Annotated in this window: 82 protein-coding genes and 5 pseudogenes (1 of these 87 only partly in view); 51 read left to right on the top strand and 36 right to left on the bottom strand. The window is 74.4% G+C overall.

Annotated features, from left to right (window positions below):
* Window positions 1–198: DUF3103 family protein (locus ABD332_RS34565; RefSeq protein WP_344506684.1), on the top strand; the 198-nt coding region annotated here is incomplete at its 5' end.
* 190 nt (window positions 199–388) lie between these two features.
* On the opposite strand, the gene ABD332_RS34560 is transcribed toward ABD332_RS34565, so the two are convergent.
* Both ABD332_RS34560 and ABD332_RS34555 read right to left on the bottom strand, forming a co-directional pair.
* A complete protein-coding gene (locus ABD332_RS34560) occupies window positions 389–1,540 on the bottom strand; it encodes a ThuA domain-containing protein (protein WP_344506683.1) in 1,152 nt (383 codons plus the stop codon).
* Between the two features lie 16 nt (window positions 1,541–1,556).
* Complete coding sequence (locus ABD332_RS34555) at window positions 1,557–3,974, bottom strand: PQQ-dependent sugar dehydrogenase (RefSeq protein ID WP_344506682.1); 2,418 nt, start codon at window positions 3,972–3,974, stop codon at window positions 1,557–1,559.
* Between the two features lie 365 nt (window positions 3,975–4,339).
* On the opposite strand from ABD332_RS34555, the gene ABD332_RS34550 reads away from it, so the two are divergent.
* Window positions 4,340–4,462 (top strand): hypothetical protein, encoded by a 123-nt coding sequence (locus ABD332_RS34550; RefSeq protein WP_344506681.1) that lies wholly within the window; start codon window positions 4,340–4,342, stop codon window positions 4,460–4,462.
* On the opposite strand, the gene ABD332_RS34545 is transcribed toward ABD332_RS34550, so the two are convergent.
* On the bottom strand, window positions 4,449–5,468 hold the full coding sequence (locus ABD332_RS34545) for a DUF932 domain-containing protein (protein WP_344506680.1): 1,020 nt from the start codon (window positions 5,466–5,468) through the stop codon (window positions 4,449–4,451). The two genes, ABD332_RS34550 and ABD332_RS34545, sit on opposite strands and share 14 nt — an antisense overlap.
* Here ABD332_RS34545 and ABD332_RS34540 point away from each other — a divergent pair.
* On the top strand, window positions 5,467–6,753 hold the full coding sequence (locus ABD332_RS34540) for an NAD(P)/FAD-dependent oxidoreductase (protein ID WP_344506679.1): 1,287 nt from the start codon (window positions 5,467–5,469) through the stop codon (window positions 6,751–6,753). The two genes, ABD332_RS34545 and ABD332_RS34540, sit on opposite strands and share 2 nt — an antisense overlap.
* 158 nt (window positions 6,754–6,911) lie before the next feature.
* On the opposite strand, the gene ABD332_RS34535 is transcribed toward ABD332_RS34540, so the two are convergent.
* The 4 genes from ABD332_RS34535 to ABD332_RS34520 form a co-directional block, all read right to left on the bottom strand.
* Window positions 6,912–7,181, bottom strand: coding sequence for a cation:proton antiporter regulatory subunit (locus tag ABD332_RS34535; protein WP_344506678.1), 270 nt, complete (start codon window positions 7,179–7,181; stop codon window positions 6,912–6,914).
* A gap of 71 nt (window positions 7,182–7,252) precedes the next feature.
* Complete coding sequence (locus ABD332_RS34530; RefSeq protein WP_344506677.1) at window positions 7,253–8,023, bottom strand: rod shape-determining protein; 771 nt, start codon at window positions 8,021–8,023, stop codon at window positions 7,253–7,255.
* Between the two features lie 161 nt (window positions 8,024–8,184).
* Window positions 8,185–8,391, bottom strand: a complete 207-nt coding sequence (locus ABD332_RS34525) for a hypothetical protein (RefSeq protein WP_344506676.1) — start codon at window positions 8,389–8,391, stop codon at window positions 8,185–8,187.
* Window positions 8,392–8,472: 81 nt separating this feature from the next.
* Window positions 8,473–8,937, bottom strand: a complete 465-nt coding sequence (locus ABD332_RS34520; RefSeq protein ID WP_344506675.1) for a MarR family winged helix-turn-helix transcriptional regulator — start codon at window positions 8,935–8,937, stop codon at window positions 8,473–8,475.
* 168 nt (window positions 8,938–9,105) lie between these two features.
* On the opposite strand from ABD332_RS34520, the gene ABD332_RS34515 reads away from it, so the two are divergent.
* A complete protein-coding gene (locus ABD332_RS34515) occupies window positions 9,106–10,326 on the top strand; it encodes an MFS transporter (RefSeq protein ID WP_344506674.1) in 1,221 nt (406 codons plus the stop codon).
* Here the strand turns inward: ABD332_RS34515 and ABD332_RS34510 are convergent.
* Window positions 10,323–11,480 carry an NAD(P)-dependent malic enzyme gene (locus ABD332_RS34510; protein WP_344506673.1) on the bottom strand — a complete coding sequence of 386 codons (1,158 nt, stop codon included), beginning with the start codon at window positions 11,478–11,480 and terminating at the stop codon, window positions 10,323–10,325. The genes ABD332_RS34515 and ABD332_RS34510 overlap by 4 nt on opposite strands.
* A gap of 15 nt (window positions 11,481–11,495) precedes the next feature.
* Window positions 11,496–13,223: a SulP family inorganic anion transporter gene (locus tag ABD332_RS34505; RefSeq protein ID WP_344506672.1), complete on the bottom strand. Its 1,728-nt coding sequence runs from the start codon at window positions 13,221–13,223 to the stop codon at window positions 11,496–11,498.
* Window positions 13,224–13,414: 191 nt separating this feature from the next.
* Here ABD332_RS34505 and ABD332_RS34500 point away from each other — a divergent pair, with 191 nt between their 5' ends.
* From ABD332_RS34500 to ABD332_RS34480, 5 genes are all read left to right on the top strand, one after another.
* Window positions 13,415–13,759, top strand: coding sequence for an ArsR/SmtB family transcription factor (locus ABD332_RS34500; RefSeq protein ID WP_344506671.1), 345 nt, complete (start codon window positions 13,415–13,417; stop codon window positions 13,757–13,759).
* A 167-nt stretch (window positions 13,760–13,926) separates the two neighbouring features.
* Window positions 13,927–14,313 carry a hypothetical protein gene (locus ABD332_RS34495; protein WP_344506668.1) on the top strand — a complete coding sequence of 129 codons (387 nt, stop codon included), beginning with the start codon at window positions 13,927–13,929 and terminating at the stop codon, window positions 14,311–14,313.
* 107 nt (window positions 14,314–14,420) lie between these two features.
* Window positions 14,421–15,179 (top strand): class I SAM-dependent DNA methyltransferase, encoded by a 759-nt coding sequence (locus tag ABD332_RS34490; protein ID WP_344506667.1) that lies wholly within the window; start codon window positions 14,421–14,423, stop codon window positions 15,177–15,179.
* A 203-nt stretch (window positions 15,180–15,382) separates the two neighbouring features.
* Entirely contained in the window at window positions 15,383–16,543 is a 1,161-nt protein-coding gene (locus tag ABD332_RS34485) for a CaiB/BaiF CoA transferase family protein (RefSeq protein WP_344506666.1), read from the top strand.
* Window positions 16,540–17,760 (top strand): MmgE/PrpD family protein, encoded by a 1,221-nt coding sequence (locus tag ABD332_RS34480; protein ID WP_344506664.1) that lies wholly within the window; start codon window positions 16,540–16,542, stop codon window positions 17,758–17,760. The genes ABD332_RS34485 and ABD332_RS34480 overlap by 4 nt, the downstream gene beginning before the upstream one ends.
* A gap of 72 nt (window positions 17,761–17,832) precedes the next feature.
* Here ABD332_RS34480 and ABD332_RS34475 read toward each other — a convergent pair whose 3' ends face one another.
* The 4 genes and pseudogenes from ABD332_RS34475 to ABD332_RS34460 form a co-directional block, all read right to left on the bottom strand.
* On the bottom strand, window positions 17,833–18,582 hold the full coding sequence (locus tag ABD332_RS34475; RefSeq protein WP_344506662.1) for a GntR family transcriptional regulator: 750 nt from the start codon (window positions 18,580–18,582) through the stop codon (window positions 17,833–17,835).
* A 168-nt stretch (window positions 18,583–18,750) separates the two neighbouring features.
* Complete coding sequence (locus tag ABD332_RS34470) at window positions 18,751–19,341, bottom strand: HD domain-containing protein (protein WP_344506660.1); 591 nt, start codon at window positions 19,339–19,341, stop codon at window positions 18,751–18,753.
* A 43-nt stretch (window positions 19,342–19,384) separates the two neighbouring features.
* Window positions 19,385–20,176, bottom strand: a pseudogene (locus ABD332_RS34465) (PCRF domain-containing protein); the annotation flags it as partial.
* A 33-nt stretch (window positions 20,177–20,209) separates the two neighbouring features.
* The gene (locus ABD332_RS34460; protein ID WP_344506659.1) at window positions 20,210–20,341 is read right to left on the bottom strand and encodes a hypothetical protein; all 132 of its coding nucleotides are present in this window, start codon (window positions 20,339–20,341) and stop codon (window positions 20,210–20,212) included.
* 197 nt (window positions 20,342–20,538) lie between these two features.
* Here ABD332_RS34460 and ABD332_RS34455 point away from each other — a divergent pair.
* From ABD332_RS34455 to ABD332_RS34445, 3 genes and pseudogenes are all read left to right on the top strand, one after another.
* Window positions 20,539–21,702 (top strand): annotated as a pseudogene (locus tag ABD332_RS34455) (RNA-guided endonuclease InsQ/TnpB family protein); the annotation flags it as partial.
* 86 nt (window positions 21,703–21,788) lie between these two features.
* Window positions 21,789–22,727 (top strand): aminoglycoside phosphotransferase family protein, encoded by a 939-nt coding sequence (locus ABD332_RS34450; RefSeq protein ID WP_344506657.1) that lies wholly within the window; start codon window positions 21,789–21,791, stop codon window positions 22,725–22,727.
* Between the two features lie 108 nt (window positions 22,728–22,835).
* Window positions 22,836–23,627 (top strand): FkbM family methyltransferase, encoded by a 792-nt coding sequence (locus ABD332_RS34445; protein WP_344506655.1) that lies wholly within the window; start codon window positions 22,836–22,838, stop codon window positions 23,625–23,627.
* A 2-nt stretch (window positions 23,628–23,629) separates the two neighbouring features.
* Here the strand turns inward: ABD332_RS34445 and ABD332_RS34440 are convergent, their stop codons facing one another.
* From ABD332_RS34440 to ABD332_RS34425, 4 genes are all read right to left on the bottom strand, one after another.
* Window positions 23,630–24,976, bottom strand: a complete 1,347-nt coding sequence (locus ABD332_RS34440) for a PASTA domain-containing protein (protein ID WP_344506653.1) — start codon at window positions 24,974–24,976, stop codon at window positions 23,630–23,632.
* Window positions 24,977–25,056: 80 nt separating this feature from the next.
* A complete protein-coding gene (locus ABD332_RS34435; protein WP_344506651.1) occupies window positions 25,057–26,055 on the bottom strand; it encodes a beta-ketoacyl-ACP synthase 3 in 999 nt (332 codons plus the stop codon).
* Window positions 26,056–26,104: 49 nt separating this feature from the next.
* Window positions 26,105–26,761, bottom strand: coding sequence for a PadR family transcriptional regulator (locus ABD332_RS34430; RefSeq protein WP_344506689.1), 657 nt, complete (start codon window positions 26,759–26,761; stop codon window positions 26,105–26,107).
* Between the two features lie 81 nt (window positions 26,762–26,842).
* A complete protein-coding gene (locus ABD332_RS34425) occupies window positions 26,843–28,093 on the bottom strand; it encodes an MFS transporter (protein ID WP_344506649.1) in 1,251 nt (416 codons plus the stop codon).
* A 264-nt stretch (window positions 28,094–28,357) separates the two neighbouring features.
* On the opposite strand from ABD332_RS34425, the gene ABD332_RS34420 reads away from it, so the two are divergent.
* From ABD332_RS34420 to ABD332_RS34405, 4 genes are all read left to right on the top strand, one after another.
* Window positions 28,358–34,942 carry an amino acid adenylation domain-containing protein gene (locus tag ABD332_RS34420; RefSeq protein ID WP_344506648.1) on the top strand — a complete coding sequence of 2,195 codons (6,585 nt, stop codon included), beginning with the start codon at window positions 28,358–28,360 and terminating at the stop codon, window positions 34,940–34,942.
* Entirely contained in the window at window positions 34,939–39,711 is a 4,773-nt protein-coding gene (locus ABD332_RS34415) for an amino acid adenylation domain-containing protein (RefSeq protein ID WP_344506646.1), read from the top strand. Before ABD332_RS34420 ends, ABD332_RS34415 begins: the two co-directional genes overlap by 4 nt.
* 106 nt (window positions 39,712–39,817) lie before the next feature.
* The gene (locus ABD332_RS34410; RefSeq protein ID WP_344506644.1) at window positions 39,818–41,521 is read left to right on the top strand and encodes a carbamoyltransferase N-terminal domain-containing protein; all 1,704 of its coding nucleotides are present in this window, start codon (window positions 39,818–39,820) and stop codon (window positions 41,519–41,521) included.
* The gene (locus ABD332_RS34405) at window positions 41,518–41,757 is read left to right on the top strand and encodes a hypothetical protein (protein WP_344506642.1); all 240 of its coding nucleotides are present in this window, start codon (window positions 41,518–41,520) and stop codon (window positions 41,755–41,757) included. The genes ABD332_RS34410 and ABD332_RS34405 overlap by 4 nt, the downstream gene beginning before the upstream one ends.
* 70 nt (window positions 41,758–41,827) lie before the next feature.
* On the opposite strand, the gene ABD332_RS34400 is transcribed toward ABD332_RS34405, so the two are convergent.
* Genes ABD332_RS34400 through ABD332_RS34385 form a run of 4 tightly spaced genes read right to left on the bottom strand, consistent with a single transcriptional unit; the run spans window position 41,828 to window position 46,756 of the window.
* Window positions 41,828–42,028 carry an MbtH family protein gene (locus tag ABD332_RS34400; RefSeq protein WP_344506640.1) on the bottom strand — a complete coding sequence of 67 codons (201 nt, stop codon included), beginning with the start codon at window positions 42,026–42,028 and terminating at the stop codon, window positions 41,828–41,830.
* Window positions 42,029–42,042: 14 nt separating this feature from the next.
* The gene (locus ABD332_RS34395; protein WP_344506638.1) at window positions 42,043–44,577 is read right to left on the bottom strand and encodes a non-ribosomal peptide synthetase; all 2,535 of its coding nucleotides are present in this window, start codon (window positions 44,575–44,577) and stop codon (window positions 42,043–42,045) included.
* On the bottom strand, window positions 44,577–45,317 hold the full coding sequence (locus ABD332_RS34390) for an aspartate/glutamate racemase family protein (protein WP_344506636.1): 741 nt from the start codon (window positions 45,315–45,317) through the stop codon (window positions 44,577–44,579). The genes ABD332_RS34395 and ABD332_RS34390 overlap by 1 nt, the downstream gene beginning before the upstream one ends.
* The gene (locus tag ABD332_RS34385) at window positions 45,296–46,756 is read right to left on the bottom strand and encodes an NDP-hexose 2,3-dehydratase family protein (protein WP_344506634.1); all 1,461 of its coding nucleotides are present in this window, start codon (window positions 46,754–46,756) and stop codon (window positions 45,296–45,298) included. The genes ABD332_RS34390 and ABD332_RS34385 overlap by 22 nt, the downstream gene beginning before the upstream one ends.
* Before the next feature lie 212 nt (window positions 46,757–46,968).
* On the opposite strand from ABD332_RS34385, the gene ABD332_RS34380 reads away from it, so the two are divergent.
* From ABD332_RS34380 to ABD332_RS34260, 26 genes and pseudogenes are all read left to right on the top strand, one after another.
* Window positions 46,969–49,998, top strand: coding sequence for an amino acid adenylation domain-containing protein (locus tag ABD332_RS34380; protein WP_344506632.1), 3,030 nt, complete (start codon window positions 46,969–46,971; stop codon window positions 49,996–49,998).
* Between the two features lie 34 nt (window positions 49,999–50,032).
* On the top strand, window positions 50,033–50,524 hold the full coding sequence (locus ABD332_RS34375; protein WP_344506630.1) for a hypothetical protein: 492 nt from the start codon (window positions 50,033–50,035) through the stop codon (window positions 50,522–50,524).
* On the top strand, window positions 50,521–53,499 hold the full coding sequence (locus tag ABD332_RS34370) for an amino acid adenylation domain-containing protein (protein ID WP_344506628.1): 2,979 nt from the start codon (window positions 50,521–50,523) through the stop codon (window positions 53,497–53,499). The genes ABD332_RS34375 and ABD332_RS34370 overlap by 4 nt, the downstream gene beginning before the upstream one ends.
* Window positions 53,496–54,395, top strand: a complete 900-nt coding sequence (locus tag ABD332_RS34365; protein WP_344506626.1) for an ABC transporter ATP-binding protein — start codon at window positions 53,496–53,498, stop codon at window positions 54,393–54,395. The genes ABD332_RS34370 and ABD332_RS34365 overlap by 4 nt, the downstream gene beginning before the upstream one ends.
* On the top strand, window positions 54,392–55,237 hold the full coding sequence (locus ABD332_RS34360) for an ABC transporter permease (RefSeq protein WP_344506624.1): 846 nt from the start codon (window positions 54,392–54,394) through the stop codon (window positions 55,235–55,237). Before ABD332_RS34365 ends, ABD332_RS34360 begins: the two co-directional genes overlap by 4 nt.
* Window positions 55,237–56,436 carry a macrolide family glycosyltransferase gene (locus ABD332_RS34355; protein WP_344506622.1) on the top strand — a complete coding sequence of 400 codons (1,200 nt, stop codon included), beginning with the start codon at window positions 55,237–55,239 and terminating at the stop codon, window positions 56,434–56,436. The genes ABD332_RS34360 and ABD332_RS34355 overlap by 1 nt, the downstream gene beginning before the upstream one ends.
* A 15-nt stretch (window positions 56,437–56,451) precedes the next feature.
* Complete coding sequence (locus ABD332_RS34350; RefSeq protein WP_344506620.1) at window positions 56,452–57,243, top strand: FkbM family methyltransferase; 792 nt, start codon at window positions 56,452–56,454, stop codon at window positions 57,241–57,243.
* Window positions 57,240–58,226, top strand: a complete 987-nt coding sequence (locus ABD332_RS34345; protein WP_344506618.1) for a Gfo/Idh/MocA family protein — start codon at window positions 57,240–57,242, stop codon at window positions 58,224–58,226. Before ABD332_RS34350 ends, ABD332_RS34345 begins: the two co-directional genes overlap by 4 nt.
* A gap of 153 nt (window positions 58,227–58,379) precedes the next feature.
* The gene (locus ABD332_RS34340; RefSeq protein ID WP_344506616.1) at window positions 58,380–61,454 is read left to right on the top strand and encodes an amino acid adenylation domain-containing protein; all 3,075 of its coding nucleotides are present in this window, start codon (window positions 58,380–58,382) and stop codon (window positions 61,452–61,454) included.
* A gap of 93 nt (window positions 61,455–61,547) precedes the next feature.
* On the top strand, window positions 61,548–75,734 hold the full coding sequence (locus tag ABD332_RS34335) for a type I polyketide synthase (RefSeq protein ID WP_344506615.1): 14,187 nt from the start codon (window positions 61,548–61,550) through the stop codon (window positions 75,732–75,734).
* Between the two features lie 35 nt (window positions 75,735–75,769).
* A pseudogene (locus ABD332_RS34330) lies at window positions 75,770–88,852 on the top strand (type I polyketide synthase); the annotation flags it as partial.
* 276 nt (window positions 88,853–89,128) lie between these two features.
* On the top strand, window positions 89,129–113,131 hold the full coding sequence (locus tag ABD332_RS34325; protein WP_344506613.1) for a type I polyketide synthase: 24,003 nt from the start codon (window positions 89,129–89,131) through the stop codon (window positions 113,129–113,131).
* On the top strand, window positions 113,128–113,874 hold the full coding sequence (locus ABD332_RS34320) for a thioesterase II family protein (RefSeq protein ID WP_344506611.1): 747 nt from the start codon (window positions 113,128–113,130) through the stop codon (window positions 113,872–113,874). Before ABD332_RS34325 ends, ABD332_RS34320 begins: the two co-directional genes overlap by 4 nt.
* Before the next feature lie 14 nt (window positions 113,875–113,888).
* Window positions 113,889–115,136 carry an activator-dependent family glycosyltransferase gene (locus ABD332_RS34315; RefSeq protein ID WP_344506610.1) on the top strand — a complete coding sequence of 416 codons (1,248 nt, stop codon included), beginning with the start codon at window positions 113,889–113,891 and terminating at the stop codon, window positions 115,134–115,136.
* Window positions 115,133–116,074 (top strand): hypothetical protein, encoded by a 942-nt coding sequence (locus ABD332_RS34310; RefSeq protein ID WP_344506609.1) that lies wholly within the window; start codon window positions 115,133–115,135, stop codon window positions 116,072–116,074. The genes ABD332_RS34315 and ABD332_RS34310 overlap by 4 nt, the downstream gene beginning before the upstream one ends.
* Before the next feature lie 19 nt (window positions 116,075–116,093).
* Window positions 116,094–117,077 carry a hypothetical protein gene (locus ABD332_RS34305; RefSeq protein WP_344506608.1) on the top strand — a complete coding sequence of 328 codons (984 nt, stop codon included), beginning with the start codon at window positions 116,094–116,096 and terminating at the stop codon, window positions 117,075–117,077.
* On the top strand, window positions 117,074–118,252 hold the full coding sequence (locus ABD332_RS34300) for a macrolide family glycosyltransferase (protein WP_344506607.1): 1,179 nt from the start codon (window positions 117,074–117,076) through the stop codon (window positions 118,250–118,252). Before ABD332_RS34305 ends, ABD332_RS34300 begins: the two co-directional genes overlap by 4 nt.
* Before the next feature lie 230 nt (window positions 118,253–118,482).
* Window positions 118,483–119,538 (top strand): LacI family DNA-binding transcriptional regulator, encoded by a 1,056-nt coding sequence (locus ABD332_RS34295; RefSeq protein WP_344506605.1) that lies wholly within the window; start codon window positions 118,483–118,485, stop codon window positions 119,536–119,538.
* Window positions 119,535–120,470: pseudogene (locus ABD332_RS34290) on the top strand (ribokinase). Before ABD332_RS34295 ends, ABD332_RS34290 begins: the two are co-directional and overlap by 4 nt.
* Window positions 120,463–120,843 (top strand): D-ribose pyranase, encoded by a 381-nt coding sequence (rbsD, locus tag ABD332_RS34285; protein ID WP_344506603.1) that lies wholly within the window; start codon window positions 120,463–120,465, stop codon window positions 120,841–120,843. The pseudogene ABD332_RS34290 and the gene rbsD overlap by 8 nt, the downstream one beginning before the upstream one ends.
* Window positions 120,843–122,894 carry an ADP-ribosylglycohydrolase family protein gene (locus tag ABD332_RS34280; RefSeq protein ID WP_344506601.1) on the top strand — a complete coding sequence of 684 codons (2,052 nt, stop codon included), beginning with the start codon at window positions 120,843–120,845 and terminating at the stop codon, window positions 122,892–122,894. Before rbsD ends, ABD332_RS34280 begins: the two co-directional genes overlap by 1 nt.
* Before the next feature lie 7 nt (window positions 122,895–122,901).
* Window positions 122,902–123,123, top strand: a complete 222-nt coding sequence (locus ABD332_RS34275; protein ID WP_344506599.1) for a hypothetical protein — start codon at window positions 122,902–122,904, stop codon at window positions 123,121–123,123.
* 150 nt (window positions 123,124–123,273) lie between these two features.
* Complete coding sequence (locus ABD332_RS34270; protein WP_344506598.1) at window positions 123,274–123,567, top strand: hypothetical protein; 294 nt, start codon at window positions 123,274–123,276, stop codon at window positions 123,565–123,567.
* Window positions 123,568–123,570: 3 nt separating this feature from the next.
* Window positions 123,571–123,711: pseudogene (locus tag ABD332_RS60175) on the top strand (glycosyl transferase); the annotation flags it as partial.
* Window positions 123,712–123,796: 85 nt separating this feature from the next.
* Entirely contained in the window at window positions 123,797–124,012 is a 216-nt protein-coding gene (locus tag ABD332_RS34265; protein ID WP_344506597.1) for a GyrI-like domain-containing protein, read from the top strand.
* Between the two features lie 108 nt (window positions 124,013–124,120).
* The gene (locus ABD332_RS34260; RefSeq protein WP_344506596.1) at window positions 124,121–124,804 is read left to right on the top strand and encodes a hypothetical protein; all 684 of its coding nucleotides are present in this window, start codon (window positions 124,121–124,123) and stop codon (window positions 124,802–124,804) included.
* A gap of 64 nt (window positions 124,805–124,868) precedes the next feature.
* Here the strand turns inward: ABD332_RS34260 and ABD332_RS34255 are convergent, their stop codons facing one another.
* The 3 genes from ABD332_RS34255 to ABD332_RS34245 form a co-directional block, all read right to left on the bottom strand.
* Window positions 124,869–125,624: an NAD-dependent epimerase/dehydratase family protein gene (locus ABD332_RS34255; protein ID WP_344506595.1), complete on the bottom strand. Its 756-nt coding sequence runs from the start codon at window positions 125,622–125,624 to the stop codon at window positions 124,869–124,871.
* A gap of 63 nt (window positions 125,625–125,687) precedes the next feature.
* Entirely contained in the window at window positions 125,688–126,893 is a 1,206-nt protein-coding gene (gene mqnC / locus ABD332_RS34250) for a cyclic dehypoxanthinyl futalosine synthase (protein ID WP_344506593.1), read from the bottom strand.
* 23 nt (window positions 126,894–126,916) lie between these two features.
* On the bottom strand, window positions 126,917–127,825 hold the full coding sequence (locus ABD332_RS34245; protein WP_344506591.1) for a menaquinone biosynthetic enzyme MqnA/MqnD family protein: 909 nt from the start codon (window positions 127,823–127,825) through the stop codon (window positions 126,917–126,919).
* Window positions 127,826–127,986: 161 nt separating this feature from the next.
* Here ABD332_RS34245 and ABD332_RS34240 point away from each other — a divergent pair, with 161 nt between their 5' ends.
* Window positions 127,987–129,207: a nucleotide disphospho-sugar-binding domain-containing protein gene (locus tag ABD332_RS34240; RefSeq protein WP_344506589.1), complete on the top strand. Its 1,221-nt coding sequence runs from the start codon at window positions 127,987–127,989 to the stop codon at window positions 129,205–129,207.
* Here the strand turns inward: ABD332_RS34240 and ABD332_RS34235 are convergent.
* The 5 genes from ABD332_RS34235 to ABD332_RS34215 form a co-directional block, all read right to left on the bottom strand.
* The gene (locus ABD332_RS34235; RefSeq protein ID WP_344506587.1) at window positions 129,146–130,504 is read right to left on the bottom strand and encodes an MFS transporter; all 1,359 of its coding nucleotides are present in this window, start codon (window positions 130,502–130,504) and stop codon (window positions 129,146–129,148) included. The two genes, ABD332_RS34240 and ABD332_RS34235, sit on opposite strands and share 62 nt — an antisense overlap.
* A gap of 177 nt (window positions 130,505–130,681) precedes the next feature.
* Window positions 130,682–131,992 (bottom strand): lipopolysaccharide biosynthesis protein RfbH, encoded by a 1,311-nt coding sequence (rfbH, locus tag ABD332_RS34230; protein WP_344506585.1) that lies wholly within the window; start codon window positions 131,990–131,992, stop codon window positions 130,682–130,684.
* Window positions 131,993–132,020: 28 nt separating this feature from the next.
* A complete protein-coding gene (locus ABD332_RS34225; RefSeq protein WP_344506583.1) occupies window positions 132,021–132,998 on the bottom strand; it encodes an NAD-dependent epimerase/dehydratase family protein in 978 nt (325 codons plus the stop codon).
* 104 nt (window positions 132,999–133,102) lie between these two features.
* The gene (locus ABD332_RS34220) at window positions 133,103–134,446 is read right to left on the bottom strand and encodes an MFS transporter (RefSeq protein ID WP_344506581.1); all 1,344 of its coding nucleotides are present in this window, start codon (window positions 134,444–134,446) and stop codon (window positions 133,103–133,105) included.
* Between the two features lies 1 nt (window position 134,447).
* Window positions 134,448–142,007 carry an amino acid adenylation domain-containing protein gene (locus tag ABD332_RS34215; RefSeq protein ID WP_344506579.1) on the bottom strand — a complete coding sequence of 2,520 codons (7,560 nt, stop codon included), beginning with the start codon at window positions 142,005–142,007 and terminating at the stop codon, window positions 134,448–134,450.
* Between the two features lie 132 nt (window positions 142,008–142,139).
* On the opposite strand from ABD332_RS34215, the gene ABD332_RS34210 reads away from it, so the two are divergent.
* The 4 genes from ABD332_RS34210 to ABD332_RS34195 are packed head-to-tail and all read left to right on the top strand — an operon-like array spanning window position 142,140 to window position 160,795.
* Window positions 142,140–150,044: an amino acid adenylation domain-containing protein gene (locus ABD332_RS34210; protein ID WP_344506577.1), complete on the top strand. Its 7,905-nt coding sequence runs from the start codon at window positions 142,140–142,142 to the stop codon at window positions 150,042–150,044.
* Entirely contained in the window at window positions 150,037–150,792 is a 756-nt protein-coding gene (locus ABD332_RS34205; protein WP_344506575.1) for a thioesterase II family protein, read from the top strand. Before ABD332_RS34210 ends, ABD332_RS34205 begins: the two co-directional genes overlap by 8 nt.
* 39 nt (window positions 150,793–150,831) lie before the next feature.
* On the top strand, window positions 150,832–151,041 hold the full coding sequence (locus ABD332_RS34200; RefSeq protein ID WP_344506573.1) for an MbtH family protein: 210 nt from the start codon (window positions 150,832–150,834) through the stop codon (window positions 151,039–151,041).
* A 43-nt stretch (window positions 151,042–151,084) separates the two neighbouring features.
* Window positions 151,085–160,795, top strand: coding sequence for a type I polyketide synthase (locus tag ABD332_RS34195; RefSeq protein ID WP_344506572.1), 9,711 nt, complete (start codon window positions 151,085–151,087; stop codon window positions 160,793–160,795).
* 75 nt (window positions 160,796–160,870) lie between these two features.
* Here ABD332_RS34195 and ABD332_RS34190 read toward each other — a convergent pair whose 3' ends face one another.
* The 7 genes from ABD332_RS34190 to ABD332_RS34160 all read right to left on the bottom strand — a co-directional run bounded on the left by ABD332_RS34190 (window position 160,871) and on the right by ABD332_RS34160 (window position 171,769).
* Complete coding sequence (locus ABD332_RS34190; RefSeq protein WP_344506688.1) at window positions 160,871–161,638, bottom strand: helix-turn-helix transcriptional regulator; 768 nt, start codon at window positions 161,636–161,638, stop codon at window positions 160,871–160,873.
* A gap of 470 nt (window positions 161,639–162,108) precedes the next feature.
* Complete coding sequence (locus tag ABD332_RS34185; RefSeq protein ID WP_344506570.1) at window positions 162,109–165,297, bottom strand: LuxR C-terminal-related transcriptional regulator; 3,189 nt, start codon at window positions 165,295–165,297, stop codon at window positions 162,109–162,111.
* A complete protein-coding gene (locus tag ABD332_RS34180; protein WP_344506568.1) occupies window positions 165,291–167,534 on the bottom strand; it encodes a helix-turn-helix transcriptional regulator in 2,244 nt (747 codons plus the stop codon). Before ABD332_RS34180 ends, ABD332_RS34185 begins: the two co-directional genes overlap by 7 nt.
* Before the next feature lie 122 nt (window positions 167,535–167,656).
* A complete protein-coding gene (locus ABD332_RS34175) occupies window positions 167,657–167,791 on the bottom strand; it encodes a hypothetical protein (protein WP_344506566.1) in 135 nt (44 codons plus the stop codon).
* On the bottom strand, window positions 167,788–170,400 hold the full coding sequence (locus ABD332_RS34170; protein ID WP_344506564.1) for a helix-turn-helix transcriptional regulator: 2,613 nt from the start codon (window positions 170,398–170,400) through the stop codon (window positions 167,788–167,790). Before ABD332_RS34170 ends, ABD332_RS34175 begins: the two co-directional genes overlap by 4 nt.
* Window positions 170,401–170,477: 77 nt before the next feature.
* Window positions 170,478–170,858 (bottom strand): DUF6069 family protein, encoded by a 381-nt coding sequence (locus ABD332_RS34165; RefSeq protein ID WP_344506562.1) that lies wholly within the window; start codon window positions 170,856–170,858, stop codon window positions 170,478–170,480.
* 38 nt (window positions 170,859–170,896) lie between these two features.
* The gene (locus ABD332_RS34160) at window positions 170,897–171,769 is read right to left on the bottom strand and encodes a 1,4-dihydroxy-6-naphtoate synthase (protein ID WP_344506560.1); all 873 of its coding nucleotides are present in this window, start codon (window positions 171,767–171,769) and stop codon (window positions 170,897–170,899) included.
* Between the two features lie 205 nt (window positions 171,770–171,974).
* On the opposite strand from ABD332_RS34160, the gene ABD332_RS34155 reads away from it, so the two are divergent.
* The 4 genes in view from ABD332_RS34155 to ABD332_RS34140 are tightly spaced (at most 44 nt apart) and all read left to right on the top strand, a layout consistent with a single transcriptional unit that may run on beyond the window.
* Window positions 171,975–173,051: a hypothetical protein gene (locus tag ABD332_RS34155; RefSeq protein WP_344506558.1), complete on the top strand. Its 1,077-nt coding sequence runs from the start codon at window positions 171,975–171,977 to the stop codon at window positions 173,049–173,051.
* Window positions 173,052–173,095: 44 nt separating this feature from the next.
* The gene (gene mqnE / locus ABD332_RS34150; RefSeq protein WP_344506556.1) at window positions 173,096–174,262 is read left to right on the top strand and encodes an aminofutalosine synthase MqnE; all 1,167 of its coding nucleotides are present in this window, start codon (window positions 173,096–173,098) and stop codon (window positions 174,260–174,262) included.
* A gap of 43 nt (window positions 174,263–174,305) precedes the next feature.
* Window positions 174,306–174,623 (top strand): ferredoxin, encoded by a 318-nt coding sequence (locus ABD332_RS34145; RefSeq protein ID WP_344506554.1) that lies wholly within the window; start codon window positions 174,306–174,308, stop codon window positions 174,621–174,623.
* Window positions 174,620–175,255 carry the 5' portion of a 4'-phosphopantetheinyl transferase family protein gene (locus ABD332_RS34140; RefSeq protein ID WP_344506552.1) on the top strand. The gene runs 87 nt beyond the window's last position, so only the first 636 of its 723 coding nucleotides appear in the window; it begins with the start codon at window positions 174,620–174,622; the stop codon falls past the right edge of the window. Before ABD332_RS34145 ends, ABD332_RS34140 begins: the two co-directional genes overlap by 4 nt.

Raw genomic sequence — 175,255 nt, 5'->3', positions numbered from 1 at the left:
CTGACCATCGTCGACGGCGGCGCGTACGCACCGCTCGTCGACGCCATCCTCGCCGCGCTGCCGAGCTCGTGGTACACCGACGATCCTGACTACGTCGACTCCTGGTACACGCTGTCCACCGCCAGCAGCGGCCGCCTCACCGGCGCGGCCGGCAACGGCTGGATGGACGTCACGCCGTACTTTGTGCAGCCGCTGTAACCACCTGCGCTGCGGTACAGCATCATGCCGACATCGTGACAGGACGTCACGTCCACCCAGGTCAGACACCGTTGCCGAGTACAGACGGCCCACACCAACGCGTCAAAGGGCGCGCTGGTCGGCGGTCTGATCAACAATCGTCGCGTGACCGGCCGGCCCGGGAATGAGCGGCTCCCGGGCCGGCCGGGCCTCACGTGCCGTACACCTGGAACGTGAACAGCGAGTACCCCGCCTTTCTGGTGCCGCGGGCGGTGCCGTAGACGCGCACGTACTGCGCCGAGGCGTTCAGGCCGGTGTTGTCGTCCTCACCGCCGTTGCTGTTGGTGATGGTCCGGATCGTGGTCCAGGTGTTCCCGTCGGCCGAGGTCTGGATCTGGTAGTTCTTGCCGTACGTGGTCGCCCACACCAGCCGGACCCGGTTGATGGTGTGCGTGGCGCCGAGGTCGACCCGGATCCACTGCGGGTCGGAGAACGCGCTCGACCACCGAGTGGTGGAGGAGGCGTCCACGGCGTTCGAGGCGGGGAAGGAGGCGTTCTCCACGCTGGACGCCGTGGCGGGGTGGTTCAGCGCCAGGTCTGGTGGCGGAGCGCTGACCGAGCAGTCGCCGGTGCCCTGCGCGGCGTAGCGGATGCCGCCGAGCAGGTGCGTGCGGTAGTTCGCCTCGGTGTAGCTGGCCTGGGTGTGGCCCATGCCGGTGTAGAAGGATCGGCCGCCGTCGTAGGCCCGGCACCACGAGATGGGATGGTCGCCGCCCATGGTGCCGCCGCTGTAGGTGGACTCGTCCAGCGTCGCCAGGACGTGCACCTCCGAGCGGGGGTTGGTCTGGTAGTTGTACCACTCGTCGGTGCGGCTCCACGCGGCCGGCAAGCCGACCGTCGACGGGTGGGTGGTGTCGGCGATGCGGACCGTCGCGGTCTGGATCGCCGGGTGGCTGGCGAAGTCCGCCCCGACGAGGCCGCCGTACCAGGCCCAGCCGTACTCCGTGTCGGCCGCCGCGTGCACGCCGACGTAGCCGCCGCCGGCGCGGATGTAGTTCTCGAACGCGGTCTGCTGGGTCGCGTCGAGTACGTCGCCGGTGGTCGACAGCCAGATGACGGCTTTGAACCGGGCGAGGTTGGTCGCGTTGAACTGGGTGGCGTCCTCGGTGGCCTCGACGGCGAAGTTGTTCGCTGTGCCCAGGTCGCGGATCGCCTGGATGCCCGTGGGGATGGAGTCGTGGCGGAATCCGGCGGTCTTGCTGAAGACGAGCACGGTGAAGTCCGGCGCCGCGTGGGCCGGCACGGCGGTGAGGCCGAGCGCGGCGACCACGATGGCGACGCAGAAAGCGAGTCTGCGCAACATGATCGGTGGTCTCCTTCTAACCGGTGACGAACGTGAAGCTGTCCAGGTCGAACAGCGCGCGCTTGCCGTTGCCGGCGAACGTGACGTACAGCGAGGTCGTGCCCGCCGGCGCGCCGCTGATCGTGCCGGTGACGGTGGTGAACGTCTCCCACGACCCGGTCACCGGGACGGTGGCCGAGCCGATGATCGTGCCGGTCGCCGAACCCGTCCGGAACTGCAGCCTGCCGCCCGCCCCGGCGGACGACACCCGGGCGGTGAACGAGATGACGTTGTTGAGCTTGTACGGGTCGAACTGGATCCAGTCGCCGTTGTTGATGTCGCCGACGGTCATGCCGCCCTCGGCCGTGGTCCTGCTGAACTTGTTGATGCCTGACGAGGTCTTGTAGTGCTCGGCCTGCCGGTGTTTCGGCTGCAGGATGTTCTGCGCGTGGGTGGTCAGGCCGCCCGTGTCGGTGTACGACGCGTCGAAGATCGGGAAGATGTTCGCCGCGTCGTCGTGCTCGCCGTCCACCGGGATCGTGATCGTGCCGGAGCAGCCGTTCTGCGAAGTGATCTGGTGGGCGTGCTGGTCGTGGCCGAGCACGTACGCCATCGTCACCTTGGCGCAGTCGATGGTGCCGTCCTCCGGGTCGGTGACCGTGACGCTCCACGGAACGCTCTCGCCGAAGTCAGCCAGCTGCCCGGAAGCGGGGCTGTTGACGATGACCGTCGGGGCGGTGTTGCCGACACTGATCGGCACGCTGGCCGTGCCGGTGGCGCCCTGCGGGTCGCGCACCGTCAGGGTCGCGACGTAGTTGCCGTTGGCGGTGTACGTGTGTGCCGGGTTGGCGGCGGTCGAGGTACCACCGTCACCGAACGCCCACGAGTAGGTCAGCGCCCCGCCGTCGGGGTCGCTGGAGCCCGCCGACGAGAACGTCACGGCGAGGGGTGCCGCGCCGGATGTCTTGTTGGCGCCGGCCACGGCGATCGGCGCACGGTTGCCGCCGGTGCCGACGTAGTCGTAGCGGTACACCGCCGAGTTCGCGTCCCCGTTGAAGTAGCCGGTGCCGTAGTCCAGGACGTACAGCGACCCGTCCGGGCCGAAGGCCATGTCCATGACCTGCTTGCCGTTCCACGGGAAGTTGTCGATCGCGCCCGGCGAGCCGTCCGCGTTGACCACGATGGGCTTGATCCAGCCGCGCCCGAACTCGCTGGCGAAGTACTGCCCGTCCAGGCTGGCGGGGAACTTCGTGGTCAATGGGTTTGCGGCGTCGTACCGGTAGACCGGGCCGCCCATCGGCGACTCGGAGCCGCTACCGAAGGCCGCAGGGGAACCGGCGTCGCCGGCGTAGCGGATCCAGGCAGGCTTGGCCGCCGGCAGGGTGGTCAGGCCCGTGTTACGGAAGGAGTTGTTCGTCGGGCCGCCGCCGCAGTTGTACTTCGGGCCAGTGGCGTTGGTCGCGAAGTTCCACTCGTTGTACGTCTCGGTGGTGGTGTTCGTGCCGGTGCAGTACGGCCAGCCGTAGAAGCCGGGCCCCGTGATCCGGTCGAACTCCACCTGACCGGACGGGCCCCGGTTGGCGTCGGTCCTACCCGCGTCCGGCCCGTAGTCGCCGAGGTAGACGATGCCGGTCGCCTTGTCGACGCTCATCCGGAACGGGTTGCGGAAGCCCATGGCGTAGATCTCGGGCCGGGTGTTGGCGGTCCCCGGCGCGAACATGTTGCCGGCCGGGATCGAGTACGTCCCGTTGGCGTTGACCTTGATCCGTAGCACCTTGCCGCGCAGGTCGTTGGTGTTGCCGGCGGAGCGCTGAGCGTCGTAGGCGGGGTTGCGGTTGGTCCGCTCGTCGATCGGCGCGTAACCGGCCGACTCGAACGGGTTGGAGTCGTCCCCCGTGGACAGATAGAGGTTCCCGGCCGCGTCGAAGTCGATGTCGCCGCCGACATGGCAGCAGATGCCGCGGCTGGTCGTCACCTCCAGGACGGTGACCTGGCTGGCCATGTTCACTGTGTAGTCGGCGTTGAGCGTGAACCGGGAAAGGCGGTTGACCCCGGTCCAGGTGGTCCAGTCGGTGGCGGTACCGGTGGCGGGCGCGTCGCCGGCGGGAGTGCTCAGCGGCGGCGCGTAGTAGAGGTAGATGTAGCGGTTGCTGGCGAAGTTCGGGTCCGCGGCGACGCCCTGCAAGCCTTCTTCGTCGTGCGTGTACACGGCGATGCTCGCGATCACCGATGTGTTGCTGGCGGCGTCGGTGCGGCGCAGGGTGCCGTCGCGTGCGGTGTGCAGGACCGAGCGGTCCGGCAACACCGTGATGGCCATGGGTTCGCCGGTCTCCGCCACGCCCTTGGCGAGCGTGACCTGCTGGAAGTCGGCGGGGTTGATCGCCGCCGCGGCCGGGGTCGCCGGCGCGACGAGGACGCTGAGTCCCGAGGTGACCAGAAGCAGGGCGGCTGCCATTGGCCGCCATCGAACGATGGGCTGATTTCGTTTCACTTGTGCCCCTTCCTGACCGAACTAGCCAGGCAGGGCGCGCGCCGACGCGCCGCAGCCGAGGGTGCCGCGATGTCGGCCTATGTCATCGAGCACGCCTTGACGTCCGCGCCGACGGATCATCGAGAGAGCTTTCTCAAGCCGTCCGTCCACATTATGGGACTTTGATCAACGTGTCCAGATGTTTCGATCCAGCTGGCCGAACTTCTGCCGTTTCGGCCCAAAAGGTCCAGCCGGGGTTGTGCGGAGCCGGGGACGACGGTTGCGGATCAATCAGGCTCAAGCAGCGGTTGAGACCGATGCGCGGGCTACGGACCGACACGACAGCACAGGTGATCGCCGCCGGTCACGCCTTTATGCAGAACCTGCGGCGCCGGCACTACGAACTTGCCGTCGACGCCCCGTCGGCAATGCGGGTCGCTGCTGCGTTTGCCGAACTCGTCAGGGCGATCTGACCTCGAAACGGCGATGAGTTCGACGCGTCCATCGATCCCTCAACGCAACAGCGCCAGCTGGAGTACCAGCCAGCCGAACTGAACAACCCCCGACCGGCCTACAGCGACGTGACTCACCGGAACGGTGAGGCAAGCATGATATGCGCGGCAGGCCCGTCGGCTGCCCGTTCGGCGAGCGTTGTGGTGGCGATGTCGGCGGGTAGGACTTCGCCGAACTTGAGCCCGGTGGCCGCTTCATAGTCGATCTCCGGTGCAGGAAGCCGGTGGGTGTCGATGAGCTCGAGTAGCTCGGCCAGCGTCGGTGCCTCACGTTGAAGTACTCGATCGACAGGCCGAGCGTGCGGCGGGCTTCTTCGATCCGTTCCCGGGCGTTGCAGGTGTGTCGGACGCCCCACCGGGCGTGCGCGTCACGCAACGCGAACCGTTCGGTGTTGCCGCACACCGGCCGCCACGGTGTGACGACGACCTGGAACTGGCTGGACCCGTCGTGGCTGTTCAGCACCACGATGAACGGGATGATCTGGTCCGCGACTCCGGGTGCGTCGACGGTGACGGTGTTCGGCAGGCGCATGCAGATGAAGACTTTCCGGCCGCCGCGCAACGCCCCGGCCGACTCCCAGAGCACGTCGTGCCGGTCGACGAGCTCCTGCAGGAACGCGAATGCGTCCTCGTTCTGCAGCACCTCGTACTTGCTGCCGACGACGCCGAGCCCGGCGCCGGTGTCGCAGCGTGCGGTGACGAAGCGTTCCGGCAGCGTCCGAGTCGGGCCGTCGACGCTGTTACGGAACTCGACCGGTCGTCGTGCCACGGTGAAGCCAATGCCACCAAGCTTGAGGACGAGATCGACGTCGGTGGTGCCGCCGAGCAGGGGCGACGTTTGCCGGTGCCCGGCAACCGCGCCGGCCCGAGGTTTGCCGACCGCTGGTGGTGTATGCCGCCGGCCGCTGGCCGATGCTGGGGATTCTTCGGTACGGCACCGGCGCCGGATCGTGGAGAGGAGCGGCATGTCGTCTCAGCCGACCGGACACGACGGTCCCGGGCTCGTGGGGCACGCCCCGGACACGGTGGCGGTGATCGGAGCGGGCATCGTCGGCCTGTCCACCGCGTGGTTCCTGCAGGAGGCCGGTGTCCAGGTCACGGTGTACGAGCGTCGCCACGCCGGTGCCGGCGCGTCGTGGGGCAACGCGGGCTGGCTGACGCCCGGGCTGGCGGCGCCGCTGCCCGAGCCGGCGGTGCTGCGCTACGGGCTGCGGGCGGTGCTCAGCGCCCGGTCGCCGGTGTATGTGCCGCTGCGCGCCGACCGACATCTGCTGCGGTTCCTGACATCGTTCGCCGCACACAGCACCGCGCGGCGATGGCGGCGTGGCATGGCCGCCTATGTACCGCTCAACGAGCGGTCACTGGAGGCGTTCGACGTGCTGACGGCCGGCGGCGTGGCCGCGACGACGACCCAGGCGGCCAACTTCCTGGCCTGCTATGCCCGCGAACGCGACCGGCGAGGGCTGCTGGCCGAGCTGGAGCAGATCCGCGCCGCCGGGCAGGACGTGCGGTTCCATCCGGTGCCGGGCCTGCGGGCGCGGGTCATCGAGCCGGTGCTGACGGACCGCGTCGAGGCCGCCGTCCAGATCTACGGACAGCGGTATCTGGACCCGCCACGGTTCGTCGATGCGCTCGCGACGGCGGTGCGTACGCGTGGCGGGCAGGTCGTGGAGGGCTGCGATGTCCTCGATCTACGGACGGAACCCGGGGGCGTCAGCGTGGTGTGCCGGTCCGGACATCAGGACCGGCACGACGCCGTCGTGGTCGCCACCGGGGCGGCGTTGGGGGAGTTGACCGCCCGTTTCGGGGTGCGGCGGCCGGTGCAGGCGGGGCGGGGTTACAGCTTCAGTGTGCCGGCGGAGCAGCTGCCGGGTGGACCGCTGTACTTTCCCGCGCAGCGCGTGGCGTGCACGCCGTTGGACGGCCGTCTGCGGGTGGCCGGGATGATGGAGTTCCGGCGCCCCGGCGATCCGCTGGACCCGCGCCGGATCGCGGCCATCGTGGATGCCGTGCGGCCGTTTCTGCACGGGGTACACCTCGACGACCGGCGCGACGAATGGGTCGGTTCGCGCCCGTGCACCCCTGATGGCCTGCCACTGGCCGGGGCGACCGCCGCTCCTCGGGTGTTCGTGGCGGGCGGCCACGGGATGTGGGGCGTCGCTCTGGGCCCGGTCACCGGGCAGCTGATGGCCCAGACGATCCTCAAGGGTGAGGCCCCGCCGCAGCTGGCTCCGTTCGACCCGCTGCGGTAGCGGGGTACGGCAGGTGCGGCGGGACGATCCCGGTCGAGTGGCTCGGGGTGCTCCCGCGCGCCCTGCCGGGAAGCAGCGCCAGGGCTGACCACCGTGGGAGGCCACACCGACCGGGATCCGGTCGGTGTGCCCGCCGGGCGGAACACCGCCGGTCGCGGTCAGCGTGCCGGCGGGCCGGCCGCCGGCTTCTGATCGCCGGTGCCGTCGGTGTTGACGATGTCGAAGATGCCGAGCAGGCCGGCCAGGGCGATCGCCTCGTCGCGGTTCAGGGTGAGGCTGCAGCTGGCATCGGGATCGTCGCTGCTGCTGTGGATGAGGTCGCGGCGGCTACTGGCGTGGTGGGTGATGACTCCCACCCGGCGACCGGTCGCGCTGGTGAAGGTCCGGCAGGTTCCGATGCCGGGTAGCGAGATGCGTTCGATGTCCATGAACAACTCCGAGGGTGTTGGGAAGAGTTCGCGTAGCCGTCTGCTACGTGAGGACGGCTGTCCGGGTCCCGTCAGCCGGTGAGCAGCAGCCGCAGGCCGGTGAGCGTGGCCAGCGACGGATCGGCCGGCATGGTGACCGACCGGCCGGTCAGGCCGGCCAGCTGGCCGGCGATTCCGGGCGTCATGGCCCCACCACCGGTGAGCAGCAACCGGTGCCGTCTGCCGCGTGGACGGTGCAGGCGTCGCACGCAGTCGGCGATCGCCGGGATGAGGTCGACCAGGCCGGTCTCGTCGACATGGTGCGCGGCCACGACACTGCCGTCGGCGATGCGTGCGATCTCGGTCCGTCCCGACCCGATGTCCACCACTACCAGATCGGCGTCGGTGTCCGTGGCGTCTGGCCGGCAGGCCAACGCTGCCGCCAGGGGTTCCTCCACGGCGGTCACGCGTCCCCCGACGCCTTGGCGCGCCGCGGCGACGAGCATGGTCCGCTGGCGCGGGGTGGCGGTGGCCGGTACCCCGGCGAGCACCCGCAACGTGGGATCGGAGGGCAGCCCGAGATCGGCGACGAGCAGCCGCAGCATCTGCACGCAGGCGAAGAAGTCACGCACCACTCCGCCGCGGACCGGCCACGTCACGCTGCTCCCGTCGGCGGGCGAGGCGAGCGAATCGGCGGGCGAGGCGAGCGCGGCGTGCCCGGCGACGAACCGGTCGCCCTCGAGCCGGGCAAGGACCGTGGGTGCGGTGATCGCCGTGCCGGTCGCCGGCGTCCACAGCCGGACGGTCGACGTTCCCAGGTCGAGAGCGAGACAGCGTTCGGCGTACGCGCCCGGGGTGGGCATGACCATCACCCCAGCGCCGGTAGCGCGAGCGGCGACCGCGATCGGCGACCGGACATGGGGGGACGGGGTGCCTGCGGACAGGGTCTATCACGGAACGTGGTCATGGTGCTTCCAGATCACACGGGGCGGCGTCACGCTCGGACGCTGCGCGGCGGGCGGCTTCAGACGGTGACCGCGCGCCGCGGCGGTGCCCGGTCCGCTGACCATGCCGGAACACATCCCGGGACCGCACGCCGGGCCAAGCGGAACACGATGCACAGTCCGATGTCCCGGGCGGCCTCGATCGCGACCAGAAGCACGGCCACCAACGCCAGCATCGACAGGGCGGAGCGCCTGCCGATGCCGCCGAAGCCGCACCCGTCACGCATGCCGGTCACCATAGCCGTTCGCCGCGACCACGACCATCGCCCTGCACGGTCATGTCCGGTGCCGGACTCCGCCGGGCCGGATCAGGCGGGCGCGGCGGCGGACCTGGCGGGTAGCTGGTGCAGGGCGTCGACCAGCGGCCCGAGCTCGGGCAGTTGACCGGCCTCGGCCAGGGTGGTGGCGAGGACCTCGTCGTGGGCGGGGCGGGCCTGCTCGTACAAGGCCCGGCCCGCGGCGGTGAGCTCGGTGTAGATGCCGCGGCGGTCGTCCTGGCACAGCACGCGGGTGAGCAGGCCGCGGTCTTCCAGCCGGTTGACCAGGCGGGTGGTGGCGCTGCTGGACAGCGCGGCCGCCCGGGCCAGCTGCTGCATGCGCATGTGCCAGCCGTCCTGGCGGGAGAGGGCGTCGAGCACCGTGTACTCCACGACGGACAGCTGGTGCTCCGTCTGCAGCGCCTTCTCCAGCGCCGCGTCGATGAGGCCGTGCAGCGCGGCGAGGGTCCGCCAGCCCTGGGCGCGGATCTCGACCGCGTCGTCGCCGATGCCCATGTCGCCTCCCGAGTCCTACGGCGATTCTAGACGCGTACGCCGATAGTTGCAGACGCCTGGTTTGTGGGCCACGGCACGCTTGCGCCGATATACGGCGCGTGCAAGTGTTGAGTTGCACGCGCTGGTAGTTGCAAGCGCGCTGTATTGCCGCTACCTGGAGAGCCAAACATGTCTGCTACGACGCAGCGCCTGCCCCTGGGGCTTCTCGCCCTGGCGATCGGAGGCTTCGGCATCGGCCTCACCGAGTTCGTGATCATGGGCCTGCTCCCGGAAGTCGCCACCGACTTCGGGGTCACCGAGTCCGCCGCCGGCTGGCTGATCTCCGGCTACGCCCTGGCGGTCTCCGCCGGCGCGATCGGCCTGACCGCCGCGGTCACGCGGTTCAACCGCAAACATGTGCTCACCGGGCTCATGGTGCTGTTCATCGCCGGGAACCTGACGTCCGCGCTGGCCGGCACCTACTCGGTGATGATGGCCGGACGCGTCGTCGCCGCCCTGTCCCACGGGGCGTTCTTCGGCATCGGCGCCGTCGTCGCGGCCGGTCTCGTCGCGCCGGCCCGGCGGGCCGCCGCCATCGCCATGATGTTCACCGGTCTGACCGCCGCCAACGTGCTCGGCGTCCCGTTCGGCACGTTCCTGGGCCAGCAGCTCGGCTGGCGCTCCACGTTCTGGGCCATCACCGGGATCGGCGTCGTCGCGCTGATCGGCATGGCCACCCTCGTCCCGGCCGGCACGAGCACCGCGACCGCACCGGTGAGCCTGCGCCACGAGATCCGGGCCTTCGCACACCCGCAGGTCTGGTTCTCGTTGCTGATCACCGTCCTCGGCTTCGGCGGCATGTTCGGTGCGTTCACCTACATCGCGTACACGCTCACCAAGGTCAGCGGGTTCGCCGCCGGCACCGTGCCGTGGCTGCTGGTCCTCTTCGGCGCCGGCCTGTTCATCGGCAACAGCCTGGGCGGCAAGGCCGCCGACCGGTCCGTGACCAGGACGCTGACGGTCGTCCTCGCCGCGCTCACCGCCGTCCTGGTCCTCTTCGCGCTCACCGCGTCCAACCAGGTGCTGACCATCGTCTCGCTCGCGCTCATGGGCGCGTTCGGCTTCGCCACCGTCCCCGGCCTGCAGATGCGCATCATGCAGTACGCCGGGCAGGCGCCGACCCTGGCCTCGGGAGCCAACATCGCCGCCTTCAACGTCGGCAACGCGCTCGGCGCCTGGGTCGGCGGCGTCACCATCGGCGCCGGACTCGGGTACACCTCGACGCTGTGGGCCGGAGCGGCGCTCAGCTTCCTCGGGCTGCTCGTGCTGCTCGCCGCCACCCGGCACGCCACGTGGGGCGGCCGTTCGCCCGTGCAGCCCCAGCCGGTCCCGGCGGGTCGCCGATCCTAGTTCCGCTGTCCCAACGGTGGATCGGTCGGCTCGGCCTGGTGCGCGCGGCGGCGTGATGCCTCGACGGCGGCCACCGCGGCCGCCACGGTCGAGACCAGCCGGGGATCGAAGGGGTCGGGCAGCAGGCGGTGCGGCCCGAGGATGTCCTCGCCGACCCAACCGGCGAGGACGTCGGCCGCGGCGAGGAGCATCGTCGTGGTGATCCGCGGTGCGCCGGCGTTGAGCAGCCCGCGGACGATGCCGGGGAAGGCCGGCAGGCCGGTGACCTGGTTCGGGTGGTCAGGGTGACAGCTCGCGGTCACCGCCGTCGATCCAGTCGTGGGCGGCGGCCCGGCCAGCGCGAACACCACCGGCGGCGCCTGCATCGTGTCCACCAGCCGCCGGTCCAGCTGCCCGTCGGTGTCCAGGCCGATGACGGCGTCGGCGCCGGCGACGGCCTGTGCCGGGCCGCCGTGCAGTCGTCGCGGGCTGGTGCGGTCCGCCGGCCAGGCGGCGTGCTCCGGCAACGCGTCGACATCGGGGCCGGCGATCGCCTGCCCGGTGCAGACGGTCACGTCGCGGGCGCCGGCGTACAACAGCAGCCGGGTCACCGCATCGCCGGTCACGCCCGCGCCCAGCACGGCGATGCGGGCGGTGCGCAGGTCCTTGCCGGCGACCCGCAGCGCGTTGCGCAGCGCGGCCAGCACCACGACCGGGGTCGCGTGCTGCTCGTCGTGGAAGACCGGGACCTCGAGCGCGATCCGCAGCCGGCGCTCGAGGTCCCGGCATCCGGGTGCGGCGAAGCCGGTGAGATCGATGGCCCCGAACGTGGGCGCGATCGCCCGGATGGTGGCGACCAGGCTGTCGGTGCTGGGGGCGTCGCCGGTGCTGACGCAGATCGGCACGGCGTCGATGTCAGCGATGCCGGCGTACAGGGCGGCCTTGGCCTCCAGCAGCGGCAGCGCCGCGACCGGCCCGACGTCGCCGACGCCGGGCAGGGCGCTGCCGTCGCTGATCACCGCGATGCGGTTGGGGCGGCCGGTCATCTCGGCGGCGGTGTCCGGCCGCGCGGCGATCGCGGCCGCGAGACGGGCCGCCCCATGCGTGTACAGCGATGCGAGGTCCTCCGCCGAGCGGGCCGGGTCACGCGGCCGATCCCCATCTGAGGCCTTCATGAATTGCAGAGTTTATCAATTCTGCGACTCCAGTGGATCGGCAGCACGATCCACCGCGCCCGTGGGGTCCGCGGGCGAGTGTGCGTGCTGCTCCTGCAGGTGCACCCGGGCATGCGCGATGGCGGCCGGGGTGTCGGGGAAGCGGGGCAGCTCGTCGGCGACGCCGAGGGCGGTGAGCACCTGGTCGTGGTGCGGGGCGATGCCGGACAGCAGCACGGTGATGCCACGGCGGCGCAGCCGGGCGATGGCGTCGCCCAGCACGTGCGCGCCGGTCGCATCGACGGTCGTGACCCGTGACATGCGCAGGATCACCACCCGGACGTCGGCGACGTCGGACAGCTCGATCAGGAAATGGTGGGCGGCGGCGAAGAACAGCGGGCCGTCGAGCCGGTACGCGACGATGTGTTCGGTCAGCAGCTGATGTTCTTCGTCGCTGTGGTCGGTGGTGTCGAGCGGGACCTGTTCCAGCCGCACGCTGCGGGCCACGGCCCGCAGTGCCAGCACCACGGCGGCGCCGAGTCCGACCACGACCGCGGCGACGAGGTCGACGGCGACGGTGACCGTGAAGGTGAGGGCGAGCACGAGCGCGTCGCCGCGGGTCGAGCGGGCCAGTGCCAGCAGCGCGCTGGCCTCGACCATCCGGACCGTGGTGGCGAGCAGGACGCCGGCGAGGGCGGCCAGCGGAATGCCGGCGACGAGCGGGGCGGCGACGAAGATGATCGCGGCCAGGACCGCAGCGTGGGTCAGGGCGGCGAGCCTTGAGCCGGCGCCGGCCCGGACGTTGACGGCGGTCCGCGCGATCGCCGCGGTGGCCGGAATGCCGCCGAAGACCGGGCTGACGAGATTGGCCAGGCCCTGACCGAACAGTTCCCGGTCGGGGTCGTGATGCTGGTCGACGCTCATGGCGTCGGCGACCGTGGCGCAGAGCAGGCTCTCCAGCGCGGCGAGGGCGGCCACGGCCAGCGCGGAAGGCAGCAGCCGGGCGAAGGCGTGCGGGTCGAGGAAGTCCAGCGACGGGGCGGGCAGGCCGGCGGGCAGCGTGCCGATCCGGGCCATGTCGACGTGCAGGACCACGGCGAGGACGGTCGCGGCGGCGACCGCGATGAGCGACCACGGCAGCTGCGGGCGCCACCGACCCCCGGCCAGCATCGCGGCGGCGACGCCGAGCGCCGTCAGCACCGGCGCCGGCGCGGGATCGGCGACGAAGCGCAGCACGGCGTCGGCGGCGACTGCCCACACCTTCGCGCCGTGCGCGTCGGCGACGCCCAGCGCGGCGGGCACCTGCTGGAGCGCGATCACCACGGCGATCCCGGCGGTGAACCCCTCGATCACCGGGGTCGGCAGGTACCGCACATACCGCCCGAGCCGGGCCGCCGCCAGGGCGATCAGGATCGCGCCGGCCATCGCCCCGACCATCAACACGCCGCCCGGCCCGAAGGCCGCGACGACCGGCACCAGCACGACGGTCATCGCCCCGGTAGGCCCGGACACCTGCAGGTTCGAACCGCCGAAGACGGCGGCCACCGCCCCGGCGACGACAGCGGTCACGAGCCCGGCGCCGGCGCCGAGCCCGGAGGAGACGCCGAAGGCCAGGGCCAGCGGCAGCGCCACCACGGCGACGGTCAGTCCCGCCAGCAGGTCCCGCCGCGGGCCGCGGCGCGCCGCCGTCCAGTCCGACCGCCGGGGCAGCAGGTCGGCCACCCGTGCGGCGGAGTGACGGACAGCCTTTGCGCGGACCGTCATCCCGCCACCTCCGTCAAGACCACGCTGCCGATCCGAAGACTTTATCAGTTCATAAAGTCTTCAAGTCGATGGTCATGCCGTACCGCGCCGAGCGCATCCGCCCGCCGGTGGAGCCCCGCCTGCGACGGCGTTGCCCGTCCCCAGCGGCTGATAGCCTTGCTGTCATGGCACAGGGGGGAGGTGGACGCAGCATGTCGGTGCCGCTGTATCAGGCGAAGGCAGAGATGTTTCGCACGCTCGGCCACCCCGTGCGCATCCGCGTGCTGGAGCTGCTGCAGGACGGGCCGCGCCCGGTCCGCGACCTCCTGGACGAGATCGAGGTCGAGGCATCGAACCTCTCGCAGCAGCTGTCCGTGCTCCGGCGCGCCGGGTTCGTCGCTTCGTACCGTGAAGGCCCCCTGGTGATGTACGCGCTGAGCACCCCCGACCTGGCGGAGCTCCTCGCCGTCGGGCGGAGGATCCTCGGCGCCGTGCTCAGCGATCGCGACGGCCTGCTCGACGAGCTGCGCGCGCACTCGCAAGAGACGTCCGGGTAGCCACCGCACATCCGCACACCTCTGCGTGGCTGTCGGCTGCCCGTCGTCATGAAGGTGTGATAAATTGAAGAAGTCTTCAATTCGCTCGGCTGGCATCCCCGCGGATGGATGAGGTTCAGGCCGACTCGCCGGGGCAACGACGCGCACCTGGGAGGTCGGGGGCCAGCATGCCGGCAGCGCAGCGGACAGCCTGGGACGCCTACCTCACCGTGACCGGCGGGCTGCTACCGGCCGTGGGCGAGGAGCCGATTCGCGGGGCGACCACCGGCTGTGAGCTGCGCGGGTTCGTCGTGCGGATCGAACGGTACGCACCGCTGTGGGGTGCGGACGGTCCGATGCTGCTCGCCGCGGTGCGCGCGGCGCAGGCGCTGCACCAGCGCGGCGATCGGACCGCCCTCGCCGATCTGCTGCGGGCCATGGCCGATCGGCTGTACCTGATCTCGGCCCGCCCCCGCCCGTCACGATGTGAACCCCGCGCACGCGAACGCGGGCTCCGCAACGAGGGCGTGTACGGTACAGCGCCACCGCACCGGAGAGGAGAGGCCCATGGGTGACAGCACCACGGGCCGCCCGAGACACGCCTGCGGCAGACCCGATGCGGCGCGCATGCCGTCCCATACTCCATGACCAGCGACCGCCGGCCGACGAAAGAACGACGCACATGCCCCACGACCAGGATCTCGCCGCGGCCTACGAGCTCATCTACACCGTCGCCGCGGGCAAGGACTACCAACGCGAGGCCTACGACATCACCGACCTGATCCGGCGGCGCAACCCCGCGGCGGACAGCCTCCTCGACGTTGCGTGCGGCACCGGGCTGCACCTGTCCCACTTCCGCCACAGCTTCGCGCACGTCGAGGGACTGGAACTCGCCGAACCGATGCGCAAGGCCGCCGTCGATCGTCTCGACGGGGTCGCGGTGCACGTCGGCGACATGCGCGACTTCCGGCTCACCCGGACGTTCGGCGCGGTCACCTGCCTGTTCTCCTCCATCGGCTACGCGCGGTCGGTGGGGGAGCTCAACCAGACGCTGACCTGCCTCGCCGCACATCTGGAACCCGGCGGCGTCCTGGTGCTCGAGCCATGGTTCACCCCGAGTCAATGGATCTCCGGACCTGTCGACACCGGCACGGCCGCCGACGGCCGGCGCCATCTCACCAGGATGTGCGTGTCCCACAACGCCGGCACGACGTCGACGCTGACCATGCACTACCTGCTCGGCGAGCCGGACACCGGCATCCGGCACTGGAGCGAGGAGCACACCCTGACGCTGTTCACCGACGAGCAGTACCGCTCCGCGATCCGCCAGGCCGGCCTCCGCGACGTGCAGTGGATTCCCGGTACGCACGACCGGCGACCACGCATCAGCGCGGTCAAGCGCCGCTGGGCACGGCCGTCCATTCCGCGGCCCGCAACGTAGACGCTTGACGGGACGCTCTGGAGCGCATGCCGGCACCGCCGCTGATCTGCGCTTCGGCAAGATCGTGCGCCGGGTGAAGGACTGCGGCGGCGTTGACATGGGTCGGCGCATCGGGGCAATATGGCCGTACAAATGCCTAGCTTGTCCGATGGAGGCGACATGAAGGTTCCGACGGGCCCGCCGGGCGTTTGCTGGCCGACACGGTGATAGGCCCGCTGGAAGGCATCACCGTCGTCTCGCTCGAGCAGGCCGTGGCGGCGCCGTTCGCCACGCGGCAGCTGGCCGACCTCGGCGCGAGAGTGATCAAGGTCGAGCGGCCCGGCTCGGGCGACTTCGCCCGGCAGTACGACGAGACCGTGCGCGGCATGTCGTCACACTTCGTCTGGCTCAACCGCTCCAAGGAATCCATCGGACTGGACCTGAAGTCCGAGCACGGGCGCCGCGTGATCCATGCGCTGGTCGACCGGGCCGACGTGTTCGTGCAGAACCTCGCCCCGGGAGCCGCCGACCGGCTCGGGCTCGGCGCCGCGCAGCTGCGCGCCCGGCACCCCGGACTGGTCCACGCGTCGATCTCCGGCTACGGCGCCGGAGGGCCGTACACCGAGAAGAAGGCCTACGACCTGTTGGTGCAGTGCGAGGCCGGCCTCGTGTCCGTCACCGGCACGCCGGAGGACCCCGCCAAGGTCGGCATCTCCGTGGCCGACATCGCCGCCGGGATGTACACCTACACCGGCGTGCTGACCGCGCTGATCCGCAAGGGCCGCACCGGCGAAGGCGCCACGCTGGAGATCTCCATGCTGGAGGCGCTGGCGGAGTGGATGGGCTTCCCCATGTACTACGCCCGGTACGGCGGCACGCCACCCGTGCGCAGCGGCGCCTCGCACGCGGCCATCGCACCCTACGGGCCCTTCGACTGCGCCGGCGGCGAGCGGGTGTTCCTCGGCATCCAGAACCAGCGGGAGTGGGTGGTCTTCTGCGAGAAGATCCTCGGCCGGCCGGAGCTGGCCACCGACGAGCGGTTCGCCACCAACAGCCTGCGCGTGGCCCACTCCGGCGCGCTCCGCGCGGAGATCGTCCGGGTGTTCCGGGACCTGGAGGCCGCCGAGGTCATCGATCGCCTGGAGGATGCCGGGATCGCCAACGCCCGGCTGCGTGACATGGCAGGTCTGGTGGAGCACGAGCAGCTGGCGGCGCGCGACCGCTGGCGGCAGGTCGGGTCCCCGGTCGGCCCGCTCATGGCGCTGGTGCCACCGGTCACCATGGACGGTCACGAACCGGTGATGGCACCCATTCCGGCCCCGGGCGAGCACACCGAGCGGATCCTGGCCGAACTGGGCCTGGAGGGGACGGGGGCGCCGGCGTGAGCCACGGCGAGATGACGCCGACCCGGTCCGGTGCCGCGCACGCCCTGGCCTGCTGGGCGGCGGCGCTGGACCCGGGCGCCGAGGAGCTGGCGCTGGCCGATCGGTCCCTTGTGGACACCGTGGCCGTCGGCCTGGCGGCGCACCGGGAACCGGTCATCGGCATCACCGCGGACCTGCCGGAGGAGGCGCGCTGGGCGTTCGCCTGCCACATCCTCGACTTCGACGACCTGCACATGCCGTCGACCTCACACATCAGCACCGTCTGCGTCCCGGTCGCGCTCGCCCTCGGCGGCGGCGCCCGGACCTATCTGGCCGGCGCGGGGGTGATGGCCCGGCTCGGGATCGCCCTCGGCTGGCCGCACTACTCGGCGGGCTGGCACGCGACCACGACGTGCGGCGCCCTGGGAGCGGCGGCCGGGGCCGCGGTCGCCCTGGGGCTGGACGCCGGCGGCATCGCCCGGGCCATGGCACTGGCGGTGCCGGCCGCCGGGGGCGTCCAGCGCAGCTTCGGCACCGACGGCAAGCCGCTGCAGGTCGGGTTCGCCACCCACGCCGGGGTGCGGGCGGCGCGGCTGGCCGCCGCCGGGGCCAGCGCGGACCCGCGGGCCGTCGACGACTGGCTGGCGCTGCTGGGCGGCTCGCCGGACCGCTTGACCATCGACGGGCCGACCGTGCCCGGCGGGCTCGCCGTCAAGCTCCATCCCTGCTGCTACGCACTGCAGCGCCCGATCGGTGCCGCGGCCACGCTGCGCCCGGCCGTGCCGGATCCGGCGGCGATCCGGCGCATCGTCGTGCGCACTCCTCGGGCGACCGTCCAGCCGCTGATCCACCACCGGCCGGACACCGGCCTGCAGGCCAAGTTCAGTCTCGAGTACGCGGTGTCCGCCGCGCTGCTCGACGAGCACGTCGGCTTCGCCGCGTTCACCGACGACGCGGTACACCGGCCGCCGGTGCGGCGCCTGGTCGACCTCGTCGAGACCGAACTGACCGACGGCGGGGACCACCTGCTCGCCGGCGAGGTGGCGGTCGAGGCGCACACCGACACGGAGGTGCACCGCGCCGCGCTCGCTTACCCGCCCGGGTCGCCGCAGCACCCGCCGCTCGACGGCGCCTTCGCCGGCAAGGTCGCCGACTGCCTGGCCGGCCTGCCCGTGACGGCCGCCGACATCGCCTGGGACCGTGCCGCGGATCTGCTCCGCGCGCACCTGGGCGTCTGAGAAGGGCTGTCCGGATCTCGGCGGGACGTCCACCTACCGTCTCGTCGCGCCGAAGATCAGAACGCGGCGATCTCAACGTGCGGTGCGGCGCAGCCGGACCCGGTACGTGTAGTGCCGCGGCAGGAAGTAGCTGATCGCCAGCTCGACCGGCGTGCCGTTGGCGGTCGAATACACGCGGTCGACCCTGAGCAGCGGCTCGCCGACCCCGCAGTTGAGCACCTTCGCCAGGTCCGCGTCCGCGGCGACCGCCGTGATGCTCTGGTCGGCCTCGACGACCGGATCGTCGAACAGCGTGTCGATCAGCCCGACCACGGTCAGCGTGCTGGTGCGTCCCGCCGCCGGGAGCTCGGTCGACTGGAGCAGGCGCTTGCCGATGGTCGGGGGGACGTACACGGTCGTCACGCAGAACGGTGTCTCGTGGTGGCGGCGCAGGAACGTCATCGAGTAGACGAAGTCGCTCGTCAGCTGCAGGCGGCCGGCCGCGTCGATGTCCGCCTGATGCCCGAGCGGATGCACGATCTCCATCTCGGTGTCGATCGACAGCGCCATCAGGTCCTCGATCGACCCGACCTGGCGGAGGTACTTCTCGTCGGGGTCGCTGACGAAGGTCCCGCGGCCGGGCACGCGGGTGACCAGACCCTCGTTGACGAGTTCGAGGAACGCGCGCCGGACCGTCTGGCGGCTGACGCTGTAGGTGGAGGCGAGCTCGGCCTCGGTCGGGAGTGGGCGTCCGTCCTTGAACTCGTCGCGCAGGATCGCGTCGCGCAGCTCGCGTGCGAGCGTGCCATACGCCGCTTCGTTGCCGCCTGTGCGTCGAGCCAAGCGAGGATGCCAATCTGCTCGGGGCCGTCCCTGGCTTGGCGGGGACGGCTGGTGGCTGCGCTGACCGTGAACTCAAGGCCACATGGCTGAGTGCCTTGCTTCGCCCGCGTGGCACACAGCCTAGCGCATTTGTACGGCCATATCGCAGCGGGGCCCCGAGCGTGCGGGTCAGGTGGCTGGATGGGAGTCGAGGGGGTTGGTGGCGATCCGGGTGGCGACGTCGGTGCGGACGGAGGCGCCGGCGGGGCTGTCCGGCTTGCGGGCGGCCTGGTCCTGGAAGCAGGCGAGGAACTCCGCGCCGAAGCCCAGGCGCGGGTAGCGGGCGAGCAGGTCCGTCCGGGAGTCGGGCGGGAACGCGTCGGCGTGCCGGCCGGCGACCTCCCAGCTGCTGGCGACCTGGAGCAGGTGGGACTCTGGGTCTGCGGCGGGCGAGACGTCGCTGTGCATGTGCTGGACGATGATCTCGGCGGCCCGGGCGGCGCGGTGGGGTGGCCAGCCGGATGCCACGGCGAAGGTCCAGGCCATGTGCCCGCCCGCCTCCTCGAAGGGCAGGTGGTGGCTGTCGAACGGCTCGGTGAGGCCGATGTCGTGCAGCAGCGCCGCGACGTACAGCAGCTCGTCGTCGAAGGCGATCCCGCGGGCGGTGCCGTACGTCGCCGCCCAGAGGTAGGAACGGACGCAGTGGTTGAGCAGGGCGGGCGAGTAATAGCGGGTGGCGACGGACAGCGCGGCCGCGGTCGTGGGTGTCTCCGGCGTCATGCGCTCAGCTCTACCGCGGGGACGGCGGCGGGTCGTCGTCCTGTCAGGGTGAAGGGCGGCGGGCAGCGCCGTCGAAGTCGGACGGGGCCGTGTACCCGCGGACGTCCCGCGGCGCGCCGCGCGCGACGAGTAGCCGCGACCGGATGATCCGGATCGCCTCCGCCTTGCGGTGCCGGGCGCGGCGGTCGTAGGGGAGGCCCACCCCGATCCCGGTCGGCAGGTGTCTGATGTGGAGCGTCGACCTGGTTTCGCCGGCGCGGCTCGGGCCGCGGACGCAGTACAGGTCGACGCGGAGGTCCTCGTCGGCGAGCGCGACCGGGTCGTCGTCCTGCGCGAGGGGCGACACCTCCACGAGGGCGTGGCCGGTCCGCGTCCGTCCATGGTCGAACGGGTCGGCGGCGGTCATCGCGTGCCGGCCGTCCTCGCCGCGCAGCAGGCCGTACGCGTACGGCGCGGCGAGCACCAGCGTCGCCTCCCGCAGCCCCGCGACGGACGCGTGGTGCTCCGTCACGACCTCGGTGGGCAGGCCGTGCAGGTCCGCCCACTGCCGGTACATCCGCAGCAGCGCCTCGGCGAGTGCGGTCGAGGCCGGGTCGTCGGGTGCCGCGGCCCGGACGAGCACGACGGCGCCGTGCGTGTCGTAGGCGCCGTCGAGCCGCATGCGGACCTGCACGGCGGCGACGGCGTCGCCGAGGGCGGCCAGCTCGCCGGCGAGGTCCGCGAGGACCGCCGTGTCGTCCTCCGCCAGGGCCATCGCCAGCAGCGCGGTGACGTCGGCGAGCCGGTCCCGCACGGCGGCGGCCCGCCGCAGCTCACCGGCGACGAACGCGAGCCGGGCCGTGACGCTCCGACCCCGGCCGGGATCCCTTCACAGGTCGGGCGCGGCGGCCTCGTCCTGCAGGTCACGCTCGAGCCGGCGGAGGCGGTCGAGGCCGGGCTCGGCCGAGGCGAGGGCCGCGTCGAGGCGGCGCACCTGCCCGGCCAGGTCATCGGCGGTCATCGGATTCCTTCCGTGGATACTCCGGCCTTCAGGCCGGGGAGGAAACGGAACTCCTGCGGAGCAGGGCAGGGGAAGCCGATCGGCCGCCAAGGCGGATGGGCGTTTGCCTGTGTGTCACCGCAAGGTTCACCGTCTAGGCCGTTATCGTGTGGGCCGTGTCCGGGACTGTGAAGCGGGCGTTCTAGTACCGCTTCTACCCGACCCCTGGGCAGGCCGCCGAGCTTGCTCGGACGTTCGGGTGTGTCCGGCTGGTGTACAACCTGGCGTTGCAGGCCCGGACCGAGGCGTGGACGCTGCGCCAGGAACGGGTCAACTACCACGCCACCAGCGCGATGCTGACCGCGTGGAAGAAGACCGAGGAACTGGCGTTCCTCAACGAGGTCTCCTGCGTGCCGTTGCAGCAGGCGCTGCGCCACTTGCAGGTGGCGTTCACGAACTTCTGGGCGAAGCGTGCCAAGTATCCGACGTTCAAGTCCAGGAAGCGGTCGCGCCGCTCGGCGGAGTACACGACCAGCGCGTTCCGCTGGCGCGACGGCCGGCTCACCCTGGCGAAGATGACTGAGCCCCTGGACATCGTGTGGTCCCGGCCGCTGCCCGTGGGGGCTTCGCCGTCCACGGTGACCGTGTCCCAGGACACCGCCGGCCGCTGGTTCGTCTCGCTGCTCTGCGACGACCGGGTCGAGCCAGTCCCGGCCACGGGCGCGGTCGGTGTCGACGCCGGACTGGATAGCCTGCTCTGCCTGTCCACCGGGGAGAAGGTCACCAACCCCAAGCATGAGCGCCGGGACCGGGCCGCGCTCGCCCGCGCCCAACGCAACCTCGCCCGCAAGGAGAAGGGCTCCGCGAACCGGGTCAAGGCACGGCTGAAGGTCGCCCGCGTCCACGCCCGGATCACCGACCGCAGGCGTGACCACCTGCACAAACTGAGCACTCGACTCGTTCGTGAAAACCAAACGATCGTGATCGAGGACCTGACCGTGCGCAACATGATCCGAAACCACAGCCTGGCTCGCGCCGTCTGCGACGCGGCCTGGCGGCAGTTGCGCACCATGCTCGAATACAAGGCCGGATGGCACGGCCGCACCCTGGTCGCCGTGGACCGCTGGTTCCCGTCGTCCAAACTGTGCTCGACCTGTGGTGCACTCGCTGAACATATGCCGCTGCACGTGCGGTCGTGGACCTGCCGGTGCGGCACCGTCCACGACCGCGACGTCAACGCAGCCCGCAACATCCTCGCGGAGGGGCTCTCCGTGATCGCCTGTGGAGGCGGTGTAAGACCTCAACGAGAGTCCTCTCGGACGAGGCAGTCGTCGGTGAAGCAGGAACCCCCTGGGGTGACCCAGGGAATCCCCGCCCTTTAGGGCGGGGAGGACTGTCAAGGCGTCCAGCGTACGGCGCGGCCGCACAATACGGTTGCCGCCCGGCGCCGGTCTTGTGAAGTTGGGGCGTGACCTCCGACCCGGAAGACGCCGGCCCAGATGCCATCCCGATGCCGGACCGGCGGCTCGTCGACGCGGGTGTCGTGCGGCGGCTGGTCGCCGCGCAGTTCCCGCAGTGGGCCGGCCTGCCCGTGCGGCCCGTCGCGGTCAGCGGCTGGGACAACCAGACGTTCCGCCTCGGCGACCGCATGTCGGTGCGGCTGCCGACCGCGGCGGAGTACGCGCTGGCGGTACAGAAGGAACACCGCTGGCTGCGAAGGCTCGCCCCGCACCTGCCCTTGCCCGTCCCCGCGCCGCTGGCGATGGGCGAGCCGGGTGAGGGGTTCCGCTTCCACTGGTCGGTGTACGGGTGGATCGACGGCGACCCGGTCGGCGCCGACACGGTCGCCGACCTGACCGGGTTGGCGGCCGACCTGGGCGCCTTCCTGGTCGCGCTGCGGCACGCCGACCCGGCCGGTGGCCCCGAACCCGGGCTGCACAACTGGTTCCGCGGAGGTCCGCTGCGGGTGTACGACGCGCAGACCCGGCGCGCGGTCGAGGCGCTCGGCGACCTGGTGCCCCGCGACGCCGTCACCGCGATCTGGCAGGAGGCGCTGCGGGCCCGGTGGGACGGCGCCCCGGTGTGGTTCCACGGCGACATCGCCCCCGGGAACCTGCTGGTGCGCGACGGTGCGCTGGCCGCCGTCATCGACTTCGGCACCTGCGGCGTCGGCGACCCCGCCTGCGACACGGCGATCGCCTGGACGGTGCTGTCCGGCGCGAGCCGCGCAGCGTTCCGCTCGGCGCTCGGCACCGACGACGGCACGTGGGCCCGGGGCCGGGGCTGGGCGCTGTGGAAGGCGCTGATCGTCTACGCCGGTGCCCTCGACGCCGACCCCGCGACCGCCGCCGAGGCCGGTCGCGTCATCGGCGAGGTGGTCACCGAGCACGCGGAGTCAGGCCGCTGACCGGCGCGCCGAGACCTTAGTGATCTCCCTACCGGATCTGCCGGAGTGTTGCCGGTGATCTCCGGCGGCGCGCGGTGCACCGGCCGGGGCGCGGAAGGGACGGGTCCGATGACGACGCACAGCATGCGCCTGCCCGACGGCAGGACGGTCTGGAGCCTCAACCGGAGCGAGACCGAGTACCTGTACCGGGAGATCTTCGTGGACCGGGTGTACCTGCACCCTGACGGTCTCGACCTGCCGGACTCGCCCGTCGTCGTGGACGCCGGCGCGAACATCGGGCTGTTCAGCCTGTTCGCCGCGGGGCGGTGGCCGGGCGCGACCGTCCACGCGTTCGAGCCGGTGCCGGAGGTGTTCGACGTGCTGTGCCGCAACGCGTCCGGGACCCCCGGCATCCAGACCCACCAGCTCGCGCTCGGCGAGCACCCGCGGCACACCAGGATCCGCCACTACCCGCAGTACACCATGATGTCCGGCATCGACGCCGAGCCCGAGGCCGACCGGGCCCTGGTCCGCGCCTACATCGAGAACACGGCCGCGGACCTGGACGAGGAGCTGCGCCAGGTGGTCCTGGGCCGCCTCGACGAGATGCTCGACGGCCGGTTCGAGCAGCGGCTCGTCGACTGCCGGGTCGACACGCTGCCCAACGTCGCCGCGCGGGCCGGCCTCACCCGCATCGACCTGCTGAAGATCGACGTGGAGGGCGCCGAGCTGGCCGTGCTGCGCGGCCTGGACGAGGCGACCTGGGATCTGGTGCGGCACGCCGTCGTCGAGGTCGCGTCGCCCGGCGGTGAGCTGGCCGAGGCGGAGAAGCTGTTCGCCGCGCACGGCCTGCGGACCAGCACGGTGCAGCTGCCCGAGTACCGGGGGACCGCGCTGTACTTCCTGTACGCGAGCCGCTGAGGTCAGCTTTTGCAGCCCGAGGAGCCGGTCGGCTCGCCGTACTTGACGACCTCCATGACGACCTGGGTGTCCTTCGCGGCGGCCGTGCCCGGCTTCGGGGACTGCGCCACGACCAGCCAGTTGCGGTCCAGGACCTGCCGCCGGCCCTGGGTGGTGTGGTCCTTGGAGGTGGTGCGGTAGCCGGCGTCGCGCAGCTTATCCTGCGCCTCCTGCAGGTTCATGCACATGACGTTGGGCACGGCGCCGGCGGCGCCGGAGCCGCCCTCACCGTCGGACGGCTTGCGCACGCGCAGGGTGAGCTCGGTGTTGGCGTGCACGGTCGTGCCCTCGGCCGGGGACTGCGCGGCGACCACCCAGTTCTTCGGGTCCAGCACCGTGCGGTCCTTGCCGGTGTCGTCGACGAGGTGGACGTTGCGCAGGCCGAGCTGGTTGAGCGTGCGCTGGGCGTCCGGCAGGCGGTCGCCCTTCAGCTTCGGCATCTTCGCGTCGAACGCCGAGGCCTTCGGCGCGGCCTTGTTGCCCCAGTCGTGCTCCAGCGGATGCAGGGCGCAGGACGCGAACGTGCTCAGGGTCAGGCAGCCGTTCGAGTCGAACTTGACCACGCCCCAGGTGATCGCGGCGATCGCCGCCCACTCGAAGATCCCGCCGAGGAGCTGGGCGCCGACGAGCCGGCCGCCGGCGCCGAGCATGAACGGCGGGTCGGCGACGACGGGGTACGCGACGCCGGCCGTCCGGTGCTCCACGACCAGGCGGACGGTGTTGCCGTGCACCTCGTAGTGCGACGGCACCAGCTTGCCGTCGGCGTCGTACGCCCACGACGGGGGGATCGCGCCGACGGTCGCGTCCTTGGACTTCAGCACGACGCCGGCCCCGGCGGGCACCGGGGTGGCCCCCGACACGGCGGTGTCGAACGACACCGGCGCGGCGGCGCTCTTGACGACGTAGAAGATGCGGGCCGCCTCCGGGGCGAGCACCTGCTCGGCGACGTCGGTGCCGTCGACGGCGTCGCGGAAGACGACGACACCCTTGGCGGCGGAGCCGCCGCTGCCCTTGCCGGCGCTGCGCGCGGTGAGCTCGACGGCGCCGTCGCGCAGGACGATGCCCTGGCCGAGGTCGTCGGTGACGCGCGAGGACGCGGCGCTGCGCGAGACGGACAGGCTGTGCTGGTCGGCCTTCACCGGCCGGTCGCCGGACTGGTCGAGCACGTCGGCGAAGCTGCGGGGCGGCTTCGCGTAGGCGGGCACCGAGTTCGCGCCGCCCCGGCCCTGCTCGGGTGTGCAGGCGCTGGTGGTGACGAGCGCCAGGCACACGGCGACGATCAGGAATCGACGTCGTTCGCTACGACCCATGGACGCAGTGTGCCTGACGCCCGCCACGCGAAGCTACCGCCCGCGCACGGACGGGTGTGAATGACTGGTGAATGCACCAGTCAGGGGAGGTCGACCACCAGCGCCGCGTAGGACAACCCGGCGCCGAACCCGGTCAGCAGCGCCGGTCCGCTCGGCGCCGGTCCGCCGCCGGTGAGCATGGTGTGCAGCGCGAGCGGGATCGACGCCGCCGACGTGTTGCCGGTGTCCACGATGTCCCGGGAGACCCGCACCGTGTCCGGCAGCCGCAGCGCCGCCGCGAGCTTGTCGATGATGCGCAGGTTCGCCTGGTGCGGCACGAACGCGGCCAGGTCGGCCACGTCGAGCCCGGCCGCGCCCACGGCGGCGAGGGCGGTCGGCGCGACCTGCTGGATCGCCCAGCGGAACACCTCCTGACCGGCCATCCGCATGGTCGGCCAGAACTCGGGCTTGTCGCGGACCGCGAGCCAGGAGTCACTGTGCGCGATGAGACCGCTGCGGGCGCCGTCGGAGCCCCACACCACCGGCCCGATCCCCGGCAGCGCCGCCGGGCCGACCAGCACGGCACCGGCGCCGTCACCGAACAGGAAGGCGGTGGAGCGGTCCTTGGGGTCGATGATGTCGGTCATCCGCTCGGCGCCGATGACCAGCGTGTACCCGGCGGTCCCGGCCCGCACGAGCGCGTCGGCGACGGCGAGACCGTGGCAGAACCCGGAGCAGGCGGCGCCGACGTCCAGCGCCGCGGCGGACCCGGCGCCGGCGCGATGCGCGATCTCCGGCGCGATCGGCGGCGACTGCTGCAGGTTGGACATGGACGCGACGATCACCGTGTCGACCCGCTCGGCCGGCACCCCCGCGAACGCGAGCGCGTCGCGGGCGGCGGCGGCCGCCATGCTCGCGACGGTCTCGTCGGGCCGCGCGTGGCGGCGCGTCACGATTCCCGACCGTTGCCGGATCCACTCATCGGAGGAGTCGATCGGCCCGCAGACCTCGTCGTTGGTCACGATCCGGTCGGGCCGGTACGCGCCGACGCCGAGAAGACGAGTGCCACCTGGCGGGCGGCTGGTCAGGACGGCAGGCATGTAGCTCCTCGGTCGAATGCGGCCGTCCGGGTGGCGGATCGGCCGACGGTCAGGCCCGCGCGGTCGCGCGGCTACCCGGCGTGCGGCGTCGCGGGCGCGCGGCGAGTGCGCCGTCCGGTGACGGTGGCGCCTCGTCGACGTCTGCAGGTGGGAATGGCAGCAGGTCGGTGTCGTGCACGCCCATCCCGTCCTCGATACGGTCGGCGATCTCCACGCACCAGTCGGCTTCACACTCGAACCAACGCAGGGCCCGCTCCAGCTGCCATTCTACGTGCTCCGGCCGATCGACGGTGCGATCGTCGAGGTCCCGGCGTTGCTGCTCGGCGAAGGACCACAAAATGCCTGCTCGGGTGCGCAGCGCCGTCACCGCCTCGGCCCGTGACAGCGACGGCAGGAAGGACAGCGCGGACAGGAACGGGTCGCTCGGCAGCTGGTACTGCCACCAGTACCGCCGCAGCAGCACCCGGAACTCGCGGACACCCGCGGGCGTGGTCCGGTAGGTGGTGCGCTCGGGCCGGGCGCCGCTGCGCTCCGTCTCCACCGGCTCCAGCAGGCCCTCGGCGGTGAGCTTGCGCAGCGCGTGGTAGACCGAACCAGCGGGGACGCTCATCGCCGGTCTTCCGTCGTACGCCAACAGACCGCGGCGGATGTCATGGCCGTGCACGGGCTGGAGCGACGACACCAGCCCGAGCACCATCAGTCGCATGGTTGACACCGGCGGAGCATAGCCAGCACGGCGTGACGTGAGAGCGGATCACGAAAGGTGTGGCGTGACGCCAGAACCTGATCATCGACTCGCCGCGGCCCGCAGCGGGGTGAGGAGCCCGGCGGCGACGATCGCCAGGAACGATACTCCTACCGCGATCAGCGGCCCGTGCACCCCCGCGTGCGCCACCGCCGACGTCAGCACCAGCGCGCCGACCGGCCCGAACGCGTGGTGCACCATCCAGAAGCCGGCCGTGACCCGGCCCAGCAGGTGGTCGGGGGTCACCGTCTGGCGCAGGGAGGCGGAGCTGATCCCCGCCATCGTCTCGCCGAACGCGAACACCACCGCCGCGACCAGCACCACCACCAGGTGGTACACCAGGCCGGCGGCGGCGATCGCGACCCCGCAGGCGAGGTACGCCGCCAGCCACGCCGGCCCGAAACCGACCCGGCGGCGGACCGCGGGGGTGATCACCGCGGCCACGATCGAGCCGACGCTGGCGGCACCGAGCAGGCCGCCGACGACCCGGTCCCCCTGACCGAGGTCGTGCCGCACGTAGTAGATGAAGACGTCCACCAGGCCGAGGCTGAGGAACGTGACCGGGGTGTACAGCAGGGTGATCGCCCGCAGCACCGGCGTCCGCCACAGGAACCGGACCCCGACGGCGAGGTCCCGCCACACGGCCGTCGGCCGCCCGGCGATCGGGTCCATGGCGGGCCCGCCGGTGGCCGGACGGAGCCGGATCAGCAGCAGCCCCACCACCGAGACGCCAAACGTCACCGCGTCCACGGCGACCGCGGTCACCGGGCCGGCCAGCGCGGCGACCAACCCGGCGGCCATCGGCCCGAGCACGAACCCCGCGCCGTAGGTGGCCTGCAGCCGGCTGTTGGCGGCCGTGATCTGCTCCCGCGCCACGATGTTCGGCACCGCCGCGGAACAGGCGACGTCGAACACCATCTGGAACACGGCGGCGACACCGATCACCGGGTACAGCAGCCACACGTGCTCGCCGGCGGTCCACCACACCACCGGGACCGCCGCGTAGAGCAGCAGCCGGGCCAGGTCGCACCAGATCATCAGCAGCCGCCGGTCGACCCGGTCGACGAGGACACCGGCGAACAGCCCGCTCGCGACGGTGCCGGCCCCGGCGATGCCGGTGATGAGACCCATCTGCGCCACCGAACCGGTCGCGTGCAGCACCAGCAGCGGGATCGCGACGAGGGAGAACGAGCTGCCCAGCGTCGACAGCGCCTGCACGGCCCAGAAGATCCCGAAGTCGCGGTTGTGCCGCAACGGCACCGGCGTGTGCGTGTCGCTTCCAGACAGCGTCATCAGCCCTGTTCCGTTCGGTAACCGTTCGGTGGCCGACGATACCGGCGCGGTGCGGCGGGCGGGCTAGCGATTCGCCCAGTGTTGCCGCCGGCGACTTGAGCGGGGTCGGCGGCTGGGGTCTGATGACGGCATCGCGACCCGCCGGGCCAGGGTGACGGCCCGGCGGGCCGCGAGGTGCCAGGCCGGTCACCTGCCACGGGCGGTGGCCGGCCGAGCCAATCGCCGCTGCGCCGCGGAGGCCACCCACGGAGAGGTCCGGACACTGTGGACGATCGCCAGCCGCAGACGGCGCAGACCGACCCGGTCCTGCGGATGCTCGAAGTCCACTCGCGGGTGATGGGCCAGGCCCACGCCCTGCTCACCGGCGCCTACCCGGTGCCCGCTCCCGCCCTTGTACCGCCTGCGCCCGCGCTTGTACCGCCGTTGCCCCAGCCCGTTTCTGTACCGGTGCCGGTACCGTCCGTGCCCGCGCCGGCCGGTGGGCCGTATGCGCTCAGCGCGGCGCAGCGGGACATCTGGTTCCTGGACCAGATGGGCGCGGACCACTCGCGCGCCTACAACGAGTCCGTGATGATCGTGATACGCGGCCCGCTGGACGTGGCCGCGCTGCGCCGCGCGCTCACCGACGTCGTCGCCCGCCACGACAGCCTCCGCACGGTCTTCGCCACCGACGGCGGCAGCCAGCGCGCCCTGCCGCCGTCCGCCACCGACCTGCCGCTGGTCGACCTCACCGCCGACCCGCAGGGCATCGAAGCGTGGCTGCACGAGCGGGCCGGCGACGCCTACGACCTCGCCGCGGGCCCCCTGCTCAGGGCGCACCTGCTGCGCCTCGCCCCGCAGCTGCACCACCTGCACCTCGCCGTGCACCACAGCGTCATCGACGGCTGGTCCTTCGGCGTGCTCATCGACGAGATCCTCGCCCTGTACCGCGACGGCACCGGCGCCGCCCTGCCTCCGGCCCCGAGGTTCCGCGACTACGTCGAGCACCTGGAGCACCGCCCGGCCGACACCGAGTACTGGGACGAGCGGTTCGCCGGCGGGTTCCCGGTGCTGCGGCTGCCGTCCGACCGCCCCCGTACCGCGAGGACCGCCCGCGCCGGCGGCCGCGTCGAGCACACCGTGTCCGCGGAGGTGTCGCAGCTCGTCGCGACGGTCGGGCCGAAGCTCGGCTGCACCCCGTTCACCGTGCTCTTCGCCGCCTACGCCGGGCTGCTGCACCAGCTCAGCGGCCAGGACGCCCTCGTCGTCGGGGTGCCGCTGGCGCAGCGGGACCTGCCCGGCGGCACCCACCTCGTCGGCAACTGCAGCACCGTCCTGCCCGTGCTCAGCCGGGTGCCGCTGGACGGCACCGTGCAGGCGCACCTGCGGGCCGTGCAGCGGGCCCTCGCCGAGGACTACCAGCACCCGGGCTTCTCCGTGCAGGCCGTCCGCGACCGTCTGCCGGTCACCCTCGCGCCGGGGGAGCGGATCTTCGGCTCGTTCTTCAACCTGGACCGGCCGCTGCGGATCCCGACGGTGCCGGGCCTGGACCTGGCGCTGCTGCGCACCACCCGCCGGTTCGCCAAGGCGGACTTCGAGGTCGACATCCTCGCGATGCCCCGCTCGTACATCATCACCTGCGAATACGACGCGGAACTGTTCGACGAGGGGACGGTCCGCGACCACCTGCGGCGCTACGAAGACCTCCTCCGGGACCTGCTGCGGAACCCCGCGGCGCCGGTCCGGCCGCTGCTGATCCCCTGTGACAACGCCGCGCCCGCCGCCGAACCGGAGACGCTGCCCGGGCTGTTCGAGGCGCAGGCCCGGCGGACGCCGGACGCCATGGCGCTGATGTCGGGCGACGAGGTCCTCACCTACGCCGAGCTCGACGCCCGCGCCGACCGGCTCGCCCGGCTGCTGCGCGACCTCGGCGCCGGCCCCGAACGCGTCATCGCGCTCGCCGTGCCCCGCTCGACCGACCTCGTCGTCGGCGCGCTCGCCACCGGCAAGGCCGGTGCCGCGTTCCTGCCGGTGGACACCGAGCACGCCGCGGACCGGGTCGCCGCGCTGCTGGACGACGCCCGGCCGGTCGTGGTCCTGACCGTCGCCGCGGCCGCCGGCGTGGTGCCGGCCGCCCCCGGCCGGCACGTGGTCGTGCTCGACGACCCGGGGGTCCGTGCCGGCCTCGACGCCGGCGCCGGCCGCGTCGACGAGGCGGAGCGCGGGCTGCTGCCGGCGCACCCCGCGTATGTCATCTACACGTCGGGGTCGACCGGCCGGCCCAAGGGCGTCGTCGTGCCGCACGCCGGGATCGTCAACACCCTGCGGTGGTGGCAGGGTGAGCAGCCGCTCGACGGCCGCGACCGCACCATGCTGAAGACCCCGCTGACCTTCGACCCGTCGGTGCACGAGCTGTTCTGGCCGCTGTCGGTCGGCGCCGTCCTCGTCGTCGCCGCCGCCGACGGGCACCACGACCCGCGGTACCTGGTGTCGCTGATCCAGCGGGCCGGGGTCACCTCCGTCCAGTTCGTGCCCAGCACCCTGCGGGAGTTCCTCGACGAGCCCGGCGCCGGGGCCTGCGCGACACTGCGGCACGTGCTGTGCGGCGGCGAGACCCTGCCGATCGGCCTCGTGCGGCGGTACTTCACGGTGCTGGACGCGCCGCTGTACAACCTGTACGGGCCGACGGAGTCGTCGATCGAGTCGACGTTCTGGCCGTGCCGCCCCGACCCGGGCACCGCGACCGCCCCCATCGGCCGGCCGGTCACCGGCGCGCGCCTGTACGTCCTGGACCGCGACCTGCGCGATGTCGGCCCCGGCGCGGTCGGCGAGCTGTACATCGCCGGTGCCGGACTCGGGCGCGGCTACCTGAACCGGCCCGACCTGACCGCCGCCGCGTTCGGGCCCGACCCGTTCGGCCCGCCCGGCACCCGCATGTACCGCACCGGCGACCTGGTGCGCCGCGACGCCGCCGGCGACCTCGAGTTCATCGGCCGCGCCGACTCGCAGGTGAAGGTCCGCGGCGTCCGGGTCGAGCTCGGCGAGGTCGAGGCGGCGCTACGGACGCTGCCGGAGGTCACCGACGCGGCCGTGCTCATCCGCACCGTCGGCCCCGACGAAGGCGGGGACCGGCAGCTGGTCGCCTACCTCGCCGCCGACCCGGCCGTCGCCGAGGACCCCGCGGCGCTGCTGCGGCGGCTCAGCGCCCTGCTGCCCCCGGCGATGCTGCCGGCCCGGTTCGTCGCGCTGCCCGGCCTGCCGCAGCTCACCAGCGGCAAGACCGACCGGCAGGCGCTCGCCGCCATGCCGCTGGAGGCGGGTGCCCGCAAGGCCGGACGCGCTGCCGGTACACCAGCGGAACAGCGGATCCTGCACCTGTGGAGCGAACTGTTCGGCCGCGACGACATCGGCGTGGACGACGACTTCTTCGCCCTCGGCGGCCACTCGCTGCTCGCCACGCGGCTCGTCGGCCGGGTGCGGTCCGCGTTCGGGGTGGAGATGTCGGTGCGGGCGCTGTTCGAGGCCCCGACGGTCGCCGGCGTGGCGCGCACGGTCTCGGGCGTGGCGCACACCGCCGGCACTGACGTCTCGGACCGGCCGGTGCCCGCGGCCGTCTCGGACCGGCCCGCGCTCGTCATGGGTGAGCGGCCCGCCGCGGTGCCGCTGTCCTACGGGCAGCAGCGGCTGTGGTTCCTGCACCGGCTGTTCGGCGCCAGCTCGACCTACAACATGGCCATGTCGCTGCGGCTCACCGGCCCGCTCGACGTCGCCGCGCTGCACCGCGCGTTCGGCGACCTCATGGCCCGCCACGAGACGCTGCGCACGACCGTCGAGGACGCCGACGGCGGCGCCCGGCAGCGGATCGCGCCGCCCGGCACGCACCCGGCCGAGGTGACCGTCGTCCCCGTCGCACCCGACGGCATCGCCGCGGCAGTCGCGGCCGCCGGCGAGTACGCCTTCGACCTCGCCGCCGAGGCACCGATCAGGGTGTGGGTGTTCGCGGCCGCCGCCGACGAGCACGTCGTCACCGTGGTCGTGCACCACGTCGCCGGCGACGCCTGGTCGATGGAGCCCCTGGCCCGGGACCTCGCCGTCGCGTACGCGGCCCGCCGCGACGGGCGCGAACCCGGCTGGGCGCCGCTGCCGGTGCAGTACGCCGACTTCGCCGTGTGGCAGCGCCGCCTGCTCGACAGCGAGGCACCACGACAGCTCGCGTTCTGGCGCAAGGCCCCCGCCGGGCTGCCCGTCGAGCTGACCCTGCCCGCGGACCGCCCCCGCCCGCCGGAGCCCAGCTACGACGGCGCCGTCGTCACGTTCGACGTCCCGGCCGCCCTGCACGCCCGCCTGGAGACGCTCGCCCGGGCCGGCGACGCCAGCATGTTCATGCTGCTGCAGGCGGCCCTCGCGGCGCTGCTCACCCGGCTCGGCGCCGGCACCGACATCCCCGTCGGCAGCCCCGTCGCCGGGCGGATGGACCCGGCCCTCGACGACCTCGTCGGGTTCTTCGTCAACACCCTGGTGCTGCGCACCGACACCTCCGGCGACCCCACGTTCACGGAGCTGCTCGGCCGCGTCCGCGACTGGAACCTGGCCGCCTACGGCAACCAGGACCTGCCCTTCGAGCAGCTCGTCGAGGCGCTGAACCCGCCCCGCGTCGCGGCCCGGCACCCGCTGTTCCAGGTGATGATGTCGCTGGAGAACACCACGCCGGTCGACATCACCCTCGACGGGCTGACCCTGCGCGAGGAGCCGCACCCGTCGACGACCGCGAAGTTCGACCTCACCTTCTCGATGCGGGAGCGCGGCCCGTCCGCCGGCATCGAGGGCGAGCTGGAGTACAGCATCGACCTCTACGACGAGCGGACCGCCCGGCTGCTGGTCGAACGGTTCCAGGGCGTGCTCGCCGCCGTCGCCGCCGACCCCGCGCTGCGGGTCGCCGACGTGCCCGTGCTCGCCGCGGGCGAGGCTTCGCTGCTGCTGGCCGCCGGCCGCGGCGCCAGGGCCGGCGCCGACCGCGCCGGATCCGTGCTGGCAGCCATCGCGGAGCAGGTGCGGCGGGTGCCCGACGCGCCGGCGGTCACCGACGGCGCCGCGACCCTGAGCTACGCGCAGCTGTGGGAGCGCGCCGGCCGGGTCGCCGCGGCGGTCCGGGCCGCCGGCGCCGGGCCCGACGGCGTCGTGGCCGTGCTGCTGGACCGGTCCGCCGACACGGTCGCCGCCGTGCTCGGCGTGTGGCGGGCCGGCGCCGCGTTCACGGCCCTCGACGTCGACTGGCCCGCGACGCGGCGGGCCGGCGTCGTCGACGCCGCCGCGCCCGTCGCCGTGCTGACGTCCCGGGTCCGGCTCGCCGACGTCCCGCCGACCGCGGCGACCGTGCTCTGCCTCGACGACGCCGCCGGCTGGTCCACAGTGGACGCCGCTGCCACGGTGCCGGTGGACGCCCTCGCCTACGTGCTGTTCACCTCCGGCTCCTCCGGCCGGCCGAAGGGCGTCATGGTGCACCACCGCGGCCTGCGGGCCGTGTTCGACGGCTGGGTGGCGGCCTACCGGCTGCCGGAGCGGGTCACGTCGGTGCTGCAGATGGCGGCGTTCGGGTTCGACGTGTTCACCGGGGACCTCGTGCGGGCCCTCGGCACCGGCGCGCGGCTGGTGCTGTGCCCGCGCGAGACCCTGCTCGACCCGCCGGCGCTGCTGTCGCTGATCCGCCGCGAGCGCATCGACTTCGCCGAGTTCGTGCCCGCGGTCGCCCGGGCGCTCGCCGCGCACGCCGAGGCCGTCGGCGCCCGCCTCGACGGGCTGCGCCTCATGGTGGTCGGCTCCGACACCGTCTACCGCAACGAGCTCGCCGCGATGCGCGACCTGCTCGGCCCCGCCGCCGACGTCGTCAACTCCTACGGCCTCACCGAGGCGACGATCGACTCGACCTGGATGACGGTCGACGCCGCCGGGACCGGCGACCACCGCGCGCTCATCGGCGCCCCGTACCCCAACGCCACGGTGGTCGTGCTGGACGAGCGGCAGCGGCTGGTGCCGCCGGGCGTCCCCGGCGAGCTGCACGTCGGCGGCGATGCCGTCGCCCGCGGCTACCTCGGCGCCGCCGGACTCACCGCCGACCGGTTCGTGCCCGACCCGTTCGAGCCCGGGCAGCGGCTGTACCGCACCGGCGACGTCGTGCGGTGGCGGCAGGTCGGCGACGGGCCCGTCCTGGAGTACCTCGGCCGCGCCGACAACCAGGTCAAGCTCCGCGGCTACCGGATCGAGACCGGTGAGGTCGCCGCCGCCGTCCGCGAGGTCGCCGGCGTCGACGCGGTGGCTGTCCTGGCCCGCCCGGGCCCCGGCGGCGGGGACCGGCTCGTGGTGTACCTGGCCTCCGGTCACACGCCCGCCGACGCGCCGGTGGCGCACTGGCACGCCGCGCTCGGCCGGCGGCTGCCGCGGTACATGGTCCCCGACGGCTTCGTCGTGCTGCCCCGGCTTCCGCTGAGCGCCAACGGCAAGGTCGACGAGCAGGCGCTGCGGGCCCGGCCCGACGACGAGATCACCGTCGCCGCCGGCCCGTACGCCGCCCCGCGGACCCCGCTCGAGCAGCAGCTCGCCGACGTGTGGGCCGAGGTCCTCGGCGTCGAGCGGGTCGGCGCCGACGACGATTTCTTCGCCCTCGGCGGCCACTCGCTGCTGGCGATGCGGCTGGTGGCCCGCACCACCGAGAAGCTCGGCCTCGACCTGCCGCTCGCCACGCTCTTCCGCCACCCGACGGTCGCCGCCCTCGCCGGCGAGCTGGCCGCCCCGTCGGCGCCGGTGTCGGCGTTCGCGACCGCCGGGATCACCCCCGTGGCGCGCCACCGGTTCGCCGACGGCCCCCGCCCGTGACCGCGACGGTCCCGGCGGCCGGCGCCGGTGCGGCCTTCGCGTGCCGGGCGTCGCTCGCGCAGGACCGCATCTGGTTCTTCGAGCAGCTCGTGCCGGGGACCGCGACGTACAACCTGGGCGGCGCGGTCGACATCGACGGCACGCTGCACGTCGGTCACCTCACCGAGGCGCTGCGCGTCTGCGTGCGGCGGCACGAGGCGCTGCGGACCTGTTTTGAAGGCACCGACAGCGGCGCGCGGCAGATCGTCCACGAGACCGCCGAACCCGACCTGCGCCACGCCGACCTCACCGGCCTCGACCCCGCCGCCGCCGAGGCCGAGGCGGACCGGATCGTCGCCACCGAGGTCGCCCGGCCGTTCGACCTCGAACGGCTGCCGCTCGCGCGGTTCGTGCTGCTGCGGCTCGGCCCCCGCCGGCACGTGCTGACGCTCACCTTCCACCACATCGTCACCGACGACTGGTCGCTGGGCATCTTCACCCGGGAGCTCGGCACCGTGTACACCGCGCTCAGCGCGACCGTCCCGCACCGGCTGCCGGCGCTGCCCCTGCAGTACGCCGACTACGCCGCCTGGCAACGGGAGCTCGTCGAGCAGGGCGCCGTGCGGGAGCAGCTGCGGTACTGGCACGAGCGGCTCGACGGGGCGGCCACCCTCGCCCTGCCCACCGACCGGCGCCGCCCCGCGGAGGAGTCCCACCGCGGCGCCGGGGTCCGCCTGGAGCTCGACCCGGCCCTCGCCGACCGGCTGCGGGGGCTGAGCCGCGGCGAGGGCGTCACCCTGTTCATGACGCTGCTCGCCGGCTTCACCGTCATGCTCGGCCGCTGGGCCGGGCAGACCGACGTCGTCGTCGGCACCCCGATCGCCAACCGGCCCCGCCGGGAGCTGCACGACATCGTCGGCCTGTTCGTCAACATGCTCGCCCTGCGCACCGACCTCGGCGGCGCGCCGACGCTGCGGGAGGTGCTGCGCCGCACCGCCGCCACGTGCACCGCCGCCTTCGAACACCAGGACGCACCGTTCGACCACGTCGTCGCCGTCGTCGCCGGGGACCGGGCCGCCGGGCGGCACCCGCTGTTCCAGGTGCTGTTCCAGGTCCTCGAGGACGACCTGCGCGGCTTCAGCCTGCCCGGCGCGACCGTCCGCGCCCGCGACGGCGCCGGGCACACCGTGAAGTTCGACCTGTCGTGCACCGTCGTGGACACGGGCCGGGCGCTCGTCGCCGAGCTGCAGTACGCCACCGACCTGTGGGACGAGCCGTCGGCGCGGCGGATGCTGGACGCCTGGGTGCGCGTCCTGCGGGCGATGGCGGCCCGCCCCGACATCGGCGCCGACGAGGTGCCGCTCATGTCGGCGGCCGAGCTCACCGACGCCGTCCAGCGGTGGAACCCGCCGGGGCGCACCGCCGGGGTGACCCTCGACGCCGGGTTCGCCGAACAGGTCGCGCGGCGCCCGGACGCGGTCGCGCTCAGCGGCCCGGACCGTCGGTGGACCTACCGCGACCTCGACGCCGACTCGGACCGGGTCGCGGCGGCCCTGCACGCCGCCGGGGTCGGCGCCGACGACCGGGTCGGCCTGCACCTGGACCGGTCGCCGGAGCTCGTCGTGGCGATGCTCGGCGTCCTCAAGGCCGGCGCCGGCTACCTCGTGCTCGACCCCGCCCTGCCACCGGACCGGCTGCGGCTCCTGGCCGCCGACGCCGGGATCCGGGCGGTGCTGGGCACGCCCCTCTCGGAAGACGTCCCGCTGGTGACGCCGTCCGCCGCGCCGTCCGGTCCGTCGTCCGACACAGCGTCCGGTCCGTCGGCCGCCGCGCCGTGGCGGTCCCGCGGCGCCGGGCATCCGGACGGTCTCGCGAACGTCGTCCACACCTCGGGGTCGACCGGCGAGCCGAAGGGCGTCGCCGTCACCCACCGCGGGATCGTCAACCTGGTGACCGGCGACCACGCCCCCGTCACCGCCGGCGACGTGGTGCTGCTGACCGCGAACCCGTCGTTCGACACCACCACGTTCATGGTGTGGGCGGCGCTGCTCAACGGCGCCCACCTCGCCGTCGTCCCCGCCGGCCGCCCCCTGGACGCCGGCACGCTCCGGGCGGCGATCGTCGAGCACCGGGCGAGCGTGGTCCGGCTGACCCCGGCGCTGTTCCACCTGGTCGCCGACGCCGACCCGGCCGCGTTCGACGGCGTCAGGTGCCTGGTCGTCGGCGGCGACGTGCCCGACCCCGCCCGCATCCGCCGGGTGCTCGCCGCCGGTCCGCCGGGGTCGCTGGTCAACGCCTACGGACCCACTGAGATCACGGTCACCGCCACCGACCACGTGGTCGGCCTCGATCTCGCCCGGCTCGACCTCGACGGCGACGTGCCGATGGGGCTACCCGTCGCCGGGGCCACCGCGTACGTCGTGGACCGGCACCTGCGGCCCGTCCCCGTCGGCGTCGTCGGTGAGCTGCTCGTCGGCGGCGCGGGCGTCGCCAGGGGATACCTCGGCCGGCCCGACGCCACCGCCGACCGGTTCGTGCCCGACCCGTTCGGCGCCGAACCGGGCGGCAGGCTGTACCGCACGGGCGACCTCGTGCGCCGCCGCGCCGACGGCCGGCTGGTCTTCGTCGGCCGCGCCGACCGGCAGGTGAAGCTGCGCGGCCACCGGGTCGAGCCGGGCGAGATCGAGGCCGCGCTGCGCCGCCTCGACGGGGTCGCCGAGTGCGCGGTCAGCCTCGTCGAGGTCGCCGGCGCCCGGCGGCTCGTCGCCCACGTCGCCGGCGCCGCCGGACTGGACGGTGCCGCGCTCCGGGAGGCGCTCGCCGGGCAGCTGCCGCCGTACCTGGTGCCCGCGCACATCCTGGTGCTCGACCGGCTGCCGCTGACCCGCACCGGCAAGCTCGACCGCGCCGCCCTGACCGTCGTCACGCCGGCCGGCACCCTGGCCGGCTCCCCGCGGCGGCCCGCGCGCGACGACCGCGAGCGGACCCTGCTCGGCATCTGGACCGAGCTGCTCGGCGTCGCCGGCCTCGGCATCGACGACGACTTCTTCGCCAACGGCGGGCACTCGCTGCTCGCCGCCACCGCCACCGCAGCGGTCCGGCGCGCGCTCGGCGTCGAGCTGAGCCTGCGGGAGCTGTTCCAGCACCCGACCGTCGCCGCCCTCGCCGCGCTCCTCGACGGGCGGCCGAACACCACCGTCGACACGCTGCCACAGGACGCCACCACCCGGCCGCCGCACGAGCGCGCCGAGCTGCGCCTGCGGGCCTGGCGGCGCGGCATCGCCGACCTCGGCGACCCGCCCGCCGACCCGGCGCCCGCGTCCGGCAGCCAGCGGGCGATGCTGTTCCTGGACCGTTTGGCCCCGAACGGCACCGCGTACCTGACGACCGCGCACACCCGCCTCACCGGCCCCCTCGACGTGGCGAGGCTGCACGCCGCGCTCACCGCGGTGGTGCACCGCCACGAGGTGCTGCGGACCGTCCTGCGACTGCACGACGGCCACCCCGTCCAGATCGTCCTGCCGCCGGGGCCGGTGCCGCTGCCGGTGCACGACCTGACCGCCCTCGACCCCGCCGCCGCCGAGGCGGAGCTGCACCGGCTCGCCGCCGCAGAGGACCCGTTCGACCTCGCCGCAGGTCCCCTCGTGCGGGCCCGCCTGGTCCGGCTCGGCGACGACGACGCGGCGCTGCTGCTGACGTTTCACCACGCCGTCGTCGACGGCTGGTCCATCGGCGTGTTCGCGGCCGAGGTCGCCGAGCACTACCGGACCGGCGCCGCCCCGCCACCGCCGGTGCCGCAGCACGGCGAGTACGCCCGCTGGCAGCACGAGTGGCTGGAGGGACCCGCCGCCCGGGAGAGCCTCGCCCACTGGCGGCGGGAGCTCGCCGGCGTGCCGGACGCCCCGCTGCCCTACGACCGTCCGGGCCCGGCCCCGCTACCGCTACGGGCCGGCACGCACCGGTTCACCATCCCCGCCGGGTGCCTCGACAACCACGACGCGACCCCGTTCATGGTGCTGGCGGCGGCGCTGCACGTGCTGCTCGCCGGCTGGACCGGCCGCACCGGCGTGTGCTTCGGCACGCAGGTCGCCAACCGGCCGCACGACGAGGTCCGGGACCTCATCGGCTTCCTCGCCAACGTCGTCGTGCTCCGCGGCGACGTCACGCCGGATGTGACGTTCACGAGTCTCCTGGCGCGCACCGTTTCGCGGTCCCTGCAGGCGTACGAGCACCAGCAGGTGCCCTTCGACGCGGTCGTGCGCCACCTCGCCCCGGACCGGCCCCCGGGCGGCAACCCGCTCTTCCGGGTCGCGATGACGCTGCACAACACCCCGCCGCCGGTGCGGGAGGCGGGCCCGCTGCGCCTGGACCCGCTCGACGCCGGCGCGCTGGCGCACGCCCGGCACGAGCTGGAGCTCGACATCCGCGCCGACGGCGGCGGGCTGCGCTGCGACGTCACCTACGCCGCGGACCTGTTCACGCCGGACAGCATCGAACGGCTCGCCGGCACGTACCAGCGGATCCTGCGAACCGTCGCGGCCGACGCCACCGTGCGGGTCCGGGACCTCCTGCCCGCCGATCCCGTCCGCGAGACCGTCCGGGAGGTCGTCGCCGAGGTCCTCGGCCGCCCGGTGGACGAGACCGCGGACTTCTTCGCCCTCGGCGGCGACTCGCTCGGCGCGGTGCGGGTCCTCGACCTGATCCGCGTCCGCTGCGGCGCCGACGTGCCGCTCGCCGCCTGGCTCACCGGCGGGCCGGCGAGCGTGCTGCGCCTGGCGCGGCTGGCTTAGCAATTTCCCAAGCTCAAAGCCGGTCCAATGGTCAGGGTCGGCGGTGCCGCACGCCAGGCGCACCACCCAACGACACGCACCGAGCGGCACGGCACAGGAGGCCTACGTGATCACAGCCGGGCTCAAATTCACGCAGAGCGGCGGCATCGCCCTGATCGACGGCGACCGTCTCGAGTTCAACATCGAGATGCAGAAGCTGGACAACAACTCCCGGTACAGCAACTTCGACGACCTGCAGCTGGTGCCGCGCATCCTGGCGGACCACGGCTACCAGGTGTCCGATGTGGACCACTGGGTCGTCGACGGCTGGGACGGTGCCCGCAACGGCCACATCAAGGTGCAGACGATCGCCGGCGCCGTCGACCTGACCGTCGCGCCCTACCGGGAGACGCCCGCCGTGCCCGACCCGGGCCGCCCCGCCCACCGCGGCGAGCTGAACATCGACGGCACCGTCCGGCCGTTCACCAGCTTCGTGCACGTCGCCAGCCACCTGTCCGTCGCCTACAGCACCAGCCCGTTCGCGGTCCGGCAGGAGCCGTCGATGGTGCTCGTCTGGGACGGCGGCTGCTTCCCGCGTCTGTACTGTGTGGACGGACGCGGCCGGATCGAGCCCGGCGGTGAGGTCTTCCCGCTGATCGGTCACACGTACTCGATGGCGTCGCAGCACTGGGGCCCGTACGCGCGGCGGGACAAGTCCCGCAACGTCGACGACCTGTCGGTGGCCGGCAAGCTGATGGCGTACATCGCCTACGGCAAGCCGAGCGACGCGGTGAAGGGCGTCCTCGCCGAGCGGTTCCACGAGCACTTCGAGGCCGACACCGACCGGGTCCGCAAGTACCGCGCGGCCATCATCGGCTGCGGCAGCAACGGCGAGCCGTCGCACGGCTACGTCCACGCGTTCCTCGACGACGTCGCCGCCGACGTCGCCCGGCTCGGCGTCAGCGACGACGACGTGCTCGCCACCGTCCACGAGTTCCTCGAGGAACTGCTGATGCACCGGGTCACCGCGAAGATCCGGGCGTGGAAGGGCGACGAGCCCTGGAACCTGTGCTTCGCCGGCGGCTGCGCGCTGAACATCAAGTGGAACAGCGCGCTGCGCGGCCACCCGATGATCAAGGCGATGTGGGTGCCGCCGTTCCCCGACGACTCGGGCTCGGCGATCGGGACCGCCTGCGCGCACCTCGGCGTCACCGGCGGCCTGCGCGCCATCGACTGGCACGTGCGCTCCGGCCCGCGCCTGCAGCCGACGCCGCAGATCCCGGCCGGCTGGTCCGCCGCCCCGTGCACCCCGGCGGAGCTCGGCCGGCTGCTGCACACCACCGGCGAGCCGGTCGTCGTGCTCAACGGCCGGGCCGAGCTCGGCCCGCGGGCCCTCGGCGGCCGCAGCATTCTCGCCGCGCCCGTCGAGGCGGCGATGAAGGACCGGCTCAACGAGATCAAGCGGCGCGAGCCGTTCCGCCCGGTGGCCCCGATCTGCCTGGAGGAGCACGCCCCGGAGGTCTTCTCGCCGGGCACCCCCGACCCGTACATGCTGTTCGAGCACGACGTGCGCCCGGCGTGGGTCGAGCGCATCCCGGCCGTGCTGCACCTGGACGGCACCGCCCGGCTGCAGACCGTGAGCCCGGCGCAGGACCCCGACCTGACCGAGATCCTCCGGGCGTACCACGAGGCCAGCGGCGTCCCCGTGCTCTGCAACACGAGCGCGAACTTCAACGGCAGCGGCTTCTTCCCCGACGCCGCCACCGCGATCGGCTGGGACAAGGTCGACCTGGTGTGGGAAGAGGGCACGCTCTACCGGCGAGCCACGTGACCGCGCCGTCCACACTGCCGCCGGCCCCGCTGCCGTCGCTGGACGACGCCGCGCTGCGGCACGTCACGCAGCTGCTGGACGAGCTGCGGGGGACCGTCCAGGTCGCCCGGTGCACCGGCACCGCCGGGCGGGTCGACCGGATCGAGGACGCCCTCGCCCAGGCGCGGGCCGTGTCCGCGACGCTGCGCACCGCTTTGATCAGCGCCCGGGATCAGTCCGCAACCCCCTCGGACTGACCCCACCGGCGCACAGCAACGGGCCGGCACCCCGACTCCTCCCGTCGGTGGTGCCGGCCCGTTGGCCGTTCTACTGCGCGGCGCGGGCCGCGACGGACTCGCGCAGGCTGCGCGGCCGCAGGTCGGTCCACACCTCGCCGATGCGGGCGAGGCAGGCGGCGCGGGTGCCGACGGTGCCCTCGTCCCGCCACCCGGGCGGGTTCGTCATGTCCGACGGCATGATTGAGTACTGCTCCTCGTCGTTGCGCACCACGCGGAAGGCGTCGTTCATGGGAGGTTCCTCTCTCAGACGGCCGCGTCGGCCGGTGCGGACAGCTCGGCGATCAGCGCCGCCTCGACGACCGCGGCGAACGCGCCCGCCGTCTGGTGGTCCAGGACCGCACGGACCGGCACGTCGATCTCCAGGGTCGCCTTCAGGCGGGCGATGAGCTGGGTGATGAGCAGCGAGTGCCCACCGAGGTCGAAGAAGTTGTCGTCGAGGCCGACCTGGTCGACCCCGAGCAGCTCCGCCCACGTCGCGGCGATCGCCTTCTCCGCGGCCGTCGACGGCGCCACGTACGGTGGGCGGGCCGGCCCGTCGTCGCCGGGCTCCGGCAGCGCGCGGCGGTCCAGCTTGCCGTTGGCGGTCACCGGCAGCTCGTCCAGGGTCATGACGTGCGCCGGCACCATGTACGCGGGCAGCAGCGTGGCGACGTGCTCGCGGATGTCGCGCGGGTCCGGGTAGACGCCGGGCTCCGGCACGACGTAGGCGACGAGCTGCGCGTCCGCGCGGGCGCCGTGGACCGCGGCGACGGCGGTGGCGATCCCGGGCAGCGTCGCCAGGGCCGCCTCGACCTCGCCGAGCTCGATGCGGAACCCGCGGACCTTCACCTGCTGGTCCTGCCGGCCGAGGAACTCGATGGTGCCGTCCGCCCAGTACCGGGCCCGGTCACCGGTGCGGTACAGCCGCGCGCCCGGCCGCCCCGACAGGTGGTCGGGGACGAACTTCGCCGCGGTGAGCTCGGCGTCGCCGTGGTAGCCCAGAGCCAGGCAGTCGCCGCCGATGAACAGGTCGCCGGGGGCGCCGACCGGGGCGGGCCGCAGCGCGGCGTCCAACACGTAGTAGTGCGCGTTGGCGATCGGGCGGCCGTACGGCACGCTCGTCCACGCCGGGTCGACGGCGCCGACGGGGAACGAGTTGGACCAGATCGCCGCCTCGGTGGCGCCGCCGAGCGCGACGATCTCGCAGCCGGGGAACGCGCCGCGGACCGCGTCCGGCAGGGTCAGCGGCACCCAGTCGCCGCTGAGGAACACCAGCCGCAGCCGGCTGGCGGTGGTCGCGGCGCGCAGCGCGAACAGCGGCTCCAGCTGCTGCAGCGCCGCCGGGGCGGAGTCCCAGAAGGTGATCGGCTCGCTGTCCAGGACGGTCAGCAGCCGCTGCGGGTCGCGGACCTCCGCGTCGGAGGCGACACGGATGCTGCCGCCGGCGGCGAGGACGCCGAAGACGTCGTACACCGACAGGTCGAAGCCGAGCGAGGTGACGAACAGGACGCGGTCGGCGGGACCGACCGCGTGCGTCTCGTTGACCCAGTCGATGAGGTTGACCACCGGGGCGTGGGTCAGCACGACCCCCTTCGGCGTGCCGGTCGAGCCGGACGTGAAGATGACGTACGCGACGTCGGTGTCGACCGCCCGGCGCGGTGCCGGGGCGTCTGCGGCGGGCTCGGCGAGGGCCCAGGTGTCGTCGGGGCCGAGGCCGGGCGCGCCGAGCCACAGCACCTCACGGACCGCCGGCACCGCCTCGGTGACGGCGTGCACGGTCGGCAGCGCCGCCGGGTCGGTGAGCACCACCGGCACCCGCAGCGTCCGCAGCAGCCCCCGGATGCGCTCCACCGGCTGCGCCGCGTCGACGGGGGCGTAGGCGGCGCCGGCCTTGAGCACGCCGAGCAGCGCCACCACGGTCTGTACTGTCCGGGACAGGTGCAGGGCGACGAAGTCGCCGGGGCCGACCCCGGCCGCGGCGAGGCGGCGCGCGAGGCGATCGGCGGCGGCGTCGAGCTGCGCGTAGGTCAGCCGGTCCGCGCCCTGCAGCACGGCGACCGCGTCGGGGGTGAGGGCGGCCTGCCGCTCGAACAGCTCGTGGATGCAGCGGCCGGCCTCCCGGCCGGTGGTGGTCGCGTTCCACTGCCGCACCGCGCGGTGCCGCTCGAACCCTGACTGCGGGCCGACGTCGCGCAGCCGCGCGGTGACCGGCGCGGCGGCGACGGCGGCGAGGAGCTGGCTGGCGTGCACCAGCAGCAGCCGGACGTCGGCCTCGGTGAGCAGGTCGGCCGGCGCGCTCAGCCGCAGCCGCCCGCCCGGCCCCGCCAGGTCGGCCTGGAGCAGCACCAGGTCCGCCGGGTCCGGCACCGGCCGGCCGCAGCGCACGAGCGACGTGCTGTGCGGCAGCTGCGAGGCGGGAACGCCGGCGTGCCGGACGTTGGCCGCGTACTGCTCGGCGGCGTCGCGCAGGTGCGCCGACAGCAGCCGCGCCGGGACGGGACGGACGCGGACCGGCACGGGCTCGGTGGTGTCGCCGTCGACGAGCGCGCCGTGCACGACGTCGTCGGCGCCGGCCTGGACGGCCAGCAGGAGCCCCCACGCGGCCACGACGAGGTCCTCGGCGCGCAGCCCGAGGCGCCCGGCGGCGGCGGTGAGCTGCGCGGTCTGCGCGGGATCCCAGGCCACCGACGCGGCGTGCACGGTGCCGGGCCGCCGGACCTGCCGCTGCGGCGTCAGTGTCGTCGGCTCCTCGAAGCCGTGCAGGAGATCCCGCCAGTACTGCTGAGCGGTGGGTAACATCAGTCAGTCTCCTCGTCCGTGAGTTTCCTCAGGCCGGTGGCGATGCCGAGCAGGGGGTCGAGGACGACCGGACCCCCACCGTGCGCCCGCCGCCAGCGGGTGACCAGATGCATCTCGGTGCAGCCGGCGATGACGCCCTGGCAGTCGAAGCGGTCCGCGAGGCGCTCGAAGCGCTCGACCAGCTCCGCGCTGACCGGTTCGCGTTTCAGCCGGTAGAGCAGGTAGTGGATCTCGTCCTGGGCGTCCGGCGGCGGGACCACGACCCGGTGCGCGACCGCCGGCCAGTGGGCCGACCGTTCGAACGTGCGGGCCTTGCGGGTGCCGGTCGTCGCGAGCATCAGGAACCGCCCCTCGCCCGCCACGTCCAGCTCGGCGAAGACCGCGTCGACGACGGAGATCAGCCGGGCCCGCAGGCCGGGGTCGAGCCGGTCGATCAGGTGGTGCGCGGTGACACACGTCATCACCACCCGGGTCGCGCCGAGCCGCACGAGCGCCTCGATGCGGTCGGAGACGAGCCGGGTCAGCTCCTCTGTGTGTCCGGACAGGATCGCCTCGGTGCGGTCCGGCATCGCCGGGTCGGAGTCGAGCAGGCAGCGGGGCAGCTGCTGCTCCGCCGCCGGCGCGACCTGCTCGACAGCGACCTCGTAGACGGTCTGCAGGAACGCCGCCGAGGCGAGCGGGCCCATGCCCCCGAGGACGCCGAGGACCGGTGCCGCTGTCACCACAGGGTGTGCAGGCACGCGAGGAGGCTGCGGGCCTCGACGTTGAGGCAGTTGCCGAAGCGCAGCAGCGTCATCAGCTGGTGCACGGTGAGCCACATGAAGTTCGGCGGCGGTGTCACCGGGAACGTGTCCTCGACCTCGATGACCTGGTAGCGGTTGAGGGCGTGCAGGAAGCGGCCGCCCTCCTCCGACAGCCACGTGTCGAAGCGGATCTGCCGCTGCGGCGCGTCCAGCACGTAGTCGAGGAACTGCGGCCGGTGCGCCGTCGGCAGCGTCCGGAAGGTCTGCGGCGTGCAGTGCAGCGTCGGCGCGGCCTCCACGATGTCCAGCGCGCCAGCGGCCGGCCGGGCCTGCAGCAGGACGTGCAGCACGCCGTCGATGCGCCGGACCAGGAACGCCAGCCGGCCGGGCGCCGCCGGCCGCAGCAGTGGCTGCATCCACGCGCCGACCTCGCGGTCCTTGGCGCGCACGTCGACGCCGACGATGCTGAAGTACCCGCCGGACAGGTGGGCGATCTCGTCGGCGCCGCGGTGCCAGCCGGCGGTGTCCAGCAGCGGGATGCGGCGCTGGGTGAGCTCGAAGCGGGCCTTGTTCTCCGTCAGCCAACTGATCGCGTCGGTCACCGTGTGTACGGCGGATGCCTCCGGGTCCAGCGACCGGATCAGCGCGGACCGGAACGGGTCGTCGCCGCCGGTGTCGGACTCCGGCCGGGCGAACGGCATGATGGACAGCACCGTGCGGGCGTCCATGTTGACGACGTCGTCGAGCGCCAGCAGCTGCTGCACCTGCCCGACGGTCATCCAGCAGAAGCCGGGCAGCACCTCGATGTCGTCGTAGGCGTCGGCCTCGACGACGATGTTGCGGTTGCGCTTGTGCAGGAACCAGCCGCCCTGCTCCGACTGCAGCGAGTCGGCGACGACCCGCCCGCGCCGGGGCGCGACGAAGTGCTCCAGGTAGGGGATCGCCCGGCCCTGGTGCACCCGCGTGTAGTTGCTGCGGGTCGCCTGCACCGTCGGGGACAGCTGCACCAGGTTCCGGTTGCCCGGCTCCATCTTGGCCTGCATCAGGCAGTGCAGGACGCCGTCGAACTCCTTGACGAGGATGCCGAGGATGCCGATCTCGCGCTGCACGATGATCGGCTGCGTCCACGACGGCACCCGGAACGGCTGCAGGCCGACGTGCAGCCCCTCGATGGTGAAGAACCGTCCACTGTGGTGCACCAGGTTGCCGGAGTCCTCGGTGAACCGCCAGCCCTGCAGCTTGTCGAACGGGACGCGCTCCACGGCGTACGACTGCAGCTCCCGCTGCTCGCCGAGCCAGCGCAGGCACTCGTCGGTGGACCGGAACCGGCCCTGTGCCGTCGCCGACGCGGTGAACCGCTCGGCGAGCGACCCGCGGCCGTCACCGGCTCCGGGCTGGTCTCGGCGCAGATCCAGCAGTGAAGATGCTCGAGTCACGTGCCACCTCCTCGGTGCTGCCGTCGCACGGCTGCAGGGCACGGCGTGGCGACGATCTCCACCACGCCGACCGCACGCTACGACGCCGCCGCGCGCGTGGCTGTGGATGCACAGCACGACTGGTCGTCTTCACAGTCTTGGCCGCCCGCGGCGGCCCGATCCGGGCCTGCTCTAAGGAATCCACCAGGACCGGCGCTGTTAGAAACGGACCCATGAGCGTTCGGGGCCGTGCCTCCAGGAAACCGGTGTCGGCCAGCGACCGCTGGTGGCTCGCGCACCCGGACACCATCTCGCCGGTCATCCAGACCGTCGTGGAGGGGGCCGGGTCGATCGACGCCGACGCGCTGCGCGCCGCCGTCACCACGGTGGCCGCGGCCTGCCCCGACACGGCCCTGCGGTACACCCGCAAGGCCTGGCTCGCCGGCGGCACCCCGCCGCGGGTCCGGGCAGTCGGCGGCACCGCCGACGGGGTCGCCGTCGCCGACGTGGCCGCCCTGCACGACCCGCTGCCGACGCCGGACGGCGCCTGGTGCGAGGTGCTGTACTGCCCGGGCGACCCGGCCGCCGTCGTCTTCCGCGCGTCCCACGCCGTCATGGACTGGCCGGGGATGGCGCTGTGGATCGCCGACGTGTTCCGGGCGCTGCGCGGCGAGAAGCCGCTCGGCGCCGCCGACGACCTCACCGAGGACGACGTCTTCGCCCGCTTCCCGGCGCCGGAGCAGAAGCCGCCGAACCCGAAGATCGAGTGGACGTCGCCGCTCGGCCAGCCCGCGGGCGAGAAGCGCACCGCCTGGGCCCGGCGGACCGTCGACGGCTACCACCGCGGCCTCGTCGCGCAGGTCGCCGCGGCGCTCACCGCCGCCTACGACCTGCCTTCGGCGCGCTTCGCGGTCGCGTTCGACCTGCGCCGGCACGTCCCCGGCGTCCGCAGCACCGGCAGCCTGTCGCAGGTCGAGCTCTTCGACTGCGCCGCCGGCGAGCCGTGGGAGGCGTTTCACGAGCGGGTCCTCACCGCGATGGCCGAGGGCCGCGAGGTCAGCGGCCGCATCGAGTCGGGCCTGCTGAAGCTGCCCCGGCCGATCCTGCGCTCGCTGGTGAAGGCCATGGAGAAGAGCCCGCCGGAGAAGCGCCGGTACGCGTCCGCGACGGTCCTGGCGCACCTCGGCCGGATCGAGCCGGAGCAGCTCTGCACGGACGGGTTCGAGGCCCGCACCCTGTACCCGGTGCCGCTGCTCACCGCGGCGAGCCCGCCCGACCTGAACCTCGTCGAGTGCGGCGGCCGCACCGAGCTGACCCTGACCTGGCGCGACGGCCCAGGCAGCACGGAGCGGATGCAGGCCGTCCTCGACGCCGTCGCCGAGGCCCTGTCACCGGAAGAGATCCGGCACTGGGACGGCAACGCGACGGACGCGACCGGTACGCCCGGCGACCCGGCGACCGTGGTCCAGCGGCTGCGCCAGGTCGTCGCGAGCCGGCCCGACGCCGAGGCGCTGCGCTGGCCCGGCGGCCGCCTCACCTTCGCCGAGCTGGACGCCCGCTCCGAGGTCGTCGCGGCCCGGCTGCTGGAGCTCGGCGCCGGCCGCGGCTCGGTCGTCGGCCTGCTCGCGGACCGGTCGATGTGGGCGATCGCCGGCATGTGGGGCGTGCTGAAGGCCGGCGCCGCCTACCTGCCGCTGGACGTGCAGCACCCTGATGCCCGCCTGGCCGGCCTGCTCGCCGACGCCGGCGCGCGGGTCTGCCTGGTGCAGGGCGAGTACGCCGAGCGGCCCGTCGCCGGCCCCGGCTGCACCGTCGTACGGCTGGACGAGCTGGCCACCGGCGGGGTGCCGCCCGTCGACGTCACGCCGGCCCCGGGCGACCTCGCGTACGTCATCTACACGTCCGGCTCGACGGGCCGGCCGAAGGGCGTGGAGATCGAGCACGCCGCCCTCGCCAACTACGTCGACTGGACCACCGACCGCTTCGGCTGCGGCCCCGGCACCGCGTTCGCCGTGTTCACGTCGCTCGCCTTCGACCTGTCCAACACGGCGTTGTTCACCCCGATGCTCGCCGGCGGCACGCTCGTGCTGGTCCCGGACGAGCCCAACCACCTCACGCTGCGGCACCTGCTGGAGCACTCGGGCGCCGACACGCTGTCGCTGACCCCGTCGCACCTGGACCTGATCGGCCAGCTCGACGTGCGCCCGGCCGGTTTCAGGGCTCTCGTCGTCGTCGGCGAGCAGCTGCGCTCGGCGGTCGCGGCCCGGGCCCGGTCGATGTTCGGCCCCGGCTGCCGCGTCCTCAACATGTACGGGCCGACGGAGGCGACCGTCGGGCTGACGCTGCACGAGTGCGGCGAGGCCGACGACGCGGGCCCGGCGGTGCCGATCGGGCTGCCGATGGACAACTGCACCGTGCACCTGCTCGACCCGCAGCGGCGCTTCGTCGCGGCGGGGGAGACCGGGGAGATGTACCTCGGCGGCGCCCAGCTGGCCCGCGGCTACCGCAACCGCCCCGACCTCACCCGCGAGCGGTTCGTGCACCTCGCCGACGGCACCCGCGTGTACCGCACCGGCGACCTGGCCCGCGTGCGCCCCGACGGCGAGCTGGAGTTCATCGGCCGCTCCGACGACCAGGTCAAGGTCAACGGCTACCGGATCGAGCCGGCCGAGATCGCCGAGGTGCTGCAGCGCCACCCGGCGGTGCGGGCCGCGGTCGTCGTCGCCCGGACCCGCCCCGGCGCCGAGCACAAGCAGCTGTACGGGTACGTGGTGCTCGAACCCGGCGCGGAGGCCGCCGACTGGGACGCGTTCCTCGGCGAGCACCTGCCGCGGTACATGGTGCCGACCGCGACGACCGTCATCGACGCCGTGCCGCACAACGCCAACGGCAAGGTCGACGTCGCCGCGCTGCCGGACCCGCTCCATCAGGAGGCGGCGCTGCCGGACCCGCTCCGTCAGGAGGCCGCGCGGGTGGCCGCGACGGACGACGAGGTGCAGTCGGCGGTCGCCCGCATCTGGGCCACGACGCTGAGCCTCGGCGACACCCGCCTCGACCCCGCGGCCGACTTCCACCACCTCGGCGGCAACTCGGTGCAGCTGCTCGCCATGCTCGCCGGGGTGTCCCGCGACGTCGTCGGCGCCGCCGCCGAGCGGGCGTTCATGGCCGAGCTCGGCCGCATCATCCGCGAACCCACGCTGGCGCGGGTCAGCGACATCGCCCGCCAGGCCCGCGACGGGGCACTGGTGCCCGCGGCCGGCTGACCGATCCACCCACCAGCACGACCGGGGAGGCACCATGACCGCACTGACACTCAGCCGTGACAACGCCAGGGGTGCCTACATACTCACCGGGCCCGACGGGACCGTGCTCGGCTCGCTCGCCGCCGACCGCCGCTTCCGCCACGGCGAGACCGTCACCGCCGCGGGCAGCGTCGCGGTGCACAGCGGCGGGCTGCGCCGCCGCTCGGCGTGCGCCGGCGACGAGGACGCACCCGTGCTGCGGCTCGACCCGGACGGCAGCGTCGTCCCCGGCCTGCCCGGGGCGCGCTGGGAGGTGACCCGCGACCGGACCCGGTTCACCGGCACGCTGAGCGCCGCAGGGGTGAGCGTCGTCGTCACCGTCCCCGCGGGCGGCAACGGGCCGCTGGCCGCCGACGTGCGGGGTGAGGTCCCCGGCTGGGACCTGGTCGTGCTCACCGCGGCGTTCGCGCTGCTGGCCCGCCGCCGCGCCGACACCATGCTCACCGCGGCGCTGGTCAGCGTCGCCACCGGCGGAGCCGGCCGGTGACCGCGGACGTCCGGGACGCGGTGACGGCGCCCGCGGACACCGGCTACCGGCGGGCCGTGTCGGCGACCGACTGGTGGTTCGTCGCGCACCCGCGCCGGATCCCGCCGGTCATCCAGACCGTCGTCGAGGGCACGGGCACCGTCGACGTCGCGGCGCTCACCGCCGCCGTGGCGGCCGCCGGTGCCGCGAACCCCGGCAGCCGGCTGCGGCGGCAGGGACAGTGGTGGGTCGACTCCGGCCGCGCGCCAGGGGTACGGGTGATCGACGGCTGCACCGGTCCGATCGCCGATGTCGCCGCCCTGCACGACCCGCTGCCGACGCCGGACGGCGCCTGGTGCGAGGTGCTGTGGTGCCCCGGCGACCGCCCGGCGCTGGTGTTCCGCGCCTCCCACGCGGTGATGGACGGCCGGGGCAAGGCGATGTGGATCGCCGACGTCTTCCGGGCCCTGCGCGGCGAGCCCCTCGCGGGCGCCACCGGCACCGTCACCGACGGCGACGTCTTCGACCGGCTCGGCATCACCAACGCCGAGAGCAAGCCCGACGTGTGGTTCCCGTCGCCGCTCGGGCGGCCGGGCCGCGGCCGGCGCACCGTCTGGGCCAGGCGGACCGTCGACGGCTACCACCCGGCGCTGACGGCGAAGGTCGCGGCCGCGCTGCGGGACGCGTACGGCCTGGACACCGCGCGCTTCGCGGTCGCCTTCGACCTGCGCCGGCACGCGCCGGAGACCCGCACCACCGGCAACCTGCTGCAGACCGAGCTGTTCGACCTCGAGGCCGGCGAGCCGTGGGAGGCGCTGCACGAGCGGCTCCTCGCCGCGATGGCGCAGCGCCGCGAGGTCACCTGGCGGCTGGACCCCAACCTGCTGAAGATGCCCGTCCCGGCGCTGCGGACCCTGATCCGGTTCATGGAGTCCGGCCGCAAGGACCGGCACGCGTCCGCGACCGTGCTGTCGCACCTGGGCCGCGCCGACCTCGCCGAGCACTCCACCGCGACGTTCGAGGCGCGGACCACGTACCTGCTGCCGCTGCTCGCCGCGGTCAGCGCGCCGGAGGTCAACACCGTCGAATGCGGCGGCCGCACCGAGCTGACCCTCACCTGGCGGGACGGCCCGGGCGTCAAGGAACGCATGGAGGCGGTCCTGGACGCCGTCGCCTCGTCGCTGGCACCACCCGCGCCGCGCCCCGCCGTTGTGGACGCCGCGCCCGGTTGGACCGTGGTCGACCGGTTCGCCGAGGTGGTCGCCGCGCATCCGGACGCCGTGGCGCTGCGCTGGCCCGGCGGCTCGATGACGTTCGCCGAGCTCGACGCCCGCTCCGACGTCGTCGCGGCCCGGCTGGCGGCCGGTGGCGTCGGCCGCGGGGCGGTCGTCGGGCTGCTCGCCGACCGTTCCATGTGGACGATCGCCGGGCTGTGGGGCGTGCTGAAGGCCGGTGCGGCGTACCTGCCGCTGGACGCCGGGCACCCCGACGCCCGCATCGCCGCCCTCCTCGCCGACGCGGGCGCGGCCGTGTGTCTGGTGCGCGCGGCGGACGCGGCCCGGACCCCGGCCGGCTGCACCACCGTCGTCCTCGACGACCTGCCCGCGGACGGTGCGAACCCCGTCGCGGTGAAACCGTCCGGCGGCGACCTGGCGTACGTGATCTACACATCCGGCTCGACCGGCGCGCCGAAGGGCGTCGAGATCGAGCACCGCGCCCTCGCCAACTACGCCGACTGGGCCGGCCGGGTGTTCGCCGTCGACGAGGACACGCACTTCGCGCTCTTCACCTCGCCGGCCTTCGACCTGCCGAACACGGCGCTGTTCCTGTCGACGCTCGCCGGCGGCACCCTCGTGCTGGTCCCCGGCGAGCCCAGCCACGTGACCCTTCGGCACCTGCTGGAGGAGTCCGGGGCCAACGCGCTGAAGCTCACCCCGTCACACCTGGACCTCATCGGCCGCCTCGACGTCGCCCCCGCCGGCTTCCGCCTGCTGGTCGTCGGCGGCGAGCCGCTGCGCCCGGCCGTCGCCGCCCGCGCCAAGGCCCAGTTCGGGTCCGGGACCCGGCTGTTCAACCACTACGGGCCGACCGAGGCCACCGTCGGCTGCGTCGTGCACGCCCACCACGCCGGGCGCTACGACACCGCCACGGTGCCGATCGGCCGGCCCGCCGCGAACTGCGCCGTCCACGTCCTGGACGCCGACCGGCGCCCGGTCGCCGAGTGCGGGACCGGCGAGCTGCACATCGGCGGCGCCCAGCTGGCCCGCGGCTACCGGGGGCGGCCCGACCTCACCAGCGAACGGTTCGTGCGCCTCGCCGACGGCACCCGCGTCTACCGCACCGGCGACCTCGCCCGGGTCCTGCCCAGCGGCGAGATCGAGTGCCTCGGCCGGGCCGACGACCAGGTGAAGATCGCCGGCCACCGGGTCGAACCCGCCGAGGTTGCCGCGGCCCTGGAGGCGCACCCCGAGGTGCAGCGGGCGGTCGTCGTGGCCCGCCCCGCACCGGCCGGCGCCGGCAAGGTCCTGTGCGCCTACGTCGCCGCATACCCGGGCACCGATCTGGAGGAGCTGCGGGCCTTCCTGGCCGGGTCGTTGCCGCGGTACCTGCTGCCGGCCTCCCTGCACCGGGTCGACGCGTTCCCGCAGACTCCCAACGGCAAGATCGACCTGTCGGCGCTGCCTGCGCCGTTCGCCGGGGCCGCGACCCTGAACGAGGACGCCGACGACGTCCGCGACGCCGTGGCGAAGGTGTGGGCGAAGGTTCTGGACGTCGACCCCGGACGGATCGACGGCGGCACCGACTTCCACCAGCTCGGCGGCGACTCAGTACTGCTGCTGGCCATGCTCGCCGGGGTCTGCGACGAGGTCGTCGGCGCCGCCGGGGAGGCCGCGTTCATGGCCGAGCTCGGCCGCATCATCCGCCGGCCGACCCTCGACGGGGTCAGCGCCGTTGCCCGCGAAACGCTGCAAACGACAGATGAGGGGGCGCCGTGAGGCCGCTCGGAGAAAGCCCGGCGATCGAGGTGCGCGGGCTGCGCAAGCTGTACGGCGAAACGGTCGCGCTGCACGACATCGACTTCGAGGTCCACCGCGGCGAGATCTTCGCCGTCCTCGGGCCCAACGGCGCCGGCAAGACCACCACCGTGGAGATCCTGGAAGGGTTCCGCCCGCGCGACGGCGGCACCGTCGAGGTCCTCGGCCAGGACCCGTTCCGGGCCGGCGAGGAGTGGCGGGCCCGCATCGGCGTGGTCCTGCAGACCACCGGCGAGTTCGAGGACCTCAACGTCGGGGAGGTGGTGCGGCACTTCGCCCGCTACTACCCCGACGCGCAGGACCCCGACGCGCTCATCGACCGGGTCGGGCTGACCGAGAAGCGCGACGCCCGCGCCTCCAAGCTCTCCGGCGGCCAGCAGCGCCGCCTCGACGTCGCGCTCGGCATCATCGGCCGGCCCGAGGTGCTGTTCCTCGACGAGCCGACGACCGGCTTCGACCCGCAGAGCCGGCGCGACTTCTGGCAGCTGATCCGCGACCTGGCCGCCGGCGGCACCACGATCGTGCTGACCACGCACTACCTGGAGGAGGCCGAGCAGCTCGCCGACCGGGTCGCGGTCATCGCCGGCGGCCGCATCGTCGACATCGGCGTGCCGCAGACCCTCGGCGGCCGCGACACCGAGGCCACCGTCGTGTCGTGGATGGGCCCCGACGGGCCCGAGACCGTGCACACCACCACGCCCACGAAGTTCGCCGCGGACCTGCACGCCAGGCTCGGCGGGGAGGCGCCCGGGCTCACCGTGCACCGGCCCAGCCTCGAGGACGTCTACCTGCAGATGATCGGCGCCGCCGGTACCCCGGCCGCTGTGACTGCCGCTGTGACTACGGAGGACCGATGACCGCCCTGACCGCCGCACCGGCCCGGCGCCTGCCCCGCGCCCGGCTGCGGCGCATCGTCTCGCTCGGCCTCTACCGCGGCCAGCTGGAGCTGCTGCAGTTCTTCCGCGGCACCGAGACCGTGGTGTTCTCCCTGCTGTTCCCGGTCTTCGCGCTGGTCATCTTCAGCTCGATGTTCGACGGCGAGATCGCCCCCGGCGTCACCTACAGCGACTACCTGGTGCCCGGCATCATCGCGACGGGTCTCATGGTCACCGGCTTCCAGACCCTGGCCATCTCGATCGCGATCGAGCGGGACCGCGGCGGGCTGAAGCGGATCGCGGCCACCCCGATGCCCCGCTCCGCGTACTTCATCGGCAAGGTCATCATGGTGCTCGTCACCAGCGTCGTGGAGACCGCGGTGCTGATCGCGGTATCGGTGCTGCTGTACGGCACACACCTGCCCGGCACCGCCGACGCGTGGTTCACCTTCGGCTGGGTCAGCATCCTCGGCGTCACCGCCTGCGCCCTGTGCGGCATCGCGCTGTCGTCGCTGCCCCGCAACAGCCGCTCCGCGCCCGCCGTCGTCGCGCCGTTCGCGTTCGTGCTGCAGTTCATCTCCGGCGCCGCGCTCGTCTTCACCGACCTGCCGGCGTGGCTGCAGTGGGTCGCGTCGGTGTTCCCGCTCAAGTGGATGTGCCAGGGCCTGCGCTCGGTGTTCCTGCCCGACAGCTACGCCGCCCACGAGGCCGCGCACAGCTGGCAGCTCGGCTGGGTCGCAGTGTCCCTCGGCGGCTGGGTCGTCCTCGGCACGATCCTTTGCCTGGTCACGTTCCGGTGGACGAAGACCCGGGACGGTGGCTGATGGCGCACATCGCCTTCTTCACCCCGCCGTCGGCGGGCCACCTCAACCCGACCCTCGGCCTCGCCGCCGAGCTGCTGCGCCGCGGCCACCGCGTCACCTACGCCACCACCGCCGAATACGCGGCCCGCGCCGGCGAGGTCAGCTCCGACGTCGTCGAGTACCAGGAGCGTTTCGCCGGCGACTTCCGCTCCTTCCAGTTCTCCGGCCGCAGCCTCGTCGACGCCATGGCCGCCAGCCTCGCCGAGACGGAGGCGCTGCTGCCGGTGCTGCGCGACGCGTTCCCGCACCCGCCCGACGCCGTCGTCTACGACAACGCCGCCTGGTGGGGCCGGCTGCTCGCCGCCGAGTGGAAGACCCCGGCCGTGCAGGTCTCGCCGATGCTCGTCTCCAACGACCACTGGTCGATGAGCGAGCGGTACACCAAACTCAGCGCCCTGCAGCCGCGGCTGTGGCTGTTCCTGGCCCGCCTCGGCGGCCTCCTGCGCAAGCTCGGCACCGACGTCACCGCGAAGCAGCTGCTGACCGGCGACGGCGCGCCCCGGCGGGTGGTGTTCATCCCGCGGGAGTTCCAGTTCCGCGGCGAGACGTTCGACGACACCTACCGCTTCGTCGGGCCCTGCCTGTTCGAGCGCAGGTTCCTCGGCACCTGGGAGCGCACCGACGACCGCCGGCCGCTGATCCTCGTCACCCTCGGCACCATCTACAACCAGAACCCGCAGTTCTTCCGCACCTGTATGGACGCGTGCGCGGACCTCGGCGGGCACGTCGTCATCGCCGTCGGCGACGGCGTCGACCTCGACGCGCTCGGCACCCCGCCGCCCAATGTGGAGCTGCGGCGGTTCGTCGCCCAGCTGCACGTGCTGGAGCACGCCGACCTGTTCATCACCCACGCCGGGATGGGCAGCACCATGGAGGCGCTGTACCACGGCGTGCCGATGCTCGCCGTGCCGCAGATGGCCGAGGAGCGGGCGAACGCCGACCGGATCGCCGAGGTCGGCGCCGGCCGGGTCCTCGCCACCGACGGGCTCACCGCGCCGGCGCTGCGCGCCGAGATCGAGCGGATGCTCGCCGACACCGCGATCCGGCGCCGGGCACTGGAGCTGCGCGACGCCACCCGGGCCGCCGGCGTCGCGGCGGCGGCCGCCGACTGCGTCGAGGCCTCGCTGCACGAGGCAGCGGCTCTTGAACCATCGAACTGAGAGGACAGGCCCCGCATGACCGCAGCCCAGACCGAGCCGCAGCGCGTGGCGCTGCCGGACGACGGCCGCCTCGTCGCCGTCACCAACCCGCAGGACGTCCTGGTCTGGCCCAGCCTGAGCGAGGACTCGCCCTACGCCGACGGCATCGCCGGCCTCGGCGCCGGCGACGTCGTGATCGACGTCGGCGCGCACATCGGGCTCACCGCCCTGTACTTCACCGACAAGATCCCCGGCGTGCGGGTCCTCGCCTTCGAGCCGGCCCGCCGCACCAACGCGTGCCTGGCCGACAACGCCGCCCGGCTGATGCCCGGCGTCCGCGTCTTCGACGTGGCGCTCGGCGCCGAGCCGGGCACCGCCGAGCTGACGTTCCTGCCCAACCACACGATGATGGCGACGATCGTCAGCGACGACGCCGACGACGACCGCAACATGACCGCGGTGCTGCGCAACTTCGGCGTCGACGGCGAGGCGAGCGAGCAGTTCTGGCGGGAGTTCCGCGAGGGCGCCGAGCGGTACGAGGTCCGCGTCAGCACCCTCGCCGAGGTCCTGGACGAGGAGGGCATCACCGACGTCGGCCTGCTCAAGATCGACGTCGAGCGCGGGGAGCTGCCGGTGCTGCGCGGGCTGCGCGCCGAGCAGTGGGCCGGGGTCCGCCGGGTCGTCGCCGAGGTGCACGCCGTCGACGGCAACCTCGACGCCGTCGTGGAGCTGCTGCACGCGCAGGGCTTCAGCACGAAGGTGTTCCAGGAGGACGTCTTCGTCGGGGGCAGCGTCCACATCGTCTCCGCGGCGAGGCCGGGCGCATGACGGTCCGGTTCGGCATCCTGGGCTGCTCGTCGGTCGCGCGGCGGCGCAGCATCCCGGCCCTCGTCGCGCACCCCGGCGCCACTCTCGCCGCGGTCGCCAGCCGCGACCCGGAGAAGGCCAAGGCGTTCGCCGCCGAGTTCGGCTGCGACGCCACCGGCTACGACGAGCTGCTGGCCCGCGACGACGTCGACGCGGTCTACCTGCCGCTGCCGACCGCGCTGCACGTGCCGTGGGGGCTGAAGGTCCTCGCGGCCGGCAAGCACCTGCTGCTGGAGAAGCCGTCGGCGACGTCCGCCGACGGTGCCCGCGAGCTCGTCCGCGCCGCCACCGAACGCGACCTGGTGCTGCGGGAGAACTTCACGTTCCCGCACCACGCGCAGCACGCCACGGTCGCGCGGCTGCTCGCCGAGGGCAGGCTCGGGCAGCTACGGTCCTTCAGCGGCGCGTTCTGCTTCCCGCCGCTGCCCGCCACCGACATCCGCTACGACGCCGGTCTCGGCGGCGGCAGCCTCCTGGACGCCGGGGTCTACCCGATCCGCGCCGCACAGCTGCTGCTCGGCGACGACCTGACGGTGGCCGGCAGCAGCCTGCGCGTCGACGGCCGCACCGGCGTCGACGTGGCCGGGCACGCGCTGCTGGTCTCCACCGCCGGGGTCCTCGCCGACGTCAAGTTCGGCTTCGAGCACACCTACGGCGCCTCGTACACCCTGTGGGGCAGCGCCGCCCGGCTCACCGTGGACAAGGCGTTCACGCCCGTGGCGACCTGGCAGCCGGTGCTGCGCATCGAGGAGCAGGACCACAGCGAGGAGCTCGTCCTGCCCGCCGGCGACCAGTGGTCCGCCGCGATCGCCTCGTTCACCGCGGCCGTCACCGCCGGCCACGGCGCCGGCCACCCGGCCGAGGCGGCCGGGCTGCGGTCCATGGTGCGCACCATGGAACTCGTCGAGGACGTCATCCGCGCCGCGAAACGCGTTGCGGCTTAAGGGTTCTCCTAGAGATCGTCGTCGGCGCCGCTGCGACCTGCGACGGCGCACCATACTTCGTCTGCAGAAGTCGACGCCGCCGCACGGACGTGCCGCAGCGGCGGCCGGGACGCGACTGGTGTCGCTCGCCGGCGCGGCGAAAGGGAGGCTGACTTGCCGTCCACCGATCAGAGCCCCACGTTCCGCCGGGCGGTGTCGCCCGTCGAATGGTGGATCGCGGCGCACCCGCGCGGCACCGTGCCGGTGCTGCAGGTCGCGGTCGAGGGCACCGGTGCGCTCGACCCATGCCGGCTCGCCGCGGCGGCCGCCGCCGCATCGGAAGCCTGCCCCGGCACCCGCCTGGCCCGCAAGGGCCGCGAGTGGGTCGACACCGGCCGGCCGCCCGCGGTCCGCACCGCGAAGGCCGGCGGGGTGCCGGTACACCGGCTGCCGGAGCTGCAGGAGCCGCTGCTGCACCGCGGCGGCCCCACCTGCGAGGTGCTGCACGTCGAGGGCCCCACGCCGGCGGTCGTCTTCCGTGCCTCCCACGCCGTCATGGACGCCGGCGGGGTGCTGCTGTGGGCGGGCGACGTGTTCCGGGCCCTGCGTGGCGAGCCGCTCGTCGGCGCCACCGACACCGTCACCGAGGTCGACCTGCTGCCGCCGCTGACGCAGAAGCCGACCCCGCCGGGGCTGCAGTACCCGGCGCTGCTGGGCGGGCGCGCCCCCGGCAAGGAACGCCGCACCCTCTGGCTGCGTCGCAGCGTCGACGGCTACCACCCCGGGCTCATCGCCCGCTTGGCCACCACGATCGCCCCGCTGTGCGGCGACGGCGACGCCCAGTTCGCGGTGCCGGTGAACCTGCGCCGGTACGCCCCGCAGACCCGCTCGACCGCCAGCCTCTCCCACAGCCTGCCCTTCACCGTGCCGGCCGGGCAGGACTGGGAGGCGACCCACGAACGCCTCCTCACGATGCTCGCCGAGGAGCGCGACGCGCAGGCCCGCCTCGACCCGGCAGTGCTGAAGATCCCGCAGCCGGTGCTGCGGCTCATCAACGGCGCCCTGGAGAGCAAGGCCACCAAGCAGAACCGGTACCCGTCGCACGCGTCCCTCGCCCACCTCGGCCGGGTCGACGTGGAGGAGTTCAGCACCGCCTCGTTCGCCGCGACCGCCCTGTACTCGCTGTCCAGCAGCCCCGCCGGCGGGCCCGTCGAGCTCGACGTCGTCGAGTGCGCCGGGCACACCGAGATCATGCTCAGCTGGCACGATGGGCCCGGCATCGAGGAGAAGGCGACCGCGCTGCTGGACCGGATCGAGGAGGCCCTGTCCCCGGCGGCGCTGCGGGCGACGACCGCCGCTGTGCCTTCGACGCCCGGCACCGTCCTGCCGGCGTTCGCCGCGCCTTCGGCGCTTGGCACCGTGCTGCCGGCGTTCGCCGCGCAGTGCGCCGCCACCCCCGACGCGCTCGCCGTCAGCGGCCCCGACGGCGACCTCACCTACGCCGAGCTCGACCGGCGCTCCCGCGTCGTCGCCACCGCCCTGCGCGACCTCGGCATCGGCCGGGAGGACGTCGTCGGGGTGCTCGCCGACCGCACCGCTGACGCCGTCGCCGCGATCTGGGGTGTCGTGCGGTCCGGCGCCGCGTATCTGCCCCTCGATGTGCAGCACCCCGACGCCCGCCTCAACGACATCCTCACCGACGCGGGCGCGCCGGTCTGCCTCGTGCAGCGCCCGCACGACGCGCGCGCCGTGGTTCCGGACGGCTGCCGCACGGTGCTGCTCGACGAGCTGTCCGGCGAGCCGCCGGCCGGCTGGACCGAGCCCGCCACCGAGCCCGGCGACCTCGCTTACGTCATCTACACGTCCGGCTCGACCGGCCGGCCCAAGGGCGTCGAGATCGAGCACGGATCCCTCGCCAACTACGCCGCCTGGGCCACCCGCTCGCTCGGGGTCGACGCGTCGACCCGGATGCCGCTGCTCACCTCGTTCGCCTTCGACGTCTCGTGTACGTCGCTGTTCCTGCCGCTGCTGGCGGGCGGGTCCGTGCTGCTCCCGCACGGCGAGCTCAACCACGCGACGCTGCGCACGCTGCTCACCGACGGCGCGCCGACGGTGCTGACGATGACGCCGTCGCTGCTGGAGCTCATCGGCGAGCTCGACGTGCGCCCCGCCACCGTGCGGGTCGTCGCCGCCGCCGGCGAGGTCCTGCGCCGCAGCGTCGCCCTGCGGGCCCTCGACATGTTCGGACCCGAATGCCGGGTGATGAACCTGTACGGCCCGACCGAGGCCACCATCGAATGCCTCGCCCACACCTTCGACCCCGGCACCGACACCGCGGCCGGGGTGCCGATCGGCGTGCCGCCGGACAACTGCACCGCCCACGTCCTGGACGCCCAGCACCGCTTCGTCGCCCCCGGCGAGGCCGGCGAGCTGTACGTCGGCGGGGCCCAGTTGGCCCGCGGCTACCGTGGCCGGCCCGACCTGACCCGGACCCGGTTCGTGCGCCTCGCCGACGGCACCCGCGTCTACCGCACCGGCGACATCGTCCGGGTCACCGACACCGGCGTGGTCGAGTTCCTCACCCGCGCCGACGACCAGGTCAAGGTCCTCGGCAACCGGATCGAGCCGGCCGAGATCGCGCAGACCCTCGAGGACCACCCGTCGGTCAGCCGGGCCGCGGTCCTCGCCCGCAGCCGCCCCGGCGGCGACCACAAGCTGCTGTGCGCCTACGTCGTCGGCACCGCGCCCGACCCGGTCGAGCTGCAGGCGTTCGTGGCCGAACGGCTGCCCCGCTACATGGTGCCCGCCACCGTGACCGTGGTCGCGGAGCTGCCCCGGACCGTCAACGGCAAGATCGACGTGCGGGCCCTCCCGGACCCGTTCGCGGGCGCCGACGAGCCCCCGGCCGACCACTCCGACCGCGACGACGTCACCCGCGCCGTCGCCGCGATCTGGGCCGCGACGCTCGGCGCCGACCCCGACCGGCTCGCCGACGACACCGACTTCCACCAGTTCGGCGGCGACTCGCTGCTGATGCTGTCGATGGTCGCCGCCGTCTGCCGCGACGTCGTCGGCGCCGACGCCGAGCCGCTGTTCATGGCCCGGCTCGGCGAGATCGTGCGGGAGCCGACGATCGCCCGGGTCGCCGCCATCGCCCGCGCCGCCCTCTCGCCGACCTCCACCGGAGTGACGCAAGAACCGGCGACGCGGCTCGGCGCAGAGCTGCCGGCCGAGGCCGTCAGCGCCTGACGCCGGACCCCGACCGACCACCCAGCGCCGACCAATCACCGTGTGCCGCCCGGCCGTCGGGCGTCCGCACGCTGTCATGAGGAGCCGAGCGAGATGGCGAACGAGGACAAGCTCCGCGACTACCTCAAGCGCGTGACGGCCGACCTGCGCCAGGCCAACCGGCGCATCCGCGAGTTCGAGGAGCGCGACCGGGAGCCGATCGCCGTCGTCGGCATCGGCTGCCGGTTCCCCGGCGGCGTCACCGGCCCCGACGCGCTGTGGGACCTCGTCGCCGGCGAGCGCGACGCCGTCGGCGGCGTGCCGCTCAACCGGGGCTGGGACTTCGAGCGCATCTACGACCCGGTCCCGGGCCGCGCCGGCCGCACGTACGCCCGCGACGGCGGGTTCCTGCACGACGCGGACGCGTTCGACGCCGGCTTCTTCGGCATCTCCCCGCGCGAGGCCCTCGCCATGGACCCGCAGCAGCGGCTGCTGCTGGAGACCACCTGGGAGGCCCTGGAGGACGCCGGCCTCGACCCGTCCCGCATCCGCGACACCGAGACCGGGGTGTTCGTCGGCGCCAGCCACCAGGGCTACGGCGCCGCCACGGAGGGCGCCCCCGACGGCGTCGAAGGGCATCTGCTCACCGGCGGCGCCGCCGCCGTGCTGTCCGGGCGGCTCGCCTACACGTTCGGCACCCGCGGCCCCGCCGTCACCGTCGACACCATGTGCTCGTCGTCGCTCGTCGCGCTGCACCTCGCCGTCCGCTCGCTGCGGGCGGGGGAGTGCGGCATGGCCGTCGTCGGCGGCGCCACCGTCATGGCGGTCCCGCAGTCGTTCATCGAGTTCTCCCGCCAGCGCGGCCTGGCCCCCGACGGCCGCTGCAAGGCGTTCTCCGACGACGCCGACGGCACCGGCTGGGGCGAGGGCGTCGGCGTCCTGCTCCTCGAACGGCTCTCCGACGCCGTCGCGCGCGGGCGCCGGGTCCTCGCCGTCGTGCGCGGATCCGCGGTCAACCAGGACGGTGCCTCCAACGGTCTGACGGCCCCGAACGGTCCGGCGCAGCAGCGGGTCATCCGGGCCGCCCTCGCCGACGCCGGCCTGGAGGCGTCCGATGTGGACGCCGTCGAGGCGCACGGCACCGGCACTACCCTCGGCGACCCGATCGAGGCCGAGGCGCTGCTCGCCACGTACGGGCAGGGCCGCGACCCGCGACGGCCGCTGTGGCTCGGCACCCTGAAGTCCAACCTCGGCCACACCCAGGCCGCCGCCGGGGTCGCCGGGGTCATCAAGGCCGTCCTCGCGATGCGGCACGGCGTCCTGCCCCGTACCCTGCACGTCAACGCCCCGTCGTCGAAGGTCGACTGGTCCGCGGGCGCCGTGCGGCTGCTGACCGCCGCGCAGCCGTGGCCCGCCGTCGACCGGCCCCGTCGCGCCGGCGTGTCGGCGTTCGGCGCCAGCGGCACCAACGCGCACGTCGTGCTGGAGCAGGCCCCCGCACCTGCGGACGATCTGCCTCTGGCGCCGTCGCCGCCGGTGCTGCCGTGGGCACTGTCGGCGCACACCGCCGAGGCGCTGCCGGCGCAGGCGGCCGCTCTCGCCGCGCACCTCGCCGGCCATCCCGACCTCGACGCCGCCGACGTCGCCCGGACCCGGGCCACGGCCCGGGCGCACCTGGAGCACCGGGCCGTCGTCCTCGGCACCGACCGGGCCGCCCTGACCCGCGCCCTGGACGCCCTCGCCGCCGGCCTCCGCGACCCGGACGTCATCACCGGCACCGCCGACCTCGAGGCCGCTTCGGCCATGCTGTTCACCGGTCAGGGTGCGCAGTGGTCGGGGATGGGCCGCGGTCTGTACGAGGCGTTCCCGGTGTTCGCTGCGGCGTATGACGAGGTGTGTGCGCTCGTCGAGGTGGATGATGCGCGGCTGGATGAGACGCAGTGGACGCAGCCTGCGCTGTTTGCTGTTGAGGTCGCGGTGTACCGGTTGCTGGAGTCCTGGGGGCTGCGACCCGATCACCTCCTCGGTCATTCGATCGGTGAGCTGGCGGCGGCGCACGTTGCTGGGGTTTGGTCCCTTGAGGACGCCTGCAAGGTGGTCGAAGCGCGGGGCCGGTTGATGCAGGCGCTGCCCACGGGTGGCGCGATGGTGGCGATCCAGGCTTCGGAGGAGCAGGTCCGGGCGGCGTTGGTCGAGGGTGTTTCGCTGGCCGCCGTCAACGGCCCGGACGCCGTGGTCGTGTCCGGTGACGAGGAAGCCGTCGCAGCGGTAGCCAATGGGTTCGTCAAGACGCGTCGGCTGAAGGTGAGTCACGCTTTCCACTCGGCGCGGATGGACGGGATGCTCGACGCGTTCCGCGAGGTCCTGAACACGGTCACGTTCAACCCGCCGCAGATCCCGATCGCGACGACATCGGTTGGTGAGGTGACCGACCCGGAGTACTGGGTGGGGCAGGTCCGGGGGACGGTCCGGTTCGCCGACGCCGCCGATCGTCTCAAGCAGAAGGGCGTCACACGGTTCCTCGAGGTCGGGCCCGACGGGGTACTGTCGGCGCTGGTCGGCGGCATCCCCGCGATGCGCAAGGGGCGCGACGAGCCCGCCACCCTCATGGCCGCCGTCGCCGCCGCGCACGTCGCCGGCTGGTCCCCGGACTGGGCCGCGTTCCTCCCGGGCCGGCGGGTCGAGCTGCCCACCTACGCGTTCCAGCGGGACCGGTTTTGGCTCACCCAGAACCGCCGCGACTCCACAGTGGACGGCTGGCTCTACCGCGAGACCTGGAAGCGCCTCTCCACGACCGGAGCGGCGCTCGACGGCACCTGGCTGCTCGTCACCCACACCGGCGACCAGGCGCTGCACGACACCCTGACCCGCGCCGGCGCCACCGTCCGGACGCTCACCGTCGCCGAGCACACCGACCGGGCGGCGATGACCGGTCTCGTCGCCGCCGTCGCGACCGGCCTCACCGGCGTCGTGTCGACCCTCGCCGCGTCCGCGACCCCGTCGCCCGGCCCGGCGCCCGTCACCGCCGGTGTCGCCGACACCCTCACCCTCGTGCAGGCCCTCGGCGACGCCGGCATCGGCGCGCCCCTGTGGTGCGTCACCGGCGGCGCCGTCAGCACCGGCCCCGGCGACCACGTCCGCGACCCCATGCAGCGCGCCGTGTGGGGCCTCGGCCGGGTCGTGGCCCTCGAACACCCCGACCGCTGGGGTGGCCTCGTCGACGTCACCGGCGACCTGTCGCCGGTGCCCGGCCTCCTCCGGGGCACCGAGGACCAGGTCGCGGTCCGCGACGGCGCCGTCCACGCGCGCAGGATCACCCGGGGCGCCGGCGGGGCACCGGCCGGCTGGCGGCCCCGCGGCGCCGCGCTCGTCACCGGCGGCACCACCGGCCTCGGCGCCCAGACCGCCCGCTGGCTCGCCGGGCACGGCGCCACCCACCTCGTCCTGCTCAGCCGCCGCGGCGACGAGGCGCCCGGCGCCGCCGCGCTGCGCGACGAGCTCACGGCCCTCGGCGCCGGGGTCACCGTCGCCGCCTGCGACGTCGCCGACCGGGACGCCCTCGCCGCCGTCGTCGAGGCGGTCGAGGCCGAGCACGGCCCGATCCGCACCGTCGTGCACGCCGCCGGCGTCGGCGTCCTCGGCCGGCTCCGCGACACCACCCCCGCCGACCTGGCGGCCGCGACCGCGGCGAAGCTCGGCGGCGCCGCGAACCTCGACGCCGTCTTCGACCGCGACACCGTCGACCGGTTCGTCATGTACGCGTCCGTCGCCGGGGTCTGGGGCAGCGGCGACCACGGCGCCTACGCCGCCGCGAACGCCTACCTCGACGGGCTCGTCCAGGCCCGCCGCGCCCGCGGCCGGGCCGGCACGTCGATCGCGTGGGGCATCTGGAGCCCGGAAAGCGGCGGCATGGCCCGCGCCGACGTCCGCGCGTCGGCGAACTGGCACGGCATCGAGTTCATGGACCCCGCCGCCGCCCTCGACGCCCTGCACCACGTCCTGGACCGCGACCCGGCCACCGCCGTCGTCGCCGACGTCGACTGGGCCCAGTTCGCGCCGCTGTTCACCGCCGCCCGGCACCGCCCGCTCATCGCCGACCTGCCCGAGGTCGCGTCGCTGCTCGCCCCGCCCGCCGCGCCCACCACCGGCGGGGTGGACGCCCGGCAGTTCGGACTCGGCGCGCTGGAGGACCTCGTCCGGGCCGGCGCCGCCGAAGCCCTCGGCCACCGGGGCGCCGACGCGGTCAACGGCACCCGCTCGTTCCGGGACCTCGGCTTCGACTCCCTGACCGCCCTCGAACTGCGCGACTCCCTGGCCCGGTCCACGGGCCTGCGGCTGCCGACGACCGTCATCTTCGACTACCCCAACGTCGACGCCCTCGCCGCGCACCTGCACCGGGAGCTCGGCGGCGCGACCATCGCCGCGCCGGCCGCCGCCGTCCAGGCCGCCGCCACCGACGAGCCGATCGCGATCGTCGGCATGAGCTGCCGGTACGCCGGTGGCGTCGAGTCACCCGAGGACCTGTGGGCGCTGCTGAGCGACGGCGGCGACGCGATCGGCCCGATGCCCACCGACCGCGGCTGGGACGTCGACGGCCTGTATGACCCGGACCCGGACCGGCCCGGCCGCAGCTACGTCCGCGACGGTGGCTTCCTGCGCGACGCCGTCCGCTTCGACCCGCAGCTGTTCGGGATCTCGCCGCGGGAGGCCGTCGCCATGGACCCGCAGCAGCGGCTGCTGCTCGAGGTCGCGTGGGAGGTGTTCGAGGCCGCCGGCATCGACCACGCCACGCTGCGCGGCACCCCCACCGGAGTGTTCGTCGGTGCCGCGGGCGGCGACTACGGCAGCCGCCTGCAGCAGGTCCCCGACGGCGCCGAGGGCCACCTCATCATCGGCACCGAAAGCAGCGTCGCGTCCGGCCGCATCGCCTACACGTTCGGGCTCGAAGGACCGGCCGTCACCGTCGACACCGCCTGCTCCTCGGGGATGGTCGCCACCCACCTGGCCGCCCAGGCGCTGCGCCGCGGCGAATGCGACCTGGCCCTCGCCGGCGGGGTAGCCGTCATGTCGTCGCCGGCGGCGTTCGTCGGGTTCAGCCGGCAGCGCGGCCTCGCCGCCGACGGCCGCTGCAAGGCGTTCTCCGACGACGCCGACGGCATGGGCCTTGCAGAGGGCGCCGGCATGCTCGTGCTGGAGCGGCTCAGCGACGCCCGGGCCCGCGGCCACCGCGTCCTGGCGGTCGTGCGCGGCTCGGCCCTCAACCAGGACGGCGCCTCCAACGGCCTCACCGCTCCCAACGGCCCGGCGCAGCAGCGGGTGATCCGGGCCGCCCTGCGCGCCGCCGGCCTGGAGGCGTCCGATGTGGACGCGGTCGAGGCGCACGGCACCGGCACCGCCCTCGGCGACCCGATCGAGGCGCAGGCGCTCCTCGCCACCTACGGCGCGGACCGGCAGACCCCGCTGTGGCTCGGGTCGCTGAAGTCCAACGTCGGGCACACCCAGGCGGCCGCCGGGATCGGCGGGATCATCAAGATGGTCCTCGCCATGCGGCACGGCCAGCTGCCGCGGACGCTGCACGTGGGGCGGCCGTCGACGCACGTCGACTGGACCGCCGGCGCCGTGGAACTGCTCGCCGAGGCCCGCGACTGGCCTGAGACCGGCCGCCCGCGTCGCGCCGGGGTGTCGTCGTTCGGGGTGTCCGGCACCAACGCCCACCTCATCCTGGAGGCCGCCGAGGAGCCGGAGGCCGCCCCCGCCGCGGCCACCGCCCCCGCCGCGGTGCCGGTCCTGCTGTCCGCGCACAGCGACGAGGCGCTGCGCGCGCAGGCCGCCCGGCTCGCGGCGCACCTGGCGGCGACCGGCGACGACCTCGCCGACGCCGCCTGGACGCTGTTCAGCGCACGGGCCGCCCTGGCGCACCGGGCGGTCGTCGCCGGCACCGACCGGGACGGCGTCGTGCGGCAACTGGACGGGCTCGCCACCGGTACACCATCCGCCGCCACCGTCACAGGAGTCATCCGGGCCGGCGGGAAGGTCGCGTTCGTGTTCCCCGGGCAGGGCTCGCAGTGGCTCGGCATGGGGGTGGAGCTCCTCGACGCCGAGCCCGCGTTCCGGGAGGGGATCGAGGCGTGCGAGGCGGCCCTCGCGCCGTTCGTCGACTGGTCCCTCACCGCGGTCCTGCGCGGCGACGCCGGCGCGCCCGGCCTCGACCGCGTCGACGTCGTGCAGCCGGTCCTGTGGGCCGTCATGGTGTCCCTCGCCGCGTGGTGGGAGTCCCGTGGCGTCACCCCCGACGTCGTCGTCGGCCACTCGCAGGGCGAGATCGCGGCGGCCTGCGTCGCCGGGATCCTCACCCTCGACGACGCCGCCCGGGTCGTCGCGCTGCGCAGCCAGGCGCTGTCGGTCCTCGCCGGTCGCGGCGGCATGCTCTCCGTCGCGCTCCCGCCGGAGCAGGCGACCGACCGGCTCGCCCCGTGGGCGGACCGGCTCAGCGTCGCCGCCGTCAACGGCGTCGGCTCCGTCGTCGTCTCCGGCGACGTCGACGCGCTCACCTCGCTCGCCGACGCGTGCGCCGCGGACGGGGTCCGGACCCGCCGCGTCGAGGTCGACTACGCCTCGCACTGCGCGCACGTCGAGGCGATCCACGACCGGCTCCTGGAGGTCCTCGCGCCCGTCGCGCCGCGGCCGGCGCGGGTCGAGTTCCACTCCACCGTCGGCGCCGACATCACCGGCATCGACGTCGGCGGCGCCGAGTACTGGTACCGCAACCTGCGCCACAGCGTCCAGTTCGCGCCGGCCGTGCGCGCGCTCGCCGACGCCGGCGTCACCGTCTTCGTCGAGGTCAGCGCCCACCCGGTGGTGACACCCGGCATCCAGGAGACCGTCGACGCCGCCGGGGCCGACGCGGTGGTCACCGGCACGCTGCGCCGCGACGACGGCGGGCCGGTCCGGCTGCTCACCGCGCTGGGCACCCTGCACGCGCACGGCACCGCCGTGGACTGGACGACCGCGTTCGGTGCGGGGCGACGGATCGTCGACCTGCCCACGTATCCGTTCCAGCGGCAGCGGTACTGGCTGGACGCCCCACCAACCATGAGCGCCGGCGACGGTGTCGACGCCCGGTTCTGGCAGCTCGTCGAGCAGCAGGACCTTCAGGAGCTGGCCGCGACCCTCGCGGTGGCGCCCGACGCCGTCGAAGGGCTCCTGCCGGCGCTGTCGCGCTGGCGGCGGGAACAGGCCGGCCGGGCGGCGCTGGACGGGTGGCGGTACCGCATCCGCTGGCAGCCCCTCACCGACCTGCCCACCACGTCGGCCGGGCGGTGGCTGGTCGTGCTGCCCGCCGCCGACCGGGCCGGCGCCTGGACCGAGCACCTCGTCGCCCAGCTGCTCGCCGCCGGGGTGCGCGCGGACGTGCTGACGCTGCCCGCGCAGGCGGACCGGGCGACGACCGCCGCGCACCTGCGCGCCGCCCTGGACGGCAACCCCGCCCCCGACCGGGTCCTGTCGCTGCTCGCCCTCGACGAGCACCCGTGCCGCCTCGGCACCGCGCTGCCGTCCGGGCTCACCGCGACGGTCGCGCTGCTGCAGGCGCTCGGCGACGTGGCGTGCCCTGCTCCACTGTGGACGGTCACCCGGGGCGCCGTGCAGGTCGGCGCCGCCGACGCCGTCACCGCACCGCTGCAGGCGATGACGTGGGGCCTGGGCCGCATCGCCGCCCTCGAACACCCCGACCGCTGGGGTGGCCTCGTCGACCTGCCCGCGGAGGTCACCACCGCGACCGTCGCCAGGCTCGCATCGGTCGTCACGGGCCACGACGGCGAGGACCAGGTCGCCGTCCGCGCCGCCGCGACCTACGCCCGCCGCCTCGTGCGCTCCGACAGCGGCGCCCCGGCGGCCGGCCGGTGGCGGCCCGACGGCACCGTGCTGGTCACCGGCGGGACCGGCGGGATCGGGGCGCACCTGGCCCGGTGGCTGGCCGCCGAGGGCGCCGGGCACCTGCTGCTCACCAGCCGGCGCGGACCGGACGCGCCCGGCGCCACCGAACTCGCCCAGCAGCTGCGGGACGCCGGCTGCGACGTCACCCTCGCCGCCGTCGACGTCGCCGACCGCGCCGCCCTCGCCGGCCTCCTCGAGAGCGTGCCCGAGGACCGGCCGCTGCGGGCGGTGTTCCACGCCGCCGCGATCCTCGACGACGGCGTCATCGACGGCATCACCACCGAGCGGGCCGCCGCCGTCGCCGCGCCGAAGGCGGACGCCGCCCTGCACCTGGACGAGCTCACCCGCGAGCTGGACCTGACCGCGTTCGTGCTGTTCTCCTCGCTCGGCGGCACCCTCGGCGGCCCCGGGCAGGGCAGCTACGCCGCCGCCAACAGCCTCCTGGACGCCCTCGCGCAGCAGCGGCACGCCGCGGGGCTGCCCGCCACCGCCGTCGCCTGGGGCGTGTGGGCCGGCGGCGACCTCGCCGACGGTGAGATCGGCGAGTCCGCCCGCCGCCAGGGCATGCTGCCGATGGACCCGGGCAAGGCGATCAGCCTCCTGCACCGCGCCCTCGACGACGGCGACACCTGCGTCGTCGTCGCCGACGTCGACTGGCCCAGGTACGCGCCCGCGTTCACCGCGTCCCGGCCCAGCCCCGCGCTGCGCGACCTGCCCGAGGCGGCACCGGCCGAGGACGGCGCCGCTGCCGGACAGGGCGTCCCGCTCGGCCGCGAGCTCGCCGGACTCCCCGTCGCCGAGCGGGAGGCGCGGCTGCTGCAGCTCGTGCGCCAGCACGCCGGCGCCGTCCTCGGCTTCCCCGACGACACCGCCGTCGACCCCGGCCGGGCGTTCCGCGATCTCGGCTTCGACTCCCTCACCGCCGTCGAGCTGCGCAACCGGCTCGGCGCCGCGACCGGCCTCCGGCTGCCGGTGACGCTCGTCTTCGACCACCCGACCGCGACGACCCTCACCCGGCACCTGCTGGGGGAGCTCGTCGGCGGCGAGGCCCCGGCACCCGAGACCGCCGTGCGGGCGGCTGACGGCGACGACCCGATCGCGATCGTCGCGATGACCTGCCGGCTGCCCGGCGGCGTCGCCGGCCCCGAGGACCTGTGGCGGGTCCTCATCGACGAGATCGACGCCGTCGGCCCGTTCCCCACCGACCGCGGCTGGGACCTCGACGGGCTCTACGACCCGGACCCCGAGCGGTCCGGCACCTTCTACACCCGCGAAGGCGGCTTCCTGCACGACGCCGCCGCCTTCGACCCCGCGTTCTTCGGCATCTCCCCGCGCGAGGCCCTCGCCATGGACCCGCAGCAGCGGCTGCTGCTGGAGACGGCGTGGGAGGCGTTCGAACGCGCCGGGATCGACCCCGCCGCCGCCCGCGGCAGCCGCACCGGCGTCTTCGTCGGCTCCAACTACCACGACTACGTCTGCCGGCTGCACGTCGCGCCCGAAGGCTTCGAGGGGCAGCTCGCCCTCGGCAGCGCCGGCAGCGTCGCGTCCGGCCGGATCGCGTACCTGTTCGGCCTCGAAGGACCGGCGCTGACCGTCGACACCGCCTGCTCGTCGTCGCTGGTCGCGCTGCACCTCGCCATGCAGGCGCTGCGCCGCGGCGACTGCACCCTCGCCCTCGCCGGCGGGGTCACGATCATCTCCTCGACCGACACGTTCGTCGAGTTCAGCCGGCAGCGCGCCCTGTCGCCCGACGGGCGGTGCAAGGCGTTCTCCGCGTCCGCGGACGGCGCCGGCTGGGCCGAGGGCGTCGGCCTGCTCCTGGTCGAGCGGCTCTCCGACGCGGTCGCCAACGGCCACCCGGTCCTGGCCGTCATCCGCGGCTCCGCGGTCAACCAGGACGGTGCCTCCAACGGTCTGACGGCCCCGAACGGTCCGGCGCAGCAGCGGGTCATCCGCGCCGCGCTCGCCGACGCCGGGCTGCGCCCCGCTGACGTGGACGTGGTGGAGGCGCACGGCACCGGCACCAGCCTCGGCGACCCGATCGAGGCGCAGGCCATCCTCGCCACCTACGGCCAGGACCGTGACGAGCCGCTGTGGCTCGGGTCGGTGAAGTCGAACCTCGGCCACACCCAGGCCGCGTCCGGCGTCGCCGGGCTGATGAAGATGGTCCTGGCCCTGCGCCACGGGACGCTGCCGCGCACCCTGCACGTCGACGCGCCCTCCCCGCACATCGACTGGTCGTCCGGCGCCGTCGAGCTCGCCACCGAGGCGCGGCCGTGGCCGGCCACCGACCGGCCGCGCCGGGCCGGGATCTCGTCGTTCGGCATCTCCGGCACCAACGCCCACGTGATCGTGGAGGAGCCGCCGGCGGTGATCGCCGGGGCGGGCTCGCGCGCCGTGTTGCCGCTGGTGCCGTGGCCGGTGTCGGCCCGCACCGCGGACGCCCTCGACGGCCAGGTGTCCAGGCTGCGTGAGGTCACCGAGAATCCAATGGACGTTGGATTTTCCCTGGCGACCGGCAGGTCGATGTTCGAGCACCGGGCGGTGCTGCTCGGTGACGCGCAGGTCCGGGGGCGGGTCCGCGACGGCGGCAACGCGATGCTCTTCACCGGTCAAGGTGCGCAGTGGTCGGGCATGGGTCGCGGCCTCTACGAAGCCTTCCCGGTGTTCGCGGCGGCGTATGACGAGGTGTGCGCGCACATCGAGGGTCTGCGGGACGTCGAGGGTGACCTGCTGGATGAGACGCAGTGGACGCAGCCGGCGTTGTTTGCGGTTGAGGTCGCGGTGTACCGGTTGCTGGAGTCGTGGGGTCTGCGCCCCGACTTCCTCCTCGGTCATTCGATCGGTGAGCTGGCCGCGGCGCATGTCGCCGGGGTCTGGTCGCTTGAGGACGCGTGCAAGGTGGTGTCGGCGCGGGGCCGGTTGATGCAGGCGCTGCCGGCCGGTGGTGCGATGGTGGCGATCCAGGCTTCCGAGGAGCAGGTCGGCACAGCGCTGGTGGACGGCGCCGAGATCGCCGCCGTCAATGGCCCGGACGCGGTCGTCATCTCCGGCGACGAGAGCGCGGTCGAGGCGGTGGCGGCGGGGTTCGCCAAGACGCGTCGGTTGAAGGTGAGTCATGCGTTCCATTCGGCGCGGATGGACGGGATGCTGGACGCGTTCCGTGAGGTTCTGGCCACGGTGAAATTCAACGAGCCGGGGATTCCGATCGCGACCACGTCGACCGGCGATGTCACCGACCCGGAGTACTGGGTCAGGCAGGTTCGGGGGACGGTCCGGTTCGCGGAGGCCGCTTCCAGGTTGACCGCGAAAGGCGTGACCAGGTTCCTGGAGGTCGGTCCGGACGGGGTGCTGTCGGCGATGGTCGACGGGGTCCCCGCGATGCGGAAGGGCCGCGACGAAGCCAGCACGCTGATGACCGCCGTCGCGCAGATGCACGTCACCGGCTGGTCGCCGGACTGGACCCGGCTCCTGGCGGGCGGGCGCCGCGTCGACCTGCCCACGTACGCGTTCCAGCGGCAGCGGTACTGGCTCGACGCCCCCGCCGACGCCCACGCCGGCACTGGGGACCCCGCCGCGCTCGGCCTCGGCACGGTCAGGCACCCGCTGCTCGGCGCCGGTGTCCCCCTCGCCGACACCGGCGGTCACCTCTTCACCAACCGGCTGTCGATCGCCGACCAGCCGTGGCTCGCCGACCACCGGGTCATGGACACCGTCCTGCTGCCCGGCACCGCCCTCGTCGAGCTCGCCCTGTCCGCCGGCGACGCCGTCGGCTGCGACCGGATCGAGGAGCTCACCCTGCAGGCGCCGCTGGTCCTGCCGGAGCCCGGCGCGCTGCAACTGCAGGTGACCGTCGGCGCCGCTGACGGCTTCGGCACCCGCACGGTCCAGGTGCACTCCCGCGACGCCGGCGGCACCGACGACACCGATCCAGCCGCCTGGACGGCGCACGCCACCGGCCGCGTCGCCGCCGCCCGCACCTGGGACGCCCCGGACTTCACGGAGTGGCCGCCCGCGGGTGCCGAACCCGTCGACATCGGCGGCCTCTACGACACCCTCGCCGACGCCGGGTTCGAGTATGGGCCGGCGTTCCGGGCCCTGCACCGGGTGTGGCGCCGCGACGGCGTCGTCTACGCCGAGGCCGCCCTCGCCGACCCCGAGCGCGCCGAGGCCGGCCGGTTCCTGCTGCACCCGGCGCTGCTCGACGCCGCCCTGCACACCCTGGCGTTCGCCGACGGCGTCGCCGGGCGCGGGGTGCTGCCGTTCTCGTTCGAGCGGGTGGCGCTCAGCGCCGTCGGGGCCACCGCCGTGCGGGTCCGGCTCACCGGCAGCGGCACCGACACCGTCGCCGTCGACCTCGCCGACCAGACCGGCCGGCCGTTCGCGGCGATCGGTGCGCTCGCGCTGCGCCCGGTCACCGCCGGCCAGGTGAAGGCGGCGCGCTCGCAGCACCACGACTCGCTGTTCCGGGTCGACATGGTCATGAACCCGGTCGGGCCGGCCCGCGACCACACCGGGCAGCGCTGGGCGGTCCTCGGGCTCAGCCCGGTCAAGCTCGTCAAGGCGCTCGGCGCCACCGGCGCCGCCGTCGAGACCTACCCGGACCTCGACGCGCTCCGCGACGCCGTGGCCGCCGGCGCGCCGGTCCCCGACCGGGCCGTCGTCTCCTGCGCGGACCGGCCCGAGGGCGCCGACATGGCCGCGCGGGCCCGCAACGCCACCTACTGGGCGCTCGACCTCGTCCAGGGATGGCTCGCCGACGAACGCCTCACCGGGTCCCGGCTGGTGTTCGTCACCCACAGCACCGGCGGCGACACCGTCGACGACCTCGCCTGGGCGCCGGTGTGGGGCCTGGTCCGGTCGGCGCTGACCGAGAACCCGGACCGGTTCGTCCTGCTCGACCTCGACGACCGCGACGTCTCCTACGCCGCGCTGCCCGCCGCCCTCACCTGCGGCGAAGGCAACGTCGCCGTGCGCGTCGGCGGCGTCCACGTGCCGCGGCTCGCCCGGGTCGCCGCCACCCCCGGCGTGACCCCGTCGGCGACGTGGGACCCGAAGGGCACCGTCCTGATCACCGGCGGCACCGGCGACCTCGGCGGTCTCATCGCCCGGCACCTCGCCGCCGAGCACGGCGTCCGGCACCTGCTGCTCACCAGCCGCCGCGGCCCCGCCGCCGAGGGTGCCGCCGAGCTGCGGCAGGCGCTGCTCGACCTCGGCGCCGAGGTGACGATCGCCGAGTGCGACGTCGCCGACCGGGACGCCCTCGCCGCGGTGCTCGCCGCGATCCCCGCGGACCGGCCCCTCACCGGTGTCGTGCACACCGCCGGGGTCGTCGACGACGGGGTCGTTTCCGCGCTGACCCGCGAGCAGGTCGACACCGTCCTGCGGCCGAAGGTCGACGCCGCCCTCAACCTCGACGAACTCACCCGCGGGCTGCCGCTGTCGGCGTTCGTGCTGTTCTCCTCGATGGCCGGCACGTTCGGTGGCACCGGCCAGGCCAACTACGCGGCCGCGAACACGTTCCTGGACGCCCTCGCTCACCAGCGCCGCGCCGCCGGCCTCCCGGCGCTGTCGCTCGCCTGGGGCCTGTGGGAGCAGGGCAACGGCATGACCGCCAAGCTCGACGGCGGCGACCTGCGGCGGATGGCCCGCGGCGGGCTCGCCCCGCTGTCGCACGCCGAGGGGCTCGCCCTGTTCGACGTCGCCTGCGTCGTCGACGAGGCCGTGCTGATCCCGGCCCGCCTCGTCGTCGACGCGATCCGGGCGGCCGCCGGGACCGAGGCGGTGCCGGCCATCATGCGCGGTCTCGTCGGCCGCCCCGCCCGGCAGGCCGTCACCACCGGACCGGCCGCCGCCGAGGCGGAGACCCTCGCCGCCCGGCTGTCCCGGCTGAGCACCGCCGAACGGCAGCGCATCCTCCTGGACCTGGTCCGGGCCGAGGCCGCCGTCGTTCTCGGGTACCCCGGGCCGGACGCGGTCGAGCCGGACCGCGGGTTCCTGGAGCTCGGCTTCGACTCCCTCACCGCCCTCGAACTGCGCAACCGGCTCGCCGCCGCCACCGGGCTGCGGCTGCCGGCGACGCTGCTGTTCGACTACCCGTCGCCGGACGCGATGGCCGGGCACGTCCTCGGCCAGCTCGTCCAGGACGACGCCGACGCGCCGTTCGCCGTCCTCGACGACCTCGAGGCCAGGGTCGACGCGATCGACGACGACACCCGGGACCGCCTCACGGACCGGCTGCAGCTGCTGCTCACGAGGCTCACCGACCGCGGGGCCGGCTCCGGGGCGGGCGTTGCCGAACGCCTCGACTCGGCCAGCGACGACGACATCTTCGCGTTCATCGACAACGACCTCGGTCTGTCGTAGCGACGCCCACCGCTTTCAGAAAGGTCCGGTCACCGATGAACGAAGACAAGCTGCGCGAGTACCTCAAGCGCGTGACGGTTGATCTGCACCGGACCAGGGAGCGGCTCAAGGAGGTCGAGGACCGGGCGCAGGAGCCGGTCGCGATCGTCGCGATGAGCTGCCGGTACCCCGGCGGCGTCCAAACACCCGAGGACCTGTGGCGGCTCGTCGCCGACGGCCGCGACGCCATCGGACCGTTCCCGGACAACCGCGGCTGGGACCTGGAGAACCTGTTCCACCCCGACCCGGACCACCGCGGCACCTCGTACGGCAGCGAAGGAGGCTTCCTCTACGACGCCGACGAGTTCGACCCGGCCCCGTTCGGCGTCTCACCCCGAGAGGCGCTCGGCATGGACCCGCAGCAGCGGCTGCTGCTGGAGACGGCGTGGGAGGCGTTCGAACGCGCCGGCCTGGACGCGGCCACGCTGCGCGGCAGCCGCACCGGCGTGTTCGTCGGCGTCATGTACAACGACTACGGCGCCCGCCTCCGCGAGATCCCCGAAGGCATGGAAGGGTACGTCGGCAACGGCAGCTCACCCAGCATCGCCTCCGGCCGCATCGCCTACACGTTCGGCCTCGAAGGACCCGCGGTCACCGTCGACACCGCGTGTTCGTCGTCGCTGGTCGCGCTGCACCTGGCGGCGACGGCGCTGCGCCGCGGCGAATGCGGCCTCGCCCTCGCCGGCGGCGTGACGGTCATGTCGACCCCGAACACGTTCATCGGCTTCAGCCGGCAGCGTGGCCTGGCCGCCGACGGCCGCTGCAAGTCGTTCTCCGACGACGCCGACGGCACCGGCTGGGGCGAGGGCGCCGGCCTGCTGCTCCTGGAGCGGCTCAGCGACGCCGTCGCCAACGGCCACCCGGTCCTCGCAGTCCTCAGAGGCTCCGCCGTCAACCAGGACGGCGCCTCCAGCGGCCTCACCGCCCCGAACGGCCCCTCCCAGCAGCGCGTCATCAAGGCCGCCCTGGCGAGCGCCGGCCTCGCCCCCGGCGACGTCGACGTCGTGGAGGCGCACGGCACCGGCACGAGCCTCGGCGACCCGATCGAGGCGCAGGCGCTGCTGGCCACCTACGGTCAGGGGCGCGACGAGCCGCTGTGGCTCGGGTCCGTGAAGTCGAACCTCGGCCACACCCAGGCGGCGTCCGGCGTCGCCGGCGTCATCAAGATGGTCCTCGCCATGCGGCACGAGCGGCTGCCGCGCACCCTGCACGTCACCGCCCCGTCGTCGCATGTGGACTGGTCCGCGGGCGCGGTCCGGCTGCTGACCGAGGCACAGCCGTGGCCGTCCACCGACCGCCCGCGCCGGGCGGGGGTGTCGTCGTTCGGGGTGTCCGGCACCAACGCCCACGTCGTGATCGAGGAGCCGCCGGCCCGAGCGGACACGGCCGCCCCGGCCGGGGAGCGGGTCGCACCGCCAGTCGTGCCGTGGCTGCTGTCCGGCCGCACCGCGGCGACGGTGCCCGCGCAGGCCCGCCGGCTCGCCGCCGCCCTGGACGCGGCGCCCGGCCTCGAACCGGCCGACGTCGCGTTCACCCTCGCGACGGCGCGGACCACGACGGAGCACCGGGCGGTCGTGCTCGGCGCCGACCGGACCTCGCTGCGGGCGACACTCGACGACCTCACGGTCACGGGTGTCGTGACGCCCGGCCGCTCCGCGATGCTGTTCACGGGTCAGGGTGCGCAGTGGTCGGGGATGGGTCGCGGTCTCTACCAGGCGTTCCCGGTCTTCGCCGCGGCGTATGACGAGGTGTGCGCGCACATCGAGGGCCTGCGCGACGTTCAGGGTGACCTGCTCGACGAGACACAGTGGACGCAGCCTGCGCTGTTCGCCGTTGAGGTCGCGGTGTACCGGCTGCTGGAGTCCTGGGGTCTCCACCCCGACCACCTCCTCGGTCATTCGATCGGTGAGCTGGCCGCCGCCCACGTCGCTGGGGTCTGGTCGCTTGAGGACGCCTGCAAGGTGGTGGAGGCTCGCGGCCGCCTCATGCAGGCGCTGCCGGCCGGTGGTGCGATGGTGGCGATCCAGGCTTCGGAGGAGCAGGTCCGGGCGGCGTTGGTCGACGGTGTTTCGCTGGCCGCCGTCAACGGCCCGGACGCCGTGGTCGTGTCCGGTGACGAGGAAGCGGTCGAAGCGGTCGCCGCGGGGTTCGCCAAGACGCGCCGGCTCAAGGTGAGTCACGCGTTCCACTCGGCACGCATGGACGGGATGCTCGACGCGTTCCGTGAGGTCCTGGCCGCCGTGAAATTCAACGAGCCGGGGATTCCGATCGCGACCACGTCCACTGGCGACGTCACCGACCCGGAGTATTGGGTGGGTCAGGTTCGCGGGACGGTCCGGTTCGCCGAGGCCGCTTCCAAGTTGACCGCGAAAGGCGTGACCAGGTTCCTGGAGGTCGGTCCGGACGGGGTGCTGTCGGCGATGGTCGACGGTGTCCCCGCCATGCGGAAGGGTCGCGACGAGCCGCTGACGCTGATGACCGCCGTCGCACAGATGCACGTCACCGGCTGGTCCCCGGACTGGACGCGGGTCCTCGGCGGCAACGTCGTCGACCTGCCGACGTACGCGTTCCGCCGCACCCGGTTCTGGCTCGACGACCCCGCCGCCCGCGCCGACGCCGCCGCGGCCGGGCTGCTGCCCGTCGACCATCCGCTGCTCGGCGCCGCGCTCGGCCTCGCCGACGGCGGCGGCTTCGTCTTCACCAGCCGACTCTCGCTGCGCGACCAGCCGTGGCTGCGCGACCACGTCGTGCTCGGCGTGCCGCTCGTGCCCGCCACCGCCCTCGTCGACCTGGCGCTGCGCGCCGGGGAGATGCTCGACTGCGGGCGCCTCGACGAGCTCGCCGTGGAGGCCCCGCTGGCGCTGCCCGACCCGGGCGCCGTGCACCTGCAGCTCACCGTCGGTGCCCCCGACGACACCGGGGCCCGCCCCGTCGCCGTGTACTCCCGCGGCGCCGACGACACCACCGCCGACTGGACCCGGCACGCGACCGGACGGCTGCAGCCCGGGCAGAACCGGGACACCACCGACCTGACCGCCTGGCCGCCGCCCGGCGCGACCCCGGTCCCCGTCGACGGCTTGTACGACACGCTCGCCGGCGCCGGACTCGACTACGGTCCCGCGTTCCGGGGCGTGCGGGCCGTCTGGCGCCGCGACGGTGACCTGTTCGCCGAGGTCGCGCTCCCCGAGACGGCCCGCGACGACGTGAACCGCTTCGGCGTCCACCCCGCCCTGCTCGACGCCGTCCTGCACACCCTGGGCCTGGCGGAGCACGCCGCCGGCGACACGCTGCTGCCGTTCGCGTTCCGTGGCGTCTCCCTGTGTACGACCGGCGCCGTCACCGTCCGCGCCCGCCTCACGCTCACCGGCGCCACGACCGTGGCCGTCGACGTCGCCGACCAGACCGGCCGGCCGGTGGCGTCGATCGACGCGCTCGACCTGCGCCCGGTGACCGCCGGGCAACTGGCCGCGGGCCGCGCCGCCGACCTGTTCCGGCTCGACCTCGTCCCCGCCCGCCCCACCGGCGGACACCGGCACCGCTACGCCGTGCTCGGCGCCGACCCGTCCGGGGCCGCCGCGGCACTGGCGGAGGCCGGCGCCACGGTCGACGCGTACGCCGACCTCACCACGCTCCACGCCGCCATCGCCGGGGGAGCCCCCGCTCCGGGGCGCGTCGTGGTCACCATCGACGACGCCGGCGACGACCTCGTGGCGGCCGTGCACCGGCGGACCTCCGCCGCCCTCGCAGTCGTCCAGGAGTGGCTCGCCGACCCGCCCGCCGGGGCCGCGCTGCGGGTCGTCGTGCCCGCCTCCGGAGCGGACGCGGTCGCGTCGGCCGGCGTGGCCGGGCTGATCCGCTCCGCGGAGGCCGAGCACCCCGGGACGTTCGGGGTCATCGAGGTCCACGACCAAGAGCCCGCCGGCGAGGCCCTCGCCACCGCCTTTGCTGTTGACGAGCCGACCGTCACGGTCCGCGGCGGCGACGTGCTCGTCCCGCGGCTCGCCCGGGCCGTCGCCGCCGCGGCGGAAGCAGCGCCGGCAGCCACGTTCCACGGCGACGGAACCGTGCTCGTCACCGGCGGGCTGGGAGGGCTCGGCGCCCTCGCAGCCCGGCACCTCGTCACCGTCCACGGTGTCCGGCACCTGCTGCTCGCCGGTCGCCGCGGCCTCGACACCGACGGCGCCGCCGCGCTGCGCGACGAGCTGGCCGGGCACGGCGCCACCGTCACCGTCGCCGCCTGCGACGTCGCCGACCGGGCCGCCGTCGCCGCGCTCCTCGCCGCCGTGCCCGCCGAGCATCCCCTGACCGCCGTCGTGCACACCGCCGGGGTCGCCGACGACGCCGTCGTCACCGACCTCACCGCCGACCGGGTCGCCGCGATCCTGCGCCCCAAGGCCGACGGCGCCCTGCACCTGCACGAGCTGACCAGGGGCCTGCCCCTGACCGCGTTCGTGCTGTACTCGTCGCTCGCCGGGATCCTCGGCGGCGCCGCGCAGGCCGGGTACGCCGCCGCCAACAGCGTCCTGGACGCCCTCGCCGCCCAGCGCCGCGCCGAAGGGCTGCCGGCGCTGTCGCTCGCCTGGGGGCTGTGGGACACCGCCAGCGGCATCACCGCCCACCTGGACGACGCCGACCGCCGCCGTCTCGCTCGCAACGGCGTCGCGCCGCTGCCGGCCGCGGACGCGCTCGACCTGCTCGACCTCGCCTGCGCCGCCCTCGCCGCCCTGGCGGTCCCGGCCCGGCTGCACCCCGCCGCCGGCGGTCCCGCGGTCCTCAGTGGACTCGCGGGCGCCGCCGGGCGGCGGGCGGCCCGCGGCGATGACGACGACACGCTCCGGCAGCGGCTGCGGCGGATGCCCGACGGCGACCGGATCCCGGCACTGCTGCGGCTGGTGCGCGGCGAGGCGGCGACCGTCCTCGGGCACGCCGCCGGCGACGACGTCGACCCGCACCGCGGGTTCCTGGAGGCCGGGTTCGACTCCCTCACCGCCCTCGAACTGCGCAACCGGCTCGCCGCCGCGACCGGGCTGACGCTGCCGGCCACCGTCCTGTTCGACCATCCGGCGCCGGCGGCGATGGCCCGGCACCTCCTCGACGAGCTGCACCTGGCGCCCGCCGCGGTCACCGCACCGCCCGCCACCGGCACCGCGCCGGCCGCCGACGAACCGGTCGCGATCGTGGCGATGAGCTGCCGGTACCCGGGCGGCGTCGGCAACCCGGAGGACCTCTGGCGGCTCGTCGCCGACGGCATCGACGCCGTCGGACCATTCCCCGGCGACCGCGGGTGGCCCGTCGACCGGCTCTACCACCCCGACCCCGATCACCGCGGCACCAGCTACGCGCGTGAGGGCGGCTTCCTGTACGACGCGGCGGCGTTCGACGCGGACTTCTTCGGCATCTCGCCCCGCGAGGCCCTCGCCACCGACCCGCAGCAGCGGCTCCTGCTGGAGACGTCGTGGGAGCTGCTGGAGCGCGCCGGGATCGACCCTGCCACGCTGCGCGGCACCCCGACCGGGGTGTTCGTCGGCCTCATGTACAGCGACTACGCCGCCCGCGTCCACGACGTCCCCGACGGCCTGGAAGGGCACCTCGGCAACGGCAGCGCCCCGAGCGTCGCCTCCGGCCGGGTCGCCTACACGTTCGGGTTCGAAGGACCCGCGGTCACCGTCGACACCGCCTGCTCGTCGTCGCTGGTCGCGCTGCACCTGGCGGCGGCGGCGCTGCGCCGCGGCGAGTGCGGCATGGCCCTCGCCGGCGGGGTCACCGTCATGTCGACGCCCGGCACGTTCGTCGGCTTCTCCCGCCAGCGGGGCCTGGCCCCCGACGGGCGCTGCAAGGCGTTCTCCGACGACGCCGACGGCACCGGCTGGGGCGAGGGCGTTGGCCTGCTGCTCCTGGAGCGGCTCTCCGACGCCGTCGCCAACGGCCACCCGGTCCTCGCGGTGATCAAGGGCTCGGCCGTCAACCAGGACGGCGCCTCCAGCAGCCTCACGGCCCCGAACGGCCCGTCGCAGCAGCGGGTGATCCGGGCCGCGCTCGCCGCCGCGGACCTCCAGCCGTCCGACGTGGACGCCGTCGAGGCGCACGGCACCGGCACGAGCCTCGGCGACCCGATCGAGGCGCAGGCGCTCATCGCCGCATACGGGCCCGGCCGGCGGACGCCGCTGCTGCTCGGGTCGGTGAAGTCGAACCTCGGCCACACCCAGGCCGCGTCCGGCGTCGCCGGCGTCATCAAGATGGTCCTCGCCATGCGGCACGGCCAGCTGCCGCGGACCCTGCACGTCGCCGCCCCTTCGTCGCACGTCGACTGGTCGTCGGGCGCCGTCGAGATCCTCACCGACGCCCGGCCGTGGCCCGCCGCCGACCGTCCGCGCCGGGCTGGGGTGTCGTCGTTCGGGATCTCGGGCACCAACGCCCACGTCATCATCGAGGAGCCACCCGCCGGCGCGGCCCCGGCGGGGGAGCGGGTGGCGTTGCCGCTGGTGCCGTGGCCGGTGTCGGCGCGGACCCCGGACGCCCTCGACGGCCAGGTGTCCAGGCTGCGTGAGGTCCCCGAGAATCCAATGGACGTTGGATTTTCCCTGGCGACCGGCAGGTCGATGTTCGAGCACCGGGCAGTGTTGCTCGGCGACGCGGTGATCCGCGGCCGGGCCCGTGACGGCGGAAGCGCGATGCTGTTCACCGGTCAGGGTGCGCAGTGGTCGGGGATGGGTCGCGGTCTCTACGAGGCGTTCCCGGTGTTCGCTGCGGCGTATGACGAGGTGTGCGCTCTCGTCGAGGTGGATGATGCGCGGCTGGATGAGACGCAGTGGACGCAGCCGGCGTTGTTTGCGGTTGAGGTCGCGGTGTACCGGCTGCTGGAGTCCTGGGGTCTGCACCCCGACTTCCTCCTCGGTCATTCGATCGGTGAGCTGGCCGCGGCGCATGTCGCCGGGGTCTGGTCGCTTGAGGACGCGTGCAAGGTGGTGTCGGCGCGGGGCCGGTTGATGCAGGCGCTGCCGGCCGGTGGCGCGATGGTCGCGATCCAGGCCTCGGAGGAGCAGGTCCGCGCAGCACTGGTGGACGGTGCGGAGATCGCCGCGGTCAACGGCCCGGACGCGGTCGTGGTCTCCGGTGACGAGGCCGCGGTCGAGGCGGTGGCGGCGGGGTTCGCCAAGACACGCCGGCTGAAGGTGAGCCATGCGTTCCATTCGGCACGCATGGACGGGATGCTCGACGCGTTCCGCGAGGTCCTGGCCACGGTGAAATTCAACAAGCCGGGGATTCCGATCGCGACGACGTCCACCGGGGACGTGACCTCTGTTGACTATTGGGTGGCGCAGGTCCGCGGGACGGTCCGGTTCGCGGATGCGTTCGCCACGCTCAGCGCGCAAGGCGTCAACCGGTTCCTGGAGGTGGGTCCCGACGGGGTGCTGTCGGCGCTGGTCGACGGCATCCCGGCGATGCGGAAGGGCCGCGACGAAGTCAGCACCCTGATGACCGCGGTCGCCCGGGCCCACGTCGCCGGCTGGTCCCCGGACTGGACCCGCGTCCTGGCCGGCGGACGCCGTGTCGACCTGCCCACGTATGCGTTCCAGCGGCAGCGGTACTGGCTGGACGCCGACACCCCTGCCCTTCCGACCGTCGACGGCTGGCTGTACCACGAGACGTGGACCCCGATGCCGCACCGGGATGCCACGCTGCACGGCACGTGGCTCGTGGTCGGTGGCGGATCCGAGGCGGTGGTGGCGGCGCTGGCGGCGGCGGGCGCCGAGACGGTCACCCTGCCGGTCCGCGAAGGACGCCTGCGGGAGGAGTCGTTCGCGGGCGTGGTGGCGTTGCCCGCCGATGCCGCCGAGGCGCTCACCTTCGTGCAGACCCTCGGCGACATGGGGCCGCTGTGGTGTCTGACCCGGGGTGCTTCGACGGATCCGGTGCAGCGCGCGGTCTGGGGTCTCGGCCGGGTCGTCGCCCTGGAGCACCCGGACCGGTGGGGCGGCCTCGTCGACATCGACGACACGGACGCGGCGCTGCTGCCGGGCATCCTCGCCGGCACCGAGGACCAGGTGATGGTCCGGTCCGGCACGGTCCACGCCCGGCGTCTCGCCCGGGCCGCGACCACGGCCGGGTGGCGCCCCTCCGGCACGGTCCTGGTCACCGGCGGCACCGGCGCCCTCGGCCTCCACGTCGCCGGGTGGCTCGCCGCGGAAGGCGCTTCCCGGATCGTGCTGGTCAGCCGGCGCGGCCCTGACGCCGTACAGGTGGACATCCCCGGCGTCGAGATCGTGGCCGCGGACGTCACCGATCCTGCCGCCGTCGCCGACTTGGTCGCCCGCTACGCGCCAAACGCGGTCATCCACGCCGCCGGCGTCCTGGACGATGGCACCGTGGACGCGTTGACGCCGGAGCGGATCGCCGCGGTGATGGCGGCGAAGGTCGACGGCGCCCGCCACCTTGACGCGGCCACCCGGGGTCTGCCGCTGGATGCGTTCGTGCTGTTCTCGTCGTTCGCTGGTTCGGTGGGCTCGGCGGGTCAGGGCAACTACGCGGCCGCGAACGCTGCCCTGGACGCGATCGCCGAGGAGCGCCGTGCCGCCGGACTTCCGGGCGTCTCCGTTGCGTGGGGGCCGTGGGCCGGCGATGGCATGGCGGGGGATCTCGGTGACCGGCACCGCCGCGGCGGCGTACGCCCGATGCACCCCGCCACCGCCGTCACCGCGCTCGCCCGTACCGGAGCCGACGCCACGCTCGTCGTCGCCGACATCGACTGGGACACGTTCGGGCCCGCATTCACCGCGACCCGGCCCGCGCCGCTCATCGACGGCCTCGCCCCGGTCAAGGCACCCGCGTCGGAGCGGCACTTCGCGGACGTGCCCGACGGTGAGCTCGCCGGGCACCTCCTCGACCTGGTCCGCGGCCACGCCGCCACCGTCCTCGGCCACGCCGACGCCGCCGCGATCCACCGCGACCGGGCATTCCGCGACCTCGGCTTCGACTCGCTGACCGCCGTCGAGTTCCGCAACGCGCTGACCGCGGCCACCGGCGTCACCCTGCCGACCACCGTCGTCTTCGACCACCCGACGCCGGAGTCCCTCGCCGGGCTGCTGCTGTCCCAGATCACCGGAGCCCGGGCCACGGACACCGTCCGGGCCGCGGTCCCGGCCGACGAGCCGGTCGCGATCGTGGCGATCGCCGGCCGGTTCCCGAGCGCGGCGACCCCGGAAGCGCTGTGGGAGCTGCTCGCCGAGGGGCGCGACGGGGTCCGCGAGTTCCCCGCTGACCGCGGCTGGGATCTCGACTCCCTCTTCGACCCGGACCCCGACCAGTCCGGCACCTCGTACGCGCGGGTCGGCGCGTTCCTGCCGGACGTCGCCGGGTTCGACGCGGGGTTCTTCGGCATCTCGCCGCGTGAGGCCCTGGCGATGGATCCGCAGCAGCGGCTGCTGCTGGAGTCGTCGTGGGAGCTGCTCGAACGAGCCGGGATCGACCCCGCCTCGCTGCGCGGGACCGCCACCGGCGTGTTCGTCGGCACCAACGGGCAGGACTACCCGACGATGCTCGCCGCCGCCGAGGAGAACGTCGAGGGCTACCTCGGCACCGGCAACGCCGCCAGCGTCGTCTCCGGGCGGCTCTCCTACACGTTCGGGCTCGAAGGACCCGCGGTCACCGTCGACACCGCATGCTCCGCGTCGCTCGTCGCGCTGCACCTCGCCGCGCAGGCGTTGCGGCGCGGCGAGTGCGGCCTCGCCCTGGCCGGCGGCGTCACGGTCATGTCGACGCCGGGCGCCTTCGTCGAGTTCTCCCGCCAGCGGGGCCTCGCCCCGGACGGGCGCTGCAAGGCGTTCTCCGACGACGCCGACGGCACCGGCTGGGGCGAGGGCGTCGGCCTCCTACTGGTCGAACGGCTCTCCGACGCCGTCGCCAACGGCCACCCGGTCCTGGCGGTCGTTCGCGGCACTGCGGTCAACCAGGACGGCGCGTCCAACGGTCTGACGGCCCCGAACGGCCCGTCGCAGCAGCGGGTGATCCGGGCCGCCCTGGCCGCCGCAGACCTGGATCCGTCCGACGTGGACGTGGTGGAGGCGCACGGCACCGGCACCAGCCTCGGCGACCCGATCGAAGCCCAGGCACTCCTCGCCACCTACGGGCAGCACCGGCAGACCCCGCTGTGGCTCGGGTCGGTGAAGTCGAACCTCGGCCACACCCAGGCCGCCGCCGGCGTCGCCGGGATCATGAAGATGGTCCTCGCCCTGCAGCACGAGGTGCTGCCCCGGACCCTGCACGTCACCGCCCCGTCGTCCCATGTGGACTGGTCGGAGGGTGCGGTCGCGCTGCTCACCGAGGCACAGCCGTGGCCCTCCACCGACCGGCCGCGCCGCGCCGGGGTGTCGTCGTTCGGGATCTCCGGCACCAACGCCCACGTGATCCTGGAGGAGGCGCCCGCGACCCCGCCGGCCGCCGCGCCCGAACCGCTGCCGGTGGTGCCGTTGCCGCTGTCGGCGCGGACCCCGGAGGCGCTCGACGCGCAGGTGACCCGGCTTCGGCAGGCGACCCTCGCCGATCCCGTCGACGTCGGCTATTCCCTCGCGACCGGACGGTCGGCGTTCGATCACCGGGCCGTCGTGCTCGGCGACGCGGTGATCCGCGGCCGGGTCACTGAGGGCGCGTCGGCGATGCTGTTCACGGGTCAGGGCGCGCAGTGGTCCGGCATGGGCCGCGGTCTCTACGAGGCGTTCCCGGTGTTCGCCGCGGCGTATGACGAGGTGCGCGCCCACGTCGAGGTGGACGATGCACGGCTCGATGAGACGCAGTGGACGCAGCCTGCCCTGTTCGCGGTTGAGGTCGCGGTGTACCGGCTGCTGGAGTCCTGGGGTCTGCGCCCCGATCACCTCCTCGGTCACTCGATCGGCGAGCTGGCCGCGGCCCACGTTGCCGGGGTCTGGTCCCTTGAGGACGCCTGCAAGGTGGTGGCCGCCCGCGGCCGGCTCATGCAGGAGCTGCCCACGGGTGGCGCGATGGTGGCGATCCAGGCCTCCGAGGAGGCGGTCCGGGAGGTGTTGGTCGGCGGTGCGGAGATCGCCGCCGTCAACGCCCTGGATGCCGTGGTGGTCTCCGGTGACGAGGACGCCGTCGAGAAGGTCGCGGCGGGGTTCGCCAAGACGCGGCGGCTCAACGTGAGTCACGCGTTCCACTCGGCGCGGATGGACGGGATGCTCGACGCGTTCCGCGAGGTCCTGGCCACCGTGAAATTCAACAAGCCTTGGATTCCGATCGCGACGACGTCCACCGGCGAGGTGACCGACCCGGAGTACTGGGTGGGGCAGGTCCGGGGGACGGTCCGGTTCGCCGACGCCGCCGATCGTCTCAAGCAGAAGGGCGTGACGCGGTTCCTGGAGGTCGGCCCCGACGGGATCCTGTCGGCGCTGGTCGACGGCATCCCGGCGATGCGGAAGGGTCGCGACGAAGTCAGCACCCTGATGACCGCGCTCGCCCGGGCCCACGTCGCCGGTTGGTCGCCCGACTGGACCCGGCTCCTGGCCGGTGGTCGGCGCGTCGACCTGCCCACGTACCCGTTCCAGCGGCAACGGTTCTGGCCGACGGTCCGCCGCGGCACTGCCCCCACGTTCGCGAGGTGGTTGCAGCGGGAATCCACTGTGGATGGCTGGCTGTACCGCGAGGACTGGACGCCGCTGCCGCACCGCGAAGCGACGCTCACCGGCACCTGGCTCGTGGTCGGTAGTGGCTCCGATGCGGTCGTAGAGGCGCTGGCGGCGGCGGGCGCCGAGATGGTCGTTCACAGCGACCTCCCTGACGCTTCGTTCGCGGGTGTGGTGGCGTTGCCTGCCGATGCGGCCGAGGCGCTCACCATCGTGCAGTCGCTCGGTGACAAAGGCCCGCTGTGGTGCGTGACCCGGGGTGCGGCGACGGATCCGGTGCAGCGCGCGATCTGGGGTCTCGGCCGGGTCGTCGCGCTGGAGCACCCGGACCGGTGGGGCGGTCTCGTCGACCTCGACAGCGACGCCGACCTGTCCCTGCTGCCCGGGGTGCTTGCCGGGGCCGAGGACCAGGTCACCGTCCGGTCGGGCACCGCTCACGGCCGGCGCCTCACCAGGGCCGCCGCGACGCAAGGGTGGCGCCCATCCGGGACGGTGCTGGTCACGGGTGGTACCGGTGCCCTTGGCGGGCACGTCGCGAGGTGGCTGTCCGCGGAGGGCGCGTCTAGGGTTGTGCTGGTTAGTCGCCGCGGCTCTGACGCTGTACAGGTGGACGGTGTCGAGGTTGTTGCCGCTGACGTCACCGATCCCGTCGCTGTCGCCGATCTGGTCGCTCGGTTCACGCCGAATGCGGTCATCCACGCTGCCGGTGTCCTGGACGACGGGACCGTGGATGCGTTGACGCCGGAGCGGATCGCGACGGTGATGGCGGCGAAGGTCGACGGCGCCCGCCACCTCGACGCCGCTACCCGGGGTCTGCCGCTGGATGCGTTCGTGCTGTTCTCGTCGTTTGCGGGGTCGGTGGGGTCGGCGGGTCAGGGGAACTACGCCGCGGCGAACGCTGCCCTGGACGCGATCGCCGAGGAGCGCCGCGCCGCTGGGCTCCCGGCGGTGTCGATCGCGTGGGGGCCGTGGGCGGGTGACGGCATGGCGGGCGACCTCGGTGATCGGCACCGCCGCGGCGGCGTCCGGCCGATGGACCCGTCCGTCGCCGTCACCGCCCTCGCGCGGACCGGAGCCGACGCCACGCTCGTCGTCGCCGACATCGACTGGGAACGGTTCGGGCCCGGGTTCACCGCAGGACGCCCCGCACCGCTCGTCAGCGGGCTGTACACGCCGCCCGTACCGCAGAACGACACCGAGACGTGGGACCTGGCCGGCATGCTCGACCTGGTGCGCCGGCAGGCCGCCGAAGTCCTCGGGCACGGCGGCACCGAGCTCGTCGAGCCCGGACACGCGTTCCGGGACCTCGGGTTCGACTCGCTGACCGCCGTCGAGTTCCGCAACGGGCTCGCCGCCCGCACCGGCCTGAAGGTGCCGGCGACCGCCGTCTTCGACTACCCGACGCCGGCCGCGCTCGCCGCCCACCTGCACGCCGAGGCGACGGGCGGCGCACCGGAAAACCCCCAGCTATCGATCCTCGCGGACCTCGACAAGGTCGAAAACCTGATTTCGGTGATTTCCCCAGAGGATGACCTGCACGCTGCCGTGCGCACCCGGCTGCATGTGATGCTTTCGAAGCTCGACAAGGCGCGCACGACGGAATCAGAATCGGCCACCTCACTGCGGTTCGACGCGGCGACGGACGACGAGCTCTTCTCGTTCATCCACGAGGAACTCGGTCGGTCATGAGGTGAGCCCGGGGCGACGGGTGGGGTTGTCATGAACGAGGACAAACTCCGGGACTATCTGAAATGGGTGACCGGAGACCTCCACCAGACCCGGTTGCGGCTGCGGGAGCTGGAAGCCGCACAGCAGGAGCCCATCGCGATCGTGGCGATGGGCTGCCGGTTCCCCGGAGGCGTCGCGTCGCCGCAGGACCTGTGGCAGCTGCTGGTGGACGGCCGGGACGCGATCGGTGACTTCCCGGCCGACCGTGGCTGGGACCTCGACGCGCTCTTCGACGACGACCCCGACCGGCCGGGCAGCACCTACACCCGGGTCGGCGGGTTCCTGGACGACGCCGCCGGGTTCGACGCCGCGCTCTTCGGCATCTCGCCGCGCGAGGCCCTGGCGATGGACCCGCAGCAGCGACTGCTGCTGGAGACATCGTGGGAGGTGTTCGAACGCGCAGGCCTCGACCCGCGGGCCATGCGCGGCACCGCCACCGGCGTGTTCGTCGGCACCAACGGCCAGGAGTACCTGAACCTCCTCACCCACGCCGAGGAGAACGTCGGGGGCTACCTCGGCACCGGCAACGCCGCCAGCGTCGTCTCCGGGCGGCTGTCGTACACGTTCGGGCTCGAAGGTCCCGCGGTCACCGTCGACACCGCGTGCTCCGCGTCGCTCGTCGCCGTGCACCTGGCGACGCAGGCGCTGCGCCGCGGCGAGTGCCGGCTCGCCCTGGCCGGCGGCGTCACCGTCATGTCGACCCCGGGCGTGTTCGTCGAGTTCTCCCGGCAGCGCGGCCTGTCCGTCGACGGCCGCTGCAAGGCGTTCTCCGACGACGCCGACGGCACCGGCTGGGGCGAGGGCGTCGGCGTCCTGCTCCTGGAGCGGCTGTCGGACGCCGTCGCCAACGGCCACCCGGTCCTCGCCGTCGTGCGCGGCTCCGCCGTCAACCAGGACGGCGCCTCCAACGGTCTGACGGCCCCGAACGGTCCCGCGCAGCAGCGGGTCATCCGCGCCGCGCTCGCCGCCGCCGGGGTAGCCGCCACCGAGGTCGACGTCGTCGAGGCGCACGGCACCGGCACGAGCCTCGGCGACCCGATCGAGGCGCAGGCGCTGCTCGCCACCTACGGGCAGGGCCGCGACGAGCCGCTGTGGCTCGGGTCGGTGAAGTCCAACCTCGGCCACACCCAGGCCGCCGCCGGCGTCGCCGGGATCATCAAGATGGTCCTCGCGCTCCAGCACGGCGCCTTGCCCCGCACCCTCCACGTCACCGCCCCCTCGTCCCACGTGGACTGGTCCACGGGCGAGGTTCGGCTGCTCACCGAGGCCCGGGCCTGGCCGGACACCGACCGCCCGCGCCGCGCCGGGGTGTCGTCGTTCGGTGTCTCCGGCACGAACGCCCACGTGATCCTGGAGCAGGCGCCCGCACCAGTCCCGGCCGACGCTCCGCCGTCGCTGCCGGTGGTACCGTGGCCGCTCTCCGGGCACACCGCCGACGCCCTCGACGCACAGGTCGACCGGCTGCGGACCGTGGCAGGACTCGACCCCGTCGACGTCGGCCACTCCCTCGCCACCGGCCGGTCCGCACTCGATCACCGGGCCGTCCTGCTGGACGACGCGGTCATCCGCGGGCAGGTCACCGCCGGCGGAAACGCGATGCTGTTCACCGGTCAGGGTGCGCAGTGGTCGGGGATGGGTCGCGGTCTCTACGAGGCGTTCCCGGTGTTCGCCGCGGCGTATGACGAGGTGTGCGCGCTCGTCGAGGTGGATGATGCGCGGCTGGATGAGACGCAGTGGACGCAGCCGGCGTTGTTCGCGGTTGAGGTCGCGGTGTACCGGTTGCTGGAGTCGTGGGGTCTGCGCCCCGACTTCCTGCTCGGTCATTCGATCGGTGAGTTGGCCGCGGCGCATGTTGCGGGGGTGTGGTCCCTGGAGGACGCCTGCAAGGTGGTCGAAGCGCGGGGCTGGTTGATGCAGGCGCTGCCGACGGGTGGCGCGATGGTGGCGATCCAGGCTTCGGAGGAGCAGGTCCGCGCGGCGCTGGTCGACGGTGTTTCGCTGGCCGCCGTCAACGGCCCGGACGCCGTGGTCGTGTCCGGTGACGAGGAAGCCGTCGCAGCGGTAGCCAATGGGTTCGCCAAGACGCGCCGGCTGAAGGTGAGTCACGCGTTCCATTCGGCACGCATGGACGGGATGCTCGACGCGTTCCGCGAGGTCCTGGCCACCGTGAAATTCAACAAGCCGGGGATTCCGATCGCGACCACGTCGACCGGTGATGTCACCGACCCGGAGTACTGGGTCAGGCAGGTCCGCGGGACGGTCCGGTTCGCCGACGCCGCCGAGCGTCTCAAGCAGCAGGGTGTCACGAGGTTCCTGGAGGTCGGCCCGGACGGGGTGCTGTCGGCGATGGTCGACGGGATCCCCGCCATGCGCAAGGGCCGCGACGAGCCGTTCACGCTGATGACCGCCGTCGCCCGCGCCCATGTCACCGGCTGGTCACCCGACTGGACCCAGCTGCTCGCCGGGGGACGCCGCGTCGACCTGCCCACATACCCGTTCCAGCGGCAGCGGTACTGGCCGACCGTCCGCCGGAGCATCCAGGTCGACGCCGAGTTCTGGAACGCCGTCGAGTCCGGCGACCTCGACGCCCTCACCAGGTGGCGACACCGGAAGTCCACTGTGGACGAGTGGTTGTATCGCCAGGAGTGGGTGCCGCTGCCGCACCGCGAAGCGACGCTCACCGGCACGTGGCTCGTGGTCGGTGGCGGCTCCGATGCGGTCGTGGCGGCTCTGGCGGCGGCGGGCGCCGACACGGTCACCGTGCCCGCCGTTCACAGCGGTCTCCCTGACGGCTCGTTCGAGGGTGTGGTGGCACTGCCCGCCGACGCGGCTGAGGCGCTCACCATCGTGCAGTCGCTCGGCGACAAAGGCCCGCTGTGGTGCCTGACCCGAGGCGCGGCCACCGACCCGGCCCAGCGCGCCGTGTGGGGCCTCGGCCGGGTCGTCGCCCTGGAGCACCCGGACCGGTGGGGCGGCCTCGTCGACCTCGACGGCGACGCCGACCTGTCGCTGCTGCCGGGCGTCCTGACCGGCACCGAGGACCAGGTCACCATCCGGTCGGGCATCGGTCACGGTCGGCGCCTCACCAGGGCCGCCGCGACGCAAGGGTGGCGCCCATCCGGGACGGTGCTGGTCACGGGTGGTACCGGTGCCCTGGGCGGGCACGTCGCGAGGTGGCTGTCCGCGGAGGGCGCGTCGAGGGTTGTGCTGGTCAGTCGCCGCGGCTCTGACGCTGTACAGGTGGACGGTGTCGAGGTTGTTGCCGCTGACGTCACCGATCCCGTCGCTGTCGCCGACCTGGTCGCCCGGTTCACGCCGAACGCGGTCATCCACGCCGCCGGCGTCCTGGACGACGGGACCGTCGACGCCCTTACGCCGGAGCGGATCGCGACGGTGATGGCGGCGAAGGTCGACGGCGCCCGCCACCTTGACGCGGCCACCCGGGGTCTGTCGCTGGACGCGTTCGTGCTGTTCTCGTCGTTCGCTGGTTCGGTTGGGTCGGCGGGTCAGGGCAACTACGCCGCCGCGAACGCCGCCCTCGACGCGATCGCCGAGCAGCGCCGCGCCGCCGGGCTCCCCGCCGTCTCCATCGCCTGGGGCAGCTGGGCCGGCGCCGGCATGGCGGGGGACCTCGGCGAGCGGCACCGCCGCGGCGGCGTACGCCCGATGCACCCCGCCACCGCCGTCACCGCGCTCGCCCGTACCGGAGCCGACGCCACGCTCGTCGTCGCCGACATCGACTGGGACACGTTCGCGCCCGCGTTCACGGCCAACCGGCCCGCACCCCTCATCGCCGGCCTGGCCCCCGCCCGCGACAGCACCGCCGAGGCGGCGTCGCCGCTCGCCGCGCTGCCCGCGGCCGAACGGCGGGCGATGCTGCTCGACCTCGTCAGGGAACGCGCCGCCGCCGTCCTCGGCCACGCCGGCACCGGCGCCGTCGGCGTCGACCGGGCGTTCCGCGACCTCGGGTTCGACTCGCTGACCGCGGTCGAGCTCCGCAACGCGATCGGCAGTGCCACCGGGCTCAGCCTGCCGTCGACGCTGGTGTTCGACTACCCGACACCCGAGGTGCTCGCCCAGCACCTCTTCGACACCCTCGTCGGTGCCGACCCGGCCGCAGCAAAGCCCGCCGCGGCCACCCGCACCGACGAGCCGATCGCGATCGTCGCCATGGCCGGCCGGTTCCCCGGCGGCGTCACCTCCCCGGAGACCCTGTGGGAGCTGCTCGCCGACGGCCGCGACGCGATGGGGGAGTTCCCCGCCGACCGCGGCTGGGACCTCGACAGCCTCTTCGACCCCGACCCGGAGCGGACCGGCACCTCGTACACGCGCGCAGGCGCGTTCCTGCCCGGGGTCGCCGGGTTCGACGCCGGGTTCTTCGGCATCTCCCCGCGCGAGGCTCTCGCCATGGACCCGCAGCAGCGGCTGCTGCTGGAGACGTCGTGGGAGCTGTTCGAACGCGCCGGGATCGACCCCGCCTCGCTGCGCGGGACCGCCACCGGCGTGTTCGTCGGCACCAACGGCCAGGACTACGGCGCCGTCCTCGCCCACGCCACCGAGAACGTCGAGGGCTACCAGGGCACCGGCAACGCCGCCAGCGTCGTCTCCGGACGGCTCTCCTACACGTTCGGGCTCGAAGGACCCGCGGTCACCGTCGACACCGCCTGCTCCGCGTCGCTCGTCGCGCTGCACCTCGCCGTCCAGGCGTTGCACCGCGGCGAGTGCGGCATGGCCCTCGCCGGCGGCGTCACCGTCATGTCCACGCCCGGCCTGTTCGTCGAGTTCTCCCGCCAGCGCGGCCTGTCCGTCGACGGCCGCTGCAAGGCGTTCTCCGACGACGCCGACGGCACCGGCTGGGGCGAGGGCGTCGGCCTCCTACTGGTCGAACGGCTCTCCGACGCCGTCGCCAACGGCCACCCGGTCCTGGCCGTCGTTCGCGGCAGTGCGGTCAACCAGGACGGCGCGTCCAACGGTCTGACGGCCCCGAACGGCCCGTCGCAGCAGCGAGTGATCCGGGCCGCGCTCGCCGCCGCGGACCTCCAGCCGTCCGACGTGGACGCCGTCGAGGCACACGGCACCGGCACGAGCCTCGGCGACCCGATCGAGGCGCAGGCGCTCCTCGCCACCTACGGGCAGGGCCGGCAGGCGCCGCTGTGGCTGGGATCGGTGAAGTCGAACCTCGGCCACACCCAGGCCGCCGCCGGCGTCGCCGGGATCATGAAGATGGTCCTCGCCCTGCAACACCAGACGCTGCCCCGCACCCTGCACGTCACCAACCCCTCCTCCCACGTGGACTGGTCCGCCGGTCGGGTCGAGCTGCTGCGCGAGGCGGTCGCGTGGCCGGAGACCGGCCGCCCGCGCCGCGCCGGGGTGTCGTCGTTCGGCGTGTCCGGCACCAACGCTCACGTCATCCTCGAGCAGGCCCCAGAACAGGCGCCGGAACAGGCCCCGCAGCAAGATCAGTCCACGGTGGACCTGCCGGCGGTGCCGTGGCTGCTGTCCGCCCGATCCGCCGGTGGGCTCCGCGGCCAGGCGGAGCGGCTCCACACGTACATCAGCGAACACCCGGAACTCGGCGCCACCGACGTCGGGCACAGCCTCGCCACCGCCCGCGGCGCCCTCCCGCACCGCGCCGTCGTCACCGGTCCCGACCGCGACACGCTGCTGCGACACCTCACCGACCTCGCCCACGGCACGCCCACCACCGGCGCCGTGACAGGCCACGCCACACCGGCGGGGAAGGTCGCGTTCCTGTTCCCCGGGCAGGGCTCGCAGTGGGCCGGCATGGCCGTCGACCTCCTCGACACCGCGCCCGTGTTCCGGGACCACATCGGCCGCTGCGAGGAGGCACTCCAGCCGTTCGTCGACTGGCGGCTCACCGACGTGCTGCGCGGCAACCCCGGCGCGCCGTCCCTCGACCGGGTCGACGTCGTCCAGCCGGTCCTGTTCGCCGTCATGGTCTCCCTCGCCGAACTGTGGCGCGCACACGGCGTCGAGCCGGCGGCCGTCGTCGGCCACAGCCAGGGCGAGATCGCCGCCGCCTGCGTCGCCGGGCTCCTCACGCTGCCCGACGCGGCCCGCGTCGTCGCGCTGCGCAGCCAAGCCCTGCTGGACCTGGCGGGGCACGGCGGCATGATGTCGGTGTCCGCGCCCGTCGAGGAGGTCCAGCGCCGCATCGCCGCCTGGCCCGGGCGGCTGTCGGTCGCCGCGGTCAACGGACCCACCTCGGTCGTCGTGTCCGGCGACGTCGACGCGATCGGCGAGCTGCTGGCCGCCTGCGCGGCCGACGACGTGCGGGCCCGCCGCATCGACGTCGACTACGCCTCGCACTCCGCGCACGTCGAGGCGATCCGCGACACGCTGCTCGACGTGCTCGCCCCGGTGACACCCACCGAGCCGCGCATCCCGTTCCACTCGACGGTCGCCGGCGCGGGCGACGTCGTGCCCGGCTCGGCGGCATACTGGTTCACGAACCTGCGGCAGACCGTGGAGTTCGAACCCGCCATCCGCGCCCTCGCCGGCGCGGGGTTCACCGCGTTCGTCGAGGTCAGCCCGCACCCCGTGGTGACCGTCGGGGTCCAGGAGACCCTCGACAGCGCCGGGTCCGAGGCGGTCGTCACCGGCACGCTGCGCCGCGACGACGGCGGGTCGGGCCGCTTCCTCACCGCCCTCGCCCAGCTGTGGGCCGGCGGCGGCACGGTCGACTGGAGCGCGGTCTTCGCCGGCAGCGGCGCCCGGACCGTCGAACTGCCCACGTACGCCTTCCAGCACACCCGCTACTGGCCCACCCTCAAGCCCGTCACGCCCCCGGCGGGCACGCTCGACGGCCGCTTCTGGGACGCCGTCGAACACGCAGACCTCGAAGGCCTCGCCACCACGCTGCGCGTCGAGCCCGAGACGCTCGGGCCGCTGCTGCCCGCCCTCACCGCCTGGCACGCCGAGCAGCGCACCGGCGCCGCGATCGCGGGCTGGCGGCTCCGCACGACGTGGAAGCCCTTCGAGCCGCCCGCCCCGAAGGCATCGGGCCCTTGGCTGGCACTGATCCCGGCGGGGCACACCGCGACCGACGGGTTCGGCCGGCTCGGACTCGACGTCATGCCGGTGACCGTCGACGCCGCCACTGTGGACCGCAGCGCTCTTGCCGCGGCGTTGGCGTCGGTACCGGCAACCGCCGGCATCCTGTCGCTCCTCGCCCTCGACGAACGGCCCCACCCGGACCAGCCGCACGTCACCGCCGGGACCGCCGCGACGCTGCTGCTCGCCCAGGTCCTCGGCGACCTCGCCGTCGACGCCCCGCTGTGGTGCGTCACCGCCGGCGCGGTCTCGACCGGCCCGGGCGACCCGCTCCGCGCCGTGGCGCAGGCGGCCGTCTGGGGTCTCGGCCGCGTCATCGGCCTGGAACACCCCGGCCGCTGGGGCGGCCTCGTCGACCTGCCCGCGAACCCGGCACCCACGCCCGCCGAGACCGGCGGCACGCCGCCGGACGGCCTCGACGACGCGGCGCTGCGCAGGCTCGCCGCCGTGCTCACCGGCGGCGGCGACGAGGACCAGGTCGCGATCCGGCCGGGCGGTGTCTTCGGCCGGCGCCTCGTCGCCGCGCCGCCCACCGACGCCGTCGGCGACTGGCAGCCCTCCGGCACCGTCCTGGTCACCGGCGGCACCGGCGCGCTCGGCGGCCGCGTCGCCCGCTGGCTGGCGGGCCGCGGCGCCACCCACCTCGTCCTCGCCGGCCGCCGCGGCCCGGACGCCCCCGGCGCCGACGAACTCCGTGCGGAGCTGACCGCCCTCGGCGTGGGCGTCACGATCGTCGCCTGCGACCTCGCCGACCGCGACGCCGTCGCCACCATGCTCACCGAGGTCGAAGCGACCCTGACCGCCGCCGACAGCGCGGCCGTCGGCAGCACCAGCGCCGACAGCACGGCAGCCGGCAGCACGAGCGCGATCAGCACAGGCGTCGGCAGCACAGACGGAGGCAGCACTAGCGCCATCAGCACAAGCGCCGTCAACACAAGCGTCGCCGGTACTGGCGTGGCTGGACCGATCAGGGCCGTCGTGCACGCCGCCGGGCTGCCGCAGTCGCAGGCGCTGCCGGACATGGACCTCGGAGGCTTCGCCGCCGTCTACGCCGGGAAGGCCGCCGGGGCGCAGCACCTTGACGAACTCCTCGCCGGCCGGGACCTCGACGCGTTCGTGCTGTTCTCCTCGATCGCGGCCGCCTGGGGCAGCGGGGGACAGGCCGCGTACGCCGCCGGCAACGCCGTCCTCGACGCCGTCGCCGAGGACCGCCGGGCCCGTGGCCTCGCCGCGACCGCCGTCCAGTGGGGCGCGTGGGCCGGCAGCGGCATGGCCGCCGACGACGCCAGCCGCGACGCCCTGCTCCGCCGGGGGATCCGGCCGATGCCGCCGGAGACGGCCCTGGCCGCGCTCGCCGGTGCCGCCGCGGGCCGCGACGCCGTCATCACGGTCGCCGACATCGACTGGACCCGGTTCGTGCCCGCGTTCACCGCCGCGCGACCCAGCCCGCTGCTGGGCGACCTGCCCGGCGTCGCCGAGCTGACGGCCGCCGGTACAGCAGCCGCCGCCACCGACGGGAACGCGGCACTGCGGGACCGGCTCGCGCCGCTGACCGCCACGGAACGCGACGCCCTGCTGCTCGACCTGGTCCGGGCCGAGGCCGCCGCCGTCCTGCGGCTCGGCGGAGCGGGCGACCTCGAGGCGGGCCGCCCGTTCCGGGAGCTCGGCTTCGACTCCCTCACCGCCGTCGAGCTGCGCAACCGGCTCGGCGCGGCGACCGGGCTGCGGCTGCCGATGACCCTCGTCTTCGACCACCCGACCGCCCGTGCCGTCGCCCGCCACCTCGCCACCGTCCTGCAGCCGGACGGGATCGGCGAGACCGCCATCGCCAACGTCACGAGCGGCCCGACCGACGAGCCGATCGCGATCGTCGCCATGAGCTGCCGCTTCCCCGGCGGCGTCAGCGACGCCGAGAGCCTCTGGCGGCTGGTCGTCGACGGCACCGACGCCGTCGCCGGCATGCCAGGCGACCGCGGGTGGGACGTCGCCGGCCTGTACGGGCCGGGGCACGAAGGCCACAGCACCACCACCGAGGGCGGGTTCCTCGACACCGCCGCCCTCTTCGACGCCGGGCTGTTCAACATCTCGCCGCGTGAAGCCCTGGCGATGGACCCGCAGCAGCGGCTGCTGCTGGAGACGTCGTGGGAGCTGTTCGAACGCGCCGGGATCGACCCCGCGTCGCTCACAGGCAGCGGCACCGGCGTGTTCGTCGGGGCGTCGCCGTCCGGGTACGCGTCGAACCTCACCACGGTCCCCGACGAGCTCGCCGGCCACCTGCTCACCGGCAACTCGGGCAGTGTCCTGTCCGGCCGGCTCTCCTACACGTACGGGCTCGAAGGACCGGCCGTCACGATCGACACCGCGTGCTCGTCGTCGCTGGTGGCGCTGCACCTGGCCGTGCAGGCGCTGCGCCGCGGCGAGTGCACGCTCGCCGTCGCCGGCGGCGTGACGGTCATGGCGACCCCTGGCGTGTTCGCCGAGTTCAGCCGGCAGGGCGGCCTCGCCGCGCAGGGCCGCTGCCGGGCGTTCTCCGACGACGCCGACGGCACCGGCTGGGGCGAGGGCGCCGGCCTCCTGCTGGTCGAGCGGCTCTCCGACGCCGTGGCGAACGGACACCCCGTCCTGGCCGTCGTTCGCGGAAGTGCGGTCAACCAGGACGGCGCCTCCAACGGTCTGACGGCCCCGAACGGTCCCGCGCAGCAGCGGGTCATCCGAGCCGCGCTCGCCGACGCCGGCGTGCGCCCCGCCGACGTCGACGCGGTCGAGGCACACGGCACCGGCACCAGCCTCGGCGACCCCATCGAGGCGCAGGCGCTCCTCGCCACCTACGGCGCGGACCGGCAGACCCCGCTGTGGCTCGGGTCGCTGAAGTCGAACATCGGCCACACCCAGGCCGCCGCCGGCGTCGCCGGGGTCATCAAGACCGTCATGGCGCTGCGGCACGGCGTCCTGCCCCGCACGCTGCACGTCAACGCCCCGTCCAGCAAGGTCGACTGGTCCGAGGGGGCGGTCGAGCTGCTCACCGAGGCCCGCGACTGGCCCGCCGTGGACCGGCCGCGCCGCGCCGGCGTGTCCGCGTTCGGCGTCAGCGGCACCAACGCCCACGTCATCATCGAGCAGGCAGTCGAGCAGGCACCGGCGGCGGATGAGCCGGCCGGCCCGCCGCTGCCGGTCGTGCCCCTGGTGCCCCTGGTGCCACTGCCCGTTGCGGCGCACACCGCGGACGCTCTCGACGCCCAGCTGGACCGGCTGCGCACGGTCGCCGACCTCGACCCGCTCGACGTCGGCTACTCCCTCGCCACCGGCCGGTCGATGTTCGAGCACCGGGCGGTGCTGCTCGGCGACACGGTGATCCGCGGCCGGGCCCGCGACGGCGGCAACGCGATGCTGTTCACCGGTCAGGGTGCGCAGTGGTCGGGGATGGGCCGCGGCCTGTACCAGGCGTTCCCGGTGTTCGCCGCGGCGTATGACGAGGTGCGCGCCCACGTCGAGGTGGACGATGCACGGCTCGATGAGACGCAGTGGACGCAGCCTGCCCTGTTCGCGGTCGAGGTCGCGGTGTACCGGCTGCTGGAGTCCTGGGGTCTGCGCCCCGATCACCTCCTCGGTCATTCGATCGGTGAGCTGGCCGCCGCCCACGTTGCCGGGGTCTGGTCTCTGGAGGACGCCTGCAAGGTGGTGGAGGCTCGCGGCCGCCTCATGCAGGCGCTGCCATCCGGTGGCGCCATGGTGGCGATCCAGGCTTCCGAGGAGCAGGTCCGCGCGGCTCTGGTCGACGGTGCCGAGATCGCCGCGGTCAACGGGCCGGACGCGGTCGTGGTCTCCGGCGACGAGAGCGCGGTCGAGGCGGTGGCGCAAGGGTTCGCCAAGACGCGCCGGCTGAAGGTGAGTCACGCGTTCCATTCGGCACGCATGGACGGGATGCTCGACGCGTTCCGCGAGGTCCTGGCCACTGTGGAATTCAACAAGCCTTGGATTCCGATCGCGACCACGTCCACCGGCGACGTGACCGACCCGGAGTACTGGGTCGCGCAGGTCCGCGGGACGGTCCGCTTCGCCGACGCAGTCGACAGCCTGAAGGCGAAGGGCGTGACCAGGTTCCTGGAGGTCGGCCCGGACGGGGTGCTGTCGGCGATGGTCGACGGGATCCCCGCCATGCGGAAGGACCGCGACGAGGTCGTCACCCTCATGACCGCCGTCGCTCGCGCCCACGTCACCGGCTGGTCGCCGGACTGGACGCGGCTCCTGGCCGGCGGGCGCCGCGTCGACCTGCCGACGTACGCGTTCCAGCGGCAGCGGTACTGGCTCGACACCCCCGAGCGGGGCGGGCCCGGCATCGGGCACCCGCTGCTGACGACGGTCGTCCCGGTCGCCGGCGGCGACGGGATCCTCGTCACCGGCAAGGCCTCCGTCCACCGGCACCCGTGGCTGGCCCAGCACGTCGTCCACGGCGTCGCGTACGTGCCCGGCGCCGTCCTCGTCGACCTCGCCGTGCGCGCCGCCGACGAGGCCGGCTGCGACCGCCTCGACGAGCTCGTCCTCGAGGCGTCCCTGCCGGTCCCCGGATCCGGGACGGTGGAGCTGCAGGTCGCGGTCGGCGATCTCGACCGGCTCGGCGCCCGGCCGGTCACGGTGTTCAGCCGCGCCGACGACGGGCCCTGGACCAGGCACGCCCACGGCAGCGCCTCCACCAGCTCGGCGCCCGCGGGAGAGCAGCTGACGCAGTGGCCGCCGGCGGGCGCGGAGCCCGTCGCCGTGGACTCGCTGTACGAGCGGTGGGAGGAGGCGGGATTCGCCTACGGCCCGGCGTTCCAGGGGCTGCGCGCCGCGTGGCGGTCCGGAGACAGCCTCTACGCCGAGGTCGACGTCGAGCCGCAGCCCGGCGACGACGAGTTCTGGCTGCGCCCCGCGCTGCTCGACGCGGCCCTGCACGGTCTCGCCCTCGGCGTGCTGCCGGGCCTCGACGGTGACCTGCTGCCGTTCGCGTGGAACGGGTTCACGCTCCACGCCACCGGCGCCCAGCGGCTGCGGGTGCGCCTCACCCCGACGGGTCGCCCGGGCGCCGTCACCATCCTGGCCGCCGACCCGACCGGCGCCCCGGTCGTCTCCGTCGACGCGCTCGTGATGCGGCCGACCGGCAAGGCCCCGACCGGCAAGGCCCCGACGGTCGAGGCCCCGACCGGCAAGGCCCCGACGGTCGAGGCCCCGACCGGCAAGGCCCCGACCGTCGAGCCGGCGGTGGCGGTACCGACGCCGCAACAGCGAACAGGAGCAGCCACGGCCCGCAGAAGGACGGCCGCCACGGCACCGGCCGGGAACGCCCTCGGACAACGGCTCGCCGGCCTCTCTGAGGCCGACCAGCGCACGCTCCTCACCGACCTGGTCCGCGAACGCACCGCCACCGTCCTCGGCCACGCCGACGCGAGCGCCGTCGAGGCAGACCAGCCGTTCAAGAACCTCGGCGTCAACTCCCTCACCGCCGTCGAACTGCGCAACGCCCTCACCGAAGCCAGCGGGGTCCGGCTGCCCGCCACGCTCGTCTTCGACCAGCCGACCCCGGCCGCCGTCGCCGCGCACCTGCGGCAGGAGCTGCTCGGCCTGCCGGAGGAGGCCGCCGAGCCGGAGACGGTGTCCGCGACGGTCGACGAGCCGATCGCGATCGTCGGCATGGCGTGCCGCTACCCGGGCGACGTCAACAGCGCCGACGACCTGTGGAACCTCGTCGTGGCCGGCGGCGACGCCATCACCCCGTTCCCGACGAACCGCGGCTGGGACGTCGAGGCGCTCTACAACCCCGACCCCGACGCGCCCGGCACCTGCTACGCGCAGGGCGGTGGATTCCTGCACGACGCCGGCGACTTCGACCCCGCGTTCTTCGGCATCTCGCCCCGTGAGGCGCTCGCCATGGACCCGCAGCACCGGCTGCTGCTGGAGACCTCGTGGGAGGCCGTCGAGCACGCCGGCATCGACCCGGTGTCGCTGCGCGGCAGCCTGACCGGCGTGTTCGCCGGCGTCACCTACCAGGACTACGTCGGCCTGCTGATGCTCGCGAAGGAGTCCGCGGAGGGCCTGATCGGCAGCGGCAACTCGTTCAGCGTCCTGTCCGGCCGGATCGCGTACACGTTCGGGCTCGAAGGACCCGCCGTGTCGGTGGACACCGCGTGCTCGTCGTCGCTGGTCGCGCTGCACTGGGCGATCCAGTCGCTGCGCGCCGGCGACTGCACCCTCGCCCTCGCCGGCGGCGTCACCGTTATGTCGACACCTGTGTCGCTCATCGACTACAGCCGGCAGCGGGCCCTCGCCCCCGACGGGCGGTGCAAGCCGTTCTCCGCCGCCGCCGACGGCGCCAGCTGGTCCGAGGGTGCCGGCATGGTGCTCCTCGAACGGCTCAGCGACGCGCGGCGCAACGGGCACACCGTCCTCGCCGTCATCCGCGGCAGCGCCGTCAACCAGGACGGCGCCTCCAACGGTCTGACGGCCCCGAACGGCCCCGCGCAGCAGCGGGTCATCCGCCGCGCCCTCGCCAACGCCCGCCTCGCACCCGCCGACGTCGACGCCGTCGAGGCGCACGGCACCGGCACCCCGCTCGGCGACCCGATCGAGGCCCAGGCGCTCCTCGCGACCTACGGCCAGGACCGCGAGGCGCCGCTGTGGCTCGGGTCGCTGAAGTCGAACATCGGCCACCCGCAGGCGGCGGCCGGCGTCGGCGGCGTCATCAAGATGGTCCAGGCGCTGCGGCACGGGACGCTGCCGCGGACCCTGCACGTCACCGAGCCGTCCCCGCACGTCGACTGGACGGCGGGCAGCGTCGAGCTGCTCACCGAGACCCGGCCGTGGCCCGAGGTCGACCGGCCGCGCCGCGCGGGCGTGTCATCGTTCGGGATGAGCGGCACCAACGCCCACGTCATCCTCGAGGAGGCGCCTCCCGCCGAGGTGGCCGCCCCGGCGGCGGCGCTGCCGGCGGTGCCGTGGCCGGTGTCGGCGCGGACCGCTCACGCGCTCGACGGCCAGGTCGCCAGGCTGCGCGGAATCACCGGTAATCCAACCGACGTTGGATTCTCCCTGGCGACGGGCAGGTCCACGTTCGACCACCGGGCCGTCGTGCTCGGCGACGCCGTGATCCGCGGCAAGGCCGCCGCCGGCGGCGGAAACGCGATGCTGTTCACGGGTCAGGGTGCGCAGTGGTCAGGGATGGGTCGCGGCCTCTACGAGGCGTTCCCGGTGTTCGCTGCGGCGTATGACGAGGTGTGCGCGCACATCGAGGGGCTGCGGGACGTCGAGGGCGCCGACCTGGATGAGACGCAGTGGACGCAGCCTGCGCTGTTTGCGGTCGAGGTCGCGGTGTACCGGTTGCTGGAGTCCTGGGGGTTGCGCCCGGACTTCCTTCTCGGTCATTCGATTGGTGAGCTGGCGGCGGCGCACGTTGCGGGGGTGTGGTCGCTTGAGGATGCCTGCAAGGTGGTGACCGCTCGCGGTCGTCTCATGCAGGCGCTGCCGGCCGGTGGCGCGATGGTGGCGATCCAGGCCTCGGAGGAGCAGGTCCGCGCAGCGCTGGTCGACGGTGCCGAGATCGCCGCGGTCAACGGCCCGGACGCGGTCGTGATCTCGGGCGACGAGAGTGCGGTCGAGCAGGTCGCGGCAAGGTTCGAGAAGACCAAGCGGCTGCGGGTCAGCCACGCGTTCCACTCCGCGCGGATGGACGGGATGCTGGATGCGTTCCGGGACGTCCTGCGGACCGTGACGGTCAACCCGCCGGTCATCCCGATCGCCACCACCTCCACCGGTGACGTCACCGACCCGGAGTACTGGGTCCAGCAGGTCCGCGGCACGGTCCGGTTCGCCGATGCCGTGGCATCACTGAAAACAGTCACGAGGTTCCTGGAAGTCGGCCCCGACGGCGTGCTGTCCGCCCTGGTCGACGGCACCCCGGCGATGCGCAAGGGCCGCGACGAGGCCACCACCCTGCTCACCGCCGTGGCACAGGCACACGTCACCGGCTGGTCACCCGACTGGACCAAGCTCCTGCACGGCGGCCGCAAGACGGCCGTGCCCACCTACGCGTTCCAGCACAAGCAGTACTGGCCGACCATCGAACTGCCCAAGGCCGGCACCGCGACCGGGCACGCCGACCACGCGTTCTGGGCCGCCGTCGAAGCCGGCGACCTCAGCGACCTGCTCGGCGTCGACGCCGGCCCGCTCGTCCCGGCACTCGCCGCCTGGCGGCGCCGCAAGGACGAACACTCCACAGTGGACACCTGGCGCTACCAGATCCGCTGGCGGCCCGCCGCCCTCGACCAGACCGCCGCCCTCGACGGCAGCTGGCTGGTCCTGCACAACGGCGCCGAGGCCCTCGCCGGCCGGATCGCCGCAGGGCTCACCGCCGCCGGCGCCACCGCGCAGCCGGTCACCGAGATCCCCGCCGGCACGTACGCCGGCATCATCGCGCTGCAGGGCGACGACATCCAGTGGACGACGGAGCTCCTCCGCACGAGCGGCGACGCGAAGCTGTGGGTGCTCACCAGCGGAGCCGTGTCCATCGGCGCGTCCGACCCGCTGCGCGACCCGGTCCACACCGGCGTCTGGGGCCTCGGCCGCGCCGCTGCCCTCGAATACCCGCAACGCTGGGGCGGCCTCATCGACCTGCCCGAGACCGTCGACGACCGCACCGTCCAGCGCCTCGCCGCCGTCCTGGCCGGGGCGGGCGACGAGGACCAGGTCGCCGTCCGCGGCTCCGGCGTCTTCACCCGCCGGCTCACGCACGCCCCAGCAGCTCAGCGCCCCGCCGGCGGGCCCGCCTGGAAGGCGCGCGGCACCGCGCTCGTCACCGGCGGCACCGGCGCGCTCGGCTCGCACATCGCCCGCTGGCTCGCCAAGAGCGGCGCCGACCACCTCGTGCTCACCAGCCGCCGCGGCGACGCCACCCCCGGCGCCGCCGAGCTGCGCGCCGAACTCGAAGCCCTCGGCGCCCGCGTCACCATCCCCGCCTGCGACGTCTCCGACCGGGACGCGCTCGCCGCGCTCCTGGAAACGCTGCCGGACCTGCGGGTCGTCGTGCACGCCGCGGGTGTGCCGCAGTCGCAGGTCCTGGACGGCATGACCAGGGCCGACTTCGACACCATCCACGCGCCGAAGGCCGGTGGTGCCGCCCACCTCGACGAGCTGACCGACGGCCGCGACCTCGACGCGTTCGTGCTGTTCTCGTCGATCTCCGCGACCTGGGGCAGCGGCGGCCAGGCCGCCTACGCCGCGGCCAACGCCGTCCTGGACGGCATCGCCCAGCACCGCCGGGCCCGCGGCCGCACCGCCACCGCGATCGCGTGGGGCCCGTGGGGCGGCGGCGGCATGGTCACCGCAGAGGAGGGCACGGAGGAGTTCCTGCGCCGCCGCGGCCTGCACGTCCTCGACCCGCAGCTGGCCGTCAGTGCCCTGCAGGGGGCGCTGGACGCCGACGAGACCACGCTGACCGTCGCCGACGTCGACTGGGCCCGCTTCGCGCCAGGCTTCACCGGCTCGCGGCCCAGCCCGCTGCTCGGCGACCTGCCCGAGGTCGCGGCGCTGGACAGCGCCGACGCGCCGGTGGACGGCACCTTCCGCGACGAGCTCGCCGCGATGAGCCCCGCCGACCGGCACGCCACGCTGCTCGGCATAGTCCGCGCCGAGGCGGCCGCCGCGCTCGGGCACAGCAGCGCCGACGCCGTCGACGCCGAGCAGGCGTTCCGCGACCTCGGCTTCGACTCGCTCACCGCCGTCGAGCTGCGCAACCGGCTCAACGCCGCCACCGGCCTCAAACTGCCGGCGACCCTGCTCTTCGACCACCCGACCGCGACCGCGCTCGCCGCGCACCTGGCGACCGAGCTCGGCGGCACCACGGTCGCGGCGAAGCAGGAAGTCACGGCCTACACCGACGAACCCATCGCGATCGTGAGCATGAGCTGCCGCTTCCCCGGCGGCGTCAGCACCCCCGAAGCGCTGTGGGACCTCGTCGTCAGCGGCGGCGACGCCGTCAGCGGATTCCCCGCCGACCGCGGCTGGGACCTCGACGGGATCTACGACCCGGACCCCGACCACGCCGGCACCTCCTACGTCCGTGAAGGCGGCTTCCTGGACGGCGTCGCCGAATTCGACCCGCAGTTCTTCGGCATCTCCCCCCGCGAGGCGCTCACCATGGACCCCCAGCAGCGGCTGCTGCTCGAGGTCGCGTGGGAAGCGTTCGAACGCGCCGGCATCGACCCGCTGTCCGTCCGCGGCGAACGGGTCGGCGTGTTCGCCGGCACCAACGGCCAGGACTACATCGCGACCCTCGCCGCCGCGTCCGCGTTCGACGAAGGCTACGTCGGCACCGGCAACACCGCCGCCGTCATGTCCGGCCGGATCTCCTACACGCTCGGCCTCGAAGGCCCCGCCGTCACCGTCGACACGGCCTGCTCCTCGTCGCTCGTCGCGATGCACTGGGCCGCGCAGGCGCTGCGCAACGGCGAATGCGAGCTCGCCCTCGCCGGCGGCGTCACCGTCATGACCACGCCCGGGTCGTTCATCGCGTTCAGCCGCCAGCGCGGGCTCGCCACCGACGGCCGGTGCAAGGCGTTCTCCGACGACGCCGACGGCACCAACTGGGGCGAGGGCGCCGGCATGGTCCTGCTCGAACGGCTCTCCGACGCGCAACGCAACGGCCACACCGTCCTCGCCGTCATCCGCGCCGCCGGGATCAACCAGGACGGCGCCTCCAACGGGCTCACCGCCCCGAACGGTCCCGCCCAGCAGCGGCTCATCCGGCAGGTCCTCGCGACCGCCGGGCTGCGCCCCGCCGACGTCGACCTGCTCGAGGCGCACGGCACCGGCACCAGCCTCGGCGACCCGATCGAGGCGCAGGCGCTCCTCGCGACCTACGGTCAGGACCGGCCCGCGGACCGTCCACTGTGGCTCGGCAGCGTCAAGTCCAACATCGGCCACACGCAGGCCGCCGCCGGCGTCGCCGGGGTCATCAAGGCCGTCCAGGCGCTGCGGCACCGGACCCTGCCGCCGACCCTGCACGCCGCGACGCCGTCCAGCCACGTCGACTGGACCGCCGGCGCCGTCCGCCTGGTCACCGAGACCGCCGACTGGCAGCCCGCCCAGGGACCCCGCCGCGCCGGTGTGTCCGCGTTCGGGATCAGCGGCACCAACGGCCACCTCATCCTCGAAGAGGCCCCACAGGTCGCGGCCGCGGCAGGTGTACCGGCACCGGCTGCCGGCCCGGTCGCGCTGCTGCTGTCGGCGCGTGGCGAGGACGCCCTCACCGGACAGGCGGGGCAGCTCGCCGACCACCTCGACCGGCACCCTCACCTGCGCCCGGCCGACGTCGCCGCCACCCTCGCCACCGGCAGGGCGCTGCTCACCGATCGCGCCGCCGTCGTCGGTACCGACGCCGAAACCCTCATCGCCGCACTGCAGGCCCTCGCCGCCGGGACGGGACACCCGGCCGTCGTGCGTGCCGCCACCGCGCGTCCCGGCCGCACCGCGATCCTCTTCACTGGCCAGGGCGCCCAGCGCAACGGCATGGGCGCGGACCTCTACGCCACCTACCCGGTGTTCGCCGCCGCGTTCGACGACTCCTGCTCCCGCTTCGACCTGGCCCTGGACCGGCCACTGCGGGACCTCGCGTTTACCGGCGGCGACGCCCTCGACCGCACCGGCTACACGCAACCGGCGCTGTTCGCGTTCGAGCTGGCGATGTACCGCCTCGCGGAATCCGCCGGGCTGAGCGCCGACGCGCTCATCGGCCACTCCATCGGCGAGATCGTCGCCGCGCACGTCGCCGGGGTGTTCGACCTCGACGACGCCTGCCGCCTCGTCGCCGCCCGCGCCGGGCTCATGCAGGCCCTGCCCGCCGGCGGCGCCATGGTGGCGCTGCAGGCCACCGAGGACGAGGTGCTGCCGCTGCTCGACGACACCATCGGGATCGCCGCCGTCAACGGCCCGCGCGCCGTCGTCGTCTCCGGCGACGAGACCGCCGCCGAACGCATCGCCGCCCACTTCGCCGGGGCCGGTCGGCGCACCCGGCGGCTGCGGGTGTCGCACGCGTTCCACTCGCCCCGGATGGACGGCATGCTCGCCGAGTTCGCCCGGGTCGCCGCCACGGTCACCTACAGCGCGCCGCGGCTGCCGGTGATCAGCAACCTCACCGGCACGTTCGCCGCCGCCGGAGGCCTGACCGAACCCGGGTACTGGGTCCGGCACGTCCGCGACGCGGTCCGCTTCGCCGAAGGGATCGCCGCCCTGCACGCCGCCGGGTACACCCGCTTCGTCGAGGTCGGCCCCGACGCGGTCCTGACCGCCATGGCCCAGGACGGCCTGCCGCAGGACGCCACCTGCGTGGCGCTGTCCCGCCGGGACAAGCCGGAGACCGAGGCGTTCCTGCGCGGCGCCGCACAGCTCGCCACCGCAGGCGTCGCCCTCGACCGTGCCGCCGCGTTCACGGTTCCGGGCGCGGTGCCCGCCGCCCTGCCCACGTACGCGTTCCAGCGCACCCGCTTCTGGCCGCGCCCCGGCACCGGCGTCTCCGCCGGGCTCGCCGGCGCCGGCCTGGCGACCGCCGACCACCCGCTGCTCGGCGCCGCCGTCACCCTCGCCGACACCGGCACCGTCGTGCTCACCGGCCGGCTGTCGACCCGCACCCACCCGTGGCTCGCCGACCACGCCCTGCCCGGCGCGGTCATCGTCCCCGGCACCGCGCTGCTCGAACTCGCGCTGCGCGCCGGCGACGAGGTCGGCTGCCCGGTCGTCGACGAGCTCACCCTTGCCGCGCCGCTGACCCTGCCCGACCGCGGCGCGGTGGAGCTGCAGGTCCGGGTCGACCCGGCCGAAGGCGACGCAGACGCCCGGCCCGTCACGATCCACGCCCGGCCCGCCGACGGCGGCCACCCGTGGACCCTGCACGCCACCGGTGTGCTCACAACCGGTCAGCCGGACGCCGCCACGACGGCGGCGCAATGGCCGCCGGCCGGTGCGGAGCCGGTCGACCTGGACGGGTTCTACGCCGGGCTCGCCGTCGCCGGGTTCCGCTACGGCCCGGTCTTCCAGGGCCTCGAAGCGGCGTGGCGGGTCGGCGACGACGTCTACGCCGAGGTCGCGCTGCCCGGCGACGCCGCCGAGGACGCCGATCGGTTCACCGTCCACCCGGCGCTGCTCGACGCGGCGCTGCACGCGGTCGCGTTCACCGGACTCGGTCGCACCGACCGCGGGCGGCTCCCGTTCGCGTGGACCGGCGTCACCGTCCACGCCGCCGGCGCGACCCGGCTGCGGGTGCGGCTGCAGACCCTCGGCGCCGACGCGGTGTCGGTGACCGTCGCCGATCCGGCCGGCGCCCCCGTCGCGACCGTGGCCTCCCTGACCCTGCGGGAACTGGCCGCGACCGCGCCCGCGCACTCCAACGTGGACGGTCTGCTCCGCCTGAACTGGCAGCCGCTGCGGCTGGCAGCCGCCGAACCCCAGGCGCTGCGCTGGGCCGTCGTCGGCGAGGACCGCCTGGGCTTCGGCGCCGCGGCGGACGCCTCGGGGGTGCACCTGGAGTCCTACGCCGACCTCGCCTCCCTCGCGGCCGCCGCCGACAACGGCGCCCGCATCCCCGCGACCGTCTTCCACGTCAGCGCCGGCACCTCCGACACCGTCGCCGCCGCCCACGCGCTGACGGCGCGGGCGCTCGTGGACGTCCAGGAATGGCTGGAGAACCCGGCGTTCGGGGCGGCGCGGCTGGTGTTCCTCACCCGCGACGCCGTCGGCGACGACGTCCGCGACCCCGCCGCCGCGGCCGTGCACGGCCTGGTCCGGTCCGCGCAGTCGGAGAACCCCGGACACTTCGTCCTCGTCGACCTCGACACCTCCGCCGACTCCATGGCGGCGCTGCCCGCCGCCCTCGACAGCGGCGAACCCGCGCTGCTCCTGCAGGGCGGCACGGCCAGGATCCCGCGCCTCGCCACCGTCAACGGCACCGAGGAGCTCACCCCGCCGGAGGGCCCGTGGCGGCTCACCCCCGGCGAGGACGGCACCCTCGAAGGCCTCACCGGCGAGCCCGCCGGCGAGGCCGCCGGGGAGCTGCGCGCCGGCCAGGTCCGCATCGCCGTGCGGGCCGGCGGCGTCAACTTCCGCGACGTGCTCAACGCCCTCGGCATGTACCCGGGCGAGGCCGGCTCCCTCGGTCAGGAAGGCGCCGGCGTCGTCACCGAGGTCGGGCCCGGCGTCACCGGGTTCGCCGTCGGGGACCGGGTCATGGGCATGTTCCCCGGCGCGTTCGGGCCCGTCGCCGTCGCCGACCACCGCATGATCGTCGTCGTCCCGGCCGGCTGGTCCTACGCGCAGGCGGCGTCGGTGCCGCTGGTGTTCCTCACCGCGTACTACGCCCTCGTCGACCTCGGCGGTCTCCGCTCGGGGGAGCGGGTCCTCGTGCACGCCGCCGCCGGCGGGGTCGGCATGGCCGCCGTCCAGCTCGCCCGGCACCTCGGCGCCGACGTCCTCGCCACCGCGAGCACCGGCAAGTGGCCGGTCGTGCGAGGGCTCGGCGTCGACGGCACGCACCTCGCCTCGTCGCGGACCCTGGCCTTCGAGCCGCAGTTCCTGGAGCTGACCGGCGGCACCGGCGCCGACGTCGTCCTCAACGCGCTCGCCCGCGAGTTCGTCGACGCGTCGCTGCGGCTGCTGCCGCGCGGCGGCCGGTTCCTGGAGATGGGCAAGACCGACGTCCGCGACGCCGACGCGGTCGCCGCCGCCCACCCGGGCGTGCACTACCGCGCCTTCGACCTCATCGAGGCCGGCCCCGACCGGATCGGCGTGATGCTCCGCGACCTCGTCGCCATGTTCGAGCAGGGGGTCCTCACGCCGCTGCCGGTCACCGCCTGGGACATCCGCCGGGCCAGGGACGCGTTTCGGTACATCAGCCAGACCCGGCACATCGGGAAGGTCGTCCTCACCTTCCCGGCCCCGCTGCGCGGCGAGCACACCGCGCTCGTCACCGGCGGGACCGGCGGGCTCGGCGCGCAGGTCGCCCGCCACCTGGCGACCAGCGGGATCCGGCACCTGCTGCTGGCCAGCCGCAGCGGCGAACAGGCCGCGGGCGCCGCCGAGCTGCGCGCCGAACTCGCCGCGCTCGGCGCCGACGTGACCATCGCCGCCTGCGACGTCGCCGACCGGGACGCGGTCGCCGCGCTCATCGCGTCGGTGCCCGCCGACCGGCCGCTGACCGCGGTCGTGCACACCGCCGGCATCCTCGACGACGCCACCGTCGGCGGTCTCGACGCGGCCCGCCTGGCCGCGGTGCTGCGGCCGAAGGTCGACGCCGTCACGCACCTCGACGAGCTGACCGCCGGGCACGACCTGGCCGTGTTCGCGGTGTACTCGTCGGTGTCCGGGCTCATCGGCGGCGCCGGGCAGGGCAACTACGCCGCCGCGAACGCCTACCTCGACGCGTGGGCGCAGCGCCGGGCCGGCCGCGGCCTGCCCGCGACCGCGCTCGCCTGGGGTCCCTGGATCACCGCGAGCGGCATGACCAGCGACCTGACCGACGCCGACGTGCGCCGCATGTCCCGCGGCGGCCTGCTGCCCCTCGACCCGGCCCGCGGCCTCGCCCTGTTCGACGCAGCCGTGCGCCGCGCCGAACCCCTCGCCGTGCCGATGCTGCTGGACCTGCAAGCGCTGAAGGGCGACGCCGTCGCGCCGCTGCTGCGCGGGCTCGTGCGGGGACCGGCGAGGAAGGCGGCCGGGCGGGGGACCACGGCCGGGGTGTCGCTGACCGAGCGGCTCGCCGCCGAGACCGCGGAAGGCCGCGAAACCCTGGTCCTCGACTTCGTCCGCGCCCAGGTCGCCGCGGTGCTCGGGTTCACCACCCCCGACGCCGTCCCGCCGGGTCAGAGCCTGCTGGAGGCGGGCTTCGACTCGCTCACCGCCGTCGAGCTGCGCAACCGGATCGGCGCCGCCACCGCGCTGCGGCTGCCCCCGACGCTCGTCTTCGACCACCCGACCCCGGCCGCGCTCACCACGCACCTGCTGCGGCAGCTGGGCAGCGTGGTGGTGCGCAAGGCGGAGCCGGTCCAGGAGAGCCGGGAGGACGGCATCGGGGCGATGTTCCGCGACGCCTGCCGCAACGGCCAGGTCGACCAGGGCTACGCGCTGCTGCGCGCCGCCGCCGCGCTGCGCCCCACGTTCAAGGCCCGCGCCGACTTCGGCCGCGAGCTCCAGCCGGTGAAGCTCACGTCCGGTCCCGCCGACCGGCCGGTGCTGATCTGCTTCAGCTCGTTCGTCGCGCTCGCCGGCGTCCACCAGTACGCGCGGCTCGCCGCCAGCTTCCGCGACACCCACGACGTGTGGGCGCTGTCGGTGCCCGGCTTCCTCACCGACGAGCGCCTGCCCGCCACCTGGGAGACCGTCACCGACATGCAGGCCGAGCTGGTCCGCGAATGCGTCGGCGACCGGCCGGTGGTGCTGCTCGGCTCCTCCGGCGGCGGGCTGCTCGCGCACGCCGCCGCGACCCGCCTGCACGACCTCGGCGCCCCGGCCGCCGGCGTGGTCCTGCTCGACACGTACCCGGCGACCGAGGACTCGCCCCTGGCCAAGTTCCAGGCCGAGCTCATCGACGGCATGTTCGACCGGCAGGGCCTCTTCACCACCCTCGACTCGGCCCGGCTGACCGCGATGAGCTGGTACTTCGACCTGTTCGGCGGCTGGCGGCCCGCGCCGCTGGCCACGCCCACGCTGCTGCTGCGCTCCTCGGAGCCGATCGTCGCCAACGGCCCCGACGGGCCCTACGCCCGGCACGAGTGGCAGACCTCCTGGCAGGACGCGGACACGACGATCGACGTGCCCGGCAACCACTTCACGATGATGGAGCACCACGCCGGCTCGACCGCCCAGGCGGTGCGGCTGTGGGTCGACGATCTGAGAGGTTCACGATGACCAGTGACTTGTGGGTCCGCCGGTACCACCCCCGGCCGGACGCCCCGGTGAGGCTGGTGTGCTTCCCGCACGCCGGCAGCTCGGCGCCGTTCTACGTGCCGGTGTCCGCGAACGCCGGGCCCGGCGTGGAGGTGCTGTCGCTGCAGTACCCGGGCCGGCAGGAACGGCGCAACGAGCCGCTCGTCGACGACCTCGACACGCTCGCCGCGCAGTGCACCGACGCGGTGCTGCCGTGGCTGGACCGGCCGTTCGCGCTCTTCGGGCACAGCATGGGCGCCACCGTCGCGTTCGAGGTGGCGCGGCGGCTCACCGCCAAGTCGCTCGAACCGGTCCACCTGTTCGTGTCCGGCCGCCGCGCCCCGTCGCGCAACCGCGACGAGCAGGTCCACCGCCGCGACGACGCCGGCATCATCGCCGAGATGAAGTCGCTCAGCGGCACCGACGCCCGGGTCTTCGACGACGAGGAACTGGTGCGTTCGCTGCTACCGGTCGTCCGCAACGACTACAAGGCCGCCGAGACCTACGTGTACACCGCAGGCGAGCCGCTGCACTGCCCGATCACCGCGTTCACCGGGCACGACGACCCGAAGGTCAGCGTCGACGAGGCCGACGCCTGGCGCGAGCACACGACCGGGCCGACGGTGCTGCACGTGTACGACGGCGGCCACTTCTTCCTCACCCGGCACCAGGCCGCCGTCCTCGCCGTCGTCAGCGGGTCGCTCGCGCCCACCACCACCGGCTGAAGGGAGCCAGACCGATGCGGGTCCTGTTCGTCACCCTGCCGGAGAAGTCCCACCTGTTCTGCATGACACCGATCGCGTGGGCGGCGCGCGCCGCCGGCCACGAGGTCCGCGTCGCCAGCTCACCGGCGTTCACCGACGTCATCGCCCGCACCGGCATGACCGCCGTCGGCGTCGGCGACGACAGCAACATCAGCTCCGCGATGGCGCAGCACCGCGAGTCGCAGGAGGTCGAGTCCGTCGACTGGAGCGAGCTCGACCCGGCGAAGCTCACCTGGGAACGGGAGCTGGAGCGGGCGCAGATGGGCGCCTGGGGCTTCGCCTACTACAACGAGCCGATGATCCCCGATCTCGTCGCGTTCGCCCGGCACTGGCGGCCCGACCTCGTCGTGTGGGATCCGCTCACCTACGCCGGACCGCTCGCCGCCGTCGCGGTCGGCGCCGCCCACGTGCGCTCGATGTGCTTCACCGACGTGTGGGCGATGAAACGGCAGCTGTTCCTGAAGCTGCGCGACGAACAGCCGGCCGGACAGCGCCAGGACCCGATGGCGGAGTGGCTCGGCGGGCACGCCGAAGCGCTCGGCGCCGCGTTCAGCGAGGAGCTCATCACCGGCCAGGCGACCCTCGACCCGCTGCCGGACCGGCTCTCGGTGCCGTCGGACGTGCGGCGGATCCCGGTGCGGTTCGTGCCCTACAACGGCCCGGCCGTCGTCCCGGACTGGCTCGCCGAGCCGCCCGCGCGGCCTCGCGTGTGCCTGAGCCTCGGCGCCGCCAACACCGAACGCTACGGCGGCGACTACGTGTCGAAGGCCGCGATCCTCGAGGCACTCGCCGACCTCGACGTGGAGGTCGTCGCCGCGCTGCTGCCGGTACAGGTGCAGGAGCTCGACCGGGTGCCGGACAACGCCCGGGTCGTCGAGTCGGTGCCGTTGCACGCGCTGCTGCCCAGCTGCGCCGCGCTGATCCACCACGGCGGCTTCGGCAGCTACGCCACCGCCCTCGTGCACGGCGTGCCGCAGCTGTGCGTCTCCACCGCGGTCGCCGACCAGACCCTGCGCGGCATGGGTCTGCAACAGGCCGGCGCGGGTCTGTTCCTGCCGCACGTGCAGGCGGGGCCGCAGGAGATCCGCGACGCGGTCGCCCGCCTGGTGTCGGAGCCCGGGTTCGCCGCCAACGCCGCGTCCCTGCGCGACGAGGCTCTCGACCGGCCCACCCCCGCCCAGGTCGTCACCGAGCTCGAACGGTTCGCGGAGGTGGCGGCATGAGTCTGGCGTTCATTCTCGGACAGAAGAACCTCGCCTACGACCCGACCGGCCTCATCGCACTGTACGAGCGGCACCAGGCCGTCCGGGACTCCTACGACCGGGCCGCGCAGTGGACCGGCATCGACGTCGCCCTGCTGCTGCGGACCGCCGACGACGCGACGCAGCGCTCCCGGACCACGTCGATCGGGCTGGCCGCGGCCATGCTCGGCATCGCCGACCTGCTCGGCGAGCACGGCGTACACCCGGCGATGGTCGGCGGGATCAGCCTCGGCGCGATGGTGTCCGGGGCCCTGAGCGGCGCGGTGGCCCGTGAGGACGTCATCGGGCTGCTCGGCCACACCGACGGCGACCAGCGTCCCGACCGGGACGAGTTGCCCGAGGGGTGCGTCGCCGCGGTCCTGCCGCTCGGGCAGACCTACGAGTCGTTCTACGGCACCCGGCCCGGGGTCTGGTTCGCCGGCGACTTCGGCATGCACACCAGCGGCGCGTTCCGGATGCTGCTGCTCAGCGGCTACCGTGACGCCCTCGACGAGCTGGCCACCGGCTACCCGCCGGAGTACTTCGTGTTCAGCGAGGAGACCGTCGCGGTGCACAGCCCGCTGCGGCACCGCGCCCGCGACGTGCTCGCCCGCATCGCCGCGGACATCGAGTTCACCGTCCCGGCGGTGCCGATGTGCTCGTCGCTGGAGCCGCGGGTGCTGCACAGCGCCGACCAGGTCCGCAGCGAGTTCAGCCGCAACGTCGTCGAGCCGATCCGTGCCGACCACCTCACCGGCCAGATGCGCCGCCTCGGCGCGCGGCTCGGCGTCATCCTCGGCCCGACCCTGCCCCGGGACGGGTTCGAGTTCCCGTTCCCCGTCGTGTACGTCGACGCCCCGGACGACATCGATCAGGTCGTCGCCGCCGTCCGCGAGCACGACGTGCTCCTCCCCACGTGACCCCAGGAAGGCTGCCGGTATGAGCCTCGCGTTCATCTTCGGAACGAACCTGCTCAACTACGACCCGCGGGGCGTCATGGAGTTCCACGACGCCTACCCGGCCATGCAGAAGGTGTACGACAAGGTCAGCGCCTGGACCGGGCTGGACCTGGACCGGCTGCTGCGCCGCCGGGAGGACGACGAGGAGGACCTGGAGGCCCGGTCGCGGCACGGCTCGGTCGCCCTCGCGGCCGCCATGGTCGGCATCCACGACGTCCTCGCCGCGCAGGGCATCCACCCGGCCGCGGTCGGCGGGCTCAGCCTCGGCTCGATGGTCAGCTCCTCCCTGGCCGGCGCACTGCCCCGGGAGCGGCTCTTCGACCTGCTGATGCGGATGGACCACGTCGGACCCCGCGACCCTTCCGGACCCGCCGAAGGCGTCGCGGTCGCGTTCCTTCCCATCGGCGAGGACGAGGCGCTGCTGGTCGAGCCGAAACGCGACGGCGTCTGGCTCGCCGGTGACTTCGGCACCCACCCCACCGGCACGTTCCGCATCCTGCTGCTCAGCGGCTACCGCGAGGCCCTGGAGCGGCTCGCCGAGGAGACTGCCGCGTCCGGCGGGCTGGGTCAGGTCCAGGTGCAGGAGGCCAACTCGGTGGCCGTACACACGCCGCTGCGGCAAGCGGTCGCCGACTCGATCGCCGCCATCGCCGCCGGGGCCGGCCTCGGCGACCCGGTCCTGCCGCTGTGCTCGGCGCTGGAGCAGCGCACCCTGACGAGCGCGGCCGAGATCGCCGACATGTTCAGCCGCAACGCCGTCGAGACGATCCGCATCGACGACATGAGCGCCGAGATGCACCGGCACAAGACCCGCGTCGGGCTGGTCCTCGGCCCGTCGCTGCCGCGTGGCTGGATCGGCTTCCCGTTCCCCGTCGTGCACGTCGAGTCGCCCGCCGACCTGCCCGAGGTCATGGCGGCCATCTTCGACAACGGCGTCGTCCTCCCCCCGAAGCGAGTGTCATGACGGCCCACATCGCCATCTTCGTCTTCCCGGACTACGGGCATTTCAACCCGACGCTGCCGATCGCCAGGCACCTGGTCGAGCGCGGCCACCGGGTCACCTACGTCGTCGACTCGATGTATTCGGCGGCGGTGGCCTCGGTCGGCGCGGACCTGGCCGGCTACACGTCCGTCCGGCGCCGGCTCAGCACCGGCAGCCACGTCGAGAGCGACGAGATCGCCGAGCTCGGCCTGGACATCCTCGCCGACGCCAACACCCGCGTCATCCCGGCCGCGCGCGCCGCGTTCACCGGCGACCGGCCCGACCTGATCGTCTACGACTTCGAGAGCTTCGTCCCGGCCCGGATCCTGGCCCGCGAGTGGGGCACCCGGACCCTGCAGTACTTCCCGTACACGGCCTCCAACGACCACTTCTCCCTGCACGCCGAGACGATGGACCGCGACTCCGACTACGTCCACAAGGGCGTCGAGGCGATCATGGAGATCCTCTCGGAGGTCGAGCCGGACCCGGCGAAGATGTGGGCGATGATGGCCGTCGCCGACGAGCACAACCTCGTCTTTCTGCCCAGGGCACTGCAGCCGCACGGCGATACGTTCGACGAGAAGTTCACGTTTCTCGGCCACTGCCTGCCCTCCACGCCACCGGCGGTCACCTGGACGGCCCCGGATCCCGATGTACCGGTGGCGCTCATCTCCATGGGCACCGAGTCCAACGAACGCACCGGCATGTTCCAGCTGTGCGCCGACGCCTTCGCCGACAAGACGTGGCACGTCGTCATGACCCTCGGCCGCGGCAACGCCCTGGACGAGGGCGTGTCGGCGGTCAACGTCGAGGCCCACGAGTGGATGCCACACCTGGCGGTCCTGCCCCGCGCGTCGGTCTTCGTGACCCACGGCGGCATGGGCAGCCTCGTGGAGGCGCTGTACCACGGCTGCCCGTGCGTCGTCGTGCCACACACCCCGGAGAACGCCGTCAACGCCCGCCGGGTGGACGAGATCGGCATCGGCCGCTACCTGCCCGCCTCGACCCTCACCCCGGCCACGCTGCGGGCCGCCGTCGACGAGCTCACCAACGACCCGGAGGTCCTCGCCCGCGTCGCCGCCATGAGCGCGGCGATGCGCGCCGGCGGCGGCCCCTCCGAAGGCGCCGACGTCATCGAACGCCTCCTCGCCACCTGACCCACCCGTCCGGCCCGGAACCGCGCTCCCGCCTCGGGGGCGCGGTTCTTTTTTGCGGTCTCCGGCGGAGCGGCCGAGCTAACCCATCGATCAAGTTGGGCAACCGGATGTTGTCAAGTGATCACAGATCTCGTCTGGGTCGCGGGCATTCAACACGTGTTGCGTGAGTTAACACGCCTGTCACATGATTGCCGTCACATCGGGCGCAACTCGTGTTGACGGAGGTCGGCGTGACTGTTCGGCGCATGGACGTGGCCCGCCTGGCGGGGACGTCGCCGGCGGTGGTGAGCTATGTGCTCAACAACGGGCCCCGCCCGGTGTCGGCCGAGACGCGGGCCAAGGTGCTCGCCGCGATCGAACAGCTCGGCTACCGTCCCAACGGCATCGCCCGGTCGCTGCGGATGAGCCGCACGATGACGCTCGGCCTGGTCGTGCCGGACAACGCGAACCCCTACTTCGCCGAGCTGGCCCGCGCCGTGGAGGAGGAGTCCTTCGCGCAGGGCTACACCCTGCTCATCGGCAACGCGGCCGAGAGCGACGACCGGCAGACCAGCTACGTCCGCACGTTCCTGGCCCGGCAGGTCGACGGACTGTTCATCGTCCCGGCGCACGGACCGGCGGGGTTCCTGCCGGAGCTGCAGCGCTCGCAGACGCCGTGGGTGTCCCTCGACCGGCAGGTGCCGGGGGCCGCCGCGCCCGGCGTCCTGGTCGACAACCGCAGCGGTGCGTACGCCGCGACCCGGCACCTCATCGGTCACGGCCGCACCCGGATCGCCTGCATCGGCGGCCCCGAGGACGTGCTGCCGGCCCACGACCGGGTCAGCGGCTGGCGCGACGCGCTCGACGAGGAGGGCGTGAGCCGCCGGGACATGGCCGTCGTGCACTCCGAGTTCGGGCGGCGAGCCGGCTACCGGGCGGCCCGCGAGCTGCTCGCCCGGCCGGACCGGCCGGACGCGGTGTTCGTGGCCTCCGACGAGCAGGCCGTCGGCGTGCTCCGGGCGATCGGCGAGGTCGGGCTGCGCTGCCCGGACGACGTCGCGGTCGCCTCGTTCGACGGGATTCCCGGCGCCGCGTATTCCACGCCCGCCCTCACCACCATGGCCCAGCCGTTCGCCGCGATCGGCCGGGCCGCCATGACACATCTGCTCGCCCAGCAGGCGGGGACGGCAGGCCCGACGGACGTGCTGCCGGTCGTGCTGGTCCGCCGCGGCTCGTGCGGGTGCGACGACCCGCCCGGCGGCGACGAAACCGCCGTGGCGGAGCTGAACGAAGGAGAACAAGCATGACCCGCGTTGTGGTGGTCGGCAGCGCCAACCTGGATCTCGGAGTGGCCGTGCCGCACCTGCCCGCACCCGGCGAGACGGTGCTCGGCGACGACGTCGCCGCCCTGCCCGGCGGCAAGGGTTCCAACCAGGCCGTCGCGGCCTGCCGGCTCGGCGTCGAGACCCGGTTCTTCGCCGCGATCGGCGACGACCGCTTCGGCGACGACGTGCGGGCCGCGCTCGCCGCGGAAGGCGTGCCGCTGGACCACCTGACCACCGTCGAGGGCGTCGCGACCGGCGTGGCCCTGATCGTGGTCGACCCGGCGGGGTAGAACACCATCGTGGTGGCACCCGGAGCCAACGCCCGCCTCGCCGACGGCGCCCTCGCCGGGCTGCCCGCCGCGCTGGACCCGGCCACGGTGCTCGTCCTGCAGCTGGAGATCCCGCCGGCCACCTGCCTCGCCGCCGCACGGCACGGGAAGGCTGCGGGGGCCAGGGTGGTGCTCAACGCCGCGCCGCTGCCGGATCCGGTGCCGCCGGACATGGCCGCCCTGCTCCGCGAGGTCGACGTCCTGGTCGTCAACGAGGGCGAGGCGCTGCGCCTGAGCGGCAGCACCGCGGACTGGCCGGCGCTCGCCGCCGGGCTGCGCACCCTCGGCCCGGCCGCCGTGGTCATCACGCTCGGTGCGCAGGGCGCGGTCCACGCCGACGCCGACGGCACCGACGCACACCCGGCCTACAAGGTCGACGCCGTCGACACGACCGGTGCCGGCGACAGCTTCGTCGGCGCGCTCGCCGCCTCGCTCGCCGAAGGGCTGCCCCTCGGCGCGGCCGTCCGCCGCGGCTGCGCCGCCGGTGCCCTGGCCACCACCCGGATGGGTGCCCAGTCGGCGCTGCCGACCCGAGGCGAACTCGACACCTTCCACAGCGTTCACGAGGAGCTCCGCCATGCGTGACAGCGGCCTCTGGCACCCCCGGCTGGCAGCACTGGTCGCCGGGATGGGCCACACCGACACCACCATCGTCGTCGCCGACGCCGGCCTGCCGGTCCCGCCCGGCGTCGAGGTCGTCCAGCTCGCGGTCACCCGCGGCGTCCCGGCCTTCCTACCGGTCCTCGCCGCCATCACCGCGGAGCTGGTCGTCGAGGAGGCCATCGTCGCCGAGGAGCTGACCGACGAGGCGATCCGGGCCGGGCTGGACGGTTACCCCCTGAGCACCCTCCCGCACGAGGAGTTCAAGGTCGCCACCAGGAGAGCCCGGGCCATCGTCCGGACCGGTGAGGCGACCCCGTACGCCAACGTGATCCTGCGGGCGGGGGTGCCGTTCTGATGACCGGGTTCCCCAGCGACTACGAGGAGCGGGTCTACGCCGGCGTGCTCGGCAAGGTCATCGCGGTGTACCTCGGCCGCCCGTACGAGGGCTGGCGCTTCGACCGCATCCAGGCCGGGCTCGGCGACATCACCGGCTACGTCAACGACCGCACCGAGGTCGCGCTCAACCACCACCACCTCCTCGTCGTCACCGACGACGACATCAGCGGCACGTTCATGTTCCCGCGGGCGCTGCGCGATCACGGCACCGAGCCGACGTCGGCGCAGATCGGCGACACCTGGCTCAACGAGATCCTCGAAGGCCAGTCGGTGCTCTGGTGGGGCGGCATCGGCAACTCCACCGAGCACACCGCGTACCTCAATCTCAAGGACGGCATCCGCCCGCCGGACAGCGGCTCGATCGCCCGCAACGGCGTCGTCGTCGCCGAGCAGGTCGGCGCGCAGATCTTCGTCGAGGGCTTCGCGATGGCCCGGCCCGGCGACCCGGCGGCGGCCGCCGACCTGGCCGAGCGGGCGGCGCGGGTGAGCCACGACGGCGAGTCGATCCACGCGGCCCGGGTCGTCGCGGCGCTGGTCGCCGGGGCGTTCACCGAGCCGGACACCGACCGGCTCCTGGACACCGCGGCCGGGCTCATCCCGAAGGACAGCCTGATCCACCGGGTCATCGCCGACGTCCGCGAGTGGGTCGCCGCCGACGAGGACTGGAAGACCACCCGGGCCCGGATCGACGAGCAGTACGGCTACCACCGGTACGGCGGCAACTGCCACGTCGTGCCCAACCACGCGACCGTCATCCACGCGATCGCCCGCAGCCGCGGCGCGTTCGGCCCGGCGATGACGATCGTCAACACGTCCGGCTGGGACACCGACTCCAACGCCGGCTGCGTCGGCGCGGTCTGCGGCATCCTCGGCGGCCTCGACGGGATCGACGGTGCGGGAGCGGACTACCGCGGCCCGATCGCCGAGCGGATGTACCTGCCGAGCACCGACGGCGGGTCGACCGTCACCGACGCGGCCCGTGAGGCGCTCGCCCTCGCCGTCCACGGTCGCGCCTGGGCCGGGGAGCCGGCCCGCGACCTGGGGAAGCACGCCAGGTTCCACTTCGCGCTGCCGGGCAGCGTGCAGGGTTTCACCGTCCAGGACGGCGAAGGGACCATCCAGAACGCCGGCGGGCGCCTCACGGTGAGAACGGCCGGATGCACCGTCGCGACGCCCACCTTCATCCCGCCCGAGGCCCGGGCCATGCCCATCTACGGCCTCATCGCGAGCCCCACCCTGTACAGCGGCCAGACGATCCACGCCCGGTTCACCGCCACCGCGCCGGCCAGGCCCGTCATCGGCGTCTACGCCGGCGAGGACGCGACGATCCGCTGGATCGAAGGGCCGGCGGCAACGGACGGGTGCGCCTGGACCGTGCCGGACACCGGCGGGCAGCCGATCGTCTACGTGGGCTTGCGCTGTACCGGCGACGTCGACATCGACACCCTCACCTGGGACGGCGCGCCGGCCCTGACGCTGACCCGCCCGGAGGGCTCCACCACCGGCCTCGACTCGCCGCCGGACGCCATGTGGCGGCGCGCCTGGGTCCGGGCCACCGACCGGTGGGACCCGCACTGGCCGGAGCCGTTCCGCATCGTGCAGAACCGCGGCACCGGCCTGCTCATCCAGGGCGAGCGCGGCTGGCGCGACTACACCGCCGAGGCCGACGTCACCCCGCACCTCGCCGAGGCCGCCGGGCTCGCCGTCCGGGTGCAGGGCCTCACCCGCTACTACGCCCTGCGACTGGCCGGCCGTGACCGGGCCGAGCTGGTGCAGCACGACACGGTCCTCGCCGCCCGCGACTTCCCGTGGGAGTACGGCACCACCTACCGCCTCACCGTCCGGGTCAACGGCACCCGGATCACCGCCGCCGTCGACGGCGAGACCCTCTTCGACCTGCACGACGACACCCTCACCTGCGGCGGCGTCGCGCTCCTGGTCACCCAGGGACGCAGCGCCACCCACTCCGTTCAGATCACCCCCGCCGAAATTGTTGAGGAGCCATCATGACCGCCTCGTGAGCCGCCGCAGATTCCTGTCCGGGACCGGCATCGCCGCCCTCGGCCTGACCGCCCCGAGCCTGCTCGCCGCCTGCGGCGGGGGCAGCGGCGGGTCGACCGGCGACGGCACCGGCAAGGTCGACCTGTGGCTGGACATCCAGGGGGCGACGCCAACCAGAAGTACTTCAACGACAAGGTCGCCGCCGCGTTCGAGCAGGCCAACCCGAAGATCGACCTGAACACCACCTTCTACAAGGGCGACGACCTGCGCCGCCTGGTGCAGACCGCGCTGCAGTCCCGCTCAGGCCCGGACATCGTGCGCGGGCCGAGCGCCACCCAGACTGCCGATCTCCGCAGATGGGACGACGTTCGACGGCACGATCGAGGAGATGGTCGACGCACTGCGCGACTACGCCACGGACTGGCAGGAGTGGCTCCTCGTCTTCCTGCCCCGGGAGCTGCAGCCGCGCGGCGAGACGTTCGACGAGAAGTTCACCTTCCTCGGCCACTGCCTGCCCTCCACGCCACCCGCCGTGACCTGGTCCGCGCCTTCGTCCGGTGTACCGGTGGCGCTCATCTCGATGGGGCACCGAGTCCAACGAGCGGACCGACATGTTCCAGCTGTGCGCCGACGCGTTCGCCGACAAGACCTGGCACGTCGTCATGACCCTCGGCCGCGGTAACGCCTGGACGACGGCGTCTCCGCGGTCGACGTCGAGGCGCACGAGTGGCTGCCGCACCTGGCGGTCCTGCCCCGCGCGTCGGTGTTCGTGACCCACGGCGGCATGGGCAGCCTCGTCGAGGCCCGGTACCACGGCTGCCCCGTCGTCGTCGTCCCGCACACCCCGGAGACGCCGGCAACGCCCGCCGCGTGCACGAGCTGGCGACGCCGGGCCGCTCAGCGGCGATGTCGTGGCGTCGGCGCTGCCGGCCGGCCCGGTCGCAACGACCGTCCACCGTGGGCCGTACGCCAGCCTGGCCGCCGCGCACGAGGCCGTCGTGGCGTGGTGCTCGCTGCGGCGGCTCCGGCTCGCGGGGCCGCGCTGGGAGGTCTACGGCCCGCACCACGCGGACCCTGACCAGGTGGTGACGGAGGTGTTCCACCTCCTCGACCACGGAGAGCCGTAGACCGTGCCTCGGTCGGGGGTGACCTTGCAGTCTCGTGAGGAGGGCGACGAGGGCACATCACCCGAAACCGGCGAGGGGCGGGCGCTGATCACCCGCCACACTGGCCTGGTGGCTGTGCCAGCGGTGACGGGCCAGCCCGGCCAGCCGCCCCGGTCGCCCCGGGCGGCTGGGGTCGCGGGCATCGTCTTCGCCGTCCTGTGCGCCGCCGTGATCGTCGGCATCCGAATCGTGTTTCCGGAGTTGCCGCCCACCGCGGACCAGTGGCACACCGGCACATCCGGCCGCACCGTGCTGCGGGTGGCGCTGGCGCTGCTGCCGTTCGCCGGCATCTCCTTCCTGTGGTTCATGGGTGCGCTGCGGGCCTTCATCGGCGGGCGGGAGGACAAGTTCTTCGCCACCGTCTTCCTCGGCGGCGGGCTGCTGTTCGTCGCGATGCTGTTCGCGCTGGCGACGGCAGCCGACAGCATGCGCTCCGTCGCCGACGCGTCGCCGGGCAGACCGCCACCCGAGCTGTGGCGCTACAGCCACCACCTCACGTACACGCTGCTGTCGAGCTACTGCATGCGCATGGCCGCCGTCTTCACCTTCGCGACGACCACGATCGGGCACCGCCTGCACCTGTTCCCGCGCTGGCTGGTGTGGCTGGGCCACATTGTCGGTGCGATCCTGCTCGTCGTCGTCACCCGAGTGCCCTGGTCCGAACTGGCATTCCCGGTCTGGGTCCTGGCCGTCAGCTGCCGAATGCTCTCCGGCCGGCCCAACGGCGGCGTGACGGCACGTCAGCCCCCGTAATGCGCCCGGTCACGACGGGGTGCGGGCCGGCACCCCTTCCCGGGCCGGCCCGCGGACTCGGGTTTCAGCGCGTCGGGGCGGGCACCGCGCGGTCCAGGTACCGGTCCAGCAGCATGTCGAGGTAGCCGGGGCCCGCCGTGCCGAACCCGGGCACGAGGGTGCGCAGGCGGTCCAGGGACACCTCGGTGCGGGAGAAGGGACCCGTCGAGTACACCCGGTCGGGGGAGACGCCGAGGCGCTGGGACACACCGTCGACGATGTCCTCGACCGGGAGGGGGCGGCCGGAGGCGACGTTGACGACCACGTCGCCCGCGTCGGCGGTCAGCAGGCCGTCGATGGCGTGCATCAGGTCGCGGGCGTCGAGCAGGTCGCGGTGGGCGCCGCGGTACACGGTGACGGTGCCGCTGGCGACCTGGCGCACGATGGCCGGCAGCAGCTGGTGCGGGCGCTGGTGCGGGCCGACCACGTGGCTGAGCCGCAGCACGACGTGGCGCACGCCGGAGGCCCGGATGCAGGCCTCCAGGGCGAGCTTGTGCCGGCCGTACACCGACGGCGGGAAGAGCGGTCCGTCCTCGGTCGCCGGTGCGGTGGTGTGGCCGTACATGGCGAACGACGCGGTCGAGAAGTACAGCAGGGTCCGGTCCTGCGTGGCACACCTGCGCAGGGCGGCGTAGAGCGCCTCGGCCTCCCGGTCGAACTCGGCCGGGTCGGTGACGGACGTGCTGGACACGCCCACCGCGAGCGCCGTCACGTCCGGGAACCGGTCGCCGAACGCCGCGGTGAGGTTCTTCGCCAGGAATCCGTTGCCGATGATCTGCATGTCACCCTCCCGACCGGGACGGCGCCGGCGGGTTGCCGGCGCCGCGACAGCCACCCGCGCGGCTCATCCGACCGGTGTCACCTTCAACAGCCGCTGGGGCGCGATCGCGCCGATGCCGCCACCGTCGACCGCGGTCGAGGACAGGTGCGAGACCACGCGGTCGTCGGCCGGGTCGTCGGCCGGGTCCTCCAGCACCCGCAGGTGCTCATACGTGGTGCTGCGCTGGGCGGGGACGCGGCCCGACGCGCGGATCAGGTGGATCATCTCCAGCAGGTTGGAGCGGTGCTTCGCGCCCGCCGAGGAGACCACGTTCTCCTCCAGCATCACCGAGCCGAGGTCGTCGGCGCCGTAGTGCAGCGACAGCTGGCCGATCTCCTTGCCGGTGGTCAGCCACGAGCCCTGGATGTGCGCGACGTTGTCGAAGAACAGCCGGGCGATGGCGATCATCCGCAGGTACTCCAGGGAGGTCGCCTGCGTCTGGCCCTGCAGCTTGTTGTTCTCCGGCTGGTACGTGTAGGGGATGAACGCCCGGAACCCGCCGGTGCGGTCCTGCACGTCGCGGACCATCCGCAGGTGCTCGATGCGCTCCGCGTTGGTCTCGCCGGTGCCCATGAGCATCGTGCAGGTCGACTCGACGCCGAGACCGTGCGCGATCTCCATGATCTCCAGCCAGCGCTCGCCGCTCTCCTTCAGCGGGGCGATCGCCGTGCGGGCCCGGGCCGGCAGCAGCTCCGCGCCGGCACCGGCGAACGAGTCGAGGCCGGCGGCCTTGATCCGCAGGATCGCCTCCTCCGGGCTGACCCTGGACACCTTCGCCATGTGCTGCACCTCGGACGCGCCGAGGGAGTGGATGACCAGCGACGGGTAGGCGTCCTTGATGGCCTTGAACATGCCCTCGTAGTACTCGACGCCGTACTCCGGGTGGTGCCCGCCCTGGAACATGATCTGGGTCCCGCCGAGCTCGACGGTCTCCGCGCAGCGGCGCAGGATGTCGGTGAGGTCGCGCTCCCAGGTCTTGTCGCTCTTCGGCGGGGCGTAGAAGGCGCAGAACTTGCACGCCGTCACGCAGACGTTGGTGTAGTTGATGTTGCGTTCGATGATGTACGTGGCGATGTGCTCGACACCGGCGTACCGGCGGCGGCGCACCGTGTCGGCCGCGGCGCCGAGGGCGTGCAGCGGCGCCGAGCGGTACAGCTCCAGCGCCTCCTCGGGGGTGATGCGTTCGCCCGCGGCGGCTCGGTCGAGCACCGCGCTGGCAGATCGGAGCATGGCAGAGCCTTTCATGAAGTGGGTCACGGCGTTGACAGCAGGCGCACCTCGACGTCCGGCGGGAAGCCGGCGTCCGGCCCGCCGACGCGGCGGGCGAACTCGGCGATCCCGGCCAGCTGCCGCGCGCCGAGGCTGAAGTCGAGCGCCGTCATGTAGTAGCGGCGCAGGACCGCCGCGTCGAACGGCTCCCAGCGGGCCGCCTGCTCGCACACGGCGTCGACCTCGAGCAGCGACAGGTCCCGCGACGCCAGGAACGCCCGGTGCACCCGCTGGACGGTCGCGGGTTCGCGGGCCACGAAGTCGCGGCGGGCGGCGAACACCGCGAAGACGAACGGCAGGCCGGTCCATTCCCGCCACATCTCGCCGAGGTCGTAGACGTGCAGGTTGAGCCGCTGCGCGTCGGCGAGCGCGGCCCGCAGCGCGACGTCGCCGATGACCACCGCCGCCGGCGCGTCGCGGAGCATGACGTCCAGGTCCGGCGGGGCGGTGAAGTACCGCGGCCGCACCCCGACGAGATCGCTGAGCAGCAGCGCGGCCAGCCGGACCGACGTGCGGCTGGTCGAGCCGAGCGCCACCGGCGCACCGTCGAGCTGGTCGAGCGGCACCTTGCTCACGATGAGGCACGACATGACCGGCCCGTCGCTGCCCACCGCGATGTCGGGCAGGGCGACCAGATCCCCGGCGTGCTTCAGGAACTCCATCAGGCTGATCGGCCCGATGTCGAGCCCGCCGGCGGTGAGCGCGTCGCTGAGCCCGTCCGGGCTGTCCCGGCGCAGGTCGAGGTCGAGCAGGCTGCCGGTGCGGGCGAGCCCCCAGAACAGCGGCACGCAGTTGAGGAACTCGATGTGCCCGACGCGCGGCCGCACGGGTCGGCGCCACCCGGCCGGTGCGATCCCGCCGGGGTACGTGAGCGTGCCGGTCGGTTCAGGCATCGCGACTCCTGCCGTTCGAGCGTTGGGAAGGCACCCGCGGACGACGGTCACTATCCAGCACCGGCCGGGCCCAGGTCCCTCGATCCACCCGAAGTCTGGGGGTTTCCCGGGTTCTTGCGTCGTGTCCGGCCCGTGACCAGACCCTGCGGCATCCTGGGCGGATGCGCGTGCTGTTCTCCGTGTCGTCGTGGCCCACGCACTACTCGTCGATGGTGCCGCTCGGCTGGGCGTTGCAGGCCGCCGGGCACGAGCTGCGGGTGCTGTGCGCGCCGTCGCAGACCGCGGCGGTGGCCGGGGCCGGGCTGCCGCCGGTGCCGCTGCTGGGCGGGATGGAGGTCGCCGTCCACAATCGACTGTCCTACGTGCGGGAGGCGCTCGCCGGGCAGTGGCCGTACCCGTGGACGCCCCTGCACCCGGTCACCGGCGCGCAGATGTCCACACTGGACGGTTTCGACGCGGAGGCCTACGCGCGCACCGACGGCGCCCGGTTCGCCGAGGCGTCCGCGGCCGGCCACGACGCCGCCGTCGCGTTCGCCCGCGAGTGGCGCCCGGACCTCGTCGTCCACGACCCGGTCAGCACCGAGGGCCTTCTCGCGGCGTTGGCGGCCGGTGTACCGGCAATCCTCGCCCTCTGGGGCCCGGTCGGCACGCACGAGGCGCCGCCGGTCCGCATCCTGCCCGACGACCTCGGCGACTCGTTCGCCCGCCACGGTTTCGGGTCGTTCGGCCCCGACCTGATCCGCCACGTGCTCGACCCGTGTCCGGACGAGGTGGCCCCGCCGCTGGGCGGCGAGCGGCTTCCCGTGCGGTACGTGCCCTACAACGGCCCCGGCGTCCCACCGCCCCGGCAGCCGCGTGGCGGGCGCAAGCGGGTCTGCGTCACGTGGTCCACTGCCCTGAGCACGATGACGGGTCCGCGTTCCTACGCACTGCCGGCGATCGTCGAGGCGCTCGCCGGCCTCGGAGTGGAGGCGGTGCTGACCGCGACCCGCGAGGACGCGGAGGCGCTCGGCCCGGTCCCGCCGGGCGTCCGCCTGCTGGAACGCTGCCCCCTGTACGCCCTCCTGCCCGACTGCGACGCGGTCGTCCACCACGGCGGCGCGGGCAGCGCGATGACCGCCATGGTGACCGGCACACCGCAGCTGGCGATCACGTTCGCCAGCGAACAAGCCTGCCTGGCAGGCCGGATCGCGGCGGCCGGCGCCGGCCTGCACCTGCCGGGCCACACCGCGACGGCGGAGACGATCGCGGCGACCGTGGCCGCACTGCTGGACAACCCCGCACACCAGCGGGCCGCGACCGCCCTGCGCCGGGCCGCGGTCAGCCGCCCGACCCCCGTGGAGCTGCTGCCGCGCCTGGAGAAGCTGGCCGCCGGCTGGTAGGGCAGCCGCATTTGCCGGCGTGACTTTGGTGTGGCTTGGCTGGCTGTGGTTCCTGTTCATGCTGGGCCGGGAGCGTGCGCATGGTTCGCAGCGGTGAGAAGAGCAGAGGCAATGCTGGCAGCAGCCCGGCTGCGGCGGCGATCCACAGTGCTGTCCTGGCGTCGAGGAGTTGGCCGAGGACACCGCCGATGATGGCGCCGAGCGGGGCGGTGCCCCAGACGAGGAAGCGCATGGTGGCGTTCATCCGGCCCAACAGGTGTTCTGGGGTGAGGCCTTGGCGGAAGCTGACCTGGGTGATGTTGTTGACCGAGACACAGCAGTAGATGACGAATGACGCGGCGGCCGCCGCCCACAGCAGCCATCCGGGCTGGGCCGCTGGAATCACCAGTTGCAGCGGTGCGGTCACCGCGACCGGGATCCAGATCGCCGGGCCCTGCCCGATCCGCGCGGCGACCCGTCTGGCGGTCAGCGCGCCGATCAGTGCCCCCACGGAGGCGATCGAGAAGAACACGCCGATCGTCCCGGCGGGGAGGTGCAGCACTCCGGCCAGCAGCACGATGAGCATCGCGCTGCGGATCCCGGACAGAAGGTTGTACGACGAAATGGACAGCGCGATCGCGCGTAGCAGCTGATTGCCGAACACTAACCGCAGTCCGTCCATCATGTCCTTGCCGAGGCTGGCGCCACGCCGACGCTCCGGCGAGTCCTCGCGTCGACGGATGCGCCGCACGAACATCGCCGACCCGGCGAAACTGGCCGCGTCCAGCGCCACGGCCAGCGGAGCGGTCACCGCCTGGACCAGCAGGCCCGCGACGGTCGGGCCGCCGATCTGGGCGACCGCCCGGACCCCCTCGAGCTTGGCGTTGCCCTCGACCAGATGCTCCCGGCCGACCAGGTGCGGCAGGTAGCTCATGTACGCCACGTCGAAGAACACCCTCAACACCCCGACCGCGAACGCCACCAGATAGAGCTGTGACATGCTCAGCACGTCGAACGCCCACGCCAACGGCACCGAGCTCAGCACGACCGCCCGACCGACGTCGGCGATGATCAGCACCTTGCGGCGGCGCATCCGGTCCACCCACGCCCCTGCCGGCAGGCCGATCAGCAGGAACGCCATCATGCCGCAGGCGGTCAGTGCACCCACCTCGAAGTTGGAGGCGTCCAACGCAACCACGGCGACCAAAGGCAACGCCAACACACTGATCTGGCTGCCCAACTGGCTGATCGTGTCAGCGACGAACAACTGCCGGAAGTCGTGCTCGCCCAGCAATCCCGGACTTCCACGCAGACCCATGACTGCACCATGACCAAAGCGGCTGGAACAAGTCAATCAGTTCGGGGTTACCCGGGCGCGCACGACGGGTTCGTCGGCGACCAGGCCGGCGGTCCGGCCCAGTCGCGTCTCCCACGTCGTGTCCACAGCGACGGTGGTATCCCGAGGACCGGCCACCGCGCAAACAGTCAACGCCCGTCAGTGGCGGCGCTCGGCGAACTCGCGGATCGAGGCGACCATGTAGTCGATCATCTCGGCGGTGACGCCCGGGAAGACGCCGATCCAGAAGGTGCGCTCGGTGATGACGTCGCTGTTCTCCAGGGTGCCGCTGACGCGGTAGGGCTCGTCGCGGTATGCGGGCTGCCGGGCCAGGTTGCCGGCGAACAGCAGCCGGGTGCCGATGTTGCGCGACTGCAGGAAGTCCACCAGCGCGCGGCGTTCGAAGCCCGCGTCGGCGGTGAGGGTGATGACGAACCCGAACCAGCTCGGGTCGCTGCCCGGCGTCGCCTCCGGCAGCAGCAGGCCCGGCGTGCCGTCGAGCCCGTCGCGCAGCCGCTGCCAGTTGCGCCGGCGGGCGGCCACGAAGTCTTCCAGCTTCGTCAGCTGGGTCAGGCCCAGCGCGGCCTGGATGTCGGTGGCCTTCAGGTTGTAGCCGACGTGGGAGAAGATGTACTTGTGGTCGTAGCCGTACGGCAGGTCACCCATCTGGTAGTCGAACCGCTTGAGGCACTTGTTGTCCTGCCCCGGCTCGCACCAGCAGTCCCGGCCCCAGTCGCGCATCGACTCGGTGATCCGCGCCAGCTCCAGGCTGTCGGTCAGGATGCAGCCGCCCTCGCCCATCGTCAGGTGGTGCGCGGGGTAGAAGCTGACCGTCGAGTAGTCGCCGAACGTGCCGGTGGTCTGCCCCTGGTAGGTGGACAGGACCGCGTCGCAGTTGTCCTCGACCAGGAACAGGCCCCGGTCCTTGCACAGCTGCCGGATCTCCGCGACGGGGAACGGGTTGCCCATCGTGTGCGCCATCATCACCATGCGGGTCTTCGAGCTCAGCGCCGCCTCGACCCGCTCGACGGTGGTGTTGTAGGTGCCGAGGTCGACGTCGACGAAGACGGGGACGAGACCGTGCTGCAGCAGCGGGTTGACGGTCGTCGGGAAGCTGGCCGCGACGGTGATCACCTCGTCGCCGGGCCGCAGCCGCCGGTCGCCGAGCTCCGGCGCGGCCAGCGACGCGACGGCGAGGAGGTTGGCCGAGGAGCCGGAGTTCGTCAGGTGGGCCTTGCGCACGCCGATCGTGCGGGCGAAGAGCCGCTCGAAGCGCAGCGCGGTCGCGCCGGAGGCGATGCGCATCTCCAGCGCCTGCTCGACCAGCGCGGCCCGGTCGTCCTCGTCGAGGACCGCGCCGGACGGCATGATGTGCGTGACGCCCGGCACGAAGCCCTGATCGGCCGCCGCCCGGTCGCGGTGGAGCTTGCGGGTCTGCTCCAGGATGAGCTGCTTGACCTCGTCAGCCATGCGTGGGATCTCCGTTCGGTGCAGAGCTTCAATGGAAGGCGGTCGCGTGCGCCCGCGCCTGCAGCCACAGTGCGGCGACGGCGTCAGCGAGCGGCCGGGTCGGCTCCCAGCACAGGGCGCGCCGGGCGGTGCGGAGGTCGAGCGGCTGTGCGGTGATGCCCGCGTCCCGGCGTTCGCCCGGCGCGGCCGGACCTGCCGCCCGGGCGGTGCCCCCGGCGCACCGCAGCAGCAGGTCCACGAGGTCGGTGACGGCGGTCAGCCGCCCGCCGCCGACGTTGACGACGGAAGGCACCCGGCGGGCCGTGGCGGCGCACAGGACGGCGTCGCCGACGTCGCGGACGTCGACGAAGTCGCGGTGCCCGGCCAGCGGCGGCAGCACGACATCCGAGGGGTCGGCGGCGATCCGGCGCGCGATCCCGCCGAGCAGGCTGTCCGCGGGGGCCCACGGACCGATGGCGGTGGAGATGCGCAGGACGACCGCGTCGAGGCGTCCCGCGTCGGCGGCGTCGGCCACGGTACGGGTCCCCGCCAGCTTGGTCTGCGCGTAGCGGCTGACCGGGTGCTCGGCGAGGTCCTCGGTGAGCGGCGTGCCGGCCGGCTGGTCGCCGTACTCGTACGCGGACCCGATGTGCACCAGCCGGACGCCCGCCCGGCCGGCGAGGGCGCCGACGAGACGCTCGACCAGCAGCACGTTGCCGTCGTGGAGCCGGCGCTCGTCGCGGCCGTCGGCGCCCCACAGCGCCCCGGCGGCGTTGACGACGAGGTCCGGCGCGGCCGCCCGCAGCGCGGCGGCGAGGTCCTCGGGGCGGTCGCGGACCGGGTCCATGGGCAGGGGCCGGCAGCCGGGCTCGAGCCGTTCGCCGGCGGTCCCGGGGTCGCGGACGGCGGCGGTGACCCGCCAGCCGGCGTCCAGCAGCGCCGCGCTCGCGTTGCGCCCGACGAACCCGGTCGCACCGAACACCACCGCGTGCGGCGCCGGATCGCGGGTGGGTCCGGTCGAGTGCATGACGGCCTCCTCAGCGCGTGCTGCCATCCTGCGGCAGGCGTCGCGGGTCGGCGCCGCACTCAGACGAAGTCTGGGGGTTTCCCCGGTCTCGGGGTCGCCGCCGGTCACGCCGCCACCGGCTGCGGCTCAGGCGAAGGGTCCGGCGAAGGCGCGGGCGGGGGCGAAGGGTCAGGCGCGGGGGCGTCGGGCAGCTCCCGCTCGAGGAGACGCACCCGCGGGCGCAGCGCGGTGAACGCGACGATGCCCAGCAGCAGCGGCGCGGCGGCCAGGAAGACGAGCGCGATCCCGCCCGCGGTGCCGCCGCCGGTGACCCGCCCGAGCGTCCCGTGCAGGGGGCCACCCGTGTCGACCAGCGGCGTCGCCGCGTACTGCGCGAGCGGGCCCGCGGTCGCGTACGCGAGCGGCTGCGCGGACCAGGCGATCATCCGCCGGACGGCGAAGACCCGGCCCTGCACCTCCTGGGGTGTCTTGCGCTGCCACAGGGTGGCGGTGACCGCGTTCGTCACGGCGTACCCGGCGAGGATGCCGAACATGCCGGCGGCGGCGGTCCACACGGCGTGCCCGGCGCCCATGGCGACGACGAGGACGGCCTGCACGGTGGCGACGGTGAGGACGGCCCGGATCCGGTGCCGTGGCTCGCGGGTGACGCTGATGACGGCGCCGCCGAGCACCATCCCGGCCCAGCCGACGGCCTCGACGATCCCGTAGGCGGCCGCCCCGGCGAGGCTCAGCACCAGCGGCGGGACCAGCACGATCACCCACTGCATGCCGAAGTTGTGCACCGCGAAGAACAGCAGCAGGCCGGACAGGCCCGGCCGGGCCCGGATGTACCGCCACCCGGCGCTGAGCTCGCCGGTGAGCTTCGCCTGGTGTTCCCGGGCCGGCGGGGGCGGCATCCGCCGCAGCGACCACAGCATCGTGCCGAGCGCGGCAGTGAACGTGAGCACGTCGAGCAGCAGCAGGCCGCGCAGCCCGAGCACGCCGTACAGGCTGCCGGCGATGACGGCGCCGAGGACCTCGCCGACGGCCTCGGCGAGCCCGACCCGGCCGTTGGCCTTGCTGAGGTGCTCCCGGGGCACGATCTCGGCGACGAGCGCGGAGAACGCCGGCCACTGGATGGCCTTGAACACCGACAGCAGGACCGCGACGACGTACACCATCCAGATCGCGAACATGCCGGTGCTGACCAGGAGCAGGGCGACGAGCGTGACGGCGGCGGTGCCGGCGTCGCTGAGCAGCATGGCCCGGCGGCGGTCCCACCGGTCGACGAGGGCGCCGGCGAGCGGCAGCAGCACGATCCCGGGCAGCGTCGCGGCAAGGACCATGAACGTGAACGCCGCCGGTGAGCCGGTCCGGTCGTACACCCAGATGCCGGCGGAGAACGCGGTCACCGACGAGCCGATGAGGGAGACGGCCTGGCCCGCCCAGAGGACGTGGAACAGCCGCATGTCAGGCACCTTCCGTCAGATCGGCGAGCAGCTGGAGCAGGTCGGCGAGGCGGCGCTCGACGGTCGCGGCGTCGTACAGCGCGGTGCTGTACTCGATCCAGCCGCTGATGCCGTCCGCGGTCTCGCGGCAGCGCAGGTGCAGGTCGTAGCGGCAGGTGCCGCGGTCCACGTCGACCCGTTCGAGCCGCAGCCCGGGCAGGGTGTCCGCGCCCGGCGGCAGGTTCTGCATCGCGAACATGAACCGGCACAGCGGGGGCCGGTCGCCGGCGCGCGCGGCCGGGTCGTAGCGGTCGGCGAGCACCTCGAACGGGGTCCCCTGGTGCTCCCAGATCGCGAGCATCGTGGCGCGGACCCGCGCGACGAGCTCCGGGAACGTGGGTGCCCCGGTGACGTCCACCGGCACCGGCACGACATCGGCGAACGGCCCGACCTCGTCCTGCGTCGCCGTGTCCCGGCCGGCGACGGGCACCGCGATCAGGAACCGTTCGGCGCCGGACTGCCGGGCCAGCCACATCTGTACCGCGGCGAACAGGACCATGAAGGTGGTGGCGCCGGTCGCGTCGGCCGCCGCCCGCACGGCCGCGGACAGCTCGGCCGGGAGCGTGAAGCGGTGGGTGGCGCCGGCCAGGGACCAGGTCGCGGTCCGGGGCCGGTCGGGTGCGGCGGCCACGTCGACGGGTATCCCGCCGACACGGTCGTCCCAGAACGCGAGGTCTGAGGCGACGTGCGGGGAGAAGCCCGCGACCGGGGGCAGCGCCGGCCGGGCGCCGCCGGTGAAGTGGGCGTAGTACGCGGCGATGTCGCGCTGGATGACGCTGAGCGACCATCCGTCGGCGACGGCATGGTGCACGGCGATGCCGAACAGGTGCGTGCCGTCGCCGGCGCGGACGACGGTGGCCCGGACCATGGGGCCGTCGTGGAGGTAGAACAGGCGGCGCAGGTCGGCTTCCAGCAATGCTGCGTCGCCGGTCTGGTGGACCGTGATCTCGGCCGGCAGCACCGGCTCGACGACCGTGCTCAGGTGCCCGCCGGTGACCGGGAACCTGGTGCGCAACGCGGGGTGCCGGGCCACGACGGCGTCGACGGCCCGCGCCAGGGCGACGACGTCCAGGTCGCCGTGCAGCCGGGCGGCGAAGCCGATGTGGTACGCGGCACCGCTGTCCTTGTGCCGCAGCATGACCTCCTGCGCCGGCGTCGGCCGGCCGGCACCGGACTCCACTGTGGAACCGTGGGTGTCCACAGTGGAGGCGGACGGGATCGCGGCCGCGATCGCCGCGACGGTGCGCAGGTCGAAGACCGCCCGCAGCGGCACGTCCCGGCCGAACGCCGCCCGCAGCGCCGCGGCGAGGCGGGCGGCGAGCAGCGAGTGCCCGCCGAGGGCGAAGAAGTCGTCGTCGCGCCCGCACGGCCCGCAGCCGGGCAGCTCGGTGCCGAGCACCTCCTGGAACACGGCGGCGACCCGGCGCTCGGTCTCGGTCCGCGGCGGGTCGGCGACCGGCGCCGGGAGCGGCACCGCTGCCAGGGCCTTCCGGTCGACCTTCTGGTTGGTGGTGCGGGGCAGCGCGGCGACGGCGTGCAGGGTCGCGGGCACCAGGTGCTCCGGCAGCAGCTCGCGCAGCGCGGCCCGGAGCGCGGCGGCGTCGACCCCGGCGGGTGCCACGAAGGCGGCCAGCCGGGCCGGCGACCCGGTGACCACGACGGCCGCCTCGGCGACGCCGGGCAGGCCGCGCAGGACCGCCTCGACCTCGCCGGGCTCGACCCGGTTGCCGCGGATCTTCACCTGGTCGTCGTCGCGGCCGACGAAGTGCAGCACCCCGCCGGCGTCGCGGACGGCGGTGTCGCCGGTGCGGTACGCGCGGGCGCCGGGCACCCCGGAGAACGGGTCGGGCACGAAGCTCGCCGCGGTCAGGTCCGGCCGGCCGTGGTAGCCGTCGGCGAGCCGGTCGCCGCCGATCCACACCTCGCCGGGCACGCCGGTGGCGGCGAGGTCGCCGGCGGCGTCGACGAGCCACACCCGGGCGCCGGGCGCGGGCCGGCCGATCGGGGCGCTGCCGCGCTCGCCGGGCTCGGCGTCCACCGCGTGCCAGGTGGTGGTCATGGTGGCCTCGGTCGGCCCGTACTGGTTGACGACCGCGGGCCGCCCGGCGAACAGGGCCCGGGTGCGGGCGGCGTCGTGCCGGTCGAGGACCTCCCCGGCGGTGAGGACCAGCCGCAGCCGCTCCCCGGCGCCGGGCCGGGAGGCGGCCTCGGCGAGGAGCGCCCGCAGCAGGGTCGGCACGACGCTGAGCAGGCAGGTGACGCCGTCGCGGTCGATCGCGTCGAGGACGGCGGCCGGGTCGGTGGCCTGCTCGTCGGCGAGCAGCACGACGCGGGCGCCGGCCGCCAGCGGCCCGAGCAGGTCCCGGACCGACGCGTCGAACGCGAGCGCCGGCAGCTGCAGGACGGTGTCGCCGGCGCCGAGCCGGAACGTCGGCAGCAGGTAACCGGTGAGATAGCCGGCCGCGGCGGCGTGCGGGGTGCGGACGCCCTTCGGTGTCCCGGTCGAGCCGGAGGTGTAGGCGAGGTAGGCCACCGACCGCGGCCTCGGCCGGCCGTCACCGGACAGGGCGGGGGCGGCGGGGTCGAGGCGCCGCACGGCGAGGCCCTCGGTGACGAGGCTGTGGGCGCCGCTGTCGCGCAGGACGGCGTCCCGGCGGGCCTGGGGGTGGCGCAGGTCGAGCGCGACGTACGCGGCGCCGGTCCGTAGCACGGCGAGGACCGCCACGACCTGGTCCGCGCCGCGGGGGAGCACGATGCCGACGACGTGACCGCCGCGCACCCCGTTGGCGCGCAGCCGTCCCGCGAGGTCGGCGGCGCGCTCGCCGAGCTGCCGGTAGGTGACCGCGCCGGCGGCCGTGCACAGGGCCACGGCGTCGGGGCGGCGGAGGATCTCGTCGTCGACGAGCGTGTGCAGGCAGGTCGGCGTGGGCCGCTCCGCGGGCTCCTCGCCGGTGAGCGCCTCCCGCTGCGCCGGGTCGAGCAGGTCGAGGCGGGACAGGGGCGTGTCGGGGTCGGCGGCGGCGCGGTCGAGCAGCGTCAGCAGGTGCCCGGCGGTGCGGGCGATACGGGCGGCGTCGAAGCGGGCGGTCTGGTACACCAGCGATCCCGCGAGCCCGTCGGGCCCGTCCTCGAACGACAGGTTGAGCTCGGCCTTCGCCGCGGACGGCACGAACGGCTCCGGGTGCAGCGTCACCCCTCCGGCCAGGGTCGCCGCGGCCGGCGCCTGGTCGATGGTCACGGTGTACCGGGTGAGCGCCGCCGCGTCCAGCCGTAGCGCCTCGACGAGGCGGGCGAACGGCAGCTGACGGTGCTCGTATGCCTCGACGACCGCGGCCCGCACGTCGCGCAGCAGCTCCCGGAACGTCCCCGCGGCGGGCACCCGGACCCGCAGCAGCACGGTGTTGAGCAGCGCGCCGACGACCTGCTCCAGCTCCGGGCGGGCCCGGTCGGCGACCGGCATCGCCAGGACGACGTCACGGCTGCCGGTCCACCGGTGCAGCAGCGTCACGTAGCCGGCGAGCAGCACCATGAACGGGGTGCCACCCTCGGCCGCCGCGAGGTCCCGCAGCGCGGTCGCGACCGGCGCGGGCACGGTGAAGCGGTGCGCGGACCCGGCGGGGTCGGCTGCGGCCGGGCGGGGGCGGTCGGCGGGCAGGTCGGGTCGGCCGGGCAGGTCCTGCAGGCGGTCCCGCCAGTACGCGAGCTCCGCGCCGAGCCGGTCGCCGCCGGCGAGGCCCTGCTGCCAGCGCGCGTAGTCCGCGGGCGTGCGGCGGGCGGGCACCGGCGGCTGCGGCCGGCCCTCGGCGGCGGCCTCGTAGGCGGCGACGAGGTCGTCGTGCAGGACGTTCATCGACCAGGCGTCGACGACCGCGTGGTGGAACGCGAGCGCCAGGACGTGTTCGTCGCCGGCGACGGCGATCAGGGCCGCCCGCATGAGCGGCGCGGCCGCCAGGTCGAACCCGGTGCCGGTGACGTCGCCGACGAGCGCCGCGAGCGCGGCCGCCCGGTCCGGCTCCGGCAGGTGCCGCAGGTCGTGCCGGTGGACGGTGGCGTCGATCCGGTCGGCGACGACCCGGCGGGGTGTGCCGCCGTCGGCGGTGAACGCGGTCCGCAGCGCCTCGTGCCGCTTCGGCAGCGCGGTCAGCGCGACCACGAGCGCGTCGGCGTCGAGCGGGCCGCGGAGCCGGCTGACGACCGGCACCACGTAGGACGGGTCGGCCGGGTGGAGCTGGTCGACGAGCCACATCCCGGCCTCGGTCGCGGACAGCTCCGGCACCGGGCCGGTCGCGGCGGTGACCGCGGGCAGCGGCGGGCCGGCGGCGGCCGCCCGGTCCAGCAGGACGGCGAACCGGGCCGGGGTGGGCGCGTCGAACGCCCACTTCAGCGGCGCGTCGACGCCGAGGGTCTGCTGGACCCGGGCGAGGAGCCGCACCGCGAGGATCGAGTGCCCACCGAGGGCGAAGAAGTCGTCGTCGCGGCCGGCCCGTTCGAGGCCGAGGACCTCCGCCCACAGCGCGGCGAGCGCCGCCTCGGTGTCGCCCCGCGGGGCGGCGTAGGCGACGGGGTCGGGTGCGGCGTCCGGCGGGTCGGGCAGCTGCCGGTGGTCGACCTTGCCGCTGGACAGCTGCGGCAGCGCCGGCAGCACCATGATGACGGCGGGCACCATGTACTCCGGCAGCCGGGTCCGCAGCCAGCGCTGCAGTTCGGCGGGGTCGGGCGGGGTGTCGCCCGGGGTCACGTACGCGACGAGACGGTCGTCGCGGGCGACGACGGCGGCGTGCCGGACGCGTTCGGTGAGCACCGATTCGATCTCGCCGAGCTCGACCCGGAAGCCGCGCAGCTTCACCTGCCGGTCGAGCCGGCCGAGGAAGTCGATGAGGCCGTCGTCGCGCCACCGGACCAGGTCGCCGGTGCGGTACAGCCGGCTGCCGGGCGGACCGTACGGGTCGGGCACGAACCGGTCGGCGGTGAGGTCGGGCCGCCCGAGGTAGCCGCGGGCCAGCTGCACCCCGCCGACGCACAGCTCGCCGGGCACGCCGACGGGCTGCGGTTGGAGGTCGGCGTCCAGCACGTAGCAGCGCACGTTGGTGGTGGCGGCGCCGATCGGCACCCGCGGGTCGCCGTCGAGCCGGCACCGGTCGGCGGTGACGTTGACCGCGGTCTCCGTCGGGCCGTAGGCGTTGTAGAGCTCCGCGCCGAGCGATGTGAGGAACCTGGCCCGCAGGTCGGGGGTCAGTGCCTCGCCGGCGCTCTTGACCACCCGCAGCGCGGGTAGCGGGGTGTCGCCGCCGTACGCCAGCAGCGCCGCGAGCATCGTCGGCACGAACCGCACGTAGGTGACCTGCTCGGCGGCGAGCAGCGAGCGCAGGTAGGCCGGGTCGCGGTGGCCGCCGGGCTCGGCGATGACCAGCCGGGCGCCGCTGCTCAGCGCGGCGAAGATCTCGACCACCGAGTCGTCGAACGTGACGTTGGTCTTGAACAGCACGGTCGCGTCGGGGCCGAGCGCGAACCGGTCGACCTGCCAGTGCACCTGGTTGTGGGCGGCGCGGTGGCTGACCATGACGCCCTTGGGCCGGCCGGTGGAGCCGGACGTGTAGAAGACGTAGGCGAGGTGTTCGGGCAGGATCTCCGGGTCGGGGCACCGGTCGGGCCGGGCCGCGATCCGGTCGCGCTCGGCGTCGACGCGCACGGCCGTCACGTCAGGAGCGAGGATCCCGGCGAGCGTGGTGTCGGTGACGACGAGGGCGGCGCCGGCGTCGAGCACGACCGTCGTCGTGCGGTCGGCCGGGTGGTCGGGGTCCAGCGGCAGGTACGGCGCGCCGGCCCGCACGATCGCGACGATCGCGACGACGAGGTCGATGCCGCGGTGCAGCAGCACGCCGACGGGCCGGTCCGGGGCGGCGCCCGCGTCGCGCAGGTGGGCGGCGAGCCGGTCGACCCGGGCCATCAGCTCCCGGTAGGTGACCTGGCGGCCGCTCTGCACCAGCGCCACGGCGTCGCTGTCGCGGCGGGCGGCGATGCGGGCGGTGAGGTCGGGCCGGTCGGCGTGCGCCTTGACCGGGCCCTGCCACGCCGCGGTCACCAGCGCGCGCTCGGCGTCGTCCAGCAGCGGCAGCCGGTCCACCGGCAGCCCCGGGTCGGTGGCCGCGGCGGCGAGCAGGGTCAGGTAGTGGCGCATCGCGCGGCGCGCCGCCGGCTCGTCCCACACGTCGCGGCGGTGCTCCAGCTCGACCTCGAGCCCGTCGGCGAGCTCGCTGACCGCGACGACGAGGTCGAACTTCGCGGTGTCCGGCCGGAACCGCTCGACCAGGGTCATCCGGGCGTCCCCGAGCCGCACCGTGGTGCCGGTCCGCGCGGCGGAGCTGTTCCAGTCGAACATGACCTGCACCAGCGGCGCCGCGCCGGTGTCGCGGTCGACCGGCAGCGCCGCGACCACCTGCTCGAACGGCACGTCCTGGTGGGCCTGCGCGGCGGCGGCCGCGTCGCGGACCTGGTCCAGCAGCGCCGCGAACGGCAGCAGCGGCGCGACGTCGGCACGGACCACGACCGTGTTGACGAACAGGCCGATGAGCGGCTCGACCTCCGGCAGGGCGCGGTTGGCGACGGGGGTGCCGACGAGGATGTCGCGCTGGCCGCTGTAGCGGTGCAGCAGCGCGTGCAGGGCCGCCAGCAGCACCACGTGCGGGGTGGCGCCGTGGGCGCGGGCGAGGGCCCGGACCGCGGCGGTGACGTCGGCGCCGACCCTGGCCCGCAGCCGGCCGCCGCCCGTGTTCCCGGCCGGTCCGGGGCCCGGCGACGGCAGCTCGATGCGCTGGGCGGCGTCGGCGAGCCGGCCGGTCCAGTACGCCAACTGACCGTCGAAGCCGCCGGTGGCGAGGCGGTGCGCCTGCCAGGCGGCGTAGTCGGCGTACTGGACCGCCGGGGCCTTGACCGCCGGGCCGGTGCCCAGGGCGGCGGCGTAGCCGGCGGACAGCTCGCGGGCGAAGACGTCGACGGACCAGCCGTCGAAGGCGATGTGGTGCACGGTGAGCACCAGGTGGTGCCGGTCCTCGGCGGTGCGGGCGAGCACGGCCCGCCACACCGGTCCCTCGCGGAGGTCGAACGGCCGCTCGTATTCGTCGCGGGTCAGCTCGTCCAGCCGCGCTTCGGTGGCGCCGGGCAGGTCCAGGCGGCGCATCCGGAGCCCGACCGGACCGGTCACCTGCTCCTCGCCGGCGCCGGTGCGCCGGTACGTCGTGCGCAGGACCTCGTGCCGCTCCTCGATGCCGCGCAGCGACGCCTCCACGGCGTCCGGGTCGAGCGGGCCGTCGATGCGCAGCGTGAAGATCACGTGGTAGGTCGGCGTGCCGGGGTCGAGCTGTTCGAGGAAGAGCAGGCGCTGCTGGGCGGGGGCGGCCGGGCGGGGTCCGCTGCCGGGCGTGATCGACGGCTTCGGCGAGCCGGCGGTGAGCCGCGCCAGCCGCTGCTCCACCAGGGTGCGCACGTCGGTCGACAGGAACTCCGGGCTGGTGCTGGTGCTCATCGGGGGTCCCTCCGTCGCGGCGCGGGGCGCCGGCACGCCACGTCTGCAGACAGGCAACACGACGTGGACTAGGGAACTTGTTAATACCCACCGCCTACGGTCAGTCGCGGGCACCATCGAGACGGGGGACCTGTGCGGCCGACGGATGACGGGACGTTACGGACCGAGCTGGAAGCATCGGTCGAGCGGCTGCTGGACGTGCACGCGCGCGTCATGGCCCACGTGTACGCGCTGATCAGCGAGGCGCCGGCCGAAGCGCCAGTCGCGGCACCAGCCGAGGCGCCCGCGGTACAGCCGCCGCCGCTGAACGAGGCGCCTTACCCCCTGTCGTCGACACAGCGGGAGATCTGGTTCCTCGACCAGCTCGGCGACGCCTCCTCGCAGGCCTACAACGAGACCGTGCTGCTGGACCTCGCCGGACCGCTCGACCCCGAGACGCTGCGCCGCGCGCTGGAAACGGTGGTGGCACGGCACGACAGCCTCCGCACCGTGTTCGCCGCGGACGGGTCCTGGCAGCGGGTGCTCCCACCCGCGCCGGTGGAGCTGCCCGTCGTGGACGCCGGCGCCGGGCGCGCCGAGTGGCTCGACGGCCGGGTCCAGGAGACGTTCGACCTGACCCGGGGGCCGCTGCTGCGCGCCGCGCTGCTGCGCCTCGCGCCCGAGCACCATCAGCTGCACCTGCTCGTCCACCACAGCGTCGTGGACGGATGGTCGTTCGTGGTCGTCATCGACGAGCTGCTGCGCCTGTACGAGCAGCTGCGCACCGGCGTCTCCGCGGGACTGGTGCCCGCCCCGGCCTACCGCGACCACGTCGCGCGCCAGGCGGCCCGCCGTGACGGCCCGGCCGGGCAGGCGGCGGCGTCGTACTGGACCGAACGGTTCCGCGGGCCGCGGCCCGTGCTCCAGCTGCCGCTGGACCGGCCCCGGCCCGCCCGCGGCGCCGGCCGCGCGGCCCGCATCGACCTGCCCCTGGACCCGGCCGTCGCCGGCCTCGCCGCGACCCGGGCCCGCGAGCTGCACACGACCCTGTTCACGGTGCTGTTCGCCGCGTACGCGCACCTGCTGCACCGGCTCACCGGCGACGACGACATCGTCGTGGGCATCCCGGTGGCCCATCGCGACCACCCCGGCGCGGACGTGCTCGTCGGGCACTGCAACACGGTGCTGCCGGTCCGGCTGGTCCGCGACGGCGCCGCCACGTTCGCCGAGCAGGTGCGGGCCGTCCAGCAGGCGCTCGTCGGCGCCTACGACCACCCCGACTTCAGCATCGAGCTGCTCCGCGGCGAGGGCGCCGACCCCGCGCCGCTGCTGCGGACGTTCTTCAACCTCGACCGGGCCCGGGTCATGCCGCACCCGACCGGGCTGCACGCCTCCGTCGTGACCCCGCCCGCGGCGGTCGCGAAGGTCGACCTGTTCGTCGACATGCTCGTCGTCGAGCGCGACCTCACCGTCGTCTTCGAGTACGACACCGCCCTGTTCGACGCGGTGACCGTGCGGGGCTTCGCGGCCATGTACGAGCACGTGCTGCGCGGCCTGACCGCCCGCCCCGGCGACCGCGTCGACACCCTGGAGCTGACCCCGCCGGGGCAGCGCCGGGAGCTGCTCGCCGCCGGCCGCGGGCCGCTGACGGCGCCGGTCGCCGCCCGCAACGTCCTGGAGCTGATCGAGCGGCAGGCGGCGGCGAGCCCGGACGCGATCGCGGTCGTGCACGGCGCCGAGCGGCTGTCCTATGTGGACCTCGACGCGCGTGCCGGGGCGCTCGCCGGGCGGCTGCGCCGCGAAGGCGTCGGGGCCGAGGACCGCGTCGGCGTGCTGCTGCCCCGCGGCGCCGACCTGGTCGTCGCGGTCCTCGGCGTGTGGAAGGCCGGGGCGGCGTTCGTCGCCCTCGACGCGGACCAGCCCGCCGCCCGCCGCGCCGCGGTCGCCGCCGACGCCGGGGTCCGAGTCGCGGTCACCACCGCCGCCCTGGCCGCGCAGTTCGACGGCGTCAGCGTCCGCGTCGACGACCTCACCGCGGAGAACAGCCCCGCGAAGGCCCGGCGGCCGGAGGGTGCCCTCGCCTACGTCATCTACACGTCCGGGTCGACCGGCCGGCCCAAGGGCGTCATGGTCGCCGACGACGCGCTGCTGGCCGTGCAGCGCGGCTGGGACCAGGCGTACCGGCTGCCCGGTCGCGTCACGTCGGTGCTGCAGATGGCGAACTTCGGCTTCGACGTCTTCGTCGGCGACCTCACCCGCGCCCTGTGCAACGGTGCCCGGCTCGTACTGTGCCCGCGCGACCTGCTGCTGCAGCCCGAGCCGCTGCTGGAGCTGCTGCGGCGGGAGGCCGTCGACTGCGCCGAGTTCGTGCCGCTGGTCGCCCGCCGCCTCGCCGAGCACGCCGCCGCGACCGGCGCGCGCCTGCCCGACCTGCGGCTGCTCATCGTCGGCTCCGACCTGGTGCACGCCGACGACCTCGGCAGGATGCGGGCGCTGCTCGGCCCGGGCGGGGAGGTCGTCAACTCCTACGGCCTGACCGAGGCCACGATCGACAGCACCTACCTCGTGCACGACCAGGCGGCGGACGGCGGCGCGCTGTGCCTCATCGGCGGGCCGTACCCCAACGCCGAGGCCTACGTGCTCGACGACGAGCTGCGGCCGGTCCCCGTCGGTGTGCCCGGCATGCTGTACGTCGGCGGCGGTCTCGCCCGCGGCTACGCCGGCCGCCCGGACCTCACCGCGGCGGCGTTCGTCCCGCACCCGTTCCCGCCGACGCCGGGCGCGCGGCTGTACCGCACCGGCGACCTGGCCCGCTACCGCCGCCGCGGCGACGGCCTCACCATCGAATACCTCGGCCGCCGCGACCACCAGGTGAAGATCCGCGGCTACCGCATCGAGCTGGGCGAGGTGGAGGCGGCGCTGCGCGCGGTCACCGGCGCGACCGAGGTCGTCGTCCTGCCGTACCGGGGCGAGACCGACGGCGACGACCGGCTCATCGCCCACGTCGCCACCGGCGACCCGGACGCCGGCAGGCAGCTCGCCGGCTGGCACGAGCGGCTCGGCGGGCGCCTGCCGCGGTACATGGTCCCCGACGGCTACGTGCTGCACGACGCGCTGCCGGCGAGCCGCAACGGCAAGGTCGACCGGGCCGCGCTGCTGGCCCGCGGCACCGACGGCGTCCAGGTCGCCCGGCGCGAGTACGTCGCCCCCCGCACCGACCTGGAGCAGCGGCTCGCCGGCGTGTGGTCCGACGTGTTCGGCCGCGAGCGGATCGGCGTCGAGGACGACTTCTTCGCCCTCGGCGGGCACTCGCTGCTGGCGACGCGGCTGGTCAGCCGGGTCCGCACCGCGCTGGGCCTGGAGCTGACGATCCGGGCGCTGTTCGAGACGCCGACGATCGCCGGACTGGCCCGCGGCATCGGCGCGGCCCTCGGCGCCGCCCTCGACGCGGGTCGCGGCAGGGTGGTCGCCGGGGTCAGGCCCGCGCTGACCGCCGCGGCCGTCCGCCCGCCGGCCGTGCCGCTGTCGCCGGCGCAGCAGCGGCTGTGGTTCCTGCACGAGTTCGAGGGGCCGGCCGCGACGTACAACATCCCCCTCGCGCTGCGACTCACCGGCCCCCTGGACCGCGACGCGCTGCGGGCCGCGTTCCACGACGTCGCCGCCCGGCACGAGACGCTGCGCACGACGGTGCGCACCGTCGACGGCACCGCCGTGCAGCAGGTCGCGCCCGCCGCCGCGGTCCGCGTCCCGTTCCTGACCTCGTCGGTCCACCCCGCCGACCTGCCGGCCGCGGTCGCCGCCGCCGCGGACGGGCCGTTCGACCTCACCGCCGAGCTGCCGCTGCGGGTGCACCTGTTCGCGCTCGGCGCCGGCGAGCACGTCGTCGTCGCGGTGCTGCACCACATCGCCGCCGACGCGTGGTCGATGGCGCCGCTGGCCCGCGACCTCACCGCCGCCTACGCCGCCCGCCGCGACGGTGCGGCGCCACGGTGGGCGCCGCTGCCGGTCCAGTACGCCGACTACACCCATTGGCAGCAGCGGCTGCTCGGCGCCGGGACCGACCCCGACAGCGTCCTGAGCCGGCAGGTCGCGCACTGGCGGACCGTCCTGGCCGGCGCGCCCGCCGCCCTCGACATCCCCGGCAACGGCACCGGCGCATTGAAAGCGGGCGAGAGTGCGGGTGCGGGCGTGGGCTTCGCCGTCGACGCCGCGCTGCACGCCGGCCTGGCCCGGCTGGCCCGGGACGCACGGGGCAGCGTCTTCATGGTCGTGCAGGCGGCCCTCGCCGCGCTGCTCACCCGGCTCGGCGCCGGCACCGACATCCCGATCGGCAGCCCCGTCGCCGGCCGCCTCGACGAGGCCCTCGACGACCTCGTCGGCTTCTTCGTCAACACCCTCGTCCTGCGCACCGACACCTCCGGCGACCCGACCTTCCGGGAGCTGCTGGACCGGGTCCGCGACACGGACCTCGCCGCGTTCGCCCACCAGGACGTGCCGTTCGAGCACCTCGTCCTCGCGCTGAATCCGCCCCGCGTCGACGGCCGGCACCCGTTCTTCCAGGTGATGCTCGTCGCCGACGGCACCGAGCAGGTGCACGCCGAGCTGCCCGGCCTGCGGGTCACCGAGGAGCCCCTGGCGGCCGCGACCGCGAAGTTCGACCTGGTCCTCGTGCTGCGCGAGCGGCACGGCCCCGGCGGGCGCTGCGACGGCATCCGGGCCGAGCTGCGCTACCGCACCGACCGCTTCGACCACGCCGACGCCACCCGGCTCACCACCCGCCTGCTGCGGGTCCTGGCCGCGGCCGCCGCCGACCCGGACACGCGCTGCGCCGACCTGGACGTCATGGACGACGCCGAACGGGACCTGGTGCTGCACCGCTGGACCGGCACAGCACCGCCGGCGGCGCCAGCGGCGCCGGCGCCCGCGACGCTGCCCGCGCTCGTCGAGGCGCAGGTCCGGCGGACCCCGGACGCGGTGGCGCTGGACGGCGCCGAGGGCACGGTCACCTACGCCGAGCTGGACGCCCGGGCCGGCGCGCTCGCGGCCAGGCTGCGCGCGGCCGGGATGGGCCGGGACGGGCGGGTCGCCCTGGCGCTGCCCCGCGGCGCCGGTCTCGTCGCCGCCGCGCTCGCCGCCGGCAAGGCCGGGGCCGCGTTCGTGCCCGTCGACCTCGACGCCCCCGCGGCCCGCATCGCGCGGCTGCTGCGGGACGCCCGCCCCGCCGTCGTGGTCACCGACGCGGCGCACCGCGACCTGCTGCCGGACGTGCCGGTCCTGCTCGTCGACGGCACCGACGACCCGCCCGCGGTCCTCGCGGAGGCCCTGGTGGAGGCGCTGCCCGGCGACGAGGCGTACGTGCTGTACACCTCCGGCTCCACCGGCCGCCCGAAGGGCGTCGTCGTGCCGCACGCGGCCGTCGTCAACACCCTGCGCTGGTACGTCGCCGCAGCCCCCGTCACCCCGTCCGACCGGGTGCTGTTCAAGACCCCGCTCACCTTCGACCCGGCGCTGCTGGAGCTCTTCGGCACCCTCGCCGCCGGCGCCACCATCGTCCTGGCCGACCCCGACGGGCACCGCGACCCCGACTACCTCGTCCGCGCGATCGAGCGGTTCGCGGTGACGTCGGTGAAGTTCGTGCCGACCACGCTGCGGCAGTTCCTCGACGTCGTCGGCGCCGGCAGGTGTACGACCTTGCGCCGCGTCCTCTGCGGCGGCGAGGCGCTCTCCGCCGAGCTCGCCGGCCGCTGCCTGGACCTGCTCGACGTCGAGCTGCTCAACCTGTACGGGCCGACGGAGACGGCGATCGAGGCCACCGCCTGGCGGACCCGTCGCGGTGAGCTGCCGCGGCACATCCCGATCGGCCGCCCGATCCGCGGTGCCCGCGCCTACGTCCTCGACGACCGGCTCCGCCCGGTCCCGCCGGGCGCGACCGGCGAGCTGTACCTCGGCGGTGCCGGGCTCGCCCACGGCTACCTGGACCGGCCCGGCCTGACCGCCGCCGCGTTCGTCCCCGACCCGTTCGGCCCGCCCGGCGGGCGGCTGTACCGCACCGGCGACCTCGTCCGCTGGACCGGCGACGGCGAGCTGCTGTTCGTGCGCCGCGCCGACGCCCAGGTGAAGCTGCGCGGCGTGCGGATCGAGCCCGGCGAGGTCGCCGCGGCGCTGCGGGAGCTACCCGGCGTCCTCGACGCGGCCGTCCTCGTGCGGCCCGTCGACGGCGAACCCGCGCTCGTCGGCTACGTCGCCCACGGCGCCGCCCCGGCACCCCCGGCCGCCGGGCTGCTCAAGCGGCTGCGGGCGGTCCTGCCGGCGGTCATGGTGCCGGCCTTCCTCGTCCTCATGCCCGCGCTGCCGGAGCTGACCAGCGGCAAGACCGACGAACGGGCCCTCGCCGAGCTGCCGGTGCGGCCCGTCGCCGCGACCTACGTGGCGCCGCGCACCGCCGCCGAGGCCGCGATGCTGCGGGTCTGGGAGGAGGTCCTGGACCGGCCCGGGATCGGCGTCGACGACGACTTCTTCGCCCTCGGCGGCCACTCGATGCTGGCCACCCGCCTCGTTTCCCGCCTCCGCGCCGACCTCGGGGTGGAGGTGCCGGTCCGGGCGGTGTTCGAGGCGCCGACCCCCGCCGGGCTCGCCGCCTTCGTCGACGGCGCGACCGGCAGCACCCGCCCGCCGCTGGTGCCGGCGCCGCGCCCCGACGCCGTGCCGCTGTCCTTCGCCCAGCAGCGGCTGTGGTTCCTGTACCGGCTGACCGGCCCCAGCGCCACCTACAACGTGCCGCTGACGATCCACCTGACCGGCGCCCTCGACACCGCGGCGCTCGCCGGGGCGCTGCGCGACGTCGTCGCCCGGCACGAGAGCCTGCGGACCACGGTCGTCGAGATCGACGGCGTCGCCGCCCAGCGGATCGTGCCGGCGGCGGACGCCGGCGTCGAGCTGACCGTCGTCGACGGCGCCCGCGACCTCGACGACGCCCTCGCCACCACCTTCCGCCTGGAGCAGGACCTCCCGCTGCGCGCGTGGCTGCTGACGGCCGGCCCCGGCGAGCACGTGCTGCGCCTGGTGCTGCACCACATCGCCTGCGACGGCTGGTCGATGGTGCCGCTCGCCACCGACCTCGCCCGCGCCTACGCCGCCAGGGTCGCCGGCGACCCGGTCCGGTGGGAGCCGCTGCCGGCCCAGTACGCCGACTACACGCTGTGGCAGCAGCGGCTGCTCGGCAACCCGCGCGACACCCGCAGCCTGCTGTCCCGGCAGACCGCGTACTGGCGGCGGGCGCTGGCGAAGGCCCCGGCGGAGCTGGCGCTGCCGTTCGACCGGCCCCGCCCCGCCGTGCCGACGTCCGCCGGCCGCGGGGTCCGCTTCACCGTCCCGGCCGAGGTCCACGACGGCATGGCGGCGCTCGCCCGCGGCCACCGGGCCAGCGTCTTCATGGTCGCCCAGGCAGCCCTCGCGGCGCTGCTCACCGGCGCCGGCGCCGGCACCGACATCCCGCTCGGCACCCCCGCCGCCGGGCGGACCGACCCGGCCCTCGACGACCTCGTCGGCATCTTCGTCAACACCGTCGTGCTGCGCACCGACACCTCAGGCGACCCGTCGTTCACCGACCTGCTCGCCCGGGTCCGCGACGCCGACCTCGACGCCTACGCCCACCAGGACGTGCCCTTCGACCACCTGGTGCGGGCGCTGAACCCGGCCAGGTCCGGCGCCCGGCACCCGCTGTTCCAGGTGATGATCGTCGCCGACGACACCGGCCGCGGCGCGCTGGAGCTGCCGGACCTGCGGATGCGGATCGAGCCGGCCCCGTCGACGACGGCGAAGTTCGACCTCAACCTGATGCTGCGCGAGCGGCTCGGCCCCGGCGGCGCCTGCCTCGGCGTCGACGGGCTGCTCGAATACAGCGTCGACCTGTTCGACGACGCGACCGTCGCCCGGCTCGCCGAGCGGTACACGGCGCTGCTCGCCGAGGTCGTCGCCGACCCGGGCACCCGCTGCTGCCGCCCCTTCGATGTCCACGACGCCCCAGCCCCAGCGAAGACGGTGACCGCCGGTGAGTGACCTCATGCCCAACCCCTGGCTGCCGAACCGGCGGCGGGCGACCGACACCGTGCTGCGGGTGTTCTGCTTCCCGCACGCCGGCGGCGCCGCCTCCGCGTTCCGGACGTGGCAGCAGCACCTGCCGTACGGCCTCGAGGTGTGCCCGGTCCAGCTGCCCGGCCGCGAGTCCCGCTTCGGCGAGCCGCTGCCGACCGGCGTCGTCGACCTCGTCCCCGACCTCGCCGAGGCGCTGCTGCCCGCCCTGGACGTGCCGTTCGCGCTGCTGGGCAACAGTATGGGCGCGCTCGTCGCCTACGAGCTGGCCCGGCACCTGCGCCGCGACCACCTGCCGTCGCCGACCCGGCTGGTGGTGGCCGGGGCGAAACCGCCGGGCGGCGCCGCCCGCATGCCGGCGCTCAGCCACCTGCCGGACCTCGAGTTCGGCCGGGCGATGCAGGCCCGGCACGGCGGCATCCCCGCCGAGGTGCTCGACGACCCGCAGATCGCCGAGATCTACCTGCCGGTGCTGCGGGCCGACATGGCGATGGTCGAAGGGTACGTCCCCGAACCCGGCCCGCCGCTCACCTGCCCCGTCAGCGCGTACGTCGGCGCCGGCGACACCGTCAGCAGCGCCGAGGACGTCGACGGCTGGGCCGCGGTGACCACCGGCCGGTTCGACCGCCGGATCCTGCCCGGGGACCACTTCGCCGTCCTCAGCCACGCGGAGCTCGTCCTCGGCCGGCTCGCCGACGAGCTCGCCCTGCGCTGACTTTCCTGTTGCAACACTCGCCTTCGAAGGGACAGTGGCATGACCGACGACGAGACCCGCCGCTACACCGTGGTGGTCAACGACGAGGAGCAGTACTCGATCTGGGCCGAGGGCCGCGACATCCCCGCCGGCTGGAAGGACGCCGGCTTCACCGGCGCCAGGGACGAGTGCCTCGCCCACGTCAACGAGGTCTGGACCGACATGCGTCCGCTGAGCCTGCGCCGCGCGATGGAACACCAGAGCGCCTGAGCGCTCCTCCACCAGACCCCCTCTTGCGAAGGCGGTGCCGCTCATGGCGCTCGACGACCAGCCGTCCCTGCTCGCCCGGCTGCTCGCCGTGGGCGACGCCGACCGGGACCGGATACTTCTCGACGTGGTCCGGTCCGCGGTCGTGGCCGCCACCGGCAAGCCCGGGCCCGTGGACGCCGGGCTCGCGTTCCGCCAGCTCGGCGTGTTCCGGGCGATCGGCACCCGGCTGCGGGAGGAGCTGGCCGCCGCGACCGGCGTCCGCATCCCGGCGACCCTGCTGTTCGACTACCCGACCCCGGCCGCCGTCGCCGGTTTCCTGCGCGACTCGCTGCTGGGCCCGACCCACGAGGAACAGGTGACGGTCGCGCGGGCCACCTCCGACGGCGCCGACGACCCGGTCGTGATCGTCGGCATGAGCTGCCGGTACGCGGGCGGCGTCGACACACCCGAAGCCCTCTGGCGGCTCGTCGCGGCCGGCTCCGACGCCGTGAGCACGTTCCCCACCGACCGTGGCTGGCGGACCGACCTCTACGACCCGGACCCCGACGCGGTCGGGAAGTGCTGCACCCGGCACGGCTCGTTCCTGCACGGCGCCGCCGAGTTCGACCCCGCGTTCTTCGGCATCAGCCCCCGCGAGGCCCTCGGCATGGACCCGCAGCAGCGGCTGCTGCTCGAGGTCGCCTGGGAGGCCCTCGAATCCGCGCGCATCGACCCGCTGTCGGTGGCCGGCCGGCCCGGCGGCGTCTACGTCGGCGTGCCCTACACCCACTACGGGCCGGCGCTGCACCGCCCCGCCGACGGCATGCACGGCTACCTGCTGACCGGCAGCCTCACCAGCGTCGCGTCCGGCCGCGTCGCCTACACCCTCGGGCTGGAGGGGCAGGCCGTCACCGTCGACACCGCCTGCTCGTCGTCGCTCGTCGCGCTGCACCTGGCGACGCGGGCGCTGCGCGGCGGCGAGTGCGAGCTCGCGCTCGTCGGCGGGGTCACCGTCATGTCGACGCCGGGCGTGCTGATGGAGTTCAGCCGCAAGCGCGGCCTCTCGCCCGACGGGCGCTGCAAGGCGTTCTCCGACGACGCCGACGGCACCGGCTGGGGTGAGGGCGCCGGCATGCTCGTGCTGCAGCGGCTGTCCACCGCCCGGGCCCGCGGCCACCGGGTTTTGGCCGTCGTGCGCGGCTCCGCGCTCAACCAGGACGGCGCGTCCAACGGCCTCACCGCCCCGAACGGCCCGTCGCAGCAGCGGGTCATCCGCGCCGCGCTCGCCGACGCCGGGCTGTCACCGTCCGATGTGGACGCGGTGGAGGCGCACGGCACCGGCACCGCCCTCGGCGACCCGATCGAGGCGCAGGCGATCCTCGCCACCTACGGCCGGGACCGCGGCGACGGCGACCCGCTGTGGCTGGGCTCGCTGAAGTCGAACGTCGGGCACACCCAGGCGGCCGCCGGCGTCGGCGGCGTCATCAAGATGATCCTCGCCATGCACCACGGCGTGCTGCCGAAGACCCTGCATGTGTCGGCGCCCTCCACCCACGTCGACTGGTCCGAGGGCCGGGTCGAGCTGCTGCGCGACGCGGTCGCGTGGCCGGAGACCGGCCGGCCGCGGCGCGCCGCCGTGTCGTCGTTCGGGGTCTCCGGCACCAACGCGCACGTGATCCTGGAGGCACCGCAGGACACCGACGACCCCGCCGAGCCCACCTCGGGGCCGGTGCCGATCGTGGTGTCCGGGCGCGGCGACGCGGCGCTGCGGGCCCAGGCCGGCCGCCTCGCCGGCTTCCTCGACGGGCACCCGGGGCACGACCTCGGCGCCGTCGGCTGGTCCCTCGCCAGCACCCGCGCCGCCCTCCCGCACCGGGCGGTCGTCGTCGGCGCCGGCCACGACGACGTCCGCGAGCAGCTGCTGCAGATCGCCGGCGGCGCCGTGCCCGGCGCGGTCGCCCGCCCCGGCGGCAAGGTCGCGTTCGTGTTCCCCGGCCAGGGCTCGCAATGGGCCGGCATGGCCGTGCGGCTCCTCGACACCGACCCGGGCTTCGCGGCGTCGATCGGCCGGTGCGAGACGGCGTTCGCGCCGTTCGTGGACTGGTCGCTGACCGCCGTCCTGCGCGGCGAACCGGACGCGCCCCCGCTGAGCCGGGTCGACGTGGTCCAGCCGGTGCTGTTCGCGGTGATGGTGTCCCTCGCCGGGATGTGGCGGGCCGCCGGCGTCGAACCCGACGTCGTCGTCGGGCACTCGCAGGGCGAGATCGCCGCCGCGTACGTCGCCGGGATCCTCTCGCTCGACGACGCCGCCCGCGTCGTCGTGCTGCGCAGCCAGGCGCTGTCCGCCCTGGCGGGGAAGGGCGGCATGCTGTCGGTGGCGCTGCCCGCCACCGATGTCGCCGGGCGGATCGAGCCGTGGGCGGGCCGGCTCGGCGTCGCCGCCGTCAACGGCACGACCTCCGCGGTGGTGTCCGGGGAGCCCGACGCGCTCGACGAGTTCACCGCGGTGTGTGATGCGGCGGGTGTACGGACGCGGCGCGTCGACGTCGACTACGCCTCCCACGGTGTGCAGGTGGAGGCGATCCGGGACCGGCTGCTGGAGCTGCTCGCCCCGGTCACCCCAGGGCCCGCCACCGTTCCTTTGCGCTCGACCGTCGGCGCCGACCTCGATGGTGTCACCGTCGGCGGCGCGGACTACTGGTACCGCAACCTGCGGCACACCGTCGAGTTCGCCGCCGCCGTCCGCGACCTCGCCGACGCGGGCGTGACGACGTTCGTCGAGGTCAGCGCCCACCCGGTGCTCACCGTCGGGATCCAGGAGACCCTCGAAGGCCACACCGGGGACGCGTTCGTCACCGGGACCCTGCGCCGCGACGACGGCGGCCGGGACAGGTTCCTCGCGTCGCTCGGCGCCGCCTGGGCGCACGGCGCGACCGTCGACTGGACCGGCGTCTTCGGCCCCGGCCGGCGGACCGTCGCCCTGCCCACGTACGCGTTCCAGCGGCAGCGGTACTGGCTCGACGCGCCGCTGCTGGAGGACACGGCGACCGGGCCGGCCGGGACCGTCGACGCCGAGTTCTGGGAAGCCGTCGAACGTTCGGACGCGGCCGAGCTCGCCGGGGTCCTCGCCACCGACGCCGGCGCGATCGGCGCCGTGCTGCCCGCGCTGCGCGCCTGGCACGAGCGGCGGGCCGTCCGCGGCCTGGTCGACGGCTGGCGGTACAAGATCCGCTGGGACGCGCTGGCCGAGCCGTCCGCGGTCACCCTCACCGGCACGTGGCTGGTGGTGCACCCCTTCGGGGACACCACGGCCGGGCCTGTCGCGGAGGCGCTCACCGCCCACGGCGCGACCGTGCGCACCCTCGCCGCCGACGACGCGGCCCTCCCTGACGCGCTGTGTGAGGCGATGGCCGAGCCTGTCGACGGGGTGCTGTCGCTGCTCGGTACCGACGAATCGACACCCGCCGGGAACCTGCTGCTCCTGCAGGCCCTCGCCGGCCTCGGCACCGCCGCGCCGCTGTGGTGCGCGACCCGTGGCGCGGTGGCCGTGGACGGCGAGCGGCTCGCCGCACCCGCGCAGGCGCAGACGTGGGGCCTCGGCCGGGTCGCGGCCCTGGAGTTCCCGCGCACCTGGGGCGGCCTCGTCGACGTGCCGGCGTCGCTGGACGCCCGTGCGGGGGCCAGGCTGTGCGCGGTGCTCGCCGGGATCGGCGAGCTCGGTGGCGAGGACCAGGTCGCGGTGCGCGCCACCGGCGTCTTCGGGCGGCGCCTCGTCCACGCGGGCACCGGCACGACCGCACCCGCCCGCGCGTGGCGGCCGACCGGGACCGTCCTCGTCACCGGCGGCACCGGCGCCCTCGGCGGGCACGTGGCCCGGTGGCTCGCCGCCGGCGGCGCCCACCGGCTCGTGCTCACCAGCCGTCGCGGCGCCGACGCACCCGGCGTGGCCGACCTCGTCGCCGAGCTCGCCGCCGCGGGCACCGAGGCGAGGGTCGTCGCGTGCGACGTCGCCGACCGGGACGCCGTCGCCGCGCTCGTCGCCGACTGCGCCGGGCGGGGCGAGCCGATCACCACGGTCATGCACACCGCCGGCGTCGCCGACCTGGCCGCGCTGCCGGACCTGACCGTCGACGGGATGGCGTCGGTCGCCGCCGGGAAGGTCGCCGGGGCGCTGCACCTCGACGCCCTGCTGGACCGGGCCGCCCTCGACGCCGTCGTCTACTTCTCCTCGATCGCGGCGGTCTGGGGCGTCGGCGACCACGGCGCGTACGCGGCCGCGAACGCCCACCTCGACGCCCTCGCCGAGCAGCAGCGCGCCGACGGCGTCGCCGCCCACTCGATCGCGTGGGGCCCGTGGGCCGGCGGCGGCATGATCGCCGACTCCCTCGCGGACACGCTGCGCCGCCGCGGCGTGCCGCTGATCGACCCCGAGCCGGCGATGCACGCCCTGCAGCAGGTCCTCGACCACGACGACACCACGGTCGCCGTCGCCGACGTCGACTGGGAGCGCTTCGCCGCCGTCTTCGGCAGCGCCCGGCCCAGCCCGCTCATCGGCGCGCTGCCGGAGATCCGCCGCCTGGCGGACGCGGCCCCGCCACCGGCCGCGACGGGCGGCGGTGGCACGCTCGCCCGCGACCTCGCCGGGGCGGGCGGCGCCGAGCGGGACCGGGTCCTGCTCGACCTGGTCCGCGGGCAGGTCGCCCGGGTCCTCGGGCACGCATCCGCGGCCACCGTCGAGAGCTCCCGGGCGTTCATGGAGCTCGGCTTCGACTCGCTGTCGGCGGTCGAGCTGCGCAACGCGCTCAACGCCGCGACCGGGCTGCGGCTGCCGGCGACCGCCGTGTTCGACCACCCCACGCCCGCGCACCTGGCCCGGTTCCTGCGCGCGTCGCTGTTCGGCGAGGCCCAGGGCGCGCCGGCCGCCGCGCCGGTCAAGGCCGCCGACCGCGACGACCCGGTCGTCATCGTCGGTATCGGCTGCCGGTACCCGGGCGGCGTGCGGAGCCCGGAGGACCTGTGGCGGGTCGTCGCCGGCGAGGTCGACGCCGTCGGGGCGATGCCGACCGACCGCGGCTGGGACCTCGCCGCCCTCTACGACCCCGATCCCGACCAGGCCGGCACCACGTACGTGCGGGACGGCGGCTTCCTCTACGACGCCGCCGACTTCGACCCAGAGGCGTTCGGGATCAGCCCCCGCGAGGCGGTCGCCATGGACCCGCAGCAGCGGCTGCTGCTCGAGGTCGCCTGGGACGCCACCGAACACGCCCGGATCGCCCCTACGTCGCTGCGCGACAGCCGCACCGGCGTGTTCGTCGGCATGGCCGACCAGGCGTACGGCTCCCGGCTGCAGGCCGGCGCTTCCGGCCCCTCGGGCCTCGAGGGGTACCTCGTCACCGGTGGCGCGTCGAGCGTCGCGTCGGGACGGATCAGCTACGTGCTGGGGCTGGAGGGCCCGGCGGTCACCGTCGACACCGCGTGCTCGTCGTCGCTGGTCGCCCTGCACCTGGCGGTGGAGTCGCTGCACCGCGGCGAGTGCGACCTGGCCCTCGCCGGCGCCGCGATGGTGATGTCGACGCCGGCCCAGTTCGTCGGCTTCAGCCGCCAGCGCGGCCTGGCCCGCGACGGGCGGTGCAAGGCGTTCGGGGCCGGCGCCGACGGGTTCGGCCTCGCCGAGGGCGCCGGCATGGTGGTGCTGGAGCGGCTGTCCGACGCCCGGGCCAACGGCCACCGGATCCTCGCCGTCGTGCGCGGGACCGCGGTGAACCAGGACGGCGCCTCCAACGGCCTCACCGCCCCCAACGGGCCGTCGCAGCAGCGGGTGATCCGCACCGCCCTCGCCGCCGCGGGCCTCGCCGCGACCGAGGTCGACGCGGTCGAGGGCCACGGCACCGGGACCCTGCTCGGCGACCCGATCGAGGCGCAGGCGTTGCTGGCCACGTACGGCGCCGGGCGCGACCCGGCGGACCCGCTGTGGCTCGGCTCGCTGAAGTCCAACGTCGGGCACACGCAGACCGCGGCCGGGATCGGCGGCGTGATCAAGATGGTGCTGGCGATGGAGCACGGCCTGCTGCCCAGGACCCTGCACGCCGACGAGCCGTCGCCGCACGTCGACTGGTCGTCCGGCACCGTACGACTGCTGGACCGGGCCCGCCCGTGGCCGGCGGGCGGCCGGCCGCGCCGCGCCGGGGTGTCGTCGTTCGGCATCAGCGGCACCAACGCCCACGTGATCGTGGAGGAGCCGCCGCCCGCCGACGACTCGCCTGCTCTTGCGGAGGCACCCAGCGCTGGGCTGGTGCCGATCGTGGTCTCGGCGCACGGCGCGAAGGCGCTCGCCGCGCAGGCGGACCGGCTGCTGGGGTCGATCGGCGGGGCGCACCACGGTACCGACGCCGCCAACGCCAACCCTGTGGAACTGGCCGACGTCGGCTGGTCGCTGCTGACCACGCGGGCCGCGCTGCCGCACCGCGCCGTCGTCCTCGGCTCGGACCGCGCCGAGGTGGCCGGCGGGCTCGCCGCGCTCGCGGGTGGTGCCGACACGGTCGTGCAGGGCGTCGCCGACGTCGACGGGCGGGTCGTGTTCGTCTTCCCCGGCCAGGGTGCCCAGTGGGCCGGCATGGGCGCCGCGCTGCTGGACGCCGCGCCGGTGTTCGCCGAGTCGGTGCGGGCGTGCGAGGAGGCCCTGGCGCCGTTCGTCGACTGGTCGCTGACCGCGGTCCTGCGGGGCGAGGACGGCGCGCCCGGCCTGGACCGCGTCGACGTCGTGCAGCCCGCTTCGTGGGCGGTGATGGTGTCCCTGGCCGCGTTGTGGCGCTCATACGGCGTCCGCCCCGACGCCGTCGTCGGGCACTCGCAGGGCGAGATCGCCGCGGCCTGCGTCGCCGGGATGCTCAGCCTGCCCGACGCCGCCCGGGTCGTCGCCGAGCGCAGCAAGGCGATCGTCGCGCTCGCCGGCGGGGGAGCGATGGCGTCGGTCGCGCTGCCCGTCGCCGCCGTGCGGGACCGCATCGTCGCCTGCCCGGGCCGCCTGAGCGTCGCCGTGGTGAACGGGCCCACGGCGGTCGTGGTTGCCGGGGACGTCGACGCCGTGCACCGGTTCGTGGCGGACTGTGCCGCCGACGGGGTGCGGGCGAGGCTCGTCGAGGTCGACTACGCGTCGCACTCCGAGCAGGTCGAGTCGATCGAGTCGGCGCTGCGGGAGGCGCTCGCGCCGGTCAGCGGGGTGCCCGGCTCGGTGCCGATGCTGTCGACCGCGACGGGGGAGTGGCTCGCGGGTCCGCAGCTGGACGCCGGCTACTGGTACCGCAACCTGCGCGAGACGGTCCACTTCGCCGACAGCGTGCAGCGGCTCGTCGAGGACGGCTACCGGGTGTTCGTGGAGTGCAGCCCGCACCCGGTGCTGACCGTGCCGATCCAGGAGATCGCCGACGCGGCCACCGACAGCGCCTACGTGGTGGCCGGTTCGCTGCGCCGCGGCGATGGCGGGCCGGACCGCTTCGCGCGCTCCGTCGCGGAGCTGTTCGTGCGTGGCTGCGCGGTGGACTTCACGCCGCTGCTCGGCACCGGCCGCACCGTCGTGGACCTGCCGACGTACGCGTTCCAGCGGCGCCGGTTCTGGCTCGACGCACCGCCCGCCGGCACCGCCGTGGCCGCCCCCGCCGACGACCGGTTCTGGGACGCGGTCCGGCGCGGCGACGTGACCGGGCTGGCCGGCGCGACGTCGGCCGACCCGGCGGCGCTCGCCGCGGTCCTGCCGGCGCTGCGGACCTGGCACGACGAGTCGCGGGTGCGGGCCGCCGTCGACGAGCTGCGCTACGCGGTGCGGTGGGACGCGCTCGCCGCCCCGGCTCCCGCCGCGCTCACCGGCCGCTGGCTGGTGGTGGCGGCCGGCGACGAGTCGGCCGGGGGCGCGCTCGACGGTCCCGTGGACGTGGTGCTGGCCGCGATCGCCGAGCACGGTGCCCAGGCACAGCTGCTGCGGCTCCCGGCGGGCGAGGCGGACCGGTCCCGGATCGCCGCGCGGCTGCAGTCTGTGGCGGACGGCCCGGTCGACGGGGTGCTGTCGCTGCTGGCCTGGGACGAGACGCCGCACCGCACGGTGCCGGAGCTGCCCTCCGGGCTGGCCGGCAACGTCGGGCTCGTGCAGGCGTTGCACGACACCGGCGTCGGCGCGAAGCTGTGGTGCGCGACCGGCGGGGCGGTCTCCGTCGGCGCCGGCGACGTGCTGCACCGACCGGCGCAGGCGCACGTGTGGGGCATGGGCATCGTCGCCGGGCTCGACGACCCGGACGGCTGGGGCGGCCTCGTCGACCTGCCGTCCACGGTGGACGCCGCCGCGGCCGCGCGGCTGTGCGCCGTGCTGGCCGGCATCGGCGACGAGGACCAGGTCGCGATCCGCCCCGGCGGCATCTTCGGCCGCCGGCTGGTCCGGGCGCCGCTCGCCGCCGACGGCCCGCGCCGACCGTGGCGTCCACATGGGACGGTGCTCGTCACCGGCGGCACCGGGGCGCTCGGCGGGCACGTGGCCCGCTGGCTCGCCGGCGCCGGCGCGACCCGCCTGGTGCTGACCAGCCGGCGCGGGATGGCGGCGCCAGGCGCCGCGGACCTCGTCGCGGAGCTCGCCGCCCTCGGCGCCGAGGCGACCGTGGTGGCCTGCGACGTCGGCGACCGCGAGGCGGTGCGCCGGCTGCTGGCGGACCTGCCGGCGGGCGCGCCGCTCACCGCGGTCGTGCACGCGGCCGGGGTGCCCGGCGACGAGCGGCCCCTGACCGGGACCGGCCTGGCGGACATGGCCGCGGTACTGCGCGGCAAGGCGGTGGGCGCGATGCACCTCGACGCGCTGCTGGCCGCCGTGCCGCTCGACGCGTTCGTCGTGTTCTCCTCCGGCGCCGGCGTCTGGGGCAACCTCGGCCAGGCGGCGTACGCGGCGGGCAACGCCTACCTCGAGGCGCTCGCCCGGCACCGGCGGCACCGCGGCCAGGCCGCGACCTGCGTCGCGTGGGGCGCCTGGGCGGCGGGCGGCATGGTCGACGCGAGCGAGTCCGCCCGGCTCGCCGGGCACGGGATCCTCGGCATGGACCCACGGCACGCGGTCGCGGCGCTGCGGGACGCGGTCGAGCACGGCGAGGCCGCGGTGGTCGTGGCCCAGGTCGACTGGCCCCGGTTCGCGGACCTGTACTCGATGGCCAGGCACCGCCCGCTGCTGGACGAGCTGGGTGTCGCCGGGTCTCCGGCGTCGTCGGACGCGGCTCCGGCCGGGGACGAGCCCGGGTCGCAGCGGCCCGAGCCGGCACGGCGGCTGCTCGGCCTGACCGCCGATGAGCGGCAGCGGGAGCTGGTGCACCTGGTCCGCAGCCACGCCGCCGGCACCTTGGGCCACGCGACCCCGGACGCGGTCGCCGCCTCGCGGCCGTTCCGCGAGCTCGGCTTCGACTCGCTGACCGCCGTCGACCTGCGCAACAAGCTCACCGCCCTGACGGGGCTGCGGCTGCCGGTGACGGTGGTGTTCGACCACCCGACGCCGGCCGCGCTCGCCCGGCACCTCGACGCGGCGCTCGTCCCGGACACCGGCGACGGCCCGCTGGCGGCGCTGGACGCGCTCGCGGCGGCGCTGCCCGACGGTGACGTCGACCCGGAGACCCGGCGGCAGGTCGCGGACCGGCTGCGGAACCTGCTGCGCCGTTGGGACGACGGGGCGGCCGAGGCGGCGGAGGGCCTGGACGAGGCCGACGACGAGGAGATGTTCGACCTGATCGACCGGGAGCTCGGCCTGACCTGACGCGTGGCGGGTGCACACAACGGTGGCCGGGACATCGTCCCGGCCACCGTTTGTCTGCCTGGTGGTGCGCCCCGCTCAGCGGCGCACGTACTCGTTGAGCACCTTGGGCGGCCACGAACCGACGCCGAAGAGGCCCATGGAGTAGGCCTTCGACACCAGTGCCGCGCGGTTCGGCACCTTGAACTGCCGCAGCATGTTGCTGACGTGGTACTCGATGCCCTGACGGCTCAGATACAGCTTTGCGGCCAGTTGTACGGTAGGGACACCGGTGGCCACTCCCTCGAGAATCTTGGCATTGATTTCTGTCAAGATCTTGTTGGGGCTGATGAGCACCCGCCGATCGTCCTCCCCCTTGTCGGGAGCGACCAGCACGACGATTGTCTTCAGCTGGCCGGCGTCGCCCTGCACCGCCATTCCGGTGAGTGATCCGGTGAAGGCGGTGCGGGTCGCCCAAATGGCGGCGAGATGCTCGACGAATCGTCCGCTGCGACCGGTGAGAAGTCGGTCGAACTGTCGGCGCATGTGCTGCCGCACACTCGGGTGCAGAAGCTCGGAGAAGTCGAATCCGTGCAGGTCGAAGCGCGGCTGGCCGCAGTGCTCCAGTAATGCTGCGTTTGTCTGCTGGATGCGCAGTTGTGGATTGAGGACGGCGAGGCCGACCCCGGTCCGTTCGACAATGGACAGAAACAGCTCGCCGTATTCGCTCGCGCCGACGAGCGCCGGATGGGGCTGCGGAAATGGACAGCACTGTTCCGACGATGTTTCACTCCTGTTTTGCCTGCGGAGCGGGTCGGTCCGAGTTGCGTCTTGAACGTCTGCCTTCAAGTTACCGACCAGAAGCATCGACACGTCTCCCAAATGCTCCAAATTTGAACTCGCATCGGGAGCCTTGCACGGCTTTCCGCGAGCGTCAACGCGAGCAAATCGGGCAGCAAAGACTGTGGTAGGCGTGCGCCTAGTTCGGTGTGGTGGACCGTAGTCGGCGGCGGGGCGTGGCCGGACGGGGACGCAGGGTGGCCAAGGTTTCCGTATGGGTGCCGGCGGTGGTCCATCCATGCAGGTCAACGTGTGTCCGGACGGCCGGCGGACGGCCCCGGGAGCCGGATCCGGGCACCGAGCGCAACGGAATCCTGACCGAAGTCCGGTTCGGGCCGAGTTGTGACCGTCGGGTAGGTCGTACAGGCGGACATCGATCTTGCGAAAAATTTGAGCATTGACTTGAGAGTTCACGGCCGCGGAGACGTATCGATGAATGCTTTGAGTGGCGTGACTATTACCCGCGGTGATCTTCCGTTGTTTGGAGGCGAATGAGGTTATTCGGCGGGTGGATCGGACATTTTACCCGCTACCCGGTTGAGAACCGCCTTTAGTGCGGATCTATTGGTGACCCCCAGTTTTCGGTAACAGTTGGTCAGGTGCTTCTCCACGGCCCGCTGGGAGATGCCGAGCCGCGTGGCGATGGCGTGGTTCGTCAGCCCGGCCGTGACCAGGTCCGTGACGGTCCGCTCGCCAGGGGTGAACGAGCTGATCCCGGGCACCAGCTGCTCATGGTGCGCCTCGAGCGCCGTCGTGGCCGGCTCCATCAGCCAGGAGAGCCCGGCCGCGATCGCCAGCTGCCCACCGCGGCGCAGATCCTCGCCGGCGCCCCTGCGCCCCGACGCGAGCAGTCGGGTGCCCCGGGCCAGCAGCGCGCGGGCCAGCTCCAGCTCGTTGGCGGAGTGCTCCAGCACGTCCACGGCGTCGTCGAGCAGGCGCAGCGACTGCCGGCCGTGGCTGAGCTCGCCCCAGACCCGCAGCGTGCGGCCGGTCGCCGCCGGCGCACCCCAGGCGGCCACCAGCCGGTGCTCCTCCGAGATGCACTCGACCGCCTCCTCGGCCCGCCCGAGCCGGTCCAGCAGCGGCGCGATCATCGTGCCGGTCGGGAAGAGCGCCCGGTTGCGCCAGCCGTGGGTGGCGAGCTGCTGCTGGCACTCGGTCAACGCGACGAGCGCGGCCTGCGGTTCGCTGTTGTACAGCATCGCGCCGTAGAGCAGGTTGCGGACCATCGGCAGCATGCCCGTCTCGGCGGTCGCCCGCTCCGGACGCCACAACGCCGCGGTCCGCTGCCGCAGCCGGTCGTCCGGCACCGCGGCGGCGACCGCGAAGAGCATCGCGGCGCCGACCGCGTCGTCACCGAGGCCGTCCGGCAGCACGGTGAGCGCGTTCGCGGCGCTGGCCGCCGCCGCGCCGGGCTGCCCGGTGTGCAGCTGTTGAAACGCCAGCTGGGCGTGGACCTGCGCCGCGACCCGGCGGCACGGCGCGGCGTCGGAGACCCGGCTCGCCTCCGCCAGCCACGGCCGCAGCGCCGGCACCCGCTCGACGGCGACGGCGCCGGCGACGAGGAGCGGCGCGATCGAGGCGAGCGTGTCGTGGTCGACCGGCAGGGCCTCGAACAGCAGCTGGGCGAGCGGCGCCAGCTCCTGCGCGGACAGCTCCGCCGACATGGTCGCGCAGAACAGCAGCACCGCCGCGAGCTCCCGCTCGGCCGGGGTGCGCGGCCGCATCATCCCGTCGCGCAGCCGGGCCGTCGCGGCGGCGAGCACGGCCGGGTCCTGCCAGCCCGCCAACCACCGCCGCGCCTCCAGCCGCTGCGCCAGCGCCTCGACACCCGCCGGCCGCGCCGCCACCCGCGCCGGCTCGTCGCGTCCGGGACCGGTGGTTGCGGGCTCTCCCTGTTGCTGCGGGTGGCTGGTGTACTGCCGGTGCCCGGCGGACTGTGCCGACTCCGTCGGCTCCCGGGGCCTCTGGGGCTTCGGGGGCTCGGTGGGCCGCTCGGTGGGCCGCTCGGTGGGCCGCCCGGCCGGCGCTGTCGTCTGCGGGGCGGCGGGGGGTTCGGGGGCGAGGTGCCGCAGGACGCCGTCGATGGCCTCGCCGGCGGCCTCCGCGCCGGACAGCAGCGCCATCGGCGGGATGCGGGCCAGCGCTGCGGCACGGGCGTCGTCACCGGGCAGCGCCGGCAGGGCCTGGAGCACGCGGCGCACCAGCGTCGACGGGTTGCCGCACCGCTCGGCGACGGCGAGCTCGACGAGGACCCCGGCCCGTTCGGCACCGTCCGGCGGCAGCCCGCGCAGCGCGAGCCGCAGGTACCGCACCGCGCTGGCCACGTCGTGACGGGCGAGGGCGGCCGCAGCGGCGTCGGACAGCACGCCCGCCGCGTACGGCTGCAGCACCACAGCCTGCTCCAGGTGCGCCGCGATCCGCTCGGCGGGTGCGCCGGCCCGGTACAGCGCCTCCGCCGCCTGCACGTGACCGACCGCGAACGACTCCGGGCAGATCGTGGTGCCGACGACGTGCCGCACGACCGCGTCGAGCAACGGCTGCGGCTCGGCCGAGCCGTGCAGGCCCATCGCCCGCAACGCCCGGGCGGCGGTGCGCGCGTCGATGTCGTCGAGACCGGCGAGCCGCCCGACGAGACCGGGCTCCGCGTCGGCGCCGAGCAGCACGCCGTGCAGCAGGAACGCGCACTGCGCCGCGGGCAGCGCGGTGACCGCGGCGGCGACCCGCCGGCGCAGCGGCTCGTACTCGCGCCCGGTGACGTCTGGCGTCTCACTGCCGGCGGCCGCTTCCCACCCGGTCGGTGACGTCCATCCGGCTGGCGGTGTCGCCCCTGCTGGTGGTGTCGACCCGGCTGGCGGCGTCCATCCGGCTGACGGCGTTGACCCGGCTGGTGGCGTCGTCCCGGTCGGTGGCGTTGATCCGGTTGGTGGCGTCCGCCCGGGCGGCGGTGCCCAGCCGGCGGGGTTCGCCGCCAGTGAGCGCACGAGCATCGGGTTGCCGCCGGTGAGCCGGTGGAGGCGGGCCGCCGCGGCGCGGTCCACCCCGACGCCGCGATTGCCAGCGACGCCGTGATTGCCAGCGACCCCGTGCTTGCCAGCGGCGCCGTCAGCCCTAGCGGCGCCGTTAGGGCCACCGGTGCCGTTGGCACCGGCAGTGCCGTTAGCGCTGGCCGCGTCAGCCATGCTGGCCAGGAGCCGCTCGACGCCGGCCGCGGACAGCGGGGCCGGTCGAAGCGTCCGGTCGGCGCGGGCCAGTGCGGCGCGGACCCCGGGCCGGTCGCCGGCCGCGTCGCCGTCCAGGACCGCGAGCACCACCAGCACCGCCACGCCACCCGCCCGGCCGGCCTGCCGGTCCAGCCGGGTGAGCCAGGCCAGGCTCGCGTCGTCGGCCCACTGCAGGTCGTCGATGGTGACCAGGAGCGTGCCGGTGCGCGCCGCGGCCGACCCGCGGATCTCTCCCCACAGCCGCGACGCCAGGCTGCGCGGCAGGTCCTGCTCGGCGCGGTTCGCCGCGGCCGCGACCACCGGGACCCCGCCTTCGGCGGCGAGGTCCGCCGCCCGTCGCAGCAGGGCCGACCTGCCCACACCCAGGCCGCCCGCGACGGCGAGGATGCCGCCCTGCCCGCCGCGGAGCCGGGTCACCGCCGCCCGGCAGAGCTCAACATCTTGATCCCGCTCGATCAGCACACCGGAGAGTGTTCCCCAGCCGCGCCACCCAGTACATCGGAAAGTTGCGCTCTGCTGGTGATTCCGAGCCTGCGGTACGTGTTGCTCAGGTGCAGCTCGACCGTCCGCTTGGTGATGTCCAGGATCTCGGCGATGGCGGCGTTGGGCAGCCCGTTCGCGGCCAGCTCGGCAACCCTCAGCTGGGCCGCCGACAACGTCCCCGGGCCGCCGCCCGTCTCGGCCGGGGGCGGGCCGGCGTCGCGGTGCGCGGCGGCGCTCTTCCTGGCCGGGGCCGGTCCCTTGCCACCGGCCCGGACGCTCCAGCCGTTGCCGGGCCCGATGCGGCCAGCGGCCCGCAGTGCGGCGCCGGCCGCCGGGGAGCTGCGCCGCCGCGCCGCCGCGCGTTCCAGCGTCAGCAGCGTCTCGGCCGACCAGCTGCCGCGCATCGCGGCCCACAGCGCCACCACCGCCCGGTCGGCCCGGGTCGTCGCGTCGGCGTGCAGCAGCGACGCCCGCAGCTCGGTGAGCGCGACCGCACCGGCCGCTCCCCACCGCTCCGCGGCCAGGCGCTCCGCCCGGACCAGCGCCGCCGCCTCGGCATCGCGGCCGCGCCCGTGCTCCAGCATCGCGGCCTGGGAGCGCCACGGCAGCAGGGCAGGGTTACGGTACCCGGCGGCCAGGCACCGGCGGCCGCACTCGTGCAGCATCCCCACGGCCGCGTCGACCTGACCGTCGGCGGCCTCCGCCAACGCCCGGGCGTAGAGCAGCTGCGCCCAGGCGATGCCGCGCTCGCAGCCCGGCGGCAGCGGCGCGTCGAGCACCGCACGGAGCTTCCGCCGCCGGCCGGTGGCCAGCAGCTGCATGAGCTGCAACGCTCGCAGCCGGGGCAGGGTGCCGGCGTGCCAGGACTGCTCCGGCAGGCACTGGCGCAGGTCGTGCAGGTCGCGTTCGGCGTCGTCGAGGCGGCCCGTGCGCAGCCACAGCTCGGCCCGGGCGGCGAGCGGCCAGGCGGCGGAGCCCGCCCCCCGGGTCGCCTCGACGAGCCCGTTCAGCCGGTGCTCGGCCGTGGCGAAGTCCTCGGTGAGGGTCAGCGTGCGAGCCGCCGCCACCTGTACAGCGGCCGGCACCACGACCCCTGCCTCCGGGTCGAGCGCGGCGAGGGCGTGCCGGCGGGCCCGGTCCAGGTCCTCGCCCGCCACCGCCTCGCGCCACGCCATGACGCCACGCCCGACCGGGTCGGCGGAGTCGACGGTGGCGCCGCCCGGCGCCGGCACCCGGTCGCAGGTGAGCTCCGGCGGGGTGCCGGCCCGGTCGGCCGCCAACCAGTACAACGCCGCCAGCGCCGCCCGTTCAGCGGTAAGAGCAGTGGCGGTGCCGGCCCGAGACGGCGGCGCTGCGGCGGGACCGGTGGCAGAGCCGGTCCGCGATGGCGGCGCCGTGGCGGGACCGGCGGCGGTGCCGGTCCCCGATGGCGGTGGTGCCGCGGTGGGATCGATGGCGGTGCCGGTCCAGGATGGCTGTGTCGCGGGCGCGTGATGGTAGGCGGCGGCCAGCTCGCGCCGCGCGGCCTCGTCGTCGCCGCGGACCAGGAGCCGGTCGGCGGCCGCGATCCGGGCCGCGACCGCGCTGTCGGCTGCCGTCCGCAGCACCGTGCGGAACGTGCGGTCGGCGGCCTCCGGCGCGCAGCTCAGCTGCACGTCGCCGAGCGCCAGGAGGGTGGCCAGCCGCGCCTCGTCGCCGATCGGCTCGGACAGGGCCCGGCTGTACAGCGCCGCCGCCGCCTCCCACCGGCGTTCGGCGCGGGCGGACGCGGCAGCGACCAGCAACGCGTCCAGCGCCCAGCCCGGCCAGCCTGGCCCGGTCGCGGACAGCAGCCGGCCCACGAGCACCGGCGGCAGGCCCTTGTCGTGGGCGGCCTCGGCGGTGTGCCGGCGCAGCGCCGCCCGTTCGGTGCTGTCCATCGCGGTGAGCACCACCTCGGCGACGAGCGGATCGGCGGGGTCGAGCCCAGGGCAACCGGGCAGCCCGTGCGTGAGCCGGCCCGCGAGGCGCTCCGGCACCCCCGGCCCGAGCAGCGCCCGCACCCGCAGCCAGCGCAGTTGCGGGCCGGACAGATCCGCCAGCCGCTCGGCGACCCGGTCGCGCCGCACCTCCCGGCACGCGGCGTTGAGCCTGTCGAGGTCAGGGTGCGGCCCGCAGCGACGCACCGCGGCCAGCAGCACCGCCGGGTCCCCGGCCGCCGCGGCAGCCACCAGCACCGCAGGGTCCCCAGCCGCGGCGGCGGCAAGGAGCGCCTCGGTGTGCGCGTCAACCCCCCGACCCGCGGCGGCAAGCGCGGATCTCCACCGCGTGGCGGTGGTCGCGGTGCGGGTCGGCGCGGTCACGACGCACCCCCGTCGTCGGCGATCAGCGCCGTGGGGTCGCCGGCTGCGGCGGCAGGGAGTGCCTCGGCGTGTGCGGCGACGCCCAGGTCCGCGGCGGCGGGCGCGGATCGCCACCGGGTGGCGGCGGTCATGATGCGCTCCCGTCGGTGGGGGCTGTGGCGACGGTGGTGGTCCGGCGGGGCAGGGGCGTCGCCTCGACGATGCCGGCCAGGGCGTCGCGGCGGCGGATGCCGAGGCGCCGGTAGACGTTGGTGAGATGGAACTCGACGGTTCGCATGGAGATGAACAGCTCCTCGGCGATCTGCCGGTTGGTCGCGCCGCCGGCGGCCAGGCGGGCGACGGCCCGCTCGCTGCTGGACAGTTCACCGCACGCGGCGAGCTCGGTGCCGGTGCGGCCGCCGGCGGAGCTGAGCACGTTGCGGCAGTGTGCGGCCAGCATGGTGTAGCCGAGACGGTTGGACAGGACCATGCCGTCGCGCAGGTGCCGGCGGGCGGCGGCGCGGTCGCCCAGCACGGTCAGGGTGCGGCCGAGCATCAGCTGCGCCTTCACCTGGTGCAGCGGGGCGGGGGAGCGCTCCAGCTCGGCGAGGGCGCCGAGCAGCAGTTCGACGTTGGGGCCCTCGGCGGTGAGCGCGGCCCGGGCCAGCAGCGCCATGCCCGCCGTGCGCGGCGTGCGCCACCGCTGGCACAGCTCCTCGGCCTGTTCGAGCCGGAGGTGCGCCTCGGCCCGCTGGCCGCGGATCGCCAGCATGATGATCTCGTCCAGCCACCAGCTGCTGAACGCCGGGCTGCCCACCCCGGCCTCCTCGAGGAGCCGGCCGCAGGCGCGCAGCCGCTGCAGTGCCCGGTCGTGGTCCTGGCCCCAGTACGCGGCGAACGCCGTCGCCCCGACCGCCTGCACCTGCTCCCACAGGGGCATGTCGGAGGTGCGTTCCTGCATCGGCTCCAGCGCCTGCTCGGCGGCGAGGATCCGGGCCTGCGAGCTGTTGATCAGCGAGATGATCGTCTGGGCGGACCAGGTCGCGGCGCCCCACTCGCCGTCCCCGGCGAGCCGCAGCGCGGTGGTCGCCTCGGTCCAGGCGGCCTCGAGGTCACCGATCTCCAGGAGTATCCGCGCCCAGGTCGCCCGGGCGACGGCCTCGGCGCACGGTTCGCCGCGGTCGCGGTGGTGCGCGGCCAGCCGGCTCGCCGCGGTCAGGGCGCCGGCGGTGTCGTCGGCCATCAGCAGCACCCGGGTCGCTATCAGCGGCGCCCAGCTGTCGCCGGTCACCGGGCGGTCCAGCACCAGCCGGGCGTACCGGGTGGCCTGCTCCACCTCGACGCCTTCGTAGGCGGTGGCGAGCGCGTGCACGGCGAGCATCCGGTGGCTGGACGAGGCCCCGGCGACGCCGACGGGCGAGTCGCCGATGCGGGAGCGCACGGTGTGGAAGGTGGCGCCGCCGATGACGGCGTTGGCGGCGAGCGTCGACTCGACGGCCGAGAGCTGGATGCGGTCCCGCAGCGAGGGCATGTTCCCGGCGGCGCGGCGCAGCGTCTCCATGGCGTCGTGCAGCAGGTACGGCGCCGTCGGCTCACGCCCGGTGACGAGCGCGGCGAGGCCCAGGCAGACCACGGCCCGGGCCTTCGTGCGGGCGTCGCCGGTGCGTGGCAGCGCCTGCCGGGCGTGCACCAGCGCGGCCGACGGGTCGACGTTGAGCAGCGCGACGGCCAGGTCGACGGCGGCGTCCGGGGACTGCGGCTGCGCGGCGAGCAGGCGGGTCCAGATGCGGACGGCGGCGGGCGCGTCGTGCGCGTAGGCGAGGGTGGCGGCCTCGCGGAGCCGTTCGAGCATCCAGGGTTCGTCGAGGTCGTCGAGGTCCAGCAGCACCTCGGCGATGTGCCGCACGGGCGCGTCCGCGTCGTTGAGCATGTGCGCCGCCCGGCGCCGCAGCCGTTGCAGTTCGTCGGCGGGGAGCAGGCCGGACAGCGCCTCGGCGACGGCGGGTGGCACCGGCCGGTCGGGGTCGCCGGTGAGCACCCCGGTGTTGCGCAGCGTCGCGAGGCGGGCGACGGTCAGCTGCGGCGGCAGCCCGGCGAGCGCGCCGACCAGGTCGGCGTCGGTCTGCTGGAGGGCGGCCGCGGCGACGGCGACCCGCAGCAGGTTCGGCTGGCGGCTCAGGAAGCGGCGCAGCCGGTCGGTGCGCGGCTCGGCGCCGGCGTGCTCGGGCGCGTCGAGGTCGAGGATCCGCTGCCGCGGGCCGCCGAGGATGTCGGAGAAGAGCGGGTCGAGGGCGGGGTGCTCGCGGGGCTCGACGGCGAGGACGACCTGCAGCGGCCGGTTGGTGCAGCGCCGCAGGAGGTAGTGCAGCCAGCGCAGGGTCGCGCTGTCGCACCAGTGGGCGTCGTCGAGGACGAGGCGCACCGGGCCGAACTGGAGCAGGCCCAGCGCGCGGCGGTACAGGTGCAGCACGGTGCGATGGCCGCCGTCGGCGGGTGCCGGCTGGGTGCCGGACCGCGGCTGCACGGGCAGCAGCTGCCGCGCCGCGGCGAACTCGACCGCGGCGCCGGCCTCCGTGCAGGTCGCGGACAGCACCGTCACACCGGCCCCGGCCGGCGCCCGCAGCAGGGTGCTCTTGCCCGTGCCGGGGGCGCCGGTGACCATCACGACGGCGACCGACTCGATGTCCGGCAGCAGCGGCGGTCCGCCGCGCGCCGGCACGGTGCCGGTGCTGCGGTCCAGTTCGGCGGGCTGCGGCGTCATCAGGGCGTCCCATCGCGTTTCGGTCTTCGACGTGCCGGCCGGGCGGTCGTCCGGGGCGGCCCCGGACCGGTGCGCGGTCAGGTGCGCTGCGACGTCCGGGTGAACGCGGTGATGATCACGGCGCCGACCAGCAGGTGCAGCAGTGCGAGCGAGACCTTCGTGCCGGCGTCGGTGCCGCCGAGCGGGCCGAGCAGCGACAGGACCAGGAATACGACCGCGATGACGGTCCAGATCGTGCGGCCCTTCGCGGTGAAGCGCTCCAGCAGCGCGAGCAGGCCCCAGCCGAGGAGGCCGGCGATGACGACGGTCGCGACGACCGCGACGGCGCTGACCGTCTGCTCGCTGCCGCCGGACTTGACCACCAGGTCACCGGCGGCTGAACGGGCGATGAAGTAGACGATCAGGGCGAGGACGGCGGCGCCGGCGATGGCGAGCGGGCGCACGACGGACGGCTTCATGTGCGGGGGTACCTCCGGGTCGGTGGAACGGGACTGCTTCAGGGCACGCGGATCGGTTGTACCGTGTCGAGCGAGCCGGCTGGCACGGCCGGGCACAGTCCGGCCGCGGCGGCCCGGTCCAGCAGCGCGCGGACGGCGGCCAGGCCGTCGTCGCCGAGGTCCTCGGTGAACCCGTTGACGTACAGGGCGATGTGCTGCGCCGTCACGTCCGGCGCCATCTCCTGCGCGTGCTGCCGGATGTAGTCCCGGGACGCGTCGGGGTGCGCCCACGCGTGCCGCACCGACGCCCGGATCGCGGCGGTGACCTCGTCGACGCGTCCGGCGCCGAGGTCGCGGCGGGCCACGATGGCACCGAGGGGGATCGGCAGGCCGGTGTCCTCTTCCCAGAACCGGCCGAGGTCGACCAGCTCCCGCAGGCCGTAGGACTGATAGGTGAAGCGGGCCTCGTGGATGATGAGGCCGGCGTCGACCTTGCCGTCGCGGACCGCGGGCATGATCTCGTGGAACGGCATGACCACGATGCCGCCGAAGCCGCCGGGCACGGCGCGCTCCGCCCACAGCCGCAGCAGCAGGTACGCCGTGGACTGCTCGCTCGGCACGGCGACGACCGCCTCATGCAGCCGCTCCGCCGTGCCCGCCGGGCGGGCGACCAGCAGCGGGCCGCAGCCCCGGCCGAGGGCGCCGCCGCAGGGCACGAGCGCGAAGCGGTCCAGGAAGCCGGGCAGCGCCGCGTAGGAGATCTTCATGATGTCGAACCGGTCGCTGCCGGCCAGGTGGTTGGTGACGTCGATGTCGGCGTGGGTGACGGTCGTCGCGGGCGTGCCCGGCAGGATGCCGTGCGTCCACGCGTGGAAGACGAACGTGTCGTTGGGGCACGGCGAGTAAGCGATCGACAGCGGCCGCTCGGTCATGGCCCGGATCTTACGGCTGTAGGTCACGGCTTGTCCCGGTTCGTGGCGGGCGTCCGGCCGCATGGGGATCAAGTGTGGTGATTTCCCCAATCCGCGCCACGGCACGATGCCAGCAACACAAGTGCTGTGGGAGACCGCTGCCTGTTTCCCGGTGTCCGGCGCGTCGAGCCGGACCCATCGCTTCCGGCACCCGAAGGACGAATCGATGACGACCGTCATGGAACCCGCCGCGGCGCGTACCGACGCCTGGCTGGCCGCCGACCTCGACGAGTGGACCGTCCGCGTGGTCCGCCGGCACTTCGACCCGGTGACGGGCAGCCCGTACTGGCTGGCCCGCCGGCCGCACCTCGGTTTCGACCCGCTCGACATCACCCGCTACGACGACCTGGCGCAGTTCGGGCCGTTCTCGCTGGCCACGCTGCGGGAGCTCGACCCCGTGCAGCTGGTCCCCGCCGACGTGCCGCGGCCCCTCGCGGGGCGGATCTGGGAGTCCGGCGGCACCACCGGTAAGCCGTGCCGCATCTTCCACACCCCGTCGATGGCCGAGCACCACACCGCGTGGCGGCTGGCGGGGCTGCGGCTCAGCGGCTTCGAGCCCGGCCGCACCTGGCTGTACGCGTGCCCGAGCGGCCCGCACATCGTCGGCCGCGGCGCGAACCAGATCGCGGAGCTCTACGAGTCGACCGTGTACACGATGGATCTCGACCCGCGGTGGATCAAGACGCTGATCCGCGACAGCCGCCTGGTCGAGATGAACATGTACGTCGAGCACACCATCGAGCAGATGACCGACGTGCTGGAGACGGGCCGGGTGCACTACCTGGAGACGACGCCGGCGATCATGCAGGCGCTCATCTCCCGCCGCCCCGAGCTGGTCGCGGGCCTTTCGGGCGTCGGCCTCGGCGGCACCCAGCTGACCCCGCCGATGTACACGGAGATCGCCGAGGCGCTGCAGGGCGGCGTGATCGGCATGACGTACGGCAACACGTTCGGCTGCGCGATGGGCCTGCCGGTCGAGCGGGACGGCGCGATCCTGCCGTACCTGCCCAACTATCCGCAGGTCACGATGGCCGTCGTCGACAAGGAGGACCCGCGCCGGACGGTCGGCTACGGCGAGACCGGCCGGGTGCGCCTCACCGTCCTGCACGACGACCTCTTCCTGCCCAACATCATGGAGCGCGACCAGGCGGTCCGGCACCGGGTCGAGGGCTGGCCCTGTGACGCCGTCGCCAATGTACGGCCGCTGCAGATCAGCTCCGCCGCGCCCGAAGGGCTCTACTGAGCCGCGTTCGCAAACCCCCACACAGAGTCGATGAGGAGTCGTTGGTGGACACAGGTCTGAAGCGGGAACTGGAGGCGAAGGTCGTCGCCGGTGAGCGGCTCAGCCGCGAGGACGGGATCGCGCTGTACGCGTGCGACGACCTCGCGTGGCTCGGCGGGCTGGCGCACCACGTCCGCACCGAGAAGAACGGTGACGTGGTCCACTTCAACGTCAACCGGCACCTGAACATGACGAACGTCTGCACGGCGTCGTGTGCGTACTGCTCCTTCCAGCGCAAGCCGGGGGAGAAGGACGCCTACACGATGCGGATCGAGGACGCCGTCCGCCTCGCCAAGGAGATGGAGAGCGAGCAGCTCACCGAGCTGCACATCGTCAACGGCCTGCACCCGACGCTGCCGTGGCGCTACTACCCGCGCTCGATCCGGGCGCTGAAGGAGGCCCTGCCGCCGACCGTGGCGATCAAGGCCTTCACCGCGACCGAGATCCACTGGTTCGAGCGGATCTCCGGCCTGTCCGCCGAGGACGTCCTCGACGAGCTCATCGACGCCGGCCTGGAGTCGCTGACCGGCGGCGGCGCGGAGATCTTCGACTGGGAGGTCCGCCAGCACATCGTCGACCACGCCACCCACTGGGAGGACTGGTCGCGCATCCACCGGCTCGCGCACCGCAAGGGCCTCAAGACGCCGTGCACCATGCTGTACGGCCACATCGAGGAGCCGAAGCACCGCGTCGACCACGTGCTGCGGCTGCGCGAGCTGCAGGACGAGACCGGCGGCTTCCACGTGTTCATCCCGCTGCGGTACCAGCACGACTTCCACGACTCGCGGGACGGCAAGATCCGTAACAAGCTCATGGCCCGCACCACGATGGCGACCGGCGCCGAGGCGCTGAAGACCTTCGCGGTGTCCCGGCTGCTGTTCGACAACGTCCAGCACGTCAAGGTGTTCTGGGTGATGCACGGCCTGCAGACCGCGGAGCTGGCGCTCAACCACGGCGCCGACGACATCGACGGCTCGGTCGTCGAGTACAAGATCACCCATGACGCGGACGAGTTCGGCACCCCGGACAAGATGACCCGGGAGAGCCTGCTCGACCTGATCCGCAACGCCGGTTTCCGGCCGGTCGAGCGCAACACCCGCTACGAGATCATCCGCGAGTTCGACGGACCGGACCACGCGCGCCGCGAGACGCCCCAGCCGATGCGGGTCTGACCGTGCCGGCCACCGTACGAGAAGACAAGGCAGGTGAGCGCGGGTGACCGCAGCGACGACACCGCAGCAGGACCAGCGCCAGGACCAGCTGGAGGTCTGGATCGACCAGGGCCTGTGCACCGGCGACGGGATCTGTGCGCAGTACGCGCCCGACGTCTTCGAGCTCGACGTGGACGGGCTCGCCTACGTCAAGGGCGACGACGGGGAGCTGCGCCACACGCCCGGCACGGCGGTGCTGGTGCCGCTGGTCGCGGCGCAGGACGTCATCGACTCGGCGAACGAGTGCCCCGGCGACTGCATTCACGTGCGCCGCCAGGGCGACGGCGTCGAGGTGTACGGCCCGGAAGCGCAGACACCGTGACCGTGACGGCGGCCGGACCGGCCGGCACGGGTGCCCGCACGCTGCTCGGCAGCCTGTTGCCCGCCGGCACGGCCGTCGTCGAGGCGTTCGACGACGCGCTGCCGGCGCCGCTGTTCCCGCAGGAGCTGGCGGCGCTCGGCAACGCGGTGGCGAAGCGCCGCGCGGAGTTCATGACCGGCCGGCGGTGCGCCCGGGAGGCGCTCGGCCGGCTCGGGTTCGGCCCGGTCGCGATCCCGGCCGGGCCCCGCCGCGAGCCGGTGTGGCCGGCCGGCGTGGTCGGCACCATCACCCACTGCGCCGGCTACCGGGCCGCGGCGGTGGCCCGCGCCGGGCACCTCACCACCGTCGGCATCGACGCCGAGCCGCACGCGCCGCTGCCCGACGGGGTCCTGGACAGCATCACGCTCGTCGAGGAGCGCCGGCACCTGCGGCAGCTGGACGGGCAGCGGCCCGGGATCCACTGGGACCGGCTGCTGTTCAGCATCAAGGAGTCGGTGTTCAAGGCGTGGTACCCGCTGACCGGCCGCTGGCTGGACTTCACCGAGGCCACGGTGACGATCGCGCCGCAGCGTGAGACCTTCCACGCCTGGCTGCTGGTGCCCGGCCCGGTCGTCGGCGGGGTCGAGGTCGCC

This window comes from Dactylosporangium maewongense, from assembly GCF_039531485.1.
In the GTDB taxonomy this organism is placed as follows: domain Bacteria; phylum Actinomycetota; class Actinomycetes; order Mycobacteriales; family Micromonosporaceae; genus Dactylosporangium; species Dactylosporangium maewongense.
Note: the sequence above shows the minus strand (reverse complement) of the source record. Positions and strands in the feature narration are given on the sequence as shown.

Bases quoted from the DNA above. Each gene is read 5' to 3' on its own strand.
- ABD332_RS34560 (WP_344506683.1), bottom strand. From the start codon at position 1,540: ATGTTGCGCAGACTCGCTTTCTGCGTCGCCATCGTGGTCGCCGCGCTC.
- ABD332_RS34555 (WP_344506682.1), bottom strand. From the start codon at position 3,974: ATGGCAGCCGCCCTGCTTCTGGTCACCTCGGGACTCAGCGTCCTCGTC.
- ABD332_RS34540 (WP_344506679.1), top strand. From the start codon at position 5,467: ATGTCGTCTCAGCCGACCGGACACGACGGTCCCGGGCTCGTGGGGCAC.
- ABD332_RS34545 (WP_344506680.1), bottom strand. From the start codon at position 5,468: ATGCCGCTCCTCTCCACGATCCGGCGCCGGTGCCGTACCGAAGAATCC.
- ABD332_RS34535 (WP_344506678.1), bottom strand. From the start codon at position 7,181: ATGGACATCGAACGCATCTCGCTACCCGGCATCGGAACCTGCCGGACC.
- ABD332_RS34530 (WP_344506677.1), bottom strand. From the start codon at position 8,023: ATGCCCACCCCGGGCGCGTACGCCGAACGCTGTCTCGCTCTCGACCTG.
- ABD332_RS34525 (WP_344506676.1), bottom strand. From the start codon at position 8,391: ATGCGTGACGGGTGCGGCTTCGGCGGCATCGGCAGGCGCTCCGCCCTG.
- ABD332_RS34520 (WP_344506675.1), bottom strand. From the start codon at position 8,937: ATGGGCATCGGCGACGACGCGGTCGAGATCCGCGCCCAGGGCTGGCGG.
- ABD332_RS34515 (WP_344506674.1), top strand. From the start codon at position 9,106: ATGTCTGCTACGACGCAGCGCCTGCCCCTGGGGCTTCTCGCCCTGGCG.
- ABD332_RS34510 (WP_344506673.1), bottom strand. From the start codon at position 11,480: ATGAAGGCCTCAGATGGGGATCGGCCGCGTGACCCGGCCCGCTCGGCG.
- ABD332_RS34505 (WP_344506672.1), bottom strand. From the start codon at position 13,223: ATGACGGTCCGCGCAAAGGCTGTCCGTCACTCCGCCGCACGGGTGGCC.
- ABD332_RS34500 (WP_344506671.1), top strand. From the start codon at position 13,415: ATGTCGGTGCCGCTGTATCAGGCGAAGGCAGAGATGTTTCGCACGCTC.
- ABD332_RS34495 (WP_344506668.1), top strand. From the start codon at position 13,927: ATGCCGGCAGCGCAGCGGACAGCCTGGGACGCCTACCTCACCGTGACC.
- ABD332_RS34490 (WP_344506667.1), top strand. From the start codon at position 14,421: ATGCCCCACGACCAGGATCTCGCCGCGGCCTACGAGCTCATCTACACC.
- ABD332_RS34470 (WP_344506660.1), bottom strand. From the start codon at position 19,341: ATGACGCCGGAGACACCCACGACCGCGGCCGCGCTGTCCGTCGCCACC.
- ABD332_RS34460 (WP_344506659.1), bottom strand. From the start codon at position 20,341: ATGACCGCCGATGACCTGGCCGGGCAGGTGCGCCGCCTCGACGCGGCC.
- ABD332_RS34445 (WP_344506655.1), top strand. From the start codon at position 22,836: ATGACGACGCACAGCATGCGCCTGCCCGACGGCAGGACGGTCTGGAGC.
- ABD332_RS34440 (WP_344506653.1), bottom strand. From the start codon at position 24,976: ATGGGTCGTAGCGAACGACGTCGATTCCTGATCGTCGCCGTGTGCCTG.
- ABD332_RS34435 (WP_344506651.1), bottom strand. From the start codon at position 26,055: ATGCCTGCCGTCCTGACCAGCCGCCCGCCAGGTGGCACTCGTCTTCTC.
- ABD332_RS34430 (WP_344506689.1), bottom strand. From the start codon at position 26,761: ATGCGACTGATGGTGCTCGGGCTGGTGTCGTCGCTCCAGCCCGTGCAC.
- ABD332_RS34425 (WP_344506649.1), bottom strand. From the start codon at position 28,093: ATGACGCTGTCTGGAAGCGACACGCACACGCCGGTGCCGTTGCGGCAC.
- ABD332_RS34400 (WP_344506640.1), bottom strand. From the start codon at position 42,028: ATGAACGACGCCTTCCGCGTGGTGCGCAACGACGAGGAGCAGTACTCA.
- ABD332_RS34395 (WP_344506638.1), bottom strand. From the start codon at position 44,577: ATGTTACCCACCGCTCAGCAGTACTGGCGGGATCTCCTGCACGGCTTC.
- ABD332_RS34380 (WP_344506632.1), top strand. From the start codon at position 46,969: ATGAGCGTTCGGGGCCGTGCCTCCAGGAAACCGGTGTCGGCCAGCGAC.
- ABD332_RS34375 (WP_344506630.1), top strand. From the start codon at position 50,033: ATGACCGCACTGACACTCAGCCGTGACAACGCCAGGGGTGCCTACATA.
- ABD332_RS34360 (WP_344506624.1), top strand. From the start codon at position 54,392: ATGACCGCCCTGACCGCCGCACCGGCCCGGCGCCTGCCCCGCGCCCGG.
- ABD332_RS34355 (WP_344506622.1), top strand. From the start codon at position 55,237: ATGGCGCACATCGCCTTCTTCACCCCGCCGTCGGCGGGCCACCTCAAC.
- ABD332_RS34350 (WP_344506620.1), top strand. From the start codon at position 56,452: ATGACCGCAGCCCAGACCGAGCCGCAGCGCGTGGCGCTGCCGGACGAC.
- ABD332_RS34345 (WP_344506618.1), top strand. From the start codon at position 57,240: ATGACGGTCCGGTTCGGCATCCTGGGCTGCTCGTCGGTCGCGCGGCGG.
- ABD332_RS34335 (WP_344506615.1), top strand. From the start codon at position 61,548: ATGGCGAACGAGGACAAGCTCCGCGACTACCTCAAGCGCGTGACGGCC.
- ABD332_RS34325 (WP_344506613.1), top strand. From the start codon at position 89,129: ATGAACGAGGACAAACTCCGGGACTATCTGAAATGGGTGACCGGAGAC.
- ABD332_RS34320 (WP_344506611.1), top strand. From the start codon at position 113,128: ATGACCAGTGACTTGTGGGTCCGCCGGTACCACCCCCGGCCGGACGCC.
- ABD332_RS34315 (WP_344506610.1), top strand. From the start codon at position 113,889: ATGCGGGTCCTGTTCGTCACCCTGCCGGAGAAGTCCCACCTGTTCTGC.
- ABD332_RS34310 (WP_344506609.1), top strand. From the start codon at position 115,133: ATGAGTCTGGCGTTCATTCTCGGACAGAAGAACCTCGCCTACGACCCG.
- ABD332_RS34305 (WP_344506608.1), top strand. From the start codon at position 116,094: ATGAGCCTCGCGTTCATCTTCGGAACGAACCTGCTCAACTACGACCCG.
- ABD332_RS34300 (WP_344506607.1), top strand. From the start codon at position 117,074: ATGACGGCCCACATCGCCATCTTCGTCTTCCCGGACTACGGGCATTTC.
- rbsD (WP_344506603.1), top strand. From the start codon at position 120,463: ATGCGTGACAGCGGCCTCTGGCACCCCCGGCTGGCAGCACTGGTCGCC.
- ABD332_RS34280 (WP_344506601.1), top strand. From the start codon at position 120,843: ATGACCGGGTTCCCCAGCGACTACGAGGAGCGGGTCTACGCCGGCGTG.
- ABD332_RS34270 (WP_344506598.1), top strand. From the start codon at position 123,274: ATGGTCGACGCACTGCGCGACTACGCCACGGACTGGCAGGAGTGGCTC.
- ABD332_RS34255 (WP_344506595.1), bottom strand. From the start codon at position 125,624: ATGCAGATCATCGGCAACGGATTCCTGGCGAAGAACCTCACCGCGGCG.
- mqnC (WP_344506593.1), bottom strand. From the start codon at position 126,893: ATGCTCCGATCTGCCAGCGCGGTGCTCGACCGAGCCGCCGCGGGCGAA.
- ABD332_RS34245 (WP_344506591.1), bottom strand. From the start codon at position 127,825: ATGCCTGAACCGACCGGCACGCTCACGTACCCCGGCGGGATCGCACCG.
- ABD332_RS34240 (WP_344506589.1), top strand. From the start codon at position 127,987: ATGCGCGTGCTGTTCTCCGTGTCGTCGTGGCCCACGCACTACTCGTCG.
- ABD332_RS34235 (WP_344506587.1), bottom strand. From the start codon at position 130,504: ATGGGTCTGCGTGGAAGTCCGGGATTGCTGGGCGAGCACGACTTCCGG.
- rfbH (WP_344506585.1), bottom strand. From the start codon at position 131,992: ATGGCTGACGAGGTCAAGCAGCTCATCCTGGAGCAGACCCGCAAGCTC.
- ABD332_RS34225 (WP_344506583.1), bottom strand. From the start codon at position 132,998: ATGCACTCGACCGGACCCACCCGCGATCCGGCGCCGCACGCGGTGGTG.
- ABD332_RS34220 (WP_344506581.1), bottom strand. From the start codon at position 134,446: ATGCGGCTGTTCCACGTCCTCTGGGCGGGCCAGGCCGTCTCCCTCATC.
- ABD332_RS34215 (WP_344506579.1), bottom strand. From the start codon at position 142,007: ATGAGCACCAGCACCAGCCCGGAGTTCCTGTCGACCGACGTGCGCACC.
- ABD332_RS34200 (WP_344506573.1), top strand. From the start codon at position 150,832: ATGACCGACGACGAGACCCGCCGCTACACCGTGGTGGTCAACGACGAG.
- ABD332_RS34195 (WP_344506572.1), top strand. From the start codon at position 151,085: ATGGCGCTCGACGACCAGCCGTCCCTGCTCGCCCGGCTGCTCGCCGTG.
- ABD332_RS34190 (WP_344506688.1), bottom strand. From the start codon at position 161,638: ATGCTTCTGGTCGGTAACTTGAAGGCAGACGTTCAAGACGCAACTCGG.
- ABD332_RS34175 (WP_344506566.1), bottom strand. From the start codon at position 167,791: ATGACCGCCGCCACCCGGTGGCGATCCGCGCCCGCCGCCGCGGACCTG.
- ABD332_RS34170 (WP_344506564.1), bottom strand. From the start codon at position 170,400: ATGACGCCGCAGCCCGCCGAACTGGACCGCAGCACCGGCACCGTGCCG.
- ABD332_RS34165 (WP_344506562.1), bottom strand. From the start codon at position 170,858: ATGAAGCCGTCCGTCGTGCGCCCGCTCGCCATCGCCGGCGCCGCCGTC.
- ABD332_RS34160 (WP_344506560.1), bottom strand. From the start codon at position 171,769: ATGACCGAGCGGCCGCTGTCGATCGCTTACTCGCCGTGCCCCAACGAC.
- ABD332_RS34155 (WP_344506558.1), top strand. From the start codon at position 171,975: ATGACGACCGTCATGGAACCCGCCGCGGCGCGTACCGACGCCTGGCTG.